Annotated in this window: 180 protein-coding genes and 1 tRNA gene (1 of these 181 cut by a window edge); 117 read left to right on the forward strand and 64 right to left on the reverse strand. The window is 72.5% G+C overall.

Annotated features, from left to right (window positions below):
* The 7 genes in view from ACFYYN_RS11420 to hisF are tightly spaced (at most 13 nt apart) and all read left to right on the forward strand, a layout consistent with a single transcriptional unit that may run on beyond the window.
* Positions 1-1063, forward strand: partial view of a histidinol-phosphate transaminase gene (locus ACFYYN_RS11420; RefSeq protein WP_500545561.1) — the 3' portion only. It extends 38 nt beyond the left edge of the window; 1063 of the gene's 1101 nt are visible here — the last part of the coding sequence; its start codon lies off the left edge, out of view; it ends in the stop codon at positions 1061-1063.
* 4 nt (positions 1064-1067) lie between these two features.
* Positions 1068-1661: an imidazoleglycerol-phosphate dehydratase HisB gene (hisB, locus tag ACFYYN_RS11425; protein ID WP_319661088.1), complete on the forward strand. Its 594-nt coding sequence runs from the start codon at positions 1068-1070 to the stop codon at positions 1659-1661.
* Positions 1661-1813 (forward strand): CG2302 family histidine operon protein, encoded by a 153-nt coding sequence (locus ACFYYN_RS11430; RefSeq protein WP_499511324.1) that lies wholly within the window; start codon positions 1661-1663, stop codon positions 1811-1813. Before hisB ends, ACFYYN_RS11430 begins: the two co-directional genes overlap by 1 nt.
* Before the next feature lie 13 nt (positions 1814-1826).
* The gene (hisH, locus tag ACFYYN_RS11435) at positions 1827-2477 is read left to right on the forward strand and encodes an imidazole glycerol phosphate synthase subunit HisH (RefSeq protein ID WP_499511323.1); all 651 of its coding nucleotides are present in this window, start codon (positions 1827-1829) and stop codon (positions 2475-2477) included.
* A 13-nt stretch (positions 2478-2490) separates the two neighbouring features.
* Complete coding sequence (gene priA, locus ACFYYN_RS11440; protein ID WP_500330543.1) at positions 2491-3225, forward strand: bifunctional 1-(5-phosphoribosyl)-5-((5-phosphoribosylamino)methylideneamino)imidazole-4-carboxamide isomerase/phosphoribosylanthranilate isomerase PriA; 735 nt, start codon at positions 2491-2493, stop codon at positions 3223-3225.
* Positions 3222-3620: a RidA family protein gene (locus ACFYYN_RS11445; RefSeq protein ID WP_499511321.1), complete on the forward strand. Its 399-nt coding sequence runs from the start codon at positions 3222-3224 to the stop codon at positions 3618-3620. The genes priA and ACFYYN_RS11445 overlap by 4 nt, the downstream gene beginning before the upstream one ends.
* A 5-nt stretch (positions 3621-3625) precedes the next feature.
* Complete coding sequence (gene hisF / locus ACFYYN_RS11450) at positions 3626-4390, forward strand: imidazole glycerol phosphate synthase subunit HisF (RefSeq protein WP_500333195.1); 765 nt, start codon at positions 3626-3628, stop codon at positions 4388-4390.
* Here the strand turns inward: hisF and ACFYYN_RS11455 are convergent.
* Both ACFYYN_RS11455 and ACFYYN_RS11460 read right to left on the reverse strand, forming a co-directional pair.
* Positions 4387-5589, reverse strand: a complete 1203-nt coding sequence (locus ACFYYN_RS11455) for an MFS transporter (protein ID WP_500545562.1) — start codon at positions 5587-5589, stop codon at positions 4387-4389. The two genes, hisF and ACFYYN_RS11455, sit on opposite strands and share 4 nt — an antisense overlap.
* 3 nt (positions 5590-5592) lie before the next feature.
* Positions 5593-6096 carry an NUDIX hydrolase gene (locus tag ACFYYN_RS11460; protein WP_500330547.1) on the reverse strand — a complete coding sequence of 168 codons (504 nt, stop codon included), beginning with the start codon at positions 6094-6096 and terminating at the stop codon, positions 5593-5595.
* A gap of 83 nt (positions 6097-6179) precedes the next feature.
* On the opposite strand from ACFYYN_RS11460, the gene ACFYYN_RS11465 reads away from it, so the two are divergent.
* Positions 6180-6791 carry a winged helix-turn-helix domain-containing protein gene (locus tag ACFYYN_RS11465; RefSeq protein ID WP_500545563.1) on the forward strand — a complete coding sequence of 204 codons (612 nt, stop codon included), beginning with the start codon at positions 6180-6182 and terminating at the stop codon, positions 6789-6791.
* A 20-nt stretch (positions 6792-6811) separates the two neighbouring features.
* Positions 6812-8077 (forward strand): MFS transporter, encoded by a 1266-nt coding sequence (locus ACFYYN_RS11470; RefSeq protein ID WP_500545564.1) that lies wholly within the window; start codon positions 6812-6814, stop codon positions 8075-8077.
* A gap of 6 nt (positions 8078-8083) precedes the next feature.
* On the opposite strand, the gene ACFYYN_RS11475 is transcribed toward ACFYYN_RS11470, so the two are convergent.
* Positions 8084-8722 (reverse strand): TIGR03085 family protein, encoded by a 639-nt coding sequence (locus ACFYYN_RS11475; protein ID WP_499511315.1) that lies wholly within the window; start codon positions 8720-8722, stop codon positions 8084-8086.
* A gap of 38 nt (positions 8723-8760) precedes the next feature.
* Positions 8761-9543, reverse strand: coding sequence for a hypothetical protein (locus tag ACFYYN_RS11480; protein ID WP_500545565.1), 783 nt, complete (start codon positions 9541-9543; stop codon positions 8761-8763).
* Positions 9544-9624: 81 nt separating this feature from the next.
* Between ACFYYN_RS11480 and hisI the strand changes: the two genes are divergently transcribed.
* The 14 genes from hisI (at position 9625) to ACFYYN_RS11550 (ending at position 25785) form a co-directional block, all read left to right on the forward strand.
* Complete coding sequence (hisI, locus tag ACFYYN_RS11485) at positions 9625-9972, forward strand: phosphoribosyl-AMP cyclohydrolase (RefSeq protein ID WP_499511313.1); 348 nt, start codon at positions 9625-9627, stop codon at positions 9970-9972.
* Positions 9973-10004: 32 nt separating this feature from the next.
* Complete coding sequence (locus ACFYYN_RS11490; RefSeq protein ID WP_500330554.1) at positions 10005-11525, forward strand: anthranilate synthase component I; 1521 nt, start codon at positions 10005-10007, stop codon at positions 11523-11525.
* A 57-nt stretch (positions 11526-11582) separates the two neighbouring features.
* Positions 11583-12248, forward strand: coding sequence for a TIGR02234 family membrane protein (locus ACFYYN_RS11495; RefSeq protein ID WP_500545566.1), 666 nt, complete (start codon positions 11583-11585; stop codon positions 12246-12248).
* Positions 12249-12369: 121 nt separating this feature from the next.
* Positions 12370-12582 (forward strand): HGxxPAAW family protein, encoded by a 213-nt coding sequence (locus tag ACFYYN_RS11500; protein ID WP_500330558.1) that lies wholly within the window; start codon positions 12370-12372, stop codon positions 12580-12582.
* Positions 12583-12690: 108 nt separating this feature from the next.
* Positions 12691-13107, forward strand: a complete 417-nt coding sequence (locus ACFYYN_RS11505) for a DUF2752 domain-containing protein (RefSeq protein WP_500545567.1) — start codon at positions 12691-12693, stop codon at positions 13105-13107.
* 148 nt (positions 13108-13255) lie between these two features.
* Positions 13256-14065, forward strand: a complete 810-nt coding sequence (trpC, locus tag ACFYYN_RS11510) for an indole-3-glycerol phosphate synthase TrpC (protein WP_500330562.1) — start codon at positions 13256-13258, stop codon at positions 14063-14065.
* Between the two features lie 8 nt (positions 14066-14073).
* Positions 14074-14211, forward strand: coding sequence for a tryptophan biosynthesis modulator TrpM (trpM, locus tag ACFYYN_RS11515; RefSeq protein ID WP_431959897.1), 138 nt, complete (start codon positions 14074-14076; stop codon positions 14209-14211).
* A gap of 193 nt (positions 14212-14404) precedes the next feature.
* Positions 14405-15649: a tryptophan synthase subunit beta gene (gene trpB, locus ACFYYN_RS11520; RefSeq protein WP_500545568.1), complete on the forward strand. Its 1245-nt coding sequence runs from the start codon at positions 14405-14407 to the stop codon at positions 15647-15649.
* Positions 15646-16455 carry a tryptophan synthase subunit alpha gene (gene trpA / locus ACFYYN_RS11525; protein WP_500545569.1) on the forward strand — a complete coding sequence of 270 codons (810 nt, stop codon included), beginning with the start codon at positions 15646-15648 and terminating at the stop codon, positions 16453-16455. Before trpB ends, trpA begins: the two co-directional genes overlap by 4 nt.
* A 75-nt stretch (positions 16456-16530) precedes the next feature.
* The gene (locus tag ACFYYN_RS11530) at positions 16531-17427 is read left to right on the forward strand and encodes a DsbA family protein (RefSeq protein WP_500545570.1); all 897 of its coding nucleotides are present in this window, start codon (positions 16531-16533) and stop codon (positions 17425-17427) included.
* 75 nt (positions 17428-17502) lie between these two features.
* Positions 17503-18543, forward strand: coding sequence for a prolipoprotein diacylglyceryl transferase (lgt, locus tag ACFYYN_RS11535; RefSeq protein WP_500545571.1), 1041 nt, complete (start codon positions 17503-17505; stop codon positions 18541-18543).
* 205 nt (positions 18544-18748) lie between these two features.
* The gene (locus tag ACFYYN_RS11540) at positions 18749-19468 is read left to right on the forward strand and encodes a VIT1/CCC1 transporter family protein (protein ID WP_500330587.1); all 720 of its coding nucleotides are present in this window, start codon (positions 18749-18751) and stop codon (positions 19466-19468) included.
* A 274-nt stretch (positions 19469-19742) separates the two neighbouring features.
* A complete protein-coding gene (gene gltB, locus ACFYYN_RS11545; RefSeq protein WP_500545719.1) occupies positions 19743-24332 on the forward strand; it encodes a glutamate synthase large subunit in 4590 nt (1529 codons plus the stop codon).
* A complete protein-coding gene (locus ACFYYN_RS11550; protein WP_500545572.1) occupies positions 24325-25785 on the forward strand; it encodes a glutamate synthase subunit beta in 1461 nt (486 codons plus the stop codon). The genes gltB and ACFYYN_RS11550 overlap by 8 nt, the downstream gene beginning before the upstream one ends.
* 62 nt (positions 25786-25847) lie before the next feature.
* Here the strand turns inward: ACFYYN_RS11550 and ACFYYN_RS11555 are convergent, their stop codons facing one another.
* From ACFYYN_RS11555 to ACFYYN_RS11565, 3 genes are all read right to left on the reverse strand, one after another.
* The gene (locus ACFYYN_RS11555) at positions 25848-26558 is read right to left on the reverse strand and encodes a calcium-binding protein (protein ID WP_500545573.1); all 711 of its coding nucleotides are present in this window, start codon (positions 26556-26558) and stop codon (positions 25848-25850) included.
* The gene (gene wecB, locus ACFYYN_RS11560) at positions 26555-27706 is read right to left on the reverse strand and encodes a non-hydrolyzing UDP-N-acetylglucosamine 2-epimerase (protein ID WP_500545574.1); all 1152 of its coding nucleotides are present in this window, start codon (positions 27704-27706) and stop codon (positions 26555-26557) included. Before wecB ends, ACFYYN_RS11555 begins: the two co-directional genes overlap by 4 nt.
* A 106-nt stretch (positions 27707-27812) precedes the next feature.
* Positions 27813-29057: a glycosyltransferase family 2 protein gene (locus tag ACFYYN_RS11565; protein WP_500545575.1), complete on the reverse strand. Its 1245-nt coding sequence runs from the start codon at positions 29055-29057 to the stop codon at positions 27813-27815.
* Between the two features lie 527 nt (positions 29058-29584).
* Here ACFYYN_RS11565 and ACFYYN_RS11570 point away from each other — a divergent pair.
* From ACFYYN_RS11570 to ACFYYN_RS11585, 4 genes are read left to right on the forward strand one after another with little or no spacing between them, the layout of a single operon-like run.
* Positions 29585-31453, forward strand: coding sequence for a DUF2334 domain-containing protein (locus tag ACFYYN_RS11570; RefSeq protein ID WP_500545577.1), 1869 nt, complete (start codon positions 29585-29587; stop codon positions 31451-31453).
* Positions 31450-32514, forward strand: a complete 1065-nt coding sequence (locus tag ACFYYN_RS11575) for a glycoside hydrolase family 113 (protein ID WP_500545578.1) — start codon at positions 31450-31452, stop codon at positions 32512-32514. The genes ACFYYN_RS11570 and ACFYYN_RS11575 overlap by 4 nt, the downstream gene beginning before the upstream one ends.
* Positions 32515-32552: 38 nt before the next feature.
* Positions 32553-34382: an alkyl/aryl-sulfatase gene (locus ACFYYN_RS11580; RefSeq protein ID WP_500545579.1), complete on the forward strand. Its 1830-nt coding sequence runs from the start codon at positions 32553-32555 to the stop codon at positions 34380-34382.
* 26 nt (positions 34383-34408) lie between these two features.
* Positions 34409-35389 (forward strand): alpha/beta fold hydrolase, encoded by a 981-nt coding sequence (locus ACFYYN_RS11585; protein WP_500545720.1) that lies wholly within the window; start codon positions 34409-34411, stop codon positions 35387-35389.
* Here the strand turns inward: ACFYYN_RS11585 and ACFYYN_RS11590 are convergent, their stop codons facing one another.
* The 3 genes from ACFYYN_RS11590 to ACFYYN_RS11600 all read right to left on the reverse strand — a co-directional run bounded on the left by ACFYYN_RS11590 (position 35390) and on the right by ACFYYN_RS11600 (position 37865).
* Positions 35390-36292 (reverse strand): hypothetical protein, encoded by a 903-nt coding sequence (locus ACFYYN_RS11590; RefSeq protein WP_500331932.1) that lies wholly within the window; start codon positions 36290-36292, stop codon positions 35390-35392.
* A 33-nt stretch (positions 36293-36325) separates the two neighbouring features.
* Positions 36326-37348 (reverse strand): class I SAM-dependent methyltransferase, encoded by a 1023-nt coding sequence (locus ACFYYN_RS11595; protein ID WP_500545580.1) that lies wholly within the window; start codon positions 37346-37348, stop codon positions 36326-36328.
* A 118-nt stretch (positions 37349-37466) separates the two neighbouring features.
* Positions 37467-37865: a VOC family protein gene (locus ACFYYN_RS11600; protein ID WP_500331934.1), complete on the reverse strand. Its 399-nt coding sequence runs from the start codon at positions 37863-37865 to the stop codon at positions 37467-37469.
* Positions 37866-38065: 200 nt separating this feature from the next.
* On the opposite strand from ACFYYN_RS11600, the gene ACFYYN_RS11605 reads away from it, so the two are divergent.
* The 6 genes from ACFYYN_RS11605 to ACFYYN_RS11630 all read left to right on the forward strand — a co-directional run bounded on the left by ACFYYN_RS11605 (position 38066) and on the right by ACFYYN_RS11630 (position 46625).
* Positions 38066-38338: a hypothetical protein gene (locus tag ACFYYN_RS11605; protein WP_500545581.1), complete on the forward strand. Its 273-nt coding sequence runs from the start codon at positions 38066-38068 to the stop codon at positions 38336-38338.
* Positions 38339-38345: 7 nt separating this feature from the next.
* Positions 38346-38948 carry a sortase domain-containing protein gene (locus ACFYYN_RS11610; protein WP_500545582.1) on the forward strand — a complete coding sequence of 201 codons (603 nt, stop codon included), beginning with the start codon at positions 38346-38348 and terminating at the stop codon, positions 38946-38948.
* Between the two features lie 94 nt (positions 38949-39042).
* Positions 39043-40443 (forward strand): acetamidase/formamidase family protein, encoded by a 1401-nt coding sequence (locus tag ACFYYN_RS11615; protein ID WP_500545583.1) that lies wholly within the window; start codon positions 39043-39045, stop codon positions 40441-40443.
* A gap of 99 nt (positions 40444-40542) precedes the next feature.
* Positions 40543-43050, forward strand: coding sequence for an aminopeptidase N (gene pepN, locus ACFYYN_RS11620; protein WP_500545584.1), 2508 nt, complete (start codon positions 40543-40545; stop codon positions 43048-43050).
* 714 nt (positions 43051-43764) lie between these two features.
* On the forward strand, positions 43765-45195 hold the full coding sequence (locus tag ACFYYN_RS11625) for a pyridoxal phosphate-dependent decarboxylase family protein (RefSeq protein ID WP_500545585.1): 1431 nt from the start codon (positions 43765-43767) through the stop codon (positions 45193-45195).
* Positions 45192-46625: a lysine N(6)-hydroxylase/L-ornithine N(5)-oxygenase family protein gene (locus tag ACFYYN_RS11630; RefSeq protein ID WP_500545586.1), complete on the forward strand. Its 1434-nt coding sequence runs from the start codon at positions 45192-45194 to the stop codon at positions 46623-46625. Before ACFYYN_RS11625 ends, ACFYYN_RS11630 begins: the two co-directional genes overlap by 4 nt.
* Here the strand turns inward: ACFYYN_RS11630 and ACFYYN_RS11635 are convergent.
* The 3 genes from ACFYYN_RS11635 to ACFYYN_RS11645 are packed head-to-tail and all read right to left on the reverse strand — an operon-like array spanning position 46567 to position 49981.
* Complete coding sequence (locus tag ACFYYN_RS11635) at positions 46567-47325, reverse strand: succinate dehydrogenase/fumarate reductase iron-sulfur subunit (RefSeq protein ID WP_500545587.1); 759 nt, start codon at positions 47323-47325, stop codon at positions 46567-46569. The two genes, ACFYYN_RS11630 and ACFYYN_RS11635, sit on opposite strands and share 59 nt — an antisense overlap.
* Complete coding sequence (locus tag ACFYYN_RS11640) at positions 47322-49256, reverse strand: fumarate reductase/succinate dehydrogenase flavoprotein subunit (protein ID WP_499511285.1); 1935 nt, start codon at positions 49254-49256, stop codon at positions 47322-47324. The genes ACFYYN_RS11635 and ACFYYN_RS11640 overlap by 4 nt, the downstream gene beginning before the upstream one ends.
* A gap of 2 nt (positions 49257-49258) precedes the next feature.
* On the reverse strand, positions 49259-49981 hold the full coding sequence (locus tag ACFYYN_RS11645; RefSeq protein WP_499511284.1) for a succinate dehydrogenase cytochrome b subunit: 723 nt from the start codon (positions 49979-49981) through the stop codon (positions 49259-49261).
* A 91-nt stretch (positions 49982-50072) separates the two neighbouring features.
* On the opposite strand from ACFYYN_RS11645, the gene ACFYYN_RS11650 reads away from it, so the two are divergent.
* Positions 50073-50960, forward strand: coding sequence for a LysR family transcriptional regulator (locus ACFYYN_RS11650; protein ID WP_500545588.1), 888 nt, complete (start codon positions 50073-50075; stop codon positions 50958-50960).
* 104 nt (positions 50961-51064) lie between these two features.
* On the opposite strand, the gene ACFYYN_RS11655 is transcribed toward ACFYYN_RS11650, so the two are convergent.
* A complete protein-coding gene (locus ACFYYN_RS11655; RefSeq protein ID WP_500545589.1) occupies positions 51065-52894 on the reverse strand; it encodes a bifunctional metallophosphatase/5'-nucleotidase in 1830 nt (609 codons plus the stop codon).
* A 174-nt stretch (positions 52895-53068) separates the two neighbouring features.
* Here ACFYYN_RS11655 and ACFYYN_RS11660 point away from each other — a divergent pair, with 174 nt between their 5' ends.
* Both ACFYYN_RS11660 and pyk read left to right on the forward strand, forming a co-directional pair.
* On the forward strand, positions 53069-53773 hold the full coding sequence (locus tag ACFYYN_RS11660; RefSeq protein WP_500370154.1) for an SIMPL domain-containing protein: 705 nt from the start codon (positions 53069-53071) through the stop codon (positions 53771-53773).
* Positions 53774-53912: 139 nt separating this feature from the next.
* Complete coding sequence (gene pyk / locus ACFYYN_RS11665) at positions 53913-55352, forward strand: pyruvate kinase (RefSeq protein WP_500331944.1); 1440 nt, start codon at positions 53913-53915, stop codon at positions 55350-55352.
* Here pyk and pgfA read toward each other — a convergent pair.
* The 3 genes from pgfA to ACFYYN_RS11680 all read right to left on the reverse strand — a co-directional run bounded on the left by pgfA (position 55261) and on the right by ACFYYN_RS11680 (position 57753).
* Positions 55261-56319 carry a cell envelope lipid trafficking protein PgfA gene (gene pgfA / locus ACFYYN_RS11670; protein WP_500545590.1) on the reverse strand — a complete coding sequence of 353 codons (1059 nt, stop codon included), beginning with the start codon at positions 56317-56319 and terminating at the stop codon, positions 55261-55263. The genes pyk and pgfA overlap by 92 nt on opposite strands.
* 12 nt (positions 56320-56331) lie before the next feature.
* Positions 56332-56466, reverse strand: coding sequence for an SPW_0924 family protein (locus ACFYYN_RS11675; RefSeq protein WP_500331946.1), 135 nt, complete (start codon positions 56464-56466; stop codon positions 56332-56334).
* An 87-nt stretch (positions 56467-56553) separates the two neighbouring features.
* A complete protein-coding gene (locus ACFYYN_RS11680; RefSeq protein WP_500359097.1) occupies positions 56554-57753 on the reverse strand; it encodes a lytic transglycosylase domain-containing protein in 1200 nt (399 codons plus the stop codon).
* A 170-nt stretch (positions 57754-57923) separates the two neighbouring features.
* Here ACFYYN_RS11680 and ACFYYN_RS11685 point away from each other — a divergent pair, with 170 nt between their 5' ends.
* Positions 57924-58796, forward strand: a complete 873-nt coding sequence (locus tag ACFYYN_RS11685; protein ID WP_500545721.1) for a DUF4184 family protein — start codon at positions 57924-57926, stop codon at positions 58794-58796.
* Here the strand turns inward: ACFYYN_RS11685 and polA are convergent.
* Entirely contained in the window at positions 58727-61462 is a 2736-nt protein-coding gene (gene polA, locus ACFYYN_RS11690; protein WP_500545591.1) for a DNA polymerase I, read from the reverse strand. The genes ACFYYN_RS11685 and polA overlap by 70 nt on opposite strands.
* A 67-nt stretch (positions 61463-61529) precedes the next feature.
* Here polA and ACFYYN_RS11695 point away from each other — a divergent pair, with 67 nt between their 5' ends.
* Together ACFYYN_RS11695 and ACFYYN_RS11700 are read left to right on the forward strand one after the other, a co-directional pair.
* Positions 61530-63839, forward strand: a complete 2310-nt coding sequence (locus ACFYYN_RS11695) for an FdhF/YdeP family oxidoreductase (RefSeq protein ID WP_500545592.1) — start codon at positions 61530-61532, stop codon at positions 63837-63839.
* Between the two features lie 56 nt (positions 63840-63895).
* The gene (locus ACFYYN_RS11700) at positions 63896-64381 is read left to right on the forward strand and encodes a PaaI family thioesterase (protein ID WP_499511273.1); all 486 of its coding nucleotides are present in this window, start codon (positions 63896-63898) and stop codon (positions 64379-64381) included.
* 94 nt (positions 64382-64475) lie between these two features.
* On the opposite strand, the gene ACFYYN_RS11705 is transcribed toward ACFYYN_RS11700, so the two are convergent.
* The 5 genes from ACFYYN_RS11705 to ACFYYN_RS11725 all read right to left on the reverse strand — a co-directional run bounded on the left by ACFYYN_RS11705 (position 64476) and on the right by ACFYYN_RS11725 (position 69768).
* Entirely contained in the window at positions 64476-65243 is a 768-nt protein-coding gene (locus ACFYYN_RS11705) for an ABC transporter ATP-binding protein (RefSeq protein ID WP_499511272.1), read from the reverse strand.
* Positions 65240-66172, reverse strand: coding sequence for an ABC transporter ATP-binding protein (locus tag ACFYYN_RS11710; RefSeq protein WP_500545593.1), 933 nt, complete (start codon positions 66170-66172; stop codon positions 65240-65242). The genes ACFYYN_RS11705 and ACFYYN_RS11710 overlap by 4 nt, the downstream gene beginning before the upstream one ends.
* Positions 66169-67536 carry a branched-chain amino acid ABC transporter permease gene (locus ACFYYN_RS11715; RefSeq protein WP_500331951.1) on the reverse strand — a complete coding sequence of 456 codons (1368 nt, stop codon included), beginning with the start codon at positions 67534-67536 and terminating at the stop codon, positions 66169-66171. The genes ACFYYN_RS11710 and ACFYYN_RS11715 overlap by 4 nt, the downstream gene beginning before the upstream one ends.
* A complete protein-coding gene (locus tag ACFYYN_RS11720; RefSeq protein ID WP_499511269.1) occupies positions 67533-68462 on the reverse strand; it encodes a branched-chain amino acid ABC transporter permease in 930 nt (309 codons plus the stop codon). The genes ACFYYN_RS11715 and ACFYYN_RS11720 overlap by 4 nt, the downstream gene beginning before the upstream one ends.
* 133 nt (positions 68463-68595) lie before the next feature.
* The gene (locus tag ACFYYN_RS11725) at positions 68596-69768 is read right to left on the reverse strand and encodes a branched-chain amino acid ABC transporter substrate-binding protein (protein WP_500331952.1); all 1173 of its coding nucleotides are present in this window, start codon (positions 69766-69768) and stop codon (positions 68596-68598) included.
* A gap of 217 nt (positions 69769-69985) precedes the next feature.
* On the opposite strand from ACFYYN_RS11725, the gene ACFYYN_RS11730 reads away from it, so the two are divergent.
* Positions 69986-70573 carry a hypothetical protein gene (locus ACFYYN_RS11730; protein WP_500545594.1) on the forward strand — a complete coding sequence of 196 codons (588 nt, stop codon included), beginning with the start codon at positions 69986-69988 and terminating at the stop codon, positions 70571-70573.
* Between the two features lie 18 nt (positions 70574-70591).
* Here ACFYYN_RS11730 and ACFYYN_RS11735 read toward each other — a convergent pair whose 3' ends face one another.
* Positions 70592-71218 carry an ANTAR domain-containing response regulator gene (locus tag ACFYYN_RS11735; RefSeq protein ID WP_499511266.1) on the reverse strand — a complete coding sequence of 209 codons (627 nt, stop codon included), beginning with the start codon at positions 71216-71218 and terminating at the stop codon, positions 70592-70594.
* Between the two features lie 99 nt (positions 71219-71317).
* On the opposite strand from ACFYYN_RS11735, the gene ACFYYN_RS11740 reads away from it, so the two are divergent.
* Positions 71318-71390: transfer RNA gene (locus ACFYYN_RS11740), tRNA-Leu, on the forward strand.
* Positions 71391-71501: 111 nt separating this feature from the next.
* Entirely contained in the window at positions 71502-72239 is a 738-nt protein-coding gene (locus tag ACFYYN_RS11745; RefSeq protein ID WP_500545595.1) for a helix-turn-helix domain-containing protein, read from the forward strand.
* Here ACFYYN_RS11745 and hrpB read toward each other — a convergent pair.
* Together hrpB and ACFYYN_RS11755 are read right to left on the reverse strand one after the other, a co-directional pair.
* Positions 72208-74856: an ATP-dependent helicase HrpB gene (hrpB, locus tag ACFYYN_RS11750; RefSeq protein WP_500545596.1), complete on the reverse strand. Its 2649-nt coding sequence runs from the start codon at positions 74854-74856 to the stop codon at positions 72208-72210. The two genes, ACFYYN_RS11745 and hrpB, sit on opposite strands and share 32 nt — an antisense overlap.
* Positions 74760-75593 (reverse strand): class I SAM-dependent methyltransferase, encoded by an 834-nt coding sequence (locus ACFYYN_RS11755; RefSeq protein ID WP_500545597.1) that lies wholly within the window; start codon positions 75591-75593, stop codon positions 74760-74762. The genes hrpB and ACFYYN_RS11755 overlap by 97 nt, the downstream gene beginning before the upstream one ends.
* 303 nt (positions 75594-75896) lie before the next feature.
* On the opposite strand from ACFYYN_RS11755, the gene rpsA reads away from it, so the two are divergent.
* From rpsA to ACFYYN_RS11785, 6 genes are all read left to right on the forward strand, one after another.
* A complete protein-coding gene (gene rpsA / locus ACFYYN_RS11760; RefSeq protein WP_499511262.1) occupies positions 75897-77393 on the forward strand; it encodes a 30S ribosomal protein S1 in 1497 nt (498 codons plus the stop codon).
* A gap of 147 nt (positions 77394-77540) precedes the next feature.
* Complete coding sequence (locus ACFYYN_RS11765; RefSeq protein WP_500545599.1) at positions 77541-78476, forward strand: PAC2 family protein; 936 nt, start codon at positions 77541-77543, stop codon at positions 78474-78476.
* Positions 78477-78517: 41 nt separating this feature from the next.
* On the forward strand, positions 78518-79120 hold the full coding sequence (gene coaE, locus ACFYYN_RS11770; protein WP_500545600.1) for a dephospho-CoA kinase: 603 nt from the start codon (positions 78518-78520) through the stop codon (positions 79118-79120).
* A 68-nt stretch (positions 79121-79188) separates the two neighbouring features.
* On the forward strand, positions 79189-80133 hold the full coding sequence (locus ACFYYN_RS11775) for a slipin family protein (RefSeq protein ID WP_500327201.1): 945 nt from the start codon (positions 79189-79191) through the stop codon (positions 80131-80133).
* A 92-nt stretch (positions 80134-80225) separates the two neighbouring features.
* Positions 80226-80594 carry a tetratricopeptide repeat protein gene (locus tag ACFYYN_RS11780; protein WP_500327202.1) on the forward strand — a complete coding sequence of 123 codons (369 nt, stop codon included), beginning with the start codon at positions 80226-80228 and terminating at the stop codon, positions 80592-80594.
* A gap of 147 nt (positions 80595-80741) precedes the next feature.
* The gene (locus ACFYYN_RS11785) at positions 80742-83846 is read left to right on the forward strand and encodes an alpha-N-acetylglucosaminidase (RefSeq protein ID WP_500545722.1); all 3105 of its coding nucleotides are present in this window, start codon (positions 80742-80744) and stop codon (positions 83844-83846) included.
* Here the strand turns inward: ACFYYN_RS11785 and ACFYYN_RS11790 are convergent.
* Both ACFYYN_RS11790 and ACFYYN_RS11795 read right to left on the reverse strand, forming a co-directional pair.
* Positions 83839-84669, reverse strand: coding sequence for an N-formylglutamate amidohydrolase (locus tag ACFYYN_RS11790; RefSeq protein WP_500545601.1), 831 nt, complete (start codon positions 84667-84669; stop codon positions 83839-83841). The two genes, ACFYYN_RS11785 and ACFYYN_RS11790, sit on opposite strands and share 8 nt — an antisense overlap.
* Positions 84670-84735: 66 nt before the next feature.
* Positions 84736-85314: a methylated-DNA--[protein]-cysteine S-methyltransferase gene (locus ACFYYN_RS11795; RefSeq protein ID WP_500545602.1), complete on the reverse strand. Its 579-nt coding sequence runs from the start codon at positions 85312-85314 to the stop codon at positions 84736-84738.
* A 186-nt stretch (positions 85315-85500) separates the two neighbouring features.
* On the opposite strand from ACFYYN_RS11795, the gene ACFYYN_RS11800 reads away from it, so the two are divergent.
* Together ACFYYN_RS11800 and ACFYYN_RS11805 are read left to right on the forward strand one after the other, a co-directional pair.
* On the forward strand, positions 85501-86439 hold the full coding sequence (locus ACFYYN_RS11800; RefSeq protein ID WP_500545603.1) for a hypothetical protein: 939 nt from the start codon (positions 85501-85503) through the stop codon (positions 86437-86439).
* 193 nt (positions 86440-86632) lie between these two features.
* Positions 86633-87430, forward strand: coding sequence for an MHYT domain-containing protein (locus ACFYYN_RS11805; RefSeq protein ID WP_500545723.1), 798 nt, complete (start codon positions 86633-86635; stop codon positions 87428-87430).
* Here ACFYYN_RS11805 and ACFYYN_RS11810 read toward each other — a convergent pair.
* The gene (locus ACFYYN_RS11810) at positions 87395-88432 is read right to left on the reverse strand and encodes a chitinase (RefSeq protein ID WP_500545604.1); all 1038 of its coding nucleotides are present in this window, start codon (positions 88430-88432) and stop codon (positions 87395-87397) included. The two genes, ACFYYN_RS11805 and ACFYYN_RS11810, sit on opposite strands and share 36 nt — an antisense overlap.
* Before the next feature lie 283 nt (positions 88433-88715).
* On the opposite strand from ACFYYN_RS11810, the gene ACFYYN_RS11815 reads away from it, so the two are divergent.
* The 7 genes from ACFYYN_RS11815 to ACFYYN_RS11845 all read left to right on the forward strand — a co-directional run bounded on the left by ACFYYN_RS11815 (position 88716) and on the right by ACFYYN_RS11845 (position 98344).
* Positions 88716-89165, forward strand: a complete 450-nt coding sequence (locus ACFYYN_RS11815) for a hypothetical protein (protein WP_500545605.1) — start codon at positions 88716-88718, stop codon at positions 89163-89165.
* Positions 89166-89171: 6 nt separating this feature from the next.
* Positions 89172-91346, forward strand: coding sequence for a bifunctional polysaccharide deacetylase/glycosyltransferase family 2 protein (locus ACFYYN_RS11820; RefSeq protein ID WP_500360660.1), 2175 nt, complete (start codon positions 89172-89174; stop codon positions 91344-91346).
* A 23-nt stretch (positions 91347-91369) separates the two neighbouring features.
* Positions 91370-92506 (forward strand): acyltransferase family protein, encoded by a 1137-nt coding sequence (locus ACFYYN_RS11825; protein WP_500545724.1) that lies wholly within the window; start codon positions 91370-91372, stop codon positions 92504-92506.
* Positions 92507-92555: 49 nt separating this feature from the next.
* The gene (uvrB, locus tag ACFYYN_RS11830; RefSeq protein ID WP_500327213.1) at positions 92556-94652 is read left to right on the forward strand and encodes an excinuclease ABC subunit UvrB; all 2097 of its coding nucleotides are present in this window, start codon (positions 92556-92558) and stop codon (positions 94650-94652) included.
* 109 nt (positions 94653-94761) lie between these two features.
* A complete protein-coding gene (locus tag ACFYYN_RS11835) occupies positions 94762-95340 on the forward strand; it encodes a TerD family protein (protein ID WP_499511249.1) in 579 nt (192 codons plus the stop codon).
* Between the two features lie 20 nt (positions 95341-95360).
* Positions 95361-97115, forward strand: coding sequence for a TerD family protein (locus tag ACFYYN_RS11840; protein WP_500545606.1), 1755 nt, complete (start codon positions 95361-95363; stop codon positions 97113-97115).
* Between the two features lie 248 nt (positions 97116-97363).
* Positions 97364-98344 (forward strand): TerC/Alx family metal homeostasis membrane protein, encoded by a 981-nt coding sequence (locus ACFYYN_RS11845; protein WP_500327216.1) that lies wholly within the window; start codon positions 97364-97366, stop codon positions 98342-98344.
* 11 nt (positions 98345-98355) lie between these two features.
* Here the strand turns inward: ACFYYN_RS11845 and ACFYYN_RS11850 are convergent, their stop codons facing one another.
* The 3 genes from ACFYYN_RS11850 to ACFYYN_RS11860 all read right to left on the reverse strand — a co-directional run bounded on the left by ACFYYN_RS11850 (position 98356) and on the right by ACFYYN_RS11860 (position 101140).
* Complete coding sequence (locus ACFYYN_RS11850; RefSeq protein ID WP_500545725.1) at positions 98356-99660, reverse strand: MFS transporter; 1305 nt, start codon at positions 99658-99660, stop codon at positions 98356-98358.
* An 87-nt stretch (positions 99661-99747) separates the two neighbouring features.
* Positions 99748-100404 carry an MBL fold metallo-hydrolase gene (locus ACFYYN_RS11855; RefSeq protein WP_500327218.1) on the reverse strand — a complete coding sequence of 219 codons (657 nt, stop codon included), beginning with the start codon at positions 100402-100404 and terminating at the stop codon, positions 99748-99750.
* 4 nt (positions 100405-100408) lie between these two features.
* On the reverse strand, positions 100409-101140 hold the full coding sequence (locus ACFYYN_RS11860) for a maleylpyruvate isomerase family mycothiol-dependent enzyme (RefSeq protein WP_500545607.1): 732 nt from the start codon (positions 101138-101140) through the stop codon (positions 100409-100411).
* A gap of 209 nt (positions 101141-101349) precedes the next feature.
* Here ACFYYN_RS11860 and uvrA point away from each other — a divergent pair, with 209 nt between their 5' ends.
* The 15 genes from uvrA to pgi all read left to right on the forward strand — a co-directional run bounded on the left by uvrA (position 101350) and on the right by pgi (position 118926).
* Entirely contained in the window at positions 101350-104265 is a 2916-nt protein-coding gene (gene uvrA / locus ACFYYN_RS11865) for an excinuclease ABC subunit UvrA (RefSeq protein WP_500545609.1), read from the forward strand.
* Between the two features lie 75 nt (positions 104266-104340).
* Complete coding sequence (locus ACFYYN_RS11870) at positions 104341-104760, forward strand: Rieske (2Fe-2S) protein (protein WP_500545610.1); 420 nt, start codon at positions 104341-104343, stop codon at positions 104758-104760.
* 39 nt (positions 104761-104799) lie between these two features.
* Positions 104800-106845 carry an excinuclease ABC subunit UvrC gene (gene uvrC, locus ACFYYN_RS11875; RefSeq protein ID WP_500545611.1) on the forward strand — a complete coding sequence of 682 codons (2046 nt, stop codon included), beginning with the start codon at positions 104800-104802 and terminating at the stop codon, positions 106843-106845.
* The gene (gene rapZ, locus ACFYYN_RS11880) at positions 106842-107765 is read left to right on the forward strand and encodes an RNase adapter RapZ (RefSeq protein ID WP_018557246.1); all 924 of its coding nucleotides are present in this window, start codon (positions 106842-106844) and stop codon (positions 107763-107765) included. Before uvrC ends, rapZ begins: the two co-directional genes overlap by 4 nt.
* Before the next feature lie 17 nt (positions 107766-107782).
* Positions 107783-108769 (forward strand): gluconeogenesis factor YvcK family protein, encoded by a 987-nt coding sequence (locus ACFYYN_RS11885; RefSeq protein ID WP_500327222.1) that lies wholly within the window; start codon positions 107783-107785, stop codon positions 108767-108769.
* The gene (gene whiA / locus ACFYYN_RS11890; RefSeq protein WP_499511240.1) at positions 108760-109737 is read left to right on the forward strand and encodes a DNA-binding protein WhiA; all 978 of its coding nucleotides are present in this window, start codon (positions 108760-108762) and stop codon (positions 109735-109737) included. Before ACFYYN_RS11885 ends, whiA begins: the two co-directional genes overlap by 10 nt.
* 173 nt (positions 109738-109910) lie before the next feature.
* The gene (gene gap, locus ACFYYN_RS11895; RefSeq protein ID WP_499511239.1) at positions 109911-110915 is read left to right on the forward strand and encodes a type I glyceraldehyde-3-phosphate dehydrogenase; all 1005 of its coding nucleotides are present in this window, start codon (positions 109911-109913) and stop codon (positions 110913-110915) included.
* Positions 110916-111044: 129 nt separating this feature from the next.
* Positions 111045-112256 (forward strand): phosphoglycerate kinase, encoded by a 1212-nt coding sequence (locus ACFYYN_RS11900; RefSeq protein WP_500545612.1) that lies wholly within the window; start codon positions 111045-111047, stop codon positions 112254-112256.
* Between the two features lie 4 nt (positions 112257-112260).
* Complete coding sequence (gene tpiA / locus ACFYYN_RS11905) at positions 112261-113037, forward strand: triose-phosphate isomerase (protein WP_500545613.1); 777 nt, start codon at positions 112261-112263, stop codon at positions 113035-113037.
* A gap of 122 nt (positions 113038-113159) precedes the next feature.
* Positions 113160-113396, forward strand: a complete 237-nt coding sequence (secG, locus tag ACFYYN_RS11910) for a preprotein translocase subunit SecG (RefSeq protein ID WP_018557252.1) — start codon at positions 113160-113162, stop codon at positions 113394-113396.
* 163 nt (positions 113397-113559) lie between these two features.
* A complete protein-coding gene (locus ACFYYN_RS11915) occupies positions 113560-113895 on the forward strand; it encodes an RNA polymerase-binding protein RbpA (RefSeq protein ID WP_361803309.1) in 336 nt (111 codons plus the stop codon).
* 111 nt (positions 113896-114006) lie between these two features.
* The gene (locus tag ACFYYN_RS11920; protein WP_500545614.1) at positions 114007-114987 is read left to right on the forward strand and encodes an N-acetylglucosamine kinase; all 981 of its coding nucleotides are present in this window, start codon (positions 114007-114009) and stop codon (positions 114985-114987) included.
* A 131-nt stretch (positions 114988-115118) separates the two neighbouring features.
* Complete coding sequence (locus ACFYYN_RS11925) at positions 115119-115886, forward strand: sugar isomerase domain-containing protein (RefSeq protein ID WP_500545615.1); 768 nt, start codon at positions 115119-115121, stop codon at positions 115884-115886.
* 78 nt (positions 115887-115964) lie between these two features.
* Positions 115965-117218, forward strand: coding sequence for an MFS transporter (locus tag ACFYYN_RS11930; protein WP_500545616.1), 1254 nt, complete (start codon positions 115965-115967; stop codon positions 117216-117218).
* Positions 117219-117264: 46 nt separating this feature from the next.
* The gene (pgi, locus tag ACFYYN_RS11935) at positions 117265-118926 is read left to right on the forward strand and encodes a glucose-6-phosphate isomerase (RefSeq protein WP_500545617.1); all 1662 of its coding nucleotides are present in this window, start codon (positions 117265-117267) and stop codon (positions 118924-118926) included.
* A gap of 87 nt (positions 118927-119013) precedes the next feature.
* Here pgi and pgl read toward each other — a convergent pair whose 3' ends face one another.
* Genes pgl through tkt form a run of 5 tightly spaced genes read right to left on the reverse strand, consistent with a single transcriptional unit; the run spans position 119014 to position 125560 of the window.
* The gene (pgl, locus tag ACFYYN_RS11940) at positions 119014-119796 is read right to left on the reverse strand and encodes a 6-phosphogluconolactonase (protein WP_500545618.1); all 783 of its coding nucleotides are present in this window, start codon (positions 119794-119796) and stop codon (positions 119014-119016) included.
* Positions 119793-120797, reverse strand: coding sequence for a glucose-6-phosphate dehydrogenase assembly protein OpcA (opcA, locus tag ACFYYN_RS11945; RefSeq protein ID WP_499511231.1), 1005 nt, complete (start codon positions 120795-120797; stop codon positions 119793-119795). Before opcA ends, pgl begins: the two co-directional genes overlap by 4 nt.
* Positions 120794-122317: a glucose-6-phosphate dehydrogenase gene (gene zwf / locus ACFYYN_RS11950; RefSeq protein ID WP_500545619.1), complete on the reverse strand. Its 1524-nt coding sequence runs from the start codon at positions 122315-122317 to the stop codon at positions 120794-120796. Before zwf ends, opcA begins: the two co-directional genes overlap by 4 nt.
* 5 nt (positions 122318-122322) lie before the next feature.
* Positions 122323-123441 (reverse strand): transaldolase, encoded by a 1119-nt coding sequence (tal, locus tag ACFYYN_RS11955; protein ID WP_500327240.1) that lies wholly within the window; start codon positions 123439-123441, stop codon positions 122323-122325.
* A 40-nt stretch (positions 123442-123481) separates the two neighbouring features.
* Entirely contained in the window at positions 123482-125560 is a 2079-nt protein-coding gene (gene tkt, locus ACFYYN_RS11960) for a transketolase (protein ID WP_500545620.1), read from the reverse strand.
* 347 nt (positions 125561-125907) lie between these two features.
* Between tkt and ACFYYN_RS11965 the strand changes: the two genes are divergently transcribed.
* The 4 genes from ACFYYN_RS11965 to ACFYYN_RS11980 all read left to right on the forward strand — a co-directional run bounded on the left by ACFYYN_RS11965 (position 125908) and on the right by ACFYYN_RS11980 (position 129770).
* Positions 125908-126852, forward strand: a complete 945-nt coding sequence (locus ACFYYN_RS11965; RefSeq protein WP_500327244.1) for a heme o synthase — start codon at positions 125908-125910, stop codon at positions 126850-126852.
* Positions 126853-126876: 24 nt separating this feature from the next.
* Positions 126877-127239: a hypothetical protein gene (locus tag ACFYYN_RS11970; protein ID WP_499511226.1), complete on the forward strand. Its 363-nt coding sequence runs from the start codon at positions 126877-126879 to the stop codon at positions 127237-127239.
* Positions 127240-127311: 72 nt separating this feature from the next.
* Positions 127312-128664 carry a glutamine synthetase family protein gene (locus ACFYYN_RS11975; protein WP_500545621.1) on the forward strand — a complete coding sequence of 451 codons (1353 nt, stop codon included), beginning with the start codon at positions 127312-127314 and terminating at the stop codon, positions 128662-128664.
* On the forward strand, positions 128661-129770 hold the full coding sequence (locus ACFYYN_RS11980; RefSeq protein ID WP_500545726.1) for an amidohydrolase family protein: 1110 nt from the start codon (positions 128661-128663) through the stop codon (positions 129768-129770). The genes ACFYYN_RS11975 and ACFYYN_RS11980 overlap by 4 nt, the downstream gene beginning before the upstream one ends.
* A gap of 18 nt (positions 129771-129788) precedes the next feature.
* On the opposite strand, the gene ACFYYN_RS11985 is transcribed toward ACFYYN_RS11980, so the two are convergent.
* The 3 genes from ACFYYN_RS11985 to ACFYYN_RS11995 all read right to left on the reverse strand — a co-directional run bounded on the left by ACFYYN_RS11985 (position 129789) and on the right by ACFYYN_RS11995 (position 132620).
* Positions 129789-130805 carry a COX15/CtaA family protein gene (locus tag ACFYYN_RS11985; RefSeq protein WP_500545622.1) on the reverse strand — a complete coding sequence of 339 codons (1017 nt, stop codon included), beginning with the start codon at positions 130803-130805 and terminating at the stop codon, positions 129789-129791.
* A gap of 115 nt (positions 130806-130920) precedes the next feature.
* Entirely contained in the window at positions 130921-131637 is a 717-nt protein-coding gene (locus ACFYYN_RS11990; protein WP_500545728.1) for an ABC transporter permease, read from the reverse strand.
* Positions 131638-131693: 56 nt separating this feature from the next.
* Positions 131694-132620, reverse strand: coding sequence for an ABC transporter ATP-binding protein (locus tag ACFYYN_RS11995; RefSeq protein WP_500545623.1), 927 nt, complete (start codon positions 132618-132620; stop codon positions 131694-131696).
* Positions 132621-132849: 229 nt separating this feature from the next.
* Here ACFYYN_RS11995 and ACFYYN_RS12000 point away from each other — a divergent pair, with 229 nt between their 5' ends.
* The 12 genes from ACFYYN_RS12000 (at position 132850) to ACFYYN_RS12055 (ending at position 142687) form a co-directional block, all read left to right on the forward strand.
* Positions 132850-133599, forward strand: a complete 750-nt coding sequence (locus ACFYYN_RS12000) for a helix-turn-helix transcriptional regulator (protein ID WP_500327251.1) — start codon at positions 132850-132852, stop codon at positions 133597-133599.
* Complete coding sequence (gene sufB / locus ACFYYN_RS12005; RefSeq protein ID WP_500545625.1) at positions 133596-135017, forward strand: Fe-S cluster assembly protein SufB; 1422 nt, start codon at positions 133596-133598, stop codon at positions 135015-135017. The genes ACFYYN_RS12000 and sufB overlap by 4 nt, the downstream gene beginning before the upstream one ends.
* Positions 135018-135199: 182 nt before the next feature.
* Positions 135200-136375 carry a Fe-S cluster assembly protein SufD gene (sufD, locus tag ACFYYN_RS12010; RefSeq protein ID WP_500545626.1) on the forward strand — a complete coding sequence of 392 codons (1176 nt, stop codon included), beginning with the start codon at positions 135200-135202 and terminating at the stop codon, positions 136373-136375.
* On the forward strand, positions 136372-136701 hold the full coding sequence (locus ACFYYN_RS12015; RefSeq protein WP_396348051.1) for a non-heme iron oxygenase ferredoxin subunit: 330 nt from the start codon (positions 136372-136374) through the stop codon (positions 136699-136701). Before sufD ends, ACFYYN_RS12015 begins: the two co-directional genes overlap by 4 nt.
* Before the next feature lie 7 nt (positions 136702-136708).
* A complete protein-coding gene (gene sufC / locus ACFYYN_RS12020) occupies positions 136709-137473 on the forward strand; it encodes a Fe-S cluster assembly ATPase SufC (RefSeq protein WP_500327254.1) in 765 nt (254 codons plus the stop codon).
* Positions 137470-138729 carry a cysteine desulfurase gene (locus ACFYYN_RS12025; RefSeq protein WP_500545627.1) on the forward strand — a complete coding sequence of 420 codons (1260 nt, stop codon included), beginning with the start codon at positions 137470-137472 and terminating at the stop codon, positions 138727-138729. Before sufC ends, ACFYYN_RS12025 begins: the two co-directional genes overlap by 4 nt.
* 19 nt (positions 138730-138748) lie before the next feature.
* Entirely contained in the window at positions 138749-139213 is a 465-nt protein-coding gene (gene sufU, locus ACFYYN_RS12030) for a Fe-S cluster assembly sulfur transfer protein SufU (protein ID WP_500545628.1), read from the forward strand.
* Positions 139210-139551, forward strand: a complete 342-nt coding sequence (locus tag ACFYYN_RS12035; protein ID WP_018560667.1) for a metal-sulfur cluster assembly factor — start codon at positions 139210-139212, stop codon at positions 139549-139551. Before sufU ends, ACFYYN_RS12035 begins: the two co-directional genes overlap by 4 nt.
* 105 nt (positions 139552-139656) lie before the next feature.
* On the forward strand, positions 139657-140445 hold the full coding sequence (locus ACFYYN_RS12040; RefSeq protein ID WP_500545629.1) for a hypothetical protein: 789 nt from the start codon (positions 139657-139659) through the stop codon (positions 140443-140445).
* 50 nt (positions 140446-140495) lie between these two features.
* On the forward strand, positions 140496-140816 hold the full coding sequence (locus ACFYYN_RS12045) for a DMT family transporter (protein WP_500327259.1): 321 nt from the start codon (positions 140496-140498) through the stop codon (positions 140814-140816).
* Complete coding sequence (locus ACFYYN_RS12050) at positions 140816-141370, forward strand: TetR/AcrR family transcriptional regulator (protein ID WP_500545630.1); 555 nt, start codon at positions 140816-140818, stop codon at positions 141368-141370. Before ACFYYN_RS12045 ends, ACFYYN_RS12050 begins: the two co-directional genes overlap by 1 nt.
* A 105-nt stretch (positions 141371-141475) precedes the next feature.
* Positions 141476-142687, forward strand: a complete 1212-nt coding sequence (locus tag ACFYYN_RS12055; RefSeq protein ID WP_500545632.1) for an MFS transporter — start codon at positions 141476-141478, stop codon at positions 142685-142687.
* Here the strand turns inward: ACFYYN_RS12055 and ACFYYN_RS12060 are convergent.
* Positions 142665-143552, reverse strand: a complete 888-nt coding sequence (locus tag ACFYYN_RS12060; protein ID WP_500327262.1) for a winged helix-turn-helix transcriptional regulator — start codon at positions 143550-143552, stop codon at positions 142665-142667. The two genes, ACFYYN_RS12055 and ACFYYN_RS12060, sit on opposite strands and share 23 nt — an antisense overlap.
* A gap of 68 nt (positions 143553-143620) precedes the next feature.
* Here ACFYYN_RS12060 and ACFYYN_RS12065 point away from each other — a divergent pair, with 68 nt between their 5' ends.
* Both ACFYYN_RS12065 and dapD read left to right on the forward strand, forming a co-directional pair.
* Positions 143621-144895 (forward strand): MFS transporter, encoded by a 1275-nt coding sequence (locus ACFYYN_RS12065; protein WP_500545633.1) that lies wholly within the window; start codon positions 143621-143623, stop codon positions 144893-144895.
* A 10-nt stretch (positions 144896-144905) separates the two neighbouring features.
* The gene (gene dapD / locus ACFYYN_RS12070; RefSeq protein ID WP_499511210.1) at positions 144906-145898 is read left to right on the forward strand and encodes a 2,3,4,5-tetrahydropyridine-2,6-dicarboxylate N-succinyltransferase; all 993 of its coding nucleotides are present in this window, start codon (positions 144906-144908) and stop codon (positions 145896-145898) included.
* Between the two features lie 282 nt (positions 145899-146180).
* Here dapD and ACFYYN_RS12075 read toward each other — a convergent pair whose 3' ends face one another.
* The 3 genes from ACFYYN_RS12075 to ACFYYN_RS12085 all read right to left on the reverse strand — a co-directional run bounded on the left by ACFYYN_RS12075 (position 146181) and on the right by ACFYYN_RS12085 (position 148813).
* A complete protein-coding gene (locus tag ACFYYN_RS12075) occupies positions 146181-146387 on the reverse strand; it encodes a hypothetical protein (protein ID WP_500545634.1) in 207 nt (68 codons plus the stop codon).
* 280 nt (positions 146388-146667) lie between these two features.
* Positions 146668-147330, reverse strand: a complete 663-nt coding sequence (locus tag ACFYYN_RS12080) for a Type 1 glutamine amidotransferase-like domain-containing protein (protein ID WP_500545635.1) — start codon at positions 147328-147330, stop codon at positions 146668-146670.
* 241 nt (positions 147331-147571) lie between these two features.
* The gene (locus ACFYYN_RS12085) at positions 147572-148813 is read right to left on the reverse strand and encodes an MFS transporter (protein WP_500545636.1); all 1242 of its coding nucleotides are present in this window, start codon (positions 148811-148813) and stop codon (positions 147572-147574) included.
* A gap of 421 nt (positions 148814-149234) precedes the next feature.
* Between ACFYYN_RS12085 and ACFYYN_RS12090 the strand changes: the two genes are divergently transcribed.
* On the forward strand, positions 149235-149600 hold the full coding sequence (locus ACFYYN_RS12090) for a hypothetical protein (RefSeq protein WP_500545637.1): 366 nt from the start codon (positions 149235-149237) through the stop codon (positions 149598-149600).
* A 28-nt stretch (positions 149601-149628) separates the two neighbouring features.
* Here the strand turns inward: ACFYYN_RS12090 and ACFYYN_RS12095 are convergent, their stop codons facing one another.
* Positions 149629-150099 carry a GNAT family N-acetyltransferase gene (locus ACFYYN_RS12095; RefSeq protein WP_500545638.1) on the reverse strand — a complete coding sequence of 157 codons (471 nt, stop codon included), beginning with the start codon at positions 150097-150099 and terminating at the stop codon, positions 149629-149631.
* Between the two features lie 236 nt (positions 150100-150335).
* Here ACFYYN_RS12095 and ACFYYN_RS12100 point away from each other — a divergent pair, with 236 nt between their 5' ends.
* Complete coding sequence (locus tag ACFYYN_RS12100) at positions 150336-151094, forward strand: hypothetical protein (RefSeq protein ID WP_500545639.1); 759 nt, start codon at positions 150336-150338, stop codon at positions 151092-151094.
* Positions 151095-151110: 16 nt separating this feature from the next.
* On the opposite strand, the gene ACFYYN_RS12105 is transcribed toward ACFYYN_RS12100, so the two are convergent.
* Positions 151111-152286, reverse strand: coding sequence for an aromatic ring-hydroxylating oxygenase subunit alpha (locus ACFYYN_RS12105; protein WP_500545640.1), 1176 nt, complete (start codon positions 152284-152286; stop codon positions 151111-151113).
* Positions 152287-152350: 64 nt separating this feature from the next.
* Positions 152351-154078 carry a dolichyl-phosphate-mannose--protein mannosyltransferase gene (locus tag ACFYYN_RS12110; protein ID WP_500545644.1) on the reverse strand — a complete coding sequence of 576 codons (1728 nt, stop codon included), beginning with the start codon at positions 154076-154078 and terminating at the stop codon, positions 152351-152353.
* A 43-nt stretch (positions 154079-154121) separates the two neighbouring features.
* Between ACFYYN_RS12110 and ACFYYN_RS12115 the strand changes: the two genes are divergently transcribed.
* The gene (locus ACFYYN_RS12115) at positions 154122-154982 is read left to right on the forward strand and encodes an alpha/beta fold hydrolase (protein WP_500545648.1); all 861 of its coding nucleotides are present in this window, start codon (positions 154122-154124) and stop codon (positions 154980-154982) included.
* A gap of 29 nt (positions 154983-155011) precedes the next feature.
* Here the strand turns inward: ACFYYN_RS12115 and ACFYYN_RS12120 are convergent, their stop codons facing one another.
* The gene (locus tag ACFYYN_RS12120; RefSeq protein ID WP_500545649.1) at positions 155012-155599 is read right to left on the reverse strand and encodes a suppressor of fused domain protein; all 588 of its coding nucleotides are present in this window, start codon (positions 155597-155599) and stop codon (positions 155012-155014) included.
* Positions 155600-155951: 352 nt separating this feature from the next.
* On the opposite strand from ACFYYN_RS12120, the gene ACFYYN_RS12125 reads away from it, so the two are divergent.
* Positions 155952-157481, forward strand: coding sequence for a hypothetical protein (locus ACFYYN_RS12125; protein WP_500545650.1), 1530 nt, complete (start codon positions 155952-155954; stop codon positions 157479-157481).
* Positions 157482-157634: 153 nt separating this feature from the next.
* Entirely contained in the window at positions 157635-159101 is a 1467-nt protein-coding gene (locus tag ACFYYN_RS12130) for an alkaline phosphatase PhoX (RefSeq protein WP_500545651.1), read from the forward strand.
* 68 nt (positions 159102-159169) lie between these two features.
* On the opposite strand, the gene ACFYYN_RS12135 is transcribed toward ACFYYN_RS12130, so the two are convergent.
* Positions 159170-160387 (reverse strand): TerD family protein, encoded by a 1218-nt coding sequence (locus tag ACFYYN_RS12135; protein WP_500545729.1) that lies wholly within the window; start codon positions 160385-160387, stop codon positions 159170-159172.
* Between the two features lie 65 nt (positions 160388-160452).
* Between ACFYYN_RS12135 and ACFYYN_RS12140 the strand changes: the two genes are divergently transcribed.
* Positions 160453-161184, forward strand: a complete 732-nt coding sequence (locus ACFYYN_RS12140) for an SDR family NAD(P)-dependent oxidoreductase (protein WP_500545652.1) — start codon at positions 160453-160455, stop codon at positions 161182-161184.
* An 11-nt stretch (positions 161185-161195) separates the two neighbouring features.
* On the opposite strand, the gene ACFYYN_RS12145 is transcribed toward ACFYYN_RS12140, so the two are convergent.
* A complete protein-coding gene (locus tag ACFYYN_RS12145; RefSeq protein ID WP_500360854.1) occupies positions 161196-162005 on the reverse strand; it encodes an NAD-dependent epimerase/dehydratase family protein in 810 nt (269 codons plus the stop codon).
* A 209-nt stretch (positions 162006-162214) separates the two neighbouring features.
* Between ACFYYN_RS12145 and ACFYYN_RS12150 the strand changes: the two genes are divergently transcribed.
* From ACFYYN_RS12150 to ACFYYN_RS12205, 12 genes are all read left to right on the forward strand, one after another.
* Complete coding sequence (locus ACFYYN_RS12150; RefSeq protein WP_500327282.1) at positions 162215-163150, forward strand: 5-dehydro-4-deoxyglucarate dehydratase; 936 nt, start codon at positions 162215-162217, stop codon at positions 163148-163150.
* 41 nt (positions 163151-163191) lie between these two features.
* Entirely contained in the window at positions 163192-164379 is a 1188-nt protein-coding gene (locus tag ACFYYN_RS12155; RefSeq protein WP_500545653.1) for a hypothetical protein, read from the forward strand.
* Between the two features lie 672 nt (positions 164380-165051).
* Positions 165052-165459, forward strand: a complete 408-nt coding sequence (locus ACFYYN_RS12160; protein WP_500545654.1) for an HAD family hydrolase — start codon at positions 165052-165054, stop codon at positions 165457-165459.
* A gap of 267 nt (positions 165460-165726) precedes the next feature.
* The gene (locus tag ACFYYN_RS12165; protein ID WP_500545655.1) at positions 165727-166401 is read left to right on the forward strand and encodes a GntR family transcriptional regulator; all 675 of its coding nucleotides are present in this window, start codon (positions 165727-165729) and stop codon (positions 166399-166401) included.
* Positions 166402-166501: 100 nt separating this feature from the next.
* Positions 166502-167404, forward strand: coding sequence for a dihydrodipicolinate synthase family protein (locus ACFYYN_RS12170; RefSeq protein WP_500545656.1), 903 nt, complete (start codon positions 166502-166504; stop codon positions 167402-167404).
* A 24-nt stretch (positions 167405-167428) separates the two neighbouring features.
* Entirely contained in the window at positions 167429-169153 is a 1725-nt protein-coding gene (gene araD, locus ACFYYN_RS12175; RefSeq protein WP_500545657.1) for an L-arabinonate dehydratase, read from the forward strand.
* A 108-nt stretch (positions 169154-169261) separates the two neighbouring features.
* Positions 169262-170188: a carbohydrate ABC transporter permease gene (locus ACFYYN_RS12180; protein WP_500545658.1), complete on the forward strand. Its 927-nt coding sequence runs from the start codon at positions 169262-169264 to the stop codon at positions 170186-170188.
* Positions 170185-171111, forward strand: coding sequence for a carbohydrate ABC transporter permease (locus ACFYYN_RS12185; protein WP_500545659.1), 927 nt, complete (start codon positions 170185-170187; stop codon positions 171109-171111). Before ACFYYN_RS12180 ends, ACFYYN_RS12185 begins: the two co-directional genes overlap by 4 nt.
* Before the next feature lie 49 nt (positions 171112-171160).
* On the forward strand, positions 171161-172369 hold the full coding sequence (locus ACFYYN_RS12190; protein WP_500545660.1) for a Gfo/Idh/MocA family protein: 1209 nt from the start codon (positions 171161-171163) through the stop codon (positions 172367-172369).
* Entirely contained in the window at positions 172366-173208 is an 843-nt protein-coding gene (locus ACFYYN_RS12195) for a DUF6807 domain-containing protein (RefSeq protein ID WP_500545661.1), read from the forward strand. The genes ACFYYN_RS12190 and ACFYYN_RS12195 overlap by 4 nt, the downstream gene beginning before the upstream one ends.
* A gap of 131 nt (positions 173209-173339) precedes the next feature.
* Positions 173340-174674 (forward strand): ABC transporter substrate-binding protein, encoded by a 1335-nt coding sequence (locus ACFYYN_RS12200; protein ID WP_500545662.1) that lies wholly within the window; start codon positions 173340-173342, stop codon positions 174672-174674.
* 111 nt (positions 174675-174785) lie between these two features.
* The gene (locus tag ACFYYN_RS12205; RefSeq protein WP_500545663.1) at positions 174786-176123 is read left to right on the forward strand and encodes a pectate lyase family protein; all 1338 of its coding nucleotides are present in this window, start codon (positions 174786-174788) and stop codon (positions 176121-176123) included.
* A 79-nt stretch (positions 176124-176202) separates the two neighbouring features.
* On the opposite strand, the gene ACFYYN_RS12210 is transcribed toward ACFYYN_RS12205, so the two are convergent.
* Positions 176203-177114: an AraC family transcriptional regulator gene (locus ACFYYN_RS12210; RefSeq protein WP_500545664.1), complete on the reverse strand. Its 912-nt coding sequence runs from the start codon at positions 177112-177114 to the stop codon at positions 176203-176205.
* Between the two features lie 120 nt (positions 177115-177234).
* On the opposite strand from ACFYYN_RS12210, the gene ACFYYN_RS12215 reads away from it, so the two are divergent.
* Together ACFYYN_RS12215 and ACFYYN_RS12220 are read left to right on the forward strand one after the other, a co-directional pair.
* Complete coding sequence (locus ACFYYN_RS12215) at positions 177235-178200, forward strand: SDR family NAD(P)-dependent oxidoreductase (RefSeq protein WP_500545665.1); 966 nt, start codon at positions 177235-177237, stop codon at positions 178198-178200.
* Positions 178201-178296: 96 nt separating this feature from the next.
* Positions 178297-178857 (forward strand): carboxymuconolactone decarboxylase family protein, encoded by a 561-nt coding sequence (locus ACFYYN_RS12220; protein ID WP_500545666.1) that lies wholly within the window; start codon positions 178297-178299, stop codon positions 178855-178857.
* Between the two features lie 32 nt (positions 178858-178889).
* Here ACFYYN_RS12220 and ACFYYN_RS12225 read toward each other — a convergent pair whose 3' ends face one another.
* From ACFYYN_RS12225 to ACFYYN_RS12245, 5 genes are all read right to left on the reverse strand, one after another.
* Positions 178890-179291, reverse strand: a complete 402-nt coding sequence (locus ACFYYN_RS12225) for a hypothetical protein (RefSeq protein ID WP_500545730.1) — start codon at positions 179289-179291, stop codon at positions 178890-178892.
* A gap of 95 nt (positions 179292-179386) precedes the next feature.
* Positions 179387-180409: a LacI family DNA-binding transcriptional regulator gene (locus ACFYYN_RS12230; RefSeq protein WP_500545667.1), complete on the reverse strand. Its 1023-nt coding sequence runs from the start codon at positions 180407-180409 to the stop codon at positions 179387-179389.
* Positions 180410-180431: 22 nt separating this feature from the next.
* Positions 180432-181337, reverse strand: coding sequence for a carbohydrate ABC transporter permease (locus ACFYYN_RS12235; RefSeq protein ID WP_500545668.1), 906 nt, complete (start codon positions 181335-181337; stop codon positions 180432-180434).
* Positions 181337-182257 (reverse strand): carbohydrate ABC transporter permease, encoded by a 921-nt coding sequence (locus ACFYYN_RS12240; RefSeq protein ID WP_500360751.1) that lies wholly within the window; start codon positions 182255-182257, stop codon positions 181337-181339. Before ACFYYN_RS12240 ends, ACFYYN_RS12235 begins: the two co-directional genes overlap by 1 nt.
* A gap of 123 nt (positions 182258-182380) precedes the next feature.
* A complete protein-coding gene (locus ACFYYN_RS12245) occupies positions 182381-183697 on the reverse strand; it encodes an ABC transporter substrate-binding protein (protein ID WP_500327307.1) in 1317 nt (438 codons plus the stop codon).
* Positions 183698-183856: 159 nt separating this feature from the next.
* Between ACFYYN_RS12245 and ACFYYN_RS12250 the strand changes: the two genes are divergently transcribed.
* On the forward strand, positions 183857-185854 hold the full coding sequence (locus tag ACFYYN_RS12250; RefSeq protein ID WP_500545669.1) for a beta-galactosidase: 1998 nt from the start codon (positions 183857-183859) through the stop codon (positions 185852-185854).
* Positions 185855-185863: 9 nt separating this feature from the next.
* Here the strand turns inward: ACFYYN_RS12250 and ACFYYN_RS12255 are convergent, their stop codons facing one another.
* A complete protein-coding gene (locus tag ACFYYN_RS12255; protein WP_361795955.1) occupies positions 185864-186631 on the reverse strand; it encodes an IclR family transcriptional regulator in 768 nt (255 codons plus the stop codon).
* A gap of 112 nt (positions 186632-186743) precedes the next feature.
* Here ACFYYN_RS12255 and ACFYYN_RS12260 point away from each other — a divergent pair, with 112 nt between their 5' ends.
* Complete coding sequence (locus ACFYYN_RS12260; protein ID WP_500545670.1) at positions 186744-188279, forward strand: aldehyde dehydrogenase (NADP(+)); 1536 nt, start codon at positions 186744-186746, stop codon at positions 188277-188279.
* Positions 188280-188879: 600 nt separating this feature from the next.
* Here the strand turns inward: ACFYYN_RS12260 and thpD are convergent.
* From thpD to ACFYYN_RS12285, 5 genes are all read right to left on the reverse strand, one after another.
* Positions 188880-189773, reverse strand: a complete 894-nt coding sequence (gene thpD / locus ACFYYN_RS12265) for an ectoine hydroxylase (protein ID WP_500545671.1) — start codon at positions 189771-189773, stop codon at positions 188880-188882.
* A gap of 6 nt (positions 189774-189779) precedes the next feature.
* Positions 189780-190178: an ectoine synthase gene (locus tag ACFYYN_RS12270; RefSeq protein ID WP_499511170.1), complete on the reverse strand. Its 399-nt coding sequence runs from the start codon at positions 190176-190178 to the stop codon at positions 189780-189782.
* 19 nt (positions 190179-190197) lie between these two features.
* Positions 190198-191469, reverse strand: a complete 1272-nt coding sequence (gene ectB, locus ACFYYN_RS12275; RefSeq protein ID WP_500545672.1) for a diaminobutyrate--2-oxoglutarate transaminase — start codon at positions 191467-191469, stop codon at positions 190198-190200.
* Between the two features lie 49 nt (positions 191470-191518).
* Entirely contained in the window at positions 191519-192013 is a 495-nt protein-coding gene (gene ectA / locus ACFYYN_RS12280) for a diaminobutyrate acetyltransferase (protein ID WP_500545674.1), read from the reverse strand.
* 365 nt (positions 192014-192378) lie between these two features.
* A complete protein-coding gene (locus ACFYYN_RS12285) occupies positions 192379-193467 on the reverse strand; it encodes a pyridoxal-phosphate-dependent aminotransferase family protein (RefSeq protein ID WP_500545675.1) in 1089 nt (362 codons plus the stop codon).
* Positions 193468-193535: 68 nt separating this feature from the next.
* Between ACFYYN_RS12285 and ACFYYN_RS12290 the strand changes: the two genes are divergently transcribed.
* The 4 genes from ACFYYN_RS12290 (at position 193536) to ACFYYN_RS12305 (ending at position 200157) form a co-directional block, all read left to right on the forward strand.
* A complete protein-coding gene (locus ACFYYN_RS12290; protein ID WP_500545676.1) occupies positions 193536-194636 on the forward strand; it encodes an amidohydrolase family protein in 1101 nt (366 codons plus the stop codon).
* Between the two features lie 168 nt (positions 194637-194804).
* Positions 194805-195923: a Hint domain-containing protein gene (locus tag ACFYYN_RS12295; RefSeq protein WP_500545677.1), complete on the forward strand. Its 1119-nt coding sequence runs from the start codon at positions 194805-194807 to the stop codon at positions 195921-195923.
* Positions 195924-196135: 212 nt separating this feature from the next.
* The gene (locus tag ACFYYN_RS12300) at positions 196136-197206 is read left to right on the forward strand and encodes an SCO1860 family LAETG-anchored protein (protein ID WP_500545678.1); all 1071 of its coding nucleotides are present in this window, start codon (positions 196136-196138) and stop codon (positions 197204-197206) included.
* 203 nt (positions 197207-197409) lie between these two features.
* Entirely contained in the window at positions 197410-200157 is a 2748-nt protein-coding gene (locus ACFYYN_RS12305) for an ABC transporter substrate-binding protein (RefSeq protein ID WP_500545679.1), read from the forward strand.
* Between the two features lie 15 nt (positions 200158-200172).
* Here ACFYYN_RS12305 and ACFYYN_RS12310 read toward each other — a convergent pair whose 3' ends face one another.
* Positions 200173-200676 carry an ATP-binding protein gene (locus ACFYYN_RS12310; RefSeq protein WP_500545680.1) on the reverse strand — a complete coding sequence of 168 codons (504 nt, stop codon included), beginning with the start codon at positions 200674-200676 and terminating at the stop codon, positions 200173-200175.
* 356 nt (positions 200677-201032) lie between these two features.
* On the opposite strand from ACFYYN_RS12310, the gene ACFYYN_RS12315 reads away from it, so the two are divergent.
* Positions 201033-201935, forward strand: a complete 903-nt coding sequence (locus ACFYYN_RS12315) for a helix-turn-helix transcriptional regulator (protein ID WP_500545681.1) — start codon at positions 201033-201035, stop codon at positions 201933-201935.
* A 60-nt stretch (positions 201936-201995) separates the two neighbouring features.
* On the opposite strand, the gene cobC is transcribed toward ACFYYN_RS12315, so the two are convergent.
* Positions 201996-203054: an Rv2231c family histidinol phosphate aminotransferase CobC gene (gene cobC, locus ACFYYN_RS12320; protein WP_500545731.1), complete on the reverse strand. Its 1059-nt coding sequence runs from the start codon at positions 203052-203054 to the stop codon at positions 201996-201998.
* Between the last annotated feature and the right edge of the window lie 207 nt (positions 203055-203261).

Consider the following 203261-nt stretch of genomic DNA (forward strand, 5'->3'; position numbering starts at 1 on the left):
GCGCGGCAAGTCCCCCTACGGCGCCCCGCAACTCGACGTCCCCGTACGCCTGAACACCAACGAGAACCCGTACCCGCTGCCCGAGGCGCTGGTCGAGCGGATCGCCGAGCGGGTCCGCGAGGCCGCCCGCGACCTCAACCGCTACCCCGACCGGGACGCGGTCGAGCTCCGCACCGAACTGGCCGGGTACCTGACCCGCACCGCGGGCCACGAGGTGGGACTCGCCAACGTGTGGGCCGCCAACGGCTCCAACGAGGTCATCCAGCAACTGCTGCAGACCTTCGGCGGCCCCGGGCGCACCGCGATCGGCTTCGAGCCCTCGTACTCCATGCACGGGCTCATCTCCCGCGGCACCGGCACCGGCTGGATCTCCGGCCCGCGCCGCGAGGACTTCACCATCGACGTGGCCGCCGCCGCGCGGGTCATCGCCGAGCAGCGGCCGAACGTGGTCTTCATCACCTCGCCCAACAACCCGACCGGCACCGCCGTCGCCGCCGACACCGTGGTGGCGCTGTACGAGGCGGCCCAGGCGGCCCGGCCCGCGCTGGTGGTGGTCGACGAGGCGTACGGCGAGTTCAGCCACGGTCCGTCCCTGCTGCCGCTGATCGAGGGCCGCCCCAACATGGTGGTCAGCCGCACCATGTCCAAGGCCTTCGGCGCCGCCGGCCTGCGGCTGGGCTACCTCGCCGCCGACCCGGCGGTGGTGGACGCCGTCCAGCTGGTGCGGCTGCCGTACCACCTGTCCGCCGTCACCCAGGCCACCGCGCTGGCCGCCCTGGAGCACACCGATACGCTGCTGGGGTACGTCGAGCAGCTGAAGGCCGAGCGGGACCGCCTGGTCGGCGAGCTGCGGGCGATCGGCTGCGAGGTCACCGACTCCGACGCCAACTTCGTCCAGTTCGGCCGCTTCGAGGACAGCCACCGCGCCTGGCAGGCGATCCTCGACCGCGGCGTGCTCGTCCGCGACAACGGCGTACCGGGCTGGCTGCGGGTCACCGCGGGCACCCCGGCCGAGAACGACGCGTTCCTCGAAGCGGTACGCGAGCTGAAGAAGGAGCAGTAACCACATGACCCGCGTCGGCCGCGTGGAGCGCACGACCAAGGAGACGTCCGTCGTCGTCGAGCTCGACCTCGACGGCACCGGCAGGACCGAGATCTCCACCGGAGTCGGCTTCTACGACCACATGCTCGACCAGCTCGGCCGCCACGGCCTCTTCGACCTCACGGTCAAGACCGAGGGCGACCTGCACATCGACACCCACCACACCATCGAGGACACCGCCCTCGCGCTGGGCGCCGCCTTCAAGCAGGCGCTCGGCGACAAGGTGGGCATCTACCGCTTCGGCAACTGCACCGTGCCGCTGGACGAGTCCCTCGCCCAGGTCACCGTCGACCTGTCGGGCCGCCCGTACCTGGTGCACACCGAACCCGAGAACATGGCGCCGATGATCGGCTCCTACGACACGACGATGACCCGGCACATCCTGGAGTCCTTCGTCGCCCAGGCGCAGATCGCGCTGCACGTCCACGTCCCGTACGGGCGCAACGCCCACCACATCGTGGAGTGCCAGTTCAAGGCGCTGGCCCGGGCCCTGCGCTACGCCTCCGAGCGCGACCCGCGCGCCGCGGGCATCCTCCCGTCGACGAAGGGCGCCCTCTGATGAGCAAGCCGGCCGTTCTCTTCATCCTGCTCGGCCTCTTCCTGGCCGGTGGGGTGTACTCCTTCTGGAAGCAGAAGATGCCCAAGAGCATCGTCGTGCTGCTCGGTGTCGGCTCGGCCATGTCGCTGGCGGCCGGCCTGCTGCGGCTGTAGGGGGTTCCGGCAGATGAGCAAGGCCGCCAAGAAGGTCGTGGTCCTCGACTACGGCTTCGGCAACGTCCGTTCCGCCGAGCGCGCGCTCGCCCGGGTGGGCGCGGACGTGGAGATCACCGCCGACTTCGACAGGGCCATGAACGCCGACGGGCTGCTCGTCCCCGGCGTCGGCGCCTTCGCCGCCTGCATGGCCGGGCTGAAGGCGGTGCGCGGTGAGTGGATCATCGGCCGCCGGCTGTCGGGCGGCAGGCCCGTGATGGGCATCTGCGTCGGCATGCAGATCCTCTTCGAGAGGGGCGTCGAGCACGGCGTCACCACGGAGGGCTGCGAGGAGTGGCCCGGCACCGTGGAGCCGCTGCGCGCACCGGTCGTGCCGCACATGGGCTGGAACACCGTCAAGGCGCCCGAGGACTCCCGGCTGTTCGCCGGCCTGGACGCCGACGCCCGCTTCTACTTCGTGCACTCCTACGCGGTGCGCAGCTGGGAGCTGGAGACCGCCAACCCCGGTATCCGGGTCCCGAAGGTCACCTGGGCCACGCACGGCGAGCCTTTCGTCGCGGCGGTGGAGAACGGTCCGCTGTGGGCCACCCAGTTCCATCCGGAGAAGTCCGGCGACGCCGGCGCCCAGCTGCTGACCAACTGGCTCGACACCTTCAAGGACTAGGACGTACGCCGCCATGAGCACGACGCACCGCCTCGAACTCCTTCCCGCCGTCGACGTCCGCGACGGCCAGGCCGTCCGCCTCGTCCACGGCGAGTCCGGCTCCGAGACGTCCTACGGCGACCCGATGGCCGCCGCCCTGGCCTGGCAGCAGGCCGGTGCCGAATGGCTGCACCTGGTCGACCTGGACGCCGCCTTCGGCACCGGGGACAACCGGGAGCAGATCGCCGAGGTGGCCCGCTCCATGGACATCAAGGTCGAGCTGTCCGGCGGCATCCGCGACGACGGGACGCTGGCCGCGGCGCTCGCCACCGGCTGCACCCGGGTCAACCTCGGCACCGCTGCCCTGGAGACCCCGGAGTGGGTCGCCAAGGTCATCGCCGAGCACGGCGACCGGATCGCGGTCGGCCTGGACGTCCGCGGCACCACCCTGCGCGGCCGCGGCTGGACCCGCGACGGCGGCGACCTCTACGAGACGCTGGCCCGCCTGGACTCCGAGGGCTGCGCCCGCTACGTCGTCACCGACATCAACAAGGACGGCACCCTCCAGGGCCCCAACGTCGAACTGCTCAGGAACGTGTGCGCCGCGACCGACCGGCCGGTGGTCGCCTCCGGCGGTGTCTCCTCTCTCGACGACCTGCGCGTCCTGGCGACTCTGGTCCCGGAGGGCGTCGAAGGCGCCATCGTGGGTAAGGCCCTGTACGCCAAGGCGTTCACCTTGGAAGAGGCTCTGGAGGCTGTGTCGCGATGACCCAAACCCCTGCCGTACGGCGTGTGCAGAGCGACAGCCCCTGGGAGGAGCAGTTCGGTTTCGCACGTGGCGTCGCGGCGGGGGACCGGGTCCTCGTCGGCGGCACGATGCCGTTCGTCGGCACCATGCTGTACGGCGAGGGCGACCCGTACGAGCAGGCCAAGACGGCGTTCACCAACGCGCTCGGCGTGCTGGAGGAGTTCGGCCTCGGCGCCGAATCGGTCGTCCGCACCCGCATGTACCTCACCCACACCCGCGACGTGGACGCGGTGGGCCGGGCCCACAAGGAGTTCTTCGACGCCGTGCGACCCACCGCGACGGTGGTCGTCGTCTCCGGTTTCGTGGACTCCCGGGTCCTGGTCGAAGTCGAACTGGAAGCATTCCGAGGAGCTTGAGCACCATGACCCTGGCGGTCCGAGTCATCCCCTGCCTGGACGTGGACAACGGCCGGGTCGTCAAGGGCGTCAACTTCCGGAACCTGCGGGACGCCGGCGACCCCGTCGAGATGGCCAAGCTGTACGACGCCGAGGGCGCCGACGAGCTGACCTTCCTCGACATCACGGCCTCCTCCGGCAACCGCGAGACGACCTACGACGTGGTGCGGCGCACCGCCGAGCAGGTCTTCATCCCGCTCACCGTCGGCGGCGGCGTGCGGTCCGCCGAGGACGTCGACAAGCTGCTGCGTGCCGGGGCCGACAAGGTCGGCGTCAACACCGCCGCGATCGCCCGGCCCGAGCTGCTGCGCGAGATCGCCGAGCGGTTCGGCCGCCAGGTGCTGGTGCTGTCCGTGGACGCCCGCCGCACCGACGCCGGGACGCCGTCCGGCTACGAGGTGACCACGCACGGCGGCCGCCAGGGCACCGGCATCGACGCCGTGGAGTGGGCGCACCGCGCGGCCGAGCTGGGCGCCGGCGAGATCCTGCTCAACTCGATGGACGCCGACGGCACCAAGGACGGCTACGACACGGAGATGATCGCCGCCGTCCGCAAGCACGTCACCGTCCCCGTCATCGCCTCCGGCGGCGCGGGCCGCCTCACCGACTTCCCCCCGGCCGTCGCCGCCGGCGCCGACGCCGTCCTGGCCGCCTCCGTCTTCCACTTCGGCGACCTGCGCATCGGCGAGGTCAAGCGGACCCTGCGGGACGCCGGGCACCCGGTGCGCTAGGCCGGCCCGTTCCGGCCCGCGGCCCGGACGGCGACGCGGTCGCGGGCCAGGAGGGGCCGCGCGGCGGCGAGGGTGAGGGCGGTGAGGGTGACGCCGCTCGCGGCGCTGACGGCGGCCGCGGGGAGGGAGCCGTCGGCGAGGATCAGTCCGCTGACGGCTGAGCCGCCCGCGATGCCGGTGGTGACCAGGGTGACCAGCCAGGCGAAGGCCTCGGTGACGGTGCCCGCCGGGGCGAGTTCGCCGGTGAGCCCGAAGACCACGGTGAGCAGCGGCGCGAAGAACACCCCGCTCAGCAGGGCGGCGACCACCATCGGCAGCGGGCCGGGGACCAGGGCGAAGGGCCAGAAAGTGACGGCCATCCCGGCGGCGGTGACGGCCGCCTTGGTGGCCGGGTCCGCCCGCCAGGGCAGGACGGCGGTCAGCAGGGCGCCGATCAGGGCGCCGGTGGAGTTCAGCGCCAGCAGGGTGCCCGCGCCGCCGGGCAGCGGGTGGCGCTCGGCGTAGGCGACGGCGAAGACGTTGAACGTGCCCAGGGCCCAGCCGCATCCGGCCAGCGCGCACAGCAGCACCACCAGGGCCCGGTTGCGCAGCGGACCCAGCCAGTCGACGGAACGGGCGGCGGAGGCCCAGGCGCGGGAGGGCGCTGAGGTCGCGACGGAGAGCGCGCCCACCACCCCGAGGACGGCCGCGGCCAGCAGCGCCAGCCGGGCCGGGCCGAGCACCGCCAGCCCGCCGACCAGGAGCGGGCCGGCGATGAAGACCAGCTCCTGCGCGCCGGCGTCCACCGCGTACGCCGACTCCAGTTCGTCCGGCTCGACGAGGTCCGGCCAGAGCGCGCGCAGGCACGGCTCCAGCGGCGGCGAGGCGGCTCCGGCGACGGCCGGGCCGAGCACGGCCACCGCCGTGCTGCCCGGTGCGGCGGCCAGCGCGGCGAAGCCGCCGGCCGAGACCAGCGCCGAGACGATCAGCACGCGCGGCTGGCCCAGCCGGTCCGCCCACCGTCCGAGCAGCGGCCCGCCGATCGCTCCGGACACCGCGTAGACGCCCCCGGCGGCGCCGACCAGCCGGTAGTCGGCGCCGGCCGCGCGCAGCGCCAGCGCGATGGCCAGGGCCGCCATGGCGGTCGGCAGCCGTCCGACGAGCGAACCGGACAGCAACCGGCCCACATGGGGCCGGCGGAGCAGCTTCAGGTACGGCACACGTCACCCACGGAGGTCGAGCGCTGCGGCGATCACGTCGTGCACCAGGGTCTCACCGGACGCCCGGTTCTCCTTCAGCCGTTCGAGGTCCTCCGGGCCGAACCAGCCGTACTCCGTGTGCTTGCCCGGCTCCAGGCGCGGACGCGCGAGGTCCCCGTCGACGTCGACCACGAAGTCCGCCTCATGGCGCAGGCCTTGGCCGTCGTCGCCCTCCCAGGTGGACACCCCGATCAGCCGCCGCACGGCGCGCAGCCGCCAGCCGGTCTCTTCCTCCACCTCGCGGGCGAGGGCCGCCAGGAGGGTCTCGCCGGGCTCCACATGGCCGCCGACGATGTCCCAGCAGTCCGGGAAGAGCCTGCGGCCGGGGGAGCGGCGCTGGGCGAAGGCCCTGCCGTCCGTGTCGAGGACCACCGCCCCGACGGCCCAGGTCTCGCCCGGGCGCGGCACCGGTATCCCGGGCCCCGCCGACCCTACGTCCGTGCCCGTCCCACCCTGGTTCGCGTCCATGGCCGCAGAGCGTAGCCCGATGCGCAGGATCAGTTGCGCAATTTCTGTTGCACAAATTTCCTTTCCTATCTAGCCTCCCGGGTATGCCCGAGGAAGAGGCGGGGGAGAACTCCGCAGACCCCCGCAGGATCACCGACCTCGACGCGCTCAAGGTCTTCACGCACCCGCTGCGCATCGAGCTCTACCGCGCCCTGTTCACCGCCCGCACCGCGACCGCCTCCCAGCTGGCCGACCAGGTCGACGAGGCGGTGTCGCTGGTCAGTTACCACCTGCGCAAGCTCGCCGCGCACGGCTTCATCACCGAGGCCCCCGGGCAGAGCTCGGACGGCCGCGAACGGTGGTGGAAGGTCAGCTCCGAGCGCGGATTCACCTTCCGCACCTCGGACTTCGCCGACCGCCCCGAGGGCGCCGCCGTCATGGGCGAGGTGACCCGGCAGCTCCTCGCCACCCGCTACGCGCGCTACGCCGCCTACCTCGACCAGCAGTTCGCCTGGGACAAGGAGTGGACCGACGCGTCCTTCAGCTCCGAGTACATGCCCCGGCTCACCGCGCAGGAGATGCGCCGGTTCGGCGATGAGCTGGGCGAGCTGGTCATGCGCTGGGTCGACCGCGGGCGCGCCGCCGAGGAGGCGGGCGACACCGAGGGCCGTGAGCACGTCGCGGTGCACCTGTACGGATTCCCCCACCGGCCGTGAACCCCGAAGGAGGCGACCGCATGACGGCGCCCGCCACCGCCGCACCGTCCCTGTCCCTTTCCCGTGCCCCCGCCCACCGGGACGCCAACGTCCTGCGCTGGCTCGCCGCCTTCACCGCCTCTCTCGTCGGCGATGCCGTGTGGTTCCTCGCCCTGTCCTGGGCCGCCACCCGCGCCGGCGACCCCGGGCGGGCCGGCCTGGTCCTCGCGGCCGGCGCCGTGCCGCGCGCGGTGCTGATGCTCGGCGGGGGAGTGCTGGCCGACCGGTTCGGGCCGCGACGCATCGTCATCGGCAGTGATCTGACCCGGTGCGCGGTGATGTTCGCGGCGGCCGCGCTGCTCGCCCTCACCACCCCCGGGCTGTGGGCGCTGGCCGTCGTCGCGGTGCTCTTCGGCGCCGTGGACGCGGTGTTCCTGCCCGCCGTCGGCGCCCTGCCGCCGCGCATCACCGGCCCGGACCAACTGGGCCGCCTGCACGGGATGAAGGGCATCGCGATGCGGGTCGGCAACGTGGCCGGCGCGTCGCTCGGCGGCACGGCCGTCGCGACCGGGGGCGCCCCCACCGCGTTCGCCGTCGCGGGCGTGCTGTTCGCGGTCTCGCTCGTGCTGCTGCTCGCCGTCCGCGTGGCCCCGCTGCCGCCCGACGACGGTGCCGCACAGGCGGACGGCACCCCGTGGCGGGAGCTGGTGGACGGCCTGCGCCACATCCGGGGACGGCGCGCGCTCACCGCGCTCATGGTCGTCATCGCGGTCGGCGAGCTCGGATTCACCGGGCCGTTCAACATCGGCCTCGTGCTGGTCGCCGCCGACCGGGGCTGGGGCGCTGCCGGGCTCGGCTGGATCGTCAGCGGCTTCGGCGCCGGCGCGGGCGCCGCTTCACTGCTGCTGACGGTGCGCGGCCGGCTGCCGCGCGCCGGGCTGGCCCAGGCCTGCTGCCTGGGGCTGGGGGCGGTCGCGGTGGCCGCCTTCGCCTTCGTCCCCGCGCTGCCGGGGGCGGTCGCCGTGGCCGTCGTGATCGGCCTCGTGGCAGGACTGAGCGGGGCACTGTGCGGAGCCCTGCTGCAGACCCTCACCGAACCCGCCTACCTCGGCCGGGTCAGCTCGGTGGCCGCGCTGTTCTCGCTCGGCGTCGCCCCGATGAGCTACCCGCTCACCGGGGCCGCCATCGGCGCCTGGGGTCCGCAGCCGGTGTTCGTCGTCAGTGCGGCGGTCGCGGCCGCGGGGGCCGTTGCGGGACTCGCCGCGCCGGCGCTGCGGCGGGCGGAACTCGCCCGCCGCCCCGGGTAGCAGGACTCAGGCCGTGATCCCGAGCCTGGCGTCGTACAGCCGGGTCACCGCGTCCTTGTCGCCCTCGGTCTCCACCCGGGCGGAGTCCTGCCGGCCGAAGGCGAACAGCAGCAGCTCGCCGGGCTCCCCGGTGACCGTGACGACCGGGGCGCCGCGGTGCGCCACCGCGGTCTGCCCGTCCGGACGGCGCAGCACCACACCGACCGGGGCCTTGCGGCCCAGCAGCCGGGCGGAGCGCTCCAGCCGGGACCAGAGCAGTTCGGCGAAGACGGGGTCCAGTTCGCGCGGCGACCAGTCCGGCTGGGCCCGGCGCACGTCCTCGGCGTGGACGAAGAACTCGACGGTGTTGGCCGCCTCGTCGATCTGCTTGAGGGCGAACGGCGACAGCCGCGGCGGCCCGGTGCGGATCAGCCGGATCAATTCCTGGAAGGGCCGTTCCGCGAACTCCTTGCGCACACGCTCCGACCGGTCCGCGAGGAAGGGGATGACCAGGCCGGCCGAGGCGTCACCGCGGCGCTCCCGCACCACGATGTGGGCGGCGAGGTCGCGGGTGGTCCAGCCCTCGCAGAGGGTTGGCGCCTCGGGTCCGGCACTCTCCAGCAGGTCGGCGAGGAGCAGACGTTCACGCTGGGCATGAGTCGACATGCCGTCAGCCTACGTCCGGCCCCGCCGGTGGGCAGCAGCTACGGCAGCGGTTTCGTCAGCTTCTTGCCGTCCAGCTTGTTGCTGAGGGTCAGGGAGCAGGAGATGGTGTCCTTGCCCTGCACCTGGTAGCCCGAGAGCTTCGGGTACAGCGCGTAGTAGTAGTACCCGGGGTTGTCCTTGACGTCCTTCAGGCGCTTGGCGGCGTCCGCCTCGCACAGCTTCAGGACCTTGGCCTTGAGCGCGGCCTCGGTGGCGAAGGTGCCCGTGATGGTCTCGTTGGCGATGACCTCGGCGTCGTGCGGGCCGTTGCAGGAGACCGTCGTGACCTCGGTGACGCCGCTGTCCAGGCCCGGATCGTCGAAGCACTGGCCGGGGCTGAGCACGACGTACTTGCGGAAGGTCTCCGAGGGGTCCGGCTCCGTGGACGCGGTCGCCGTGTCCTGCGTGGCGGGGGCCGAGGCCGTGGGGCTGCTGCTCGTGGACCCGGCGGCGCCCTTGTCGTCGTCCTCGCCGCCGCTCAGCGCGATCGCCAGGCCGCCGACGACGACGGCTATCAGGACGACCGCGCCGATGACGATCGCGGCCACCTTCGCGCCGCCACCGCTGCGCGGCGGCTGCGGCGGGGGCGGGTAGCCGTAACCGCCGCCCTGCTGCGCAGGCCCGGGGAACTGCGGCTGGTTCTGGTACGGCGGCTGCGGCTGCGGCTGGTACTGCTGCTGGGGCTGGTACTGCGGCGGGCCGAAACCCCCCGGGGGCGGCCCGAAACCGCCGCCCTGTCCGGGGCGCGGGTCGTCGGGCGGCGACGGCGGAGGAAAACTCATGGACGAAGCATGCCCCATACGGGTGAGCGGGGTGAGGGCAGGAGCCGAAGTCACGCCGCCCGCGGCGGGCAGAATGGGGGTATGGAATCCCCGCTCGACCCAGCCGTCGCCGCCCGTCTCAAGCGCACCGCCGACGGCCTCGTCCCCGCCGTCGCGCAGCAGTACGACACCGGCGAAGTCCTCATGCTCGGATGGATGGACGACGAGGCGCTGCACCGCACCCTCACCACCGGCCGCTGCACCTACTGGAGCCGCAGCCGCCAGGAGTACTGGGTCAAGGGCGACACCTCCGGGCACGTCCAGCACGTGAAGTCCGTGGCCCTGGACTGCGACGGCGACACGATCCTCGTCAAGGTCGACCAGGTCGGCGCGGCCTGCCACACCGGCGACCGCACCTGCTTCGACGCGGGCGAACTGCCGCTGGCCTGAAGCGGCCGCGCCCGGGCACTAGGCTGCGGACCATGACCACGGGCACCGTCACCCCCGACCTCGACACCTTCCGCAAGCTGGCGCAGGACCGCCGTGTCATCCCGGTCAGCAGGAAGCTGCTGGCCGACGGGGACACCCCGGTCGGCCTGTACCGGAAGCTCGCCGCCGAGCGCCCCGGCACCTTCCTGCTGGAGTCCGCGGAGAACGGCCGCTCGTGGTCCCGCTACTCGTTCGTCGGCGTCCGCAGCGCCGCCACCTTGACCGAGCGCGACGGCCGGGCCCACTGGCTCGGCACGCCGCCGGTCGGCGTGCCGGCCGGCGGCGACCCGCTGGAGGCGCTGCGGGCCACGATCGAGGCCCTGCACACCCCGCGCGACCTGCACGACGACGCGGGCCTGCCGCCGTTCACCGGGGGCATGGTCGGCTACCTCGGCTACGACGTCGTGCGCCGCCTGGAGCGCATCGGCGACCACGCCCGCGACGACCTGGGCCTGCCCGAGCTCACGATGCTGCTCACCTCCGACCTGGCGGTGCTCGACCACTGGGACGGCTCGGTGCTGCTGATCGCCAACGCGATCAACCACAACGACCTCGACACCGGCGTCGACGAGGCGTACGCCGAGGCCGTGCGGCGGCTCGACGCCATGACCGAAGACCTGGCCCGTCCCGTGGACTCCGCGCCCGCCGAGCTGCCGCCGTCCCGGCTGCCGGAGGAGGTCACCTCGCGCTTCGGCGGCGCCGCGTACCAGGCCGCGGTGGAGACGGCCAAGGAGTACATCCGGGCCGGCGACGCCTTCCAGGTCGTGCCCTCGCAGCGGTTCGAGACCCCCTGCCCGGCGAGCGCGCTCGACGTCTACCGCGTGCTGCGGGCGACCAACCCCTCCCCCTACATGTACCTGCTGCGCTTCGACGGCTTCGACGTCGTCGGCTCCAGCCCCGAGGCGCTGGTCAAGGTCGAGGACGGCCGGGCCATGGTGCACCCCATCGCGGGCACCCGCCCGCGCGGCGCGACGCCCCAGGAGGACCAGGCGCTCGCCGACGAACTGCTCGCCGACCCCAAGGAGCGCGCCGAGCACCTGATGCTGGTCGACCTGGGCCGCAACGACCTCGGGCGGGTCTGCGAGCCCGGCAGCGTCGAGGTCGTCGACTTCATGTCGATCGAGCGGTACAGCCACGTCATGCACATCGTCTCCACCGTCACCGGCAGCCTCGGCGCCGGCCGCACGGCCTTCGACGTCCTCACCGCCTGCTTCCCCGCGGGCACCCTGTCGGGGGCGCCCAAGCCGCGCGCGATGCAGATCATCGACGAGCTGGAGCCCACCCGGCGCGGGCTGTACGGCGGCGCCGTGGGCTACCTCGACTTCGCCGGGGACTCCGACACCGCCATCGCCATCCGTACCGCGGTGCTGCGCGGCGGGACCGCCTACGTCCAGGCCGGCGCCGGCATCGTCGCCGACTCCGACCCGGTCAGCGAGGACACCGAGTGCCGGAACAAGGCCGCCGCGGTGCTCCGCGCCGTCGACACGGCGGGCCGGATGCGCGGCGGGGCGTGACCGCCACCGGCGGGACCCGCGTGCCGGGGCGCGGGAGCGACGGGGGATAGTGGTCCGGTGAGCAGTTCCGTACCCCAGCCCGGCACCGTCGCAGAACCGTCCGCCGGGCCCGCACCCCGCCGGGCGGCCGGCCGCGGCAGCCTCGTCCTCGCCCTGGCGAGCGGCGTGGCCGGCGCCGCGGTCGTGCTCCTGGCCTCGGGCAAGACCTGGCAGAAGGGCAGCGCCCCGTTCGCCGGCGGCGGGATGCCGGTCAGTGTCTCCGGCCACCAGGTCACCGGGGTGCCGGGCGCGCTCGCGCTGGTGGGACTCGCCGCCCTCGTGGCGGTCTTCGCCGTACGGGGAGCGGCCCGGCTGCTCGTCGGCGGGCTGCTCGCGCTGTGCGGGGCCGGGGCCCTCGCGGCGGCGCTGCTCGCGCTCGGCGACACCGCGGCCCTGGACGCCGCCGCGGCGACCGCCAGCGGCCTCAGCCGTACGACCGTCACCGGGGCCGCCACCAGCGCCTGGCCGGGGGTCTCCGCGGCCGGTGGGGCGCTGCTGCTGTCCGCAGGCGCCGTCGCCCTCCTCCGCGCCCGGACCTGGCCCGGGATGTCGAACCGGTACGACCGCGACACCCCGAAGGCGTCGCAGCCCGCCCGTACCGCCGCACCCGCCGCCGGCGAGGAGCGCCCCGAGGACCTGTGGAAGGCGCTGGACCGCGGCGAGGACCCCACCGAGGCGCCCTGACGCGCCGGGCCACCCCCCGCGCGCGGAGCGTGAGCGGAACGGGGGACAATGGCGCATGACGCGCGCCATCGCGCGGGCGGAGCAACTGACGACCCTTTTGTAGAACGACTTGGGAGCACTCATGGCGGGCAACAGCCACGGACACACCCCTGCCGCCTGGACCGGCGTGACCATCGCCTTCATCGGCTTCTGCGTCGCGGCTGCCTTTGTCGTCCTGGCGGAGCCGATCGGTATGTTCGCCGGCCTGGCGGTCGCCGCCCTGGGCGGTCTGGTCGGTCTCGGCATGCGCGCCGCGGGCCTCGGCAAGCCGGTGCCGGAGAAGCAGCACGGCTGACCCGGGCACGGACCCCGCAGCCGCCGCCGGCGCATCCGCCGGCGGCGGCTGCGTCCTTTCCGGCCACCCCGGGTGTCCCTGCCGGGCGCGGCGCGGGACAATCACCGCGTGACCGAGACCGCCTCCAGGCCGAAGCCGATTGCCCTCGCCGCCCCGCTGGGCGTGCTCGGCGGTGTCGCCGCCGCCTTCGCGTACGTCGGCACCTTCGACCCGAACGAGGCCGGGCACTACCCGGTCTGCCCCCTGCTGCACTACACGGGCCTGTACTGCCCCGGCTGCGGCGGGCTGCGCAGCGCGTACGCGGTCGTGCACGGCGACTTCGGCACGGCGATCGGCCTCAACGCGCTGGCCGTGGCGGGCTACCTGCTCTTCGCCGTGGTGTGGACGGTCTGGCTCATCCGGACGCTGCGCGGCCGCCCCTTCCCGCTCGCGCTGCGGGCCGTCCACTGGTGGGCGATCACGGGTGCCGTGCTGCTCTTCACCGTCGTCCGGAACCTTCCGTTCGGGACCGCGCTGGCGCCCTGACCAGCGACGAAGGGACGCCCGGACCGTCCGTCCGGTGGGCCCCCGCCCCGCCGGATGCGGGTCCTCCGCCCACCGGCGGTTACCATCGCAGTGCTGGTGGAACATCTCACTGGCTTGATCGTTTCGCTTTCGGAAGGGGTCCTCGCGCGTGAGTGTGCTCGACGAGATCATCGACGGAGTCCGCGAGGACCTCGCCGAGCGGCAGGCCCGGGTCTCCCTCGACGAGCTCAAGGAGCGGGCGGCGAAGGCGCGCGACGCCAAGGACGGCGTGGCGGCCCTGCGCGGCGACAGCGTCAAGGTCATCTGCGAGGTCAAGCGGTCCAGCCCCTCCAAGGGCGCTCTGGCCGCCATCGCCGACCCCGCGGGCCTGGCCGCGGACTACGAGGCGGGCGGCGCCGCCGTCATCTCGGTCCTCACCGAGCAGCGCCGCTTCGGCGGCTCGCTGGCCGACCTCGAGGCCGTCCGGGCCAAGGTCGACATCCCCGTGCTCCGCAAGGACTTCATCGTCACCGCCTACCAGCTCTGGGAGGCCCGCGCCTACGGTGCCGACCTGGCGCTGCTGATCGTCGCGGCGCTGGAGCAGGACGCGCTGGTCTCCCTGATCGAGCGGGCCGGGTCCATCGGGCTCACCCCGCTGGTCGAGGTGCACGACGAGGAGGAGGTCGAGCGCGCCGTCGACGCGGGCGCCCGCATCATCGGCGTGAACGCGCGCAACCTCAAGACCCTCGAGGTCGACCGCGGCACCTTCGCCCGCGTCGCCCCGGAGATCCCGGACCACATCGTCAAGGTGGCCGAGTCCGGCGTCCGCGGCCCGCACGACCTCATCGCCTACGCCAACGACGGCGCCGACGCCGTCCTCGTCGGCGAATCGCTGGTGACCGGCCGCGACCCCAAGGCCGCCGTGGCCGACCTCGTGGCCGCGGGCGCGCACCCCGCGCTGCGCCACGGACGGGGCTGACCGGCACCATGACGACCTACGCGCGACTGGCCCGGGGCTGCCGTCCCCGTGGCTGCCGCGCGCCCGCGCGGCGCGTCCTCGGCCGCCGCGTGCGCTACCACATCGGCTGCGAGCCGGGTCAGATCAACGGGCGCCGATGGCGCTGACGGCAGCGCCGTCCTCCTGATGACCGGGGCACGGGCGTGCCCACCGGCGACCCCGCCGGTGAGCGTCCCGCCGTGCTCCCCGGCCGCGGGCGTGCGCATGCCGCCGGCGGCGCCGGACGCGCCGTAACGTGACCATTGGTACGCGAAACCCTGGGGGCTGCCGACGCGCGCCCCCGAAGGAGCCGAGAACGTCATGTCCGAAGACTTCTTCATCCCCGACCCCGAGGGCCGGGTGCCCAGTGCCGAGGGCTACTTCGGCCGGTTCGGCGGCAAGTTCATCCCGGAGGCGCTGGTCGCCGCCGTGGACGAGGTCGCCGTGGAGTACGACAAGGCGAAGTCCGATCCGGCCTTCGCCGCGGAACTGAACGACCTGCTGGTGCACTACACCGGCCGGCCGAGCCCGCTCACCGAGGTGCCGCGGTTCGCGGAGCACGCCGGCGGGGCACGGGTCTTCCTCAAGCGGGAGGACCTCAACCACACCGGCTCGCACAAGATCAACAACGTGCTGGGCCAGGCGCTGCTCACCAAGCGCATGGGCAAGACCCGGGTCATCGCCGAGACCGGCGCCGGCCAGCACGGCGTGGCGACGGCCACCGCCTGCGCCCTGTTCGGCCTGGAGTGCACCATCTACATGGGCGAGGTCGACACCGAGCGCCAGGCGCTCAACGTCGCCCGCATGCGCATCCTCGGCGCCGAGGTCATCCCCGTGAAGTCCGGCAGCCGCACGCTGAAGGACGCGATCAACGAGGCGTTCCGCGACTGGGTCGCCAACGTGGACCGCACCCACTACCTCTTCGGCACGGTCGCGGGCCCGCACCCCTTCCCGGCGATGGTGCGCGACTTCCACCGCGTCATCGGCGTCGAGGCCCGCCGCCAGATCCTGGAGCGCGCGGGACGGCTGCCGGACGTGGTCGCCGCCTGCGTGGGCGGCGGGTCCAACGCGATCGGCCTGTTCCACGCCTTCATCCCGGACGGGTCCGTGCGTCTGGTGGGCCTGGAGGCGGCAGGGCACGGTGTGGACTCCGGCGAGCACGCGGCGACGCTCACCGTCGGCGAGCCCGGCATCCTGCACGGCTCCCGCTCCTACGTCCTGCAGGACGACGAGGGCCAGATCACCGAGCCGTACTCGATCTCGGCCGGCCTGGACTACCCCGGCATCGGCCCCGAGCACGCCTACCTCAAGGAGACCGGCCGCGCCGAGTACCGCCCGGTCACCGACGACGAGGCGATGCAGGCGCTGCGCCTGCTGTCCCGCACCGAGGGCATCATCCCGGCCATCGAGAGCGCCCACGCCCTCGCCGGCGTGCTGGGGGTCGGCCGGGAGCTGGGCGAGGAGGGCCTGGTCCTGGTCAACCTCTCCGGCCGCGGTGACAAGGACATGGACACGGCCGCCCGCTACTTCGGGCTGTACGACGAGGCTGAAGGAGCACAGCGGTGAGCGGGCAGATCGAGCTGCTGGACCGGACCCTGGCCGGTGCCAGGGCCGAGGGGCGCGCCGCCCTGGTGGCCTACCTCCCGGCCGGTTTCCCGACCGTGGAGGGCGGCATCGAGGCGGCGAAGGCGGCCCTGGAGGGCGGTGCCGACGTCGTCGAGATCGGCCTGCCGCACAGCGACCCCGTGCTGGACGGCCCGGTCATCCAGACCGCGGACGACATCGCGCTGCGCGGCGGTGTGCGGATCAAGGACGTGCTGCGCACGGTGCGGGAGGCGCACGCCGCGACGGGCAAGCCGATCCTGGTCATGACGTACTGGAACCCGGTGGACCGCTACGGCACCGAGCGCTTCGCGGCCGAGCTGGCAGAGGCGGGCGGCGCGGGCTGCATCCTGCCGGACCTGCCGGTGGAGGAGTCCGAGGTGTGGCGGAAGGCCGCCGAGCAGCACCGACTGGCCACCGTCTTCGTGGTCGCCCCGAGCAGCCGGGACGAGCGGCTGGCGAAGATCACGGCGGCGGGCTCCGGCTTCGTCTACGCGGCCTCGCTGATGGGCGTCACCGGCACCCGTGAGAGCGTCGGCGCCGAGGCGGCCGACCTGGTGCGGCGCACCCGGGCCCAGACCGAGCTGCCGGTCTGCGTGGGCCTGGGCGTCTCCAACGCCGCCCAGGCAGCCGAGGTGGCGGGCTTCGCGGACGGGGTGATCGTCGGCTCGGCGTTCGTCAAGCGGCTGCTCGACGCGCCGGACCTGGAGCAGGGCCTGGCCGGGGTGCGCGAGCTGGCGGCGGACCTCGCCCAGGGCGTCCGCCGGTAGCGGCGCCTCACTCTTCCGGGCGAAACATGGGCCGGGGGTACGCGCGAGCGTGCCCCCGGTTCGTTGTGCCTGGGTGTGAGCGAGAAGAACCGTGAAGGAAAGCGCAGTGCCCGGGACCGGCTGCAGGAGCAGCGCGCGGAGGACGAGCGCCGGCACAAGCGCAAGAGGACGCTGATCGTCGCGGGCTCCGTGGTGGGGGTCCTGGCCGTCGGCGCCGTCATCGGGATCGTGGTGGCGGGCAGCGGCGGTGGTTCCGGCGCCCCGGCCGTGACCCCGGTGGGCGCGACCGGCAAGGACAAGCTGGCCCTCCCCAACGGCGCGAGCGACGCCCCGTCCACCCTGACCGTGTACGAGGACTTCCGGTGCCCGGCCTGCGCGGCCTACGAGAACGAGCTCCGCGACACCATCCACGCCCTCCAGGACCAGGGCCAGCTCAAGGTCGAGTACCACCTCGTCCGGCTCATCGACGGGAACCTGGGCGGTACCGGATCGCTCAACGCCGCCAACGCCGCGGCCTGCGCGCAGGACGAGGGCAAGTTCCGCGCGTACCACGACGTCCTCTACCGGAACCAGCCGCAGGAGAACGACGACCACTTCGCCGACAAGACCTACCTGCTGGAGCTTGCGGGCAAGGTGCCGGGGCTGAAGACCGACGCCTTCACCACCTGCGTGAAGGACGGCACGTACGACGACTGGGTGAACGCCAACAACGAGGCCTTCGGCGCCGCCGGCTTCAACTCCACGCCCACCATCCTGCTCAACGGCGGGGGGAACCTGCTCGCCAAGGGGCAGCCCAACCTGACCGCGGACCGGCTGAAGCAGCTGGTCACCGAGGCCAACAAGGGCAAGAAGCCCGGCACCGCGACGCAGGGCGCCACCCCGACGAGCGCTTCCGGGTCGCCGGGTGCGACGGGATCGGCGAGCGGCTCCGCGACCGCGGGAGGCTCTCCCGCGGCCTCGCAGGGCGGCTGAGCTCACGCCCGTTATCCAGCCGTTGCCGGGCGGGTGCCCGCCGCACCCGCCCGGCACGGTAGCGTCGGCAGTGCCATGGAACTCATCGCCTTCATTCCCAGTCCGTCGCGCGGGGTCATCCACCTCGGCCCCATCCCTCTGCGCGGCTATGCCTTCTGCATCATCATCGGTGTCTTCGTGGCCGTGTGGCTCGGCGGCAGGCGATGGGTCGCCCGCGGCGGACTGAAGACCACGGTCGCCGACATCGCCGTCTGGGCGGTGCCCTTCGGCCTGGTCGGCGGCCGCCTCTACCACGTGATCACCAGTTACGAGCTCTACTTCGGTGAGGGCAAGGACTGGGTCAACGCGTTCAAGATCTGGGAGGGCGGCCTCGGCATCTGGGGCGCCATCGCCCTGGGTGCCCTCGGCGCCTGGATCGGCTGCCGGCGCCGCGGCATCTCGCTGCCCGCGTACGCCGACGCCGTGGCGCCGGGCATCGCCTTCGCCCAGGCCATCGGCCGCTGGGGCAACTGGTTCAACCAGGAGCTGTACGGGCGCGCCACCGATGTGCCCTGGGCGCTGAAGATCGACAGCGCCCACCGGCCGGCGGACAGCCTGGACGTCGCGACGTACCACCCGACCTTCCTCTACGAGTCGCTGTGGTGCGTGGGCGTGGCCCTGCTGGTCATCTGGGCCGACCGGCGCTTCCGGCTCGGCCACGGCCGCGCCTTCGCGCTCTACGTCGCGGCGTACACCGTCGGGCGCTTCTGGATCGAGTACCTGCGCGTCGACGACGCCCACCACGTCCTCGGCCTGCGTCTCAACGACTGGACGTCGATCCTGGTCTTCGTCGCCGCCGTGGTCTACATCGTGGTCTCGGCGAGGCTGCGGCCGGGCCGTGAGGAGGTCGTCGAGCCGGCGGCCGTCGCCGCGGCCGAGGCCTCCGCGGAGGGGACGGACCCCGACGCGAAGGCCAAGGACGCCGGGGACGCCGAGGGCGAGCAGGCGACGGACGCGGAAGCGGACGTGGACGCCGGGAAGACCGAAGCCGACGGGGCGGAGCCCGGCCCGGACCGGGACGAGGAGGACGGCGCCGTCCCCGTCGATGCCGAGGCCAAGCCCGCCAAGAACCTCTGACGCGTACGTCGCGCAGCCCGCGGCCGCCGTTCACCACCCTGGTGACGGCGGCCGCGGCGTTTTGTCTCCGGGCGCGTTTTCGCAGGTAAGGCAGGCTTTCCTTGCTGGAAACGCAGGGAATTCGAGCGTACGGTCGAGGCGTTCGAGGGAGGGACGCGGGGATCGCCGCCCCGGGGGAAGGAGCAGATCGACCATGCCGTCAGCCATGGAGGACGAGCGGGTCGCGCCGTACCACGTGGCGCACCACACCCACCGGGACGTCAGCGGTGGCTGGCTTCGTCCGGCCGTGTTCGGGGCGATGGACGGCCTGGTGTCGAACCTCGCGCTCATGACCGGCGTCGCCGGCGGCAACGTCGCCCCCTCGACCATCGTGATCACCGGATTGGCCGGACTCGCGGCGGGCGCCTTCTCGATGGCCGCGGGCGAGTACACCTCCGTCGCCTCCCAGCGGGAGCTGGTCCAGGCGGAGCTGGACGTCGAACGGCTGGAACTGCGCCGCAACCCCACGGACGAGCTGCGCGAACTGGCCGCGCTGTACGTCGCCCGGGGCGTCGAGCCGGAGCTGGCCGAAGAGGTGGCCCGGCAGATGTCCAGGGACCCGGAGCAGGCCCTGGAGATCCACGCCCGCGAGGAGCTGGGCGTCGACCCGACCGACCTGCCGTCGCCGCTGGTGGCGGCCGGTTCCTCGTTCGTGTCCTTCGGCGTCGGCGCCCTGCTGCCGGTGCTCCCGTACCTGATCGGCGCAACGGTGGTCTGGCCCGCGGTGATCGTCGCGCTGATCGGTCTCTTCCTCTGCGGGGCGGCTGTGGCCCGTGTGACGGCGCGCAGCTGGTGGTTCAGCGGACTTCGGCAGCTCGTCTTGGGCGGAGCCGCCGCCGGGGTTACCTTCGTTCTGGGCGCGCTGTTCGGCACCGCCGTCGGCTGAGCCGGGTGACGGCCACAAGCCACTTGTTACCCGCTCGTTTCAGCGCGACCAACACAGGGCATCAGTCTGTGGCGCCGTGGGCAGTGTCGCCTGCGTCTCACGTGAGCGATGCTGGCCCATACTGCCTGCTCGTAGCGCTGCTTAGTCCACATGATGGAACTGGCTATCCACTTTTCGGCCATCCGGCCATCATGTAACCTGCACGAAATCGCAGAGGGCCAACGTCGTCCCTAGTGCGCATGTCATATGCCAGATGACGACGACGGGAGAGCCGATGCGTTCCGCGTCCACGCACCCCCAGACCGCCGGCTCCGGTTCCGGCCGGTGGTCCCACATGGACGGGCGTCCCGCCCCCCAGGGGATGTACGACCCCCGCAACGAGCACGACGCCTGCGGCGTCGGCTTCGTGGCCACCCTCACCGGCGAGGCGGACCACGCGCTCGTGGAGCAGGCACTGACCGTGCTGCGCAACCTGGAGCACCGCGGGGCCACCGGCTCCGAGCCGGACTCCGGCGACGGCGCGGGCATCCTGATGCAGGTCCCGGACGCGTTCCTGAGGGCGGTCGCCGGCTTCGAGCTGCCCGCCGCCGGCCGGTACGCGGTCGGCACGGCGTTCCTGCCCGTCGAGGACGAGGACCGCCGCAAGGCCGTCGAGTCCATCGAGCGGCTGGCCGCCGAGGAGGGCCTGACCGTCCTCGGCTGGCGCGAGGTGCCGATCGGCCCCGACGTCCTCGGCGCCACGGCGCGCTCGACGATGCCGTACTTCTCCCAGCTCTTCGTCTCGGACGCCGAGGACGCGCGGTCCGGGATCGACCTCGACCGCCCCGCCTTCGTGCTGCGCAAGCGCGCCGAGCGCGAGGCGGACGTCTACTTCCCGTCACTGTCGGCCCGGACGCTCGTCTACAAGGGCATGCTGACCACCGGCCAGCTGGAGCCCTTCTTCCCGGACCTGTCCGACGAGCGCACCGCCACCGCCATCGCCCTGGTGCACTCCCGCTTCTCCACCAACACCTTCCCCAGCTGGCCGCTGGCGCACCCGTACCGCTTCGTCGCCCACAACGGTGAGATCAACACCGTCAAGGGCAACCGCAACTGGATGCGCGCCCGCGAGTCGCAGCTCGCCTCGGGCCACTTCGGCGGCGACCTGGACCGGATCTTCCCGGTGTGCACGCCGGACGCCTCGGACACGGCGACCTTCGACGAGGTGCTGGAGCTGCTCCACCTCGGCGGCCGCTCGCTGCCCCACAGCGTGCTGATGATGATCCCCGAGGCGTGGGAGAACCACGACTCGATGGACCCGGCCCGGCGCGCCTTCTACCAGTACCACTCCACCCTGATCGAGCCCTGGGACGGCCCGGCCTGCGTCACCTTCACCGACGGTTCCGTCGTCGGCGCCGTCCTGGACCGCAACGGCCTGCGTCCGGGGCGCTACTGGGTCACCGACGACGGCCTGGTCGTGCTCGCCTCCGAGTCCGGCGTGCTGGACGACATCTCCCCGGACAAGGTGGTCCGCAAGGGCCGGCTGCAGCCCGGGAAGATGTTCCTGGTCGACACGGCCCGGCACCGGATCATCGAGGACGACGAGATCAAGGCCCAGCTCGCCGCCGAGCACCCCTACGCGGAGTGGCTGGAAGCCGGCCTGATCCACCTCAACGACCTGCCCGAGCGCGAGCACATCGTGCACACCCACGCCTCGGTCACCCGCCGCCAGCAGACCTTCGGGTACACCGAGGAGGAGCTGCGGATCATCCTGGCGCCGATGGCGAAGACCGGCGGTGAGCCGCTGGGCTCCATGGGCACCGACTCGCCGATCGCCGCGCTGTCCGAGCGGCCCCGGCTGCTCTTCGACTACTTCACCCAGCTGTTCGCGCAGGTCACCAACCCTCCGCTGGACGCCATCCGGGAGGAGCTGGTCACCTCGCTGATCAGCGCCGTCGGCCCGTCCGGCAACCTGCTGGAGCCGTCGCCGGCGTCCTGTCGCAACATCACCCTGCCCTTCCCGGTGATCGACAACGACGAGCTGGCCAAGCTCATCCACATCAACGCCGACGGCGACCTGCCGGGCCTGAAGGCCGCGACGCTGTCGGGCCTGTACCGGGTCTCCGGCGGCGGCGAGGCCCTGGCCGCGCGGCTCACCGAGATCTGCGCCGAGGCCGACGCCGCCATAGAGGACGGCGCCCGGCTGATCGTGCTCTCCGACCGGCACTCGGACGCCGAGCACGCGCCGATCCCGTCGCTGCTGCTCACCTCCGCCGTGCACCACCACCTCATCCGCACCAAGCAGCGCACCCAGGTGGGCCTGCTGGTCGAGGCCGGCGACGTCCGCGAGGTGCACCACGTCGCGCTGCTCATCGGCTACGGTGCCGCGGCGGTCAACCCCTACCTGGCGATGGAGTCGGTCGAGGACCTGCTGCGCGCGGGCACCTTCCTCCAGGGTCTGGAGCCCGAGGCGGCCATCAGGAACCTGATCAAGGCGCTGGGCAAGGGCGTGCTGAAGGTGATGTCCAAGATGGGCATCTCCACCGTCGCCTCCTACCGCGGCGCGCAGGTCTTCGAGGCCATCGGCCTGGACAACGACTTCGTCGACACCTACTTCCACGGCACCACGACCAAGCTCGGCGGCGCCGGCATCGACGTGGTCGCCAAGGAGGTCGCCGCCCGGCACGCCAAGGCCTACCCCGCCTCCGGCATCGCCCCGGCGCACCGCCGGCTGGAGATCGGCGGCGAGTACCAGTGGCGCCGCGAGGGCGAGCCGCACCTGTTCGACCCGGAGACGGTCTTCCGGCTGCAGCACGCCACCCGCTCGCGCCGTTACGACATCTTCAAGCAGTACACGGACCGGGTGAACGAGCAGTCCGAGCGCCTGATGACGCTCCGCGGCCTGTTCGCGTTCAAGGACGGCGAGCGCGCCCCGATCCCGGTCGACGAGGTCGAGCCGGTCTCCGAGATCGTCAAGCGCTTCTCCACCGGCGCCATGTCGTACGGCTCCATCTCGCGCGAGGCGCACGAGACGCTGGCCATCGCCATGAACCAGCTGGGCGGCAAGTCCAACACCGGCGAGGGCGGCGAGGACCCGGACCGCCTGTACGACCCGGCGCGCCGTTCCGCGATCAAGCAGGTCGCCTCCGGCCGCTTCGGCGTCACCTCGGAGTACCTGGTCAACGCGGACGACATCCAGATCAAGATGGCCCAGGGCGCCAAGCCCGGTGAGGGCGGCCAGCTGCCCGGCCACAAGGTCTACCCGTGGATCGGCAGGACCCGGCACAGCACCCCCGGTGTCGGCCTGATCTCGCCGCCGCCGCACCACGACATCTACTCCATCGAGGACCTGGCGCAGCTGATCCACGACCTCAAGAACGCCAACCCGCAGGCCCGCATCCACGTGAAGCTGGTCTCCGAGGTCGGCGTCGGCACGGTCGCGGCGGGCGTCTCCAAGGCCCACGCCGACGTGGTGCTGATCTCCGGCCACGACGGCGGCACCGGCGCCTCCCCGCTGACCTCGCTGAAGCACGCGGGCGGCCCCTGGGAGCTGGGCCTGGCCGAGACGCAGCAGACGCTGCTGCTCAACGGCCTGCGCGACCGCATCGTCGTCCAGACCGACGGCCAGCTGAAGACCGGCCGCGACGTCGTCATCGCCGCCCTGCTGGGCGCCGAGGAGTTCGGCTTCGCGACCGCCCCGCTGGTGGTCTCCGGCTGTGTGATGATGCGGGTGTGCCACCTGGACACCTGTCCGGTTGGCATCGCCACCCAGAACCCGGTGCTGCGCGACCGCTTCACCGGCAAGGCCGAGTACGTGGTGAACTTCTTCGAGTTCATCGCGCAGGAGGTCCGCGAGCTCCTGGCCGAGCTGGGCTTCCGCTCGATCGAGGAGGCCGTCGGCCACGCCGAGCTGATCGACACCACCGCGGCCGTCACCCACTGGAAGGCGCAGGGCATGGACCTCGCCCCGCTCTTCCACGTGCCCGAGCTGCCCGAGGGCGCGGCCCTGCACCGCACCATCGACCAGGACCACGGCCTGGGCAAGGCGCTCGACAACGAGCTCATCGCGCTCGCCAAGGACGCCCTCGACAACGGCGACCCGGTCCGCGCCCAGGTCGCGATCCGCAACGTCAACCGCACGGTCGGCACCATGCTCGGCCACGAGGTGACCAAGAAGTACGGCGGCGCCGGCCTGCCCGACGACACCGTCGACATCACCCTGACCGGCTCAGCGGGCCAGTCCTTCGGCGCCTTCCTCCCCAAGGGCATCACGCTCCGCCTGGAGGGCGACGCCAACGACTACGTCGGCAAGGGCCTGTCCGGCGGCCGGGTGATCGTCCGTCCCGACCGGGGTGCCGACCACCTGGCCGAGTACTCGACCATCGCCGGCAACACCATCGCGTACGGCGCCACCGGCGGTGAGCTCTTCCTGCGCGGCACCACCGGCGAGCGCTTCTGCGTCCGCAACTCCGGCGCCACCGTCGTGTCCGAGGGCGTGGGCGACCACGGCTGCGAGTACATGACCGGTGGCCGGGCACTGGTGCTCGGCCCGACCGGCCGCAACTTCGCGGCCGGCATGTCGGGCGGCATCGCGTACGTCCTCGACCTCGACCCGGACAACGTCAACACCGGCATGGTGAACGTCGAGGAGCTGGACGCCGACGACATCAAGTGGCTGCACGACGTGGTGCGCCGCCACCAGGAGGAGACGGGCTCCACCGTCGCCGAGAAGCTTTTCGCCGACTGGGGCCACACCCTCACCCGCTTCGGCAAGGTCATGCCGCGGGACTACAAGGCAGTGCTCGCCGCCAAGAACGCCGCCGAGCAAGCCGGGCTCTCCGAGTCCGAGACCGTCGCGAAGATGATGGAGGCGGCAAATGGCTGACCCGAAGGGCTTCCTCACCACGCCCCGCGAGACCGCTCCGACCCGTCCGGTCGAGGAGCGCAAGCAGGACTGGAACGAGGTCTACGTTCCCGGCGGCCTGCTGCCGATCATCACCAAGCAGGCCGGACGCTGCATGGACTGCGGCATCCCCTTCTGCCACAACGGCTGTCCGCTGGGGAACCTGATCCCCGAGTGGAACGACTACGCCTACCGTGAGGACTGGAAGGCCGCCAGCGAGCGCCTGCACGCGACCAACAACTTCCCGGAGTTCACCGGTCGCCTCTGCCCGGCCCCCTGCGAGTCCGCCTGTGTGCTCGGCATCAACCAGCCGGCGGTGACCATCAAGAACGTCGAGGTCACCATCATCGACAAGGCCTGGGACAGCGGGGACGTCACCCCGCAGCCCCCGGACCGGCTCTCCGGCAAGACCGTCGCCGTCATCGGCTCCGGCCCGGCGGGCCTGGCCGCCGCCCAGCAGCTGACCCGGGCCGGCCACACCGTCGCGGTGTACGAGCGGGCCGACCGCATCGGCGGTCTGCTGCGGTACGGCATCCCCGAGTTCAAGATGGAGAAGCGGCACATCAACCGCCGCATCGAACAGATGCGCGCGGAGGGCACCAAGTTCCGCACCGGTGTCGAGGTCGGCCGCGACATGCCGGGCAGCGCACTGCGCAAGCGGTACGACGCCGTGGTGATCGCCGCGGGCGCCACCCAGTGGCGCGACCTGCCCGCCGAGGGACGCGAACTCGGCGGCATCTACCAGGCGATGGAGTACCTGCCGCTGGCCAACAAGGTGCAGGAGGGCGACTTCGTCGCCCCGCCGATCACCGCCGAGGGCAAGCACGTGGTCGTCATCGGCGGTGGCGACACCGGCGCCGACTGCGTCGGCACCGCGCACCGCCAGGGCGCCCGCTCGGTCACCCAGCTGGAGATCATGCCCCGGCCGTCGGAGGACCGCCCGGCGCACCAGCCCTGGCCGACCATGCCGATGACGTACAAGGTCACCTCCGCCCACGAGGAGGGCGGCGAGCGGGTCTACGCCGTCAACACCATGAGGTTCGAGGGCGACGAGGACGGCAACGTCAAGGCGCTGCACCTGGTCGAGGTCGATTTCCAGGACGGGAAGTTCGTCCCGCAGCCCGGCACCGAGAAGGTGATCCCTGCCGAACTGGTCACCCTCGCCATGGGCTTCACCGGCACCGACCAGCGCAACGGCCTGGTCGAGCAGCTCGGCCTGGAGCTCGACGCCCGCGGCAACATCGCCCGCGACAAGGACTTCACCACCAACGTGGACGGTGTCTTCGTCGCCGGTGACGCGGGCCGCGGCCAGTCGTTGATCGTGTGGGCCATCGCCGAGGGCCGTTCCGCGGCCCGCGCGGTGGACCACTACCTCACCGGCGCGAGCATCCTGCCGGCCCCGATCCGTCCCACGGATCGCCCGCTGACGGTCTGACCCTCCGTCACACCTGAGACGTCCCGTACAAGGGCGTACGGAACGGAACGCGGCGCCTGCCCTCACCCGACCGGGGGCAGGTGTCGCACTGCCATGTCGTGGAACTCCACCCGGGCGTCCTCGGTGTAGGCGCCCACGCGGCCCCCGGTGTAGGGGCGTTCGGCGTCCGCGAACGAGGTCAGGAAGCGCCCGTCGACCGTGATCGTGAGCGTGGCGCCGCGCTGCTCCACCTCGATCCGGTACCAGCGCCCGGTGGGGAACGGCGCCGGTCCGGTGGCCAGGAAGCGCTGGCCGCCCGGGTACGCCGGGTCGCGCTTGCCCAGCTCCCAGCCGTTCGGCTTGAGGGCGAGGTAGTAGAAGTGCTCCGGGTCGCGGTACGCCCAGACCAGCCACGGCACTTCCCACGGGTTGGGCCGGGGGGTGCGCAGCTGACGGAGCGTCCGCGTCCGCGCCCCGTAGGCCATGTCCCCGTACTCCTCGGTGGAGACCACCAGGCCCGCGTGCGTGACGTCCGGGCGGTCGGCCACGCCCGGCGAGAGCAGCAGCGACGTGGCGTCCCCGCGGTTGTCGCCGTAGCCGTCGTACACCGATAGCCAGGGCCCGTGCACCGTGCCGTCCGTCCAGCCGGGCCCGGCGCCGCCGCGCCCCTGGCACGCGTACACCACGCCGCCCACCACCAGCAGCAGGGCGAGCACCAGCCCGGCGGACCGCGGGCCCCTCCGCCGCGGTGGGCGGAGGGGCCGGAGCACGGAGGACCTCAGGACGGTGGTCATGCCGCGGGGGAGGGCTCCGGGGCACGGGGCGGCGGGACCGCGGAGGAGAGCGTGGTGGGCACGTCCTCGCCGAAGTCCTCGGCGAGCTGGGCGAGCACGCGTTCTGCCGCCCGTCCGTCGCCGAAGGGATTGCCCGCGGTCGCCATGCGGTGGTACTCCGCCGGGTCGTCCAGCAGCCGGCCCGCGGCCGTCAGGATCGCCTCGGGGTCGGTGCCGATCAGCCGGGCCGCGCCCGCCTCCACGGCCTCCGGCCGCTCGGTGGTGGTACGGAGCACCAGCGCGGGCTTGCCGAGGCTGGGCGCCTCCTCCTGGATGCCGCCGGAGTCGGTGAGGACCAGCTCGCAGTCGGCGAGGGTCGCCGCGAAGTCGGGGTAGCCCAGCGGTTCGACGACGTGCACGGCGTGGTGGCCGGTCAGTTCGGGCAGCAGGGTCTCGCGCACGGCCGGGCTCTTGTGCAGCGGCAGCAGGATCTCCACGTCCCCGCGCTGGCCGAGCCGGCGCAGCGCGCGGCCCATGGCGCGCATCCGCTCCCCCTGGTTCTCCCGGCGGTGCAGGGTGAGCAGCACCCGGCGGCGGCCGCTGCCCGGGAAGGCGCTGCGGCCGACGCCCTCGCCGAGCACCCACAGCAGGTTGTCGATGACCGTGTTGCCGGTGGTGAACACCTGGGTGTCGGGGGTGCCCTCGGCGAGCAGGTGGGCGGCGGCCCGCGGGGTGGGGGCGAAGTGCCAGCGGGCGATCCGCCCGATCAGCCGGCGGTTGAGCTCCTCGGGGAACGGGTTGTCGAGGACGCCGGTGCGCAGACCCGCCTCGACGTGGGCGACGGGGACGCGTTCGTAGAAGGCGGCCAGCGCCCCGGCCAGCGCGGTCGTGGTGTCGCCCTGGACGATCACCAGGTCCGGACGGTCCTTCCTGATGACCTCGCCCAGTCCCTCCACCAGACGGGCCGTCAGCTCCGAGAGCTGCTGGCGCTCGCGCATCACGTCGAGCCCGGCCCTGGCCGGCACCTGCAGCAGCTCCAGCATCTGGTGGAGCATCTCGCGGTGCTGTCCGGTGGTGACCACGATCGGCTCGAACAGCTCCGAGGCCGCCATCGCCCGGGCCACGGGGGCCAGTTTGATCACCTCCGGCCGGGTGCCGAGGACGAGCATCGCGCGGATCGTTTGCGTCGTTCCGGGCGATTCGGATGGGTGAGCGGACATGGTTCCCCCCTGGGACGGTGGTGCAGGTGATCGGGACGAGAAGGAGTACGGGCCGTCAGGTGCGCGCGGTCTTCAGCCAGGTGTGCTTGCCGGTGAGCATCCGCCACAGGCCCCACCAGCCGGCGGCGAACCAGATGTAGCCGTAGAGGATGAAGGCGTGCGCCACCAGGACGGAGCGCACCAGCCCGAGCGTGCGCTCGCGCTTGGCGTAGACGAAGCCGTAGACGTAGGCCGCGGTGAAGGAGAGCAGGTACGGGCCGAGCAGCCACATCGGCGAGACCAGCGGCCGGCCCTCCTGGAACGAGGCGGTGACGGTGCCGCCGACGGCGACCAGGAAGGACAGCGGCAGCAGCGAGGTGAGCAGGATCAGCACCGGGCTGGACAGGTGGTAGAGCAGGTCCAGGGCCGGGCGGGTGGCGACCTCGCGCAGGATCAGCGGCACCAGGCCGGCGGACTGCAGGTGGCCCTGGAACCACCGCGAGCGCTGCCGCACCAGCCGTCGTACGTCGAGCACGGCCTGCTGGGAGACGGCGGCGGTGGTGCAGTACTGGTTGCGCCAGCCGCGCGCGATCAGCCGGACCCCGAGGTCGAGGTCCTCGGTCAGGCTGTCGCTCCAGGGGCCGTCGCCGCCGAGCGTGTCGAGCGCGGACAGCCGCATGAACTGCCCGTTGCCGCCCATGCCGACGCTGCCCAGGAAGCGCCGGGCGCTCTGGAAGACGTCGCCGTAGACGACGAACTCCATGTCCTGCAGCCGGGCCAGCAGCCCCAGGTGCCGGTTGTACATGCGGACGCCGATCTGGACGGCGCCGGTGGCCGGGTCGTCGAAGTACGGGTCGACGGCCTGGATGGTGTGCGGGTCGAGCCGGCCGTCGGCGTCGACGACGCAGATGATGACGTCCTCGGGGGCGCGGTGGCCGAGCAGCCCGGCGGCCCGCAGGTGGCGCACGCCCGCGTTGAGCGCCGCGCCCTTGCCGCGCCGGGCGTCGGGGAGCCGGCGCCGGTAGAGCCAGACCCGCGAGCTGTCGGCGGCCCGGGCGACCTCGGACGTACGGTCGTCGGAGGCGTCGTCGATGACCAGTGCCACGAAGCTGTCGGCGGGCAGTGAGGTGATCCGGGCCAGGCTCTCGGCGAGGACCTTCTCCTCGTTGAGGCAGGCGAGCAGGAAGACGTAGAAGCGCTGCCGTCCCGGCTGGCGTACCCGGCGGATGTGGCGCCGGGAGAGCAGGAACAGCGTGGTGTTGTAGGTCCCGGCCAGCACGATCAGCGCGGTCGCGGCCCACAACGCGAACTGGCCGGTCATGACCGGCCGCCGGCGGGCCGGCCGGCCGCCGCACGGGCCGAGGGACGGCGGAGCCAGAGTCTCGCCGCCATCAGACCGAATGCGATCAGGCAATACAGCAGGAAGCCCATTCCTGCCGCTATTTGTAAACCCCTGGCGAACGGAATGCCAGGAACAGCCCTCGAAGCCGTGGCCATACCGGCCAGCGGCAGCATTGTGCCCAGTGCGGGCCTTCCGTACATGAGTGAGTCCCCCCAATGCGTTCCGGCGCGAAAGGCGGTCCGGAACTCCAGGGCAGGAAGTTAGCAGATACTTTTTGATGATCATCGCCTGATAGGTGGTGCGTGGGGTTGCGCGCGGGGCGTGCGGCGGTATCGCCGCAGCTCCGGGGTGTGCACCGAAAGGGGGATTCACCCTTCCGGGGGCATTGGGTTTCCATGCCGGAATGAAAATCGAACGAGAGGCGAATCCGATGATCGTGTTGACATCGGGCATTGCCGCTCTGAACAATCGGCGACCTGTTCTGAACCGGTGCAATGGGGGGAAACATGCAATCCCGCATCAGGAGGCCCGGGAAGTCCCGGGTCTCCGTCATCGTCATGCTCATCACGGCCCTCCTGGGGGTCGCATTCCTGTCCGCCCCGGCGGGCGGTGCCGCAGGGCACGGCTCCGCCGGCAAGGGCGACCACCGCCACCGCGGCGAGCTCCTGGGCGGCCGCGCCGGCCTCGGCAAGGTCGACTTCACGGGCTGGGCCGCGGCCCAGCGTGCCGCCGACCGGGAGCGGCGCGCCAAGGGCCCGGTCCGCGGCGGCGGCCGGCCGCCACGGGTCGGCCGCGACCTGACCGGCGCACGCGCCCCGCTGGCCGCCGCACCCGCGAGGGCGGCTGCGGCCGCCGCCGGCACCACCGCGCTCGTGCTGTACGACACCGCCGGCCCCTACGGGCACCTCGGCGAGCTCTACGCCATGGCCACCGCCAACCTCGCCGGCCACTTCGGGACCGTGACCGCCAAGCCCGTCTCGCAGTACACCGCGGGCATGGTCAACCAGTACACGGCCACCTTCTACATCGGCTCCACCTACTACGGCGGGAGCGTCCCCGACGCCGTCCCCGCCGCCTTCTACCAGGACGTGGTCACCACCACGCGTCCGGTGACCTGGCTCGCGGACAACATCTGGTCGCTGGCGAACGCGACCGGGGTCGCGCAGTTCCAGACCAAGTACGGCTGGGACCCCACCGCGTCGTACTTCGAGGCGAACGGCAGCGTCGGCACCGTCACGCAGGTGACGTACAGGAACCAGGACCTCACCCGGAAGATCCCGGCCGGTCAGGACGGCGGCGTGCTGCGCCCCGCCATCTCGTCGGGGCCCGGCTACCCGGCGGTGACGCAGCTGGCCACCGCGCGCGACACCGGCACCGGCACCGACTTCCCGTGGGCCGTGCGATCGGGCAACCTCACGTACGTCGGTGAGATCCCCTTCGCCTACGTCTCCGAGAGCGACCGGATCATCGCCTTCGAGGACCTGCTCTTCGACTCCCTCGCCCCCGCCACCGCCGAGCGGCATCGGGCCATGATGCGGCTGGAGGACATCAGCCCCAACTCCGACCCCGCGCAGCTGCGGGCCATCGCCGACTACCTCGCCGCGGAGCAGATCCCCTACGGCATCAACGTCATCCCCGTCTACACGGATCCCAAGGGCACCTACAACAACGGCCGGCCGCAGACCGTCACCCTGGCGCAGCGTCCCGAACTGGTCACCACCCTGAAGTACATGCTCCAGCATGGTGCCGTGCTGATGAACCACGGCTACACCCACCAGTACGGGAACACCGCCAACCCCTACAACGGCGTCACCGGCGACGACTTCGAGTTCTACCGGGCCCACGTCGACGCCTCCGACAACGTGGTCTACGACGGCCCGGTCGCCGGGGACTCCGCCCTGTGGGCGCAGACCCGGGTCACCCTGGGCCTGGCCCAGTTCGCCCTCGCGGGACTGCCGGTGCCCAAGCTGTGGACCACCCCGCACTACGCGGCCTCCGCCACCGACTACAAGGTCTTCGCCCAGAACTACACCGCGCGCCTGGAGCGTTCGCTGTACTTCTCGGGCACCCTCGGCGGCAGCACGGCCGACCCCAACCGCTTCATCGGGCAGTTCTTCCCGTACGTCGTGAAGGACGTGTACGGCACCACCGTGCTCCCCGAGAACATCGGCAACTACGAGCCCGAGGCCTACAACAACCACCCGGCGCGCCTGCCGGCCGACCTGATCGCCTCGGCCAAGGCGAACCTCGCCGTCCGCGACGGCTTCGCCAGCTTCTTCTACCACCCCTACTACCCGGTCCAGCCGCTCAAGGAGACGGTCGAGGGCATCCGCGCCCTCGGCTACACCTTCGTCAGCCCCGCGACCGCCGCGTGACCCTGCTCCGGAGGACCGCCGCCGCGACCGTCGCGGCGGCGGTCCTCGCCCTCACCGCCGGCTGCACCACCGTCGGCGCCCGGCCCGCGGACCGCCCGGACGACCGGCCGTACGAGCGCCCCGGGGCCGGTGCGGGCGACCGTGTCCGCGGCATCGCGCTGCCCTCCTGGGCCGCGGACGACTACGACAGCCCCGCCGTCGGGCGCTACCTGCGCGGCATCGCCGCCACCGGCGCGCGCTGGGTGTCCTTCACCCCCACCTGGTACCAGTCCGGCGTCCACGGGACCTCGATGCGCACCACCGAGGAGACCGCGAGCGACGCGAGCCTGCGGCGGATCGTCCGCGAGGCCCATGCCGCCGGCCTGAAGGTGCTGCTCAAGCCGCACGTCGACCTGACCGGCGGCGGCGACCGGGCCGGCATCACGCCCACCGACCCCGATGCCTGGTTCACCGCCTACGCGCGCTTCATCACCCACTACGCGGAGCTGGCGGGCGGGCTCGGCGTCGAGCAGTTCTCCGTGGGCACCGAACTGGCCGGCACCTCGCGGGACGGCGGGCGCTGGCGGGCGGTGATCCGCGCCGTCCGGGACGCCTACGACGGTCCGCTGGTCTACGCCGCCAACTACGACGAGTACGAGCACGTCCCCTTCTGGGACGCCCTCGACCTGATCGGGGTCGACGCCTACTGGCCGCTGGCCGAGCGCCCCACCGCCGACGTCGGCCGGCTGCGCGCCGCCTGGCGGCCCGTCATCCGGGAGCTGGCCGGCTACTCCGCCCGGCACCACCGCCGCGTGCTGTTCACCGAGGCCGGCTACGTCAGCCAGCGCGGGACGACCACGGCCCCGTACTCCTGGACCGTCAGCCGGCAACCGGCGGAGGCCGAGCAGGCGGCCGCGTACCAGGCGTTGCTCGCCGCCCTGGACGGGGAGCGCTGGTGGGCCGGGGTGTGCTGGTGGATGTGGGACGACTGGCCGGACAGCGGGGAGACCCCGGCCCGGCTCGCGTACAGCCCGCGCGGCAAACCCGCGGAGGAGGTGCTGCGCCGCTGGTGGCGCACATGAGCGTGACAATTCAGGCGAAACGCTGACATTGTGTCGTCATGACGGCTCTCGCACCCGGCGCAACCGAGGACACGACGGACTTCGCCGACGCCGACCGGGGATTCCTCGGTGCCCTGACCCCCGGCCGCGTCACCGACGGCGACGGCCGGGTGGTCTGGGACGGCGACGCGTACTCCTTCCTGCAGGGCCCGTGCCCCGACACGGCGCACCCCGGCCTGTGGCGGCAGAGCCGGCTCGCCTCCCGGCAGGGGCTGTTCGAGGTCGTCGAGGGGATCTACCAGGTACGCGGCCTGGACCTGTCGAACATGACCCTCGTCGAGGGGGACCGCGGGGTCGTCGTCATCGACCCCCTCCGCTCCGCCGAGTGCGCCGCCGCCGCCCTCGCCCTCTACCGCGAACACCGCGGGGACCGGCCCGTCACCGCCCTCATCTACAGCCACTCGCACGTCGACCACTTCGGCGGCGCCCGCGGTGTCCTGCCGCACGGTCACGACCCGGTGCCCGTCCTGGCCCCGGCCGGCTTCCTGGAGCACGCCGCCGGCGAGAGCGTCGACGCCGGGGTCGCGATGACCCGCCGCGCCGTCTACATGTACGGCTCCGAACTGCCCAAGGGCCCGGCCGGGCAGATCGGCTGCGGCCTCGGCCAGACCGCTTCCACCGGAACCGTCACCCTGATCCCGCCCACCGTCCTGGTCACCCGCACCGGCCAGGACGAGACGATCGACGGGGTCCGGATCATCTTCCAGCTCACCCCGGGGGCCGAGGCGCCCGCCGAGATGAACTTCCACTTCCCCGCCAAGCGGGTGCTGTGCATGGCGGAGAACGCCACCCACACCATGCACAACGTCCTCACCCTGCGCGGCGCGCAGGTCCGCGACGCCCGGCTGTGGGCGCACTACCTCAACGAGGCCCTCGTCCTGTTCGGCAACGCCTCCGACGTCGTCATCGCCTCCCACCACTGGCCGACCTGGAGCCGCGAGGGCATCCACCGGCTGCTGTCGCACCAGCGCGACCTCTACGCCTACCTCCACGACCAGACCCTGCGGCTGATCAACCGGGGCCTCACCGGCAGCGAGATCGCCGAGGAGCTGACCCTGCCCCCGGCCCTGGAACGGATCAACTCCAACCGCGGCTACTACGGCTCCCTCAGCCACAACGTGAAGGCGGTCTACCAGCGCTACATGGGCTGGTTCGACGGCAACCCGGCCCACCTGTGGCAGCACCCTCCGGCGGAGGAGGCACGTCGCTACGTGGACTGCCTCGGCGGCACCGACGCCACCGTGGCCAAGGCCAGGGAGTACGCCGAGGCCGGCGACCTGCGCTTCGCCGTCACCCTGCTGGGCCACGCCGTCTTCGCCGACCCCGGGCACGCCGCCGCGGCCGAGGAACTGGCCCTGCTCTACGAGCGGCTGGGGCACGGCTGCGAGAACGGTCCCTGGCGCAACTTCTACCTGATGGGCGCCCAGGAACTGCGGCAGGGGGTGACCCGGACCCCCGTCGTGATCGCGAACCCGGAGCTGATGGCCGCCCTGACCGTCGACCAGCTCATCGACTCCCTCGCCATCCGCGTCAACGGCCCCAAGGCCTGGGACGTCCACCTGACCATCGACTGGCGCCTCACCGACGAGCACCGCACCTGGCACCTGACCCTCTCCAACGGCGCCCTCACCTACTTCTCCACCCAGGACGGGCGCCCCGCCGTCCGGCACGCCGACCTGACGCTCACCCTCAGCCGGCCCGAGCTGCACCGGCTCCTCGCGGGCGGCCGCTTCGAGGGCGTCGACCACGAGGGGGACCTGAAGGTGGTCGCGACCCTGGTCGGACTGCTGGACGCCGCCGACCAGGACTTCCCGATCGTCACCCCGTGAGGATCCCCCCGCGCGCGCCCGGCACCGTGGTCCACCACCGCACCGTCGAGGCGAACGGGATCCGGCTGCACATCGCCGAGCAGGGCGAGGGCCCGCTCGTCCTGCTGCTGCACGGCTTCCCCGAGTGCTGGTACTCCTGGCGCCACCAGTTCGCGCCGCTCGCCGCCGCCGGCTACCGGGTGGTCGCCCCCGACCAGCGCGGCTACGGCCGCAGCGAGCGGCCCGGCGCCGTCGACGCGTACACCGTCCTCGACCTCGTCGGCGACGTCGTCGGGCTCGTGCACGCCCTCGGCGAGAGCCGGGCCGTCGTGTTCGGGCACGACTGGGGCGCCCCCGTCGCCTGGCACACCGCGCTGCTGCGGCCCGATCTCGTCCGCGCCGTGGCGGGCCTCAGCGTCCCGCCGACCTTGCGCAGCGGCGACACGCCGCCGCTGCGGTCCATGCGCGAGCTGTACGACGGGCGGTTCTACTGGAACTACTTCGAGCGGCCCGGTGTCGCCGACGCCGAGTTCGCCGCCGACCCGCGGACGACCTTCCGTCGTTTCCTGTACGGAGCGTCCGGCGACAACCCCGCCAACGACCCGGTCCCGGCCCAGCCCCTGGTCCCGCCCGGCGGCGGCTTCCTCGACCTCGTCGAGGAGCCCGAGGAACTCCCGGACTGGCTCACCGAAGAGGACCTCGACGCCTTCGCCGCCGAGTACGCCGAGGCCGGCTTCACCGGCGGGCTCAACTGGTACCGCAACCTCGACCGCAACTGGCGGCTGACCGCGCCCTGGGCCGGTGCCGCCCTCCAGGTCCCCGGCCTCTACGTCACCGGCGACCGCGACCTCGTCCACGGCTTCCCGGGGATGTCCGAGCTGCTCCCGGTGCTGCGGGAGCTCCACCCCACGCTGCGCGAACCGGTGGTGCTGCCCGGCTGCGGCCACTGGACACAGCAGGAGCGCCCGGCGCAGGTCAACGCCGTGCTGCTGGACTTCCTGCGGGAGGTCGCGCCGCCCACCGGCTGATCACGTGTCGCACTCCAGAACGGTGCGGCACAGCCCGCACCGTGCCTTCACCCGGCCGCGCACGGGCACCCGGATCCGCTGGTGGCACGTGGGGCAGGAGAAGGAGACTCGCTGGGGGCCGGCGCCCTCGAAGGCGTAGCCGGCCGCCGGGTACGCCCCGCCGCGGCGCCGGTCGTGGGCGTACCGGCGGCGGCCCGCCCAGCCGCAGCCGACCATCGGCGGATGGCGCAGATCGGACTCGGCGAGCCGCAGCCCGGTCCGGTAGGCCTCCTGGGCCCTCGGGCTGGTGAGCCACGGCTCGATGTCGTCGCCGAAGGCCTGCGCCCGCTTGGCCAGGACGTAGCCGAACTCCTCCGGGGTGAGGTAGCCCAGCTTGGACGCGGCCGTGGTCAGCCGCTCCCCGAGCAGCGCCGGCTCCTCCCGGTAGGAGTCCAGCAGCAGCCAGCCCGCGCCCAGGTAGGTCGTGGCGGTGTCGGTGAGGATCTCGTTGTCCCGCACCCCGGGGTACTCCAGGCCGAGCCGGTGCAGGTAGACGTGCATGACCTCGTGCGCCAGCACCGCCCCCACGTCGCGCCGGTCGTCCCGGAAGCGCGCGTGCAGCTCCACGAAGTACTCGGGCCCGGCGGCCAGTTCCACGTTGCCCGCGTGCACCATGTCCCGGAAGCTGACCACCATGCGGGCCTCCGGCAGCCGGAAGTGCTGCACGATGGCCCGGGCCACCCGCTGGGCGCCCAGATGGAGGTCCTCCTCCGCGGGGAACGCCACGGCTTCCGGGCGCACGCTCGCGGGGAAGCGGCTCACCGTGTCGTACGACAGCCGCCGGTACAGCGCGGTGAGGGCGGCCCGGACCTTCTCCAGGTGCGGGAAGCCGTGTTCGATCGGGCTGGACGACGGCTCGGTCACGGCGCCTCCCCGGGCGGGTACGACGCTTCGAGCCTACGCGTCGACCCAGGCCGTTGTCGCCGTGCGTTCCGGCCCCGTGCCGCTCGCCGAACCCCGCACCGGCACGCCCAGCGCGGCCAGCCGCTCGGCGGCGGTCGGCGCGGTGCCGCCCTCCGCCTGGTACACGCTGACCAGCAGCCGCCCGCCGGGCTCCACGAGTTCCGCGAGCAGCCTGCGGACCAGGTCGCCCAGCCGGCGCTCGGGCACGCAGTCGACGAGGGTGTGCACGAAGGTGAACCGGCCGCCGTCGGCGGGCCGCCAGTCCAGCGCGTTGCCCACCTCGATCCGCCCGGCCCACTGCGGCAGCCGGCGCCGGGCCAGCGCCACCAGGCGCGGGGCGAAGTCCACACCGTGGGGCTCGACCACCCGGCCCCGCTCCGCCGCCCACCGCCGCACCGACTCCATCAGCAGCCCGTTGGCGCAGCCGACGTCCAGGAAGGTGCCGTCCTTGTGGAGCGCCTCGACCACCATCGAGCGCCGCGCCCGCCACTGCTCCGGCTCCCGGCCGAAGCCCGAACCGCCCTCGGGCGTGGTCGCCCGCAGGTAGGCGGGCTCCAGCAGGCGCAGGTTGTCGGCGAAGTACGAGGCCTCGTCCTGCTCCCGGAAGGAGCGCTCCGCGTCCAGCACGGCACGCCGCTCGGGGCCGTGGGGGAGCAGGCCCGCGATCGTGCCGGCGTCGGCCACGACCAGGTCCGCGTCGGCGGCGTGCGGCCGCCGGCCCCGGTACCGGTCGCCGTCCAGCCAGGCGTAGAGCCGCTGTTGCCCCGCGTCCCAGGCGAAGGGGTGCACCCGCTGCCGGTAGTAGCCGGCGCTCTCCAGCGGCACCCGGGCGGCGGTGTCGAGCATCCAGTCCTCGCCGGGCAGCACCTCGCCGGACGGCAGGCGCACCACCCCGTCCGCGCCGCGCACCGCGCCCGCCAGCCCGCCCGGCAGGAACGGCACGAAGGTGACCCGGCGCACCGACGCGGGGTCCGGGTCCTCCTCGGCCAATGCGTACGCCGTCCGCCGTCCGTCCATGCCGTTCCCCCTCGGCCGAGTGCCTTCGCCCCGGCCCGGCCGGGCGGGACGTGCCGCCGCCGCACCGGGCGGCGGCCCGGGAACACCGTACAAGCGGCCGCCGGCGCCGGGCCGCCGCTCATCCCGTGACGGCCGGCCCCGGCGCCTGCCCGTAGCAGAGGCAGAACGGGTGCCCGGCCGGGTCGGCGAAGACCCGGAAGCCGCTGCGCTCGCCGCCGCTGTCGTGCAGGAAGGCGGCGCCCAGCGCGACGACCTCCTGGTGGGCGCGCTCCACGTCGGCGCGGGTGGGGACGTCGAAGTCCAGGTGGAACTGCTGGGGGTGCTCCGGGTCGGGCCAGCGCGGCGGCCGGTGGAAGGGCACCTCCTGGAAGGCGATCCGGGTGCCGTCCGGGGCCGTCAGGGTCACCCACGAGGGGTCCGCGGTGTCCAGGGCCCAGCCGAGGATCCCCTGGTAGAAGGCGCCCAGCGCGGCCGGGTCCGGGCAGTCGATCACGGTGCACTGCAAGGTGGCGATCATCCGACGAGCCTGCCCGGCCTCCTCCTCGGGACGCAAGGCCCGCCCCCGGGACCATACTTTCGGCTGATGCGGAACAGGTCGGCCGGGGGAGGCCCCGGCACCCCCGGGCTCCGTACGGTGGGACCCGTGGCCGGCCGTCCGTCGCCCGGCGGTCGGTCACGGCATCCGTACCCGCCGTCACCCGAAGGACCCCACCACCGATGTCCGCCGCCTGTGCCGCCTCCGCCGTGACCGCCTCCGCCGTGACCGCCCCCGCCATGACCGTCCGGAGCGCCTCGGCCCGGATCACCGCCGCGGTCGCCTGCCGCGCGGTGCTCGCGCCGGTGCTCGCGGTGTGCGCGGTCCTCGCGGTGTGCGTGGCCAGGGCGGCCGGGGTCCCCGGCATCCTGGGCGGCCCCGGACCGGCGCTGACCGGTGCGTTCCTGCTGGGAGCGGGCGTCTGCGGCGTCCGCTACGCCGTCCGCCCGAGGTGAGGGGGCGATGAGGATGACGCACCGTCGCATCAACGTCCTCGCCCTCGTCCTCCTCGCCCTCGCCGCCGCCGCGACCACCTGGGCGGTCACCCGCGCGGGGCAGGGCGCCGCCGCCGTGGTCCACGGCAGCACGCCCGCCCGCGCCTCCGACCCGGCCGGGCACACCCCGGTGCGCATCGACATCCCCAGCGCCGACGTGCACGCCCGCGTCGTCGACCTCGGGATCACCGACGACGGCACCCTGCAGACCCCCGCGACCGAGCAGGGCCGCTACGCCGGCTGGTACGACCGCAGCGCCGCCCCCGGCGACACCGGCACCTCCGTGATCGTCGGCCACGACGACGGCGGACGCGGCCGCGCGGTCTTCCACGACCTGCACGCCGTGCGCCGCGCCGACACCGTCGTCGTCACCCGCCGTGACGGCAGCCGCGCCCGCTTCACGGTCACACGGATCGAGCACGTCCCCCGGCACTCCTTCCCCGCCCAGGACCTGCGCACGGACGGCGGCGTGCCGACGCTGCGGCTCGTCACCTGCGCGGGCGACCGGCACGACGGCCACCGTCCCACCGGGGCTTTGGTCGTGCACGCGAGCGCCGTCCGCTCCTCCTGAGCGGCGCTGCGGGCCGGGATCCCCTCCCCACCGCCCCGGTTGCCGCCGCATTTCCGGCGGAGGATCGTGAAGAGCGGGGCTGCCCTCGCATCGGATGCCGGAGCCGAGCGCCCTCGCCGCCGCGGGCCACCCGGTGACCCGCCGCCTCGGGCGCCGCCCGGCGGACCCCGGGTCATCCCCCGTCAGCCGGGTCGCCTCGGGCACCTGGGACGCAGGGTCACGGGAGGCCGTGATGTGCTTCGTGCATTCTGGAACCGCAGGCGCCGGCAGCCTGGTGCAGCGGGCCTCCGCAGGACCGGCCGCGGCCGCGCTGTCGGCACTGGCCGCCGGGGGCGGGACGGTCGGCGGCATGGACGTCGCAGGCTCCGGCAGCCCGGACGTGACGACGGGACCGGACGGGGACAAGGTCGTGGACGGGTTCGGCCGCGTACTGCACAACCGGTGGAACCGGGACCTGCCCCCGGTGACCACGGTGCGGCCGGGCGAGGTCGTCCAACTGCTGTGCCGGGACGCCCTGGACATCGGGGCCGCGGCCCGGACGATGACCCCCGAGGCGACCCTGACCATCGACCTGGGGAAGGTCCATCCGCTCACCGGCGCCATCGAGGTGGAGGGCGCGAAGCCTGGCGACATCCTCGAGGTCGAGGTCCTGGACGTCGCCCCGCTCGTGGACTTCGGCTACGTCGTCGTCAGCCCCGCCCTGGGCCTGTTCGGATCCCTGCGCCCCGAACTGCTCGCCCCGCTCGCCCCCTGGAGCGAGGCCTCCCAGTTCAGCGACCCCACCCCCGGACCGGCCGCCGGTGCCCTGCCGGCGGACCAGCCCCACAACAGCGGCGCCCCGTTCCTCCAGTTGTTCGGCTTCGAGCGCGGCCAGAACACCGGGTTCGCCACGTTCACCGGCGCCGACACCGGCCGGCAGGCGCGCATCCCCATCGCACCCTTCATGGGGATCATGGGCGTCGCGCCCCTGCGCAAGGGCATGTACCGCACCTTCCCGCCCGACGTCAGCGGCGGAATGGGCGGCAACACCGACATCCGGCAGCTGGTCAAGGGAGCGCGGATACAGATCCCGGTCTACGCCGAGGGCGCGCTGTTCTCCGCCGGGGACGGGCACATGGCGCAAGGCGACGGAGAGGTGACCGGGACGGCCATCGAGACGCTCATGGCCGTCACCCTGCGGTTCGGCGTCATCCCGGACACGGTGATCGCCGGTCCCCGGGCCGTCGTGCCCGCCGCGGACCCGACCCAGCTGGCCATGCCCGAGGAGATGCTCGCCCAGGGTTACTACCAGACGACCGGCACCGGACCGGACCTGATGGAGAACGCGAAGGATGCGGTCCGGGACATGGTCGACTGGCTCGCCGGCGACCAGGGGCTGAGCCTGCACGAGGCCTACACGCTCTGCAGCGTGGCGGGCGACCTGAAGATCAACGAGACGGTGGACCTGCCGTCCTGGCTCGTGTCGATGACCCTTCCGCGCGGCATCTTCACCTGACGGCGCGCCGTCCCGGACGCCCGGTCGACCGGCCCGCGCGACCGCGGCCCGTGGCGAACGGCCGTGCGCCGCGGACCGGGCATGGGGCAGCATGACCGCATGCCTGTTCTCACACGTGCCGAGGCCGAGACCCGCGCCCGGCGGATCGCCGTCCAGCACTACTCCGTCGACCTGGACCTCACCCGCGGCGACGAGGTGTTCGGATCGACCACCGTCATCCGCTTCACCGCGCTCGCCGACGGCGACACCTTCGTCGAGCTGAAGCCCGCCGCGCTGCACGGCGCCGTCCTGGACGGGCGGCCGCTGGACCCCGCGTCCCTGGACGACAACCGGCTGCCGCTCACCGGGCTCGCGGCCGGCCCGCACGAACTGCGGGTCGAGGCGGACATGCGCTACTCCCGCACCGGTGAGGGCATGCACCGCTTCACGGACCCGGCCGACGGCGAGACGTACCTGTACACCCAGCTCTTCCTGGACGACGTGCAGCGCGTCATCGCCGCCTTCGACCAGCCCGACCTCAAGGCCGTCTTCGAGGTCGCCGTGACCGCGCCCCCCGCGTGGACGGTGCTCGGCAACGGCGTCGCCGAGCGCACCGGGGAGGCCGAGGGCCGCTGGCGCGTCGCGGCGACCCCGCCGATCAGCACCTACCTGCTCGCGGTCGCCGCCGGACCCTGGCACTCGGTGCGCACCGAGCACGCGGGCCTGCCCTTCGGACTGCACTGCCGCCGCTCCCTCGCCCCGTACCTGGACGCCGACGTCGAGGAGCTCTTCGACATCACCCGGCGCTGCTTCGACCGCTACCACGAGCTGTTCGAGGAGCCGTACCCCTTCGACTCCTACGACCAGGCCTTCGTCCCCGAGTTCAACGCGGGCGCGATGGAGAACCCGGGCCTGGTCACCTTCCGCGACGAGATGGTCTTCCGTTCCGCCGTCACCGACACCGAACGGCAGACCCGCGGCATGGTCGTCGCCCACGAGATGGCCCACATGTGGTTCGGCGACCTCGTCACCCTGCGCTGGTGGGACGACATCTGGCTCAACGAGTCCTTCGCCGAGTACATGGGCTACCAGGTGCTCTCCGAGGCCACCCGGTTCACCGGCACGTGGACCGACTTCGCCGTCGCGCGCAAGGGCTGGGGGTACGACGCCGACCAGCGCCCCTCCACCCACCCCGTCGCCCCGGCCCCGGAGGCCGTCCCCGACACCGCCTCGGCGCTGCTCAACTTCGACGGGATCTCCTACGCCAAGGGCGCCTCCGCGCTGCGCCAGCTCGTCACGTGGCTCGGCCGCAAGGACTTCCTCGCCGGCATCAACGACCACTTCGCCCGGCACCGCTTCGGCAACGCCGCCCTCGCCGACTTCATCGACTCCCTCGCCCGCGCCACCGACCGCGACGTCCACGCCTGGGCCGACCGCTGGCTGCGCACCACCGGCGTCGACACGCTCACCCCCGTCCCCGTAGGCGCCGGCGCCGACGGCGGCTGGCGGCTCGACGTGACGCACCAGGGCAGCCGCCCGCACCGCATCGCCGTCGCCGCGTACGACCGCGCCGACGCCGACCCGGCGCAGCTGGTGCTGCGCGAGCGCTTCGAGACCGACGTGCCCGCGAACGGCGAGGCGCCCGGCGCCCGCCCCGGCCCCCGCCCCGACCTGGTGCTCCTCAACGACCAGGACCTGACGTACGCCAAGATCCGCTTCGACGCGCAGTCCTGGGACACCCTGGTCGCCGCGCTGCGCGGCCTGCCGGACCCGCTCAGCCGCGCCCTGGTCTGGAACGCCGCCCGCGACCTCGTCCGGGACGGCGAACTCCCGCCCGCCGCCTACCTCGACGTCGCCCGCGCCCACCTGCCGTACGAGACCGACATCGCCGTCGTGCAGGGCGTGCTCGGCTTCGCCCGCGGGCAGATCGCCGACCGCTACCTCCCCGCGGCCGAACGCCCCGGCGCGCTCGCCACCCTGGAGGCGCTCGCCCGCGACCTGCTCACCCGTCAGGACCCGGGACTGCGGCTCGCCGCGGCCCGCGAGCTCATCGCCGCCACCGCCGACCCCGGCGCCCTGCGCGGCTGGCTCACCGAGGGCACCCTGCCCGGCGGGCCCGCGCTCGACCCCGAACTGCGCTGGCAGATCCTCACCCGGCTCACCGTCCTGGGCGCGGCGTCGGCAGAGGACATCGCGGCCGAGCTGGACTCCGACCCCAGCGCCACCGGCCAGGAGGGTGCCGCCCGCTGCCGGGCCGCGCTGCCCGACCCCGAGGCGAAGCGCGACGCCTGGGCGCGGATGTTCGACGGCGACACCCTGTCCAACTACCTCTTCACGGCCACCGCCCAGGGCTTCTGGCAGCCCGAACAGCTCGACCTCGTCCGGGAGTACGTGCCCCGCTTCTTCCCCGCCGCCGTCGCGATCGCCGCCCGCCGGGGACCCGCACTCGCCGAGGCCGCGGGCCGCTGGGCCTTCCCCGTCCCCGTCGTCGAGCCCGCCGTGCTCGACCTCGGCGAGCAGTGCCTCCGCTCGGGCGACCCCGCCCCGACTCCCGCCCTGCGCCGCCGCCTCGCCGACCAGCTCGACGACCTGCGCCGCGCCCTCCGCGTCCGCACGGGTTCCGCGTAGCGGGTGCGGGGGGTGCGTCTGCGCGGGCCGGTTGTCGTGTGCGGTGCGTTGTGGTTGCGGTTGGGGTTTTCCCACCACCCGCCCGATTGTCCGGCGCGGTCAGTGCGGGCCTGCGCTCCGTTGGCTTGGGGTCGGTGCCGCGCCGGGGCACTCCCCCAGCCTTCGGCCGGGGGGACCCCCATGGGGGCACCCCGCCACACCCCCTCCGGTCGTGTGGGCGCATGACGGCCGGTGGGGGTTCAGCAAGGCACTTGGGGCAACCCCGGTCCGCCTTCTGACCCCCCACCGGCCGTTGGTCGCGGAACCGGCGGAGGGGGCGGGGTCGGAGGGTGGGCGTTCTGGACGCTGACGTGTATGTGTTGTGCGGCATGGACGGCACAACAAGTGCCGCCCGTCATGCACATCAATATGCGGTCCAGAATGCCCAGCCCGGAGGCCCCGACCCGGGCCCACCACGAACCGCGCGAGGCCCGCACCAATCGCGCCGGATGGGGTCCCCCCGGCCGAAGGCTGGGGGCGGGCGGGCGGGGGAGAAACCTCAACCGCAACCACGACGGCGCCGCACACGACAGCTGGGCGAACGCCCCCGTGGGTGCGCCGGGGCGGCGACCGTTCGGGACGTGGGGGCAACACCCAGGGCGGGGGAGCGTCGTTACGCAGGTCGCCCAGCGCGCACGCGCCGGTGATCCGCGACAACGGAGGGGCGCCGACACCATGCCACCCCATCTCGCCGGAGGCAGTGAAGGGCCGGACCGGCTGCGCCCGTTGGTCGAGGCCGTGCTCGGCGCGCTCGCGGCGGGCGCGGCCGCCCGCAAGGGGCCGCTTCCCGCGGGTGGTCCCGGGGCGGTCACGCGGCGGGTACGGGAGGTGCTGGGGGAGGCCCTGCCGGAGGACGGCACCGGGGCGGCGGAGGCGCTGCGCGCGCTGGTCGGGGTCGTCGCCGAGGGGGCGGCCGACCCGGCGGACCCGTTGTGCGCCGCCCATCTGCACTGCCCGCCGCTGGGGGCCGCCGTGGCGGCCGACCTGGCCGCGAGCGCGCTCAACCCGTCGATGGACTCCTGGGACCAGGCCCCGGCCGCGACCGCCTTGGAGGCGGAGGTCACCCACGCGCTGGCCCGTCTGGTCCACCCGGACGCGGCCGCGCCGGACGCGCTGGTCACGACCGGCGGCACGGAGTCCAACCAGCTCGCGCTGCTGCTGGCCCGGGAGAGCGCCCGGGGCGTTCCGGGCGTTCCGGGCGTTCCGGGCGTTCCGGGCGTTCCGGGCGTGCGGGTCGTCGCCGGGGCCAACGGGCACCACAGCGTCCCGCGGGCCGCGTGGCTGCTCGGGATGCCCGCTCCCGTCGTCGTGGACACCCCCAGCGGGGTGCTGGACCCGGAGCGGGTGCGGACCGCGCTCGCCGCGGGCGGAGGGCCGGCCCTGCTGGTCGCCACCGCGGGCACCACGGACTCGGGCGACATCGACCCGCTCCCCGAACTCGCCCGCGTCGCAAGGCAGTACGGCGCGCGTCTGCACGTGGACGCCGCCTACGGCGGGTCGCTGCTGTTCAGCGACCGGGAGGCGGTGAGGCTCGCCGGGCTGCGGGAGGCCGACACCGTCACCCTGGACCTGCACAAGCTGGGCTGGCAGCCCGTGGCGGCCGGGGTGCTCGCGGTGCGCGAGGCCGCGCTGCTGCGCCCGCTGGACCACCGCGCCGACTACCTGAACGCCGCCGACGACACCGAGGCCGGCTTCCCCGACCTGCTCGGCCGCTCGCTGCGCACCTCCCGCCGCCCCGACGTGCTGAAGATCGCCGTCACGTTGCGCGCCCTCGGCCGCCGCGGGCTGGGCGGGCTCGTCGAGGCGGTCTGCGACCACGCCCGGTACCTGGCGGACCTGGTGGAGCGGCATCCCGCACTGACCCTGCGCGCCCGCCCGGCCGTCAGCACCGTGCTGTTCCGCCCCACCGGCGCCGTCGACGAGGAGGTCGCCGCGGTCCGCCGCCGGCTCATGCTCGACGGCCGCGCCGTCCTCGGCCGGGCCCGCGCCGACGGACGGCTCTGGCTCAAGGCCACCCTGCTCAACCCGACCACCACGCCCACCGACCTCGAGGCTCTGCTCACGCTCGTATGCGCGACCCACCAGGAAGGCAGCACCCCCCGATGACCGCCACCGACGACCACGACCCCCACCGGGACCAGCCCTACGACCTGCTCGGCATCGGGATCGGCCCGTGCAACCTGTCCCTGGCCGCCCTCGCCGACGGCGTCCCGTACCTCAGCGCGGCCTTCTACGAGCAGGAGCGCTCCTTCCGCTGGCACCCCGGGCTGCTGCTCGACGACGCCACCCTCCAGGTGCCCTTCCTCGCCGACCTGGTGAGCCTGGTCGACCCCACGAGCCGGTGGAGCTTCCTGAACTACCTCAGGACCCGCGAGCGGCTCTACCCCTTCTACTTCGCCGAGCGCTTCCACGCGCACCGCACCGAGTACGACGCCTACTGCCGCTGGGTCGCCGAGTCGCTGCCCAGCACCCGCTTCGGGCACCAGGTCGACACCGTCCGCTGGAACCCCGGGCGCGCCGTCTTCGAGGTGGACCACACCCAGCTCGACGCCGACGGCCAGGCCGAGGCCCTCGGCCGCACGTACGCCCGCAACCTCGTGCTCGGCGTCGGCAGCGCGCCGTACGTGCCCGAGCCGCTGCGGCCGCTCGCCGAGTCGCCCGCCGTCCCCGTCGTGCACTCCGCGCACTACCTGGAGCACCGGGACCGGTTGCTGGCCGCCGAGCACGTCACCGTCGTCGGCTCCGGGCAGTCGGGCGCCGAGGTCTTCCTGGACCTGCTGCGCGCCCGGCCCGCCGGGCGCGAACGGCTGACGTGGATCGCCCGGAGCCCCTCGTTCGCCCCGATGGAGTACAGCAAGCTCGGCCTGGAGCAGTTCACCCCCGACTACACGCGGTTCTTCCACGGGCTGTCCGAGCCGGTCCGCGACGAGCTCCTGCCCCGGCAGTGGCAACTGCACCGGGCCATCGACCACGGCACGATCGGCGCCGTCCACGACGAGCTGTACCGCCGCACCCTGGGCGGCGGCTGGCCGGACGCCGTCCTCACCCCCGGCGTGACGGTCCGCACCGCCGGCCGGATGGGCATGGGAGCCGTGGAACTCCACCTGGAGCACGAGCAGCAGGGCACCCGCAGCCGGCTGATCACCAACGCGGTCGTCCTCGCCACCGGCTACCGGGAGCGCTCCCTGGACGCGCTGCTCGCCCCGATCCACCCCTACATTCGCCGTGACGCGGCCGGCCGGCCCCGGATCGACGGGAGCCACCGGCTGGAGCTCGAGCCGGTGGTCGCGAGCACCGGCGCGGCCGTCCACGTGCAGAACGCCGAGCGCCACACCCACGGCGTCGGCGCCCCCGACCTGGGGCTGGCCGCGTGGCGCTCGGCGGTCGTCCTCAACGCGGTGACCGGCAAGGAGCCCTACCCGCTGCCCTCCCGTACGGCCTTCACGACCTTCGGGCTCGGCGCGGCCACCAACCCGGTCAGCCCTTGGACCGCGACTTCTGCTTGCGCAAGGCCCGCAGGTACTCGCGGTTCATAGCGGCGATCGACGGCAGCGGGATGCCCTTGGGGCAGGCCGTCGCGCACTCCCCGGTGTTGGTGCAGCCGCCGAAGCCCTGGTCGTCCATGGCGGCGACCATGTCCAGCACCCGGGTCTCGCGCTCGGGCTGCCCCTGGGGCAGCACGTTGAGGTGGTTGACCTTGGCCGAGGTGAACAGCATCGCCGAGCCGTTGGGGCAGGCCGCCACGCACGCGCCGCAGCCGATGCACTCCGCGTGCTCGAAGGCGAAGTCGGCGGCCTCCTTCGGGACGGGCGTGGCGTGCGCCTCGGGGGCGCTGCCGGTCGGCACGGAGATGTAGCCGCCGGCCTGGATCACCCGGTCGAAGGCCGAGCGGTCGACGACCAGGTCCTTGACCACCGGGAAGGCGGCGGCCCGCCACGGCTCGACGTCGACCGTGTCGCCGTCCTTGAAGTGCCGCATGTGCAGCTGGCAGGTGGTGGTCCGCTCCGGGCCGTGCGCCTGCCCGTTGATCACCATGCCGCAGGCGCCGCAGATGCCCTCCCGGCAGTCGTGGTCGAAGGCGACGGGCTCGTCGCCCGCGAGGATCAGCTCCTCGTTGAGGACGTCGAGCATCTCCAGGAACGACATGTCGGGACTGATGTCCTCGACACGGTAGGTGACCATGGCGCCCTCGTCCTCGGAGGACGGCTGGCGCCAGATGCGCAGGGTGAGGTTCACGCGTAGCTCCGCTGGGTGGGGTGTACGTACTCGAAGTCGAGGGCCTCCTTGTGGAGCACCGGGTCCTCGCCGGCGCCGGTGAACTCCCAGGCCGCGGCGTACGAGAAGTCCTCGTCGTCGCGCAGGGCCTCGCCGTCCGGGGTCTGGCTCTCCTCGCGGAAGTGGCCGCCGCAGGACTCGGTGCGGTGCAGGGCGTCCAGGCACATCAGCTCGGCCAGCTCCAGGAAGTCCGCGACCCGGTTGGCCTTCTCCAGCGACTGGTTGAGGTCGTCGCCGCTGCCGGGCACCTTCACCCGGCGCCAGAACTCCTCGCGCAGCGCCGGGATCCGCTCCAGCGCCTTGCGCAGCCCCGACTCGTTGCGCGCCATGCCGCACTCGTCCCACAGCAGCTCGCCGAGCTCGCGGTGGAAGGAGTCCGGGGTGCGGTCGCCGTCCACGGACAGCAGCAGGTTCAGCCGGTCCTCGACGTCGGCGACGGCCTCGGCGACCGCCGGGTGGTCCGGCGTGACGGTCTCGTGCGGGCCGCGCGCCAGGTAGTCGTTGATGGTGGCCGGGAGCACGAAGTAGCCGTCGGCCAGGCCCTGCATCAGGGCGCTGGCGCCGAGCCGGTTGGCGCCGTGGTCGGAGAAGTTGGCCTCGCCGATGGCGAACAGGCCCGGGACCGTGGTCTGCAGGTCGTAGTCGACCCACAGGCCGCCCATCGTGTAGTGCACGGCGGGGTAGATCCGCATGGGCCGGGTGTACGGGTCCTCCGCGGTGATCCGCTCGTACATCTCGAAGAGGTTGCCGTACTTCTCCTCCACCTTGGCGCGGCCCATGCGGGCGATCGCGTCGGCGAAGTCCAGGTAGACGCCCTGGCCGCCGGGGCCGACGCCGCGGCCCTCGTCGCAGACGTTCTTGGCGGCGCGGGAGGCGATGTCGCGGGGCACCAGGTTGCCGAAGGCGGGGTAAATCCGCTCCAGGTAGTAGTCGCGCTCGTCCTCGGGGATCTCGTGCGGCGGACGGTCGTCGCCCTTGGCCTTCGGCACCCAGATGCGGCCGTCGTTGCGCAGCGACTCGCTCATAAGGGTGAGCTTGGACTGGTGGTCGCCGGAGCGCGGGATGCAGGTGGGGTGGATCTGCGTGAAGCAGGGGTTGGCGAAGTACGCGCCGCGCCGGTGCGCCCGCCAGATGGCGGTGGCGTTGGAGCCCTTGGCGTTGGTCGACAGGTAGAAGACGTTGCCGTAGCCGCCGGTCGCCAGCACCACGGCGTCGCCCATGTGCGTCGAGACCTCGCCCGTCACCAGGTCGCGGGCGACGATGCCGCGGGCCTTGCCGTCCACCACGATCAGGTCGAGCATCTCGGTGCGCGGGTGCAGTTCCACGTTGCCCGCGTCGATCTGGCGGGACAGCGCCTGGTAGGCGCCGAGCAGCAGTTGCTGGCCGGTCTGGCCGCGGGCGTAGAAGGTGCGGGAGACCTGGACGCCGCCGAAGGAGCGGGTGTCCAGCAGGCCGCCGTACTCGCGGGCGAAGGGCACGCCCTGGGCCACGCACTGGTCGATGATCTGCACCGACACCTCGGCGAGGCGGTGCACGTTGGACTCGCGGGCGCGGAAGTCGCCGCCCTTGACGGTGTCGTAGAACAGGCGGTGCACGCTGTCACCGTCGTTGCGGTAGTTCTTCGCCGCGTTGATGCCGCCCTGGGCGGCGATCGAGTGCGCCCGGCGCGGTGAGTCCTGGTAGCAGAACTGCACGACGTGGTAGCCCTGTTCGGCCAGCGTCGCCCCCGCGGAGCCGCCCGCCAGACCCGTGCCGACCACGATCACGGTGTGCTTGCGGCGGTTGGCGGGGTTGACCAGCTTCGCCTCGAACCTGCGGCGGTCCCAGCGCTCCGCGATCGGCACGTCCGGCGCCTTGGTGTCGGCGATCGGCTCGCCCAGTCGGTACTCCACGGTCAGTCCACCAATCCGGTCATCACGGAGACGGGTACGACGAGGAAGCCGGCGGTCAGCGCCGCCGCCAGCACGTTCGCCGTGATCTTCAGCGCGCGGTCGCGGCGCTTGTTCACCGCCCCCAGGGTCTGCGCGGCGCTCCAGAAGCCGTGCCTGATGTGCAGGCCGAGGGCGAGCATCGCGACGATGTAGACGACGTCCACCCACCAGATCCGGAAATCGGCCACGATGTTCTCGTAGGGGTGGTGCTCCTTGCCCAGCGGGTTCACAGTGAGCGTGGTCAGGTCCAGGATGTGCCAGACGATGTAGAGGCCCAGGATCACCCCGCCCCAGCGCATCGTCCGGGTCGCGTAGCTCGTGCGCTGCCGCTTGTGCTCGTACTTCGCCGGGCGTGCCTTGATGTCGCGCTTGCTGAGCTGGTAGGCGGCGACGCCGTGCAGCACCACCGCGACCACCAGGCCGGTGCGCTGGATGTACAGGTACCAGCTGTTGTGCAGGGCGGGCTCACCGATGGTGCGCAGCCACGCCGCGTACCCGTTGAACTCCTCGGGGCCGAAGAAGATCTTCAGGTTGCCCAGCATGTGCGCGACCAGGAAGAGCAGCATGATCACGCCGGTCCCGGCCATGACCGCCTTCTTGCCCACGGTCGAGCCCCACAGTGCCCGTAGAAGCGACGGGCGGCGGCCCGTGCCCGTCGCCCTCGTCCTCGTCGTCGCCAAAGCCATGCGCTCGACGCTAGGTCTGCCTGCCACGAAAGGTCCAAGACATGTTCCGGCTCGTTTCGATAGGCGACACCTATCGCGTTATCGTGCCGATATGCAGTTGCAGCAGCTCGTGTACTTCCTGGCGGTCGCCGACACCCTGCACTTCACCCGCGCCGCCGAACGCGTCCACGTCGCCCAGCCCTCGCTGTCCCAGCAGATCAAGGCCCTGGAGCGGGAGCTGGGCGCGGACCTGTTCAGCCGCGCCCGCGGCAACATCGCGCTGACCGACGCCGGGCAGGCCCTGCTGCCGCTGGCGCGGCGCATCATCGCCGACACCGAGACCGCCACCCAGGAGGTCCAGGAGTTGGTGCACCTGCGCCGCGGCCGGGTGCGCCTCGGCGCGACCCCCAGCCTCGCCACCGGCCTGCTGCCGGACGTGCTGCGCGACTTCCACGACCGCTACCCCGGCATCCGGCTGGTCGTCGAGGAGGGCGGCTCACGCGACCTGGTGCGCGAGCTCGCCTCCGGCAGCCTCGACCTCGCCCTGATCGTGCTGCCGCTGCAGAGCCACGACCCCGCCCTGGACGCCACGCCGCTGCTCCACGAGGACCTGGTGGTGGTGACCGCCACCGACGCACCGCCGCCCTCCGCCGGGCCCACCCTGCGGGTCGCCGACCTCAAGGACCGGCCGCTGGTCATGTTCCGCAGCGGCTACGACCTGCGGGACCTCACCGTCGCCGCGTGCCGGGCGGCGGGTTTCGAACCGCGCTTCGCGATCGAGGGCGGCGAGATGGACGCCGTGCTGGGCTTCGTGGAGGCGGGACTCGGCCCCGCAGTCGTGCCCAGCATGGTCGCCGGACGCCGGCCCAGGCTGCGCACGACGCCCTTCGAGGCCCCCGGGCTGCAGCGCACGGTCGCCCTGGCGCACCGCAAGGACGCCGAGCCCCCGCGCGCCGCCCGGGAACTGCGCCGCGTGCTCCTGGAACACGTGCCGGCCTGAGGCCGGCGGTGCCGGCGTCCTCCGCGCACGGCCACCGCGGTACACCGGAGGGCATGTGCACAGCCCGCACATGCCCTCCGGCGTACCGGGAACGCTCGGAAGGGCTAGAAGACCGGCACGCCGCCGCGGGTCAGCTTCCAGTCCTGCGAGCCGAACCGCGCCGGGTCGATGGAGCCGTTCGCCTGCACCCAGGCGATGATGGTGTTCCGGATCTCCTCGGAGTTCGCCCACACCTGCTGCGCCGTGGCGACCGCGGGGAAGTTGCCTCCGCCGTTGGCCCGGTAGTTGTTGACGGCCAGGACGAAGCGGGCCGACTCGTCGATCGGCGCACCCTGGAAGAGCACGTTCGACACCCGCGAACCGGCGGGGCGGGAGATGTCGATGTCGTAGGTGACGCCGCTGACCACGTCGTAGTTGTAGTCGGGCGTGCCGTTCGCGTTCGTCAGCTTCGCGACGTCGACGGGCGCGTCGGGCGCCGTCTGCACGAAGTAGTTCGCGGAGAACTCGATGTACGCCTTGACCTGGGCACCGGTCAGGATCCTGGCCTCCAGGGTGTTCTCGAAGACGTACAGCCCGGCGACGTCGCGGATGGTGACCTGGCCCGCCGGGATGGCGGCCGTGCGCGAGAAGCACGCGGCCTGCGACAGCACCGGCAGGGAGGCGTGCTCGGTCCCGGCGAGCGCCGCCTTGACCGTCTCGGCCTGGACGAAGTTGATGAAGTCGATGATCGGCGTGTCCTTGTAGGGGGCCTCCTCCGCAGACATAGCCGCGGCCGACGTGCCGATCACCTGGTTGACGTAAGCCACGACCTCCTTGTGCTCGTCCGAGAGCAGCCGGACGATCCGCGGGTCCTCCTCGACCGTGTTGGAGTTGAGGACGGACGCGCCGACGGTGACGACCTCCCACTTGCCCCGGACCAGCTCCAAGTCGAAGTCGAAGACGGTCAGGCGCTGGCCCCACTTCAGCGGCTCGGAGAGCACCACGCCCTGGCCGGTCTGCTTGTTGGCCACCACGTACTCCGGGATCTCGGAGTGGGCGTGGCCGACCAGGATCGCGTCGATCCCCGGCACCTGCTCGGCGACCAGCGCCGCCGCGTTCTCGACGTACGGCAGCTGGTCACCGTAGGAGGAGGTGCCGGAGGAGCCGCTGTGGGCCGAGACGATGACCACGTCGGCGCCCATCGCACGCAGCCGGGGCACGTACTTCGCGGCCTGCTCCTCCAGGCCCGGGAAGGTCATCTTGCCCTGCACGTTGGCCTTGTCCCAGATCGCGATGCCGGGGTTGGTCAGGCCCAGGACCGCCACCTTCACGTCGGGGGCGCCGTCGACGCGCAGCCGGTGGAAGGAGTACGGCGGGAAGGCCGGCCGGCCCGTGCGCGCGTCGAGCGCGTTGGCGCCGAGCAGCGGGAAGTCGCACTGCTCCTCGAACTTGCGCAGCACCGGGATGCCGTAGTTGAACTCGTGGTTCCCCAGCGCCGCGGCGTCGTAGCCGATGGCGTTCATGGCCTGCGCCATCGGGTGCACCGGACCGTGCTTGGCGGTGATCGGGTCGATCTTGGCGTAGTAGTACGAGAGCTGGGTGCCCTGGATGGTGTCGCCCGCGTCGATCAGCAGGGTGTTGCGGCGGCCCTTCGCCGCGCGCTGCTGCGTGACCAGGGTGGAGATCTTGGCGAGGCCGACGTCGTTGTGCGCCTTGTCGTCGTACTCCGCGTCCGTGAAGTAGTCCCAGTTGAAGACGTTGCCGTGCAGGTCGGTGGTGCCGAGGACGCTGAAGGAGTACTTCTTCGGTCCGTGACCGTGCCCGTGCCCGTGCCCGTGGCGGCCCGTGGCCTGGGCCGGAGCCGCGCCGGCCAGGGCGCCCGCCGTGCCGGCCAGCGCGAGGCCCGCGCCGGTGACGGCGGAGCGGTTGAGGAAGTCCCTGCGGTTCAGCGGCATGCGTCGGCTCCTGGTGTCCGGGGGCGCCTCCGGCGGTCGCCGGGGGCGGGATGATGGTCTGCTGGTGGTGTTAACGCGCGTAGATTCTGGCGCACGGGTGCCCCGGGCAACACCCCCGCCAGGTTGCGAACAGATGACTCGTCACGGCGGTAGCGGCCTGGCAAGGTGGGACGCATGAGCACAGAACCGGCCAGGACGTACCCGACCCCCGAGACCCCGCACGTGGGGGTGCGGGGTGAGGCGACCCTCGAGGTCGAGCCCGAGCTCGCCCGGATCGCCGTCACCGTCAGCGCCCGCGGCACCGACCGCCGCGCGACGCTGGACGACCTCAGCCGGCGCAACGCGCAGGTGCTCGACCTCGTCAAGGGCTACACCGACGCCGTCGAGAAGCTGGAGACCGGGGCCTTCGTGATCACCCCCGAGCTGCGGGAGCGGGGCCGCGGCGAGCGCGTACGCGCTTACCACGGCAGCGTGCGCGTGGGGGCCACCCTCACCGACTTCACCGCTCTGGGTGAGCTCACCACCCGGCTGGCCGATCTGGAGCTCACCCGTGTCGACGGCCCCTGGTGGTCGCTGCGGCCCGACTCCGCGGCCTATAGCGAGGCCCGCCGGCAGGCCGTGCGCGACGCGGTGCAGCGTGCCCGCGAGTACGCGGAGGCGCTCGGCGCCCGGCTGGTCGCCCTGGTCGAGCTGGCCGACGAGGGAGTGCAGCAGTCGGCGCCCTTCCGCGCCCGTCCGGCGATGCGGACCGCCGCCTTCGCGGCACCCGGCGGCGCCGAGGACACGGCCCAGGCCCTTGACATGGAGCCGGAGCGACAGAACGTGTACGCGCAGGTCACCGCGCACTTCACCATGACGGCGCCCGACCTGTCGGCCTGAGCCCCGCCCCACCGGCGGTGTGCTCATCGGAGCGGGCCCCAGCTCACTTCACCACTTGTCAACAACCGTTAATCAGGCTGACGTTGGACAGTCGCCTTCCACGAGGTACCTACTGTGAAGTAGGTCATAGGCTCGGTCCATGCGCCGAGCAAAAATCGTCTGCACCCTCGGGCCCGCCACCGACGCCTACGACCAGATCAAGGCCCTGGTCGAAGCCGGTATGGACGTCGCCCGCCTGAACATGAGCCATGGTTGCCACGCCGATCACGAGGAGCGTTACCGGCGCGTGCGCAAGGCCGCCGACGAGAGCGGCCGCAGCGTCGGGATCCTCGCGGACCTTCAAGGCCCGAAGATCCGGCTGGGACGCTTCGCGGAGGGCCCCGTACTGCTTGAACGCGGTGACGAGTTCACGATCACCACCGAGGAGATCGAGGGCGACCGGCTGATCTGCGGCACCACGTACAAGGGCCTGGCCGCCGACGTCACGCGTGGTGAGCGGATCCTCGTCGACGACGGCCGCGTCACCCTGGAGGTCACCGGCGTCGAGGGCACCCGGGTCCGCACCCTGTGCATCGAGGGCGGTCTGATCTCCGACAACAAGGGGCTCAACCTCCCCGGTGTCGCCGTCTCCGTGCCCGCCCTGTCCGAGAAGGACGTCGAGGACCTGCGCTGGGCGCTGCGCACCGGTGCCGACATCATCGCGCTGTCCTTCGTCCGCAGCGGCCGGGACGCCGAGGACGTGCTGCGCATCATGCGCGAGGAGGACCGCCGGGTCCCCGTCATCGCCAAGATCGAGAAGCCGCAGGCGGTCGACAACCTCGAGGAGATCGTCGCCGCCTTCGACGGGATCATGGTGGCCCGCGGCGACCTCGGCGTGGAGATGCCGCTGGAGGCCGTGCCCATGGTGCAGAAGCGCGCGGTCGCCCTCGCCCGGCGCAACGCCAAGCCGGTGATCGTCGCGACGCAGATGCTGGAGTCGATGATCGCCTCCTCGCGTCCCACCCGCGCCGAGGCCTCGGACGTGGCCAACGCCGTCATGGACGGCGCCGACGCGGTCATGCTCTCCGGCGAGACCAGCGTCGGCAAGCACCCCGTCGAGACGGTCAGGACCATGGGCCGGATCGTCGCCGCCGCCGAGGAGGACATGCTCGCGGCCGGCCTGCCGCCGCTGACCGAGCAGAACAAGCCCCGCACCCAGGGCGGCGCCGTCGCACGCGCGGCCGCGGAGATGGGCGACTTCCTCGACGCCAAGTACCTGGTGGCCTTCACCCAGTCCGGCGACACCGCACGGCGGCTCTCCCGCTACCGCTCGCCCATCCCCGTGCTCGCCTTCAGCCCCGAGCCGGCCACCCGCTCGCAGCTCAGCCTCACCTGGGGCGTGGAGACCTTCCTCGGGCCGATGGTGCAGACGACCGACGAGATGGTCGACCAGGTCGACGAGCAGCTGCTGCGCATCGGCCGCTGCCAGGAGGGCGACGTCGTCGTCATCACGGCGGGCTCGCCGCCCGGTGTTTCGGGGACCACCAACCTCGTGCGCGTGCACCACATCGGCGAGGACGACTCCCCTTCGCCCCGCTGAGGCCGCCGACGGCGCCGACGCCGCCCGCTGCCGGGCGGCGGCCGCGCGCCTCCAGGACGAGCGCGAGCGACAGCAGCGCGGCGCCCAGCAGGAGCGAGCCCCACGGCAGGTAGGAGGTCATCACCAGCACCACCTGCCGCTGGGACTTCACCAGGGCGACGGTGTGCCGCACGTAGTCCTCGCGCATCTTCACGTGCCCGGCGAACGCGGTGATCGGCTGCTGCTTCCCGTCGGTGAAGCGCATCTCCTCCCGGTGGACCTCCTCCCCGTTGACCGGGGCCCCGGTGACGGGGTCCACCCAGAACATGCGTTTCGTGGTGTACCAGCGCTCCATGCCCATGGCCGCGACGGTCTGCGGGGTGACGCCCTCGACCGGCATCTTCTTGGGCAGCGGGACCTCGGTCCAGGGCACGGTCTGCTCGAAGTAGTAGACCTCCAGGCCGCGGAACTGCCGCGTGCCCCGGTAGTGGATGGGCGCCGAGCTCCGCGCCTGCGCGTCGAAGTAGTAGTAGTCCCGCTTCTCGGTGAGGAAGGGGAACTTGAACTCGACGCCCCGGCGTTCGACGGCGTCGCCGTCGACGCTCTCGCCCCCCGCATGGACGGGTTCCTGCGTGTGCGCGTCGAAGACGTACCGCTCGGGGACCTGGGAGACCATCGCGCCGTCCGGGCCCACCACGTAGGCCAGCCCGTCCCACACGACCACGTCCCGGCCGGTGCGCCGGTCGATCCGATGCGCCTCCTCCACGTTGCCTTTCAGGGTCTGCACGATGCTGACCTTCGCGACCTTCTTCGGCCGCATCGTCCCGTAGTCGAGCAGCGTGGCGTCCCGCGCCTCCAGGACGACCGCCTGGTACTGGCCTGCCGGGATCTTCGCCAGCCGGGGGAAGGCGTACCAGCGCACCAGCGGTGACAGCGCGGCGAAGAACACCGCGAGGGAGAGGAGGACCAGGCTTGACCTGCGGCGCATGGGACCGCCCTCCTACGGGTGCGCGGGGACGGTGGTGAGCAGCGGCTCGGGGGACGTGCTGCCGTCCGGCGGACCGACCGCGGTCACGAGGAGGACGATCCCGAGCGCGGCGACGAGTCCGATGGCCGCGGCGATGACTGCGCGCATGGCCGTACCTCCCGGTCGTACGGCTACGTCGGCTGGGCCGGTGAACCGTAGCAACCGGGAGTTGAAATGAGAACAGGTTCTACGGCGTCAGTTGGTCGGGCCGGAGGCGGTGGCGCCCTCGGTCTCCGTCGCGGTCGGCGACGGGCTGTCGCCGGGGGAGGCCGTCGCACAGGGGTCGGGCGTACCGGACGGCGACGGGGAGGCCGTGTCGGTGGGGGTCGCCGTGGGCGACGCGGAGTCCGTCGGGCAGGTCGGCGGGTCCGTCGGGCCGGTGGTGGGGCCCGTCGTCGGGGAGTCGGTGGGCGAGGTCGTCGGCGAGGGGCTGCCCGACGGGGGGCCGATCGTGCCGCTGGCGGTCGCGGTCGGCGTGGGCGACTTCGTCGGCCGGGGCGAGGCGCTCATGCTCGGGGACCACGTCGGCGAGGGCGAGCTGGACGGCGCCGTGGAGGACGGCGGGTCGTCGGGGGTGTCGCTGCCCGCGCCGCCCACGTCGGGGAGGGAGACGACGTCGCCCTTGCGGAAGTGGTCGTACCAGGACAGGACCGTGTTCAGGTACGCGGTCGAGTTGTTGTAGCCCAGGATCGCGCGGTGGAGGTCGTGTTCGACGGACAGGTCGCGGTTGCCCGCGCACAGGTAGCGGCCGGCGGCGAGCGCCGCGTCGAATATGTTGTTCGGGTTGGTGACGCCGTCGTCGTTGCCGTCCGCGCCCCAGGTCTGCCAGGTCGACGGGATGAACTGCATCGGGCCGACCGCGCGGTCGTGGACCTTGTCCCCGTCCCAGACGCCGTCGTCGGTGTCGGTGATGTTCGCGAAGCCGTTGCCGTTGAGGACCGGGCCCAGGATGGGGGAGAGCGTGGTGCCCGCGGAGTCGACGTTGCCGCTGCGCGCCTGGTTGGACTCGACCTGGCCGATCGCGGCCAGCAGCTCCCAGCGCAGGTTGCACCCGGGGTCGCTGGCGGCGAGCGCCGTCTCGGCCCTGCGGTAGGCCTCCAGCACGGACACCGGCAGGCCGGTGCCGTCGGTCGCGCCGGTCCCCGGACCGGTGCCCGGGGTGGCGGAGGTGCCGGGAGCGGGTGTGTTGAGCGGCGGGAGACCGGTGAAGTACTCCGACGAGTTGCCGTCGATGGGGTCGCCGGGCGGGGGTACGATCGGGGCGCCTGCGCTGGTGTTGAGGATGCCCGGCAGCAGTCCGGGGGCCTGGGAACCCGTCAGCGCCGCCATGGCCGCGGCGGCCACCGCGGTGCCCGCGACTCCCCTGCGGATCCGCCGTCCGTACCGCGCTCGCATACCCGCTGCCCCTCCCGAAAGCCGTGTGTCGCCCGTCTCCCTGCGTGGCAACCCTGGTGACCCTACGGCAACTTCCCGAACGGAGCCACCGTCCCGGACGTCGCATACTGATCAGACAGATGTGTTCCGGAAGAGGTTGCATGCCGTTCACGATGAGTCATGCGTTGGCAGTGCTGCCGGGTCTGCGGCAGGACCGCGCCGGCACCGTACGGGGACGCGGCCCGCTCGTCGCGGCCGCCCTCGTCGCCGGCTCCTTCGCCCCCGACGTGCCCTTCTTCGCCGATTCGCTGGTGCGGGGCCTCTTCGGCTTCGGGCAGGTCACCCACGCCCCGCTGGGCGTCGCCCTCGTGGACCCGGTCATCGCCGCCGCGCTGGTGGCCGGCTGGGCGGCGCTGCGCGGGCCCCTCGTGGCCCTGCTGCCCGAGCACCGGCAGGCCGGGATCGCCGCCCTGGCGGGCGTCGGCGACCGCATGCGGCCCTCGCCGCGCTCGGTCGCGGCCTTCTGGGCGTCGGCCGTGGCCGGGGCGACCACGCACGTGGTCTGGGACGCCTTCACGCACCCCGGGCGGTGGGGCGTGCGCCTGCTGCCCGTGCTCGACCACGAGGTGCACGGCACGGCCCTGCACAAGTACGTCCAGTACGGGAGCTCGGCCGTGGCGCTGGCCCTGCTGGGCTGGTACGGGCTGCGCGCCCTGAGGGCCGTGCCCGGTACGGCCGAAAAGCGCCCCTCCTCTGTGCCCCGGCTCTCGCGCCGGGCCCGGCGGCTCGCCCTGACCGCCCTCGGCGTCACCACGGCCGCCGGAGCGGCCGTACGCGCGGAGCAGTGGTACGGGGCGACCGGCGACGCCGCCGGGATGATCCCGGCCGGCCTCTTCGGCGCCGGGGCGGGACTCGCCCTGGCCGCCGCGACCTGCGCCGGCGCGGTGCACCTCACGCACCGCGCCGCCCGCCGCGACGGCCGGGGGACCGGCGGTCAGTGGGCCGCCGACTCCCAGTCCGGACCGACGCCCACGGAGACGTCCAGCGGCGCCCGCAACGGGTAGGCGGCCGCCATCTCGCGACGGACCAGCTCCTCCACCGCGGCCCGCTCGCCGGGGGCGACCTCGACCACGATTTCGTCGTGCACCTGCAGCAGCATCCGGGAGCGCAGCCCCTCCCGCGCCAGCGCCGCGTCCACCTTGAGCATCGCGATCTTGACGATGTCGGCGGCCGAGCCCTGGATCGGCGCGTTGAGCGCCATCCGCTCGGCCATCTCGCGGCGCTGACGGTTGTCGCTGGTGAGGTCGGGAAGGTAACGGCGGCGGCCCATCAAGGTCTCGGTGTAACCCGTGACCCGGGCCTCCTCCACCACGCGCTGCAGATAGTCCCGCACGCCGCCGAACCGCTCGAAGTACGTCTCCATCAGGCCGCGCGCCTCGGCCGCCTCGATGCCCAGCTGCTGCGACAGGCCGAAGGCCGACAGCCCGTACGCCAGCCCGTAGGACATCGCCTTGATCTTGCGGCGCATCTCGGCGTCCACCTGCTCCGGCGGCACCGAGAAGACGTAGCTGCCGACCGTGGTGTGCAGGTCCTCGCCGGAGTCGAAGGCCGCGATCAGCCCCTCGTCCTCCGACAGGTGGGCCATCACCCGCAGTTCGATCTGGCTGTAGTCGGCGGTCAGCAGCGACTCGTAGCCCTCGCCGACCACGAAGCCGCGGCGGATCGCCCGGCCCTCGTCGGTGCGCACCGGCACGTTCTGCAGGTTGGGGTCGGTCGAGGACAGCCGGCCCGTGGCCGCCACGATCTGGCTGAACGTGGTGTGGATCCGCCCGTCGGGAGCGATCGTCTTGACCAGCCCCTCGACCGTCACCCGCAGCTTCGCCTGCTCCCGGTGACGCAGCATGATCACCGGCAGCTCGTGCTCGGTCTGCGCCGCCAGCCACGCCAGCGCGTCCGCGTCGGTGGTGTATCCCGTCTTGGTCTTCTTCGTCTTGGGCAGCCCCAGCTCGCCGAAGAGCACCTCCTGCAGCTGCTTGGGGGAGCCCAGGTTGAACTCGTGCCCGACCGCGGCGTGCGCCTCCTTCACGGCGAGCTGCACCTCGCCCGCGAACCGCTGCTCCAGGCGCTCCAGATGCTCGCGGTCCGCCGCGATGCCCGCCCGCTCCATCCGCGCCAGCAGCGTCGAGGTCGGCAGCTCCACCTCGCGCAGCAGCCGCAGCGCGCCGTCCTGCTCCAGCCGCGCGGCGAACGCGTCGCCCAGGTCCAGCACGGCGCGCGCCTGCACCATCAGGGCGTCCGCCTCGGCCTCTTCGTCGGCGCCGAAGGCCAACTGGCCGTCCTCGCCGCCCGCCGGGGCCAGCTCCCGCCCCAGGTACTCCACCGACAGGTCGTCCAGCGCGAACGAGCGGCGGCCGGGCTTGACCAGGTACGCGGCCAGCGCCGTGCACATCGTGACCCCGTCCACGCTCCAGCCGTGCTCGGCGAAGACCCGCATCACGTTCTTGGCGTTGTGCAGCACCTTCGGCCGGGCGGCGTCCGCCAGCCACGCCGCGAAGGCCTGCTCGTCCTTCTCGTCCAGCGCCGCCGGGTCGAACCACGCCGCCGGGCCCTCCGCCGTCGCCAGCGCCACCTCGGACACGCTGCCCGCGCCCAGCGCCCACGCGTCGACCGTCGCCACGCCCAGCGGCCCGCCGGCGTGCTCCGCCAGCCAGTCCGCCAGCTCGCCCGCGGCCAGCACGCGGCCCTCGACGGCCACACCGCCGGCGACCTCCGGCGTGCCCTGCTCCGCGGCACCCGGGTCGGCCGCGTACAGCCGCTCCCGGAAGTTGGGGTGGCGGAACTCCAGGGTGTCCAGCACCACGTCGAGCGCGTCCCGGTCGTACGCCTGCCGTGCCAGCTGCTCCGGCCCGCAGGGCAGCTCCACGTCCCGCACCAGCTCCGTCAGCCGGCGGTTGAGCTTCACCGACTCCAGGTGGGCGCGCAGGTTCTCGCCCGCCTTGCCCTTCACCTCGTCCGCGCGGTCCGCGAGCTCCGCGAACGAGCCGAACTGGGTGATCCACTTGGCGGCGGTCTTCTCCCCGACGCCCGGGATGCCGGGCAGGTTGTCCGACGGGTCGCCGCGCAGCGCCGCGAAGTCCGGGTACTGCGCGGGGGTCAGCCCGTACTTCTCCTCGACCTTCGCCGGGGTGAACCGGGTCAGCTCGGAGACGCCCTTCGTCGGGTACAGCACCGTGACGTGGTCCGAGACGAGCTGGAAGGAGTCGCGGTCGCCGGTGACGATCAGCACCTCGTACCCCAGCGCCTCCGCCTGCGTGGCCAGCGTGGCGATCACGTCGTCCGCCTCGTAACCCTCCGTGGCGAATCGCTGCACCTTCATCGTGTCCAGCAGCTCGCCGATCAGCGTCACCTGGCTGCGGAACTCGTCCGGCGTCGCGGACCGGGTCGCCTTGTACTCCGGGAACTCCTCCAGACGCCACGTGCGCCGCGAGACGTCGAACGCCACCGCCAGATGCGTCGGCCGCTCGTCACGCAGCGTGTTCGCCAGCATCGACGCGAAGCCGTACACCGCGTTCGTCGGCTGCCCGGTGGTGGTGTTGAAGTTCTCCACCGGCAGCGCGTAGAAGGCCCGGTACGCCAGCGAATGCCCGTCCAGCAGGAGCAACCGGGGCCGCTCACCCCCCTGGGGTGCGGTGCCGGTCGCTGCGTTCGTCTTCTCTGCCTTGACTGCCACGTCCCCGATCCTCCCACGCCCGACTGACACTGCCGGTCCGCCGCCTGGTCGTGGCAGGATCGAAGCCATGGCAGGCAAAGCACCCGCAGGCGACCCCGTCCAGGACGCACCCGAGGTCAGCGCCCCGCAGCACGCCGCTGCCGGGCTCACGGCCATCGGGCACACCCTGCGCATCGCGCAGCAGCAGATGGGGATGCGACGCACCGCGCTCACCCTCCTCAAGGTCAACCAGAAGGACGGCTTCGACTGCCCCGGCTGCGCCTGGCCCGAGCCCGAGCACCGGCACACCGCCGAGTTCTGCGAGAACGGCGCCAAGGCCGTCGCCGAGGAGGCCACCCTGCGCCGGGTCACCCCGGACTTCTTCGCCGCGCACCCCGTCGCCGACCTCGCCCGGCGCAGCGGCTACTGGCTGGGCCAGCAGGGCCGCCTCACCCAGCCCATGTACCTGCCGGACGGCGCCGACCACTACGAGCCCGTCCCCTGGGAACGCGCCTTCGAGATCGTCGCCGACGAACTGAACGGCCTGACGGGCCCCGACGAGGCCGTGTTCTACACCTCGGGCCGCACCAGCAACGAGGCCGCCTTTCTCTACCAGCTCTTCGCCCGCGAGTTCGGCACCAACAACCTGCCCGACTGCTCCAACATGTGCCACGAGTCGTCGGGCTCCGCGCTCGCGCAGACCATAGGCATCGGCAAGGGCAGCGTCCTGCTCGAGGACCTCCACCGCGCCGACCTGATCATCGTCGCCGGGCAGAACCCCGGCACCAACCACCCCCGCATGCTCTCCGCCCTGGAGAAGGCGAAGGCGAGCGGCGCGAGGATCGTCACGGTCAACCCGCTGCCCGAGGCCGGCCTGCAGCGCTTCAAGAACCCGCAGACCCCCAAGGGCCTGGCGGGCGGCGGCACCGCGCTCGCCGACCTCTTCCTGCAGATCCGGCTCGGCGGCGACCAGGCCCTCTTCCGCGCCCTCAACAAGGCGCTCCTGGAGGCCGAGGACCAGGCGCCCGGCACCGTCCTCGACCAGGCCTTCATCGACGGGCACACCCACGGCTTCGAGGAGTGCGCCGCCGCCGCCCGCGCCACCGACCCCGACGAGGTGCTGCGCGCCACCGGCCTGCCCCAGTCCGAGATCGACGAACTCCTCGCCATGGTGCTCGGCGCCAAGAGCGTCATCGTCTGCTGGGCCATGGGCCTCACCCAGCACAAGCACTCCGTGCCCACCATCAAGGAGGTCGTCAACTTCCTCCTCCTGCGCGGCAACATCGGCCGCCCCGGCGCCGGCGTGTGCCCCGTCCGCGGCCACAGCAACGTCCAGGGCGACCGCACCATGGGCATCTACGAGAAGCCCGCCCCCGCCTTCCTCGACGCCCTGGAGAAGGAGTTCGGCTTCGCCCCGCCCCGCGAGCACGGCCTGGACACCGTCGCCGCCATCCGCGCCCTGCGCGACGGCGACGCCAAGGTCTTCTTCGCCATGGGCGGCAACTTCGTCGCCGCCTCACCCGACACGGACGTCACCGAGGCCGCCATGCGCCGCGCCCGCCTCACCGTGCACGTGTCCACCAAGCTCAACCGCTCCCACGTGGTCACCGGCGCCCGCGCCCTGATCCTGCCCACCCTGGGCCGCACCGAGCGGGACGTCCAGGCCGCCGGCGAGCAGTTCGTCACCGTCGAGGACTCCATGGGCATGGTGCACGCCTCCCGCGGCGGCCTGGAACCCGCGAGCCCCCTGCTGCTGTCCGAGCCGGCCATCGTCTGCCGCCTCGCCGCCGCCGTCCTCGGCCCGGACAGCCGCGTGCCCTGGCAGGAGCTCGAGGGCGACTACGACCGGATCCGCGACCGGATATCCCGCGTGATCCCCGGCTTCGACGACTTCAACGTCAAGGTGCGCCGCCCCGGCGGCTTCACCCTCCCGCACGCCCCGCGCGACTCCCGCAGCTTCCCCACCGCCACCGGGCTGGCCAACTTCACCGCCGCCCCCCTGGAGTACCCCCGGGTCCCAGAGGGCCGGCTGCTGCTGCAGACGCTGCGCTCGCACGACCAGTACAACACCACCATCTACGGCCTCGACGACCGCTACCGCGGCATCAAGGGCGGCCGCCGCGTCGTCCTGGTCCACCCCGACGACGCCGCCGCCCTCGGCTTCGCCGACGGCGCCTACACCGACCTCGTCAGCGAGTGGACGGACGGCACCGAACGCCGCGCCGAGGGCTTCCGGGTGGTCCACTACCCGACGGCCCGCGGCTGCGCCGCCGCCTACTACCCGGAGACCAACGTGCTGGTCCCGCTCGACCACACCGCCGACACCAGCAACACCCCGGCGTCCAAGTCCGTCGTCGTCCGGCTGGAACAGACCACCCCGCCCGGCGGTCCCCACTGACCGTCCGGTAGAAAACGGGCCAGTACACCGAACGACGACGATCGGAGCCACCGTCCATGGGCGAGCAGACCACGACCAGCCTTTTCTCCCCGGAGGTCATCGAGCAGTACGCCGGACTCGGCGTCGACCTGGTGGCGCTGTTCTCCGCCGGCGACCTCGGCTCCCGCATGGGCATCGAGATCGTCGAGGCCTCCGCGGAGCGCGTCGTGGGCACCATGCCCGTCGAGGGGAACACCCAGCCCTACGGGCTCCTCCACGGCGGCGCCTCCGCGGTCCTGGCGGAGACCATCGGCTCCATCGGCGCCATGCTGCACGGCGGCCCCGGCAAGCTGGCCGTCGGCGTCGACCTCAACTGCACCCACCACCGCGGCCTGCGCTCCGGCCGGGTGACCGGGGTCGCCACCCCCGTCCACCGCGGCCGCTCCTCCGCGACCTACGAGGTCGTCATCAGCGACGAGCAGGACCGCCGGGTCTGCTCCGCCCGCCTGACCTGCGCGCTGCGCCCGGCCACCCCGGCCACTCCGGGCACCGTCACCGCCTGACGCCCGCCGGCACGGGACGCACGAGGAGGGCGGCCCCCGGAATCCTCCGGGGGCCGCCCTCCTCGCGGTATGGCACGCCGTGCGACGCCGGACGCTACGCCGCGCCCTCACCGAGGTACGCGGCACGCACGCGCGGGTCGGACAGCAGGGCCGAGGCGTCGTCCTCCATGACGATCGCGCCCGTCTCCAGCACGTAGCCGCGGTCGGCCAGCTGCAGCGCCTGCGAGGCGTTCTGCTCCACCAGCAGCACCGTGGTGCCCTGGTCGTTGATCTCCTTGATGATCTCGAAGATCTGCTGGACGATCAGCGGCGCCAGCCCCATCGACGGCTCGTCGAGCAGCAGCAAGTTCGGGCGGCCCATCAGGGCCCGGCCGATGGCCAGCATCTGCTGCTCACCGCCGGACAGGGTGCCCGCCAGCTGCGTACGCCGCTCCGCCAGGCGCGGGAAGAGCGTCAGCACACGGTCCAGGTCGTCCTTGGAGACGCCCTTGAACCGGTAGGCGCCCATCTCCAGGTTCTCCAGCACCGTCATCACCGGGAAGACGCGGCGGCCCTCCGGCGACTGGCCGATGCCGAGCTCCACGACCTTGTGCGCGGGAACGCCGTCGATCCGCTCACCGCCCAGCCGCACCTCGCCGTGGCGGGGCTGCAGCAGACCGGAGATCGTGCGCAGGGTGGTGGTCTTGCCGGCGCCGTTCGCGCCGAGCAGCGCCACGACCTCACCCTGCCGGACCGTCACGTTGATGCCCTTGAGCGCCTGGATCGCGCCGTAGAACACCTGCAGGTCGACCAGCTCCAGCATCGCCGGGGCCTGGGCGACGGAACCGTCCGTCGCCTTCTCGAAGTTGGCGGCCTCGGTCATCGGCCCTCCTCCTCGGACTCACGCGGTGCGGGGACTTCCGGAGCGTCGGCCGTGTGGTGCGACTCGACGATCTCCACCATCTCCGCGACGGCCTCCACGGCCTCCTCGTCGGCAGAACCCAGGTACGCCTCGATCACCGCGGGATCGCGCTGCACCTCCTCGGGCAGACCCTCGGCGATCACCTTGCCGAAGTTCAGCACCATCACGCGGTCCGCGACCGACATCACGAGCTTCATGTCGTGCTCGATCAGCAGCACGCTGACGCCCAGGTCCTGGTTGATCCGGCGGATCAGCTGCTCCAGCTCCAGCTTCTCCGTCGGGTTCGTACCGGCCGCCGGCTCGTCCAGCAGCAGCACCTTCGGGTCGGTTGCCAGCGCCCGCGCGATCTCCAGACGCCGCTGGTCACCGTAGGAGAGGCTGGCGGCCAGCTCGTTGTGCTTGCCCGACAGGCCCACGTACGACAGCAGCTCCTGCGCCCGCTCGTCGCTGGCCTTCTCGTCCCGGCGCGCCCACGGCAGGCCCAGCATGATCGAGATCGCTCCCGACTTCTGCCGCGACTCCGCCGCGATCTTGACGTTCTCCAGCGCCGTCAGGGCACTGAAGAGCCGGATGTTCTGGTAGGTCCGGGCGACACCGTAACGGTTCACCAGGTACGGCTTGGCGCCGAGCAGCCTGTGCTCGGAACCGCCCTCCGCGTGGAAGGTGATCGTGCCCTCCTGCGGGACGTACACGCCCGTCAGGGAGTTGAACAGCGAGGTCTTGCCCGCGCCGTTCGGACCGATCACCGCGAGGATCTCGCCCCGCCGCATCGTCAGGTTGACGTCCGACAGGCTGGTGAGACCGCCGAACCGCAGCGTCACGCCACGGGCCTGCAGCACCGCACCGCCGGTCTGCGCGGGCTGCACGCCCGCTTCCTCCACCGCGTTCACGACTTCACGCCTCCCGTCGGCTCGGTCATCGCATCGGCGTCGCCGATGCCCGCCTCCGCCATGTGCAGCTCACGCTGCCTGCGGCGGGAGGGGATCACACCCTGCGGACGGAAGATCATCATGATGACGAGCAGCGCACCCAGGTAGATGAAGCGGTCCTGCTCCGGCACCAGGTCACGCAGCGCGTTCGGCAGCCACACCAGCAGCGCGGCACCGAACAGCACGCCCGCGATGGACCCCATGCCGCCGAACACCACGTACGCCAGCGCGAGCACCGACAGCACGATGGTGAAGTTCTCCGGGTTGATGAAGCCGACCTTGCTGGAGTAGACGACGCCCGCCAGACCCGAGGTCGACGCGCCGATCGCGAAGGCCAGCAGCTTGTAGCGGACGGTGTTGATGCCCGTCGCGGAGGCGGCCACCTCGTCCTCCCGGATCGCCGTCCAGGTCCGGCCGATCCGCGAGTGCTCCAGGCGGTTGTACAGGAAGATCAGCACCACCAGGAAGAAGAGCAGCAGGTACCAGTACGGCAGCGGGTCCAGCGTCCAGTCGTAGTTGATCGGACCGATGTGGATCGACGGGTGCGGGATGCCGATGACACCGCGCGAACCGTTCGTGAAGCCGTCCGAGTTCTTCGCGACCAGGTACACGATCTCGTGGAAGCCCAGCGTCACGATCGCGAGGTAGTCACCGCGCAGCCGCAGCGTCGGGGCGCCCAGCAGCACACCGGCGATCAGGCAGGTGACGATGGCGAACGGGATCGACTCCAGCGCGCCCACCGTGAACGGCGGCTTCACCGGCATGTGGCCGGTCCAGAAGGCGCAGGAGTACGCGCCGATCGCGTAGAAGGCGATGAAGCCCAGGTCCAGCAGACCGGCCCAGCCGACCACCACGTTCAGACCGACCGCGATGATCATGAAGATCCCCATCTGCGTGACGAGGACCTCCTGCCAGAACAGGCTGGTGTTGGCCGGGATGACGATCGCCAGCACCAGGACGACCACCAGTCCGCCCAGCCGCAGCCAGCCGTTGGACCGGAACATCGCCCGCGTCGGCTCCAGCGACTTGCCGACACCCTGCGCACCCTGCCGGGCCGCGTCGCGCACCGGGGCGCCGAACTCCACCAGCGCCCACACGCCCACCATGATGGCCAGGCAGATCCACAGCCGCACCGACTGGAAGGCGCCGGTGAACGCCGACAGCCTCTCCGCCGGGTTGCCGTCCTCGCCCGTCATCAGCGCCAGGATGAAGCCCAGCACCAGCATGCCGAGCAGCCGTGTCCAGCGGGGCTGCTGGTACCAGGCCTTGCGGCGCAGTTTCGCCACGTCCACCGAGAAGGACTTGGCAGCGGTCGCGTTGCTCATGCCGACCTCCCCAGACGCTCGCCCATGATGCCCGTCGGACGGAACATCAGCACCAGGATCAGGATCACGAACGCGGTCACGTCGATCCACTGGGTGCCGAAGAGCGGGGAGCTCAGGTTCTCGACGATGCCCAGCAGCAGACCGCCCAGCATCGCACCACGGATGTTGCCGATACCGCCCAGCACCGCCGCCGCGAAGGCCTTGATGCCCGGCAGGAAGCCCACCGTGAACCAGACCTGGCCGGAGATGCCGAAGCCGTACAGGAAGCCGGCCGCGCCACCCAGCAGACCGCCGATGATGAACGTACGGGAGATGATCTTGTCGATGTCGACACCCATCAGACCCGCCGTCTCGGCGTCCTGCGCCACGGCCCGGATGCCCGCACCCATCTTCGTGCGGTTGACCACCAGGTCCAGACCGATCATCATCGCGACCGCGGAACCGATGATGATCAGCTGCGTGATCTTCACCGGGGTGCCGAAGACGCTGAAGACCTCACCGTTGGTGTACAGCTCCGGCATGGGCACGGGGTTGCGGCCCCACAGCTTGCCCGCCAGGTTGTACAGGAAGAACGACGCACCGATGGCGCTGATCAGGAAGACCAGCTTGGGGGCGTTGCGCTTGCGCAGCGGCTTGTACGCCGCCTTCTCCAGCCCGAACGCGGTCAGCGCTCCGACCAGGGCGCCGGCGATCATGCCGACGATCACCCACACGACGGAGTTGAACCCGTGCGGGGACTGCGGGGCGAGCTCGGAGAGCACGACGAGCGAACCGAAGCCGCCCATCATGAAGACCTCGCTGTGCGCGAAGTTGATGAGCTGGAGCACGCCGTAGACCAGGGTGTACCCGATCGCTATGACGGCGTACATGGAACCCGTCGTCAAGCCTGGGATGAAGTAGTCCCAGAAGTTGTGGAAGAGATTCATCGTGCGTGGGAATCCTTGCTGAAGCCGGTGAAGGGCGGCGAAAACGCGTCCGACACAGCGATGGGGAGCGCGGGGCGGCGGCCGGAATCCGTGCCGCGCCCCACGCCCCCCACCTCAGGTGTCAGTTGCCGGGTCAGCTGGCGCTGAGGGTGGCCACGTCGCCCAGGTAGCCGATCTTGCCGTCGGCGACCTGGTACAGGTACACGTTCTTGGTCTTCAGCTCACCCTTGTCGTCGAAGGCGAACTCCTTGGTCAGGCCCTTGTAGTTGACACCCTTCAGGGCCGCCAGCAGCTTGTCGCGCGTGACGTCCTTACCGAGCTTCTTCATCTCGGAGATGATCAGGTTCGCGATGTCGTACGACTCGGCCGAGTAGGTGCCCGGAGGCGTGTTGAACTTCGCGGTGTACGCCTCGGTGAACGCCTTGGTGCTCTCGTTCTTCGTGGCGTCCGTGCACGGGCAGGTCAGGAACCACTTCTCGGACGCGGCGCCGGCCAGCTCGACGAACTTCGCGTCGTTGGAGCCGTCACCCGAGACGCCGATGCCCTTGAAGCCGCCGTCGGCCAGCTTCTTGGCGAACGGAGCCAGGTCCGCGTAGTAACCCGCGTAGATGAGCGCGTCGGCCTTGGAGTTGACGACCTTCGTCGCGGCAGCGGTGTAGTCCGGGGTCTTCGCCGGGACGGAGTCCGTCTCCACCGTGACGCCCGCGGCCTTCAGGCTGTCGATCGCGACCTTCGCCAGACCGACGCCGTACTCGCTCTTGTCGTCGATGACGAAGACCTTCTTGGCCTTCTCGTGCTTCGAGAGGTACTCGGCCATGCCGGCACCCTGCTCGTTGTCGTTCGGCGCACCGCGCAGGAACGAGGTGAAGCCCTGGTTCGTCAGGTCCGGGTTGGTCGCCGACGGCGTCACCGCGGCGAGCTGCGCCTGGGCGTACAGACCGCCCGCGGCCTTCGTCGGGCCGGAGAACGCGGGGCCGACCACGGCGACGACGCTGGTGTCACCGATCAGCTTCTGGGCCGCAGCGGGCGACTGGTCCGGCAGGCCCTGGTCGTCGCCGTCCACGACCTTCAGCGTGAAGGGCAGGTCGCCCTTCTTGTTGGCCTCTTCCACGGCCAGCTTCAGACCGTTGTCCTCGTTGATGCCCAGCGCGCTGTTGTCACCCGACAGCGGACCCTGGAAGCCGATGGAGAACGTCGGCTTGCCGCCGCCACTGCTGCTGTCGTCCTTGTCGCCACCGCACGCGGTGAGCGCGAGAGCGCCAACTGCCACCGGGATGGCAAGCTTGACGAGCTTCTTGTTGAGCACTACGACCCCCTGGAGCCGCTCAATGAGATTACGAGTCGGCGGGCCGTAGGCCCTCCGGATTGCGACCGCGTGAACTCCACGCGGGTTGGCGGGAATGTAATCCGCTGATCAGGCACTCAGATAGGCCGTCGGAAGATATGTGATCGGACGGTGACCTCGGTCATGTGCCGGAAACAGAACGGTCCTTACCGGTAACCGGACGACCCCTGGGGGAGAGATGGAGTCAAAGGTCCGATTTGGCGGCCTTGTGCGGCGGTTGGCCCGCCGGCCCGCCCTGACGGCCCTGGCCGGAGCGCTCGCCGGAGCCACGGTAGCGGCCCTCGCCGCCGCCGCGACATGGCCCACCTCTTCCCCACCCCGGACCGGCCAACCCCTCCGTCAGCTCGAAATCCCCCTCGACGCACCGGCCGTCCACGCGGGGAACCTCGAATTCCGCGCCCTCGCCCTGCGGTGCGGCATCGCCGTCATCGTCGGCACCCACGCCGAACACCCCGCCGAAGGCCGCCTCTGCCGCATCCGCGTCACCGTCACCGTCGACGACGCCGTCAGCGCGCGCCTCGACAACGACCTCCACCGGCTCGTCCTCACCGACGGCAGCCGGCACACCATGGACTGGGAGGCCATGCAGATCAAGCGCCAGCCCCTCACGATCGACATCGGCGCCCACGACAGCGCCACCTACGACCTGTGGTTCGACATCCCCCGCGACGCCGCCGTCGACCACCTCGCCGTCACCAACGACAAAGGGATGCCCACGGCGGACATCCCCCTGCCACAGCGCGACTGGCCCGACCACGCGGCCTGACCCGGTCCGCGGCCGACGCTACTTGGCGGCGCCGTCCACCTCGTCCAGCACGGCCTGCGCCACCGCCTGCATCGTCATGCGACGGTCCATCGACGTCTTCTGGATCCACCGGAACGCGGCCGGCTCCGTCAGCCCGTACTTCGTCTGCAGGACGCTCTTCGCCCGGTCCACCAGCTTCCGCGTCTCCAGCCGCAGGCTCAGGTCCGCGACCTCCGCCTCCAGCGCCCGCAGCTCCGTGAACCGCGACACGGCCATCTCGATCGCCGGGACGACGTCGCTCTTGCTGAACGGCTTGACCAGGTACGCCATGGCGCCCGCGTCCCGGGCCCGCTCCACCAGCTCGCGCTGCGAGAACGCGGTCAGCATCAGCACCGGCGCGATCTTCTCCTTGGCGATCCGCTCCGCGGCCGAGATCCCGTCCAGCACGGGCATCTTCACGTCCAGGATCACCAGGTCCGGCCGCAGCTCCTCGGCGAGCTTCACGGCCGTCTCGCCGTCACCCGCCTCACCGACGACGGAGTAGCCCTCCTCCTCGAGCATCTCTTTCAGGTCGAGCCTGATCAGAGCCTCGTCCTCGGCGATCACCACACGGGTGGTCAGCGGCGGTACGTGCGACTGCTCGTCAACGGGCTCGGCGGCGCTCACGGGACTCCTCGTTCCAGGGCAGGTGCTGCCCCAAGAGCCTACCTATCTCCGGTATGTTTAGGACACGGAGGGTATACGCTAGCCTTCGCTTCAAAGGAAGCCCCGGTAGCCCAGCGGTAGAGGCAATGGTCTCAAACACCATATAGCGTGGGTTCGAATCCCACCCGGGGTACTCCACCTTCAAATTCAAGGCGTTTATCACTCAGGGTGATCTTCACTGAGTCGAGTGAGCGGCACTGGATTTCCGGTCACGCGTGGCGGGAATCACGCCAAAGTCGTTCACATGTACGACCTGGAAACCCGCCGCCGGGCCCTCGCGCTCCTCGCCGAGGGCCGGAGCCTGAACTCCGTGAGCCGGATGACCGGTGTGTCCCGTTCCGCCATCCGTGACTGGCGCACCCGCATCGAACCCAGGCGAAGCAGCACCGACTGCACCGGCAGCGCATCCGGCCCCGACTACGCCTACCTGCTCGGCCTCTACCTCGGCGACGGCTGCATCAGCGCCCAGCCGCGCGGCGGCCACGCCCTGCGCATCGCCTGCGGCGACGCCTGGCCCGGACTGATCGACGCGTGCGAGCAGGCCATGAGGTCCGTCCGGCCCGGGAACTCCGTGTGCCGCGTCCACACCCAGGGCTGCACCATGGTCACGTCCTACAGCGATCACTGGCCCTGCCTCTTCCCCCAGCACGGACCCGGCAGGAAGCACGAGCGCCGCATCGCGCTGGAGCCCTGGCAGCAGGCCGTCGTCGACGAACGGCCCTGGGACTTCCTGCGCGGGCTCATCCATTCCGACGGGAGCCGGGTCGTCAACCGGACCACACGGACCGTGGCCGGCGGGACCAGGAGCTACGAGTACCCGCGCTACTTCTTCACCAACAGGTCCGACGACATCCGGCGCCTGTGCACCGACACGCTCGACGCCCTCGGCGTCGCCTGGAGGCAGGCCAACGCCTGCAACATCTCCGTCGCCCGCCGGGAGGCCGTCGCGCTCATGGACCGGTTCGTCGGCCCGAAGTATTGAGGCGGGCGTTGGTGTGCCGGGTGGCGACCGCCGTGGTGGGGTCCTCGGGCCAGGGGTGCTTGGGGTAGCGGCCGCGGAGTTCCGCGCGCACCGCGCGGTAGCCGTCGCGCCAGAAGGAGGCGAGGTCGGCGGTGACGGCGGCGGGGCGTCCCGCGGGGGAGAGCAGGTGGACCAGGAGGGGGACGCGGCCGCCGGCGATGCGGGGGGTGTCGGTCCAGCCGAAGAGCTCCTGGAGCTTGGCGGCGAGGACGGGGCGGTCGTCGTCGTAGGAGACGCGGACCTTGGAGCCGGAGGGGATCTCCAGGCGTTCCGGGGCGAGTTCGTCGAGGCGGGCGGCGTCGCCGGTGGCCCAGGGCAGGAGGCGGCCCAGGGCGGTGGCGGCGTCGATGCGGGCGAGGTCGGCGCGGCGGCGGGCGGTGGCGAGTTCGGGGGCGAGCCAGTCGTCTGCGCGGGAGAGCAGGGCCTCGTCGGTGACGTCGGGCCAGGGGGCGCCGATCTCGCGGTGGAGGAAGGCGAGGCGCCGGCGCAGGGTGTCGGCGTCGCGGGTCCACCTCAGCAGTCGGGGTCCTTCGCGGCGGAGGCCGTCGAGGAGCGCGGTGTGCAGCTGTGCGGGGTCGGGGTCGGTCAGCGGCCGGGTGGTGAGGGTGATCGCGCCGAGGCGGGCGGCGTGGTGGGCGGTGACGTCGCCGTCGGCCCAGGTGACCTCGTCGGTCTCGGTGAGCAGGGGCGCGGCGGCGGTGCGGGCGGTGTCCTCGTCGATGACGGCGGCGAGGCGTACGCGGGCGGCGGGGGAGCCGGCGGGGCGGTCGGCGACGGCGACGGCGAGCCACCGGGGGGTGCCGAGGCGGGTGCCGTCGGCGAGGCCGGCGGCGGTGCCGGAGGCCATGAGGTAGCCGGAATCGTTGCCCCCGCGGCGGCGGGCGACGCGCTCGGGGAAGGCGAGTGCGGTGAGGAGGCCGGCGGCGGTGTCGTCGGTGAGCGCGGTGGCGGGGTGGTCGGGGGCCGCGGCGGCGAGGCGGCGGGCCTCGCGGCGCCAGCGGTCGGCGTGGGCGTCGTGGGCGCGGCGGGTGGTGCGCCAGGCGGCGGCGAGGTCGTCGCCGCGTTCGCGCGGGGGCTGTTCGGACAGGAGGGCGACGATGTCGGCGGCGCGGCGGGTGCCGGTGCGGGGGGCGCCGTCGAGGAGGGCGCGGGCGAGGCGGGGGTGGAGGCCGATGCGGGCCATGCGGTCGCCGCGGTCGGTGGTGCGGCCGTCGGGGCGGAGGGCTCCGATGGCGGTGAGGACGTCGTGGGCGGCGGCGAGGGCGCCGGGCGGGGGCGGGTCGAGGAGGGCGAGCCCGGTGGCGTGGGGGTCGCCCCACGCGGCGGCCTGGAGGGCGAAGGGGGTGAGGTCGGCGACGGCGATCTCGGGGGAGGGGAAGCGGGGCCGGGCGGTGTCCTCGGCCTCGTTCCAGCAGCGGTAGGCGGTGCCGGGGGCTTCGCGTCCGGCGCGTCCGGCGCGCTGGGCGGCGGTGGCGAGGGAGGCCCGGACGGTGGTGAGGGAGCCGAGTCCGCGGGCGTGGTCGGTGCGGGGTTCGCGGGCGAGGCCGGAGTCGACGACGACGCGTACGCCGGGGACGGTGAGGCTGGATTCGGCGACGGAGGTGGAGAGGACGACGCGGCGCCGGGTGCCGTTGCCGCCGCGGAGCACGGCGTCCTGGACGGCGGCGGGTGCCTGGCCGTGGAGTTGCAGGACGTCGGCGCCGGCGTCGCCGAGCATCCCGGCGACGCGGGCGATCTCGCCGGTGCCGGGGAGGAAGCAGAGGACGTCGCCGTCGGTGGTGCGCAGCGCGGTGCGGACGGTGGCGGCGACGTGGTCGAGGAAGGCGGGGTCGACGCGCATGCCGTGCGGCGGCCGTATGCCGTGCGGCGGGGGTGCGTGGGTGACGGTGACCGGGTGGAGGCGGCCTTCGGCGTGGACGACGGGTGCGTCGCCGAGCAGCCGGGACCAGGCCTCGGCGTCGGTGGTGGCGGAGGCGGCGACGATGCGCAGGTCGGGGCGGAGGGCGGCGCGCACGTCGAGCAGGAAGGCCATGGCGGTGTCGGCGTCGAGGTGGCGTTCGTGGCACTCGTCGAGGAGGACGGTGGTGGTGCCGGGGAGTTCCTGGTCGCGCTGGAGCCGCTGGAGGAGGACGCCGGTGGTGACGACCTCGACGACGGTGCCGGGGGAGACCTTGCGGTCGCCGCGCACGGTGTGTCCGACGCGGCCGCCGGTCTCCTCGCCGAGGAGCCAGGACATGCGGCGGGCGGCGGCCTTGGCGGCCATGCGGCGTGGTTCTGCGACGACGACGGTCCGGGTGGGGCGGCCGTCGTCGAGGAGCCCGGCGAGGGCGAGCGGGACGAGGGTGGTCTTGCCGGTGCCGGGCGGGGCGGCCAGGACGGCGCAGCCGTGGCTGTCGAGGGCCTCGTGGAGGGCGGGCAGGGCGGTGCGCACCGGGAGGGCGGCGAGGGCGTCCTGCCGCAGGCCCGCGGGGCGGGGGGTGGTCACGGGGCGACGCAGACGAAGATCGCGGTGCCGGGGACGATCCGGCCGCGCAGCGGGGACCAGCCGCCCCATTCGGCGGTGTTCCAGGCGGGCCATTCGGGTTCGACGAGGTCGACGAGGTGGAAGCCGGCGGCGGCGAGTTCGCGGACGCGGTCGCCGAGGGTGCGGTGGTGTTCGACGTAGACGGCGTGTCCGCTCTCGTCCTGTTCGACGTAGGGGGTGCGGTCGAAGTAGGAGGCGGAGGCGGTGAGTCCGTCGGGGCCGGGTTCGTCGGGGAAGGCCCAGCGGATGGGGTGGGTGACGGAGAAGACCCAGCGGCCGCCGGGGCGCAGGACGCGCCGGACCTCGCGCATGACGTGGGCGGTGTCGGCGATGAAGGGGAGGGCGCCGTAGGCGGAGCAGGCGTGGTCGAAGGAGGCGTCGGCGAAGGGGAGGGCGCCGGCGTCGGCCTGGACGAGGGGGAAGGGGCTGTGGCCGTCGTCGATGCGGCGGGCGTGCTGGAGCTGGCGGTGGGAGAGGTCGAGGGCGACGGGCCGGGCGCCGTGCGCGGCGAGCCAGCGGGAGCACTGGGCGGCGCCGGCGCCGATCTCCAGGACGGACGCGCCCTTCAGTCCGGCGGCGGGTCCGAGGAGGTGGAGCTCGTCCTCGGTTGCTCCTTCCGGGCCCCAGACGAAATCTCCGTCGCCGAGGAACTCTCCGTGGTCGTTCTGGTACTCGTCGGCGTTACGGTCCCACCATCCGCGGTTGGCTCGGCTGCTCTCCGTGGCGCCTGCGACACGGCGCGTGGCCTCGGGTTCTTCGGGGAAGGGCCGGGGGGCCGGTGCTTGGATCATTGCGCTGGTCGTCGTACCCTCTGTGGTGACCTGTGGCTGCGGTGCCGCCGCAACACGTCTATGTGCCAGTGCCCGGTACGGGGTGTTACGCCCGTGGTGCGCTCTTCGTGCATTGACCGTGCCCGGCTGCCCCCGTATGCTACAAGTTGCGCTGCGAGCCTGCGCGCCTCGGACGGAGCAGGCTGCGCTCACATCTGTTGTAAACCTCTCGGCCTCTGGGCTGTCCGGAATCGGCAGGAGCGAAACGGGCTTACGGCGTAGCAGTACCTACGACTTCATGTCCGTACCGGAGCCCTTTTCCTAATGACGAGCAGCACCGAGGCCCAGGCCCCTCGTACCACCCCGCAGGTGGCGGTCAACGACATCGGTTCCGAGGAAGCCTTCCTCGCCGCGATCGACGAGACGATCAAGTACTTCAACGACGGCGACATCGTCGACGGCGTCATCGTGAAGGTCGACCGGGACGAGGTCCTGCTCGACATCGGTTACAAGACCGAGGGTGTCATCCCCTCGCGCGAGCTTTCGATCAAGCACGACGTCGACCCCAACGAGGTCGTCGCCGTGGGCGACGAGATCGAGGCCCTGGTCCTCCAGAAGGAGGACAAGGAGGGCCGTCTCATCCTGTCCAAGAAGCGCGCTCAGTACGAGCGTGCCTGGGGCACGATCGAGAAGATCAAGGAAGAGGACGGGATCGTCACCGGTACCGTCATCGAGGTCGTCAAGGGTGGTCTCATCCTCGACATCGGCCTCCGTGGCTTCCTCCCCGCCTCGCTGGTCGAGATGCGCCGTGTCCGCGACCTCCAGCCGTACGTCGGCAAGGAGCTCGAGGCCAAGATCATCGAGCTGGACAAGAACCGCAACAACGTGGTCCTGTCCCGCCGTGCCTGGCTGGAGCAGACCCAGAGCGAGGTCCGTCAGACCTTCCTCACCACCCTCCAGAAGGGTCAGGTGCGCTCCGGCGTCGTCTCCTCCATCGTCAACTTCGGTGCCTTCGTGGACCTGGGTGGCGTGGACGGCCTGGTGCACGTGTCGGAGCTGTCCTGGAAGCACATCGACCACCCCTCCGAGGTCGTCGAGGTCGGCCAGGAGGTCACGGTCGAGGTCCTGGACGTCGACATGGACCGCGAGCGTGTCTCCCTGTCGCTGAAGGCGACCCAGGAAGACCCGTGGCAGCAGTTCGCCCGCACCCACCAGATCGGCCAGGTCGTGCCCGGCAAGGTCACGAAGCTGGTGCCGTTCGGTGCGTTCGTCCGCGTGGACGAGGGCATCGAGGGTCTGGTCCACATCTCCGAGCTGGCCGAGCGCCACGTGGAGATCCCGGAGCAGGTCGTCCAGGTCAACGACGAGATCTTCGTCAAGGTCATCGACATCGACCTCGAGCGCCGTCGCATCAGCCTCTCGCTGAAGCAGGCCAACGAGTCCTTCGGTGCCGACCCGGCCTCGGTCGAGTTCGACCCGACCCTGTACGGCATGGCCGCGTCCTACGACGACCAGGGCAACTACATCTACCCCGAGGGCTTCGACCCCGAGGCCAACGACTGGCTCGAGGGCTACGAGACCCAGCGCGAGGCGTGGGAGCACCAGTACGCCGAGGCGCAGTCCCGCTTCGAGCAGCACCAGGCCCAGGTCATCAAGTCCCGCGAGGCCGACGCCGAGGCTGCGGCCGCGGCCGGCGAGGCGGCTCCGGCCGGCCCGACCGGTGGCTCGTACTCCTCGGAGTCCGGCGACCAGTCCGGCGCGCTCGCCTCGGACGAGGCGCTGGCCGCGCTCCGCGAGAAGCTGGCCGGCGGCCAGAGCTGATCGCAGGGCGTATCGCCCACGCACCACGGAAGGACCCGCTCTCCTGTTGGAGGGCGGGTCCTTCCGCGTTGCCGGGTCCGGGTGGGAATGCGCGGGCTGTGCGGTCCGTTGCACCGAGAGTTGGGAAGACCGAGGGAAGGGTGCGCAGTGCTGGATCCGCAGGGGCTGTACGCATACGAGCCGGGCGGGGCAGAGGCGGTCGACGAGGCGTTCGGTGAGACCGGACCCGTGCTGCTGTACCACTTCGACGGGTACATCGACGCCGGGGAGACCGGCGGGCAGGTCGTCGAGGAGCTGCTGGAGCGGCAGGAGCACCAGGTGGTGGCGCGTTTCGACGCGGACCGCCTGGTGGACTACCGCGCGCGCCGTCCGCTGATGACCTTTAAGCGGGACCGCTGGACGGCGTACGACGCGCCGGAGATCGCGTTGCGGCTGGTCCGTGACAGTACGGGCAGCCCGTTCCTGCTGCTGTCGGGCCAGGAGCCGGACATCGAGTGGGAGCGTTTCGCCGCCGCGGTGGTGCAGATCGTGGAGCGGCTGGGGGTACGGCTGGCGATCAACTTCCACGGCATCCCCATGGGCGTGCCGCACACCCGCCCGGTGGGGCTGACGCCGCACGGCAACAGGCTGGACCTGGTGCCGGGGCACCGCAGCTGGTTCGACGAGGCGCAGGTGCCGGGCAGCGCGGAGTCGCTGGTCGAGTTCCGGCTGGCGGAGGCGGGCCGTGATGTGCTGGGCCTGGCCGCGCACGTGCCCCACTACCTGGCGCGTTCGGGTTACCCGGACTCCGCGCTGACGGTGGTGGAGACGCTGACGGCCGCCACCGGACTGGTGCTTCCGCAGGTGGCGCACGCGCTGCGGATGGAGGCGCACACGGTGCGCGCCGAGATCGACCGGCAGGTCGCCGACGGTGACGCGGAGCTGGTCGCGGTGGTGCAGGGCCTGGAGAACCAGTACGACGCGCTGGCGGGCGGCGGCAGCCGGCAGAACCTGATCGCCGAGCCGGTCGAGCTGCCGTCGGCGGACGACCTTGCGGCGGAGTTCGAGCGCTTCCTGGCCGACCGTGAGGACGACGGCTCCTGACCCGGATCGTGGGTGTGCGGGGGCACCGGTAGTCTCGCGCCATGCTCAAAGTGGGGTTGACGGGCGGGATCGGTGCGGGCAAGAGCGAGGTGTCGCGGCTGCTGGCCTCGTACGGGGCGGTGCTGGTCGACGCCGACCGGATCGCGCGCGAGGTGGTGGAGCCGGGCACGCCCGGGCTGGCGGCGGTGGTCGCCGAGTTCGGCGAGGGGGTGCTGGCCGCCGGCGGCGCCCTGGACCGGCCGAAGCTGGGCGCGATCGTCTTCTCCGATCCCGAGCGGCTGCGGGCGCTGAACGCCATCGTCCACCCCCTGGTCCGGGACCGTTCGGCGGCGCTGGAGCAGGCGGCCGGCCCGGACGCGGTCGTCGTGCACGACGTGCCGCTGCTGGCGGAGAACGCCCTGGCACCGCTGTACGACGTGGTCGTGGTGGTGGACGCCGCACCGGAGACCCAGCTGGACCGGCTGGTGCGGCTGCGCGGCATGGCCGAGGAGGACGCCCGGGCCCGGATGGCGGCCCAGGCCACCCGGGAACAGCGGCTGGCGGTCGCCGACGTCGTGATCGACAACGACGGGCCGCTGGAGGCGCTGGAGCCCCAGGTCCGGCAGGTGTGGGAGCAGTTGCGTCAAAAGATCGTCAAGAGCTGATCCGGAATCCTCTCCGTGGACGTCTGTGGAGCAGTAGCGTCGCTCCACCGCGGACAGAGGGGGCTGGGATGGAAGCCGTGTCGGCAGCGATCGGGATCGCCGTCGTGGTGCTGGGACTGGGTGGTCTCAAGAGCAGTTTCCGGGTGATCAAGCAGTACGAGCGGGGCGTGGTCTACCGCTTCGGGCGGGTGCGGCCGCAGGCCAAGCAGCCCGGGCCGCGCCTGCTGGTGCCGCTGGCGGACCGGATGACCAAGGTCAACATGCAGGTGGTGACCATGCCGGTGCCCTCGCAGGAGGGCATCACCCGCGACAACGTTTCGGTCCGGGTGGACGCCGTGCTGTACTTCCGGGTCATCGACCCGGTCAAGGCCACGGTGGACGTGCAGAACTACCAGTTCGCGATGTTGCAGGTGGCCCAGACCTCGCTGCGCTCGGTGATCGGCAAGAGCGAGCTGGACGACCTGCTGTCGGGGCGCGAGGCGATGAACGAGGGCCTGGAGCTGATGCTGGCCACGCCTGCCGTCGGGTGGGGCATCCACATCGACCGCGTGGAGATCAAGGACGTGGCCCTGCCGGAGTCGATGAAGCGGTCGATGGCGCGGCAGGCCGAGGCAGACCGCGAGCGCCGGGCGCGCATCATCACTGCCGACGGCGAACTGCAGGCCTCGCAGAAGCTCGCGCAGGCCGCGGCCGCGATGGATGGCACGCCGGCGGCGATGCAGCTGCGCCTGCTGCAGACGGTCGTGGAGGTGGCCGCGGAGAAGAACTCGACGCTGGTCATGCCGTTCCCGGTGGAGATGCTGCGCTTCTTCGAGCGGGCGTCGGGAGGCGAACGTCCGGCCGCCGAGCCGGCCCCTGTTCCTGCCCCGGCACCTGACCCCGCCGCGGCTGTGGAGCCGCCGCGGCCCGTCGCCGAGGTCGGCGGCGCGGCGCCGGCGGCCCTGGAGGCGCCGAAGGACCCGGCGGGGCCCACGGTGCCGGCGGAACGGCGCCCGGCCGACGAGGAGGCCTGAGCGACCACCGGGGTGTTCCGCCGGGGAATGCATATGCGGATGGTGATGTTGGGTAGTTGTGAGCTGTTGAGCGCCCGGGGAAGGAGGCGGCTGTGCCCGAGCAGAGCCCCGAGAACCACGTCATCGACTTCCGTGCGGCCGAGCAGCTGCTGGCGGTCCGCGACGCCCGTGGGGCGGTGAAGCTGCTGGACTCGGTCATCGCCGCCCACCCGGAGAACACCGCGGCGCGGCTGCTGCGCGCGCGGGCCTTCTTCCTGTCCGCGCAGCTGCGCCCGGCCGAGCTGGAGTTCCAGGTCGTCCTGGAGCGCGAGCCGGACAACGCGTACGCGCACTTCGCGCTCGGCCGCACCCTGGAGCGTTCCGGCCGCTCCGACGAGGCGCTGCGGCACTTCCGGCTGGCGGCGGCGCTCGACCCCAAGCCCGACTACCTGCAGGCGGCCCGGTTCCCCGGTCCGGCGTGAGCCAGGGTGGGTAGTTCGTCCGCTTTTACGGCGAACACCCCTCGCGTCACATTGATCCGTATCGTCACTCCCGTTACCGTTCCGGGGCACGCGTTCTGACGCAGCCTCAACTGTCGGGAGCCGGCCGTGACTCGAGTGACCAGGCGGATGCTGCTGGGTTCCGCCGCCGCGACCGCGACGGGTGCGGTGTTCGAGACGGGCGCGGCGGGCGCGACCACGGCCGCCGCCTTCGACATCGCTCCCGCACGCGCCGCGCTGGGCCGCCTGCTGCCACGGCACGCGGGGCAGTTCCGGTTGGTCGCGCAGGACCGGGGGAACGGCGGCAAGGACGGCGAACGGTCCGACCGCTTCCGGATCGCGGGTGCGCGGGGCCGTATCGAGGTGGCCGGTACGTCCCCGGCCACACTGCTGTGCGGCGTGCGCTGGTACCTCAAGCACGTGTGCGGTGTGGGCGTCTCCTGGGTGGGCGACAGCCTGGACGCCCTGCCCGCGACGCTCCCGGCGCCGCCCCCGGGCGGCATCGCCCGCCGCGCCACCGTGCCGCACCGCTTCGTGCTCAACGACACCAACGACGGTTACACCGCCCCCTACGCCGACTGGTCGCGCTGGGAGCGCTTCATCGACGTCCTGGCACTGCACGGCTGCAACGAGGTGCTGGTGGTGGCCGGGGCGGAGGCCGTGTACCGGCGCGTGCTGCGCGAGTTCGGCTACTCCGACAAGGAGGCCCTGGCCTGGCTGCCGGCCCCGTCCCACCAGCCGTGGTGGCTGCTGCAGAACCTCTCCGGGTACGGCGGCCCGTTGACCGCGGGCATCGTCGACGCCCGCGCGGCGCTGGGCCGCAGGATCACCGCGCGGCTGCGCGAACTGGGCATGGCCCCCGTGCTGCCGGGCTACTTCGGCACCGTCCCGGACGGCTTCGCCGGCCGCAACGCCGGGGCGCACGTCGTCCCGCAGGGCACCTGGCACGGCTTCGCCCGCCCTGACTGGCTCGACCCGCGCACCGGCGCATTCGCCGCGGTGGCCGCCTCCTTCTACCGCCACCAGAAGCAGCTGTTCGGCGAGGCCGCGTACTTCAAGATGGACCTGCTCCACGAGGGCGGCACCGCGGGCGGGGTCCCCGTGGCCGCGGCCGCCCGCGCCGTCCAGGCGGCGCTGCGCGCGGCGCACCCCCGCGCCACCTGGGTGATCCTCGGCTGGGAGAAGAACCCGCGGGCCGACCTGCTGGAAGCGGTCGACAAGGAGCGGACGCTCGTCGTGGACGGCGTCTCCGACCGGTTCGCCTCGGTCACCGACCGCGAGCGGGACTGGGCGGGCACCCCGTACGCCTTCGGCTCCATCCCCAACTTCGGCGGCCGGACGACGATCGGCGCCAAGACCCACGTGTGGGCGGACCGCTTCTTCAGCTGGCGGGACAAGCCCGGCAGCGCCCTGGCCGGCACCTGCTACCTCCCGGAGGCCGCCGAGCGCGACCCGGCCGCCTTCGAGCTGTTCTGCGAACTGCCCTGGCACGAGCAGCGGGTGGACCTGCCGACCTGGTTCGACACCTACGCGCGGACCCGTTACGGCACCGAGGACGGCCAGGCACGCGTCGCATGGCAGGCGCTGCGCCGCACCGCCTACCGGCACGACGCGCTGGAGCGCGCCGACGCCCACGACAGCCTCTTCACCGCCCGTCCCTCACTGACAGCCGACTCCAGCAGCGTGTACGCGCCGAACGCCCTCACCTACGATCCCGCCGCCTTCGACGCGGCGTTCGCCGCGCTGCTGGCGGTGTCCGCAGGGGCACGCGGCCGCGACGCCTACCGCTACGACCTGACCGACGTCGCCCGGCAGGCGGTCGCCAACCGCAGCCGGCAGCTCCTGCCGCAACTGCGCGCAGCGTTCGCGCGCCGCGACGCGGCGGTCTTCCACCAGCTGTCCGAGCTGTGGCTGCGGCTGATGCGGCTGGCCGACGAGGTCGCGGGCGGCCACCGGGCCTTCCTGCTCGGCCCCTGGCTCGCGGAGGCCCGGGCCTGGGGCGGGGCGGACGCGCAGCGCGCCGAACTCGAGCGCACCGCCCGGGTGCTGACCACCACCTGGGGCGGGCGCGCGACGTCGGTGTCGCTGCACGAGTACGCCAACCGTGACTGGAACGGGCTGGTCGCGGACTTCTACCTGCCGCGCTGGCGGACCTTCCTGGACGAGTGCGCGGCGGCCCTCACCACCCGCCGCACCCCGCGGGCCGTCGACTGGTACCGCGCCGAGGAGCCCTGGACGAAGCGCGCCAGGCGCTACCCCACCCGGCCCACCGGCGACGCGCACACGCTCGCCCGGCGGGCCTACGAGATCCTTGCCGCGGCCCCCTACCAGGGCACGCTGACCGTGACCGCGGACCCGGTGACGCTGGTGCCGGGCGGCCGGGCCGTGGTCACCGCGGAGTTCGCCAACACCAACGGGCTCGCCCCCACCGGCACGGTCGGCTTCTCCCTGACCACGGACGGGGTGCGGGCCGCACCGCGCGGGGCGCTGTCGCTACCGCGAGTGGCGGCCGGCGGCACCGGCCGTGCGACCTGGCACGTCACCGCGCCCGAGGCCCGCCCCAGGCGGCCGCTGTCGCCGCTGCGGTACGAGGCGCGGGCCGCGTACGAGCCGGTACCCGGCGGCGCGCGGGTGCCCGCGGTCGCCACGGGGGACCTGTACGTCGCGGGCCCGCTCGACCGTGCGTACCGGACCGTCAACGGCACCGGAGCCGTGTTCGGGCAGCTCGGCGACCGCTTCGCCATCGACGGCGCCGGGCGCGACCTGTGGAAGGGCACGGCCGAGTTCGCGGCGGTCCTGCGGCCCGGCGCGCTGCGCGACGGCGGGACGGTCACCACCCGGGTCGACAGCCAGGCCGAGACCGCCGCATGGGCGCGGGCCGGCATCGTCGTCCGCGACGACCTCGACGACCCGGCCGCCCCGGGCTTCCTGAACCTGGCGGTGAGCCCCGGGCACGGGGTGACGCTGTCGTACGACTCCGACGGCGACGGCCGGCTGAACCGCTACCGGCGGCTCGCCGGTGTGCGGGCCCCGCTGCTGTTGAGGCTGCGCCGCAGGGGCCGCGCTTACACGGGGGAGTGCAGCACCGACGACGGGACGACGTGGCGGAAAGTCGCGACCGTGACCGTTCCGGCGGCGGCCCGGACCCAGGACGTGGGGCTCTTCATGACCGCGGGGAACGGTGGCACGGGCGACCACGGCCTGGTGGAGTTCACGGGCTTCCGCGTCACCTGAGGCCGCCGGTTCCGCTGCCACCGCCGGTTGCGCCGCCCGTGCCCACGGCGGCGACGAGGGCGGCCAGGGCGTCACCGAACCGGTCCAGTCCCTCGCCGGGGGCACCACCGGGCTCGCTCATGTACCCGTCCCTGCGGATCTCGACCATCAGCGCCGAGACCTCGCGGACCTCGCCGTAGTGCTTCAACGGCACATAGGTGCCGGCGAACGGCGAGTCGAGACCGACCTCGCCGCACGGCGCGAAGGCCTCGCGGGCGGCGTCCAGCAGCCAGGCCGGGGTGTGGAAGGCGTCCGTGCCCAGGCAGACGGCGGGCCGGGGCCCGTCGCCGTGCAGCTCGTAGGGGAGCGGCGCGCCGGGGTAGGAGTGCACGTCGATGACGACCGCCCGCCCGGTGGCCTCCAGCCGGTCCTGCACGGCCGCCGTCATGGCGGCCGCGTACGGCTCGAAGTAGGCGTCCAGCAGGGCCCGTTCGTGCCGGGGGTCGGGCTCGCGCAGTGGCGCCCCGTGCGAAGTGCGGGTGTAGACGGCGCCCATGCCGACGGCCCGCATCTCCTCCCGCTCGTCCGGGAACCGCTCGGGGTCGACGACCAGCCGCGACAGCCGGTTGGTGAACCGCCACGCCCCCGTCCGTCCGGCGGCGCGCGCCGCGATCAGGTCGGTGTACGAGTCCGTCATGTGGTCGAGCTCGGCCGCCAGTCCGGCGTCGTCCAGGAGGATGCGCTCACGGACGTGCCCGGGCACGGCGCGGGCGCTGTGCGGGACGTGGAGGAGCACCGGCGAGTCCGGCGCGCCCTCGGTGATGCGGAAAGTCGATTTGTCCATTTCTCCACCCCTCCCCGGCCCCCGCCGGTGTGACCTGCCGTCCAGCACGGCGGTGCTGAGGAACCGTCAGAACAACGGCTCCGGCAGGACGCCCTCCAGGGCCAGCAACGCGCGCTTGATGTCGAGCATGCGCAGGCCCCCGCCGAAGCCGCCGATGCCCCCGTCGCTCTCCAGGACGCGGTGGCACGGGACGACGACGGGCAGCGGGTTGGCGCCCATGGCCACCCCGACGGCCCGGGCGGCGCCCGGCTCTCCGACCCGTTTGGCGAGGTCCTGGTAACTGACCACACTGCCGAACGGGACGCCGGCCGACAGCTCGCGCAGCACACGGCGGTTGAAGCCGGTCGTCAGGGACCAGTCGAGGTCGAGGTCGAAGGTCTGGCGCGTCCCGGCGAAGTACGCCTCCACCTGGCCTATCGCCTCGTCCAGCCGGGCCCCCGCGGCGCTCGCGGGCCCGGGCCTGCGCGCGGGCGCGGCGCCCAGCCGGGAGCAGATCCGCTCCAGCACGGCGGGCGCCTGCTCCTCCCCGGTCCGGAAGGCGACGTGGACCAGGCCCTGCCCGGTCGCGGCGAGCAGCAGCGGCCCGACCGGTGCCTCCAGCACCGACCAGGCGACCTCGGCGGAAGGAGTCCGTGGTTGCGTCACGGTCCCCAGCGTAGGACGGCGCACTGACAGCCGGTCCCGGCCGGGGTCCCGCCGGGGAGGGGTCCCACCGGGGCCCGGGCCGGCCACGGCAACCGGCCGCAACGGCCGCCACCCGGGAGGGTGGCCGTTCTCGACAGGTCTGTCACAAGCGGTGGTCGACCGGTTACGAGGGGGGATGGGGCGCGCATGACGCGAAACGACTTCACCCCGGCCGTCCGCCGGCTCGCCCGTGAACAGGACCGGGTCGCCACCGTCGCCCAACTCGCCGCCGTGGGCGTGCCGCAGAGCAGGCTGCGGGAGTGGTGCCGCCCCGGCGGCCGGTGGCAGCGGCCGCTGCCCCGGGTGGTCGTCCTCCAGCCCGGTCCGCTCACCGCCGCGCAGCGGTCCAGGGCGGCTCTGGCCTTCGCCGGGTACCCGCAGGTCCCGGCCATGATCACCGGCGTGGCGGGGCTCGCCCTGCACGGCGTCGCCGTGGCCGCGCCGCCCTGCGGGCTCCCGGTGGTGGACGTGCTCGTCCCGAGCGAGCGCCGCATCCGCACCCACACCTGGGTGCGGGTCCACCACGGCCGCGGGCTCCCCGTGGCCGACACCGTGGACGGTGTGCCCGTGGCCCCGGTGGCCCGGGCGGCGGCCGACGGCGTACGGGAGTCCATCGACCCCGAGTGGGCGCTGGACGTCGTCCGCGAACTGGTCATAGCGCTCGGCGTGCCCGCCCCCGCGCTCGCCGCGGAACTGGGTGGCGCGGTGCTCGCCCGGCGCCCCGCCGTGGCCGCCCTGCTCGACGCCATGGATCCCGGCCCGCGCGCCGCCTCCGCCGGGCCCATGGCCCGCGCCCTGGTGGCCCGGTCGGGACTCCGGCAGCCGCTGTGGCGTCCCACGCTCCAGCTCGACGGCGCCTTCCTGGGCTCGCCCGACGCGTACTGGGTGCGCGACGGCCTCGTCCTGGACCTCGGCCCGGGGACCGGGCGCGGCCGGCTGGAGTCGCTGGGCCTGCGTGTGCTGCGGGTCGCGCCCGCCGCGTTCACCCGCAGCCCCGCCGAGGTCGTCGCCGCCCTGCGCACCGCGCTCGCGGCCGGACCGTACGGGCCGCTGGACCGCATCACGGCACTGCCCGGGGCGATGTGACGTACGGGTGTCCGCGCGATGAAGTCGCCATGAGGCGGCCGCGCGGGGCGGGCCGGCGAGCCTAGCGTGTGTCAGCACGGGGACGGAAGGAAGCGGGGGACCGGGGCGGCAAGGGGAGGGTGCCGTGAGCGGCACGTACGGAACGGTCAATGGCTTCACCTACGGATGGGCGACCCCTCTCGCGGGTTTCCTGATGGCCTGCTTGGGTGCCGCCCTCGGGCTGCGCTGCACGACCCGGGCCCTTGCCATGCACCCCTCGAGACGGGCCGGCTGGCTCGCGCTGGGTTCGGCGGCCGTCGGCTCCGGCATCTGGACCATGCACTTCATCGCCATGATGGGCTTCACCGTCGGCGAGGTGCGGATCACCTACGACACGCTCGTCACCTTCGAGAGCCTGCTGGTCGCCGTCGTGGTCGTCGCTCTCGGGGTGTTCCTCGTCGGGTTCGTGGGCCGCACGCTCCCCGCCGTACTGGCCGGCGGCTGCGTCACGGGACTCGGCATCGCCGCCATGCACTACATGGGCATGCGGGGCATGCGGCTGCGCGGCGACCTGGAGTACACGCGGTCCACGGTGGTGCTGTCGGTCGGCGTCGCCGTCCTGGCCGCCACCGTCGCCCTGTGGTCGGCGGTCTCCGTCCGGCGCCCGTACGGCGGCGTGCTCGCCAGCCTCGTCCTGGGCTTCGCCGTCACCGCCATGCACTACATCGGCATGGCCGCGCTGACGGTGCACCTGCACAGCGGCGCGCGGGAGGGAACGAGCGGGGCGGGACCGGCCGCGTTCCTAGCCCCGGTGCTGATCGGGCCGGTCGTCTTCCTCTTCCTCGCGGGGGTCGTCGTGGCGCTGGACCCGCCCGTCGGCGACTTCGAGCCCGAGCCCGAGCCTGAGCCCGAGCCCGCGGCCGGCCGCGGCCGCCGTTCCCCGCGGGCGGCCCGCTCCTCGCACGCCGCCCGGCCCTCACGCGTCCGCGAGCGCCCGCGCGAACGCCAGTGACGGCTGGTCGACCCCGCTGCACCGGGCCGGGGCCGTCTCCTTGGTGTCGTCCTCGCAGGGCCGGTCCCGGTCGGCCGACCACATGGACAGGCCGCCCAGCCGCTTGTCACGGGCGAAGGCGGCCAGCGTGGCCGCGTCCCGCAGGGTGAACACCTCGCCCGGGATGTCGTTGACCCCGATCATCGGGGTCACCGAGAGGGTCCGCCACGCCGCGGCGTCCGGCAGGCCCAGCAGCGCCTTGAGCTGCCGGTGCGCAGCGGTGGCCGCCTGGACCGCGTACCGGCCCATGTCGCCGGTGTACGTCTCCCCGTAGTCCATCGCCATGATGTTGACCGCGTCGACGCGCACCCCTTGGCGCCGGGCGTCCGCGAGCAGCGCGGAGGCCTCGGCGGTCAGCCCGGACGGCATCACGGGCAGCGTGAAGGAGACCGACAGCGTCCGGCCTTCCCGCTCGGCCTCCTGCTGGAGCCGGGCGACCGCGCGCGCCCGGCGGGTTCCGGCGGCGGTGTCCGCGAGGTCGTCGCCCTCGACGTCGAAGTCGACCCCGGTCAGCCGGTAACGCCCGATCACATCGGCGTAGACGGAGGCGAGTTCGTCCACGTCTTCGCAGGCCCCGGCGAGTTCCGTGCCGTCGGCGCCGCCGAACGAGACCCGTACGTCGAGGTCGGCGGCCCGCAGCGCGGCGATCCGGTCCGCCAGGTCGCCGTGGGCGATGCCGTCACGCCCGTCCCAGGTCGGGGCGCAGCCACCGCGCGCGGTCACGAACCCGAGGGTGAAACCGTCGGCCCCGGTCCTACGGGCGACGTCCGCCATGTCGTACGCGGTGGAACGCGAGGCGTCCACGTAGGGGGTGAAGGCCACCTCGGCCACCGGTTCCCTCCCCCCGGGGGCGTGGCGCGCCGGGGAGCCGGCGGGCTCGGTGCCGGTGAGGAGGGAGGCGGTCGTGGCGGCGACGGCGACCGCCACGAGTCCGGTGATCAGCTGTGCCGTGCGGCTCTTCATGACGGAGAGACTATCTGCCCCGGGAATTTCGGATCACGCTTTCCTGGAATTGAGTAAATGAGGATCTCGGGCCATTCGTGGGATTAATGCGGAAGTGAATCCGTGGAATTCATGGAGAGAAATTACTGCTAGCATTCCGTCCATGCATTCCCTCTCCCGACGGGCGTGTCCCCGTGGGCGGTCCACGGAGGAAGGGCCCGTATTCGTCGATGCGTCGGGCCGCCGGGCGCGCATTATCCGGCGCGCCGGACTGGCCGTCGGGATCGCCTGCGCGGGATATGCCGTGCTGCTGGGGGTGGCTTTCGCGGGCGGCACCCCTTTCGCGCCCCAGACCCTGATTCCGGGCGCCGACGTCCCCGAGGGCGCGTCGGCGCAGGCCGAGGCGGGTGGAAGAACCGGGGGTACCGCGGAACGCGTCGCGAGCGCCCCGGCCGCCGCCCACGCCCCCGCTCCGGTGGCCCGGGGCCCCGCCGCCTCGCCCACCGTCGTCGCGGCCGCCGAGGTCACCCCCTCCGCCACCGGGCGCCGCGCCACGGCCTCGGCGACCCCTTCCGGCGGCCCCGGGGCCACCGCGACGGCGAGCGCCTCCCCGCGGCCCACGTCCGCGCGCACCCCCACGGCCACCGCCTCGCCGTCCGCCTCCGTGCCCGTGACAGCCGGGCCGGACGCCCCCGCCTTCCCCCCGGGCGACGCCGGCGGCGACCCGGTGCCCGGCGACGGCTGGGACGACTGAGCGGCCATGGCGCGGACGGCCCGGCACGCGGCACCCGGTGCCATCACCAAGGTGGCGTCGGCCGGCCGGCAGGCCGTGCCCAGACCCCGCGTGGTCATGGCCGTGCTGGGGCTGTTCGCGCTCGTGTGCGTGATGCTGCTGGACGGCTACCTGCACTCGGAGATCGGCAACGACAGCCGCGTCCACGAGTCCGGGAGCGCGAGCCAGGTGCCCGCCTCCGTCCTCGGGGGCGGCCCCGTGCTGACCTTCGGCGCCGACGGCGAGCCCGTCAGCCACACCCTGCCGCCCCGGACGATCGCGCTCACCTTCGACGACGGCCCGGACCCCCGGTGGACCGCGAAGGTGCTCGCGGTGCTGCGCGAGCACGACGTGCCGGGCACCTTCTTCGTCGTCGGCCAGATGGCCGCCCGGTACCCCGCGCTCATCCGCGACATCGTCGACTCCGGCGGCGAGATCGGCGTCCACACCTTCTCCCACGTCGACCTGGCGTACCAGGACAGGGCCAGGATCGACCGGGAACTCGCCCAGACCCAGCTGGCGCTCGCGGGCGCCGCGGGCATCACGACCTCGCTCTTCCGCGCCCCGTACTCCTCCGAGCCCGATGCCGTCGACGACACCACGTGGCCCGTCTACCGCTACCTCGGCACCAAGGGCTACATCAGCGCGTTCGTCGACACCGACAGCGAGGACTGGCGGCGCCCCGGTGCCGCCGCCATCGTCCGCGACGCCACCCCAAGGGGCGGCAAGGGCGCCTCCGTGCTCTTCCACGACGCCGGCGGCGACCGCTCCCAGACCGTGGAGGCGCTCGGCACGTACATCGACACCATGAAGGCGAAGGGCTACACCTTCACGACGCTCACCGCGAGCCTGGGCGCCACGACCGCCAACCACCGGGCGAGCGGCGCCGAGTTGTGGCAGGGGCGCGCCCTGATCGGGGTCGTGGCGCTGGCCGAGTTCACCATGCCCGTCCTGTTCTGGCTGCTCGTCGTGGTCGGCGTCGCCGTCCTGGCCCGCTTCGCCCTGATGCTCGTCCTCGCCCGCCGCCACGCCAGGATCCGCGGCCGCCGCCGCTTCAGCTGGGGGCCCGCGGTCACCGAACCGGTCAGCGTCATCGTGCCCGCCTACAACGAGAAGGAGTGCATCGCCAACACCGTCGGCTCGCTCGCGGCGAGCACCCACCCGGTGGAGATCGTCGTCGTGGACGACGGCTCGACCGACGGCACCGCCGGCATCGTCGAGGCGATGGGCCTGCCCCAGGTGCGCGTCGTGCGCCAGGAGAACGCGGGCAAGCCCGCCGCGCTCAACCGCGGCCTGGAGCACGCCCGTCACGACCTCGTCGTGATGATGGACGGCGACACCGTCTTCGAGCCCGGCACCGTGCACCGGCTCGTGCAGCCCTTCGCCGATCCGCGGGTCGGCGCCGTCGCGGGCAACGCCAAGGTCGGCAACCGCGGCACGGTGATCGGGGCCTGGCAGCACATCGAGTACGTGATGGGCTTCAACCTCGACCGGCGCATGTACGACCTGCTCGGCTGCATGCCGACCGTCCCGGGAGCCGTCGGCGGCTTCCGCCGCGCCGCGCTGCTCGAGGCCGGGGGCATGAGCGGGGACACCCTCGCCGAGGACACCGACGTCACCATCGCGCTGCACCGCGCGGGCTGGCGCGTGGTGTACGCCGAGCACGCCCGCGCCTGGACCGAGGCACCGGGCAGCATCGGCCAGTTGTGGCGGCAGCGGTACCGCTGGAGCTACGGCACCATGCAGGCGCTGTGGAAGCACCGGCGCTCCCTGGTGGACCGCGGGCCCTCGGGACGCTTCGGCCGGGTCGGCATGCCGCTGGTCGTGCTCTTCCAGATCGTCACGCCCCTCTTCGCGCCGCTGATCGACCTCCTGACCGTCTACGGCGCCGTCTTCGTCGCACCGGTCAGGTCGCTCCTCGCCTGGGCCGCGCTGATGTCCGTGCAGCTGCTGTGCGCGGCCTACGCCTTCCGCCTGGACCGCGAGCACTACCGCCACCTGCTGATGCTGCCGCTCCAGCAGATCGTCTACCGGCAGCTGATGTACCTCGTCCTGATCCACTCCTGCGTCACGGCCATGACCGGAGGCCGGCTGCGCTGGCAGAAGCTCGAGCGCACCGGCGAGGTCAACTCCCCGCGGGCGTCCGCGGGAGCCGCCCGGTGACCGCGTCCGGCGCCTCCCTGCCCCTGCCCCGGCCCGGGACCTCCGGCCGGCACGCCGCCCGCCGCGGCGCGCGGGCGCTCGCCACTGCCGCCACCACTGCCGCCACCCCGGCCCCGGGCGCCCGCGACCGGTACCTGGACCTGCTGCGCGCCCTGGCGCTCGTCCGCGTCGTGACGTACCACACGTTCGGCTGGGCGTGGCTGAGCCTGGTCTTCCCCTCCCTCGGCGTGATGTTCGCCCTCGCGGGCTCGTTCATGGCGCGGTCGCTGGAGAAGCGGCCCGCGCTGCCGGTGGTGCGGCGGCGGCTGCGCAGGCTCCTGCCGCCGCTGTGGTGCCTCGGTGCCGTCCTGGTCCCGGCGATGCTGCTCCACGGCTGGTCGCCCGGTGGGCACCACGCGGGACGCTGGTGGGCGCGGCTGCTGTGGTGGGTGGTGCCGCTGGCGGACCCGCCGGGCAGCGCCTGGGCCGAACAGGCCACGGGGGTGCTGTGGTACGTGCGCGCCTACCTGTGGTTCGTCCTGCTCTCGCCGCTGCTGCTGCGCGTGTTCCGGCGGTCACCCACCGCCGTGCTCGTCGCCTCCCTCGCCCCGGTCGTGCTCCTGCAGACGCCCTGGAGCCTGCCGGAGGGCGGGGCCGGCAGCGCCGTCACCGATCTGGCGACCTTCCTCACCTGCTGGCTGCTCGGCTTCGCCCACCACGACGGACTGCTGGACCGCGCGCGGGCGGGCCTGGTGCCGGTCCTGGCCGCCGTCGCCATGGCGGCCGGCTCCTGGTGGGCCTGGTCCCACCGTGCGGACGGCTCGTACGACCTCAACGAGATCCCGCTCGCCCAGGCCCTGTGGTCGGCCGGTTTCGTCCTGCTCCTGCTGCGCTTCCGGCCGGGCGCGGGCCCGGCCGGGCGGCTCCGGACGCTGGACCGGGCGGCGCGGATCGTCAGCGCGCGGGCCGTGACCGTCTACCTGTGGCACGAGGTCGCCCTCATGCTCAGCGTCCCCCTGATCGACCAGATGTGGCGGGTCAGGCTCCTCGAGCTGTCGCTGCCGCTGGACAGCACCTGGTTCCAGTTCGCGGTGGCCTGGATGCTGATCGCGGTGGCGGTGCTGCTCCTGGGCCGGGTGGAGGACCTCGCCGCGGGGCGCCGGCCCCGGCTCCTGCCCTGACCCGGGCAGGTCGGGACCGGTTGTCGGTGGGGGGTCGTACCGTTGACCCATGCGGCCCGTATCAGACATCGAACGCAGTGTGGCGCCCTTCGAGGTCGTCAGCCCCTTCCAGCCCAGCGGCGACCAGCCGACCGCCATCGACGACCTCGAGCGGCGCATCCGCGCGGGCGAGAACGACGTCGTCCTGCTCGGCGCGACGGGCACGGGCAAGTCGGCGACCACGGCGTGGATGATCGAGCGGCTGCAGCGCCCGACCCTGGTCATGGCGCCCAACAAGACCCTGGCCGCCCAGCTGGCGAACGAGTTCCGCGAGCTGCTGCCGAACAACGCGGTCGAGTACTTCGTGTCGTACTACGACTACTACCAGCCCGAGGCCTACGTCCCGCAGACGGACACCTACATCGAGAAGGACTCCTCGATCAACGAGGAGGTCGAGCGGCTGCGCCACTCCACCACCAACTCGCTGCTGACCCGCCGCGACGTGGTCGTGGTCGCCTCGGTGTCCTGCATCTACGGCCTGGGCACCCCCCAGGAGTACATCGACCGCATGGTGCGGCTCAAGGTCGGCCAGGAGATCGACCGGGACGCGCTGCTGCGCAAGTTCGTCGACATCCAGTACGCGCGCAACGACGTGGCGTTCACCCGCGGCACCTTCCGGGTGCGCGGCGACACCATCGAGATCTTCCCGGTCTACGAGGAGCTCGCCGTCCGCATCGAGATGTTCGGCGACGAGATCGAGGCCCTGTACACGCTGCACCCGCTCACCGGCGAGATCATCACCGACGACCAGCAGCTGTACGTCTTCCCCGCCACCCACTACGTCGCCGGCCCCGAGCGCATGGAGCGCGCCATCGCCGGCATCGAGAAGGAGCTCGGCGAGCAGCTCGCGGTCATGGAGAAGCAGGGCAAACTGCTGGAGGCCCAGCGGCTGCGGATGCGCACCACGTACGACATCGAGATGATGCGGCAGATCGGCACCTGTTCCGGCATCGAGAACTACTCGCGGCACATCGACGGCCGCGAGGCGGGTTCCGCCCCCGACACCCTCATCGACTACTTCCCCGAGGACTTCCTCCTCGTCATCGACGAGTCGCACGTCACCGTGCCGCAGATCGGCGCCATGTACGAGGGCGACGCCTCCCGCAAGCGCACCCTGGTCGACCACGGCTTCCGCCTGCCCTCCGCCCTCGACAACCGCCCGCTGAAGTGGGAGGAGTTCCTGGGACGCGTCGGGCAGACCGTCTACCTGTCGGCCACCCCGGGCAAGTACGAGCTCTCCCGCGGCGACGGCGTCGTCGAGCAGATCATCCGCCCGACCGGCCTGGTCGACCCCGAGGTCATCGTCAAGCCCACCAAGGGGCAGATCGACGACCTGGTGCACGAGATCCGGCTGCGCGCCGAGCGCGACGAGCGCGTCCTGGTCACCACCCTCACCAAGAAGATGTCCGAGGACCTCACCGACTACATGCTGGAACTCGGCATCCAGGTGCGGTACCTGCACAGCGACATCGACACCCTGCGCCGGGTCGAGCTGCTGCGCGACCTGCGGGCGGGCGAGTTCGACGTCCTGGTCGGCATCAACCTGCTCCGCGAGGGCCTGGACCTGCCCGAGGTGTCGCTGGTCGCCATCCTCGACGCCGACAAGGAGGGCTTCCTGCGCTCGGGCACCTCCCTGATCCAGACCATCGGCCGCGCGGCGCGCAACGTCTCCGGCCAGGTCCACATGTACGCCGACAAGATTACCCCGGCGATGGAGAAGGCCATCGAGGAGACCAACCGGCGCCGGGCCAAGCAGATCGCGTACAACGAGGAGCGGGGCATCGACCCGCAGCCGCTGCGGAAGAAGATCGCCGGCATCCTGGACTCCTTCGCCCGCGAGGACGCCGACACCGAGGAGCTGCTGGGCTCCGGCCGCCAGCGTTCGCGCGGCAAGGCGCCGGTGCCGGGCCTGTCCGCCAAGGCGGGGGAGAAGCGGGCCGCCAAGAGCCTGCCCGCGGCCGAACTGGCGGAGCTCATTGGCGAGCTGACCGACCAGATGCACGCCGCCGCCGCGGATCTTCAGTTCGAGGTCGCGGCCCGGCTGCGCGACGAGGTGGGCGAGTTGAAGAAGGAGCTGCGGCAGATGCGGGAGGCCGGCGTGGCCTGACCGTACCGGCTGTCGAATCTCTTGCCGAACCACGGTGCCCTACCCGTGCGTCTCCCCATAGGGTGCGGAGCAACCGCACGACGGCAAAACGGTTGAGAGGGGACAGCGCGTGACGGTCAACATGACCAAGGGTCAGAAGATCAGCCTGCAGAAGTCGGACGGGGGGACGCTTTCGTCGGTCCGCATGGGGCTCGGCTGGCAGGCCGCCCCGCGTCGCGGTCTCTTCGGTTCCCGCACCCGGGAGATCGACCTCGACGCCTCCGCGGTCCTGTTCGCCGACAAGCAGCCCGTGGACGTGGTGTTCTTCCGTCACCTCGTCAGCGACGACGGCTCGGTCCGGCACACCGGCGACAACCTCGTCGGCGGTGCCGGACAGGGCGGCGACGACGAGTCGATCCTGGTCGACCTGCAGCGGGTGCCGGTGCACATCGACCAGATCGTCTTCACCGTCAACTCCTTCACCGGGCAGACCTTCCAGGAGGTGCAGAACGCCTTCTGCCGCCTGGTCGACGAGACCAACGGGCAGGAACTCGCCCGCTACACCCTGACCGGAGGCGGTGGCTACACCGCGCAGATCATGGCGAAGGTGCAGCGCAACGGTGACGGCTGGTCGATGACCGCGATCGGCTCCCCGGCCAACGGCCGCACGTTCCAGGACCTCATGCCGGCGATCCTGCCGGCGCTCTGACCGCACAGGGGGGCGCGGGCATGACCATCGAGCTGGTCCACGGGCAGAACCATCCGCTTCCCGGCACCTCGCTGGAGGTACGGGTGTCGGCCGGTACGCCGGTGGTGGCCGGTGTCTCGCTGGGTGACGGGCAGGGGCGCGTGAGCGGCCCCGGGTCCGTCGCCCACCCCGGGGCGCCGCTGCTGCCGGGCATCGAGGTGCCCGCTGGCCTCGCCGCCGAGCAGCGCGTCACCGCCGACCTGGCTGCCGTGCCGGCGGACGTGGAGCGCGTCCACGTCCTGCTGGCGCTGCCACCGGTCGCCGGGGCACCGACCCGCTTCGGGGCCTGCCCCGCGCCCCATCTGACCGTCGCCGGCCCCGACGGGGCGCCGGTCGTGAGCTTCACCGTCACCGGGCTCGGCGCCGAGGTCGCGATCGTCGCCCTGGAGCTCTACCGCCGCCAGGGCGCCTGGAAGGTGCGGGCGCTCGGCCAGGGGTACGGCGGCGGGCTGGCGGAGCTGCTGCGCGACCAGGGGCTGGGCCGCCCGGAGGCGGACGCCGTGGCCGCGCGCGTGGCGGACGCCGTACGCCCCGCGCCCACCGCACCCTCCCCCGCGCCGCCCCCGCCCCCCGTTCCCCCGCCCCCGCCCCCGCCCCCCGCGGACTCCGTGCCGCACGCGGTGCCCCCGGCCTCCGCGCCCGTCGCGGGTGACGCTGCGGGCTGGAGCATGGAGGAACGGCTCTACAACCAGGTCTGGGGCATGTTCGAGGACCTGGCCCGCACCATCGCGGCGTACCGCAGCGCCGTCGACTTCGCCGAGTCCCGGCTCGACCAGGAGCTGGACACGCTCCTCGCCGACCCGCGCACCCGGGTCGGCCCCGCCGCCGAGGCCGCCCGCGACCAGGCCAGGGCCCGCCAGGCCGAGCTGGTGGACCGGGCGCGTGCCGTGCTCGACCGCGACCTGGCCCAGCTCACCGCCGAGGCCGAGGTGGTCGAGCCCGCCCTGCCGCCGCCCTACGCGGGCTGGGAGAGCCCGGTCTGGCACGGCTACCGCGCCCCCGCCGAGCCGCCGATGGCGGTCCGGCTCGGCGACCTCCACCTGCCCGAGCGCCCGGAGCTGCGCGTCCCCCTGCTGGTACGGCTGCCGCTGGAGCGCGGTATGTGGGTGGACAGCGCCCAGGACCGCCGCCGTGCCGTGGACGTGGCCGTGGCGCTCGCCGCCCGCCTGCTGGCCTCCCACCCGGCGGGGGAGTGCGCCGTCCACGTCATCGACCCGGCGGGCTCCGCCGGGACGGCGCTGGCCCCGTTCACGGACTCCGGCGCGCTGCGCGAGCCGCCCGCCACCGGCGCCGCCGGGGTGGCGGCCCTGCTCGCCCGGCTCACCGAGCGGGTCGACCTGGTGCAGATGGCCCTGCGCGCCGACGTCCCCTTCGAGGTCCCCCCGGGCGTCGACCCGGCCCGCCAGGTGCTGGTCGTCAACGACTTCCCGTACGGCTTCGACGACCGGACGGTCAATCAGCTGCGCTACCTCGCCGACGAAGGCCCGCAGGTCGGCGTCCACCTGGTCCTGGTCGCCGACCGCGAGGACGCCCGCGAGTACGGCCCGCTCCTCGACCCGCTGTGGCGCTCCATGCTGCGGCTGACGCCGCAGCCCGACGACCACCTCGCCGACCCCTGGGTGGGCCACGCCTGGACGTACGAACCGCTGCTGGCCCCGGCCGGCAGCGCGGTCCTGTCGCAGGTGCTGCGCCAGGTGGCCGCCGCCCGCCGGACCTACGACCCGGGCCGCCACTGACCGGCCGACCGGTCCCACGGGATCCCGGTACACCCTCCTGATTGACCATCACTTTACTCTCTTTACCTTTCCTTGGGATTTCATGTACTCTTCTTTACGCGGAGGGGAGTACTCCCTGATTGCGGTGCACCCGTCATCACGGGCCGGAACGGCCCCGGGACACCGGCCCCGGCCTGACGGCCCGGGTGGAAGAGACCTCCGGCAGCGACAACGCTGACAATTGCCAGCCCATCTGCCGGAGGCATCGCGTGGATGTATCCCTGACCCTGTGGGTGCTGACCATCGCCGGTCTGTGCGCCCTGATCGCCGCCGACTTCTTCATCGGGCGCAAGCCCCATGAGGTGTCCGTCAAGGAAGCCGGGACCTGGACCGTCGTCTGGATCGTCCTGGCCGCCCTGTTCGGGCTCGGCCTGCTGTTCTTCGCCGGCGGCCAGCCCGCGGGCGAGTTCTTCGCCGGCTACATCACCGAGAAGTCGCTCAGCGTCGACAACCTCTTCGTCTTCGTCCTGATCATGGCGAAGTTCGCGGTGCCGTCCCAGTACCAGCAGCGCGTGCTGCTCTTCGGCGTGCTCATCGCGCTCGTCCTGCGAGCGGCCTTCATCGCCGCCGGCGCCGCCATCATCGCCAGCTTCTCCTGGGTCTTCTTCATCTTCGGCGCCTTCCTCATCTGGACCGCGTGGAAGCTGGTCCAGGAGGCCCGCGCCGAGGAGCACGACGAGGAGTTCGAGGAGAACCGGCTGCTCAAGGCCGCCGAGCGCCGCTTCGGCGTCGCCGACCGCTACCACGGCACCAAGCTCTTCATCCAGCAGAACGGCAAGCGGATCATGACCCCGATGCTGGTGGTCATGCTCGCGATCGGCACCACCGACGTCCTGTTCGCGCTGGACTCCATCCCGGCGATCTTCGGCCTGACCCAGGACCCGTACATCGTCTTCACCGCCAACGCCTTCGCGCTGATGGGCCTGCGGCAGCTGTACTTCCTCATCGGCGGTCTGCTGAAGAAGCTGGTCCACCTCTCCTACGGGCTGTCGATCATCCTCGGCTTCATCGGCGTGAAGCTCGTGCTCCACGCCCTGCACGAGGCGGGGGTCCACGTCCCCGAGATCAGCATCCCGTTCTCCCTCGGCTTCATCGTCGTGGTCCTCGCCGTCACCACGGTCACCAGCCTCATGGCGTCGAAGAAGCAGGCGGCCGCGGACAAGCGCGACGAGGAGCACATCGACGCCTGACCCACGGCTCCTCAGCCCGGACGGGGTGCGCGGCGGACCGCCGCGCACCCCGCCGTCGCGTCCGCGGCGGCCTCGCCCCGGGTCTCCGGCAGCGCCGCGAAGCAGCCGAGGCTGAGCAGCGCGACCCCCGCGACGTACGCCGCCACCGGCCAGGGCGTGCCGGAGCCCGCCGCCAGCCGGGTCGCCACGACCGGGGTCAGCGCGCCGCCCAGGACACCGCCGAGGTTGTAGCCCAGGGCGGCGCCCGTGCAGCGCACCCGGGGTGCGTACAGCTCCGGGAGGTACGCGCCCACGACGGCGAAGACCGTGATGAAGGCGAGCAGCTCCGCGGCGGACCCCGCGGTGATCGCCACCGGCGAGCCGCTCGCGAGCAGTCCGGCGTACGGGAAGATCACCACGCCCATCGCCGCCGTACCGGCCAGTGCCATCCGCCGGCGTCCGAAGCGGTCGCCGAGCAGTCCCGCCAGCGGGGTCAGGGCCCCCTTGACCAGGACGGCCACCAGGACGCAGCCCAGCACGACCGTGCGGTCCATGCCGAGGTGCTCCGTGGCGTACGCCAGCGACCAGGTGGTCACCGTGTAGAAGACGGCGTAGCCGCACGCCATGGCGCCCGCCGTGAGCAGCACCAGGCGCCCGTGCTCGCGCAGCAGCTCCGAGACGGGCACCCGGGCCAGGTCCCCGCGCCCCGCGGCCGCCGCGAACGCGGGGGTCTCCGGCAGCGCCGCCCGCAGTGTCAGCCCGGCCAGCGCCAGCACGCCCGCCACCCAGAACGGCACCCGCCAGCCCCAGGAGCGGAAGGCCGCGTCGCTCAGCCCCGCGGACAGGGCGAGCACGATCCCGTTCGCCAGCAGGAAGCCCACCGCGGGACCGGTCTGCGGCAGGCTCGCCCACAGTCCGCGGCGCCGCCCCGGCGCGTGCTCCGCGACGAGCAGCACCGCCCCGCCCCACTCGCCGCCCAGCCCCAGACCCTGCAGGAAACGCAGGGCCACCAGCAGCACGGGCGCGGCCGGGCCGATCGAGGCGTGAGCGGGGACGCAGCCGACGGCGGTGGTCGCCAGCCCGGTCAGCAGCAGGGAGCCGATGAGTACGGGGCGCCGTCCGACGCGGTCGCCGATGTGGCCGAAGAGGACCGAGCCGAGCGGGCGGGCGACGAAGCCCACCGCGAAGGTGCCGAAGGCGGCGAGGGTGCCCGCGAGAGCCGAGGCGTCGGGGAAGAACAGCGGTCCGAGGACGAGGGCCGCCGCGGTGCCGTAGGCGAAGAAGTCGTAGAACTCGATCGCGGTCCCGGCCGCCGACGCGGCGGCGATCCGGGCCATGGAGGGGGAGGGGGAGGTGCGCACGTGGGTCCAACGACGCACGTGCGCGGGGGTGGCGGCGCCGCCGGGGGCGCCGCCACGGAGCCGCTACCAGCCCCGCTCGCGCCATTCGTCGAGGTGGGGGCGCTCGTCGCCGAGCGTGGTGTCCTTGCCGTGGCCGGGGTAGACCCAGGTCTCGTCCGGGAGCCGGTCGAAGAGCTTGGCCTTGACCCCCTCGAACAGGCTCGTGAAGTGGTCCGGGTTGTTGTGCGTGTTGCCCACGCCGCCGGGGAAGAGGCAGTCCCCGGTGAAGATGTGCGGGTGCCCGTGGGGGTCGTCGTAGATCAGGACGATGCTGCCGGGCGTGTGGCCCACCAGGTGCCGGGCGGTGAGCTCGACCCGGCCGACCCGGATCCGGTCGCCGTCCTCGACCGGCACGTCGGTGGGGACGGGGATCCCCTCGGCGTCGTGGCGGCCCGCGTAGGTACGGGCACCGGTCGCGTCGACCACGGCCTGCAGCGCCTGCCAGTGGTCGGCGTGCCGGTGCGTGGTGACGACGGACGCGAGACCGTCGTTGCCGGCGACCTCCACGAGCGTGTGCGCGTCGTTCGCCGCGTCGACGAGCAGCTGCTCGTCGGTGGCGCGGCAGCGCAGCACGTACGCGTTGTTGTCCATGGGGCCGACCGCGACCTTGGTGATGATGAGGTCCTTGAGTTCGTGCACGTCGGGCGCGCCCCCGACCGTGACCTCGCCGCTGTACGTCATGGCGTCAGCCTAGTGGCGGCAGCACCGGCAGGGGTACGTCGGGCAGGGCGGTCAGGCCCTCGCCGTCGGAGCGGCCGCTGACCCAGGCGAGCAGGGCGTGCCGCGGCCCGCCGACGGTGAGTTCGGGCTCGTTCGCGGCGCCGATCACCCACTTTTCGCCGCTGTCGGTGTCGTGGATGCGGACGGCGGCGACGCCCTCGTGGCCGGACAGGTCGTCGATGATGGCGCCGAGCTCCCGTGCCGCGAAGTCCCCGGGGAGGTGCGCGCAGGTGTACTCCAGGCCGAGGTCGACGTGGTGGAAGTAGATCTCCATGAGCCGGAGGTACGGGATCTCGGCCGCGGCGACCACCCGGCCGGAGCGCATGACGACCTGCGCGGCCCAGTTCTGGGGCGGGAGCTCCTCGATGGCCAGGGCCAGCCTGTCCGCGGAGACGCGCAGGTCGTCGAGGTGCTCCGCGAGCGTGCGGCCGGCCCCCTCCTCGATGTCCCTGTTGCGGCCGTCGGTGCTCTCGTACTGCGGGGTCTCCTCGCCGGTGCGCGCCCAGATCATCAGGTTCACCAGGGAGTCGGCGTTGCGCGCCAGGTGGGCCAGCACGTGGCCGCGGGTCCAGCCCGGCAGCCGCGACGGCTCGGCGACGCACGCCGGGGGCATGGCGGCCACGGTCTCGATCAGTCGTTCGGTGGCCTCTCGGAGTTCGGCCGCATCGTGGTCGGGGTCGGGTCGTTGGACAGACACGGAGCCTCCTGGTCGGACCGATCGACGTCTCCACGGAGACGCTAGCGCGGGACACTCATTCGGGTGAAGCTGCCGCACCGATGCCGGAAATCGAATGTGCGTGCTATAGGCTCGCTGTCAACGCAACCGGAAGAAAACTCGTCGGCGCCCCGTTTAGGCTGTCTGGGGGTGCTGTCCCCTTGTCTGTCTTTTGAAAGGTGCGCACTGGCGTGGCCGATCGTCTCACCGTCCGTGGCGCTCGCGAGCACAATCTGAAGAACGTCTCGCTCGACCTGCCACGGGACTCGCTCATCGTGTTCACCGGCCTCTCCGGGTCGGGCAAGTCCTCCCTGGCGTTCGACACGATCTTCGCCGAGGGCCAGCGTCGTTACGTGGAGTCGCTCTCCTCCTACGCACGGCAGTTCCTGGGCCAGATGGACAAGCCGGACGTCGACTTCATCGAGGGCCTGTCGCCCGCGGTCTCGATCGACCAGAAGTCCACCTCGCGCAACCCACGCTCGACGGTCGGCACGATCACCGAGGTCTACGACTACCTCCGTCTGCTCTTCGCCCGCATCGGCAAGCCGCACTGCCCCGAGTGCGGCCGGCCCATCTCCCGGCAGTCGCCCCAGGCGATCGTGGACCGGGTGCTGGAGCTGGAGGAGGGGTCCCGCTTCCAGGTGCTCTCGCCGCTGGTGCGCGAGCGCAAGGGCGAGTTCGCCGACCTCTTCGCCGACCTGCAGACCAAGGGCTACAGCCGGGCCCGGGTGGACGGCGCGACCGTCCAGCTGACCGACCCGCCGAAGCTGAAGAAGCAGGAGAAGCACACCATCGAGGTGGTCATCGACCGCCTCACCGTCAAGGAGAGCGCCAAGCGCCGGCTGACCGACTCGGTCGAGACCGCCCTGGGCCTCTCCGGCGGCATGGTGATCCTGGACTTCGTCGACCTCCCCGAGGACGACCCGCAGCGCGAGCGGATGTTCTCCGAGCACCTGTACTGCCCGTACGACGACCTGTCCTTCGAGGAGCTGGAGCCGCGCTCCTTCTCCTTCAACTCGCCCTTCGGCGCCTGCCCCGAGTGCACGGGCATCGGCACCCGCATGGAGGTCGACCCGGAGCTCATCGTCCCCGACGAGGACAAGTCCCTCGACGAGGGCGCCATCGCCCCCTGGTCGCTCGGCCACACCCGGGACTACTTCCAGCGCCTGATCGGCGCGCTCGCCGACGAGCTGGGCTTCCGCACCGACATCCCCTGGGCGGGGCTGCCGCAACGGGCGAAGAAGGCCCTGCTCAACGGCCACAAGACGCAGATCGCGGTGCGCTACCGCAACCGTTACGGGCGCGAGCGTTCCTACACCACCTCCTTCGAGGGCGCGATCCCCTTCGTCCGGCGCCGGCACGCGGAGTCCGAGAGCGACTCCAGCCGCGAGCGCTTCGAGGGGTACATGCGCGAGGTGCCCTGCCCGACCTGTGAGGGGACCCGCCTCAAGCCGATCGTGCTGGCGGTCACCGTCCAGGGGAGGTCCATCGCCGAGGTCGCCGCCATGTCCATCAGCGACTGCGCGGAGTTCCTGCGCGGCATGAAGCTGAGCGCGCGCGAGAAGACCATCGCCGAGCGGGTGCTCAAGGAGGTCAACGAGCGGCTGCGCTTCCTGGTCGACGTCGGCCTGGACTACCTCTCGCTCAACCGCGCGGCCGGCACCCTCTCCGGCGGCGAGGCCCAGCGCATCCGACTGGCCACGCAGATCGGCTCGGGCCTGGTGGGCGTGCTCTACGTGCTGGACGAGCCGTCCATCGGCCTCCACCAGCGCGACAACCACCGGCTCATCGAGACCCTGGTGCGGCTGCGCGACCTCGGCAACACCCTGATCGTGGTGGAGCACGACGAGGACACCATCAAGACCTCCGACTGGGTGGTGGACATCGGCCCGGGTGCGGGTGAGCACGGCGGCAAGGTGGTGCACAGCGGTTCGCTCAAGGACCTGCTGCGCAACAAGGAGTCGCTGACCGGCCAGTACCTGGCGGGCAAGCGCCAGATCCCGATCCCGGACATGCGCCGCCCGGTCGACGGGGAGCGCCGGCTGACCGTGCACGGCGCCCGGGAGAACAACCTGCGGGACATCGACGTGTCCTTCCCGCTGGGTGTCTTCACGGCGGTCACCGGGGTCTCCGGCTCCGGGAAGTCCACCCTGGTCAACGACATCCTCTACACCCACCTGGCCCGTGAGCTGAACGGCGCCCGGGGCGTCCCGGGCCGGCACACTCGGGTCGACGGGGACGACCTGGTCGACAAGGTGGTCCATGTCGACCAGTCGCCGATCGGCCGCACCCCGCGGTCCAACCCGGCCACGTACACCGGTGTCTTCGACCACGTCCGCAGGCTCTTCGCGGAGACGATGGAGGCGAAGGTGCGCGGCTACCTGCCGGGCCGCTTCTCCTTCAACGTCAAGGGCGGCCGCTGCGAGAACTGCTCCGGCGACGGCACCATCAAGATCGAGATGAACTTCCTCCCGGACGTCTACGTGCCGTGCGAGGTCTGCCACGGTGCCCGGTACAACCGGGAGACCCTGGAGGTCCACTACAAGGGCAAGTCCATCGCCGAGGTCCTGGACATGCCGATCTCCGAGGCGCTGGACTTCTTCGAGGCCGTCCCGACGATCGCGCGTCACCTGCGCACCCTCACCGAGGTCGGGCTGGGCTACGTCCGGCTGGGCCAGTCCGCGACGACCCTGTCCGGTGGTGAGGCGCAGCGCGTGAAGCTCGCCTCCGAGCTGCAGAAGCGCTCCACCGGCCGCACGGTCTACGTGCTGGACGAGCCGACCACGGGTCTGCACTTCGAGGACATCAGCAAGCTGATCAAGGTGCTCTCCGGGCTGGTCGAGAAGGGCAACACCGTGGTCGTCATCGAGCACAACCTCGATGTGATCAAGACGGCCGACTGGGTGATCGACATGGGCCCCGAGGGCGGCAGCGGCGGCGGTCTGGTGATCGCCGAGGGCACTCCCGAGCAGGTGGCGGGGGTGGGCGCGAGCCACACCGGCAAGTTCCTCAGGGACATCCTGGGCGCCGAGCGGATCTCCGACGCCCCGCCGGTCCCGGCCAAGAAGCGGGCTGCCCCGCGGAAGCGGGCGGCGGCGAAGGCCTGACAGCCGGCTCAGAGTTTCGGCACGTAAGGTGCAGCTTTCAAGCTCTTTTCCTCACGTGCCGAAACGGAGCCCCTCATGGCCGACATCACCGACCTGCCCCCCTGCCGCCGTACCGTCCTGAAGGGCGCGGCCCTCGTGGGCGTCGCCGGGGTCGGCCTCACCGCCTGCGGCGGCTCCGGCAGCAAGGTCTCCGACGGCCCCGTCGAGCTGGGCGCGGCCACCGAGGTCCCGGTCGGCGGCGCCAAGCTCTACCGCGAGGCCAAGATAGTCGTCGCGCAGCCCACGCAGGGCAGCTACCAGGCGTTCAGCGCCGTGTGCACCCACCAGGGCTGCACCTGCGACAAGGTCGAGGGCACCGCCCTGTCCTGCCCCTGCCACGGCAGCGTCTTCGACGCCGCCACCGGCGCCGTCCGCAACGGCCCGGCGACCAAGCCGCTGACCAAGGTCGACGTCCAGGTCAAGGAGGGCAAGCTCGTCGCCGTGACCGGGGCCTGAGACGGCGGGAATGTCACCGTCAATCAGTAGGGTGGGGGCATGGCCGATCCCTCCAGCTACCGCCCCAAGCCGGGACAGATTCCGGACTCCCCCGGGGTGTACAAGTTCCGGGACCAGCACGGCCGGGTGATCTACGTCGGGAAGGCGAAGAGCCTGCGCCAGCGGCTCTCCTCGTACTTCCAGGACGTCGCGAACCTGCACCAGCGCACCCGCACGATGGTCACCACCGCCGCCTCCGTGGAATGGACGGTGGTGACCACCGAGGTCGAGGCGCTGCAGCTGGAGTACTCCTGGATCAAGGAGTTCGACCCGCGCTTCAACGTGAAGTACCGGGACGACAAGAGCTACCCCTCGCTCGTCGTCACCCTGAACGAGGAGTTCCCCCGCGTCCAGGTGATGCGCGGCCCCAAGCGCAAGGGCGTGCGCTACTTCGGCCCCTACGCGCACGCCTGGGCGATCCGCGAGACCGTGGACCTGCTGCTGCGGGTCTTCCCCGTGCGCACCTGCTCCTCCGGGGTGTTCAAGCGTTCCGCGCAGATCGGCCGCCCCTGCCTGCTGGGTTACATCGGCAAGTGCTCGGCCCCCTGCGTCGGCAGGGTCAGCGCCGAGGAGCACCGCGAACTGGCCGAGGAGTTCTGCGACTTCATGGCCGGCCGCACCGGCACCTACCTGCGCCGCCTGGAGCAGCAGATGAGGGACGCGGCGGCCGCGATGGAGTACGAGAAGGCGGCCCGGCTCCGGGACGACATCGAGGCGCTCAAGCGCGCCCTGGAGAAGAACGCGGTCGTCCTCGCCGACGCCACCGACGCCGACCTGATCGCCGTCGCCGAGGACGAGCTGGAGGCCGCCGTCCAGATCTTCCACGTCCGCGGCGGCCGGGTGCGCGGTCAACGCGGCTGGGTCACCGACCGGGTCGAGGAGGTCGGCACCGCCGGGCTGGTCGAGCACGCCCTGCAGCAGTTGTACGGCGAGGAGCGGGGCGAGGGGGTGCCCAAGGAGGTGCTGGTGCCCGCGCTGCCCGACCCGTACGAGCCGGTCCAGCAGTGGCTCACCGAGCGCCGCGGCTCCCAGGTCAGCCTGCGGATACCGCAGCGCGGCGACAAGAAGGACCTGATGGCCACCGTGCAGCGCAACGCCCAGCAGGCGCTGGTGCTGCACAAGACCAGGCGCGCCTCCGACCTCACCACGCGCTCCCGCGCGCTGGAGGAGATCGCGCAGGCCCTGGACCTGGACTCGGCGCCGCTGCGCATCGAGTGCTTCGACATCTCCCACCTCCAGGGCGACGACGTCGTCGCCTCGATGGTGGTCTTCGAGGACGGACTGGCCCGCAAGAGCGAGTACCGCCGCTTCCAGATCAAGAGCTTCGCCGGCCAGGACGACGTCCGGTCGATGCACGAGGTGGTCTCGCGGCGCTTCCGCCGCTACCTGCTGGAGAAGCAGAAGACCGGCGAGTGGGTCGACGGGGACGGCGACGGTGGCGAGGAGGGCCCCGGCGAGGTCGCCGGCGGTCCCATCGACCCGGACACGGGCAGGCCGCGCAAGTTCGCCTACCCGCCGCAGCTGGTCGTCGTCGACGGCGGGCAGCCCCAGGTCGCCGCCGCCCAGCGGGCCCTGGAGGAGCTCGGCGTGGAGGACGTGGCCGTGTGCGGCCTCGCCAAGCGCCTGGAGGAGGTCTGGCTGCCCGGCGAGGACGACCCGGTGATCCTCCCGCGCACCAGCGAGGGCCTGTACCTGCTGCAGCGCGTCCGCGACGAGGCCCACCGCTTCGCCATCGCCTACCAGCGCAACAAGCGTTCCAAGTCGATGAAGGCCGGTGCCCTGGACGCGGTGCCGGGCCTCGGCGAGAGCCGCCGCCAGGCGCTGCTGAAGCACTTCGGCTCGCTCAAGCGGCTGCGGGCGGCCACGGTCGAGCAGATCTGCGAGGTCCCCGGGGTCGGCCTGCGCACCGCCGAGGCCGTGCTCGCCGCGCTGGCCGGGGCCGCCCCGGCCGGACCGGCGGTCAACACCGCAACAGGAGAGATCATCGAGGAAGAGGGGACGGCCGGTCCCGTGACCGTCCCCACGGAACGGGGGCACAGCTCATGAACGCGAACGACGGAGGCGGAGCACAGGTGACGACCGGAGGAGCGGGAGAGGCGGCCGAGGCCATCCCCGAACTCGTGATCATCTCGGGCATGTCGGGTGCCGGGCGCAGTCACGCGGCCAAGTGCCTGGAGGACCTCGGCTGGTTCGTCGTGGACAACCTGCCGCCGGCCCTCATCCCCACCATGGTCGACCTCGGCGCCCGCTCCCAGGGCAACGTGGCACGGATCGCCGTGGTCGTGGACGTCCGCGGCCGGCGCTTCTTCGACAACCTCCGCGAGTCCCTCGCGGACCTGGACTCCAAGGGCGTCAAGCGCCGGGTGCTCTTCCTCGAGGCCTCCGACGAGACGCTGGTGCGCCGCTTCGAGTCGGTGCGCCGACCGCACCCGCTGCAGGGCGACGGGCGCATCGTCGACGGCATCGCCAAGGAGCGGGAGCTGCTGAGCGAGCTGCGCGGCGACGCCGACCTGGTGATCGACACCTCCAGCCTCAACGTCCACGAGCTGCGCGCCAAGATGGACGCCCAGTTCGCCGGCGAGGAGGAGCCGGAGCTGCGGGCCACCGTCATGTCCTTCGGCTTCAAGTACGGCCTCCCCGTCGACGCCGACCTGGTCGCGGACTGCCGCTTCCTGCCCAACCCGCACTGGGTGCCCGAGCTGCGGCCGTACACCGGTCTCAACGACGAGGTCGCCACCTACGTGTTCAACCAGCCCGGCGCCAAGGAGTTCCTCGACCGCTACGCCGAGTTGCTGCACATCGTCAACGCCGGCTACCGCCGCGAGGGCAAGCGCTACGTGACCATCGCGGTCGGCTGCACCGGTGGCAAGCACCGCAGCGTCGCCATGTCCGAGCGCCTGGCCGCGCGACTGTCCGCCGACGGAGTGGAGACGGTGGTCGTCCACCGGGACATGGGGCGCGAGTGATCAGGACGACGCGGCGCTTGCGCCGGTCGGCAGGGCGCAGCGGGGCCACGCCCAAGGTCGTGGCATTGGGAGGCGGGCACGGACTGTCCGCCTCCCTGTCGGCTCTGCGGCGCATCACCCAGGACCTGACCGCGGTGGTCACGGTCGCCGACGACGGCGGCTCCAGCGGCCGCCTGCGCCAGGAGATGGGGGTGCTGCCGCCCGGCGACCTGCGCAAGGCGCTGGCCGCGCTGTGCGGCGACGACGAGTGGGGCCGCACCTGGTCCCAGGTCGTCCAGCACCGCTTCGTCAGCCAGGGCGAGCTGCACGGCCACGCCGTGGGCAACCTGCTGATCGTGGCGCTGTGGGAGCAGCTCGGCGACCCCGTGGCGGCCCTGGAGTGGGTGGGCCGGCTGCTCGGCGCCCACGGCAGGGTGCTGCCCATGTCCGCGGTGCCGCTGGAGCTCACGGCCACGGTGCGCGGTCACGACCCGGCGGAGCCGGACGAGGTCACGACCGTGCACGGCCAGGCCACCGTCGCCCTCACCCCCGGTGAGGTGCAGGAGGTGCAGTTGGTGCCGCACGACCCGCCGGCCGTCCCCGAGGCGGTGCAGTCCGTGCTCGACGCGGACTGGGTGGTGCTCGGCCCCGGATCCTGGTTCTCCTCCGTGATGCCCCACCTGCTGGTGCCCGATCTGGTGTCCGCGCTCATGGAGACCCGGGCCCGCAAGGTGCTCGCGCTCAACCTCGCGCCGCAACCTGGTGAGACCGAGGGCTTTTCTCCGCAGCGTCACTTGGAGGTTTTGGCCCGACACGCCCCTAAACTCACCATCGACGTGGTGCTGGCCGACGAGGCCGCCGTGCTCGACCGCGACAGCCTCATACAGGCAGCCGAGCGGTTGTCGGGCACGGTGGAGCTGGCCCGGGTCGCCGCCCCCGACGGGCCGCGGCACGATCCGGAACTGCTGGCGGCCGCGTTCGACCGGATTTTTCGTATGCATGGAAGGATCGGCCCATGGCGATGACGGCAGCGGTGAAGGACGAGATCTCCCGGCTTCCCGTCACCCGGACCTGCTGCCGCAAGGCGGAGGTCTCGGCGATCCTGAGGTTCGCGGGCGGACTGCACCTGGTCAGCGGACGCATCGTGATCGAGGCGGAGCTGGACACCGGGATCGCCGCCCGCAGACTGCGCAAGGACGTCCTGGAGATCTTCGGGCACTCCTCCGACCTGGTGGTCATGGCGCCCGGCGGGCTGCGCCGCGGCAGCCGGTACGTGGTGCGGGTGGTCGCCGGCGGTGACCAGCTGGCCCGCCAGACCGGGCTCGTCGACGGCCGCGGCCGTCCCATCCGGGGCCTGCCCCCGCAGGTCGTCTCCGGGGCCACCTGTGACGCCGAGGCCGCCTGGCGCGGGGCGTTCCTGGCCCACGGCTCGCTGACCGAGCCGGGCCGTTCCTCGTCCCTGGAGGTCACCTGCCCCGGCCCCGAGGCGGCCCTCGCCCTGGTCGGCGCCGCCCGCCGGCTGCAGATCGCCGCCAAGGCGCGCGAGGTGCGGAACGTCGACCGCGTGGTCGTCCGTGACGGTGACGCCATCGGCGCGCTGTTGACGCGGCTCGGCGCGCACGAGTCGGTGCTGGCGTGGGAGGAGCGGCGGATGCGGCGCGAGGTGCGCGCCACCGCCAACCGGCTCGCCAACTTCGACGACGCGAACCTGCGCCGCTCGGCCCGCGCCGCGGTGGCCGCGGGTGCGCGGGTGCAGCGGGCGCTGGAGATCCTCGGCGACGAGGTGCCCGAGCACCTCGCGGCGGCCGGCCGGCTGCGCATGGACCACAAGCAGGCCTCGCTGGAGGAACTGGGCTCGCTCGCCGAACCGCCGCTCACCAAGGACGCGGTGGCGGGCCGGATCCGGCGCCTGCTGGCGATGGCCGACAAGCGCGCCTCGGACCTCGGCATCCCGGGCACCGAGTCCAACCTGACCGAGGAGATGGTGGGCTGAACCCGCCGCGGCCCGCCCGCCCCGTCCGGTTACCGTTCCGTACGGCGGGCACCCGTGGCGCCGATGTCACCGCCGGGTGCCCGGGGAGGTAGGGTCGTCCTTGGTCGGGGACATCCCAATACGTCGCAGCCGGAGCGAAATGGCCTCCGGCACACCAGCGAGGAGATCGGTTCGTGACGATCCGCGTAGGCATCAACGGCTTTGGTCGCATCGGTCGAAACTTCTTCCGTGCCGCCCTGGACCAGGGTGCGGACATCGAGATCGTGGCTGTCAACGACCTGGGTGACACGGCCACCACCGCGCACCTGCTCAAGTACGACACGATCCTGGGCCGCCTGAAGGCCGAGGTCACGCACACCGCCGACTCCATCACCGTCGACGGCCACACCATCAAGGTGCTGTCCGAGCGCAACCCCGCCGACATCCCGTGGGGCGAGCTCGGCGTCGACATCGTGATCGAGTCCACCGGCATCTTCACCAAGGCCGCCGACGCCAAGAAGCACCTCGACGGCGGCGCCAAGAAGGTCATCATCTCGGCGCCCGCCTCCGACGAGGACATCACCATCGTGATGGGCGTCAACAACGAGAAGTACGACCCGGCGAAGCACAACATCATCTCCAACGCGTCCTGCACCACCAACTGTGTGGCGCCGATGGCCAAGGTCCTCGACGAGAACTTCGGCATCGTCAAGGGTCTGATGACCACCGTGCACGCGTACACCAACGACCAGCGCATCCTGGACTTCCCGCACAAGGACCTGCGTCGCGCCCGTGCCGCCGCGGAGAACATCATCCCGACCTCGACGGGTGCCGCGAAGGCCACCGCCCTGGTGCTCCCGCAGCTGAAGGGCAAGCTGGACGGCATCGCCATGCGCGTCCCGGTCCCGACCGGCTCCGTGACCGACCTGGTCATCGAGCTCGAGCGCGAGGTCACCAAGGACGAGGTCAACGCGGCCTTCCAGAAGGCCGCCGAGGGCCAGCTCAAGGGCATCCTGGAGTACACCGAGGACCCGATCGTCTCGTCGGACATCGTCAACTGGCCGGCCTCCTGCACCTTCGACTCCTCGCTGACGATGGCGCAGGGCAAGCAGGTCAAGGTCATCGGCTGGTACGACAACGAGTGGGGTTACTCCAACCGCCTCGTCGACCTGACCGTCTTCGTCGGCGGCCAGCTCTGACACCCGCTCGACCGCCCGCCATGCGATGAGGACAGGGTCCGGACGACGTGCCGTCGTCCGGGCCCTGTCCCATGACGTGGCGGTCGGAGCGATCCGACCAGTCAGGACCAAGGCAGGGGAGCCTCCACCATGAAGACGATCGACGAACTCGTCGACGAGGGGGTCGGCGGCAAGCGCGTGTTCGTGCGCGCCGACCTCAACGTGCCGCTGTCCGGCACGACCATCACCGACGACGGCCGCATCCGCGCCGTCGTACCGACCATCGCCAAGCTGGCCGAGGCCGGCGCCAAGGTGATCGTCGCCTCCCACCTGGGCCGCCCCAAGGGCGCGCCCGACCCGCAGTTCTCGCTCGCCCCCGTCGCGGCGCGTCTGGGTGAAATCCTGGGCACGCAGGTGGCGTTCGCGACCGACACGGTCGGCGAGAGCGCCCGCGGGACGGTGGACGCCCTCACCGACGGCTCGGTGGCGCTGCTGGAGAACCTGCGCTTCAACCCGGGTGAGACCAGCAAGGACGACGCCGAGCGCGGCGCCTTCGCCGGGCAGCTGGCCGAGCTGGCCGAGCTGTACGTCGGTGACGGCTTCGGCGCGGTGCACCGCAAGCACGCCTCCGTGTACGACCTGCCGGCCCGGCTGCCGCACGCCGCGGGTCTGCTGATCGCCACCGAGGTCACCGTACTGAAGAAGCTCACCGAGGACGTGTCCCGTCCGTACGCGGTGGTGCTGGGCGGCGCCAAGGTCTCCGACAAGCTGGGGGTCATCGACCACCTGCTGGAGCGCGCCGACCGGATCCTGATCGGCGGCGGCATGGTCTACACCTTCCTCAAGGCCCAGGGCCACGAGGTGGGCAACAGCCTGCTGCAGGAGGACCAGATCCCCGCGGTCACCGAGTACCTGGAGCGCGCGAAGGCCAAGGGCGTGGAGTTCGTGCTGCCCGTGGACGTCGTCGCCGCCCCGTCCTTCCCGGACCTGAAGAACCCGGTCGACACCAACCCGCTGGTCGTCGGCGTCGACGCCATCCCCGCCGACGTGCAGGGCCTGGACATCGGTCCGGAGTCCCGCAAGCTCTTCGCCTCGAAGCTCGCCGACGCGGCCACCGTCTTCTGGAACGGCCCGATGGGCGTCTTCGAGCACCCCGACTACGCCGAGGGCACCCGCGCGATCGCCCAGGCGCTGATCGACAGCCCCGCGTTCACCGTGGTCGGCGGCGGCGACTCGGCCGCGGCCGTCCGTATCCTGGGCTTCGACGAGAACGCTTTCGGCCACATCTCGACCGGTGGTGGCGCGAGCCTCGAGTACCTCGAGGGCAAGACGCTCCCCGGCCTCGCCGCACTGGAGGACTGACCCGATGACCTCGCGCACGCCGATCATGGCGGGCAACTGGAAGATGAACCTCAACCACCTCGAGGCCATCCACCACGTCCAGAAGCTCGCCTTCGCGCTCAACGACAAGGACTTCGACGCCGTCGAGGCCGTCGTACTGCCGCCCTTCACCGACCTCCGGGGGGTGCAGACCCTGATCGAGGCCGACAAGCTGAAGATCAAGTACGGCGCCCAGGACCTGTCGGCGCACGACTCCGGTGCCTACACCGGTGAGATCTCCGGCTCGATGCTGGCCAAGCTGAAGTGCTCGTACGTGGTCATCGGCCACTCGGAGCGCCGCCAGTACCACCACGAGACCGACGAGCAGGTGAACGCCAAGGTCAAGGCGGCGTTCCGGCACGAGCTGACGCCGATCGTCTGCGTCGGCGAGGGCCTGGACGTCCGCAAGGCCGGTGAGCAGGTGGCGTACACCCTCGCCCAGGTCGACGGCGCCCTGAAGGACGTCCCGGCCGAGCAGGCCGCGACCCTGGTCGTCGCCTACGAGCCGGTGTGGGCCATCGGCACCGGCGAGGTCGCCACCCCCGAGGACGCCCAGGAAGTCTGCGGGGCGATCCGCGGCCGTCTGGCCGAGCTGTACGGCCAGGAGGTGGCCGACGCGATCCGCATCCAGTACGGCGGCTCGGTCAAGGCCGGCAACATCGCGGCGATCATGGCGCAGCCGGACGTGGACGGCGCCCTGGTCGGCGGCGCGGCGCTGGACCCGGAGGAGTTCGTCAGGATCATCCGCTTCCGCGACCAGTAAGTTTCGCGGCAGTAGGCTGTCGGGCCCTGCCCGAAGTACTCTGTCGGGGGTCGGAGCGCTGCATAGCAGGCAGCGGCCCGGCCCCCGCGTCGTCCTAGGTCACCGAGAGAGTTGGTCCAGCTGTGGTCATCGGGTTCTCCATCGCCCTCATCATCTTCAGCCTGCTGCTGTTGCTGCTCGTGCTGATGCACAAGGGCAAGGGCGGCGGTCTGTCCGACATGTTCGGCGGCGGCATGCAGTCGTCCGTCGGCGGTTCCTCGGTGGCCGAGCGCAACCTCGACCGGATCACGGTTGTCATCGGTCTGCTGTGGTTTGCGTGCATTGTCGCCCTCGGGCTTCTGCTGAAGTTCCAGAAGTGACCGAGTCCCCAGCTTCCGGGGAGAAGTGACGCTTCGTCGTCGGCGCGACTTATCATGGGAGCGCGTCATGGGATACGGTGCCCTTTCCCCGCAGGCGCGGGGGGTGGACCGGTCTCCGTAAACTGGGCGACCTCGCAGCACCATCACGCAGGGAGTTACGACCGTGGCAAGTGGCAACGCGATCCGTGGCAGTCGGGTCGGGGCGGGGCCGATGGGAGAGGCCGAGCGGGGCGAGTCCGCGCCGCGCCTGCGCATCTCCTTCTGGTGCTCCAACGGGCACGAGACCCGGCCGAGTTTCGCGAGCGACGCGCAGATCCCGGAGACCTGGGACTGCCCTCGCTGCGGCTTCCCGGCCGGACAGGACGAGGAGAACCCCCCGGCGCCGCCGCGCACCGAACCGTACAAGACGCACCTGGCGTACGTGCGGGAGCGGCGCAGCGCGGCCGACGGCGAGGCGATCCTCGCCGAGGCGCTCGCCAAGCTGCGCGGCGAGATCTGAGCCGTACCGGCTGAAACTCCACGGGCCCGGCCCGCGAGGAAGACCCTTCTTTCGCGGCCGGGCCCGTCGCGTCCCTTCGACTGTGCGTAACCAAAACGTATACTCCGTGTCGTGTCTCTGGTGATCGGCATCGATGCGGGCGGAACCCGGACGCGCGCCTACCTGGCCGAGGCGGCGCGCGAAGGCGTGGTGCTCGGCGAGGGCGAGGGCGGGCCCGGCAACGCGATGACCGTCGAACGTGTGGCGCTGACGCAGCACCTCGCGGACGCCATCCGCGGCGCGGTCCCGGAGGACCGCAGAGGCGAGGTCACGTCCGTCGTGGGCGGCTTCGCCGGTGCGGCGGTCGGCACCGGCCCCGAGACGGGGCACGAACTGGCAACCTCCTGTCTGCGGGCGGCGCTCGACAGCCACGGCGTCGGCACGCCCGAGGTGACGGTCTGCGGCGACATCGAGGTCGCCTTCGCCTCCGCGCCGGGCACGCCGGCGGACGGTCTGGCCCTGGTCGCCGGGACGGGAGCCGTCGCCGCGCGGATCGAGAAGCGCCAGCAGACCCTCGTCGCGGACGGCAACGGCTGGTTGATCGGCGACGAGGGCAGCGGGTTCTGGCTGGGCCGCGAGGTCATGCGGGCCGCCCTGCGTGCGCTGGACGGGCGCGGGCCGTGGACGATCCTCGTCGAGGGCGTGCTCTCCCACTACATGGGTTCCCCCGGAGGCCCGTACCTCGCGCAGGAGCGTCCCGGCGGCCATGAGTGCCACGTGCTGCGCAACCGTCTGGTGCCGCTGGTGTACGCCGAACCCCCGGTCAGGCTGGCCCGGTTGAGCCCGCTCGCTGTCATCGCCGACCGCGACGGCGACGAGGTCGCCGGTTCCCTGCTGGACGACGCCGCGGACGAACTCGCCGCCACCGTCGCCGCGCTGGACCCGCGCCCGGGCGAACCCCTGGTCGTCACCGGCGGGCTGCTGGGCCCGACGGGGCCGTTGCTCGGCCGGGTGGTGGCTCGTGCCGAGGAGATGGACCTGGACGTCCAGCCGGTGCGCGACGGCGGCGCGGGCGCACTGGCGTTGGCCCGGCTGCGGGTGAACGGGGACTGAGCGGGAGCGAACCGGACGGTTCGGGCGGCGCCGACAGGAGGCGTCCACCGGGGGATTGACGTGGACTAGACCTCTCGTCCATCGTTTCGGAGGAGCATCCGCCGGATCACTGGACTCAGGGGGAATCGGCCATGGCCGACGACGTGACGACCACCGCCGCACGCTTCGCCGACGAGGCGAGGACGGTCATCGACCGCGTGGTCGCCGGCAACAGGGACTCCGTGGCCGCCGCCGCCCGGCTGATCGCCGACTGCGTCGCCGCGGACGGCATCGTCCAGGCCTTCGGGACCGGCCACTCGCAGGCCACGGCGCTGGAGATCGCCGGACGTGCCGGTGGGCTCATCCCCACCAACCGCATCGGGCTGTCGGACCTGGTGCTCCGGGGTGGCGAGGACCTCTCGGTGCTCTCCGACCCGTTGCTGGAGCGGTCGCCGGGGCTCGGCAAGCGTCTGTACGAACTGGCCGCCCCGCATCCGCGGGACGTCTTCGTCGTCATCTCCAACTCCGGCGTCAACAACTCGATCGTCGACTTCGCCCTGCACGTGAAGGACGCCGGCCACCCGCTGATCGCCCTCACCTCGCTGCGGCACACCCGTTCCGTCCCGGCGCTGCACGCAGGTGGCAAGCGCCTGGCCGACGTCGCCGACGTCGTCCTGGACAACGGCGCGCCGACCGGCGACGCCCTGCTCCCGCTGCCCGACGGCGGCTCGCTGTGCGGGATCTCCACGATCACCTCGGCCATGCTCGTCCAGATGACCGTCGCCGAGGCCGTCGGCCTGATGACCGCCGAGGGCCACCAGGCACCGGTGTACGTCTCGGCCAACGTCCCCGGCGGCTTCGAGCGCAACCTCGTCCTGGAGCGCCACTACGGGGAGAGGCTGCACCGCGGAGGGTTCTGACCTGCGCGGACGCTGCGTTGTCAGTGGCCCCCGCTACGGTCTGTGACGAAGGTCGAGGACCGGTGAGCGGGGGGATCCATGAGCGTCGGCATCGCGCAGGGCCGGGAGCGCACGCCGCAGTGGCGGGGCGGGTTCGGGCGGCTGTGGACGGCCGCGGCGGTCTCGCGGTTCGGTGACGGGTTGCGGGCGGCGGCGCTGCCGCTGCTCGCCGTGGGCCTGACCGACTCGCCGTTGCTGGTCTCGCTCGTCACCGCCGCCGGCTTCGTGCCCTGGCTCGTCTTCGGGCTGCTCGGCGGGGCGGTGGCCGACCGGGTGGACCAACGGCGCGCCATGTGGGCCGTGGACGCCGTGCGGGGCGCGCTCACGGCCGTCTTCGCGTTCGCGGTGTGGCTGGACCGGGCGGGCATCGCGTTGCTGCTCGTGCTGGCGTTCGCGCTGACCACACTGCAGACCCTCTTCGACAACGCGGCGACCTCACTGCTGCCGGCGGTCGTCCCCTCCCGGTCCCTGGGCCGCGCCAACGCCCGCCTGATGACCGGTCAGACCATAGCCGCGACCTTCCTCGCCGCGCCGCTGGTGCCGGTGCTGTTCGGCCTCACGGCCGCGCTGCCGTTCGGGGTGGACGCCCTCACCTACGCGGTCGCGGCCGGGCTGGTGGCCTCGCTGCGGCTGCCCGCACCCGAACGAGCGGCGCGGGCCGCGGGCCGCACCATGCGGCAGGACATCGCCGAGGGCATACGGGTGCTGTGGCGGGACCGCGTGCTGCGGGCGCTGTGCACGGCCAACACCGTGGTCAACGTGGGCATCGGCGCCCTGGTGGCGACCCTCGTCCTCCAGGTCACCGGCTGGCTCCACGCCGGGCGCACGGGATACGCCCTCGTGCTGGTCGCCTACGGGGCGGGCAGCGTGGCCGGGGGAGCGGCCGCGGGGCGGCTCTCCGCGCTGCTGGGCGGCCGCGTCAGGAGCCTCGCGCCGGGCCTGGCACTCCAGGCCGGCTGCCTGGTCGTGGCCGGCACCGTGCGCTCCCTGCCGGTGACCGCGGCCGCCCTGGCCGTCTTCGGTGCCCTCGGCATGGTGTGGAACGTCAACGAGACCACCCTGATGCAGCAGCGCACGCCCGAGAAGTTGCTGGGCAGGGTGAGCGCGGCCATGCGCACCCTGGGAGTGGCGGGGGCTCCGCTCGGCGCCCTGCTGGGCGGCGCCGCGGCGCAGATCCTCGGGCCGAACACCCCGCTGCTGGTCGCGGCCGCCGTGCTCGGCTGCGCGTTGCCTGTTCTTCGTCCGATCGTCACCACGCCAGACGGCGGAGGTGAAACAACGGCGTGCAGGTAATCAACTAGTTTGGACCTGCAGCAGGAGGACGAGGAGAAGTGGACTGATGTCCGATACCAACACGCAGGGCCGAACCCGTCTCGACCAGCGGCCCGAGTGGCACGCGCTCGCCGAGCACCACGAGGAGCTGGGCGCGACCCACCTGCGGGAGCTGTTCGCCGCCGACCCGGACCGCGCCCGGCGCTACACCGTGCAGGTCGGCGATCTCCATCTGGACTACTCCAAGCACCTGGTGACCGACGAGACGCTGCGTCTGCTGCGCGACCTCGCGGCGGCCACCGGTGTCGCCGCACTGCGGGACGCCATGTTCAGCGGCGAGAAGATCAACGTCACCGAGGACCGCGCCGTGCTGCACACGGCGCTGCGCGCCCCGCAGTCGGCCGAGATCACGGTCGACGGCGTCAACGTGGTGCCCGGGGTCCACCACGTGCTCACCCGGATGGGGAGCTTCGCCAACTCCGTCCGCACGGGCAAGTGGGTCGGCTCGACCGGACGCCGCATCAAGAACGTGGTGAACATCGGGATCGGCGGCTCCGACCTGGGACCGGCGATGGCCTACGAGGTGCTGCGCGCGTTCACCGACCGCGGGCTCACCTTCCGGTTCGTCTCCAACGTGGACGGCGCCGACCTCCACGAGGCGCTGCACGGACTGGACCCCGCCGAGACGCTGTTCATCGTCGCGTCCAAGACGTTCACCACCATCGAGACCATCACCAACGCCACCTCGGCGCGCGAGTGGCTGCTCGACGGGCTCGGCGGCGACCAGGACGCGGTGCGCTTCCACTTCGTGGCGGTGTCCACGAACGCGGCGGAGGTCTCCAAGTTCGGCATCGACACCGACAACATGTTCGAGTTCTGGGACTGGGTCGGCGGGCGCTACTCGTACCCGTCCGCCATCGGGCTCTCGCTGATGATCGCCATCGGCGAGGAGCAGTTCCGGGAGATGCTGGCCGGCTTCCACCTCGTCGACGAGCACTTCCGCACCGCCCCTCCGGAGGCCAACGCGCCGCTGCTGATGGGTCTGCTGGGCGTCTGGTACGGGCAGTTCTTCGACGCGCAGGCGCACGCCGTCCTGCCGTACAGCCACTACCTGTCGAAGTTCACGGCCTACCTGCAGCAGCTCGACATGGAGTCCAACGGCAAGTACGTGGACCGCGAGGGACGGCCCGTCGACTGGCAGACCGGCCCGGTCGTGTGGGGCACGCCCGGCACCAACGGGCAGCACGCCTACTACCAGCTGCTGCACCAGGGCACGAAGTTCATCCCCGCGGACTTCATCGGCTTCGCCAACCCGGTCGAAGAGCTGGAGCCGGCCTTCGCCGCCCAGCACGACCTGCTGATGGCCAACTTCTTCGCCCAGACGCAGGCGCTGGCCTTCGGCAAGACCAGCGAGGAGGTCCGTGCCGAGGGCGTCCCGGAGGCGCAGGTCCCGCACCGCACCTTCCGCGGCAACCACCCGACGACGACGGTCCTCGCCAAGGAACTGACCCCGTCGGTGCTGGGGCAGCTGGTGGCGCTCTACGAGCACAAGGTCTTCGTACAGGGCGCGGTCTGGAACATCGACTCCTTCGACCAGTGGGGCGTCGAGCTGGGCAAGGTCCTCGCCAAGCGCGTGGAGCCCGCCCTGACCGAGGGCGCCGAGGTGCCCGGTCTCGACGCGTCCTCCAAGGCCCTCGTGGCCACCTACCGGGCGCTGCGCGGCCGCTGAGACGCCGCAGACGCGGTAGAAGGACGCCGGGCGGGCTCCTCGGAGCCCGCCCGGCGTCCTGCGTCGCGTCCCGCGCCGGTCACCGCCTCACGGGGAGGACGGCGGGTACAACTGCGGGGGCAGCTTCGCGGCGGCCGTACGGTCCAGCAGCCACAGCGTGCGGGCCCGCCCATGGGCACCCGCCGCCGGGGCCTGGATCTCACCGGGCCCGGACAGGGCGATGGCCACGGCGCCCGCCTTGTCCTCGCCCGCCGCCAGCAGCCACACCTCGCGGGCGGCACGGATGGCGGGCAGGGTGAGCGAGATCCGGGTCGGCGGCGGCTTGGGGGAGCCGTGCACGCCCACGACCGTGCGCTCGGTCTCGCGGACCCCGGGGTGCCCGGGGAACAGCGAGGCCACGTGCGTGTCCGGCCCCACGCCGAGCATCAGCACGTCGAAGGAGGGCACCGGCCCGTGGTCCTCGGGACCGGCAGCCGACGCCAGTTCCTGGGCGTAGGCCTCGGCAGCGGCGTCCGCGTCGTTGCCGAGCGGCCCGTCCGAGGGCGGCATGGGATGGACCCGCGCCGGGTCGACCGGAACCGCGTCGAGCAGCGCCTCACGGGCCTGGGTCTCGTTGCGTTCCGGATCGCCCGAGGGCAGGAACCGCTCGTCGCCCCACCACAGGTCCAGCCGCGTCCAGTCCACCGCGTCCCTGGCCGGCGAGGCGGCCAGGGCGGCGAGCAGGGCGTTGCCGTTGCGTCCGCCGGTGAGCACCACCGAGGCGGAGCCGCGGGCGGCCTGGGCGTCCACGATCTTCGTGATCAGCCGGGCCGCCGCGGCCTGCGCCATCAGTTCCTTGTCCCGGTGGACCACCACCTGGGGGGCGGTCACGTGACGGCCGCCTTGTCCGAACCGCCGTTCTGGGCCGGCCCCGCCCCCGCGGCGGCCGGCTCGGCGGCGTCCTCGGCGCGCCCCAGCCGGTCCACGCCGAACTTGACCGCGGCCGCGTACGCCTCGTCGGGGTCGAGCCGGCGCAGCTCCTCGGCGATCAGGTCCGAGGTCGCCCGCCGCTGCAGTGCCACGTGCCGGTCCGGCTGGCCGGGGATGGCGAGCTCGGCCAGGGCGCCGGTCGGCCGGTCCAGGCAGATCTCGCCGTCCGCGGTCGCCAGCCGTACGGCGGTGATGCCGGGGCCGTCGGAGACCTTCCGCCTGACGGGCACACCGAGCCGCCGGGCGAGCCACAGCCCGAGCAGCTCCGTGCTCGGGTTGTACGCCTCGCCCTCGACGACGGCGCCCTTGACCGCTGCCTCCTTCTGGTCCAGGGCCGCGGCCAGCACGCTGCGCCACGGGGTGATCCGGGTCCAGGCGAGGTCGGTGTCGCCGGGGGTGTACGTCTCGGCGCGCAGTCCCAGTGCGGCGACCGGGTCCTCGGTGGCCGCCGCGTCGGTGATCCGGCGGGCCGCGAGCTGGCCCAGCAGGTCCTCGGCGGGGTTCGCCGGGGCGTCCTCGGGCCACCAGACGACGACGGGGGCGTCGGGCAGCAGCAGCGGCAGCACGACGCTCTCGGCGTGGTCGGCGAGTTCGCCGTGGAGGCGGAGCAGGACGGTCTCGCCGGTGCCGGACTCTCCGCCGACGCGCACCTCGGCGTCGAGGCGGGCGCTGCGCCGGTCGCGGGGGGAGCGGCCGGGGCGCTTGATGACGACCAGGATGCGCGAGGGGTGCTCGCGGGAGGCGTCGGAGGCGGCCTTGAGGGCGTCGTAGTGGTTGCCCTCGTCGGTGACGATGACGAGGGTCAGCACCATGCCGACGGCCGGACTGCCGATGGCCCTGCGCGCCTTGATCAGCGCCGAATTGATCTTGCTTGAGGTCGTCTCGGTCAGATCGATGTTCATGGCCGGCGCCAGCTCCTGCCGTCTCGTGCGAGCATCTCGTCCGCCGCCTTCGGACCCCAGGTGCCCGCGGTGTACTGCTCGGGCTTGCCGTGCCGGTCCCAGTACTCCTCGATCGGGTCGAGGATCCGCCAGGACTCCTCGACCTCCTGGTGCCGTGGGAAGAGGTTGGCGTCGCCGAGCAGGACGTCCAGGATCAGCCGTTCGTAGGCCTCCGGGCTGGACTCGGTGAAGGACTCGCCGTAGGCGAAGTCCATCGTCACGTCCCGGATCTCCATCGAGGTGCCCGGCACCTTCGAACCGAACCTGATCGTCACGCCCTCGTCCGGCTGGACCCGGATGACCAGGGCGTTCTGCCCGAGCTCCTCGGTCGCGGTGTTGTCGAACGGGGAGTGCGGGGCGCGCTGGAAGACGACCGCGATCTCGGTGACACGGCGGCCCAGGCGCTTGCCGGCGCGCAGGTAGAAGGGGACGCCGGCCCAGCGGCGGTTGTCGATGGCCAGCTTGATGGCGGCGTAGGTGTCGGTCTTGGACTTGGCGTCGATGCCGTCCTCCTCCAGGTACCCGAGCACCTCCTCCCCGCCCTGCCAGCCGTGCGCGTACTGCCCGCGCACCGTGTGCCTGCCGAGGTCCGCCGGCAGCTTGACCGCCTGCAGCACCTTGAGCTTCTCCTGCACCAGCGACTTGGCGTCGAAGGAGGCGGGCTCCTCCATGGCGGTCAGCGCGAGGAGTTGGAGCAGGTGGTTCTGGATGACGTCGCGCGCGGCGCCGATCCCGTCGTAGTAGCCCGCGCGGCCGCCGATGCCGATGTCCTCGGCCATCGTGATCTGCACGTGGTCGACGTAGGAACGGTTCCACAGCGGCTCGAACATCGTGTTGGCGAACCGCAGCGCCAGGATGTTCTGGACCGTCTCCTTGCCCAGGTAGTGGTCGATCCGGAAGACGTCCTGGGAGCGGAAGACCTGGTGGACGACCTGGTTGAGCTCCTGGGCGCTGGCCAGGTCGTGGCCGAAGGGCTTCTCGATGACGGCGCGTCGCCAGGATCCCTCGGGCGGGTCGGACAGCCCGTGCTTCTTCAGCTGCTGGACCACGGTCGGGAAGAACTTGGGCGGCACCGAGAGGTAGAAGGCGAAGTTGCCGCCGGTACCGCGGGCCTTGTCCAGTTCGTCGACCGTGCCGCGCAGCTTCTCGAAGGCCTGGTCGTCGTCGAAGTCGCCGGGGACGAACCGCATCCCCTCGGAGAGCTGCTGCCAGACCTCCTCGCGGAAGGGGGTGCGCGCGTGCTCCTTGACGGAGTCGTGGACGACCTGCGCGAAGTCCTCGTCCGCCCAGTCGCGGCGGGCGAAGCCGACGAGCGAGAAGCCCGGCGGCAGCAGCCCCCGGTTGGCGAGGTCGTACACGGCAGGCATCAGCTTTTTACGTGACAAATCGCCCGTGACGCCGAAGATCACCAGGCCCGACGGTCCCGCGATGCGCGGGAGCCGTCGGTCCGATGCGTCACGCAGCGGGTTGGCGCTGCTCAACGTGCTTACGCCTCCTTCGGCGCCAGGCGCTTGAGCTCGGCCTCGGTCGAGCCCAGCAGCTCGTTCCAGGACGCCGCGAACTTCTCGACGCCCTCGTCCTCCAGCAGCTGGACGACGTCGTCGTACGAGATGCCGAGCGCGGCGATCGCGTCCAGCTCGCCCTGGGACTGCTCGTACGTGCCGCGGATGGTGTCGCCGGTGACCTCACCGTGGTCGGCCACCGCGTCGAGCGTGGCCTCGGGCATGGTGTTGACGATGCCGGGGGCGACCAGCTCGGTCACGTACAGGGTGTCGGGGTAGGACGGGTCCTTCACGCCGGTGGAGGCCCACAGCGGACGCTGCTTGTGCGCGCCCTCGTGCTCCAGCGCCTGCCAGCGGTCGGAGGAGAAGACCTCCTCGTACGCCTGGTAGGCGAGCCGGGCGTTGGCGACGGCGGCCTTGCCCTTGAGGGACTTGGCCTCGTCGCTGCCCAGCTTCTCCAGGCGCTTGTCGATCTCGGTGTCCACCCGCGAGACGAAGAAGGAGGCCACCGAGCGGATCAGGGAGAGGTCCAGGCCCGCGGCCCGGGCCTTCTCCAGGCCCGCCAGGTAGGCGTCCATGACCTCGCGGTAGCGCTCCAGGGAGAAGATCAGCGTGACGTTGACGCTGATGCCCCGGCCGATCACCTCGGTGATGGCCGGCAGGCCCGCCTTGGTGGCCGGGATCTTGATCAGGGTGTTGGGCCGGTCAACCAGCCAGGCGAGCTGCTTGGCCTCGGCGATGGTGGCGGCGGTGTTGTGCGCCAGACGCGGGTCGACCTCGATGGACACCCGGCCGTCCTGGCCGCCGCTGGCGTCGTACAGCGGGCGCAGCACGTCGGCGGCGTCGCGTACGTCAGCGGTGGTGATCATGCGCAGGGCCTCGTCCACCGTCAGCTTCCGGGCGGCGAGGTCGGTGAGCTGCTGCTCGTAGCCGTCCCCGCTGGAGATCGCCTTCTGGAAGATCGAGGGGTTGGTGGTGACACCGACCACGTGGCTCTGGTCCATGAGCTCGGCCAGGTTGCCGGAGGTGATCCGCTTGCGGGACAGGTCGTCGAGCCAGATCGCCACGCCCTCGTCGGAGAGGCGCTTGAGTGCGTCTGTCATGGGTTCTGCATCTCCTCGGTACGTCGTATGGGTCCGTGCGTCAGCGTGCGGCGGCGGCGAGCGAGTCGCGCGCTGCGGCGGCCACGGCCTCCGCGGTCAGACCGAACTCGCGGTAGAGGACCTTGTAATCGGCGCTTGCCCCGAAGTGCTCCAGGGACACGATCCGGCCCGCGTCACCGACGAAGCGGTGCCAGGTCAGCCCGATTCCGGCCTCGACGGCGACCCGCGCCCGCACGTTCGGCGGGATGACGCTGTCGCGGTAGGCCTGGTCCTGCTCCTCGAACCACTCCACGGACGGCATGGAGACCACGCGCGCCGGGATGCCGTCGGCCTGCAGCTGCTCGCGGGCCTCGACGGCCAGCTGCACCTCGGAGCCGGTCGCGATCAGGATCACCTGAGGCTGGCCGCCCTCGGCGTCGAACAGCACGTACCCGCCCTTGGCCGCGTCCTCGTTCGCCGGGTAGGTCGGCACGTTCTGCCGGGTCAGCGCCACGCCGTGCGGGGCGGGCTTGGCCGTGTGGCGGCGCAGGATCTCCGCCCAGGCGATCGCCGTCTCGTTGGCGTCGGCCGGCCGGACGACGTTGAGGCCGGGGATGGCGCGCAGCGCTGCCAGGTGCTCGATCGGCTGGTGGGTCGGGCCGTCTTCGCCCAGGCCGATGGAGTCGTGCGTCCAGACGTAGGAGACCGGCAGCTTCATCAGCGCCGCCAGGCGGACCGCCGGGCGCATGTAGTCGGAGAACACCAGGAAGGTGCCGCCGTAGACGCGGGTGTTGCCGTGCAGCGCGATGCCGTTCATGGTCGAGCCCATGGCGTGCTCGCGGATGCCGAAGTGCACGGTGCGGCCGTACGGGTTCGCCTCCGGCAGCGGGTTGTCCGCCGGGAGGAACGAGGACGAGGCGTCGATGGTGGTGAGGTTCGAGCCCGCCAGGTCGGCGGAGCCGCCCCACAGCTCGGGGATCACGCCGCCCAGCGCCTTCAGCACCTCACCGGAGGCCTTGCGGGTGGCGACGTCCTTGCCCGCGGGGAACTCCGGGACGACGTCCTCCCAGCCGGCCGGGAGCTCGCCGGCGTGGATGCGGTCGAAGGTCCTGGCCCGCTCCGGGTTGGCGGAGCGCCACTCCTCGAACCGCTTGGTCCACTCCGCGTGGGCCTCGCGGCCGCGGTCGGCGACCTTGCGGGCGTGCGCCAGCACCTCGGGGACGACCTCGAAGTCCTGCTCGGGGTCGAAGCCCAGCACCTTCTTGGTGGCCGCGACCTCGGTGTCGCCCAGTGCCGAGCCGTGGGCGGCCTCGGTGTTCTGCGCGTTCGGGGCGGGCCAGGCGATGATCGTGCGGGCCGCGATGATCGAGGGGCGGTCGGTGACGGCCTTGGCCTTCGCGAAGGCGGCGTACAGGGCCTGGACGTCGAAGTCGCCCGAGGGGTCCTGCTCGATGCGCTGCACGTGCCAGCCGTAGGCCTCGTAGCGCTTCAGGACGTCCTCGGAGAAGGCGGTCGCGGTGTCGCCCTCGATCGAGATGTGGTTGTCGTCGTAGAGGGCGATCAGATTGCCCAGCTTCTGGTGCCCGGCCAGCGAGGACGCCTCGGCGGAGATGCCCTCCTCCAGGTCGCCGTCGGAGACGATCGCCCAGATGGTGTGGTCGAAGACCGACTCGCCCGGCGCCGCGTCCGGGTCGAACAGGCCGCGCTCGTAGCGGGCGGCCATCGCCATGCCCACCGCGTTGGCGACACCCTGGCCCAGCGGGCCGGTGGTGGTCTCCACACCCGTCGTGTGACCGTGCTCGGGGTGGCCGGGGGTGCGCGAGCCCCAGGTGCGGAAGGCCTTGAGGTCCTCCAGCTCCAGGCCGTACCCCGAAAGGAAGAGCTGCGTGTAAAGCGTCAGGGACGTGTGTCCCGGCGAGAGGACGAAGCGGTCGCGACCGGTCCACCCGGCGTCCGAGGGGTCGTGCCGCATCAGCTTCTGGAACAGCAGGTAGGCCGCGGGGGCGAGGCTCATCGCCGTACCCGGATGGCCGTTGCCGACCTTCTGCACGGCATCCATCGCCAGAACCCGGGCGGTGTCAACCGCACGCCTGTCAAGCTCGGTCCACTCCAGCTCGGTGGTGGTCGGCTCGGTGCTCACCTGAGAGGGCTCCTCTCCACATGTATTACGCCGGTGACGAAGTGCACACCGGGCGTTGCCGAGCCTACCCCTGCACGTACGTGCACCTATTCGAGTGCGGGCTCGACGCCTGCGGCAACCGATCCCCGGGCAGCCACATTCCCTCCCCGGCACCGGTGGTGTCACCAGCGTGCCCCGGTCAGCGTTTCTTCGCCTGTTGAACACAGAACACCTTCAGGTTGCGCCTCTCTTGCGCTATGGAGGCCAACACGTGCCACCCCCGAGCGCGGGTGGAGTATCCGCTACGTCTAAAGTGGCGTGGTACGCGCAAGCGGAGCCGCTTGCTGGACTTTTCCTCAGGGGTGTTCGTGACGGCCGTCGAATCCCGGCCCGCCGGAGCCATCGGATCGAGCCATCGCCACCGGCCGTTCGGTGCCCGTGTGATGGCGTTCGTGGCGCTGACCAAGCCGCGCATCATCGAGCTGCTGCTCATCACGACGGTTCCGGTGATGTTCCTTGCGGCGGGTGGTGTGCCCGACCTCTGGCTGGTCGCGACGACCATGATCGGCGGCTACATGTCGGCGGGCGGCGCGAACGCCCTCAACATGTACATCGACCGTGACATCGACGCGCTCATGCACCGTACGGAGCAGCGCCCGCTGGTGACCGGCATGGTCGCGCCGTGGGAGTGCCTGGTCTTCGGCATCACGCTTTCGGTGGTTTCCACCGCCTGGTTCTGGGTGCTCGTCAACCCGCTGTCGGCGGCGCTGTCCCTCACGGCCATCCTCTACTACGTCTTCGTCTACACCCTCGGCCTCAAGCGCCGCACCGCCCAGAACATCGTCTGGGGCGGCATCGCGGGCTGCATGCAGGTGCTCATCGGGTGGTCGGCGGTGCGGGACGAACTGGCCTGGGCGCCGTTCGTCCTCTTCCTCGTCCTCTTCTTCTGGACGCCGCCGCACTACTGGCCGCTGTCGATGAAGGTGAAGGACGACTACGCGCGCGTCGGCGTGCCCATGCTGCCGGTCGTGGCGGGCAACGTCGTGGTGGGCCGGCAGATCGTCATCTACAGCTGGGTGATGGTGCTGGTCTCGCTCACCCTGTGGTGGCCGCTCGGCGCGGCGGGCTGGTTCTACGCGGCCGCCGCCGTGCTGCTGGGCGCCTTCTGGCTGGTCGAGGCGCACGCCCTGTACGGGCGGGCGAAGGCCGGTGTGGTCGGCGCCAAGCTGAAGGAGATGCGGCTGTTCCACTGGTCGATCACCTACGCGACGCTGCTGTTCGTCGCCGTCGCCGTGGACCCCTTCCTGCGCTGATTACCGGCGGGTAGCATTCCCTTCATGGCAGAGACCCAGGAAGCAGTCACCCAGGCCGCGGACCGCCGGGCCGCGGCCCGTGCCGAGCGCCGCGCCGCCCGCCTGGCGAAGCAGATCACCGCGTTCGCCAAGAGCCACGGCGGCGGCGCCGAGGGCCAGATCGCGTACATCGGCGAGGTCGGCACCCGCATCGTGCTCGTCGGCGAGAACGGCGAGTGGGGCGACCTGGTGGCGCCCACGTACGACATCGCCCGCAGCGCCGTCGAGCGCTCCGGGATCACGGTGCACGAGTCCTTCGACGGCGACCTGGCGGCCAAGGTGCGCACCGGCCGCTACGAGTGGTCGCGGATGGCCGGGATCCAGATCGGCGGACGCGCCAACACCTGACGCCGGGCCCGCCCGTTAGGACCACCATGGAGTGGTCCGGTCGACCGGACGGGCCGGTACGAGGAGGCGTCGGTGGAGACCGAGGAACGGGACGAACGGCGGCTGACGGCCCGCCGGGAAGCGGCGCGGCTGTCCGCGGAGGGCGTGCGCGCCGTCGCCGTCAGCTGGGTCGACAACGCGGGCATCAGCAGGGCCAAGACCGTGCCGACCGCCCGGCTGCCGCACGCCGCGCACCGCGGGGTGGGCATGTCGCCGGTCTTCGACGTCTTCACCTCCGACGATGCCATCACCTCCTCCCCGCACATCGCCGGCCCCGACGGTGACCTGCGTCTCTTCCCCGACCTGGACCGCCTCACCGTGCTGGCCGCCCGCCCCGGCTGGGCCTGGGCCCCGGCCGACCGCTACGACCAGGACGGCCGCCCGCACCCTGCCTGCCAGCGGCTGTTCGCCCGGCGCATGACGGCGCGGGCCGCCGAGCGCGGCCTGGAGTTGCGGATGGGCTTCGAGACCGAATGGGTCGTGGTCAAGGACGACGGCAGCGGCGACTGGGCCTCCCGCGGCCCGGCCTACGGCCTGACGCGGGTGACCGAACTCTCGGACTACCTGCTCGACCTGCACGACGCGCTCGCCGCGCAGCGCATCGAGGTGCTGCAGGTGCACCCCGAGTACGCGCCCGGCCAGTTCGAGGTCTCCACCGCGCCCGCCGACCCGGTGCGCGCCGCCGACGAGGTCGTCCTCGTCCGCGAGACCGTACGCGCGGTCAGCGCCGCCCACGGCCTGCGCGCCTCCTTCGCCCCGGCCGTCGTCGCCGGGCAGGTGGGCAACGGCTGCCACCTGCACCTGAGCCTGCGCGAGCACGGGCACAACCTGCACCGCGACCCCAGCACCCCGTACGGCCTGGCGCCCGTCGCGAACACCTTCCTGGCGGCCGTGCTCGACGCCCTGCCCGCCCTCTGCGCCATCGGCGCCCCGTCCCCGGCCAGCTACCTGCGGCTCGTCCCCTCCCACTGGGCCGGCGTGCACCGCTGCTGGGGCGTGGAGAACCGCGAGGCGGCGCTGCGCCTGGTGCCGGGCGAGTCCGACGACCCCGACGGCGGCCACGCCGAGCTCAAGCCGTTCGACGCGGCGGCCAACCCCTATCTCCTGGTCGGCTCCGTCATCGCGGCGGGCCTGGCCGGCCTGCGCGACGGCGCGGGAACGCTGCCCCCTCCGGTCAGCGGCGATCCCGGCGAGCGCGGCGACCAGAAACGGCTGCCGACCTCGCTCAGCGAGGCCGTCTCGCACCTGGTGCGCAGCGGGACGCTGAAGGAGGCGCTGGGGGAGGCGCTGTTCGGCGCGGTGGTCGCGGTGCGGCGCGCCGAGTCCGAGGCACTGGCCGAGTACGGTCCCGCCGAGCTCGCGGAGGCCACCCGGTGGCGCTGGTGATCGAGCTGCCGCCGCTGGTCGACCACCACTGCCACGGCGTCGTCCGCGGCGAGCTCGGCATCGCGGCCTTCGAGGGGTACCTCACCGAGTCCGACGCGCCCGCGGCGCCCGGCACCACCTACTTCGACACCCAGACCGGCTTCGCCGTCCGCCGCTGGTGCCCGCCGCTGCTCGGCCTGGAGCCGCACTGCCCGCCGGCGAGCTACCTCGCACGGCGCCGTGAGCTCGGGTCGCACGAGACCACGCGCCGGCTGCTGCACGGCAGCGGCATCGGCACGTACGTCGTCGACACCGGACTGACGGGCGACCTGACGACGCCCGCGGAGCTGGCCGCGGCGGGTGGGGGAGCGCAGCGGGAGATCGTGCGGCTGGAACGGCTCGCCGAGGACGTCGCCGGGACCTGCGACTCGCCCGGGGCCCTGGTCGAGGGCATCGCCGAGGCGGTCCACGCCGCCGCGCGCACCGCCGCCGGCTTCAAGTCGATCGCCGCCTACCGCCACGGACTGGGCCTGGCCCCGGAGCCCCCGGCGCCCGGTGAGGTGCGGCACGCCGCCGGGGCGTGGCTGGACGCGCGCCGCGCCGGCGGCACCCGGCTCGACCACCCCGTCCTGCTGCGGCACCTGCTGTGGACGGCCGTCGCGACCGGGCTGCCGCTGCAACTGCACACCGGATTCGGCGACCCGGACCTGCGGCTCGACCACGCCGATCCGGCGCTGCTGACGGACTTCGCCCGGGCGACCGCGGGCACGGGGACCGACCTGGTGCTGCTGCACTGCTACCCGTACCACCGTCAGGCGGCCTACCTGGCGAACGTCTTCCCCCACGTGCACGCGGACGTGGGTCTGGCCCTCACCCATGTGGGGGCACGGGCGGGCGCGGTCCTCGCGGAGTTCCTGGAGCTGGCGCCGTTCGGGAAACTGCTGTTCTCCACGGACGCCTACGGGCTGCCCGAGCTGTACGTGACCGGCGCCGAGGTATTCCGCTGCGCGGTGCGCGACGTGCTGGGCGGCTGGGTCGCGGACGGTGCCTGGTCGGCGGCCGACGCCCGGCGCGTCGCGGCCATGGTGGCCGCGGACAACGCGCGCCGGCTGTACCGGCTCGGCTGACCGGGCGGCCGGTGGCGGCTAGGCGGCCGGCGCGGGCTCGGGGGCGGACGCGACGGCCTCGGTCACCGGCGCCTCCCCGGGCCCGGTCTCCGGGCGCTCGCGCATCGAGAGCAGCACCCGCAGCACCGCGATCCACACCAGCGTCGACCCGAGCATGTGGAGGGCCACCAGCACCTCGGGCAGCTTCGTGAAGTACTGGACGTAGCCGATGACGCCCTGCGCCAGCAGCACGACCAGCAGGTCCCGCACCCGGGCCCGCGGTCCCCCGGGGGCGTCGACGGCGCGCAGCACGAACCACAGCGCGATCGTCAGCCCGCACACCACCCACGCCAGGTCGGCGTGGAGCTGCGAGATGGTCTCCCACTTCACCGGGACGCGCGGCACATCGCTGCTGTCGCCCGCGTGCGGCCCCGCGCCCGTCACGAGCGTGCCGACCGCGATCAGTGCCGCGGAGGCGGCGACCAGCACCCACGCCAGCTGCCTGACCGGCTTGCCGACCAGGGGCCGCAGTCCCGCGTCGCCCTCGCCGGCCCGCTGCCACATCAGCAGCGCGACGGCGATCAGCGCGCTGGAGAGCAGGAAGTGCGCGGCGACGGTGTACGGGTTGAGACCGGTCAGGACGGTGATGCCGCCGAGTACGGCGTTGCCCATGACGACCCAGAACTGGGCCCAGCCCAGCCGGGTCAGCCCGCGCCGCCACGGCTCCGCGGCCCGCGCGGCGACGATCGCCCAGCCGACGGCCGCGCACAGCACGTAGGTCAGCATGCGGTTGGCGAACTCGATCGCCCCGTGCAGCCCCATGGCGCCGGTCGCGGTGAGGCTGTCGTCGGTGCACTTGGGCCAGGTCGGGCAGCCGAGACCCGAACCGGTCAGCCGGACGGCGCCGCCGGTCACCACGATGACGACGCTCATCACGAGCGCGGCCAGCGCGGCCCGCCGGACCGTCTCGGGGGACGGGGTCCAGCGCTGGGCGATGAAGGCCAGGGGGTTTCGCACGGCTTGGCCTGCTTGGCTGAGATTCGGCACGGCCACCATCGTAGGGGCCTCCTTGTGCATTCCTTCACGAGGGGGACGCCCAGGGGAGGGCACGGGGACACGAGCGGCGTCGACCAGCGGAAGGACGCCGGCTTCGCCCGCTACGGGGACCGCGTCATTCCCACCTGAACCAGCGCGCCGCCGCGCCGAGCCCCAGCACCGCCCACACGGCGAGGATCCCGAGGTCGCCCCAGGGCACGCCCGCGCCGTGCTGGAGGACGTCGCGCAGACCGTCCGACAGGGCCGAGATCGGCAGCAGTTCCAGGACGGAGCGCGCAGCGCCGGGGAACCTGTCGAGCGGCACGATCACCCCGCCGCCGACGAGCAGCAGCAGGAAGACCAGGTTCGCGGCGGCGAGCGTGGCCTCGGCGCGGAGCGTGCCGGCCATCAGCAGGCCGAGGCCCGAGAAGGCCGCCGTGCCCAGGGCGAGCAGCAGGAGCACCGAGAGCGGGTTGCCGTGCGGCGACCAGCCCAGGGCGAACGCGATCACGGTGAGCAGGACGACCTGCAGGATCTCGGTGACCAGCACGGAGCCGGTCTTGGCTGTCATCAGTGCCCAGCGCGGCAGCGGTGACGCGCCGAGCCGCTTCAGCACGCCGTAGCGCCGCTCGAAGCCGGTGGCGATGGCCTGGCCGGTGAAGGCGGTGGACATCACGGCCAGCGCGAGGATGCCGGGGGCCAGGAAGTCGACGGCCTTGCCGGCGCCGGTGTCGACGATGTCGACGGCGCTGAAGAGCACCAGCAGCAGCGTGGGGATGACGACGGTCAGCAGCAGCTGCTCGCCGTTGCGCAGCAGCATCCGGGTCTCCAGTGCCGTCTGCGCGCCGATCATCCGGGGCAGCGGGGCCGCGCCGGGGTCGGGGGTGAAGGTGCCGGTGGCGGTGGCGGTCACGAACGCAGCTCCTTGCCGGTGAGCTCCAGGAAGACGTCCTCCAGGGTGCGCCGCTCGACCGCGAGGCGGTCGGGCATCACGCCGTGCTGGGCGCACCAGGAGGTGACGGTGGCCAGCATCTGCGGATCGACCTTGCCCTCGATGCGGTAGCTGCCCGGGGTGAGCTCCACGGCGGCGGAGTCGGCGGGCAGTGCCTTGAGCAGCGAGGCGAGGTCCAGGCCCGGGCGGCCGTTGAAGCGCAGGGTGTTCTCCGCGCCGCCGCGGCACAGTTCCTCGGGGGTGCCGCTCGCTATCACGCGGCCCTTGTCGACGATCACGACGTCGTCCGCGAGCTGCTCGGCCTCGTCCATGAAGTGCGTGGTCAGGACGACGGTCACGCCGTCGGCGCGCAGCTCGCGGACCAGCTCCCAGGTGGCGCGGCGGGCCTGCGGGTCCAGTCCGGCCGTCGGCTCGTCCAGGAACACCAGCTCCGGGCGGCCCACGACGGCCATCGCGAGCGCCAGACGCTGCTGCTGGCCGCCGGAGAGCCGGCGGTACGGGGTACGGCCGCAGGACTCCAGGCCGAGCCGCTCGATCAGCAGGGCGGGGTCGAGGGGGTGGGCGTGCAGCTTGGCGGTGTGCCGCAGCATCTCCTCGGCGCGGGCACCGGCGTACACGCCGCCGGACTGCAGCATCACGCCGATCCGGGGCCGTAGCGCGGCGGTCTCCCGTACCGGGTCGAGCCCCAGCACGCGGACCCGGCCCCCGTCGGGACGGCGGTACCCCTCGCAGGTCTCGACGGTCGTGGTCTTGCCGGCTCCGTTGGGTCCGAGCACGGCGGCCACGGTGCCCCGGGCGACGGTCAGGTCGAGCCCGTCCACCGCGGTCTTGGGGCCGTATCGCTTGACCAGTCCGGTCACCTCGACCGCGGGGTCCATTCGCATGACGGGAAGTCTACGAACCCCCGGGGCGCGCTCCGCCGGGAGGGCGGCGCCCGATGGCGCCGCCGCCGGTCGCGGCGGGTGCGCGGGGGCCGGGTCCCGGCCACCGGTCCCGGGCACCGGCGAAGATCGTTTCCGCAGGTCAGGTTAGGTTTCCCTAAGTGACGCAGCAGACATCCGCCCGGGGGACCGCCGCTTGCCTCTCCGAGATGAATTACGCAACACTGGTCTTGTGAAAAACGTGTCCGAGGCTCAGGAGGAGCAGACGACCGGGGAGCGGAGCACCCGCAACCGGGTCGCCAGGTCCGTCCTGGTCCACGGGCCGTCGACCGCCGCCGACCTGGCGGAACGGCTCGGGCTGACCCAGGCGGCCGTACGTCGCCACCTGGACGCGCTCCTTGCCGAGGGCATGGTCGAGCCGCGTGAGAAGCGGGTCTACGGGAACCGCGGCCGCGGTCGCCCGGCCAAGGTGTTCGCGCTGACCGACTGCGGCCGCGACGCCTTCGACCAGGCCTACGACCAGCTCGCCGCCGACGCCCTGCGCTGGATCGCCGAGTCCGCCGGAGGCGGGGAGGAGGGCGACGCCGCGGTGTCCGCCTTCGCCCGCGCCCGGGTCGCCGCGCAGGCCGAGCGCTACCGGGCGGTCGTCGAGGCGGCCGACCCCGAGGAGCGCACGCAGGCGCTCGCCAAGGCCCTCAGCCAGGACGGGTACGCTGCCACCACGCGCGGCGCGCCCGCCTCCGCCGGGGAGCAGCTCTGCCAGCACCACTGCCCGGTGGCCCACATCGCCGAGCAGTTCCCGCAGCTGTGCGAGGCGGAGGCCGAGGTCTTCTCGCGCCTGCTCGGCACCCATGTACAACGGCTGGCGACCATCGCGCACGGAGACGGTGTCTGCACCACCTTCGTGCCGAAGACCGCGTCGCCGGCCGGAACCACCGCACCGACCAACACCGCAAGCAACGCCGGGAGGAACCCCGCATGACTGCCCCCCTGGAGACGGCTCACCCTGAACTCGAGGGTCTGGGCAACTACGAGTACGGCTGGGCCGACTCGGACGTAGCCGGTGCCGCCGCTCGTCGAGGTCTGAGCGAGGACGTCGTCCGCGACATCTCCGCGAAGAAGCACGAGCCCGAGTGGATGCTCAAGCTGCGTCTCAAGGGCCTGAAGCTCTTCGGGAAGAAGCCCATGCCCACCTGGGGCTCGGACCTGTCCGGCATCGACTTCGACAACATCAAGTACTTCGTGCGGTCCACGGAGAAGCAGGCGGAGTCCTGGGAGGACCTGCCCGAGGACATCAAGAACACCTACGACAAGCTGGGCATCCCCGAGGCGGAGAAGCAGCGGCTGGTCGCGGGAGTGGCCGCGCAGTACGAGTCGGAGGTCGTCTACCACCAGATCCGCGAGGACCTGGAGGAGCAGGGCGTCATCTTCCTGGACACCGACACGGCGCTGAAGGAGCACCCGGAGCTGTTCCAGGAGTACTTCGGCACGGTCATCCCGGCGGGTGACAACAAGTTCGCCTCCCTGAACACCGCGGTGTGGTCCGGCGGCTCCTTCATCTACGTGCCGAAGGGCGTGCACGTCGAGATCCCGCTGCAGGCCTACTTCCGGATCAACACCGAGAACATGGGCCAGTTCGAGCGGACGCTGATCATCGTCGACGAGGACGCCTACGTCCACTACGTCGAGGGCTGCACGGCGCCGATCTACAAGTCGGACTCCCTGCACAGCGCCGTGGTCGAGATCATCGTGAAGAAGGGCGGCCGTTGCCGCTACACGACGATCCAGAACTGGTCGAACAACGTGTACAACCTGGTCACCAAGCGCGCCGTGGCGTACGAGGGCGCGACCATGGAGTGGGTCGACGGCAACATCGGCTCCAAGGTGACCATGAAGTACCCGGCCGTCTACCTGATGGGCGAGCACGCCAAGGGCGAGACCCTGTCGATCGCCTTCGCCGGCGAGGGCCAGCACCAGGACGCCGGCGCCAAGATGGTGCACATGGCGCCGAACACCTCCTCCTCGATCGTCTCCAAGTCGGTGGCCCGCGGCGGTGGCCGCACCTCCTACCGCGGCCTGATCGAGATCGGAGAGGGCGCCGCCGGCTCCAAGTCGAACGTGCTGTGCGACGCGCTGCTGGTGGACACGATCTCCCGCTCGGACACCTACCCGTACGTGGACGTCCGCGAGGACGACGTGTCGATGGGCCACGAGGCGACCGTCTCCAAGGTCAGCGAGGACCAGCTCTTCTACCTCATGAGCCGCGGCCTGGAGGAGACCGAGGCGATGGCCACCATCGTCCGCGGCTTCGTGGAGCCGATCGCGCGCGAGCTGCCCATGGAGTACGCGCTGGAGCTCAACCGGCTGATCGAGCTGCAGATGGAGGGCGCGGTCGGCTGACGCCCGGCTGCTCCGTCCACCACGAACCGATGCCCCTGCAGGGCCGTGAGCGAGCCAAAGGGCGCGCCGCTTCCGAAAGTGACGAGACCAAGCGAGGAACGAGCGCAGTGTCGAGGAACGTCGGAAGCGGGCGCCCGGAGGCGAGCGAGCACACATAGGCAGAAAGAGGCAGTAAGACAGCCATGGCTGAAACCATCCCGGCCGCCGGTGCCACCACCGAAGGCGCCATCCAGGTCGGCCAGCCCCGGGACGCCCGGGTCAGCGCGCCCGCGTCCTACGACGTGGCCGACTTCCCCGTGCCGAACGGCCGCGAGGAGGAGTGGCGCTTCACCCCGCTGGAGCGGCTGCGCGGTCTGCACGACGGCACCGCCGTCGCGACCGGTGGCGGCGTCAAGGTCGAGGTGAACGCCCCCGCGGGCGTCACCGTCGAGACCGTCGGCCGGGACGACGCCCGGGTCGGCAAGGCGGGCAAGCCGGTGGACCGGGTCGCCGCCCAGGCGTACAGCTCCTTCGAGAAGGCGTCGGTCATCTCCGTCCCCAAGGACGCGGTGCTCACCGAGCCGGTGCGGATCTCGGTGCACGGCCAGGGCGGGGTCGCCTTCGGCCACCAGGTCGTCGAGGTCGGCGCCTTCGCCGAGGCGGTCGTGGTCATCGACCACACCGGTGACGCCGTCGTCGCGGCCAACGTCGAGTACCTGATCGGTGACGGCGCCAAGCTGACCGTCGTGTCGATCCAGGACTGGGACGACACCGCCGTGCACGCGGCCCAGCACACCGCGCTGGTCGGCCGCGACGCGACCTTCAAGTCCGTCGTGGTCACCTTCGGCGGCGACGTCGTGCGGCTGCACCCGCGGGTCGTCTACGGCGCCCCGGGCGGCGAGGCCGAGCTCTACGGCCTGTACTTCACCGACGAGGGCCAGCACCAGGAGCACCGCCTCTTCATCGACCACGACACCCCGCACTGCCGGTCCAACGTGGCGTACAAGGGCGCGCTGCAGGGCCGGGACGCGCACGCGGTGTGGATCGGCGACGTGCTCATCCGCGCCGAGGCCGAGGGCACCGACACCTACGAGCTCAACCGCAACCTGGTGCTCACCGACGGCGCCCGGGTCGACTCGGTGCCGAACCTGGAGATCGAGACCGGCGAGATCGTCGGCGCCGGTCACGCCTCGGCGACCGGCCGCTTCGAGGACGAGCAGCTGTTCTACCTGATGGCCCGCGGCATCCCGGCCGACGAGGCCCGCCGGCTGGTCGTCCGCGGCTTCTTCGCCGAGCTGATCCTGCAGATCGGCGTCGCCGACCTGCAGGAGCGCCTGCTGGAGAAGATCGACGCGGAACTGGAGGCGTCCGTCGTATGACCGCCGCCGAAGGTTTCGTCCGCGCCTGCGCGCTGAGCGAGCTCGAGGAGGACACGCCCAAGCGTGTCGAGCTCGGTGGCGTTCCGGTGTCGGTCGTGCTCACCGAGGGCGAGGTGTTCGCGATCAACGACATCTGCTCGCACGCGAACGTCTCCCTGTCCGAGGGCGAGGTGGAGGACTGCCAGATCGAGTGCTGGCTGCACGGCTCCTCCTTCGACCTGCGGACCGGCAAGCCGTCCGGGCTGCCCGCGACGCGGCCCGTCCCCGTATACCCCGTTCAGATCCAAGGGGACGATGTGCTCGTCTCCGTCACCCAGGAGTCCTGAGACACCCATGGCAACGCTTGAGATCCACGACCTGCACGTCTCCGTCGAGGCCGAGGGCGGTCCGCGGGAGATCCTCCGCGGTGTCGACCTGACCGTGAAGCAGGGCGAGACCCACGCCATCATGGGCCCGAACGGCTCCGGCAAGTCGACCCTGGCCTACTCGCTCGCCGGGCACCCGAAGTACACCATCACCGGTGGCACCGTGACCCTGGACGGCGAGGACGTGCTGGCCATGTCCGTCGACGAGCGGGCCCGGGCGGGCGTCTTCCTGGCCATGCAGTACCCGGTCGAGGTCCCCGGCGTCTCCGTCTCCAACTTCCTGCGCACCTCGGCCACCGCCATCCGCGGCGAGGCCCCGAAGCTGCGCACCTGGGTGAAGGAGGTCAAGGAGGCCATGGAGCGCCTGCACATGGACCCCTCCTTCGCCGAGCGCAACGTCAACGAGGGCTTCTCCGGCGGTGAGAAGAAGCGCCACGAGATCCTCCAGCTCGAACTGCTCAAGCCCAAGATCGCGATCCTCGACGAGACCGACTCGGGCCTGGACGTCGACGCGCTGCGCATCGTCTCCGAGGGCGTCAACCGGGTGCGCGAGAGCGGTGAGGTCGGCACCCTGCTGATCACCCACTACACGCGCATCCTGCGCTACATCAAGCCCGACCACGTCCACGTCTTCGCCGCGGGGCGGATCGCCGAGTCCGGCGGCCCGGAGCTGGCGGACAAGCTGGAGGCCGAGGGCTACGAGGCCTATGTGAAGGGAGGCGCGTCCGCATGACAGTGCAGCTGCCGGGCCTGCTGGACACCGAGGCGATCCGCAAGGACTTCCCGGTGCTGGACCGGCTGGTCCACGACGGGAAGAAGCTCGTCTACCTGGACAACGCAGCGACCTCGCAGAAGCCGCGCCAGGTCATCGACGCCCTCAGCGAGTACTACGAGCGCTACAACGCCAACGTCCACCGCGGTGTGCACACGCTCGCCGAGGAGGCCACGGCGCTGTACGAGGGCGCCCGTGACAAGGTCGCCGCGTTCGTCAACGCCCCGAGCCGCGACGAGGTGATATTCACCAAGAACGCCTCGGAGTCGCTGAACCTGGTCGCCAACATGCTGGGCTGGGCCGACGAGCCCTACCGCGTGGACAGCGAGACCGAGATCGTCATCACGGAGATGGAGCACCACTCCAACATCGTCCCGTGGCAGCTGCTCTCGCAGCGCACCGGCGCGAAGCTGAAGTGGTTCGGCCTGACCGACGACGGCCGGCTCGACCTGAGCGACATCGAGCAGGTCATCACCGAGAAGACGAAGATCGTCTCCTTCACGCTCGTCTCCAACATCCTGGGCACGGTCAACCCGGTCGAGGCCATCGTGCGCCGCGCCCAGGAGGTCGGCGCCCTGGTGCTGATCGACGCCTCGCAGGCCGCGCCGCACATGGTGCTGGACGTGCAGGCGCTGCAGGCCGACTTCGTGGCCTTCACCGGCCACAAGATGCTCGGCCCGACCGGCATCGGCGTGCTGTGGGGCCGCCAGGAGCTGCTGGAGGACCTCCCGCCGTTCCTGGGCGGCGGCGAGATGATCGAGACCGTCTCGATGCACGAGTCGACGTACGCGCCCGCGCCGCACAAGTTCGAGGCGGGTACGCCCCCGATCGCCCAGGCCGTCGGTCTCGGCGCGGCCGTGGACTACCTGAGCGCCATCGGCATGGACAAGATCGCCGCGCACGAGCACGCGATCACCGACTACGCGCTGAAGCGGCTGAAGGAGGTGCCCGAGCTGAAGATCATCGGACCGGACACCCCCGAGGGCCGCGGCTCCGCGATCTCCTTCACCCTGGGCGACATCCACCCGCACGACGTGGGCCAGGTCCTGGACGAGCAGGGCATCGCCGTGCGCGTCGGCCACCACTGCGCGCGGCCGGTCTGCCTGCGGTACGGAATTCCCGCGACCACACGAGCGTCGTTCTATCTGTACTCCACTCCGGCCGAGGTCGACGCCTTGGTCGAGGGCCTGGAGCACGTACGGAACTTCTTCGGCTGAGGGACGGACGGCGAAGCCTGTGAAGCTGGATTCGATGTACCAGGAAGTCATCCTGGACCACTACAAGAACCCGCACGGCCGCGGCCTGCGCGACGGTGACGTCGAGGTGCACCACGTCAACCCGACGTGCGGCGACGAGATCACGCTGCGCGTCAAGCTCGACGGCACGTCCATCCGGGACATCAGCTACGAGGGCCAGGGCTGTTCCATCAGCCAGGCCAGTGCCTCCGTGCTCAACGAACTGCTCGTTGGCCGCGAGGTCGACGAGGCCGTGAAGGTCCAGGAGGTCTTCCTGGAGCTGATGCAGTCCAAGGGCAAGCTGGAGCCCGACGACGCGATGGAGGACGTGCTGGAGGACGCGGTCGCGTTCGCGGGCGTCTCGAAGTACCCGGCGCGCGTCAAGTGCGCGCTGCTGAGCTGGATGGCGTGGAAGGACGCCACCGCCCAGGCACTGGGCGATGGCGCGGTCAGGGAGTCCGCATGAGCGAGAACGCAGAAGTGACGACGACGAAGCCGGCGAGCGAGGAGGAGATCCGTGAGGCCCTCTACGACGTCGTCGACCCCGAACTGGGCATCGACGTCGTCAACCTCGGCCTGATCTACGGCATCCACATCGACGACAGCAACGTCGCGACCCTCGACATGACGCTCACGTCGGCGGCCTGCCCGCTGACCGACGTCATCGAGGACCAGGCGAAGTCGGCCACCGACGGCATCGTCAACGACCTGAAGATCAACTGGGTCTGGATGCCGCCGTGGGGCCCCGACAAGATCACCGACGAGGGCCGCGACCAGCTGCGCGCGCTCGGCTTCAACGTCTGACCCGCACGGGACCACGACCGCGGGACGCCGCTCCGGGGAGGAGCGGCGTCCCGCGGTCGTATTTTCGTTTGCGGGGGTTCCCCCGGGTCGGCGAGTCTTCCGCGCATGAGCAGTCATTTCGCCGCCATCGGACTCGGCGTGGCCGACCGGGACTCCTTCCGTTCACTCGTCGTCGGGCTCCTCGAACGCGCGGACACGCAGCAGGTCGAGGGTGAGCTGAGGCGGCACGTGTGGACGGGCGCCGGAGGCGCCCGGGTCGTCATCGAGACGCAGGGGCGCTCGATCGCCCAGGTGCTGCCCTGCCTGGCGCCCGCCGGGGAGCCGGTGCCGGTGGCCCGCGTGGCGCTGGTGGACGGGGAGACCGCCCGGCTCGAACTGTTGGACCGGCCCGGCGGGACGATGCTGTGCCCGCTCGCGGTGGAGCTGGAGGACCGCGCCGTGCTGCGCTCCCGGGGCGGTACGGCCCCCGAGGGCGAACTGCGCCTCGCCGCGCTCGCGGAGCGGCTCACCCTCCACACCGGCGGCAGGCAGGCGTACGACGCCGCGCAGGAGGAGGGCGAGATCGGTTTCGCGCCCGACTACCTCATTCCCTTCGGCCTGTTCGCGCCCGAGGGGGCGGGCGAGGACTGGGTGCCCTCGGCGCACGCGGCGTTCGCCGGGGAGGTCCTGCTCGCCGAGGTCCACGAAGGCGAGGCAGGGGGCGGCCGCTTCCACCGGCTGCGGGTGCGCACCATCGGCGGCCACGAGGTCGATGTCGCCGTGGCCGGCGAGGAGTTGACGGACACCCCGGCCCCGGGGCACTGGGTGGACGGGGAGTTCTTCCTGACGGGTTCGCTGGGCCTGGCGCCGGCGCCGGACACCGCCCGGAAGCGGTGGTGGCCGCGCCGGTCCTGAGGGGCCCGCCATGCGTACGGGCGTACACATCGATGTGTACGCTCGTACGCATGGCATACGCATTGCTGGGCGGGGCGATCCTCGCCGAAGTGCTCGGTACGACGTCCATGAAATACAGCGACGGCTTCACCAAGCTGTGGCCCTCCCTCGGCACCACCGCCGGCTACCTGATCGCCTTCGCGCTGCTCGCGCAGACGCTCAAGTCGATGTCCGTGGGCACCGCCTACGCGATATGGGCCGGAGTCGGCACCGCGGCCATCGCCGCCATCGGCATGGTCTTCCTCGGCGAGGCGGCCACCGCCGCCAAGCTGACGGGGATCGCCCTGGTCATCGCCGGGGTGGTCGTCCTCAACCTCGGCGGCGCCCACTGATGGCCCGCCGGTACGACCCGGAGCGGCGGCAGCGCGTCATCGACGCCGCGATCCGCGTCGTCGGCGAGCGCGGCATCGCCGGGCTGAGCCACCGGGCCGTCGCCGCGGCGGCCGACGTCCCGCTCGGCTCGACCACGTACCACTTCGCCACCCTCGACGACCTGCTGGTGGCCGCGCTGCGGCAGTGCAACGAGGCCTTCTTCCGGGAGGTCGGGGAGCGCGCCCTGCTCGGCTCGCCCGGCGCCGACCTCGCCGCGGAACTGGCCCGGTTCGTCGAGGAGACGGTCTCCCGGGACCGTCCGCGTGCGCAACTGGAGTACGAGCTCTACCTCGCCGCGCTCCGCCACGATGCCGTACGCCCGGTCGCCGCGGAGTGGGTGGACCACATGGCCGCGCTCCTCACCCGGTGGACCGACCCGGTCACCGCCCGCGCGCTGGCCGCCCTCACCGACGGGATGTGCCTGCAGGCACTGCTGACCGGCCGCGACATCGACCGGGAGGAGGCCCGCGAGGTCTTCGCCCGGATCATCGGCACCTGTGACCGGGTTCGCTGACCTATACCGGCCGCGACCTGATCCGGCATCCTCACGCGCCGCATTCACGCCTTCACGTGATCGATTCTTGTAGAGCGTCGATCGGAGGGCAGTATGAAACAGGCGATGAAGGACATACCGAGGGTGGTGTGGCTCCTGGCCAGCGGCATGTTCTTCGTGGCGGCGGTGAGCTTCACCTTCGTCTACCTCTTCGTCTACCTGACCGGACCGCGGGGGCTCAGCACCTCCCAGGCAGGACTCATCGCCGGTGTGGGCGGCGTCGGCATGGTCGCCGGCAACTTCACCGGCGGCTGGTTCGGCGACCGCTTCGGGCACCGCCGCACCCTGATCACCGGCATGGTCGTGTCCGGTCTCGGCCTGGCGGCCCTGCCGCTGACGCCGACCGCCGCCCTCGCGGTGGTCTTCCCGGTCGCCCAGTACGCCACCGGCATCACCCGGGCCTCCAACTCGGCGCTCATCGCCTTCTCCGTGCCCGAGGGCTCCCGCCGTCAGGGCTTCGCCCTGCTGCGCTTCATGGCGAACCTCGGCGTCACCGTGGGCCCGCCGCTCGGTGCGCTGATCGCCACGACGATCTCGTACGACTGGCTGTTCGTGGCCGACGGCCTCGGCATGCTCTTCTTCGGTGTCTACGCGCATTTCATCCTGCCGGCGAACGGCAACCACCGGCCCAAGGGCGAGGCATCGCCCGACGCGCCCGGCCTGTGGACCGCGCTGCGCGCCCGGCCCGCCGTCCTGGTGCTGCTCGTCGCGATCCTGGTCGCCGACACCATCTACCGCCAGCAGTACTCCACCCTGCCCGTGTACCTGAAGGACCACGGCATCGGCACGGGCGTCTACGGCGCCCTCATCGCCATCAACGGCGCGCTGGTGATCCTCCTCGAACTCCCGGTCACCATCGCCCTGCGCCGGCGCGCCCCGCTGCCGATCATCGGCCTCGGCGTGATCCTGGTCGGGCTCGGCTTCGCCGCGCTGACCACCGGCGGATGGTACGTCGCGGCCGCCGTCGCGATGATGATCCTGCTGACCGTGGGGGACATCCTCTACAAGTCGCCGTCCACCGCCTACGTGGCCGACAACGCCCCCGACCACCTGCAGGGCCGCTTCCAGAGCATGTACGCCGGCGCGTCCATCAGCGGCGTGGTGCTGGCCGCCCCGCTCGGCGGCGTGCTCTACGAGCACGCGCCGGGCGCGCTGTGGCCGCTGTGCGCGGTGCTCGGCGTCGTCGCCGGCGCGGCCGTGCTCGGTGCCCAGCGGCTGCCGGGCGTACGGGACGCGGCCGCCGAACCGGACGCGGTCAAGGCCGCGACGCAGTCCTGACCGCCTCGAGCGCCTCCGCCACGCTCGCCGTGATGTCCGTGACCGGGTAGAACACCCGCCGGACCACCCGGTCCGCGCCGACCACCAGCGTCAGCCGCTTCAGCCGTACCGCGCCGCCCGCGCGGAAGGTCGGCAGCCGCAGCGCCGCGGACAGGGTCAGCTCCGCGTCCGACAGCAGAGGGAAGCGCAACCGCTCCCGCTCGGCGAACTCCGCCTGCTCGTCCGGACGCTGGGTGCTCACCCCGTGCACGGCCGCGCCCGCCGCGGTGAACTCCGCCTGCCGGTCCCGGTAGGTGCAGGACTCCAGCGTGCAACCCGCCGCACCCGGGATGTCGCCCCAGCCCGGGGGGTAGGACGCGGGCCGCGCGTAGGCGCCGGGGAAGCAGTAGAGGACCGTGAACGGGCGGTCCGCGGCCACCGGGTCGCGGAGTTCGCCGTCCGGGCCCGCGGGGAGCAGCAGCGCCGGCACGCGGGTCCCCGTCAGCGCGTGCACGCGCTCCGCCTCCCGTGAGCCGTCCGGTGCGGTGCCGGTGGTCGTGCCGTCGCCCAGCACCCACTGGTCGCCCCAGTCCTGGAGGGCGATCAGCACCGGCAGCAGCGCCCGGCCGCGCGGGGTGAGCCGGTACGCGTGGCGCACGGGGCGGTCCTGGTACGGCTCACGGGCCAGCACGTCCGCGTCGACCAGCAGGCGCAGCCGCTCGGCCAGCACCTTGCGGGAGACGCCGAGTTCGCGCTGCAGGTCGTCGAAGCGGTCCACGCCGCGGGCGGCGTCCCGCACGATCAGCAGCGTCCACCAGTCGCCGACCACGTCGAGGGCCTGGGCGATGGAGCAATTCGCGTCACCGAGTTCTGTGCGGCGGGCCATGCCGCTATCCTGCCAGCCGGGAGTGAGTTTCCAAAAGGAACTCACTGGGCGGAGGAGGGGGTACGGGCATGCGCGAGGTGCCCAGGGTCGTCTGGTTGCTGGCCGCCGGGGTCTTCACGAACGCGGTCGTGAGCTTCACGTTCGTCTACCTCTTCGTCTGGCTGACCTCGGTACGGGGCCTGCCCGTACCGGAGGCCGGGCTGATCGCCGGCACGGGCGGGGTGGGCCTGGTCGCCGGCAACTTCACCGGCGGCTGGTTCGGCGACCACCTCGGGCACCGCCGCGTCCTGCTCGCCGGGTCCGCCGTCTCCGGCGCCGGACTCGTCCTGCTGCCCGCCCTGCCGACCGCCGCGCTGCTGCCCGTCCTGCTGCTCGCGCAGTACGCGTCCGGCACCGTGCGGGCCGCCAACTCCGCGCTCGTCGCCGTCTCCGTCCCCGAGGGCGCGCGCCGCCAGGGTTTCGCCGTGCTGCGCTTCGCCTCCAACGCGGGCTTCACCGTGGGGCCGCCGCTCGGCGCGCTCCTGGCCGCCCGCACCTCGTACACCTGGCTCTTCGTCGCCGACGGCATCGGCACCCTGCTCTTCGCCGGCTACGCCGCCCGCGCGCTGCCCGCCCAGGGCGCCCGCCGGGCCCGTGCCGTCCCCGCCGCCGGCGCCGACGGGTTGTGGGCGGCACTGCGCGCCCGGCCCGCCGTCGTGGTGCTGCTGGCGACGGTCCTGGTCACCGACACCGTCTACCGGCAGCAGTACTCCACCCTGCCCGTCTGGCTCGCCGACCACGGCATCGGCACCGCCGCGTACGGCCTGCTCATCGCCGTCAACGGAGGCGTCATCCTCTGCCTGGAGATCCCGGCCACCGTCGCCCTGCGCCGCCGCCCCCCGCTGCCGATCATCGGCACCGGGCTCGTCCTCGTCGGCGCCGGCTACGCCGCCCTGGCCGGCGGCCCGTACATCGCCGCCGCGGTCACGATGATGCTGCTCCTCACGGCGGGGGAGATCCTCTACAAGACCACCGCCACCGCCTACGTGGCCGACAGCGCCCCCGACCACCTGCAGGGCCGCTTCCAGTCCCTGTACGCAGGCGCCTCGGTCAGCGGTACCGTCCTCGCCCCGCCCCTCGGCGGCGCCCTGTACGAGGCCGCGCCCGGCGCGCTGTGGCCGGTCTGCGCGGTGCTGGCCGCGCTCAGCGGGGCGGTGCTGCTGGCGGCCGCCGCTCGGTGGCGGCGCGGCTCCGGGTCCGTCGACGCGGGTGCGCGGGACGCCGGATCGGCCGGGGCCGAGGCGGGCGGGCGCCGGCGTTCCGGATGGCGGGCCGGTTGGGCAAGTGCGGGACGCAACGACTAGCGTTCGACACATGACTGAAACGACCGCCACCTCTCGCGCCACCGGTGCCGTTGCCGCAGGCCTCGCCACGATCGCCGCCGACGGCACCGTCCTCGACACCTGGTTCCCCGCGCCCGAGCTCGTGGCGGCGCCCGGCCCCGCCGGGACCGAACGGCTCTCCGCCGAGCAGGCCGCCGAGCTGCTGGGAGACGCCGCCCCCAAGGCCCTGGGGCCGGACCCGCGCCGCGGCGTCGAGGTCGTCGCCGTACGCACCGTCATCGCCTCGACCGACGACAAGCCGCTCGACGCGCACGACGCATACCTGCGGCTGCACCTGCTGAGCCACCGCCTGGTGAAGCCCAACGGCCAGAACCTGGACGGCATCTTCGGCCTCCTGGCCAACGTCGCCTGGACCTCCATCGGGCCCGTCCCCGTCGGCGACATCGAGCGCGCCCGCCTCGCCGCCCGCGCCGAGGGGCTGCACCTGTCGGTCTACGGCGTGGACAAGTTCCCGCGCATGACGGACTACGTCGTCCCCGCCGGCGTCCGCATCGCCGACGCCGACCGCGTCCGCCTCGGCGCGCACCTCGCGTCCGGCACCACGGTGATGCACGAGGGCTTCTGCAACTTCAACGCCGGCACGCTGGGCACCTCCATGGTCGAGGGCCGCATCAGCCAGGGCGTCATCGTCGGCGACGGCTCCGACATCGGCGGTGGGGCCTCGATCATGGGCACCCTCTCCGGCGGCGGCAAGGCGGTCGTCTCCATCGGTGAGCGCTGCCTCCTCGGCGCCGAGGCCGGCATCGGCATCTCCCTGGGCGACGACTGCGTCGTCGAGGCCGGCCTCTACGTCACCGCGGGCACCCGGGTCTCCCTCCCCGACGAGACCATCGTCAAGGCCAAGGAGCTCTCCGGCGCCAACAACCTCCTCTTCCGCCGCAACTCCATCACCGGCGCGGTCGAGGTCCTCCAGCGCACGGGCTCGTGGGGCGGGCTGAACGAGATCCTGCACAGCCACAACTGACCGCCGGCGGCCGTGACCTGCGGCCGTCTTTTCGATCAACGTCCTGATCCGCTGCCGAGCTGTCGGCAGTTGTCGACGTTGGTCATCGCCGAGCGCCCTTCCACGGCACGAGGACGGCCCGGGAGGGCGCTCGTCCAGGAGCCCCGCTCCAGGAGTTCGATCCGGGCGCCGTCCGGCGGCACCACCGTGTGGTCGGGGCGAGCGTGCGGGGCCCTGCGACTCTCCCGGCCACGCTCGCGCGGGAGCGCCCCGCAGCGGGTGGCTGCGGGGCGCATAGTGGTACTAGTCGACCATCTGCCCGTCGTACGTGCCGCCCTTGCAGGTGTTGGTCGCCCAGTCGACCGTTCCGCCGCCCTGCTCGCACTCACCCGGGGTGGGGCTGGCGGTGGTGGCGGTGGTGGCGGCGGTGGCGGTGGCGGCGCCGGTGAGGCCGAGTCCCGTGAGGGCTGCCGTGGCGATGACGGCGGCGAGGATTCGTCGCATGCGCATGTGGTTCCCCTTTCACGCATTGCCTCGGTTCGGACACTAGTCAGCTTGATCTTCACCCATGTGGGTGGCACGTCATGATGCGCCATTCGGGTGACGGCGCTGTCGGGTGCGGGGCCTGGTTCGGCGCGTGCGGGAGGGCCGGGGCCGCGCTGGTGGAGTTGGGCGTGGTCGAGCAGCGGGATCACGCGGTCATGGAGGTGGCCGCGGGCGCCCCGGTGGTCGAGGTCGCGGCACGTCATGGGGTCTCGCGGAACGACGCGACGTCACGACTGTCGGGCGGCTATGACCCGAATTTTGTCCATTGCCCTTCGGAGACCACCTCGACGGACCCGTCGACGACCTGGATGGCCGTCTGTTCGTCGATGGCGTAGGCCGGGACGCCGATGTCGGCGGCCCAGCGCTCCGCGTCAGCCGGGGTGTTCGTCGGGAAGGCGTCCAGGTGCGGGAAGATCGAGAAGTCGACGACTCCCAGAGTGCGGTCGTCCGGCGCGGACGCCCACTCGACGAAGTACGCTCCGATCCGGGGCGTCATCACCATGCTTCCGGCACTCACTCCCACCCAGACCGTGTCGGGCAGCGAAGGCAGCAGATCGGCCAGCCCGGACTCCCGCATCCAGTGGCACAGGTACGTCGCGTCACCGCCGTCGACCAGGAGCACGTCGGCCTCCCGGACCCAGGGGACCCATCGTTCTGCGCCGATGGTGGGCAGTGCGGTGAGTTCGAGGACGCCGAGTGACGCCCAGCCGAGGCCGGTCAGGTGCTGCCACCGGGGCTCGGCGGCTGCGAGGCCCCGCACCGATGTCGGCCCGCACATCGGGTGACCCCATTGTGCTGTCGGGATGCAGAGGGCGTGGCACTCGGCGATCGGCTTGCCGAGGAGCTTGACGAGCGCCGTGTGGATGCTCGGGTTCGTGACGCCGCCTGACGTGAGCAGGAGCTTCAAGGTGCCTCCAAATTGGCGTGCGGAAGGTGGATGTACCTGAAGACCCGGGACCGTGCTGGAACTCATCGCAGTCCGGGCGACCTCTTCAGAGGTCCTTCAGGTCGCCGGGGCTCTCGGCTCGTCCTCCTGCGATCGACGTTCACGGGACACCCTGGACCGGTGGCGGCGGCCTTGGCCGACGTGACGAGCGCCCTCCCGCGGGAGGGCGCTCGCGCGTCGAGGGAGCTGTGCCTCGTATGCGTCAGATCGCCTCGCCCTGGGCGACCTTGGCGTCGATCTTCCCCATCCGCTCCCCGTCGACGTGCGGGTTCTCGGCGAGGAACACCGCCTGTACCGGGCCGGAGAGCCACAGCGAGACCGCCGCGAGTTCCGCGACCCCCAGGACGGTGAAGAACATGCCGCCGGAACCGATCGCTGCCGTCCACCAGTCGTAGGAAAGGCCGCCGATGAGCACCGCGACCGGGTAGGCGCCCTGGGAGATCAGGCGGCGGCAGCCGCTGACGACGCCGAGCGCGTCGCCGGGTGACTGGCGCTGCCAGATCGCGGTCATCGGGCCGCCGGTGAGCTGCAGCCCCGCGTTGCGGCCGAAACTCCCCAGGTACCAGAGCCAGTGGGCACCTGGTACGACGAGCAGGATGCGGCCTGCCACGGCCGCGGTGGCCTGTGCGGCGGGCAGGAGGACGTCGGCGCGGTGCGGCCGCTTGCGCAGCGTCATGTACAGGGCGCCGGAGACCAGCCCCACTCCGCCGAACGCGGAGTACGACCCCCAGCCGACACTGCCGGCGTGCCGGGTCACGTAGGCCACCAGCCCGGCTGCCGAGAGGCCGTTGAAGAAGTTCAGGGCGCTGTACGACAGCTGCAACCGGCGCAGGCCGCGATGCGCCCAGATGAACCGGAAACCGGCCGCGACATGCGCGAACGGCGACTGCCTCGCCCCCCGTTCGACCATGGGCAACCCTCGGGCCAGCACCGCCATGAGGGAGAAGGAGAGCAGCAGCCCGGTGAGACTGGTTCCCAGCACGACGTCCGGCCCGGAGACCGCGTAGGTCCACGCGCCGATCGCCGGTGCCAGGATCTGCGGAACGCTCTGCACCAGGTGGACGAGCGCGTTGGAGCGGACCAGTTCGACATCGCTCGCCAGGTGCCTCACCACACTGACGATGAGCGACTGCGCCACGCTGTCGGCGAGGGCCTGCACGACGAGGACGACGCCGATCAGGACGAAGTCGACGTGGTCGTCGCGCACGATGAGGAACAGCGCGGCGACCGTCGCGGCCAGCACGGCGTTGGCCCCGAGCAGAACGTGCCGTTGAGGGAAACGGTCGACGATGACGCCCGCGAACGGGGCGAAGAAGACGCTCGTGAACGTGCGCACCGCCAGCAGGACCGCGAGCGTGGAGGCCTCGCCGGTCCTCGTCGTGACGGTGAGCGTGACGGCGATCGACGCCATTCCCGCACCCAGCAGGTTCAGGAATTCGGACACGAGTATCGCGAGGAAGGTCGCCCGCCTGACAGCAGCGGTAGGGCGCATCACGTGCTGGCCTCCAGGGTGCCGGTGGTGCCCGGCCAAGGCCGGGCAGGGTCGGTCAACGACGGTTGCTCAGGGCGTGACGGGGTCAGCCTGCGCCGCCGCCGGTCAGTGATGGTTCGGGGATTGCGGTATCTCGCCGGTGCTGTACGCGCTCGTGGGGGACCTGCCGTGCGTGGGGAGACGGGCTCAAGCGGAGTCCGGGAGCGTGTCGATCACGGCCAGGACCGTAACAGCCAGGCTGAACCGGCGCCTACTGCCTCGGCACACACGTCACCGACAGGCACTGTGTCCAACGGCATTGAGGTCCGGGAACAGCCGGCGGAGGGTCAGCACCGTGAGCCGGCGTCGATCGTCGCCCGAATATCCTTCCGGGATGATGCCTGCGCCCCTGACCCACGTCGACGAGGACGCGGCCTGCGGTCTTGCCGGGCCGGGCGGTGACGTGTTCCGCGTGCCCGGGGCGACCGTCGTGGTCGGACCCCTGTCGGTGGTGATCGTCGCGGACCCCGGGGACGACCCGGACGTCAGCGGGGTGTGGAACGAACGGGAGTTCCGGCTGGTCGGCCCCGCACCGGCCCCCGTCGCGTCACGCACTTCCTGGTCGGCCCCTGGTCTCGTCGCCACGGTCAGCCCCAGCGGGGACGAAGGAACGCTCGACGTCTGGGTCGGCGCCCGGCACCGCGGTGCACCGCATCCGCTCGGACTGCTCGACCTCCCGTGGCGGCGCTTCGACGGATGACCGATGCGTTCACGCGCCCGCGCGGTGCTCAGCCGGGTGGGAGGGCGAGCCGCAGGACGATCTCGCCGTCGTCGATCTCACCGGTGGGCTCGAAGCCGAACTTGCGGTAGAAGGGCCAGGGTTCGCCGTCACCGGGCTCGTAGCTGGTCAGCAGCTCGGTGGCGCCGTCGGCGCGGACCAGGTCGGCGATCTGGGTGAGCACCTCCCGGCCGATGCCGTGCCCCTGGTGGTGCTTGTCGATGAGGAGGCGCCAGATGAAGTGCCGTCCCTGGTAGGGGCCGGCCGGCGGTCTCCACGACAGCATCACGAAGCCGACCGGCTCGTCGCCGCGGTACACGGCGCGGTACCAGGGGTTGGCGTCCGGCATCTTCGCCGCCTGCTTGAGCGACAGGGACACCGACGCGACGAACTGCTTCTGCTTGTGCCGGACGCGCAGGGCACGGACGGCCTCGCGGTTGTCGTCGGTGATCTCCCGGAGGTGCACGCCTGGGGACGTCATGCCACACCCTTTCCCTGTGCGTACGCGTAGCCGCGGGCGCCGGGTCGTACGTCCTCGCAGCGTATGCGGCCCGCCGCGCCCGGAGCGGGACTGGCGCGCCGGGAGGTGTGCGGACCCGGGCGGCGCATCCAGGGCCTGTGGCGTTCGACCGGCTGTTAGAGTCCGGCCTTGCCGGTTCCCGCCACCGTACGCAGGCGGCGGAGGATCCATGAGCGATCGGACCGCGAAGGACAACGATGGTCGAATTGGTACGGACCCTGGTCGAGGCACTCGTGCAAGGGCTGCCGGGACTGAGGGCGATCCGCGAGGAGAAGCGGCGCCGCAAACTCGGCGCGGAGCTGTTCATCCTCTACGTGCGGCTCAACGAGGTGATGCTGGAGGCGGAAGGCATCGTCAGGAACCTGGAGGGCTACGCGGAGCGGATGGGCCGGCACCTCGAGCACGGTGACGACGCGTACGCGCTCGGCGCGGGGGGCTGGGTCGCCCGGGGTGTGCAGAGGCAGATCGTGAACCTCGCGCGGATCTCCGGCCTGATGGGTGACCACGGTGTGGCGCTGCAGATCATCGACCCCGAGGCCTACAACCGGCTCCAGCCGCTGCTCAGCGGCAAGTTCAACGCCCTGCAGGTGCTCCTCGCCATCATGCGCTCCGGGGCCCTGCCGCTCGCCCCGACGCAGGAGGACCTCGCGAGGGCGATGGACGTCGGTCATCCCGGCAGCAGGGAGGGGCAGCGCCGGATGATGGCCAACCTGGAGGAGTTCGCGCCCCGGTGGCGTGACACCGCGCTCGCCACGTCGTCCCCATGGGGACCGTCGACGTACGAATCCGTCGTCCGGTACCTGCGGGAGCGCGAGCCGCGCGAGCAGCTGTCCGAGATCCGCGCCGCCCTGGAGTCGCTGCGGACGGCCCTCGAAAAGCACTTCACGATCTCCGACGTACTGCTGGAGGTCGGGGACGTGCGCATGGGGTATCGGAGCGGCAGCTTCGTGGAGTGACCGCCCGGGCGGTGGACTAGGCGGGGTCGAGCGGTTCCCACGGGGGCGTGCCGCGGTAGGCGCGGCCGACCATCGTGACCCAGCGGTGGACCGCGTCCTCGTTGGGGGCGAAGGGGCCGGGGAGGTAGTGCGGGGAGGCCAGGCCGCGCTGCACCGACTCGCAGGCGGCCCAGTCCTGCCGGTTCGTGCGGTCCCAGAACTCCACGGCGTACGAGGCGTCGGTCACGCCCTGGGGTACGTACCAGGTGCAGGTGACCCGGGTGAGGTCCGGGGCTTCCGGGACGAGCAGATGGGTCATCACGTAGTCGGGGTGCAGGGAGAGCAGCAGGTTCGGGAAGAGGCCGAGGTACAGCACGCGGCGCCGGTCCGTGCCGTCGATGAAGGTCCCCCGGGACCGGCCGGTCAGGGACATCGTCTCCGCGCCGTCCCGCAGGTCCATCGCCCCGCCCACCCATGCGCCGGGGAGGTCGTAGTTGTCGCCGCTGGCCGGCGGGGACACGGCGCACAGCTCGGGGTGGATCAGCGGGGAGTGGTAGCACTCGTGGTAGTTCTCGGCGATCACCTTCCAGTTCGCGCGGACCGTGTACGCGTGCCGCTCGGCGGCCTTCAGCTCCCCGGGGGCGTACGGGTCGACCAGCGGGCCCATCCCGCCGAGGTGCTCGGCGAACGGTGCCGCGCCGCCGGTCGCGTTGGCCATGACCCAGCCGTGCCACTCGACGGCGGGCAGTCCGGCCAGCCCGTGGTCCCGGCGCTCGAAGGAGGGCACGTCCTGGAAGCCGGGCGCCCTGCGCAACGCGCCGTCCAGGCCGTACGCCCAGGCGTGGTAGGGGCACGGGACGATGTCCCGGGTGCCCGTGCCGCCCTCGGGCAGGAGTTCGTGGGCCCGGTGCCGGCAGGTGTTGGCGAACGCGCGGACGGCGCCGCCGTCCCCGGAGCGCGTGAGCAGGACCGGGACGTCGCCCACGACCAGGTCGCGCTGCGTGACGGCGGTCCCGTCCGGCCCGGTGAACAGGTCGTCGGTGCGGCCGAGGCAGCACCAGGTGCCGGCGAACAGGTGCCGCCGCTCCCAGTCGAGGACGGCGGCCGAGGTGTACGCCTCGCCGGGCAGCATCGTCGAGGTTCCGAACGGCCGCAGTGCGCGGTCCAGTTCACCGGGCGGGACGGGGGCCTCGGGGAAGACGGGACGTGCCATCGCACACCTCCGGACGGGGCTGCCTGGACGGGCGGGCATGGTATCCCGGCCCTGGGCGGCCGGGTCAGATCCAGGTGTTCAGCCACATCCGGGCGTGCCAGTCGTCGTACGGGATCGTCCGCCCGGTGTAGATCGGGAAGAAGTAGATGAAGTTCCAGACGATCAGCAGGACGAGGACGCCCGCGGCCACCGCCCCGTAGGTGCGGCGGCGTTCGCCGGCGCCGGGCCGGCCGAGGAGCGCGCCGAGCGTCATGGCGAGAGCCAGGCAGAGGTAGGGGAGGAAGACGACGGCGTAGAAGGAGAAGATGGTGCGGTTCTGGTAGTGGAACCACGGGAGGTAGCCCGCGGCGACCGCGCACAGGAGGGCGCCGGCGCGCCAGTCACGGCGCAGCGCCCAGCGGTAGAGCAGGTAGACGAGGGCGAAGCAGGCCGCCCACCACAGCAGCGGCGTGCCGAGGGCGAGGATCTCCCGCGAGCAGTTGGCGGCGCCGCAGCCGTCCTGCCCCGTCTTGGGGGACTCGTAGAAGAAGGACACCGGGCGGCCCAGCACCAGCCAGCTCCACGGGTTGGACTGGTACGGGTGCGGGTCCTCCAGGCCGACGTTGAACTGGTAGACCGCGTACTCGTAGTGCCACAGGCTGCGCAGCGGCGCCGGGATCCACGACCACGTGCCGCCGCGCCCGTCGGCCCAGTCCCGGCCGTAGCCGTCGTCGCTGAGGAACCAGCCGGTCCAGGTCACCAGGTACGTGACCAGGGCGACCGGGACGAGGGACAGGAAGGACCAGCCGAGGTCGCGGCGGAGCACCGCGCGGCGGGGGCGGCGGGCCCCGGCCAGACGGCGGGCGCCGACGTCCCAGAGCACGGTCATCAGCAGGAAGAACGCCAGGTAGTACAGGCCGTTCCACTTGACGGCGGAGGCCAGGCCCAGGAGCGCGCCGGCCGCGAGCCGCCAGGGCCGCGGGCCGGTTCCCGCGCGGGCGCCGGTGACCGCGTCGGGCCCGGCGAAGCCGTCGGGGTCCACCGGGAGGGCCGCCGCGAGCCGGGCCCGCGCGCGGTCGCGGTCGATCAGCAGGCAGCCGAACGCCGCCAGCACGAAGAACATGACGACCACGTCGAGGAGGGCGACCCGGCTCATCACGAAGTGCAGCCCGTCCACCGCCATCAGGCCGCCCGCGAGGCAGCCCAGTGCCGTGGAGCGGAACAGCCGACGGCCGATGCGGCACAGCATCAGCACCGACAGCGTGCCGAGCACGGCCGCCATGAAGCGCCAGCCGAGCGGGTTCAGGCCGAACATCCACTCGCCGAGGGCGATCACCCACTTGCCCATCGGCGGGTGCGCCATGAAGTGGCCGGTCCCGGAGAGCGGGATGACCTGGGGGTCCCCCAGGATCTGCGGGTCGGAGACCTTGCGGTCGGGCCAGGTGCCCTCGTAGCCGAGGCGGAGCAGGGACCAGGAGTCCTTGGCGTAGAACGTCTCGTCGAAGACGATGGCGCGCGGGCTGCCGAGGTCCACGAAGCGCAGCACTCCGGCGAGGACGGCGACCAGGGCGGGGCCGAGCCAGCCCATGGCCCGTGCGGCGCGGTGCGCCCGCGCCGGACCCAGGCCCAGGGCCTGCCATGTTCGGGTGCCCGGTTCGGGGAAGGGCGGGACCAGCCGCTCGCGCGTGTCGGTCCGGGGGCGTGGGCTGTGGCCGAACCGGCGCAGTCGCAGCGGCCAGTCGGCGGCGGTCGCCGCCCGGGGGCCGCCGGCGGCGTCTTCGGTGCGGTCCGGCGTAGCGGTGTCCGTCGTCACCCGGCCATCCTAGGGACGTTGTCGGATCGTCATACTGGCCCCCGTGTTCGAGGAGATCCTGGTGTCGGTCTCGGACGACCCGGCGGTGGAGTTGTTCGTCGCCCGGGCGGGCCGTCCGTCCGGGCCGCCGCTGCTGGTGGTGCACGGCGGACCCGACTGGGACCACACCTATCTGCGCCGGCCCCTGGACCGGCTCGCCGGGCACCGCCGGATCGTCCTCCCGGACCTGCGCGGCTGCGGGCGCTCCACGCGCGGGCTCGCCGACGGCCACTACACGCCGGACGCGGCCACCGCCGACCTCGTGCGGCTGCTGGACGCCCTGGGGATCGGGCGGACGGACGTCCTCGGCTTCTCGTATGGAGGGCTGATCGCGCAGCGCCTCGCCCTGGCCGCCCCCGGGCGTGTACGACGCCTGGTGATCGCGTCGAGCAGTGTCCTGCCGGTGCCGCCGGACGCCTTCGACGGCTGGCCGGAGCGCGAGGAGCGGCTGGCGGCGGAGGCCGCGGTGTGGTCCGACCCCTCGTTGTCCGGAGCGGCCCTCACACGTGCGGCCGCCGTGGCCTCCGCACGGGCGAACGTGTGGCGGGAGGAGGCCCTGCCGGGTTACCTCGACGTCCTGCGCGGCGTCCGCTTCACCGGGGAGTGGCTGCGCCCCTGGCAGGCCGGGACGCTGCCGGGGCCGCGCCGCCCCGGCGACCCCGGGCGGCTCGCGGCGCTCGGCGTGCCCGTGCTGCTGCTGCACGGGCGGCAGGACATGACCTTCCCGGCCGGCCTGGTCGCACCCACGCTGCGGCTCCTCCCGTCCGCGCGGGCCGCGGTGATCGAGGAGGCGGGGCACATGGCCCACGTCGACCAGCCGGACGCCTGGCTGGAGGCCCTGGAGGACTTCCTCTCGCAGGACTGACCACGGCCGTGCCCGCGGAGCGACCCGGCTCAGACGACCGGCGCCCGGTGCAGGGCCGGCGGAAGGATCCCCGCGTCGTCGAAGCGCCGCTCCAGTGCCTCGGTGCCGTGCGCGCGGCGGAAGGCGATCTCGGACGCGGTCACCGGCAGCAGCCACAGCAGACGGGCGTGGCCGTCCGGCAGCCGGTACACCTCCAGATCGGGGCCGTACAGATACGGGAGGCTGACCAGGATGTGGTCGCAGGCCGAACCGGGGACCCAGGGCTCGCCGACCGGCAGGCTGTGGCCCCCGTCGAGCGGACGCGGCCGGGGACCGCGGTGGCAGTGGGCGGTCATGGCGACCAGGTCGGCGAAGCGGGGGTCGCGGACCGGGGCGGTCAGCACGAACTCCAGGCGGTGGCCGTCGCGGTCGGCCCGTGACCCGCGACCGGCCGTGACGTAGGTCCAGTAGCCGCCGCGGGGGCCCGGGCCCACCTCCAGGACGCGCAGTCCGGGGACCGTGCCGCGCCGTCCGTCGCCCAGGTCGTGGTCGGCCGTGCCCACCGGGTGGCCCGCGAAGAACCTCCGCACGTGCCGGTCGAGCGCCTCTTGCGTCGGGTCCGCCCCGCTCGTCGTCATGGCGGGGGCCATGTCAGGTGCCCGGCGCCCGGCCCCGCCCCACCCCGTGGGGCGCGAGGGGCCCCGCCGTACGCCACGGCGCGCACCGGTGCGCGCCGTGTGGCGCGGGCTACGGGACGTGCGCACCGGTGCCCGGCCCCGGCGGTGGGGCGGAAGTGACACCGCTGACGGGTGGAGCCGCCGTGGTCGCCCTCCGGGGTGCGCCGACGCGCGCCAATGCCGACGCCTCGCGCGTCCGTTGCGGTAACGAGGGGTGACGGGAGGCCGAAGCGCACCCGCCGGGCGCCCGCACGTCTAGGCTGGTGCTGCGCGCTCACGCGCCCCCGGACACCGCTGCATTGGAGATCCCGCCATGGCCGCTGACCGCCTCGACCTGCCGCCGGTGAGGCTGCTGCCCGAGGAGGAGCTGGCGCGGCTCGCACTCGCCGTACCGCTCCTCGACCGCGCGGTACGGCTGGCGCGCTGGTGCGCGCCGCACGTGACCGTGGACGCGATGGGGGAGCTGACCGCCGAGGACGTCCCGCGCGCGGTCCGCGAGCTGGGTCTGGAGGAGCAGCCGGACGGCCCGGCGGAGACGACCCAGGCCTGGGGCGTGGCCGTGGACGCGGGCCTCGTCGACCTGGACATCGCGGACACCGCGGACGAGGACGAGGAGGGCGGCGCCCCGAGCGTGGCCCTGGACGAGCCCGCGGGGCGCGCCGTGCCCGGCGAGGCGCTGACGCGGCTGGACACGGGCGAGCCCCGCGAGGTGCTGGAGCTGTGGCTCGCCGCACTGGACACGGCGCTGGCCGAGGCCGCGACCCCCGACCTGGACGGCCTGCTGGAGGAACTGGGCCCGGACGGGGAGGTCGACCTGAGCACCCTGGACTGGGACCCGGAGGAGGAGGCCGAGTTCCTCGACGGCGCGCTCGCCAACCTGTACCTCTTCACTGTCATGGAGGATGCCGGCGGCGACGCCAAGGACGCAGTGCCGCTGCCGGTCCTGGCCGCCTCCCTCGTCGTCCCCGAGGACGTGGAGGAGCCGAGCGACGCCCTGCTGGAGGACGTCACCGAGGTGATGATGCGCCTCGACGAGCACTTCCGGCTGCTCACGACCACCGGGCTGCTGGAGTACCAGCCGCTGGACGAGGCGCTGATCGAGGAGGCCGAGTCCGAGGACGCCGGTCCCGCCGAGGGGACGGTGGCCTTCCCGCAGGAGATCGGGCCCGATGAGGTCTCCCGGTACGGCCTGGTGCGGCTGACCCCGCTCGGCGCGTACGGCGTGCGGTCCCGGATGGTCGAGGCCGGCCTGCACGCCCCGGTCGCCGGTGACCTGGCCGGGGAGCCCGCCGCCGCCCTCCTGGAGGTGCTGTTCCGGTACCCGGACCAGATCGCCCGCCGGGAGGCCGACGCGTGGCTCGGCAACCGCAAGCCGTACGACGCGGCCCGTGAGCTGCTGGAGGCGGCACGCGGCGAGGACCGCAACGCACCCGGCCGCCGGCTGGTCGCCCAGCAGACCCTGAGCCTGCTCGGCGACGAGGCCGAGCCGGCCCTGCGCGAGGTCCTGCCCGACCGCCAGCTCGGCGGACTGGCCCGGGTCTGGCTGACCGAACGCGAGGCGGCGGACGTCCCCGCGCCCGACGAGGACATGATCTTCTGGCTCACGGTCGACACCATCGCCGCCCAGCTCGACGCCGACGACGACCCCGAGTTGCTGCGCGAGCTGGTCACCGACCTCGTCGCCCGGCACGACGGGTTCTTCACCGCGGCCTGGCGGGTGGACCACCCGGCGACCGCCGACGTCCTGGAGGCCATGGGCCGCATCCACCCCGACAAGCGGCTGGCCAAGGAGGCGCGCAAGGCCGCGTTCAAGTCCCGTTCGGCGGGACCCACGGCGCCCTGAGCCGCCTGCCGCGGCGCGGAACGGGGCGCGGAGGAGGCCCGAACGCCTCAGGGAATGGGCGTCGGAATGTCCCGCTCAGTTCAACTCCCGTTCGCCACGGGGCGGGAGCGTGACTGCGGCAGAGCAGTGACCTCGTGGCCCCAGGAGACAACGATGCCGCTCACCCGTAGAGACTTCGCCAAGCGCACGGCGATCACCGGCGCCGGAGTCGCGCTGGCCGGAACCGTCGACGTCCTCGCGACCGCACCGGGTGCGCTCGCCGCCGAGGCCCCGGCGACCGCCGCGGAGGCCGGGGCGTCCCGGCACCACGGCCAGCTGGGTTACGGCGAGCTGATCAAGGACCCCAAGGGCATTCTGGCCCTGCCCAAGGGCTTCTCGTACCGCGTCATCACCCGGACCGGCGTCACCAAGCTGGAGTCCGGCGAGTCGACCCCCTCCAACCACGACGGCACCGCGACCTTCGAGGGCCTGCGCGGCGCCACGCTGCTCGCCAACAACCACGAGCTGGCCGGCGCCCGCGCCGACTGGCCGCACCCGGTCCCGCTGACCGAGGGCCTGGTCTACGACTCCGGCGCGGCCGGCGGCGTGACCATCGTCGAGGTCGCCCAGCACGGCGGCCACGTCGTGGAGTGGGTCGGCGTGGCCGGCACCGTCACCAACTGCGCGGGCGGCCGCACCCCCTGGGGCACCTGGCTGACCTGCGAGGAGACCGAGGACAGGGCCGGCAAGAACGGCTTCCTGAAGGACCACGGCTACGTCTTCGAGGTTGACCCGTACGACCGCAAGGCCAACCGCGACCCCAAGCCGATCAAGGCCCTGGGCCGCTACGCGCACGAGGCGGTCGTCGTCGACCCCAAGCGCGGCCACCTCTTCCTCACCGAGGACGCCTCCAACCCCAACGGCCTGTTCTTCCGCTGGACCCCGCCGGCCGGCTTCCACCACGGCCGCGGCAAGCTGCGTGCCCTCAAGGCCGACGCGGGTGTGCTGCAGGCCTTCAAGTGCTTCGACTCCGGCGGCAGGTTCGTCGACGACCTGTCCCGTGCCACGAAGATCGGCACGGTCTACGGCGTGGACTGGGTGGACGTCCCGGACCGGGACGCCGCCACCACCTCCGTCCGCAAGCAGTTCGCGGCCGGCGAGGTCACCCGGGCCCGCAAGCTGGAGGGCATGTGGTGGGGCGACGGCGGCGTGTACGTCGTCTCCTCCTACGCGCGCGAGGAGAGCCCGGGCGCGGCCCACGACGGTGCCGTGTGGTTCTACGACCCCAAGCGCCGCACCCTGACCCTCAAGGTCCTCCTGGGCGTCAACCCCGACCCGTCGGTCGACGGCGCCTTCGACGGCCCGGACAACATCACCGTCTCGCCCTACGGCGGCCTGGTCATCGCCGAGGACGGCGAGGGCCAGCAGCACCTGTTCGGCGCGCTCGGCGACGGCCGCACCTACCCGATCGCCCGCAACGAGCTGAACATCGGCACCGCGCAGGAGCCGGAGTACAGCGAGTTCACCGGTGTGACCTTCTCGCCGGACGGCAGGACGCTGTTCGCCAACATCCAGGTGCCGGGCATCATGCTGGCCATCACCGGACCGTGGCGCCGCCAGGGCCACGGCGGCGCCTGCTGAGCTCCGACCGCACCACCCGCGCCCGGTGGTCCGTGCCCCGCACGGACCACCGGGCGCACCCGCGTCGCTCAGAGCGCCTGCGCGGCGGGCTTGACCATGCCCTTCACGGTGCGGGAGTCGACGAAGTCGCCCAGCGCCGTCATCTCCCACTCGCCGGAGAACTGGCGGACGAACTTGGCCATCATCACGCCCGTGCGGGGCTCGGCGCCGGTGAGGTCGAAGCGCACCAGCTCCTCGCCCGTCGTGCCGTCCAGCAGGCGGCAGTAGGCCTTGGCCACCTGGTTGAACTTCTGGCCGGAGAAGGAGTTCACCGTGAAGACCAGCCCGGTGACCTCGGGCGGCAGCCCGCCGAGGTGGACGGTGATGACCTCGTCGTCGCCCGCGCCCTCGCCGGTGAGGTTGTCACCGGAGTGCTGGATCGCCCCGCCCAGGATGGTGAGCCGGCCGAAGTAGCAGGACTCGATGTGGTTGCGCTGCGGCCCGTACGCGATGACCGAGGCGTCCAGGTCGATGTCCTTGCCGCGGTAGGCGGGCTCCCAGCCGAGGCCCATGCGGACCGAGGTCATCAGCGGCTTGCCACCCTTGACCAGGGAGACCGTCTGGTTCTTCTGGAGGTTGACCCGGCCCTTGTCCAGGTTGATCTTGCCGGTGCCGACCGGTGGGGCGGGGGGTGCCGGGGGCACGGGCGGCGCCGGGGGCGCGGGGGGAGGCGTCATGGCGGCGGCCGGGGGCGCGGGCGGCGGGGGAGCCACGGGCGGCGCCTGGGGCGGTGCCTGCGGCGCGGCGGCCGCGGGCTCGTCGACGGACACGCCGAAGTCGGTCGCGATGCCCGCCAGCCCGTTGGCGTACCCCTGGCCGACCGCGCGGGCCTTCCAGGCGCCGGAGCGGCGGTAGATCTCGACCACCACGAGGGCGGTTTCGGTGCTCAGGGCGGGCGGGGTGAAGGTCGCCAGGACGGCGCCGCTGTCGGCGTCCCGCACCGTCGCCGTCGGCTCGGTGCCGGCGAAGGTCGCCCCGGGCGCGTCGGGGCTCGCCGTCACGACGATCTTCTCGATGCCGGCGGGCACGGCCACCGTGTCCACCGTGATCGCGTCGGGGGAGGTGCCGCCGCCGGACCGGTAGGTCACACCCGGCCCCGCGGGCTGGTTGTAGAACACGAAGTCGTCGTCGGAGCGCACCTTGCCGTCGGCGGCGATCAGGAGGCCCGACACATCAAGCCGCACGGGCGCGGATACCTCCACTGCCACGCGTGCCGCGGAGAGCGGGATGTTCGAGCCGGGTGTCATTGCGGTCATGTTCCGCTTAACGATCGTTCCGGGTTTACGGTTCCATTACCGAACGGAGTTTTCACGTGTCACGCATCGTGGTCATCAGCGGCGGCGGTACGGGGATCGGCCTGGCCGTCGCGGAGGCGTTCGTCCGCGACGGGGACCAGGTCGTGCTGGTCGGACGGCGCAAGGACGTCCTGGACGGGGCGGTCGCCCGGCTGGGTTCCGGATCGGCCCTGGCGGTCCCGGCGGACCTGACCGACGAGGCGGGGACGGCCGGGGTCCGCGAGCTCGTGGCCGAGCGCTTCGGGCGGGTGGACGTCCTGGTCAACAACGCGGGCGGGAACGTCGCGCTCGGCGGCGGGGAACCGTCGCTCACCGAACTGTGGACGGGCAACTTCCGGTCCAACGTGCTGACCGCCGTGCTCCTCACCGAGGCGCTGCGCGACCTGCTGGCCGACGGCGGCCGGGTGCTGCTGCTCAGCTCCATCGCCGCGGTGCGCGGCGGCGGGTCCGGCTCGTACGGCGCCGCCAAGGCCGCCCTGCACCCGTACGCCTACGACCTGGCGGCGGACCTGGGCGGGCGCGGGATCACGGTCAACGTCATCGCGCCCGGCTTCATCGACGACACCGAGTTCTTCGGCGGGCGCATGACGCAGGAGCGGCGCGCGTTCCTCGTCGGCCAGAGCCTCACCGGCCGGGTCGGCGTCCCCGAGGACGTCGCCTCGCTCGCCCACTGGCTCGCCTCCCCTGGTGCCGCCCACATCACCGCGCAGATCCACCAGGTGAACGGCGGCGCGGAACGCGGCCGCTGAGGGCCGCCGCGTCAGTGGGGCCAGAGGGGCGGATGCGTGGTGAAGTGGCCGCCGAGGTGCGCGTGGTCCGGGTTGTCCGGGTCGAGTTCGCCCTGCTCGGCGATGAGCTTGGCCGCGAAGGGCTCGGAGTCGTCCTGCGGCTCGTAGCCCAGCGCCCGCGCGGAGGACAGGTCCCACCACAGCCGGGTGTTGGCGGAGCTGCCGTGGACCACGGTGTGCCCGACGCCCTCGGCGGTGAGGGCGGCGTGCAGCAGCCGGGCGCCGTCCTCGGGGCTCATCCAGACCGACAACATGCGCACCGAGGTCGGCTCCCGGAAGCAGGAGCCGATGCGGATGGAGACGGTCTCCAGGCCGTGCAGGTCCCAGTAGAGCTGGGCGAGGTCCTCGCCGAAGCACTTGGACAGGCCGTAGAAGGTGTCGGGGCGGCGCGGGGTGTCGACCGGGATGAGCGGGTCGTCCCCGACCGGGCGCGGGGTGAAGCCCACGGCGTGGTTGCTGGAGGCGAAGACGATCCGCGGCACGCCCTCCTCGCGGGCGGCCTCGTAGAGGTGGTAGGTGCCCTCGATGTTGGCGCGCAGGATCTTCTCGAAGGGGGCTTCCAGGGAGATGCCCGCGAGGTGGATGATCGCGTCGACCCCGCGTACGGCCTCGCGCAGGGCGGCGCGGTCCGCCAGGTCCGCGGTGATCGCGTCGGGCGCGCCCTCGACGGGCCGCACGTCGAGCAGGCGCAGCCGGTAGCCGTAGGCCGGCAGCAGCTCGCGCATCAGGGTGCCCAGGCCGCCTGCGGCGCCGGTGAGCAGGACGGTGCGGGGAGCGGGCATGCGCGGGTCTCCTCGATCGGGCGTCCACGTTCGTGGATGTCATTCATATGCATGGACACGCTAAAGAGACCTTGTCGAAGCGTCAAGACTCCACCACCTGCGGCTGTCTTTCTTGACCCCTCCTTATGTGCTGCCTTAGCGTAAACGCGTTCATGAATATAGACATCGATCAGATGAGCGCACAGACGCCAGTCCTCAGGGAGAACCCGATGACCGATGCCGCCTCACTCTCCGCGCGCCTCGACGGCCTGCTGTTCTTCCCCGTGACGCCCTTCGGCCCGGACGGCGCCGTTGACCTGGAGGTCTTCCGCGCGCACGTGCGCCGCGGGATCGAGGCCGGAGCCGGGGCGGTCTTCGCGTGCTGCGGCACCGGCGAGTTCCACGCGCTGACGCCCGAGGAGTTCCGCGCCTGCGTGGCCGCGGCCGTCGAGGAGTCCGCGGGCCGGGTCCCCGTCGTCGCCGGCGCCGGGTACGGCACCGCCCTGGCCCTGCAGTTCGCTCGCCTCGCCGAGGAGGCGGGCGCCGACGGACTGCTCGCCATGCCGCCCTACCTCGTCGTCGCCGACCAGGCCGGACTGCTGCGGCACTACGCGGCGCTCGCCGCGGGCACCTCGCTCGACGTCATCGTCTACCAGCGCGACAACGCCGTCCTCACCCCCGCGACCGTCGCCGAACTCGCCCGCATCCCGCGCATCATCGGCCTCAAGGACGGCGTCGGCGACCTCGACCTGATGCAGCGCATCATCAGCGCCGTCCGCAGCACGGTCCCCGACCGCGACTTCCGCTACTTCAACGGCCTCCCCACCGCCGAACTCACCGGCCTCGCCTACCGCGGCATCGGCGTCACCCTCTACTCCTCCGCCGTCTTCTGCTTCGCGCCCGAGATCGCCCTCGCCTTCCACCGCGCCCTGACCGGCGGCGACGACACCACCGTGAACGCCCTCCTCGACGGCTTCTACCGGCCGCTGGTGGAACTGCGCCAGCAGGGCCGCGGCTACGCCGTCTCCCTGGTCAAGGCCGGCGTCCGGCTGCGCGGGCTGGACGTCGGCGAGGTGCGCCCGCCGCTGTCCGAGCCCGCGCCCGCGCACATCAAGGAACTGGCCGAACTCATCGACCGCGGACTCGCCCTGCTCGGCGAGGACTGACGTACGGTGACCCGCGTCAACCCCCACCCCCAGGAGCCGCGTTGAGAGCCTCCACCTTCGTCTACCCGTGGGACGTCGTCGGCGACCCGGAGGCGGCGGACCGCATCGCCGGCCTCGGCGTGCAGCAGGTCACCCTCGCCTCCGCCTACCACTCCACGCGGGCGCTGACCCCACGCCACCCCCGGCACCGCGTCGTCACCGCCCGCCACGCCGCCGTGCTCTACCCGCCGGACGAGCGGCGCTGGGCGGGGCGCGCCCTGCGGCCGTACACCCAGGACTGGGCGGGCGCCGAGGACGCCTACGGCGAGGCCGCCCGGGCCCTGCGGGCGGCCGGACTGGCCGTGCACTCCTGGGTCGTGCTCGCCCACAACTCCCGTCTCGGGGACGAACACCCCCGGGTGAGCGTGCGCAACGCCTACGGCGACCCCTACCCGTGGGCGCCGTGCATCGCCCAGCCGGAGGTGCGCGAGTACCTCGTCACGCTGGCGGCGGAGGCCGCGGTGCGGCCGGGGACCGGGACGGAGGGTACGGAACTGGAGTCCTGCGGCTGGTACGGCCTCGCCCACCTGCACGCCCACGACAAGACGGGCGGCGTGCCGCTGCCCGGGGCCGCGCAGTACCTGATGTCCCTGTGCTTCTGCCCCACGTGCGAGGCGGGGTACGCCGCGCTGGGCGCGGACCCGGACGAACTGCGCGCGGCCGTGCGCGACGCCCTGGCGCCGGTGTGGGCGGGGGAGTGGACCCCGGGGCCCGACGAGTGGGCCGACGTCGAGAAGCTGCTCGGGGCGGACCTCGCGGGGCTGACGATGGCCTGGCGGGGCCCCGTCGCGCGGGAGTTGCAGCGGGCGGCGGTGGAGGCGGTACGGGGTGCGGCGGCACGGGCCGGGGCCGCACCGGGGTTCCAGGTGCTGCTGCACGCGGATCCGCACACCCACCGCTGCGGGGCCAACGTGGGCGTCGACCCGGGGTACGTCCTGGGCCACGCGGACGGGCTCGTGCTGCCCGGGGCCGACCTGGTGGCGGCCTGCGTGCCGCACGCACGGGCGGGCACCGTGCTGGCCGCCAACTTCCCCGTGGTCGCGGGAATGGGGGGCAGCCCCGGCACGCTGGCCGCGGACGCCTCCCGGGCGGCTGCGGCCGGGGCGACGGAGCTGCGGCTCTACCACGCGGGGCTCGCGTCCGCGGGGGACCTGGCGGGGGTGCGGGCGTTCTTGGCGGGGGTGGGGTGAGGCTTGCGCCTCGGGTGCGGGTGGGTTGTTGTGTGCGGGTTGGTTGCGCCTGCGGCGGGCATCCCCGCCCGCCCTCCCTCCCCCCAGCCTTTGGCCGGGGGACCCCCATCCGGCGCGGTCAGTGACCGCCCCGCTGCGTACGTATGGGGTCGGTGCCGCGCCGGGGTACGCCCCCAGCCTTCGGCCGGGGGCCCCCACCTCGGGGCTCGCGGTTTACGCCCACGTCATTCGGCGCCGGGTCCCCCGCTCGTCCCCTGTGGGGGCACCCCGCCACACCCCCTCCTGCCGGTGTGGGCGACTGACGGCCGGAGGGTGGTAATGACGGGAGTCCCCTTCCGCCGACAGCAGCGCACCGGTATACCGGCGGGGTGATCGCAAAGGTGAGGGCCGTCCTTCTGGACTGGGTGGGAACGCTCATCGTCCCCAAGTGGGGTCCTGACCATGCCGGTCCGAAGGGCGGGGCGTGGATCGAGGGCGCGTTGAGGCATCTCGCCCGGGACGCCTCGCCGTCGGAGGTGCGGCGGCTCAGCGCTGGTCTCGACGCGGCGATCAGGCAACCTGAAGTGGCGCGGGCCATGAACGGCGCGGACGTGTCCGTGGAGTCGTACCGGGCCGGGTTCAGGCACTGGGCCTCGGCCGCGGGCATCGACGAGGCGCTGATGGACGCCCTGTATGCCGAACTGGCGCAAACCGGACGTCGATCTCTTCGCGGTGGACGTGGGGCCGACACTTGCGACGCTCAAGGCCGCCGGGGTGCGGGTTGCCGTGGTCAGCGACGTCCACTTCGACATCCGCCCGTGGTTCGAGAAGGCGGGCCTCGACGGTTACGTCGACCGGTTCGTGCTGTCCTTCGAGCATGGTGTGTGCAAGCCCGATCCCGCCATCTTCCGACTGGCGTTGGACGAGCTCGCGGTGGGTCCGGGCGAGGCGCTGATGGTCGGGGACCGTTCCGCCTATGACGGTGCGGCGGTCGAGGCGGGCATCGCGACCCTGCTGGTCCCCCCTCTCGCCGAGGCCACCGACGAACGCCTGCACCTCGTGCTCGCATCCTGCGGACTGCCCTGGAACGTGCGCCCCTGACACCCCCACCGGCCGTCAGTCGCCCACACAGCGGGAGGGGGTGTGGCGGGGTGCGCCCATGGGGGTCCCCCCGGCCGAAGGCTGAGGGAGGGAGGGCGGGCGGGGGGTGCCCGCCGCAGGCGCAGACAACCCGCACACGACAACAACCGCACCGCACACAAAGTGCGTCGGGCCCATTGACGAACCCCGCCCCCCGCCCTACTTTCATCGCGTCGTACTTCGTACGTCATATATGAGACGCCCTACGTGAGATCCGAAAGAGCACCCATGGACCTGCTCGCCGGCACCGCGCCGACGCCGATTCCGTCCCGTACCCAGGTCGTGCTGGAAACGATCAAGCACGGGATACTGACCGGGCAGCTGAAGCCCGGTCAGGCACTCGTGGAGGCCGAGCTGGCCGCGCAGTTCGGGGTGTCGAAGACGCCCGTACGGGAGGCGCTCAAGACGCTCGCCGGCACCGGGCTGGTCGTGATGAGCCAGTACAAGGGCGTGACCGTGCGGACCGTGGACGCGGAGATGGCGCGTCAGGTGTACGACGTGCGCCTGCTGCTGGAGCCGGAGGCGCTGCGCCGTACCGTCACGCACCGCGCCCCGCTGGACGCCGCACGGGACGCACTGTCGCGGGCCGACGAGGCGGGGGACCGGGCCGACCGGTCGCTCGCCAACCGGGAGTTCCACCGGGCGCTGTACACGCCGTGCGGCAACCCCCTGCTGGCCCGGATGCTCGACGACGTGCGGGACCAGGCGGCCCTGGTCTCGGCGGTGGTCTGGCAGGAGACCCCGTCGTGGGAGCAGGAGGCCCGCGAGCACCGGGAGATCCTGGCGCGTGCCCTCGACGGGGACGCGGACGGCGCGGCGCGGCTGCTCCACGACCACATCGCGAGCTTCGTGGCCCGGGCGTTCCCCGAGGGCCCGGACGGCGTCGAAGGAACGGCCCGCTGAGCCGCGGGCGCGCGGGGTGAGGGGACGGCCCTCCGCGCGCCCGCTCCCCCCATGCCGCCCCCACGGCAACCCGTAGCGACCCGAGCTGAAGGGCAACCGCATGTCATTCGCAGAGCAGTCGTCGGCGCTCGCCGATGTCGTGGCGATCCCGGTGACCCCGTTCGGCGCGGACGGGGGCGTGGAGCCCACCGCGTACCGGGCGTTGCTGCGCAGACTGCTGGACTGCGGGGTGCGGACGGTCACGCCGAACGGCAACACCGGGGAGTTCTACGCCCTCGACCCGGCCGAGCGGCGGCTGGTCGTCGAGCTGACGATGGCCGAGGCGGACCCGGACACCCAGGTCGTGGTGGGCGTCGGCCACGACGTGCCGACCGCCGTGGCCGCCGCGCGGCACGCACGCGACGCCGGGGCGCAGATGGTGATGGTGCACCAGCCGATCCACCCGTACGTGTCGCCGGAGGGCTGGGTGGACTACCACCGCGCCGTCGCGGAGGCCGTCCCGGAGACCGGGGTCGTCCCGTACGTCCGCAACGCGGCGCTGGATGGGGGGCTGATCGCGCGCCTCGGCGAGCTGTGCCCGAACGTCGTCGGGGTGAAGTACGCGGTGCCGGACGCCGCCCGCTTCGCGGCGGTGGCCCGGGACGCGGGGCTGGACCGCTTCACCTGGGTCGCGGGCCTCGCCGAGCTGTACGCCCCCGCGTACTGGGCGGTCGGCGCGAGGGGCTTCACCTCGGGCCTGGTCAACGTCGCGCCCCGGGTGTCCCTGGAGATGCTGCGTGCGCTGCGCGACGGCGACTACGCGGCGGCGATGAAGGTGTGGGAGCAGATCAGGGAGTTCGAGGACCTGCGGGCCGAACAGAGCTCCGCCAACAACGTGTCGGTGGTCAAGGAGGCGCTGGCGGTGCTGGGACTGTGTCGCCGCGAGGTGCGCCCGCCCAGCCGCCTGCTGACCGGGGACCGGCGCGAGCGGGTGGCCGCCCTGCTCGCCGGCTGGGACCTGTGAGCCGGGACGGGACGGAGGGCCGCCATGAAGAAGCCGGAAGAGCTCCGCAGCCACCAGTGGTACGGGACGGACGGCCTGCGCTCGTTCAGCCACCGGGCCCGTACCCGGCAGCTGGGCTACCTGCCCGAGGAGCACTTGGGCAAGCCGGTCATCGCGGTCGTCAACACCTGGAGCGACATCAACCCCTGCCACGTCCACCTGCGCGAGCGGGCCCAGGCGGTCAAGCGCGGGGTGTGGCAGGCGGGCGGCTTCCCCCTGGAGTTCCCCGTCGCGACGCTGTCGGAGACGTACCAGAAGCCGACGCCGATGCTCTACCGCAACCTGCTCGCGATGGAGACCGAGGAGTTGCTGCGCTCCTACCCGGTGGACGGGGCGGTCCTGCTGGGCGGTTGCGACAAGTCCACCCCGGCGCTGCTGATGGGGGCCGCGAGCGCCGGCCTGCCGGCGGTGTTCGTGCCGGCCGGGCCCATGCTGCCCGGGCACTGGCGCTCCGAGGTGCTCGGCTCCGGCACCGACATGTGGAAGTACTGGGACGACAAGCGGGCCGGCCTCATCGGTGACTGCGAGATGGCCGAGCTGGAGAGCGGGCTGGCCCGTTCGCCCGGCCACTGCATGACCATGGGCACCGCCTCCACGCTGACCGCGGCGGCGGAGGCGCTGGGGATGACGGTGCCGGGCGCGTCGTCGATCCCCGCCGTCGACTCCGGGCACGACCGCATGGCGGCCGCCTCCGGGATGCGGATCGTCGACCTCGTGCGGGAGGACCTGCGGCCGTCGGCGATCCTGACCCGCGAGGCGTACGAGGACGCGGTGGCCACGGTGCTCGCCCTCGGCGGTTCGACCAACGCCGTGATCCACCTGATCGCGATGGCCGGGCGCAGCGGTGTCCCGCTGACGCTGGACGACTTCGACCGCATCGCCCGCACGGTGCCGGTCCTGGCGAACCTCCGGCCGGGCGGCCGCCACCTGATGGAGGACTTCCACTTCGCCGGCGGCCTCCCGGGGTTCCTGACCCGGCTGCGGGACGCCGGTGTGCTGCACCTCGACCGGCCGACCGTCGCGCACGCCACGCTCCGCGAACAGCTCGCCGGTGCCCTCGTCCACGACGAGGACGTGATCCGCCCGCTGGACAGGCCGCTCGCGGCCGAGGGCGGCGTCGCCGTCCTGCGCGGCAACCTGTGCCCGGACGGCGCGGTCATCAAGCACATCGCCGCCGAGCCGCACCTGCTCAAGCACACCGGCCCGGCCGTGGTGTTCGACGACTACCGGACCCTGCAGCGCACCATCGACGACCCGGCGCTCGGCATCACCGAGGACAGCGTGCTCGTGCTGCGCGGCTCCGGTCCGCTCGGCGGCCCGGGCATGCCCGAGTACGGGATGCTGCCGCTGCCCGGCCACCTCCTGAAGAAGGGGGTGCGGGACATGGTGCGGATCTCCGACGCCCGGATGAGCGGGACGAGTTACGGCGCGTGCGTGCTGCACGTGGCGCCCGAGTCGCACGTGGGCGGGCCGCTCGCCCTCGTCCGCACCGGCGACCCGATCACCCTGGACGTCCAGGCGCGCACCCTGCGCCTGGAGGTCGACGACGCGGAAGTGGAACGCCGGCGCGCGCAGTGGCAGGCGCCGCCGCCCCGCTACGGACGCGGCTACGGCGCGCTGTACCAGGACCAGATCACCCAGGCCGACACCGGCTGCGACTTCCGCTTCCTGGCCCGGCCCGGAGAAGTGCCGGAGCCCTACGCGGGCTGACGCCCCGCCGCGCACCACGCCGTACCGCCCGTACCGCCACCGCGCCCGTGGCGGCCCCGCACCACTAGGCAAGCGCTTTCCCCGCACCCGTACGAAGGAGTACCGGTCATGGCCACAGCCGTGGCGAAACCACCCCGGCCCCCGCGGCGCCGGCCGTCCGGCGCGGCCCGGCGCACCCCGTACCTCCTGATCGCCCCCGCCGTCCTGCTGATGCTGGGCTTCATCGCCTACCCGATGGTCAGCGTCCTCTACTACAGCCTGCAGGACCACAACGTCACCAAGCCCTGGCGGAACGGCTTCGCCGGCTTCGGCAACTTCCAGCGGATCCTCTTCGACGACCCGCTGTTCTGGCAGAGCCTGCTCTTCAGCCTCAAGTGGGTCGCCGCGGAGGTGGGGCTGCAGCTCGCCCTCGGGCTGGCGCTCGCCCTGGTCGTCAACCAGACCTTCGTCGGCCGCGGACTGTCGCGCGCCCTGGTCTTCTCGCCGTGGGCCGTCTCCGGCGTACTGACCACCACGATCTGGATGCTGCTGTACAACCCCGCCACCGGCATCAGCCGCTACCTGGCGGACGCCGGCATCGGCGAGTACGGCACCTCGGTGCTCTCCGACCCCGACACCGTCTTCCCGGCCGCCGTCCTGGCCGAACTGTGGCGCGGGGTCCCGTTCTTCGCCATCCTCATCCTCGCCGACCTGCAGTCCATCCCGAACGAGCTGTACGAGGCGGCCTCGGTCGACGGCGCGGGCCGCTTCCGGCGGTTCTTCCACATCACGCTGCCCCACCTGCGGGACGCCATCGTGCTGTCCACGCTGCTGCGCGGGGTGTGGGAGTTCAACAACGTCGACCTGCTCTACACGCTCACCGGAGGCGGTCCCGCCGGTTCGACGACCACGCTGCCGCTGTACGTGGCCAACACCGGCATCGACGGCCACGACTTCGGCTACGCGTCCGCGCTCACCACCGTCGCCTTCGTGATCCTCCTGTTCTGCTCCATCGTCTACCTGCGTCTGAGCAAGTTCGGGGGCGACCGCACATGACCACCACCGTGCCGGAGAGGAACGGCGTCCCCCTGCCGCGCGTGGCGCCCGCCGCGCGCCCCGACGACGACGGCGGCGGTGCCGGGCCGCGCCGCGGGCGCCGGGGGCCCGGCGCGGGTGCGCCCCGCTGGCAGATCTACCTGCCGCTCGGCCTGTACCTGCTGTTCACGCTCGTCCCCTTCTACTGGATGCTGCTGTTCGCGCTGCGCCCCTCGGGGTCCACCTCGCTGGTGCCGTGGCCGGCCACCATCGCGCACTTCTCGAAGGTGTGGAACGACCTCGGTTTCGCGGTGTTCTTCAAGAACAGCCTGCTCATCGGCGTGGCCACGCTCATGATGACCACAGTGATCGCCCTGCTCGGCGGTTACGCGCTGGCCCGTTTCGACTTCCGCGCCAAGCGCGCCTTCCTGCTCGCCCTGCTGTGCTCGCAGTTCATCCCGGGCGCGCTCATGCTGGTGCCGCTCTTCCAGATCTTCAGCGAACTGCGCATGATCGACTCCCTGTGGAGCGTCATCGTCGCCGAGACGGTCTTCCAGCTGCCGCTGTCGATCATCCTCATCAGCGGCTTCATCAGGAACGTCCCGGTGTCGCTGGAGGAGGCCGCCTGGGTCGACGGCTGCGGCCGGATCCGGGCCTTCTGCGCGGTGGTGCTGCCGCTGCTGCGGCCGGGGCTGGTCGCGGTGGGCTCCTTCGCCTTCGTGCACAGCTGGAACCACTTCCTCTTCTCGCTGATGTTCCTCAGCACGCAGGAGAAGTACACGATCCCCGTCGGCCTCAGCTACACCATCGGCTCCGGCGAGAGCGTCGAGCTCGGAACGCTCGCCGCGGGCGGCGTCGTGGCCGCGGTGCCCGTCGTCATCGTCTTCGCCTTCATCCAGAAGTGGCTGGTCACCGGCTTCAGCGCGGGTGCGGTGAAGGGCTGACGCCCGTCCCGCCACCCGACCCTGTCCCGCGGACGAGGAGGTCCGAACCGTGCGAGATGCATCCACGCGGCCCGCCGGCGGCCGCCCGGCGGCGACGCCGCCCGGCGACGCGCCCGTGCCCGTCGTCCTGGCCGGGGCCCGCGGTCACGGCGCCTGGCACCTGGAGAACCTGAGGAGGCTGTCGGCCACCGGTCTGGTGCGGCTCGCCGGGGTCTGCGACACCGTCCCGCCGGCACCGGGGGAACCGGCCGGGTTCCCCGCACCCGCCCACGGCACCGACCTGGGCGAACTGACCGCGCGGACCGGCGCCGGTATCGTCATCGTCTGCACCCCCCTCCACACGCACACCGACCTGGCGCTGGCCGCGGCTGCGCAGGGCGCCCACGTGCTGCTGGAGAAGCCGCCCGCACCCTCCTACGCCGCGTACGAACGGCTGGTCGCCGGGGTCGAGGCGAGCGGGCGGGCCTGCCAGATCGGCTTCCAGTCGCTCGGCTCGCACGCCCTGGACGCCGTCCGCGCGCTGGTGGCCGACGGCGCGATAGGCACCGTGCGCGGCATCGGCGCCGCCGGCAACTGGGTGCGCGACGAGCACTACTTCCGCCGGGCCGCCTGGTCGGGGCGGCGCAGGATGGGCGGTACGGACGTGGTCGACGGGGTGCTCACCAACCCCCTCGCCCACGCCGTCGCCACCGCGCTCGCCCTGGACGGCAGCGAACGCGCCGAGGACGTCGGGGCGATCGAGCTGGAGCTCTTCCGGGCCAACACCATCGAGGCCGACGACACCTCCGCCCTGCGGCTGCGCACCGCACGGGGCACGGTCGTCACGGTCACCGCCACCCTGTGCGCCGAGCGGAACGCCGAGCCGTACGTCGTCGTCCACGGCGACCGCGGCCGTGTGACGTTCTGGTACAAGCAGGACCGCGTCCTGCTGCAACGCGCCGGGCGGGGCCCGCAGGAGCAGCGGTACGGACGCACGGACCTGCTGGAGAACCTGGTCGCGCACGTGCGGCACGGCGAGGACCTGCTCGTGCCGCCCCGTGCCACCGGCGCCTTCATGAAGGTCGTCGAGGCCGTGCGCACCGCCCCGGACCCGGTGCCGCTCCCCGACGGCGCCTGGCGCACCGAGCCCGGCGAACGGTCCACGCGACGTGTCGTCACCGGGGTCGACGGCATGGTCACCGCCGGCGCGGAGACCCTGGCCCTCTTCTCCGAGCTGGGCGCCCCCTGGGCCGCACCGAACGGGGTGGTCCGGCGATGACGACCACCGTGCTGCGCGCCGCCGGACGCACCGTCGGACGGTACGTCCACCGCCCCGAGCTGCCCGGGCGGCTCGCCCCGCGCCCGTACCTGCACCCGCTGACCACCCTGGCCGGGGTGCCCGTCACCGAGTTCATGCCCGGCGACCACCTCCACCACCTCGGGGTGAGCGTCGCCGTCCCCGACGTCGACGGGCGCAACTTCTGGGGCGGGCGCACCTACGTCCGCGACCGGGGTCCGGCCGAGCTGGACGACCACGGCGTCCAGGAGCACCTGGGCCTGCTCCGCGGCGGCCCGGACGGCTTCACCGAGGAGCTGTCCTGGCGCACCGGGGACCGCGAACTGCTCCGCGAGCGACGGACGGTCACGGCCCGCGCGCTCGGCGAGGGCTGCTGGGCGCTCGACGTCACCTTCGCCCTGGCCAACCCCGGCGACCGGGAGCTGACCATCGGCAGCCCCGCCACCAACGGCCGCCCCGGCGCCGGTTACGGCGGCTTCTTCTGGCGGGCGCCCGTCGAGCCGGAGCGGGCGCGGGTGTTCACGGCCGGCGCGGAGGGCGAGGAGGCCGTGCACGGCCGGGCGGCCGACTGGCTGGCCCTCTCGGGCGAGGGCTGGACGCTGGTCTTCGCCGGGGCGACCGCCGGGACCCGCCGCGACCCGTGGTTCGTGCGCACCGCCGAGTACCCCGGTGTCGGCTCCTCCCTCGCCTGGGCGCGGCGGCTGCCCGTCCCCGCGGGCGGCACCGTGACCCGGCGGATCGTCACCGCCGTCGCCGACGGGCGGCTCGGACCCGCGCAGGCCGGCGCGCTGGCCCGCCGCCTCGTCGACGGGAGCGGCTGACGATGCGCCCCTGGACCGCCGACCCCGGCGACGGCACCTACCGCCGCGGACACCGGCGACGGCCCGCGCCGGACCCCGGGCCACCCCTCACGTCCCCACCACCCCGCACACACCCCGACAGGAGAGTCACCATGAGAGCACCGAAGGGCCGCGGAGCGCGCCTCGCCGCCGCCGTCGCGGCCGTCTCCGCACTGGCGCTGACCGCGTCCGCCTGCGGCACCGACGGCAAGGGCAGCTCGGGCAGCGAGGGCAGCGGCAAGGGCACCGTCACCTTCTGGGACAACAACGGCGGTGTCCGCACCGAGGTGTGGAAGGAGATCATCTCCCGCTTCGAGAAGAAGAACCCGGACGTCGAGGTGAAGTACGTCGGGGTCGCCGCCGCCGACGTGCAGTCCAAGTACGACACCGCCATCGCGGGCGGCAAGGGCCTGCCCGACGTCGGCGGCGTGGGCACCGCGATGCTCGCGAGCCTGGTGGCGCAGGGCGCGCTCGACCCGGTGACCGACCGCATCGACGACAGCCCCCTGAAGGGCAGGTTCGACCCCAACCTGGTCAAGAGCGTGCAGGTGGCGGGTGGCGGCGACGAGCTGTTCTCCGTGCCGACCTCCGCGAACATGGGCGTCCTGTGGTACCGCACCGACCTCTTCGAGGCCGCGGGGGTGCCGGCGCCCACCACCTGGGACGCGTTCTTCACGGCGACGGAGAAGCTGACGGACCGCAAGAGCAACGAGTTCGGCTTCACCTTCCGCGGCGGCGCCGGCTCGATCGCCCAGGCCCTGGACATGATGTACGGGCAGTCGGGCATCGACAGCTTCTGGAACGGCGACACGACCACCGTCAACGACCCGAAGAACGTGGCGGCGCTGGAGAAGTACGTCGCGCTGTACAAGAAGACCACGCCCGAGGCCGACCTCAACAACGACTTCACCAAGATGGTCGCCGAGTTCGACAACGGGAAGATCGGCATCCTCCAGCACAACCTGGGCTCCTACCAGAACCACCTGGACGCCCTCGGTCAGGGCAAGTTCGCCGGCGTGGCCATGCCGGTCGACGCGGTGGGGGTGCGCACCACGGTCTCCAACCCGGTGGACGGGCTCGGTCTGTTCAAGAGCTCCGAGAACAAGGAGGCCGCCTGGAAGTTCATCGAGTTCGCCGCCTCCGCGGAGGCGAACAGCCTGTGGAACGAGTCGGCCGGGGCCATCCCGTCCAACACCGAGGCGCAGGACGACGACTGGATCGCCTCCGCCGGGGCGACCAAGATCGCCATCGAGGCGCTCACCGACCCCAAGACGAAGATCGTCCAGCTGCCGTACTACCTGCCGGACTGGAACACCCTCAGCAAGGCCGACAGCGAACCGGAGTTCCAGAAGGTCGTCCTCGGCCGGCTGAGCGCCAAGGACTTCCTCGACGCCTTCGCCGGGAAGCTCAACGCCGCGCAGGCGGACTGGAAGAAGCACACCTCCTGATCCGCGTGCCCGGGTACGGGACGGCCGGCGGCGCCCACGCCGCGCCGTGAGCCGCCGGCCGTCCCCGCTCCCGCTCCCTCTCCCATCCCCACCTCCTCCCAAGGAGCCGCAATGCGCAGATCTGTGTGTCATGCACGCGTCATTCCTGCCCTGATGGGCTGCACGACGCTTGCCCTCGCCCTCGCCCTCACCGCTCCGGCCGCGGCCCAGGCAGCCGTCCCGCGCGGGGCCGCCCTCGGCCGTGCCGTACTGCCCGCCGGTGACGGCTGGGCCTCGGCCGACGGGGGCACCAGGGGCGGCTCGGCCGCCGACGCCGCCCACGTCTTCACCGTGCGCAACCGCGCCGAACTGGTCGCCGCCCTCGGCGACGGCGACGGCACCCCCCGGATCGTCCAGGTCAAGGGCGTCATCGACGTCAACACCGCCGACGACGGCACCCCCCTGGGCTGCGCGGACTACGCCACCGACGGGTACACGCTCGACGGCTACCTCGCCGCCTACGACCCCGCGGTGTGGGGCACCGACCGCGAGCCGTCCGGCCCGCTCGAGGACGCCCGCGCCGCCTCGCAGAAGGTCCAGGCGGAACGCGTCCAGGTGCGGGTCGGCTCCCGCACCACCATCGTCGGCCTCGGCCGGGGTGCCACCCTCCGCGGCGGCAACCTCATGGTCCAGGACGCCGACGACGTCATCATCCGCAACCTGTCCTTCGAGAACGCCGCCGACTGCTTCCCCGCCTGGGACCCCACCGACGGCGACACCGGCAACTGGAACTCCGAGTACGACAACCTCAGCGTGGTCGGCTCCACGCACGTGTGGGTGGACCACAACACCTTCTCCGACGGCGACGAGCCCGACACGACCCTGCCCACGTACTTCGGCCGCGTCTTCCAGAAGCACGACGGCCTCTTCGACGTCGTCAACGGCTCCGACCTCGTCACCGGGTCCTGGAACGTCTTCCGGGACCACGGCAAGACCTCGCTCATCGGCAACAGCGACAGCGCCGCCGCCACCGACGCGGGCAGGCTGCGCGTCACCCTCCACCACAACCTCTACCGGAACGTCACCGAGCGCGCCCCGCGCGTCCGCTTCGGCCAGGTCGACACCTACAACAACCACTACGTGGCGACCGCGGACTCCGGCTATGCCTACGGCTACAGCCTCGGTGTCGGCGTCCAGTCGCAGCTCGTGGCGGAGGCCAACGCCTTCACCCTGCCCGCGGGCGTCGACCGCGCCACCGTCATCAAGAAGTGGAAGGGCACCGCCCTCACCGAGGACGGCAACCTCGTCAACGGCCGCCCCGTCGACCTGCTCGCCGTCCACAACGCGGGCCTCCCCGCCGAGCAGCTCGGCGACGACGCGGGGTGGACCCCGGCCCTGCGCACCCGGGTCGACCGTGCGGGCGCCGTACCGTACGTCGTCGACCGCCACGCGGGCAGCGGAAGGCTCTGACCGGCCGCCGCCCCGCACCCACCCCACCCGTCGGCCGACCGTCCCCGGCCGGCGGAGGCCCGCGCCCCCGGGCGTCCCGTCAGGCCGCGGGACCGCCGCGGTAGGCACGGGGCGAGCTCCCCGTCACCTCCTTGAAGGCGGTGCTGAGCGCGCTCTCGGAGCCGTAGCCGACCGCGCGGGCGATGACGGCGAGGGTCTCGGTGCCCTTGCGCAGGCGCTGCGAGGCGAGTTCGATGCGCCACCGCCTGAGGTAGTCCAGCGGCGGACAGCCCACGGTCCGCTTGAACCGTGCGGCGAGCGTGGACCTCGACACCCCGCTGGTGCGGGCGAGTTCGGCGACCGTCCAGCCGTGCGCCGGCGCACGGTGCAGCGCGGCCAGGGCGGGCGCCACGACGGGGTCGGCCAGGCCCGCCGGCCAGCCAGACGCGCCGTGCGACTCCTCGGCGAGGTGCAGACGCAGCACGTGGACCAGCATGACGACGGCCAGGTGCTCCGCCACGAGGGTGGAGGCCACGGGCCGTCGCAGCAGCTCCTGCCCGATCTGCTCCAGTGCCCAGCCCACGGTCTGCGCGTGCGCGGTCCCCGCGGGCACGTGGATGACCGGCGGCAGGGCGTCCAGCAGCAGGGCCCGCGCGCGGTCGCCGAAGGAGAAGCGGCCGCCGACGAGCAGGACGTCGTCCCCCCGGCCGACCCGCGCGAAACCGCCCTCCGCCGCGGCGAACACCGGCTCCGCGGCGACCGGGGCCACGCCGGGAGCGCTGCGCAGCACGAACGGGCGGGCCTGGGTGAGCAGGAAGCAGTCGCCCGCGGCCAGCTCCACCGGCCCGTCCGCCCCCTCGACCTCCAGGAGGCACCCGCCGTGCCGGACCGCGTTGAACTTCACCCCGGACGGCGCCTCGAAGCGCACCGCCCACTCGCCGCCCGCCACGAGGCCCGTCGAGAGGTGGGCCCTGGTCTCCAGCAGGGCCAGCACGTCCTCGAGCGGATCCATGACGTACCTCCTGGGTCTGGACGATGGCTGAAGTTTTCCGGAGTTTTCATTATGGAGAATACGCGATGCCGTCCATAGCCTGGTTCGCGTACCAGCCGTTCCCCTCCCGAGAAGGTCACCGTGCTCGACCACCCCCTGCTGCAGACCCCCTTCCCCTCCCACGCCACGGCTTCCGAGGTCGTCAGCGGAGTCGACCTCACCGGCCGGCGCGCCCTCGTCACCGGCGGCGCCTCCGGCATCGGCCTCGAAACGGTCCGGGCCCTGGCCTCGGCCGGCGCGGACGTCACCGTCGCCACGCGCGACCCCGCCGCCGCGGAACCGGCCCTCCGCGGACTCGCCACCACCGCCCCGGCGGGCTCGGTGGACGTACGGGCCCTCGACCTGGCCGACCTCGCGTCCGTCGCACACTTCGCGGACGCCTGGAGCGGGCCGCTCGACATCCTCGTCGCCAACGCCGGGATCATGGCCCTCCCCACCCGCCAGGTCACCGACCTCGGGTGGGAGCTGCAGCTCGCCACCAACCACCTCGGGCACTTCGCCCTCGCCACGGCGCTCCACCCCGCACTGCGGGCGGCCGGGTCGGCCCGTCTGGTGGTCGTCAGCTCCGGAGCCCACCACAACGCCGCGTTCGACTTCGGCGACCCCCACTTCGAGCGGCGTCCCTACGACCCCTGGACGGCCTACGCGCAGTCCAAGACCGCCGACGTCCTGCTCGCGGTGGGCGCCCGCCGGTGGGCCGCCGACGGCGTCACGGCCAACGCGCTCAACCCCGGATGGATCCTCAGCACCAACCTCCAGCGCCACATCGACGCCGCCACCATGCGGGCGATGGGCGTGACGGACGAGGACGGCGCCGTCATACCGCAGCCATACCACAAGACCGCGGAGCAGGGAGCCGCCACCTCGGTGCTGCTCGCGGCGTCGCCGCTGCTCGACGGGGTGACCGGACGCTACTTCGAGGACAACCAGGAGGCGCCGGTCGTGGACGGGGACGAAGGGCGCCCCGGCGGCGTCGCCGCCCACGCCGTGGACCCGATCGCAGCGGACCGGCTCTGGGACCGCGCCCTGTGCGCCCTGCGGATGTGACCTCCCGGACCTGCCCCCTGTCCGATGTCACACCGGGGAGGCCGCCGTCCGTCGTACTCCCGCAGGCACGACGCGGACGACCCCAGGAGGCACGACATGTCCCGCATCTCCCTCGACCCGCCCCGGACCCCGTTCATCCGGCTCGCCGAGTGGTACGCGCGCCGCAGGTTCGGCAGGGTCCTCGACCCCGGCCGGGCGGTCGGCCACAACCCGAAGGTGCTGATGTCCTACGCCCGCTTCGAGCAAGGCGTGGAGAAGTGGCACGCGCTCGACCCGGGCCTCAAGCACCTCGCCGTCATGGCGTCCGCGGTCCGCATCGGCTGCTCCTGGTGCGTGGACTTCGGCCACTGGAAGGCCGAGGGCCTGGGGCTGCCCATGGAGAAGGTGGGCAAGGTGCCCGTCTGGCGCGACCACCGGGAGGACTTCACCGAGCTCGAGCAGTGGGTGATGGAGTACGCCGAGGCCATGAGCGAGACGGAGCCGTCCGTCACCGACGACCTGGCCCGCCGGCTGCTCGACCGGCTCGGTGAGGCCGCCTTCGTCGAGCTCACGGCCATGGTCGCGGTGGAGAACCTGCGCTCCCGGCTCAACAGCGCCCTCGGGCTGACCAGCCAGGGCTTCTCCGAGCAGTGCGCGGTCCCGCCCCGTACGTCCTGACCGCCCCGCGGCCGGGTCACGCCGCGGCCGGGTCACGCCGCCGCGGCGCCCTCGGGGGTCGCGGCCCGGGCCGTGCGGCCCTCGTGCCAGAGGGCCGCACCGGTCACCAGCGCGCCCACGCCCTCCCACACGCCGACCCCGAGGAAACCGGAGGGCGCCCGGCCGATCACCACGGCCGTGGTGAAGACGGTGAAGGTCAGCAGCCGGAACGGTACCGTCCAGCGGAAGAAGGCGCGCCAGTCGGCGAGGGCCGCCAGGACGTAGTAGACGCCCATGTTGAGCGCCGCCATCGAGGACGCGGTGAGGAAGACCAGGGTGTGGTCGCCGGCTGCGCGGTGGTCCGGACGGTGGAAGCCGAGCAGGGACAGCTGCACGGCCGGCGAGACGATCCCGACGATGCCGAGCGCGGCGGCGAGCACACCGAAGACGGCCATGGTCCAGCCGGAAAGGGAGCGGGGGAGACGCACCGGTCCTCCAAGTCCGGGGGCGGCGGCTTCGACGCCCCAACTCCCATGATCCTAGGGGATGTTCAGGCCGACTCCCGCCGTACCAGCTCCGTCGGGAGGATCACCGCGGACGGCTCGTCACCGGCGATGCGGGCGAGCAGCAGCCGCACCATCTCGGCGCTGATCCGGTCCCACGGCTGGCGGATCGTGGTCAGCGGCGGCAGCGTGGCCAGCGCAGCCGGGGAGTCGTCGAAGCCGCCGACGGCGACGTCCTCCGGCACCCGCCGCCCGGCCCGTTCAAGCGCCGCCAGCGCGCCCTGGGCCATCAGGTCGGAGGCGACGAAGACCGCGTCCAGGCCGGGGGAGCGGTCCAGCAGCGCGGTCATCGCGGCCTCCCCGCTGGCCCGGCTGTAGTCGCCCTCGGCGATCAGGGTCTCGTCGGCGGGCAGCCCCGCGGCGGCCAGCTCCTCGCGGTAGCCCGCCAGGCGCTGGACACCGCCGGGGGTGTCCAGCGGCCCCGTGATCATGGCGATCGTGCGCCGCCCGGAGGCCACGAGGTGCCGCACCATCCGGTGCGCGCCGCCCCGCTCGTCGGCCGCCACGTACGCGACCCGGCCTCCCTGCCCCAGCGGCTCACCGCAGGCGACGACCGGGACCCCGGCCTTCTCCAGCCGCTCGGCGACCGGGTTCCCCGAGTGGCTCGACACCAGCAGCACGCCGTCGACGTGCCCGGCGGTGATGTAGCGGGTGATCCGCCGCCGCTCCGACTCGTCGCCGGCGATCATCAGCAGCAGCGGTATGTCGTGCGCGGCCAGCGCCTGGGTGCAGCCGCTGAGCAGCACGTTGAAGTTCGGGTCCTCGAAGAAGCGCTCCTGCGGCTCGGTGAGCAGGAAGCCCACCGAGTCCGAACGCCCGGTGATCAGGCTGCGGGCGTGCCGGTTCACCACGTAGCCGGTGCGGCGGATGGCGGCGTTGACCGCCTCCATCGCGGCCGGGCTCACGTTGTGCCCGCCGTTGAGGACGCGCGACACCGTGCCCCGTGACACACCCGCCTCGCGGGCCACGTCGTGGATCGTCGGGTGACGGCGTCGTTCTGTGCGGCTCATACCGTTCTTCCTTCGGGGCTCCTCAGGACTTTACGGCCCCGGAGAGCAGGTCCAGGCTCCAGAACCGCTGGATCACCAGGAACAGTGCGATCAGCGGCATTATCGCCAGCATCGCACCGGTGATCACCAGCGTGTAGAGGGCGGGCGCCGAGGCGCCCTGCTGGAGCAGGGTGAACAGGCCCAGCGTCACCGGGAACTTCTCGTCGTCGCCCAGCATGATGAACGGCAGCAGGAAGTTGTTCCAGATCGCCACGAACTGGAAGAGGAAGACCGTCACCAGTCCGGGCAGCATCACCGGCAGCGCGATCGTGCGGAAGATCCGCCACTCGCCCGCCCCGTCCACCCGGGCCGCCTCCACCACCTCGTCCGGCACGGCGGCGGAGGCGTAGATCCGCGCCAGGTAGATGCCGTACGGCGCCAGGACGCTCGGCAGCAGCACCGACAGGTAGCTGTCGGCCAGGCCCGCCTTGGCCATCAGCAGGTACTGCGGGATCGCCAGGATGACCGGCGGCATCAGCACCCCGGTCAGCAGGACGTTGAAGATCGCCTCGCGGCCGCGGAAGCGGTACTTCGCCAGTGCGTAGCCGCTCACCGCGGACACCGCGGTGGACAGCAGCGCGCCGAGGCCCGCGTAGAAGAGGGAGTTGAGCATCCACCGCCAGTAGACGCCGTCGCGGTACGCCGTCAGCGCGGAGACGTTGTCGACCAGGCCCGTGCCGGGCAGGAAGGTGAACGTCGCGAACAGCTCGCGGCTGCTCTTGGTCGACGCCACCAGCACCCATGCGACCGGGAGCAGGCAGTAGGCCGCACCGAGCAGCAGCACGACGGTCGGGACCAGGCCGGCCCCGCGGCGCGGCCGCGGCGCGGAGGCGCGGGCCGCCGTGGTGGCGCCGGGCCGCTGGGCGAGGGGGGTTGCCGTGACGCTCATCAGGAGGCTCCCTGCCGGGTACGGGAGTTGGCCGCCCGCAGGAAGCCGAAGGACAGGACGAGGGTGACGACGGCGATGACCACGGACGTCGCGGCCGCCGAGTGGAGGTCGCCGCGCACGAAGGCGTCCTGGTAGACCTTCATCAGCGGGCTCCAGGTCGTGGAGATCGAGTTCGTCATCCCCTTCAGGGTCATCGGCTCGCCGAAGACCTGGAAGGTGGCGATCATCGAGAAGAAGAAGGTCAGCACGAGCGCCGGCGCCACCGTGGGGATCTTGATCCGCAGCGCGATCTGCAGCTCCGAGCAGCCGTCGATCCGCGCGGCCTCGTAGATCTCGGAGGGCACCGCCCGCAGCGACGTGTAGATCACGATCATGTTGAAGCCCGTGCCGCCCCACACGGCGACGTTCGCCAGCGCGCCGAAGAGCGCGCCGCCGGTCAGCAGGTCCGGCTCCGGCAGGCCCATGGCGCCCAGCGCGTAGTGGAGCGGGCTGAGCGAGGGCAGGTAGAGGAAACCCCACAGCAGCGCCGCGACCACCCCGGGCACGGCGTACGGCAGGAAGATCGCCAGCCGCGAGAAGCCGCGCAGCCGGGTCCGCTGCGCGTCCAGCATCAGGGCGAACAGCAGGGCGAGGCCCAGCATCACCGGCACGACGATCGCGCCGTAGCCGAGGATGCGGGCGGCGCCGTGCAGGAGCTCGGTGTCGGACAGGACGGAGGTGTAGTTGGACAGCCCCGCCCAGGCCTCGCCGCGTGCGCCCCGGCCCAGGCCCAGGCCCTTGACCTCGATCTTGCGGAAGCTCAGGTAGACGGCGTAGCCGATGGGGAGCGCGAAGGTCGCGGCGAACAGGAGGACGGCAGGGACGAGGAATCCGTAGGGGGCGAGGCGTCGGGTGCGCCGGGCAGCGGACGTGGGCGGCATGGGCGGCTCGTTTCGGACGGCTGACGGCTGACGGCTGACGGCTGACGGACGGACGGGCGGCGGACGGACGGGCGGGACCGGGGGCGCGTGGTGCCCCCGGTCGGCCTGAGGGGCTGCCGCGCGCTACTCCGCGACCGAGAAGCCCTGCTTCTTCATGTCGGCGACCGTCGTCGACTGCACCGTGCCCAGCGCCGGGCCGAAGCCGGCCTTGTCCTGCGCCGCCTTGCCGAAGGCGTCCTTGAACGCGCTGTAGGCGACGTTCACGTTCGGACCCCACGCCCCCGGGGCGGTGGTCTTCGCGATCTCGGCCGCCTTGGTGTAGAAGTCCGGCTGGTTGGAGAAGAACTCCGGCGCCTGGGCGAGCGCGTCCCCGGTCTGGGCGGCCGTCGCCGCCGGGTAGATGCCGCCGTTCTTCACCAGCGCCGTCACGGCCTCCGGGTCGGTGTTCAGCCAGGTCGCGAACTTCACCGCGGCGTCCTTGTGCTTCGAGTCGTTGCTGATGCCGGTCGTGGAGCCGCCCCAGCTGCCCGTGACGTTCTCACCCGCGTTCCACTGCGGCAGCGGCGCCATGGCCCACTTGCCCTTGGTGTCGGGGGCCGCGGTCGTCAGCACGCCCGGCGCCCACACGGCGCTGACCCAGGCGATCTGGGTCCCGGTGTTGAGCGCCTTGTTCCACGCGGGGGTGTACATCGGCTGGTTGTCGACGACGCCCTCCTTGACCAGGCCGCCCCAGAAGTCGGCGACCTTGGTGGAGGCGGCGTCGTCGACGGCGACGTTCCACTCGTCCCCGGAGGTCGTCCACCACTTCGCGCCCGCCTGCTGCGACAGGCCCGCGAACAGGCCGGGGTCGGTCGCCGAGAAGGTGGTCAGCGACTTCTCGGCGTCCTTCTTCTTAAGGTCGCGGGCCGTCCGCGCGAACTCGTCCCACGTCGTGGGCACGTTCAGGCCGTACTTCGTGAACAGGTCCTGGCGGTAGTAGAACATCAGCGGCCCGGTGTCCTGCGGGATCGCGTACACCGCGTCGGAGCCGAGGGTCACCTGCTGCCACACGCCGTCGGCGAAGTCCTTCTTCACGTCGCCCGCCTGCCCGGATATGTCGGCCAGGACGTCGTTGCTCACCAGTGTGGGGAGGGCCTGGAACTCGGCCTGCACCAGGTCGGGCGCCTTGTGCGCCTTCGAGGCGGTGATGATCTTGGTGACCAGGTCGTCGCCCGACGCCTGCTTCTTCACCGTGACCGTGATGCCGGCCTCCTTGCCGGGACCGGCGTTCCAGATCGCCGCGACCTTGTCCAGGCCGGGGGCCCAGGCCCAGTACGTGAGGCTGACCGGTCCGGACTCCGCCTTGTCTCCGTCTCCGCCGTCGTCCGACGAACCGCAGCCGGCCAGCAGCGTGGTGGAGAGCGCGGCCGCTGCGAATGCGGCGACGAGGCGCTTGTTCATGGGTTCCTCCCCTGACGAGGGTGCGCGGGGGGCGCTGTGAGCGTTCACAGTAGAGAAACATCTCCGACACTTGTCAATGCTTGTGGCCGTGCGGTTACCTTGGCCGAGCCGCCCCTCGGGCTGCTGTGCACGTTCCCAGAGTTGACCCCAGGAGATCCCATGGCGCGCCTTGCCTACGGCGGCGACTACAACCCCGAGCAGTGGCCCGAGGAGGTCTGGCACGAGGACGTCCGGCTGATGCGCGAGGCCGGTGTGACCATGGTCAGCGTCGGCATCTTCGCCTGGTCGAAACTGGAGCCAGAGCCCGGCCGCTACGACTTCGCTTGGCTCGACCGGCTGCTGGACCTGCTGCACGAGCACGGCATCCGCGCCGACCTCGGCACCCCCACCGTCGTGCCGCCCGCCTGGTTCTACGCCGCCCACCCCGAGGCGCTCCCGGTGAGCCGCGAGGGCGTCCGCTACGGCTTCGGCTCGCGCGGCGCCATCTGCCACAGCTCCGCCGACTACCGCCGGGCCGCCGCCCGGATCACCGAGCGGCTGGCCGAGCGCTACGGGAACCACCCGGCCGTGGCGATGTGGCACGTCCACAACGAGTACGGCGTACCGGTCGGCGCCTGCTACTGCGAGGCGTCCGCCGAGGAGTTCCGGCACTGGCTGCGGGCCCGCTACGAGGGCCTCGACGCCCTCAACGCCGCCTGGGGCACGGCCTTCTGGGGGCAGACCTACGGCGACTGGGCGCACGTCGACGCCCCGCGGCTGACCCCCACCGTCGCCAACCCGGCCCAGCAGCTGGACTACGCCCGCTTCACGGACGAGACCGTCCGCGGCAACTTCACCGCGGAACGCGACATCCTGCACCGGCTGTCACCCGGCGTCCCGGTCACCACCAACTTCATGACCGCGCTCAGCCAGTGCGACTCGATGGACTACTGGGCCTGGGGCCGCGAGGTCGACCTCGTCACCAACGACCACTACCTGATCACCGACGGCCGCCGCACCCACGTCAACCTGGCGATGGCCGCCGACCTCACCCGCTCCGTCGCCGGCGGCGCCCCCTGGCTGCTGCTGGAGCACTCCACCAGCGGGGTCAACTGGCAGCGCCGCAACCCCGCCAAGACCCCCGGCCAGATGGCGCGCAACAGCCTCGCGCACGTGGCCCGCGGCTCGGAGGGCGCCCTGTTCTTCCAGTGGCGGCAGTCCCGCTACGGCGCCGAGAAGTTCCACTCCGCGATGCTGCCGCACGCGGGCACTGACAGCCGCGTCTGGCGCGAGGTGGTCCGGCTGGGCGCCGACGTCGCCGCCCTCGCCGAGGTCGCCGGCACCCGGACCGTCGCGGACGCCGCCGTGCTGTGGGACTGGCAGTCCTGGTGGGCGCAGAAGCTGGAGTGGCGGCCCAGCCAGGACCACGACGCGCGCGAACGCGCCGACAGTTACTACGAGGCCCTCTTCGACCGGCACCTGACCGTCGACTTCACGCGTCCAGAAGCCGACTTGTCGGCCTATCCCCTCGTCGTCGTCCCCGCCCTCTACCTCACCACCGAGGCCGCCGGACGGAACCTGCGCGCCTACGTCGAGGGAGGCGGCACGCTGCTGGTCTCCTACTTCTCCGGCGTCGTCGACGAGCACGACACCGTCCACCCGGGCCCCGTGCCCGGCGCGCTGCGGGACGTGCTCGGGCTGACCGTCGAGGAGTTCGCGCCCCTGCTCGACGGGGAACGGGTCCGGCTCGACGGCCCCGAGGGCCCCGCCCTCACCGGTGACCTGTGGACCGAGGTCGTCGTGCCGCGCGGCGCCGAGCCGGTGTGGACGTACGCCGACGGCCCCGCCGCCGGCCGCCCCGCCGTCACCCGGCACGCCCTGGGCGAGGGCATGGCCTGGTACGTCTCGACCCGGCTCGGCCCCGCGGAGATCGGCGCGGTCCTGGCCGCCGCCGCGGAGGACGCGGGCCTGCCGGACCGGGCCGAGCTGCCGCGTGACGTCGAGGTCGTCCGCCGCGCCGGTGAGCAGGGCACGTACCTCTTCGTGATCAACCACACCGGGTCCGAGGCGAAGGTGCCCCTCGACGCGCCGGGTACGGAACTGCTCACCGGGGAACGGGTCATCGGCCGGCTCAGCGTGCCGCCGGGTGCCGTCCGGGTGCTGCGCGAGGAGTCCTGACCGGGAGGGTCACAGACGGCGGGTCGCCAGCGTGAGGCGGTCGCGTGCGTCGAAGAGGGCGTCCTTGATCAGCTGCTCGTGGGCCGGGGTCAGCCTGGCCACCGGGACCGAGCAGCTGATCGCGTCGCGGGCGGGCGTGCGGTACGGGATGGCGACGCCGAAGCAGCGCAGGCCCAGCGTGTTCTCCTCGCGGTCCACGGCGTAGCCCTGCTCGCGGATCTGGTGCAGCTCCGCGATCAGCTTCTCGCGGTCGGTGTGGGTGTGCTCGGTGAGCGGCTCCAGCGTCTCCGGCAGCAGCTTGCGGACCTGCTCGTCGGTGTACGTGGCGAGCAGCGCCTTGCCGAGCGAGGTGGAGTGGGCCGGCAGCCGGCGGCCGACCCGGGTGAACGGCCGCAGGTAGTGCGAGGACTGGCGGGTCGCCAGGTAGACGACGCTGGTTCCGTCGAGGCGGGCCAGGTGGATGGTCTCGCTGGTGTCGTCCGAGAGCCGGTCCAGGGTCGGGCGGGCCGCGGCGACGACCTCGTCGCCGTCGATGTACGAGGTGCCGACCAGCAGGGCGCGCACGCCGATGCCGTAGCGGGTGCCGGTGGCGTCGGTCTCGATCCAGCCCAGCTCCACGAGCGTGCGCAGCAGCATGTACAGGCTGGACTTGGGGTAGCCCACGGCCTCCTGCACGGCGGCCAGGCTGTGCATGCCGGGTTGCCCCGCGAAGAACTCCAGCAGCTCCACCGTCCGCACCGCGGATTTGACCTGCGCGCCGCCCTCACCTGCAGCCATCTGGAGTGGACCCCCCTTGTTCGGCCGGGACCCGCACAAGTAGGCTCCCGAACAGATTCACAGTTGCGGATGCTGTTCAGTATATCGAACGGAAGGCCTGGAGGTACCCGCGGTGGCCGTACCAGTGTGGAGCGTCGATCCCCGAACCGGGAAGCAGCGGGAGCAGGTCGCCGTGGAAGCCACCGCCGAGGAGGTCGACGCCGCGGTGCGCACCGCCGCCGCGGCCTTCCCGGCGCTGGCCGACCGCGAGGTGCGCGCCCGGCTGCTGCGCACCGCGGCCGACTTCCTGGAGGAGGCCGGCCCCCGCATCCTGGAGGCCGCCGACGCGGAGACCGCCCTCGGTCCTGCCCGCCTCACCGGCGAACTCGGGCGCACCACCTACCAGCTGAGGGCCTTCGCCGAGATCGTCGAGGAGGGCGCCTTCCTCGACGTCATCATCGACCACGCCGACGCCACGCTCGCCCCGCCCCGGCCCGACCTGCGGCGCTACAAGATCCCGCTCGGCGTCGTGGCCGTGTACTCCGCCAGCAACTTCCCCCTCGCCTTCTCCGTGCCGGGCGGCGACACCGCCAGCGCGCTGGCGGCCGGCTGCCCCGTCGTCGTCAAGGCCCACCCCGACCACCCGGCGACGAGCGAGCTGTGCGCGGACGCGCTGCGCCGTGCCGCCGTCGCCGTCGGCCTGCCCGCCGACGTCGTCTCGGTGGTCCACGGCTTCCAGGCCGGCATCGACCTGATCAAGCACCCGCTGGTCTCCGCCGCGGGGTTCACCGGCTCCGTACGGGGCGGGCGCGCCCTGTTCGACGCCGCCGCGGCACGACCGGTGCCGATCCCGTTCCACGGCGAACTCGGCAGCCTCAACCCCGTGGTGATCACGGAGGCCGCGGCCGAGGAGCGCGCCGAGCAGATCGGCGCGGGACTCGCCGGGTCCGTGACCCTCGGCGTCGGCCAGTTCTGCGTCAAGCCCGGCCTCGTACTGGCCCCGGCGGGCGAAGCCGGCGACCGCCTCCTGAAGTCCCTGGCGGCCGCGGTCGGCGACGTCGCCCCCGGCACCCTGCTCGACGCCCGCATGCGGGACAACTTCATCGCGGGCGTGCGCGAACTGACCACGCTGCCCGAGGTGGAGGCGCCGGTCGAGCCCGGCGACGGCGGCGAGCACCTGGTGCGCGCCGGCTTCGTCTCCGTCCCGGCGGCCCGGCTTGCGGAGGGCGGTGTGCACGACGCGCTGCTGGAGGAGCACTTCGGACCGGTCACGGTCGTCGCGCGCTACGGCGGCGCGGAGGAGGTCGAGGGGGTCCTCGGACGGCTCCCCGGGAACCTCACGGCGACGGCGCACCTGAGCGAGGCCGAGGCGTCCGGCACCGACGCCGACGGCTCCGGCGCGGACCTGCTGCGCCGCCTCACCCCGTTGGCGGGGCGCGTCGTGGTGAACGGCTGGCCCACGGGGGTCGCCGTGGCCCCGGCCATGCACCACGGGGGGCCGTACCCGGCCACGACCTCGACGTCCACGTCGGTCGGCGGCACGGCGATCGAGCGGTGGCTGCGGCCCGTCGTCTACCAGGACGCGCCGCAGGGGCTGCTTCCGGCAGAGCTGCGCGACGGCAACCCCCTGGGGTTGCCGCGCCGCTTCAACGGGCGCCGCGAGGCCTGACGGGGTTCCCGCCTGCGGGCGGCTGCGCCGGGCTGCCCGGTGGTTGTTTGTGTGCGGGTTGTTTGCGCCTGCGGCGGGCGGTTTCCCCGCCGCCCGCCCGATTGCCCGGCGCGGTCAGTGCGGGCCTGCGCTCAGTTGGGGTGGGGTCGGGGCCGCGCCGGCGCACTCCCCCAGCCTTCGGCCGGGGGGACCCCCACAGCGCTCGCGGTTTGGCCCTACGTCGTTCGGCGCCGGGTTCGCCGCTCGTCTCCCCCAGCCTTCGGCCGGGGGGACCCCCATGGGCGCACCCCGCCACACCCCCTCCCGTAGTGCGGGCGCACGACGTCCGGTGGGGGTGAGTAAGACACCTGCAGCACCCCCGGACCGCCCTCTGACCCCCGCCCGGCCGTCAGCCGCCCACACGACCGGAGGGGGTGGCGGGGTGTCCCCCGGCCGAAGGCTGAGGGAGACGAGGGTGCGCGCGGTGCCGGATGATGTGGGGCATGGCCGCGAGCGGCGAGGTGGGGGTCCCCCCCCGGCCGAAGGCTGGGGGCGGGCGGGGGAGAAACCCCAACAGCAACAGACGCGGCGCCGCACACAGGACCCGCACCCCCCGGAGGGCTACCGCACAGGCGTGAAGTCGCGCGCTCCGATGAACTCGGGGCGGCGGACCGGCGCCGCGAAGGGGTCGACGGCCGCGTTGTCGACGCTGTTGAAGACGATGAAGACGTTGCTGCGCGGGTACGGCGTGATGTTGTCCCCCGAGCCGTGCATGGCGTTGCAGTCGAACCACACCGCGGACCCGGGCGGCCCGGTGAAGAGCCGGATCCCGTGGCGGCCCGCCAGTTCCGTGAGGGCCGCGTCGGAGGGCGTGCCCGCATCCTGCATCTGGAGGGACTTCTTGTAGTTGTCCTCCGGTGTCGCGCCCGCGCAGCCCAGGAACGTCCGGTGCGAGCCCGGCATGATCATCAGGCCGCCGTTGGTGGCGTGGTTCTCGGTCAGCGCGATGGAGACCGAGACCGTGCGCATGCGGGGCAGCCCGTCCTCGGCGTGCCAGGTCTCGAAGTCCGAGTGCCAGTAGAAGCCGGAGGCGCCGAAGCCCGGCTTGACGTTGATCCGGCTCTGGTGGACGTAGACGTCCGAGCCGAGGATCTGCCGGGCGCGGCCGACGACGCGGGGGTCGCGGACCAGTTCGGCGAAGACCGGGCTGATCTTGTGGACCTCGAAGACCGAGCGGATGTCCTGGGACTTCGCCTCGACGATGGACCGCTCGTCCGCGCGCACCGCCGGGTCGGCGCACAGCCGCTCCAGTTCGGCGCGGTAACGGGCCACGTCCTCGGGCCCGATGATCGCGTCCACGGGCAGGAAGCCGTCGCGGTCGAAGTCACGCAGCGCGGACGGCTGGATCGGGCCGGACGTGCCGGGTCCGCCCCAGACGACCGGGTCCTGACGCGGGGTCAGCACCTCGGCCGTGCCACGGGTGGGGTAGAGGTCGGGCGTCGTCACGGTGGTCATCGCTGGTCACGCTCCCTCGGTGAGCAGGGGGTAGACGCCGTTCTCGTCGTGCACCTCGCGCCCGGTGACGGGCGGGTTGAAGACGCAGACGAAGCGCAGGTCGGTCCTGGGGCGCATGGTGTGCCGTTCGTGGCCGTCGAGCAGGTAGAGCGTGCCGGGGGAGATCGCGTGGCGCTCGCCGGTCTCGTCGTCGGTCAGCTCGCCCTCGCCCTCGACGCACAGCACCGCCTCGACGTGGTTGGCGTACCACATGGAGGTCTCGGTCCCGGCGTACATCACGGTCTCGTGCAGCGAGAAGCCCACGCGGTCGTCGGCGAGGACGATGCGCTTGCTGCGCCAGGTCCCGGTCTCGGCGGTGACATCGCGGTCGGTGCCCTCGATGTCCTTCAGGGATCGCACGATCACGGTCGGACGGTTCCTTTCGTCAGGCGGTCTCACGGACGGAGCGGGCGAGGGTGCGCAGCCCCTCGTCGAGCTCCTCGGGGGTGATGGTCAGGGCGGGCAGCAGCTTGACGACCTCGCCGCGGGGGCCGGAGGTCTCCAGCAGCAGGCCCAGTTCGAAGGCGCGGGCGCACACCCGCGAGGCCCGGCCGGGATCGGTGAACTCCAGGCCCCACACCAGGCCGCGGCCCCGGTACCGGGCGCCGGAGCGCGGATGTTCGGTGCAGATCTCCCGCAGGACGGCCTCGGCCTGCTCACCGCGCCCCAGCGTCTGCTTCTCCATGCTCCCGCCGTCCGCCCAGTAGGTGTCGAGGGCGGCGGTGGCGGTGACGAAGGCGGGATTGTGGCCGCGGAAGGTGCCGTTGTGCTCGCCCGGCTCCCAGATGTCGAGCTCGGGGCGGAAGAGGGTCAGCGACATCGGCATGCCGTAGCCGCCGATCGACTTGGAGAGGGTGACGATGTCCGGCACGATGCCCGCCTCCTCGAAGGAGAAGAACGGGCCGGTGCGGCCGCAGCCCATCTGGATGTCGTCGACGATCAGCAGCATGTCGCGGCGCCGGCACAGGTCGGCCAGGCCCCGCAGCCACTCGGGGCGGGCGACGTTGATGCCGCCCTCGCCCTGGATCGTCTCGACGATCACGGCGGCGGGCTGGTTGAGGCCGGAGCCCTGGTCCTCCAGCAGCCGTTCGAACCACAGGAAGTCCGGGACGCGGCCGTCGAGGTAGTTGTCGAAGGGCATCGGGGTGCCGTGCACCAGGGGGACGCCGGCGCCGGCCCGCTTCATCGAGTTGCCGGTGACGGCGAGCGAGCCCAGCGACATGCCGTGGAAGGCGTTGGTGAAGGACACCACCGACTCCCGGCCCTTGACCTTGCGGGCCAGTTTCAGCGCCGCCTCCACGGCGTTGGTGCCGGTCGGGCCGGGGAACATCACCTTGTGGTCCATGCCGCGGGGGCGCAGCACGACGTCCTGGAAGCGTTCCAGGAAGGCGCGCTTGGCGGTGGTGCTCATGTCGAGGCCGTGCGTGATGCCGTCGCGCTCCAGGTAGTCCAGCAGGGCGCGCTTGAGCACGGGGTTGTTGTGGCCGTAGTTGAGGGCCCCGGCGCCGGAGAAGAAGTCGAGGTAGTCGTGGCCGTCCTCGTCGAAGAGCCTGCTGCCCTGCGCGCGGTCGAAGACGGCGGGCCAGCTGCGGCAGTAGCTGCGGACCTCGGACTCGAGGGTCTCGAAGACGGACAGGGCGGGCGGGGTGAGGGTCACCGTGCATTCCTTCTGTGGGGGAGAGAGGAGTCGTGCGGGGACGGCCGGGTCAGACGAGGGGCCCGATGCGGTACAGGACTTCGGGCTGGTGGCCGTCGGGGAACAGCGCAGCGTCGAAGAGCACCTCGCGTTCGGTGCGGGCTCCGTGGCGGGCGCCGAAGGACGTGAACAGGCGGTGCGAGGCCTCGTTGTTTGGGGTGATCGTGGTCTCGACCTCGCGCACACCGGACGCGGCGGCCCGCTGCGCGAGGTCGTCGAGCATGGTGGCGGCGAGCCCCTGACCGCGGTGCGCCTCGTCCACGGCGACCTGCCAGACGACGAGGGCGCGGGGGCGCTCCGGACGGACGTAGCCGGTCACGAAGCCGATCGGTTCGCCGTGCGCCGCTCGCGCCACCACGGAGGTGCCGGCGAAGTCCCGGCACCACAGGAGGTAGCTGTACGGGGAGTTCAGGTCCAGGGTCCGGGAGTCACGGGCAATGCGCCACAGTGCGGCGCCGTCCTCTATTTGCGGGGTGTCGAGCAGCAATTCCCTTGCGGCGGTCATGCGGAAAGAACGTAGCGCGCGGAATTCGTAATTGCATTCCGCGCGGCCCTTGTGGCGGACCGGTGCTGCTGATATCAGGCGCGTGAAGGTCGTCGGTATCCGATGCTTTGCCCGGATATATCGGGGCGGAAAGGTGAGGTTGTGGGCTCGGTCACATCCTCAAAATCATCACGTCGCGTTGATGAAATCTTGGCGTTTGAAGTCGTGATCCAGGGGCAGGAGTTGAATGTGGAATACCCTTTCGGATTCCCCGGATAATTCCCAGGAATTTCCCTGGGGGCAAGCCGCGTGGAATTCCGGGTGCCGACGGCGAGGGGCCGCCCGGGCCGGCGCGAACGGCCCGGGCGGCCCCTCGGGGGGTGGGGTCAGGCCCGCCAGGCGGTCTCGGCAGCCGCCACGGCCGGCCCGGGGTCCGCCTCCAGCGCGCCGGCCAGCGCGCGCAGCGTGCGGACGACCGCGGCCGGGTCGGCGTCCCGGCCGTAGTGGTTGACCCGGATCATCTCCTTGGCCAGCGCGCCGCCCCCGGCGACCAGCGGAAGCCCCGGATCCAGCGCGAGGGCGCGGGCGACCAGGGCGTCGGCGGCGACGCCGTCCAGGGTCCGCAGCGTCGTCGCGACCGGCGCGGCGTCCTGGTCCCGGTACACGTACGGCTCGACGGCGGCCGCCAGCGCCGCAGCACCGGCCCGGGTCGCCGCGGCGGCGGCGCGGTGCCGGGCGACCACCGCGTCGAGCCCGGCCTCCTCGATCCGCTCCAGGCAGGCCTCCAGCGCCAGCATCTCCAACTGCGCGGGCGCGTGCGGCAGCGCCCTGCGCCCGGCGTCGATCCAGCGCTCCTTCCAGTCCAGCAGGGACAGGTACGAGCGGCGCGGCGCCGCCGGGTTGTCCGCCAGGCGCCGCCACGCGCGCTCGCTCACCGACACCGCCGACACCCCGGCGGGCCCTCCCATGGCCTTCTGGGCGCCGATCACGCACAGGTCCACGCCCCACGCGTCCACCATCAGCGGCTCGGCCGCCACCGAGGCGACCGCGTCGACCATGAACAGGGCGCCGTGCGCCCTGACCACCTCGCCGATCTCCGCCACCGGGTTGGTGTTGCCGGTGGCCGCCTCCGCGTGCACCAGCGACACGAAGTCGACCTCCGGGTGCTCGGACAGCGCCCGCGCGACGTCCCGCGCGCTCACGGCGGCGTGGAAGGGCACCTCCAGGTCGACCACGGTGGCGCCCGCGTCCCGCAGCCAGTTGCCGAAGGTCTGGCCGTACGGTCCGGTCACCACGTTCAGCGCCGTCGAGCCCGGCCGCGCCCCGCCGCGGATGCAGCCCTCCAGCGGCAGCAGGGCCTCGCCCTGCGTGATCACGACGTCCTGTCCGGTGTGCAGGAGCGCGGCGACCCTCCGCTCGATCGCGGCGAAGCGCGCGGCGGTCAGCGGGGGCAGGTCGAGGAGGGGGTGGGACACGGCAGCGCTGCTTCCTTCGTCGGGGGGTGTACGGCCCGAGGGTATCCGGCGGCTCGTAGAGTGCAGACATGGCTGATCGCGAGGGGACGCACGCACTGCACGTCAAGGGCCGCATCCTGGCCGGGCCGCAGGACGTACGGGACGAGCTGTGGGTGGTCGGCGGGCGCGTCACCTACGAGCGCCCCGCCGGCCTCCGCGACCTCACCACCGTGCAGGGCTGGGTCCTGCCCGGCCTGGTCGACGCCCACTGCCACGTCGGCCTCGACCAGCACGGCCCGGTCGACCCGGGCACCTCCGAGAAGCAGGCGCTCACCGACCGCGACACGGGCACCCTGCTGCTCCGCGACGCCGGTTCGCCCTCCGACACGCGCTGGATCGACGACCGCGAGGACCTGCCGCGGATCATCCGGGCCGGCCGGCACATCGCCCGCACCCGCCGCTACATCCGCAACTACGCGTGGGAGATCGAGCCCGAGGACCTGGTCTCCTACGTCCGCGGGGAGGCCCGGCGCGGCGACGGCTGGGTCAAGCTGGTCGGCGACTGGATCGACCGGGACACCGGCGACCTGTCCGCCTGCTGGCCGCGCGGTGCCGTCGAGGCCGCCATCGCCGCCGCCCACGAGGAGGGCGCCCGCGTCACCGCCCACTGCTTCGCCGAGGACTCCCTGCGGGACCTGGTCGAGGCGGGGATCGACTGCGTCGAGCACGCCACCGGGCTCACGCAGGACACCATCCCGCTCTTCGCCGAGCACCAGGTGGCCATCGTCCCCACCCTGGTCAACATCGCGACCTTCCCCGGTCTCGCGGACGGCGGCCAGGCCAAGTTCCCGCGCTGGGCCGACCACATGCGCCGGCTGCACGAGCGCCGCTACGACACCGTCCGCGCCGCCCACGACGCGGGCGTCCGGATCTTCGCCGGCACCGACGCCGGCGGCTCCCTGGCCCACGGGCTCGTCGCCGACGAGGTCGCGGAGCTCGTCACCGCCGGTCTGCCCGCCCTCGACGCGCTCTCGGCCGCCACCTGGTCCGCCCGCGAGTGGCTCGGCCGCGACGGCCTCACCGAGGGCGCCTCCGCCGACCTGGTCGTCTACCCGGACGACCCGCGCGCCGACGTCCGCGTCCTGGCCGCGCCCCGGCGCATCGTGCTGCGCGGTCGCGTGGTGGGGTGACCCGGCGGGCGCGGCGGCGCCACGGTAGCGGAGCGTGGCCACCGATGCGCCCGGAATGATCCCGGAGCACCGGTTCGGGTGATCCTGTGCGGGAAAAGTCGATCCGTCCTCTTCTGTCGTGCTGCGATCGGTCGCACCGGCCGACACCGCAACGGGACGGGGAGCACGATGACCAGGCAGGGACCGCAGAAGTACCCGGGGGCCTCGCGCAGGTACTGGTACCAGGACGACTACGGCGGCGACGCGATGGAGGTCAACGCCGTCGTGCTGCACACCACGGAGGGCCGCAGCGTGCCGACGTACGGGGGCGGCGGCAGCGCGCCCAACCTGACGGCGAAACCGGACTTCGAGGACGAGAAGCTGGTCTGGTACCAGCACTTCGACATCGACATCTCCTCGCGCGCCCTGGTCAACCGGCCCGGCGGGGTGGAGACCAACACCCTCAACGTGTGCCAGGTGGAGCTGGTGGGCACCTGCGACCCCGAGCGGCACGAGGACTGGGGCGCCGCCAACCGGCACGTCTACTGGCCCAAGGCGCCGCAGTGGGCGCTGCGCGAACTCGCCGAGTTCCTCGCCTGGATGCACACCCACCACGGGGTGCCGCTGAAGGGGCCGAAGCTCTGGCTGCCCTACCCCCGCTCGTACGGGAACGCGGGCGGCCAGCGGATGACCGGACGGGAGTGGAACGCCTTCCGCGGCGTCTGCGGCCACCAGCACGTGCCGGAGAACTGCGTGCACCCGGACACCCCCGTGCTCCGCGCCGACCTGAGCTGGGCCCGGGCGGCCGAACTGGCCGTCGGTGACGAGGTCGCGTGCTTCGACGAGGAGGAGGAGCAGGGCGCTGCGGACACCGCGGGCGGGCAGGGGCGACGCCGGCTCCGCCGCGGGGTGGTGACCCGCAACGACCCGGCGCGCAAGGACGCGTACCGGGTGACCACGGCGCGGGGCGAGGTCGTCGCGACGGCCGACCATCCGTGGATGGTGCGGCTGCCGCACGGCGACACATGGGTGACCAGCCGTGAACTCACCCCGTTCAAGCACCGGATCGTCGCGGTCGCCGACCGGCAGGGCACCCCCGCGGGGGCGTGGGAGGGCGCCGCCGTCGCCGAGGTCACCGCCGAGGCGGAGGTGCTCGCGGTCGAGCACCTGGGGGAGCAGCCGATCGCCTCGCTGTCGACCTCGACGCGCACCTATGTGGCCGGCGGCCTGCTGTGCCACAACTCCCACGGGGACCCCGGCGCGGTGGACTTCGTCAAGGTGCTCGAATACGCGCGATCGCAGGTGTGACGCGCGGGAACGCATGTGCCGCAGGTTTCGAATACGGAGGCGAAAACCACCCTTTGGAGTGAACCGGGCCCAGGCGGGCGCCGGTTCACTCTCCGTACGTAAATCATTACGGGGTCGAGGTCGCCCGGCGAGCGCGCTGTCCCCTTCAGCGGCGCCGTGGCGACTCCATGACCACTTGGGGGTTTTCCACTTTGTCCAGCTCTCCCTTCAGCATGCCCGCGCGCCGTCCCGCCGCCGCGCTGGGGGCCGCCGTCGCGCTGGCGGCGGGTGCCCTCGCCCTCGGGCCGGCGACCCCGGCCGCCGCGACCGGGGGGACCCACGGCTCCTCCGGCAAGGCCGGTGCGGTCGTCCTGCGGACCGGCCTGGAGGTCTCACTGCTCCGCAAGTCCGTGGACGTCCCGCTGAACCTGACGCTCAACGAGGTCCACGCACCGGCGAGCGCCGACGAGACCGCGCTCACCGCCACCCTCGACGGGGTCGACCACGGCAGGCCGTTCAGCGTCCTGCGCGCCGACGTCGCCACCGCCAGGGCCACCGCCGACCGCCACAAGGCGGAGGGCTACGCCAACCTCGTCAAGGCGCGCGTCAGCCTGCCCGGACTGCCGTTGCTCGGGCTCATCAAGGCCGACGCGATCTCCGCCCGCGCCACGTGCGTGGCCGGCCGCAAGCCGGTCGCCGACGTCGAGCTGCCCGGCCACGTCGTCGTCCTCGGCAAGCGCGTCAAGGTGTCGGCCGGCGGCACGACCCTGGTGAAGGTGCCCGGCGTGGGCGAGGTCCGCCTCGACCTCGCCAAGAGGACCGTCACCTCGCGCAGCGCCGCCGCCACCGCACTGGAACTGTCGGTGGAGGTCAACCCGCTCAAGCTCGGCGTCGCCGAGGTGAACGGCACCGTCACCCTCGCCGGGGCCACCTGTGAGACGCCCCGCCGCGGCGGGCACGGCGGCGGCGGGCACCACGGCGGCGGCGGGCACCACGGCGGCGGCAACGGCGACGGGGACAACGGGGGCGACGACTCCGGCAGCGGCGAGGAGCCGCAGACCGGCGGCGAGTCCGAGCAGCCCTCGCAGTCCGCGGAGCCCTCGGCGTCGGCCGGGCCGTCGGAGTCCGCGCGCGCCGACCAGTCCCCGCAGGCCGCGCCCGCGGCCGCCGGCGACCTCGCCGAGACCGGCAGCAGCTCCATGACCCCGTACCTCGCGGGCGGTTCGGTGCTGCTGTTCGCCGCCGGATTCCTCGTGATCCGCAAGACCCGCCGCAGGCCGGCGGCCGAGAGCGCCCGGGACTGACGAACCCGGGTCGACCCCGGGGGGGCGGACCAGGGGTGAGGGGGGACGTGGAGGGCGGCGGAGTGTCCGGAGCCGCCCTCCACGCGCTTTCCCGCACCGCTCCCCGCTCCGGCCGCTCGCTCACGGGCGTCTGAAAAGGGCACTTTCCACTACCCTGTTGGGGAGTGTCCGCGCGCCCGTCGCGGACGGGGCCGGGGGGTCGCATGTTCGGGGGACGGTACGAGTTGCGGGCGCTGCTCGGCTCCGGCGGCATGGCCCGGGTCCATCTGGCGTACGACACCCGGCTCGGCCGGACCGTGGCCGTCAAGACGCTCCTGCCGGAGCTGGCCCGCGACCCCGAGGCGCGCCGCCGCTTCGCCCGCGAGGCACGGGCGGCGGCCGGGCTCAACCACCCCGGCATCGTCACCGTCCACGACCAGGACGAGGTGACGACGGACGACGCCGTCGTGCCGTACCTGGTGATGGAGCACATCGAGGGCCGCACCCTCGCCGAACTCGCCCGTGAACAGGCCCCGATGGAAATCGAGCGAGCCGTCCGCATCACCTGCGAGATCCTGGACGCCCTCGCCCACGCCCACGCCCGCGGACTCGTCCACCGCGACGTGAAGCCCTCCAACGTCCTGATCGCCACCGGGGGCACGGTCAAGGTCGCCGACTTCGGCATCGCCCGGGTCGTCCACTCGCTGTCCCGCATCACCGGCACCGGCTCCGCCATCGGCACCCCCGGGTACATGGCCCCCGAGCAGTGCGCCGGCGACGCCGTGGACGCCCGCAGCGACCTGTACGCGGTCGCCTGCATGCTCACCGAACTCCTCACCGGCACCGTGCCCTTCGCCGGGGCCACCCCGCTGTCGGTGATGTACGCCCACGTCCACCAGACACCGGCGCCGCCCTCCGCGCGCAACCCGCTGGTGCCGCCCCAGCTCGACGCGATCGTGCTGTCCGCCCTGTCGAAGAACCCCGCCCTGCGCCCGCGGAGCGCCGCGGAGATGAGGGGCGCCCTCAGCACCTGGCTGGCCTCGCGGACCCCGCCCACGGGCCCGCCCGCCCTGCCCCCGCCGCCCGCACAGCCGCCCACCCTGCCCCACCCCGCGTACAACCCGCCCTCGTACGGGCCGCCGTCCTACCCCACCCGGCCCGCCTGGGACACCCCGGTCCCGGGGCCCCGGCGCCGCCGCTGGGGCGTGGTGTCCGCGGTCACCGCGGCGGTCGTGGCCGTCCTGGTCACCGTGACGGTCGTCGTCGACCCCTTCGGAGACGACCCGAAGAAGCGGTCCACCCCCACCGCCCAGGACCTGATCGCCGCCCGCAGGCCCACCGGCGGCTACAACGGCGCCCTCACCGGCGCCGTCAACCCGTCCACCGCCAAGGGCGGCACCCTCAGGCTCATCTCGGCCTACACCCCCGACTCCCTCGACCCGGCCCGCACCTACTCGCCGATCGTGTGGAACCTCGGCCGCCTCTACCTGCGCAAACTCGTCGACTTCGCCCCGCAGCCCGGCGCCGCGGGGACCCGGCTCGTCCCCGACCTCGCCACCAGCACCGGCACGATCTCCGACGGCGGCCGCACCTACACGTACACCCTCGAGGAGGGCGTCACCTTCGAGGACGGCACGCCGATCACCTCACGGGACGTCAAGTACGGCATCGAGCGCACCTTCGCCAGGGACCTGTACCCCGGCGGCCCCACCCACCTGCGCGACCTGCTCGACCAGGGGCAGGACTACCCCGGCCCCTACAAGGACACCGACCCCGACGGGCTCGGCCTGAAGAGCGTCGAGACCCCCGACGACCGCACGATCGTCTTCCACCTCGACACGCCCTTCGCCGACTTCCCCCACGTCCTCGCGCTGCCCATGTCCTCGCCCGTCCCGAAGGCGAAGGACACCAAGGAGAGCTACCAGGACCAGCCGGTCGCCAGCGGCCCCTACCGGATCGCCTCCTACGACGCCGCCAAGGGACTGCGCCTGGTGCGCAACGACAAGTGGGACCCGGCGACCGACGCGATACGCACCGCCCTGCCCGACGAGGTGGAGCTCACCATCGCCGCGGACGCGGCCGCCGTGGACACCGCCCTGATGAACGGCACCGCCGACCTCGACCTCGCCCAGACCGGCGTCCAGGAGGCCACCCGGACCCGCATCCTCGCCGACGACGCGCTCAAGTCCCGCGCGGACCTGGTGCAGACCGGCGCGGTCCGCTACTTCTCCCTGCAGACCGCCGTCGCGCCCCTGGACGACTACCGCTGCCGCTGGGCCGTCCAGTACGCCACCGACCGCAGCCTGCTGCGTGACGCCCTGGGCGGCCAGGACGCGGGCGACGTCGCCGGCGGCATGCTCCCGCCGACCATCGGCGGCCACGACCGGCACCTGGACACCTACGGCACCGTGACGGGCGGCTCCTACCCCGACCAGGCCCGCCGCTTCCTCGGCGAATGCGGCCACGCCAAGGGGTTCAGCACGGTCGTCGCGGTCTCCGCCACCGACCAGGCAGCCCGCAAGGCCGCGCAGTCGCTGGCCGGCCAGCTCGCCAAGGTGGGCATCACGGCGACCGTGCAGACCCCCGACGCCGCCGACTTCTACGCCGCCCTCACCGACCAGCAGCAGATCAAGGACAAGGGCTGGGGCATCGTCATGACCACCTGGCAGTCCGACTGGCCCTCCCCGGCCGGCTTCCTGCGCCCGCTGCTGCTGCCGGACAGCCCCAGCAACTACGCGGGGCTGGACGACCGGGAGATCAACTCCCTGATGGACGAGGCCGACTCCGAGACCAACCGCAACGCCGCCGACAACCTCTGGCGCACCGTCGACTCCACCGCCCAGGACCGCGGCACGCTCCTGCCCTTCCTCTACGACCGCCGCCTCAACTACCGGTCCGACCGCCTGGCCAACGCCTACGTCCACCCGGCCCTGGGCGGCCTCGACATCCAGGCCCTCGGGGTCAAGGGCTGACCGGGCGGCGCCGGGTCAGGACAGGCGGGCGTGCGGCGGGGGACGCCGCGGATACGGATGAGAGGGTGCGCAGGGCAGGTCCTGATCGACCCAGACGAGCTTGCCGCCGGTCGCGGACCGGAAGCCCCACCTGTGACACAGCTGAGCGATCATGAAGAGGCCCCGGCCGTGCTCGTCGACGCCGCGAGCGTGGCGCAGGCGCGGGTGGCCACTGCCGCTGTCGAAGACTTCGCAGGTCAGGACCTGGTGCTTGATGAGCCTGAGACGCAGGGGGCCGACGCCGTGGCGGACGGCGTTGGTGACCAGCTCACTGACGATCAGCTCCGTGTCGGGCACGAGGTGATCCAGCCCCCATTCCCCGAGCTGCCGGGCGGCCATGTGCCGGGCGGTACGGGCGGCGGCCGGATCGGCGGGGAAGTCCCACGAGGCGCTCCGGGCCGCATCGGGTGTGCGGGTCCGGACGAGGAGCACGGCGGTCGCGGCGGCGTCGATGCCGGGCCGGCTGTCGACCATCGCCATTGCGGCATCCGATGTTTCCCGGGGCTTCCGGGGCTCAATGAGTTCGGCCTGTTCAGTGGTCGTCATCGCGGTTCGTCCGTTCAGGTGTGCGGCGCGGGAAAAGCCGATCTTCGTGCAATTCCAGCGAACCAGCCGGAGAGGTGCCTGAGGGCGGTCAGGCAGGCTCTCCTGGACGGTGGTCTGCTGGTGCGGGTACTGGCAGGCCCCCTGCCGATCGCCGGGCGACCACTGGGTCGGGGGCCTTTTCGGGAAACGCCCTCGACGGCTATTGTTCGAAACAATGCATTGAAGTGAGAGGGAATTGGGTGGAAACCGTGATTTTGCCGGGGTGGTGCGCGGAGCGTTAGCCTTGGCATATGGCCAGAGCAGCGTCCGGTTCGGGTGACAACAAGGAACTGAGCGATTTTCTGCGTTCGCGGCGCGCCCGGGTGGCTCCCGAGCAGGCCGGGGTCACGCCGGGGGCCAGTCGGCGTGTTCCGGGACTTCGTCGCGAGGAGGTCGCGTTCTCGGCCGGATTGAGCGTGGACTACTACATCCGTCTGGAACGCGGACGGGTGGCCAACGCCTCGGAGGCGGTGCTGGAGGCCGTGGCCCGGGCTCTGCGGCTCGACGACGCCGAGCGTGCGCACCTGTTCAACCTGGCCAGGCCGCAGTCCGTGGTCAGGGCCAGCCAGCCGGAGGTTCCGCGGAGAGTGCGTCCGGGCGCGTACGCCCTGCTCGAGGTTCTCGCGGACAGCCCTGCCATGATCCTGGACGGCCGGATGGACGTCCTCGCCGTCAACCGGATGGCCCGGGCGCTATTCGTCGATTTCGACGCCATGCCGGTCCGTGAACGTAATTTGGCGCGGTTCGTATTTCTCGATCCTGCGGCACGTGAACTGTTCATCGACTGGGACATGGCCGCCCGCATGGTGGTGACGGGGTTGCACCTGTACGCGGGTCAGAATCCGGACGACACGCGTCTGACCGAGCTGATCGGCCACTTGTCGGCCGCGGACGCCGACTTCAGCCGGTGGTGGTCGGCGCATGACGTGGAGGTGTTCTCCCACGGCACCAGGCGCTGTCGGCACCCTTTGCTGGGGGAATTCGTCCTCGACTACGAGACCCTCGTGTTCCCCGGTGACCCGGACCAGTGGTTGTACGTGTGCATGGCCCCACCCGGCTCACCGTCCGCCGAGGCGTTGCGTTCCCTGGCCGGCCGGATCGGTGAATCGGACACCGGTCCGGAGCGGAGGTCACCTCCGGCTCCTGCGCCATGACGGAGGCCGGGTTCCCCCGGGCGGGGTGCCGGGGTCGGAACGGGTCCGCCCGCCAGGGCCTCAGCCGTCGAGCGCCTTCGACAGGGCGGCCGCGAAGCGGTCGGTCGTGGCGGGGTCGCGGACGGCGAGGCGGAGCCAGTCGGGGGACAGGCCGGGGAAGGTGTCGGCGCGGCGGACGGCGAAGCCGAGGTCGCGCAGGCGTTCACGGACGGAGGCCGCTCCGGGCAGGCGCAGCAGGACGAAGGGGCCGTGCGCCGGCCCGGCGACCTCGACGTCGTCGAACTCGGCGAGCCGGCGCAGCAGGTGGGCGCGGTCGTCGGCGATCCGGCGGGCCGCCTCTTCGGCCTCCGCGAGGGCCGCGGGGGCGCTGCACGCCTCGGCGGCGGTGAGGCCGGGCGCGGAGACCGCCCACAGGGGCTGGGCGCGGCGCAGCGCCGCCACGCGCTCGCGGTCGCCGAGGACGTAGCCGACCCGCAGGCCCGCGAGGCCCCAGGTCTTGGTGAGGCTGCGCAGCACCACCAGGCCGGGCAGGTCGCGGCGGGCGGCGAGGCTCTCGGGCTCACCGGGCACCGCGTCCATGAACGCCTCGTCCACGACGAGGGTGCGGCCCGGCCGGGCCAGGCGGGCGAGGTCCGCCGCGGGGTGCAGCACGGAGGTGGGGTTGGTCGGGTTGCCGACGACGACCAGGTCGGCGGCGTCCGGCACCGCGCGCGGGTCGAGGCGGAAGCCGTCCTCCGCGCGCAGCACGACGCGGTGCACGGGGTGCCCGGCATCCCTCAGCGCCGCCTCCGGCTCCGTGAACTGCGGGTGCACGACCACCGCGTGGCGGGCCCGGGTGGTGCGGGCCAGCAGGACGAACGCCTCCGCGGCACCCGCCGTGAGCAGCACCTCCTCCACGGGTCGGCCGTGGCGGGCGGCGACCGCCCGGTGCGCGGCGCGGTCGTCGGGGTAGCCGGCCAGCCCGTCGAGGGTGGCGCCGAGGCGTTCCTTGAGCCACCGGGGCGGTGTTCCGGCGCGCACGTTCACGGCCAGGTCCGTCAGGTCCCCGCCGCCGTCGCGGACCTCGGCGTCGCCGTGGTGCCGCAGGTCGTGGTCGCACTCGCCGGGTTCCTGCGGCACGGCCCCGGCGTCGCCGGGCGGCGCGTGCCGTACGTCGGCTTCGGGACGCGCCTCGGCCCAGCCCTCCGCCTGCTGCCGGACCCGCTCCTCCAGGGCCGCGTCCGCCGGGAAGCCGGCCAGCCCGTCGAGGGTGGCGCCGAGGCGTTCCTTGAGCCACCGGGGCGGTGTTCCGGCGCGCACGTTCACGGCCAGGTCCGTCAGGTCCCC

Origin of the sequence: Streptomyces sp. NPDC001902 (assembly GCF_042891295.1) — a bacterium.
Taxonomy (GTDB): domain Bacteria; phylum Actinomycetota; class Actinomycetes; order Streptomycetales; family Streptomycetaceae; genus Actinacidiphila.

Excerpts from the sequence above, each read along its gene's own strand:
- hisB (WP_319661088.1), top strand. The coding sequence starts at position 1,068 with ATGACCCGCGTCGGCCGCGTGGAGCGCACGACCAAGGAGACGTCCGTC.
- ACFYYN_RS11430 (WP_499511324.1), top strand. The coding sequence starts at position 1,661 with ATGAGCAAGCCGGCCGTTCTCTTCATCCTGCTCGGCCTCTTCCTGGCC.
- hisH (WP_499511323.1), top strand. The coding sequence starts at position 1,827 with ATGAGCAAGGCCGCCAAGAAGGTCGTGGTCCTCGACTACGGCTTCGGC.
- priA (WP_500330543.1), top strand. The coding sequence starts at position 2,491 with ATGAGCACGACGCACCGCCTCGAACTCCTTCCCGCCGTCGACGTCCGC.
- ACFYYN_RS11445 (WP_499511321.1), top strand. The coding sequence starts at position 3,222 with ATGACCCAAACCCCTGCCGTACGGCGTGTGCAGAGCGACAGCCCCTGG.
- hisF (WP_500333195.1), top strand. The coding sequence starts at position 3,626 with ATGACCCTGGCGGTCCGAGTCATCCCCTGCCTGGACGTGGACAACGGC.
- ACFYYN_RS11460 (WP_500330547.1), bottom strand. The coding sequence starts at position 6,096 with ATGGACGCGAACCAGGGTGGGACGGGCACGGACGTAGGGTCGGCGGGG.
- ACFYYN_RS11465 (WP_500545563.1), top strand. The coding sequence starts at position 6,180 with ATGCCCGAGGAAGAGGCGGGGGAGAACTCCGCAGACCCCCGCAGGATC.
- ACFYYN_RS11470 (WP_500545564.1), top strand. The coding sequence starts at position 6,812 with ATGACGGCGCCCGCCACCGCCGCACCGTCCCTGTCCCTTTCCCGTGCC.
- ACFYYN_RS11475 (WP_499511315.1), bottom strand. The coding sequence starts at position 8,722 with ATGTCGACTCATGCCCAGCGTGAACGTCTGCTCCTCGCCGACCTGCTG.
- ACFYYN_RS11480 (WP_500545565.1), bottom strand. The coding sequence starts at position 9,543 with ATGAGTTTTCCTCCGCCGTCGCCGCCCGACGACCCGCGCCCCGGACAG.
- hisI (WP_499511313.1), top strand. The coding sequence starts at position 9,625 with ATGGAATCCCCGCTCGACCCAGCCGTCGCCGCCCGTCTCAAGCGCACC.
- ACFYYN_RS11490 (WP_500330554.1), top strand. The coding sequence starts at position 10,005 with ATGACCACGGGCACCGTCACCCCCGACCTCGACACCTTCCGCAAGCTG.
- ACFYYN_RS11500 (WP_500330558.1), top strand. The coding sequence starts at position 12,370 with ATGGCGGGCAACAGCCACGGACACACCCCTGCCGCCTGGACCGGCGTG.
- trpM (WP_431959897.1), top strand. The coding sequence starts at position 14,074 with ATGACGACCTACGCGCGACTGGCCCGGGGCTGCCGTCCCCGTGGCTGC.
- trpB (WP_500545568.1), top strand. The coding sequence starts at position 14,405 with ATGTCCGAAGACTTCTTCATCCCCGACCCCGAGGGCCGGGTGCCCAGT.
- lgt (WP_500545571.1), top strand. The coding sequence starts at position 17,503 with ATGGAACTCATCGCCTTCATTCCCAGTCCGTCGCGCGGGGTCATCCAC.
- ACFYYN_RS11540 (WP_500330587.1), top strand. The coding sequence starts at position 18,749 with ATGGAGGACGAGCGGGTCGCGCCGTACCACGTGGCGCACCACACCCAC.
- gltB (WP_500545719.1), top strand. The coding sequence starts at position 19,743 with ATGCGTTCCGCGTCCACGCACCCCCAGACCGCCGGCTCCGGTTCCGGC.
- ACFYYN_RS11550 (WP_500545572.1), top strand. The coding sequence starts at position 24,325 with ATGGCTGACCCGAAGGGCTTCCTCACCACGCCCCGCGAGACCGCTCCG.
- ACFYYN_RS11555 (WP_500545573.1), bottom strand. The coding sequence starts at position 26,558 with ATGACCACCGTCCTGAGGTCCTCCGTGCTCCGGCCCCTCCGCCCACCG.
- wecB (WP_500545574.1), bottom strand. The coding sequence starts at position 27,706 with ATGCTCGTCCTCGGCACCCGGCCGGAGGTGATCAAACTGGCCCCCGTG.
- ACFYYN_RS11565 (WP_500545575.1), bottom strand. The coding sequence starts at position 29,057 with ATGACCGGCCAGTTCGCGTTGTGGGCCGCGACCGCGCTGATCGTGCTG.
- ACFYYN_RS11570 (WP_500545577.1), top strand. The coding sequence starts at position 29,585 with ATGCAATCCCGCATCAGGAGGCCCGGGAAGTCCCGGGTCTCCGTCATC.
- ACFYYN_RS11580 (WP_500545579.1), top strand. The coding sequence starts at position 32,553 with ATGACGGCTCTCGCACCCGGCGCAACCGAGGACACGACGGACTTCGCC.
- ACFYYN_RS11595 (WP_500545580.1), bottom strand. The coding sequence starts at position 37,348 with ATGGACGGACGGCGGACGGCGTACGCATTGGCCGAGGAGGACCCGGAC.
- ACFYYN_RS11600 (WP_500331934.1), bottom strand. The coding sequence starts at position 37,865 with ATGATCGCCACCTTGCAGTGCACCGTGATCGACTGCCCGGACCCGGCC.
- ACFYYN_RS11605 (WP_500545581.1), top strand. The coding sequence starts at position 38,066 with ATGTCCGCCGCCTGTGCCGCCTCCGCCGTGACCGCCTCCGCCGTGACC.
- ACFYYN_RS11610 (WP_500545582.1), top strand. The coding sequence starts at position 38,346 with ATGAGGATGACGCACCGTCGCATCAACGTCCTCGCCCTCGTCCTCCTC.
- ACFYYN_RS11615 (WP_500545583.1), top strand. The coding sequence starts at position 39,043 with ATGCCGGAGCCGAGCGCCCTCGCCGCCGCGGGCCACCCGGTGACCCGC.
- pepN (WP_500545584.1), top strand. The coding sequence starts at position 40,543 with ATGCCTGTTCTCACACGTGCCGAGGCCGAGACCCGCGCCCGGCGGATC.
- ACFYYN_RS11625 (WP_500545585.1), top strand. The coding sequence starts at position 43,765 with ATGCCACCCCATCTCGCCGGAGGCAGTGAAGGGCCGGACCGGCTGCGC.
- ACFYYN_RS11630 (WP_500545586.1), top strand. The coding sequence starts at position 45,192 with ATGACCGCCACCGACGACCACGACCCCCACCGGGACCAGCCCTACGAC.
- ACFYYN_RS11645 (WP_499511284.1), bottom strand. The coding sequence starts at position 49,981 with ATGGCTTTGGCGACGACGAGGACGAGGGCGACGGGCACGGGCCGCCGC.
- ACFYYN_RS11650 (WP_500545588.1), top strand. The coding sequence starts at position 50,073 with ATGCAGTTGCAGCAGCTCGTGTACTTCCTGGCGGTCGCCGACACCCTG.
- ACFYYN_RS11655 (WP_500545589.1), bottom strand. The coding sequence starts at position 52,894 with ATGCCGCTGAACCGCAGGGACTTCCTCAACCGCTCCGCCGTCACCGGC.
- ACFYYN_RS11660 (WP_500370154.1), top strand. The coding sequence starts at position 53,069 with ATGAGCACAGAACCGGCCAGGACGTACCCGACCCCCGAGACCCCGCAC.
- pyk (WP_500331944.1), top strand. The coding sequence starts at position 53,913 with ATGCGCCGAGCAAAAATCGTCTGCACCCTCGGGCCCGCCACCGACGCC.
- pgfA (WP_500545590.1), bottom strand. The coding sequence starts at position 56,319 with ATGCGCCGCAGGTCAAGCCTGGTCCTCCTCTCCCTCGCGGTGTTCTTC.
- ACFYYN_RS11675 (WP_500331946.1), bottom strand. The coding sequence starts at position 56,466 with ATGCGCGCAGTCATCGCCGCGGCCATCGGACTCGTCGCCGCGCTCGGG.
- ACFYYN_RS11680 (WP_500359097.1), bottom strand. The coding sequence starts at position 57,753 with ATGCGAGCGCGGTACGGACGGCGGATCCGCAGGGGAGTCGCGGGCACC.
- ACFYYN_RS11695 (WP_500545592.1), top strand. The coding sequence starts at position 61,530 with ATGGCAGGCAAAGCACCCGCAGGCGACCCCGTCCAGGACGCACCCGAG.
- ACFYYN_RS11700 (WP_499511273.1), top strand. The coding sequence starts at position 63,896 with ATGGGCGAGCAGACCACGACCAGCCTTTTCTCCCCGGAGGTCATCGAG.
- ACFYYN_RS11705 (WP_499511272.1), bottom strand. The coding sequence starts at position 65,243 with ATGACCGAGGCCGCCAACTTCGAGAAGGCGACGGACGGTTCCGTCGCC.
- ACFYYN_RS11715 (WP_500331951.1), bottom strand. The coding sequence starts at position 67,536 with ATGAGCAACGCGACCGCTGCCAAGTCCTTCTCGGTGGACGTGGCGAAA.
- ACFYYN_RS11720 (WP_499511269.1), bottom strand. The coding sequence starts at position 68,462 with ATGAATCTCTTCCACAACTTCTGGGACTACTTCATCCCAGGCTTGACG.
- ACFYYN_RS11730 (WP_500545594.1), top strand. The coding sequence starts at position 69,986 with ATGGAGTCAAAGGTCCGATTTGGCGGCCTTGTGCGGCGGTTGGCCCGC.
- ACFYYN_RS11745 (WP_500545595.1), top strand. The coding sequence starts at position 71,502 with ATGTACGACCTGGAAACCCGCCGCCGGGCCCTCGCGCTCCTCGCCGAG.
- hrpB (WP_500545596.1), bottom strand. The coding sequence starts at position 74,856 with ATGGCCCGCCTGGAACACCGCCGAATGGGGCGGCTGGTCCCCGCTGCG.
- ACFYYN_RS11755 (WP_500545597.1), bottom strand. The coding sequence starts at position 75,593 with ATGATCCAAGCACCGGCCCCCCGGCCCTTCCCCGAAGAACCCGAGGCC.
- rpsA (WP_499511262.1), top strand. The coding sequence starts at position 75,897 with ATGACGAGCAGCACCGAGGCCCAGGCCCCTCGTACCACCCCGCAGGTG.
- coaE (WP_500545600.1), top strand. The coding sequence starts at position 78,518 with ATGCTCAAAGTGGGGTTGACGGGCGGGATCGGTGCGGGCAAGAGCGAG.
- ACFYYN_RS11775 (WP_500327201.1), top strand. The coding sequence starts at position 79,189 with ATGGAAGCCGTGTCGGCAGCGATCGGGATCGCCGTCGTGGTGCTGGGA.
- ACFYYN_RS11785 (WP_500545722.1), top strand. The coding sequence starts at position 80,742 with ATGCTGCTGGGTTCCGCCGCCGCGACCGCGACGGGTGCGGTGTTCGAG.
- ACFYYN_RS11790 (WP_500545601.1), bottom strand. The coding sequence starts at position 84,669 with ATGGACAAATCGACTTTCCGCATCACCGAGGGCGCGCCGGACTCGCCG.
- ACFYYN_RS11800 (WP_500545603.1), top strand. The coding sequence starts at position 85,501 with ATGACGCGAAACGACTTCACCCCGGCCGTCCGCCGGCTCGCCCGTGAA.
- ACFYYN_RS11805 (WP_500545723.1), top strand. The coding sequence starts at position 86,633 with ATGGCCTGCTTGGGTGCCGCCCTCGGGCTGCGCTGCACGACCCGGGCC.
- ACFYYN_RS11810 (WP_500545604.1), bottom strand. The coding sequence starts at position 88,432 with ATGAAGAGCCGCACGGCACAGCTGATCACCGGACTCGTGGCGGTCGCC.
- ACFYYN_RS11820 (WP_500360660.1), top strand. The coding sequence starts at position 89,172 with ATGGCGCGGACGGCCCGGCACGCGGCACCCGGTGCCATCACCAAGGTG.
- uvrB (WP_500327213.1), top strand. The coding sequence starts at position 92,556 with ATGCGGCCCGTATCAGACATCGAACGCAGTGTGGCGCCCTTCGAGGTC.
- ACFYYN_RS11840 (WP_500545606.1), top strand. The coding sequence starts at position 95,361 with ATGACCATCGAGCTGGTCCACGGGCAGAACCATCCGCTTCCCGGCACC.
- ACFYYN_RS11850 (WP_500545725.1), bottom strand. The coding sequence starts at position 99,660 with ATGGCCCGGATCGCCGCCGCGTCGGCGGCCGGGACCGCGATCGAGTTC.
- ACFYYN_RS11855 (WP_500327218.1), bottom strand. The coding sequence starts at position 100,404 with ATGACGTACAGCGGCGAGGTCACGGTCGGGGGCGCGCCCGACGTGCAC.
- ACFYYN_RS11870 (WP_500545610.1), top strand. The coding sequence starts at position 104,341 with ATGGCCGACATCACCGACCTGCCCCCCTGCCGCCGTACCGTCCTGAAG.
- uvrC (WP_500545611.1), top strand. The coding sequence starts at position 104,800 with ATGGCCGATCCCTCCAGCTACCGCCCCAAGCCGGGACAGATTCCGGAC.
- rapZ (WP_018557246.1), top strand. The coding sequence starts at position 106,842 with ATGAACGCGAACGACGGAGGCGGAGCACAGGTGACGACCGGAGGAGCG.
- whiA (WP_499511240.1), top strand. The coding sequence starts at position 108,760 with ATGGCGATGACGGCAGCGGTGAAGGACGAGATCTCCCGGCTTCCCGTC.
- ACFYYN_RS11900 (WP_500545612.1), top strand. The coding sequence starts at position 111,045 with ATGAAGACGATCGACGAACTCGTCGACGAGGGGGTCGGCGGCAAGCGC.
- tpiA (WP_500545613.1), top strand. The coding sequence starts at position 112,261 with ATGACCTCGCGCACGCCGATCATGGCGGGCAACTGGAAGATGAACCTC.
- ACFYYN_RS11925 (WP_500545615.1), top strand. The coding sequence starts at position 115,119 with ATGGCCGACGACGTGACGACCACCGCCGCACGCTTCGCCGACGAGGCG.
- ACFYYN_RS11930 (WP_500545616.1), top strand. The coding sequence starts at position 115,965 with ATGAGCGTCGGCATCGCGCAGGGCCGGGAGCGCACGCCGCAGTGGCGG.
- pgi (WP_500545617.1), top strand. The coding sequence starts at position 117,265 with ATGTCCGATACCAACACGCAGGGCCGAACCCGTCTCGACCAGCGGCCC.
- opcA (WP_499511231.1), bottom strand. The coding sequence starts at position 120,797 with ATGAACATCGATCTGACCGAGACGACCTCAAGCAAGATCAATTCGGCG.
- tal (WP_500327240.1), bottom strand. The coding sequence starts at position 123,441 with ATGACAGACGCACTCAAGCGCCTCTCCGACGAGGGCGTGGCGATCTGG.
- ACFYYN_RS11970 (WP_499511226.1), top strand. The coding sequence starts at position 126,877 with ATGGCAGAGACCCAGGAAGCAGTCACCCAGGCCGCGGACCGCCGGGCC.
- ACFYYN_RS11985 (WP_500545622.1), bottom strand. The coding sequence starts at position 130,805 with ATGGTGGCCGTGCCGAATCTCAGCCAAGCAGGCCAAGCCGTGCGAAAC.
- ACFYYN_RS11990 (WP_500545728.1), bottom strand. The coding sequence starts at position 131,637 with ATGATCGGCGCGCAGACGGCACTGGAGACCCGGATGCTGCTGCGCAAC.
- ACFYYN_RS11995 (WP_500545623.1), bottom strand. The coding sequence starts at position 132,620 with ATGCGAATGGACCCCGCGGTCGAGGTGACCGGACTGGTCAAGCGATAC.
- sufB (WP_500545625.1), top strand. The coding sequence starts at position 133,596 with ATGACTGCCCCCCTGGAGACGGCTCACCCTGAACTCGAGGGTCTGGGC.
- sufD (WP_500545626.1), top strand. The coding sequence starts at position 135,200 with ATGGCTGAAACCATCCCGGCCGCCGGTGCCACCACCGAAGGCGCCATC.
- ACFYYN_RS12015 (WP_396348051.1), top strand. The coding sequence starts at position 136,372 with ATGACCGCCGCCGAAGGTTTCGTCCGCGCCTGCGCGCTGAGCGAGCTC.
- sufC (WP_500327254.1), top strand. The coding sequence starts at position 136,709 with ATGGCAACGCTTGAGATCCACGACCTGCACGTCTCCGTCGAGGCCGAG.
- ACFYYN_RS12025 (WP_500545627.1), top strand. The coding sequence starts at position 137,470 with ATGACAGTGCAGCTGCCGGGCCTGCTGGACACCGAGGCGATCCGCAAG.
- ACFYYN_RS12035 (WP_018560667.1), top strand. The coding sequence starts at position 139,210 with ATGAGCGAGAACGCAGAAGTGACGACGACGAAGCCGGCGAGCGAGGAG.
- ACFYYN_RS12040 (WP_500545629.1), top strand. The coding sequence starts at position 139,657 with ATGAGCAGTCATTTCGCCGCCATCGGACTCGGCGTGGCCGACCGGGAC.
- ACFYYN_RS12045 (WP_500327259.1), top strand. The coding sequence starts at position 140,496 with ATGGCATACGCATTGCTGGGCGGGGCGATCCTCGCCGAAGTGCTCGGT.
- ACFYYN_RS12050 (WP_500545630.1), top strand. The coding sequence starts at position 140,816 with ATGGCCCGCCGGTACGACCCGGAGCGGCGGCAGCGCGTCATCGACGCC.
- ACFYYN_RS12055 (WP_500545632.1), top strand. The coding sequence starts at position 141,476 with ATGAAGGACATACCGAGGGTGGTGTGGCTCCTGGCCAGCGGCATGTTC.
- ACFYYN_RS12060 (WP_500327262.1), bottom strand. The coding sequence starts at position 143,552 with ATGGCCCGCCGCACAGAACTCGGTGACGCGAATTGCTCCATCGCCCAG.
- ACFYYN_RS12065 (WP_500545633.1), top strand. The coding sequence starts at position 143,621 with ATGCGCGAGGTGCCCAGGGTCGTCTGGTTGCTGGCCGCCGGGGTCTTC.
- dapD (WP_499511210.1), top strand. The coding sequence starts at position 144,906 with ATGACTGAAACGACCGCCACCTCTCGCGCCACCGGTGCCGTTGCCGCA.
- ACFYYN_RS12075 (WP_500545634.1), bottom strand. The coding sequence starts at position 146,387 with ATGCGCATGCGACGAATCCTCGCCGCCGTCATCGCCACGGCAGCCCTC.
- ACFYYN_RS12090 (WP_500545637.1), top strand. The coding sequence starts at position 149,235 with ATGATGCCTGCGCCCCTGACCCACGTCGACGAGGACGCGGCCTGCGGT.
- ACFYYN_RS12095 (WP_500545638.1), bottom strand. The coding sequence starts at position 150,099 with ATGACGTCCCCAGGCGTGCACCTCCGGGAGATCACCGACGACAACCGC.
- ACFYYN_RS12100 (WP_500545639.1), top strand. The coding sequence starts at position 150,336 with ATGGTCGAATTGGTACGGACCCTGGTCGAGGCACTCGTGCAAGGGCTG.
- ACFYYN_RS12105 (WP_500545640.1), bottom strand. The coding sequence starts at position 152,286 with ATGGCACGTCCCGTCTTCCCCGAGGCCCCCGTCCCGCCCGGTGAACTG.
- ACFYYN_RS12120 (WP_500545649.1), bottom strand. The coding sequence starts at position 155,599 with ATGACGACGAGCGGGGCGGACCCGACGCAAGAGGCGCTCGACCGGCAC.
- ACFYYN_RS12125 (WP_500545650.1), top strand. The coding sequence starts at position 155,952 with ATGGCCGCTGACCGCCTCGACCTGCCGCCGGTGAGGCTGCTGCCCGAG.
- ACFYYN_RS12130 (WP_500545651.1), top strand. The coding sequence starts at position 157,635 with ATGCCGCTCACCCGTAGAGACTTCGCCAAGCGCACGGCGATCACCGGC.
- ACFYYN_RS12135 (WP_500545729.1), bottom strand. The coding sequence starts at position 160,387 with ATGACACCCGGCTCGAACATCCCGCTCTCCGCGGCACGCGTGGCAGTG.
- ACFYYN_RS12145 (WP_500360854.1), bottom strand. The coding sequence starts at position 162,005 with ATGCCCGCTCCCCGCACCGTCCTGCTCACCGGCGCCGCAGGCGGCCTG.
- ACFYYN_RS12150 (WP_500327282.1), top strand. The coding sequence starts at position 162,215 with ATGACCGATGCCGCCTCACTCTCCGCGCGCCTCGACGGCCTGCTGTTC.
- ACFYYN_RS12160 (WP_500545654.1), top strand. The coding sequence starts at position 165,052 with ATGCCGAACTGGCGCAAACCGGACGTCGATCTCTTCGCGGTGGACGTG.
- ACFYYN_RS12165 (WP_500545655.1), top strand. The coding sequence starts at position 165,727 with ATGGACCTGCTCGCCGGCACCGCGCCGACGCCGATTCCGTCCCGTACC.
- ACFYYN_RS12170 (WP_500545656.1), top strand. The coding sequence starts at position 166,502 with ATGTCATTCGCAGAGCAGTCGTCGGCGCTCGCCGATGTCGTGGCGATC.
- araD (WP_500545657.1), top strand. The coding sequence starts at position 167,429 with ATGAAGAAGCCGGAAGAGCTCCGCAGCCACCAGTGGTACGGGACGGAC.
- ACFYYN_RS12180 (WP_500545658.1), top strand. The coding sequence starts at position 169,262 with ATGGCCACAGCCGTGGCGAAACCACCCCGGCCCCCGCGGCGCCGGCCG.
- ACFYYN_RS12185 (WP_500545659.1), top strand. The coding sequence starts at position 170,185 with ATGACCACCACCGTGCCGGAGAGGAACGGCGTCCCCCTGCCGCGCGTG.
- ACFYYN_RS12195 (WP_500545661.1), top strand. The coding sequence starts at position 172,366 with ATGACGACCACCGTGCTGCGCGCCGCCGGACGCACCGTCGGACGGTAC.
- ACFYYN_RS12200 (WP_500545662.1), top strand. The coding sequence starts at position 173,340 with ATGAGAGCACCGAAGGGCCGCGGAGCGCGCCTCGCCGCCGCCGTCGCG.
- ACFYYN_RS12205 (WP_500545663.1), top strand. The coding sequence starts at position 174,786 with ATGCGCAGATCTGTGTGTCATGCACGCGTCATTCCTGCCCTGATGGGC.
- ACFYYN_RS12210 (WP_500545664.1), bottom strand. The coding sequence starts at position 177,114 with ATGGATCCGCTCGAGGACGTGCTGGCCCTGCTGGAGACCAGGGCCCAC.
- ACFYYN_RS12220 (WP_500545666.1), top strand. The coding sequence starts at position 178,297 with ATGTCCCGCATCTCCCTCGACCCGCCCCGGACCCCGTTCATCCGGCTC.
- ACFYYN_RS12225 (WP_500545730.1), bottom strand. The coding sequence starts at position 179,291 with ATGGCCGTCTTCGGTGTGCTCGCCGCCGCGCTCGGCATCGTCGGGATC.
- ACFYYN_RS12230 (WP_500545667.1), bottom strand. The coding sequence starts at position 180,409 with ATGAGCCGCACAGAACGACGCCGTCACCCGACGATCCACGACGTGGCC.
- ACFYYN_RS12235 (WP_500545668.1), bottom strand. The coding sequence starts at position 181,337 with ATGAGCGTCACGGCAACCCCCCTCGCCCAGCGGCCCGGCGCCACCACG.
- ACFYYN_RS12240 (WP_500360751.1), bottom strand. The coding sequence starts at position 182,257 with ATGCCGCCCACGTCCGCTGCCCGGCGCACCCGACGCCTCGCCCCCTAC.
- ACFYYN_RS12245 (WP_500327307.1), bottom strand. The coding sequence starts at position 183,697 with ATGAACAAGCGCCTCGTCGCCGCATTCGCAGCGGCCGCGCTCTCCACC.
- ACFYYN_RS12250 (WP_500545669.1), top strand. The coding sequence starts at position 183,857 with ATGGCGCGCCTTGCCTACGGCGGCGACTACAACCCCGAGCAGTGGCCC.
- ACFYYN_RS12255 (WP_361795955.1), bottom strand. The coding sequence starts at position 186,631 with ATGGCTGCAGGTGAGGGCGGCGCGCAGGTCAAATCCGCGGTGCGGACG.
- thpD (WP_500545671.1), bottom strand. The coding sequence starts at position 189,773 with ATGACCACCGTGACGACGCCCGACCTCTACCCCACCCGTGGCACGGCC.
- ectA (WP_500545674.1), bottom strand. The coding sequence starts at position 192,013 with ATGACCGCCGCAAGGGAATTGCTGCTCGACACCCCGCAAATAGAGGAC.
- ACFYYN_RS12290 (WP_500545676.1), top strand. The coding sequence starts at position 193,536 with ATGGCTGATCGCGAGGGGACGCACGCACTGCACGTCAAGGGCCGCATC.
- ACFYYN_RS12295 (WP_500545677.1), top strand. The coding sequence starts at position 194,805 with ATGACCAGGCAGGGACCGCAGAAGTACCCGGGGGCCTCGCGCAGGTAC.
- ACFYYN_RS12300 (WP_500545678.1), top strand. The coding sequence starts at position 196,136 with ATGCCCGCGCGCCGTCCCGCCGCCGCGCTGGGGGCCGCCGTCGCGCTG.
- ACFYYN_RS12305 (WP_500545679.1), top strand. The coding sequence starts at position 197,410 with ATGTTCGGGGGACGGTACGAGTTGCGGGCGCTGCTCGGCTCCGGCGGC.
- ACFYYN_RS12310 (WP_500545680.1), bottom strand. The coding sequence starts at position 200,676 with ATGGCGATGGTCGACAGCCGGCCCGGCATCGACGCCGCCGCGACCGCC.
- ACFYYN_RS12315 (WP_500545681.1), top strand. The coding sequence starts at position 201,033 with ATGGCCAGAGCAGCGTCCGGTTCGGGTGACAACAAGGAACTGAGCGAT.